General features: G+C 54.7%; 146 protein-coding genes, 1 tRNA gene and 4 pseudogenes (2 of these 151 cut by a window edge). 120 read left to right on the top strand and 31 right to left on the bottom strand.

Going from position 1 to position 230,686, the window contains the following annotated elements; translation table 11 throughout:
- Together SCARR_RS09100 and SCARR_RS09095 are read right to left on the bottom strand one after the other, a co-directional pair.
- Positions 1 to 45 carry the start of a hypothetical protein gene (locus SCARR_RS09100; protein WP_136061245.1) on the bottom strand. The gene continues 525 nt to the left of window position 1, outside the view, so 45 of the gene's 570 nt are visible here — the first part of the coding sequence; the start codon lies at positions 43 to 45; the stop codon falls past the left edge of the window.
- A gap of 301 nt (positions 46 to 346) precedes the next feature.
- Positions 347 to 4,465, bottom strand: coding sequence for a beta strand repeat-containing protein (locus tag SCARR_RS09095; RefSeq protein ID WP_136061244.1), 4,119 nt, complete (start codon positions 4,463 to 4,465; stop codon positions 347 to 349).
- A gap of 310 nt (positions 4,466 to 4,775) precedes the next feature.
- Between SCARR_RS09095 and SCARR_RS09090 the strand changes: the two genes are divergently transcribed.
- Both SCARR_RS09090 and SCARR_RS09085 read left to right on the top strand, forming a co-directional pair.
- The gene (locus tag SCARR_RS09090; RefSeq protein ID WP_136061242.1) at positions 4,776 to 5,003 is read left to right on the top strand and encodes a hypothetical protein; all 228 of its coding nucleotides are present in this window, start codon (positions 4,776 to 4,778) and stop codon (positions 5,001 to 5,003) included.
- Between the two features lie 212 nt (positions 5,004 to 5,215).
- Entirely contained in the window at positions 5,216 to 5,653 is a 438-nt protein-coding gene (locus SCARR_RS09085) for a helix-turn-helix domain-containing protein (protein ID WP_136061240.1), read from the top strand.
- A 111-nt stretch (positions 5,654 to 5,764) separates the two neighbouring features.
- Here SCARR_RS09085 and SCARR_RS09080 read toward each other — a convergent pair whose 3' ends face one another.
- Entirely contained in the window at positions 5,765 to 7,267 is a 1,503-nt protein-coding gene (locus SCARR_RS09080) for a sulfatase family protein (RefSeq protein ID WP_136061238.1), read from the bottom strand.
- Positions 7,268 to 7,497: 230 nt separating this feature from the next.
- On the opposite strand from SCARR_RS09080, the gene SCARR_RS09075 reads away from it, so the two are divergent.
- From SCARR_RS09075 to SCARR_RS09065, 3 genes are all read left to right on the top strand, one after another.
- A complete protein-coding gene (locus tag SCARR_RS09075) occupies positions 7,498 to 9,381 on the top strand; it encodes an SHD1 domain-containing protein (protein WP_168433161.1) in 1,884 nt (627 codons plus the stop codon).
- 40 nt (positions 9,382 to 9,421) lie between these two features.
- Positions 9,422 to 11,032 carry a sulfatase family protein gene (locus SCARR_RS09070; protein WP_136061235.1) on the top strand — a complete coding sequence of 537 codons (1,611 nt, stop codon included), beginning with the start codon at positions 9,422 to 9,424 and terminating at the stop codon, positions 11,030 to 11,032.
- Positions 11,033 to 11,109: 77 nt separating this feature from the next.
- Positions 11,110 to 11,496 carry a hypothetical protein gene (locus SCARR_RS09065; RefSeq protein ID WP_136061234.1) on the top strand — a complete coding sequence of 129 codons (387 nt, stop codon included), beginning with the start codon at positions 11,110 to 11,112 and terminating at the stop codon, positions 11,494 to 11,496.
- Positions 11,497 to 11,761: 265 nt separating this feature from the next.
- Here the strand turns inward: SCARR_RS09065 and SCARR_RS09060 are convergent.
- Positions 11,762 to 11,838 (bottom strand) — tRNA-Arg (locus SCARR_RS09060).
- Between the two features lie 621 nt (positions 11,839 to 12,459).
- On the opposite strand from SCARR_RS09060, the gene SCARR_RS09055 reads away from it, so the two are divergent.
- From SCARR_RS09055 to SCARR_RS09040, 4 genes are all read left to right on the top strand, one after another.
- Positions 12,460 to 13,050, top strand: coding sequence for a DUF2179 domain-containing protein (locus SCARR_RS09055; protein WP_222846238.1), 591 nt, complete (start codon positions 12,460 to 12,462; stop codon positions 13,048 to 13,050).
- Positions 13,051 to 13,262: 212 nt separating this feature from the next.
- Positions 13,263 to 13,553 (top strand): hypothetical protein, encoded by a 291-nt coding sequence (locus tag SCARR_RS09050; RefSeq protein WP_168433159.1) that lies wholly within the window; start codon positions 13,263 to 13,265, stop codon positions 13,551 to 13,553.
- 494 nt (positions 13,554 to 14,047) lie between these two features.
- On the top strand, positions 14,048 to 14,602 hold the full coding sequence (locus tag SCARR_RS09045) for a class I SAM-dependent methyltransferase (protein WP_136061230.1): 555 nt from the start codon (positions 14,048 to 14,050) through the stop codon (positions 14,600 to 14,602).
- Between the two features lie 565 nt (positions 14,603 to 15,167).
- Entirely contained in the window at positions 15,168 to 16,823 is a 1,656-nt protein-coding gene (locus SCARR_RS09040; protein ID WP_222846237.1) for an IS1634 family transposase, read from the top strand.
- Positions 16,824 to 17,026: 203 nt separating this feature from the next.
- Here SCARR_RS09040 and SCARR_RS09035 read toward each other — a convergent pair whose 3' ends face one another.
- Positions 17,027 to 20,380 carry a mechanosensitive ion channel domain-containing protein gene (locus SCARR_RS09035; protein WP_136061228.1) on the bottom strand — a complete coding sequence of 1,118 codons (3,354 nt, stop codon included), beginning with the start codon at positions 20,378 to 20,380 and terminating at the stop codon, positions 17,027 to 17,029.
- Between the two features lie 222 nt (positions 20,381 to 20,602).
- Between SCARR_RS09035 and clpB the strand changes: the two genes are divergently transcribed.
- From clpB to SCARR_RS28585, 7 genes are all read left to right on the top strand, one after another.
- Positions 20,603 to 23,182 carry an ATP-dependent chaperone ClpB gene (gene clpB / locus SCARR_RS09030; protein ID WP_136061226.1) on the top strand — a complete coding sequence of 860 codons (2,580 nt, stop codon included), beginning with the start codon at positions 20,603 to 20,605 and terminating at the stop codon, positions 23,180 to 23,182.
- A 406-nt stretch (positions 23,183 to 23,588) separates the two neighbouring features.
- On the top strand, positions 23,589 to 25,409 hold the full coding sequence (locus tag SCARR_RS09025; RefSeq protein WP_136061224.1) for a sodium:solute symporter family transporter: 1,821 nt from the start codon (positions 23,589 to 23,591) through the stop codon (positions 25,407 to 25,409).
- A gap of 148 nt (positions 25,410 to 25,557) precedes the next feature.
- Positions 25,558 to 26,841 carry a phosphoribosylamine--glycine ligase gene (purD, locus tag SCARR_RS09020; protein WP_136061222.1) on the top strand — a complete coding sequence of 428 codons (1,284 nt, stop codon included), beginning with the start codon at positions 25,558 to 25,560 and terminating at the stop codon, positions 26,839 to 26,841.
- Entirely contained in the window at positions 26,834 to 27,343 is a 510-nt protein-coding gene (gene purE, locus SCARR_RS09015; protein WP_136061220.1) for a 5-(carboxyamino)imidazole ribonucleotide mutase, read from the top strand. The genes purD and purE overlap by 8 nt, the downstream gene beginning before the upstream one ends.
- A gap of 180 nt (positions 27,344 to 27,523) precedes the next feature.
- A complete protein-coding gene (locus tag SCARR_RS09010; protein ID WP_136061218.1) occupies positions 27,524 to 28,489 on the top strand; it encodes a TAXI family TRAP transporter solute-binding subunit in 966 nt (321 codons plus the stop codon).
- Between the two features lie 53 nt (positions 28,490 to 28,542).
- Complete coding sequence (locus tag SCARR_RS09005; protein ID WP_136061216.1) at positions 28,543 to 29,841, top strand: alpha/beta hydrolase; 1,299 nt, start codon at positions 28,543 to 28,545, stop codon at positions 29,839 to 29,841.
- Positions 29,842 to 30,627: 786 nt separating this feature from the next.
- The gene (locus SCARR_RS28585) at positions 30,628 to 30,888 is read left to right on the top strand and encodes a group II intron maturase-specific domain-containing protein (protein WP_222846236.1); all 261 of its coding nucleotides are present in this window, start codon (positions 30,628 to 30,630) and stop codon (positions 30,886 to 30,888) included.
- Between the two features lie 333 nt (positions 30,889 to 31,221).
- Here the strand turns inward: SCARR_RS28585 and SCARR_RS08990 are convergent, their stop codons facing one another.
- Together SCARR_RS08990 and SCARR_RS08985 are read right to left on the bottom strand one after the other, a co-directional pair.
- Positions 31,222 to 32,154: a hypothetical protein gene (locus SCARR_RS08990; protein WP_136061213.1), complete on the bottom strand. Its 933-nt coding sequence runs from the start codon at positions 32,152 to 32,154 to the stop codon at positions 31,222 to 31,224.
- Positions 32,155 to 33,654, bottom strand: coding sequence for a CBS domain-containing protein (locus SCARR_RS08985; protein ID WP_136061212.1), 1,500 nt, complete (start codon positions 33,652 to 33,654; stop codon positions 32,155 to 32,157).
- Between the two features lie 378 nt (positions 33,655 to 34,032).
- Here SCARR_RS08985 and pyrF point away from each other — a divergent pair, with 378 nt between their 5' ends.
- From pyrF to SCARR_RS08970, 3 genes are all read left to right on the top strand, one after another.
- Positions 34,033 to 34,725 carry an orotidine-5'-phosphate decarboxylase gene (gene pyrF, locus SCARR_RS08980; RefSeq protein WP_136061210.1) on the top strand — a complete coding sequence of 231 codons (693 nt, stop codon included), beginning with the start codon at positions 34,033 to 34,035 and terminating at the stop codon, positions 34,723 to 34,725.
- A 114-nt stretch (positions 34,726 to 34,839) separates the two neighbouring features.
- On the top strand, positions 34,840 to 35,637 hold the full coding sequence (locus SCARR_RS08975) for a phosphoribosylformylglycinamidine synthase subunit PurQ (RefSeq protein ID WP_136061208.1): 798 nt from the start codon (positions 34,840 to 34,842) through the stop codon (positions 35,635 to 35,637).
- A 132-nt stretch (positions 35,638 to 35,769) separates the two neighbouring features.
- Complete coding sequence (locus tag SCARR_RS08970) at positions 35,770 to 36,369, top strand: ECF-type sigma factor (protein ID WP_136061207.1); 600 nt, start codon at positions 35,770 to 35,772, stop codon at positions 36,367 to 36,369.
- A gap of 86 nt (positions 36,370 to 36,455) precedes the next feature.
- On the opposite strand, the gene SCARR_RS08965 is transcribed toward SCARR_RS08970, so the two are convergent.
- Together SCARR_RS08965 and SCARR_RS08960 are read right to left on the bottom strand one after the other, a co-directional pair.
- Positions 36,456 to 37,778, bottom strand: coding sequence for a hypothetical protein (locus tag SCARR_RS08965; protein ID WP_136061206.1), 1,323 nt, complete (start codon positions 37,776 to 37,778; stop codon positions 36,456 to 36,458).
- A 162-nt stretch (positions 37,779 to 37,940) separates the two neighbouring features.
- Positions 37,941 to 38,123 carry a hypothetical protein gene (locus SCARR_RS08960; protein ID WP_136061205.1) on the bottom strand — a complete coding sequence of 61 codons (183 nt, stop codon included), beginning with the start codon at positions 38,121 to 38,123 and terminating at the stop codon, positions 37,941 to 37,943.
- A gap of 268 nt (positions 38,124 to 38,391) precedes the next feature.
- On the opposite strand from SCARR_RS08960, the gene SCARR_RS08955 reads away from it, so the two are divergent.
- From SCARR_RS08955 to SCARR_RS08840, 24 genes are all read left to right on the top strand, one after another.
- Positions 38,392 to 41,451, top strand: coding sequence for a serine/threonine-protein kinase (locus tag SCARR_RS08955; RefSeq protein WP_136061203.1), 3,060 nt, complete (start codon positions 38,392 to 38,394; stop codon positions 41,449 to 41,451).
- 226 nt (positions 41,452 to 41,677) lie between these two features.
- A complete protein-coding gene (locus tag SCARR_RS08950; RefSeq protein ID WP_136061202.1) occupies positions 41,678 to 43,078 on the top strand; it encodes a choice-of-anchor Q domain-containing protein in 1,401 nt (466 codons plus the stop codon).
- Positions 43,079 to 43,238: 160 nt separating this feature from the next.
- A complete protein-coding gene (locus SCARR_RS08945; RefSeq protein WP_136061200.1) occupies positions 43,239 to 44,639 on the top strand; it encodes a choice-of-anchor Q domain-containing protein in 1,401 nt (466 codons plus the stop codon).
- Positions 44,640 to 44,797: 158 nt separating this feature from the next.
- On the top strand, positions 44,798 to 45,604 hold the full coding sequence (locus SCARR_RS08940) for a hypothetical protein (protein WP_136061198.1): 807 nt from the start codon (positions 44,798 to 44,800) through the stop codon (positions 45,602 to 45,604).
- 194 nt (positions 45,605 to 45,798) lie between these two features.
- Positions 45,799 to 47,973, top strand: coding sequence for an FG-GAP repeat protein (locus tag SCARR_RS08935; RefSeq protein WP_168433158.1), 2,175 nt, complete (start codon positions 45,799 to 45,801; stop codon positions 47,971 to 47,973).
- 381 nt (positions 47,974 to 48,354) lie between these two features.
- A complete protein-coding gene (locus SCARR_RS08930; RefSeq protein ID WP_136061195.1) occupies positions 48,355 to 52,896 on the top strand; it encodes an RCC1 domain-containing protein in 4,542 nt (1,513 codons plus the stop codon).
- A 20-nt stretch (positions 52,897 to 52,916) separates the two neighbouring features.
- Positions 52,917 to 54,920, top strand: coding sequence for a hypothetical protein (locus SCARR_RS08925; RefSeq protein WP_136061193.1), 2,004 nt, complete (start codon positions 52,917 to 52,919; stop codon positions 54,918 to 54,920).
- A gap of 283 nt (positions 54,921 to 55,203) precedes the next feature.
- A complete protein-coding gene (ppdK, locus tag SCARR_RS08920; RefSeq protein WP_136061192.1) occupies positions 55,204 to 57,957 on the top strand; it encodes a pyruvate, phosphate dikinase in 2,754 nt (917 codons plus the stop codon).
- Positions 57,958 to 58,304: 347 nt separating this feature from the next.
- A complete protein-coding gene (locus SCARR_RS08915) occupies positions 58,305 to 58,772 on the top strand; it encodes a reverse transcriptase domain-containing protein (protein ID WP_222846235.1) in 468 nt (155 codons plus the stop codon).
- Between the two features lie 416 nt (positions 58,773 to 59,188).
- Positions 59,189 to 61,189 (top strand): beta-galactosidase, encoded by a 2,001-nt coding sequence (locus SCARR_RS08910; RefSeq protein WP_136061188.1) that lies wholly within the window; start codon positions 59,189 to 59,191, stop codon positions 61,187 to 61,189.
- Positions 61,190 to 61,193: 4 nt separating this feature from the next.
- Positions 61,194 to 64,409 (top strand): glycoside hydrolase family 2 TIM barrel-domain containing protein, encoded by a 3,216-nt coding sequence (locus SCARR_RS08905; protein ID WP_136061186.1) that lies wholly within the window; start codon positions 61,194 to 61,196, stop codon positions 64,407 to 64,409.
- Positions 64,409 to 65,953, top strand: a complete 1,545-nt coding sequence (locus tag SCARR_RS08900) for a sulfatase-like hydrolase/transferase (RefSeq protein WP_136061184.1) — start codon at positions 64,409 to 64,411, stop codon at positions 65,951 to 65,953. Before SCARR_RS08905 ends, SCARR_RS08900 begins: the two co-directional genes overlap by 1 nt.
- Positions 65,950 to 67,818 carry a LamG-like jellyroll fold domain-containing protein gene (locus SCARR_RS08895; protein ID WP_136061182.1) on the top strand — a complete coding sequence of 623 codons (1,869 nt, stop codon included), beginning with the start codon at positions 65,950 to 65,952 and terminating at the stop codon, positions 67,816 to 67,818. The genes SCARR_RS08900 and SCARR_RS08895 overlap by 4 nt, the downstream gene beginning before the upstream one ends.
- Before the next feature lie 10 nt (positions 67,819 to 67,828).
- Positions 67,829 to 69,697 (top strand): sulfatase family protein, encoded by a 1,869-nt coding sequence (locus SCARR_RS08890; RefSeq protein ID WP_168433157.1) that lies wholly within the window; start codon positions 67,829 to 67,831, stop codon positions 69,695 to 69,697.
- A gap of 8 nt (positions 69,698 to 69,705) precedes the next feature.
- Positions 69,706 to 71,331, top strand: a complete 1,626-nt coding sequence (locus SCARR_RS08885) for a sulfatase-like hydrolase/transferase (protein WP_136062143.1) — start codon at positions 69,706 to 69,708, stop codon at positions 71,329 to 71,331.
- A gap of 15 nt (positions 71,332 to 71,346) precedes the next feature.
- Positions 71,347 to 72,708 (top strand): alpha/beta hydrolase, encoded by a 1,362-nt coding sequence (locus SCARR_RS08880; protein ID WP_136061178.1) that lies wholly within the window; start codon positions 71,347 to 71,349, stop codon positions 72,706 to 72,708.
- A 13-nt stretch (positions 72,709 to 72,721) separates the two neighbouring features.
- Positions 72,722 to 74,173, top strand: a complete 1,452-nt coding sequence (locus SCARR_RS08875) for a sulfatase (RefSeq protein ID WP_136061176.1) — start codon at positions 72,722 to 72,724, stop codon at positions 74,171 to 74,173.
- Entirely contained in the window at positions 74,170 to 76,047 is a 1,878-nt protein-coding gene (locus SCARR_RS08870; protein ID WP_136061174.1) for a sulfatase-like hydrolase/transferase, read from the top strand. Before SCARR_RS08875 ends, SCARR_RS08870 begins: the two co-directional genes overlap by 4 nt.
- Before the next feature lie 36 nt (positions 76,048 to 76,083).
- Positions 76,084 to 79,251 (top strand): glycoside hydrolase family 2 TIM barrel-domain containing protein, encoded by a 3,168-nt coding sequence (locus SCARR_RS08865; protein ID WP_136061172.1) that lies wholly within the window; start codon positions 76,084 to 76,086, stop codon positions 79,249 to 79,251.
- Between the two features lie 6 nt (positions 79,252 to 79,257).
- Positions 79,258 to 81,081 (top strand): sulfatase-like hydrolase/transferase, encoded by a 1,824-nt coding sequence (locus tag SCARR_RS08860; RefSeq protein WP_136061170.1) that lies wholly within the window; start codon positions 79,258 to 79,260, stop codon positions 81,079 to 81,081.
- Positions 81,078 to 82,655, top strand: a complete 1,578-nt coding sequence (locus SCARR_RS08855) for a right-handed parallel beta-helix repeat-containing protein (RefSeq protein ID WP_136061168.1) — start codon at positions 81,078 to 81,080, stop codon at positions 82,653 to 82,655. Before SCARR_RS08860 ends, SCARR_RS08855 begins: the two co-directional genes overlap by 4 nt.
- Before the next feature lie 20 nt (positions 82,656 to 82,675).
- Complete coding sequence (locus tag SCARR_RS08850; protein ID WP_136061166.1) at positions 82,676 to 82,981, top strand: Dabb family protein; 306 nt, start codon at positions 82,676 to 82,678, stop codon at positions 82,979 to 82,981.
- The gene (locus SCARR_RS08845; RefSeq protein ID WP_136061164.1) at positions 82,978 to 84,726 is read left to right on the top strand and encodes a sulfatase; all 1,749 of its coding nucleotides are present in this window, start codon (positions 82,978 to 82,980) and stop codon (positions 84,724 to 84,726) included. The genes SCARR_RS08850 and SCARR_RS08845 overlap by 4 nt, the downstream gene beginning before the upstream one ends.
- Positions 84,723 to 87,626 (top strand): glycoside hydrolase family 2 protein, encoded by a 2,904-nt coding sequence (locus tag SCARR_RS08840; protein WP_136061162.1) that lies wholly within the window; start codon positions 84,723 to 84,725, stop codon positions 87,624 to 87,626. The genes SCARR_RS08845 and SCARR_RS08840 overlap by 4 nt, the downstream gene beginning before the upstream one ends.
- A 481-nt stretch (positions 87,627 to 88,107) precedes the next feature.
- On the opposite strand, the gene SCARR_RS08835 is transcribed toward SCARR_RS08840, so the two are convergent.
- On the bottom strand, positions 88,108 to 88,776 hold the full coding sequence (locus SCARR_RS08835; RefSeq protein WP_136061160.1) for a response regulator: 669 nt from the start codon (positions 88,774 to 88,776) through the stop codon (positions 88,108 to 88,110).
- Positions 88,773 to 90,749, bottom strand: coding sequence for a histidine kinase (locus SCARR_RS08830; RefSeq protein ID WP_168433155.1), 1,977 nt, complete (start codon positions 90,747 to 90,749; stop codon positions 88,773 to 88,775). The genes SCARR_RS08835 and SCARR_RS08830 overlap by 4 nt, the downstream gene beginning before the upstream one ends.
- A 296-nt stretch (positions 90,750 to 91,045) precedes the next feature.
- Between SCARR_RS08830 and SCARR_RS08825 the strand changes: the two genes are divergently transcribed.
- The 35 genes and pseudogenes from SCARR_RS08825 to SCARR_RS08665 all read left to right on the top strand — a co-directional run bounded on the left by SCARR_RS08825 (position 91,046) and on the right by SCARR_RS08665 (position 153,174).
- Positions 91,046 to 91,354 carry an EF-hand domain-containing protein gene (locus SCARR_RS08825; protein ID WP_168433153.1) on the top strand — a complete coding sequence of 103 codons (309 nt, stop codon included), beginning with the start codon at positions 91,046 to 91,048 and terminating at the stop codon, positions 91,352 to 91,354.
- Positions 91,355 to 91,677: 323 nt separating this feature from the next.
- Positions 91,678 to 92,637, top strand: coding sequence for an autotransporter-associated beta strand repeat-containing protein (locus tag SCARR_RS08820; protein WP_136062142.1), 960 nt, complete (start codon positions 91,678 to 91,680; stop codon positions 92,635 to 92,637).
- A 390-nt stretch (positions 92,638 to 93,027) separates the two neighbouring features.
- Entirely contained in the window at positions 93,028 to 96,189 is a 3,162-nt protein-coding gene (locus tag SCARR_RS08815) for a hypothetical protein (RefSeq protein WP_136061155.1), read from the top strand.
- Between the two features lie 12 nt (positions 96,190 to 96,201).
- Entirely contained in the window at positions 96,202 to 99,354 is a 3,153-nt protein-coding gene (locus SCARR_RS08810; RefSeq protein WP_136061153.1) for an acetylxylan esterase, read from the top strand.
- A 59-nt stretch (positions 99,355 to 99,413) separates the two neighbouring features.
- Positions 99,414 to 102,872, top strand: coding sequence for an Ig domain-containing protein (locus SCARR_RS08805; protein WP_168433152.1), 3,459 nt, complete (start codon positions 99,414 to 99,416; stop codon positions 102,870 to 102,872).
- Between the two features lie 440 nt (positions 102,873 to 103,312).
- Entirely contained in the window at positions 103,313 to 106,183 is a 2,871-nt protein-coding gene (locus SCARR_RS08800; RefSeq protein ID WP_136061149.1) for a beta strand repeat-containing protein, read from the top strand.
- 117 nt (positions 106,184 to 106,300) lie between these two features.
- On the top strand, positions 106,301 to 107,650 hold the full coding sequence (locus SCARR_RS08795; protein ID WP_222846234.1) for a sulfatase family protein: 1,350 nt from the start codon (positions 106,301 to 106,303) through the stop codon (positions 107,648 to 107,650).
- Positions 107,651 to 107,658: 8 nt separating this feature from the next.
- On the top strand, positions 107,659 to 109,419 hold the full coding sequence (locus tag SCARR_RS08790) for an alpha-L-fucosidase (RefSeq protein ID WP_222846233.1): 1,761 nt from the start codon (positions 107,659 to 107,661) through the stop codon (positions 109,417 to 109,419).
- Between the two features lie 24 nt (positions 109,420 to 109,443).
- A complete protein-coding gene (locus tag SCARR_RS08785) occupies positions 109,444 to 110,481 on the top strand; it encodes a glycoside hydrolase family protein (RefSeq protein ID WP_136061147.1) in 1,038 nt (345 codons plus the stop codon).
- Positions 110,482 to 110,605: 124 nt separating this feature from the next.
- Positions 110,606 to 112,831 carry a right-handed parallel beta-helix repeat-containing protein gene (locus SCARR_RS08780; protein WP_136061146.1) on the top strand — a complete coding sequence of 742 codons (2,226 nt, stop codon included), beginning with the start codon at positions 110,606 to 110,608 and terminating at the stop codon, positions 112,829 to 112,831.
- Positions 112,797 to 113,801 carry a putative glycoside hydrolase gene (locus SCARR_RS08775; protein WP_222846232.1) on the top strand — a complete coding sequence of 335 codons (1,005 nt, stop codon included), beginning with the start codon at positions 112,797 to 112,799 and terminating at the stop codon, positions 113,799 to 113,801. Before SCARR_RS08780 ends, SCARR_RS08775 begins: the two co-directional genes overlap by 35 nt.
- A gap of 40 nt (positions 113,802 to 113,841) precedes the next feature.
- Positions 113,842 to 115,194: pseudogene (locus tag SCARR_RS28580) on the top strand (transposase); the annotation flags it as partial.
- Complete coding sequence (locus tag SCARR_RS28825; RefSeq protein ID WP_342803690.1) at positions 115,195 to 115,629, top strand: putative glycoside hydrolase; 435 nt, start codon at positions 115,195 to 115,197, stop codon at positions 115,627 to 115,629.
- Positions 115,630 to 115,663: 34 nt separating this feature from the next.
- Complete coding sequence (locus SCARR_RS08765; RefSeq protein ID WP_136061144.1) at positions 115,664 to 117,190, top strand: alpha-L-fucosidase; 1,527 nt, start codon at positions 115,664 to 115,666, stop codon at positions 117,188 to 117,190.
- A gap of 178 nt (positions 117,191 to 117,368) precedes the next feature.
- Entirely contained in the window at positions 117,369 to 119,999 is a 2,631-nt protein-coding gene (locus tag SCARR_RS08760) for a glycoside hydrolase family 95 protein (RefSeq protein ID WP_136061142.1), read from the top strand.
- Positions 120,000 to 120,054: 55 nt separating this feature from the next.
- Positions 120,055 to 122,193, top strand: a pseudogene (locus SCARR_RS29255) (right-handed parallel beta-helix repeat-containing protein).
- Between the two features lie 338 nt (positions 122,194 to 122,531).
- Complete coding sequence (locus tag SCARR_RS28110; protein ID WP_168433150.1) at positions 122,532 to 122,678, top strand: hypothetical protein; 147 nt, start codon at positions 122,532 to 122,534, stop codon at positions 122,676 to 122,678.
- Between the two features lie 94 nt (positions 122,679 to 122,772).
- Positions 122,773 to 123,942: a putative glycoside hydrolase gene (locus SCARR_RS08750; RefSeq protein ID WP_168433148.1), complete on the top strand. Its 1,170-nt coding sequence runs from the start codon at positions 122,773 to 122,775 to the stop codon at positions 123,940 to 123,942.
- Positions 123,943 to 124,059: 117 nt separating this feature from the next.
- Positions 124,060 to 125,784 carry an alpha-L-fucosidase gene (locus SCARR_RS08745; protein WP_222846228.1) on the top strand — a complete coding sequence of 575 codons (1,725 nt, stop codon included), beginning with the start codon at positions 124,060 to 124,062 and terminating at the stop codon, positions 125,782 to 125,784.
- A gap of 408 nt (positions 125,785 to 126,192) precedes the next feature.
- Positions 126,193 to 126,936 (top strand): hypothetical protein, encoded by a 744-nt coding sequence (locus tag SCARR_RS08740; protein WP_136061139.1) that lies wholly within the window; start codon positions 126,193 to 126,195, stop codon positions 126,934 to 126,936.
- Positions 126,937 to 127,197: 261 nt separating this feature from the next.
- Positions 127,198 to 128,505, top strand: a complete 1,308-nt coding sequence (locus SCARR_RS08735) for a vWA domain-containing protein (RefSeq protein WP_136061137.1) — start codon at positions 127,198 to 127,200, stop codon at positions 128,503 to 128,505.
- A 397-nt stretch (positions 128,506 to 128,902) separates the two neighbouring features.
- Positions 128,903 to 130,372, top strand: coding sequence for a sulfatase family protein (locus tag SCARR_RS08730; protein WP_222846227.1), 1,470 nt, complete (start codon positions 128,903 to 128,905; stop codon positions 130,370 to 130,372).
- Positions 130,373 to 130,528: 156 nt separating this feature from the next.
- Entirely contained in the window at positions 130,529 to 133,027 is a 2,499-nt protein-coding gene (locus SCARR_RS08725; protein ID WP_136061135.1) for an HzsA-related protein, read from the top strand.
- A gap of 231 nt (positions 133,028 to 133,258) precedes the next feature.
- Entirely contained in the window at positions 133,259 to 134,728 is a 1,470-nt protein-coding gene (locus SCARR_RS08720; RefSeq protein ID WP_222846226.1) for a sulfatase family protein, read from the top strand.
- A 63-nt stretch (positions 134,729 to 134,791) separates the two neighbouring features.
- Positions 134,792 to 136,471 (top strand): arylsulfatase, encoded by a 1,680-nt coding sequence (locus SCARR_RS08715; protein WP_222846225.1) that lies wholly within the window; start codon positions 134,792 to 134,794, stop codon positions 136,469 to 136,471.
- Between the two features lie 245 nt (positions 136,472 to 136,716).
- Complete coding sequence (locus tag SCARR_RS08710; protein WP_136061129.1) at positions 136,717 to 138,195, top strand: arylsulfatase; 1,479 nt, start codon at positions 136,717 to 136,719, stop codon at positions 138,193 to 138,195.
- Positions 138,196 to 138,220: 25 nt separating this feature from the next.
- On the top strand, positions 138,221 to 140,368 hold the full coding sequence (locus SCARR_RS08705) for an alpha-L-fucosidase (RefSeq protein WP_136061127.1): 2,148 nt from the start codon (positions 138,221 to 138,223) through the stop codon (positions 140,366 to 140,368).
- A gap of 25 nt (positions 140,369 to 140,393) precedes the next feature.
- Complete coding sequence (locus tag SCARR_RS08700) at positions 140,394 to 142,238, top strand: arylsulfatase (protein WP_136061126.1); 1,845 nt, start codon at positions 140,394 to 140,396, stop codon at positions 142,236 to 142,238.
- A gap of 30 nt (positions 142,239 to 142,268) precedes the next feature.
- Positions 142,269 to 143,792 (top strand): sulfatase family protein, encoded by a 1,524-nt coding sequence (locus SCARR_RS08695; protein WP_136061124.1) that lies wholly within the window; start codon positions 142,269 to 142,271, stop codon positions 143,790 to 143,792.
- A gap of 855 nt (positions 143,793 to 144,647) precedes the next feature.
- A complete protein-coding gene (locus tag SCARR_RS08690) occupies positions 144,648 to 145,268 on the top strand; it encodes a type IV toxin-antitoxin system AbiEi family antitoxin domain-containing protein (protein ID WP_136061122.1) in 621 nt (206 codons plus the stop codon).
- The gene (locus SCARR_RS08685) at positions 145,265 to 146,155 is read left to right on the top strand and encodes a nucleotidyl transferase AbiEii/AbiGii toxin family protein (RefSeq protein ID WP_136061121.1); all 891 of its coding nucleotides are present in this window, start codon (positions 145,265 to 145,267) and stop codon (positions 146,153 to 146,155) included. The genes SCARR_RS08690 and SCARR_RS08685 overlap by 4 nt, the downstream gene beginning before the upstream one ends.
- 449 nt (positions 146,156 to 146,604) lie before the next feature.
- Complete coding sequence (locus SCARR_RS08680) at positions 146,605 to 147,528, top strand: alpha/beta hydrolase (protein ID WP_168433147.1); 924 nt, start codon at positions 146,605 to 146,607, stop codon at positions 147,526 to 147,528.
- Positions 147,529 to 147,613: 85 nt separating this feature from the next.
- The gene (locus tag SCARR_RS08675) at positions 147,614 to 150,001 is read left to right on the top strand and encodes a PDZ domain-containing protein (protein WP_136061117.1); all 2,388 of its coding nucleotides are present in this window, start codon (positions 147,614 to 147,616) and stop codon (positions 149,999 to 150,001) included.
- A 35-nt stretch (positions 150,002 to 150,036) separates the two neighbouring features.
- Entirely contained in the window at positions 150,037 to 150,957 is a 921-nt protein-coding gene (locus tag SCARR_RS08670) for a family 43 glycosylhydrolase (protein ID WP_136061115.1), read from the top strand.
- A gap of 63 nt (positions 150,958 to 151,020) precedes the next feature.
- A complete protein-coding gene (locus SCARR_RS08665) occupies positions 151,021 to 153,174 on the top strand; it encodes a right-handed parallel beta-helix repeat-containing protein (RefSeq protein WP_136061114.1) in 2,154 nt (717 codons plus the stop codon).
- A 573-nt stretch (positions 153,175 to 153,747) separates the two neighbouring features.
- On the opposite strand, the gene SCARR_RS08660 is transcribed toward SCARR_RS08665, so the two are convergent.
- The gene (locus SCARR_RS08660) at positions 153,748 to 155,067 is read right to left on the bottom strand and encodes an ATP-dependent 6-phosphofructokinase (RefSeq protein ID WP_136061112.1); all 1,320 of its coding nucleotides are present in this window, start codon (positions 155,065 to 155,067) and stop codon (positions 153,748 to 153,750) included.
- On the bottom strand, positions 155,060 to 155,431 hold the full coding sequence (locus SCARR_RS28820; protein ID WP_246044463.1) for a hypothetical protein: 372 nt from the start codon (positions 155,429 to 155,431) through the stop codon (positions 155,060 to 155,062). The genes SCARR_RS08660 and SCARR_RS28820 overlap by 8 nt, the downstream gene beginning before the upstream one ends.
- Positions 155,432 to 155,449: 18 nt before the next feature.
- On the opposite strand from SCARR_RS28820, the gene SCARR_RS29055 reads away from it, so the two are divergent.
- From SCARR_RS29055 to SCARR_RS08640, 4 genes are all read left to right on the top strand, one after another.
- A complete protein-coding gene (locus tag SCARR_RS29055) occupies positions 155,450 to 155,752 on the top strand; it encodes a S1C family serine protease (protein ID WP_407984807.1) in 303 nt (100 codons plus the stop codon).
- Positions 155,753 to 155,829: 77 nt separating this feature from the next.
- Positions 155,830 to 156,516 (top strand): PEP-CTERM sorting domain-containing protein, encoded by a 687-nt coding sequence (locus tag SCARR_RS08650; RefSeq protein ID WP_168433145.1) that lies wholly within the window; start codon positions 155,830 to 155,832, stop codon positions 156,514 to 156,516.
- A gap of 86 nt (positions 156,517 to 156,602) precedes the next feature.
- Complete coding sequence (locus SCARR_RS08645; RefSeq protein ID WP_136061108.1) at positions 156,603 to 157,106, top strand: Crp/Fnr family transcriptional regulator; 504 nt, start codon at positions 156,603 to 156,605, stop codon at positions 157,104 to 157,106.
- A 42-nt stretch (positions 157,107 to 157,148) separates the two neighbouring features.
- Positions 157,149 to 158,456 (top strand): ankyrin repeat domain-containing protein, encoded by a 1,308-nt coding sequence (locus SCARR_RS08640; RefSeq protein WP_136061107.1) that lies wholly within the window; start codon positions 157,149 to 157,151, stop codon positions 158,454 to 158,456.
- Here the strand turns inward: SCARR_RS08640 and SCARR_RS08635 are convergent.
- The 5 genes from SCARR_RS08635 to SCARR_RS08615 form a co-directional block, all read right to left on the bottom strand.
- Positions 158,448 to 159,131 (bottom strand): hypothetical protein, encoded by a 684-nt coding sequence (locus SCARR_RS08635; protein ID WP_136061106.1) that lies wholly within the window; start codon positions 159,129 to 159,131, stop codon positions 158,448 to 158,450. The genes SCARR_RS08640 and SCARR_RS08635 overlap by 9 nt on opposite strands.
- A 132-nt stretch (positions 159,132 to 159,263) precedes the next feature.
- Entirely contained in the window at positions 159,264 to 159,986 is a 723-nt protein-coding gene (locus SCARR_RS08630) for a phosphoadenylyl-sulfate reductase (protein ID WP_136061104.1), read from the bottom strand.
- A gap of 4 nt (positions 159,987 to 159,990) precedes the next feature.
- A complete protein-coding gene (locus tag SCARR_RS08625) occupies positions 159,991 to 162,147 on the bottom strand; it encodes an FAD-dependent oxidoreductase (protein ID WP_136061102.1) in 2,157 nt (718 codons plus the stop codon).
- Between the two features lie 48 nt (positions 162,148 to 162,195).
- The gene (locus SCARR_RS08620; protein WP_136061101.1) at positions 162,196 to 163,002 is read right to left on the bottom strand and encodes a GxxExxY protein; all 807 of its coding nucleotides are present in this window, start codon (positions 163,000 to 163,002) and stop codon (positions 162,196 to 162,198) included.
- Between the two features lie 26 nt (positions 163,003 to 163,028).
- Positions 163,029 to 164,618 (bottom strand): nitrite/sulfite reductase, encoded by a 1,590-nt coding sequence (locus SCARR_RS08615; RefSeq protein ID WP_136061099.1) that lies wholly within the window; start codon positions 164,616 to 164,618, stop codon positions 163,029 to 163,031.
- A 122-nt stretch (positions 164,619 to 164,740) separates the two neighbouring features.
- Here SCARR_RS08615 and SCARR_RS08610 point away from each other — a divergent pair, with 122 nt between their 5' ends.
- The 6 genes from SCARR_RS08610 to SCARR_RS08585 all read left to right on the top strand — a co-directional run bounded on the left by SCARR_RS08610 (position 164,741) and on the right by SCARR_RS08585 (position 170,981).
- A complete protein-coding gene (locus SCARR_RS08610) occupies positions 164,741 to 165,535 on the top strand; it encodes a 1,4-dihydroxy-6-naphthoate synthase (RefSeq protein WP_136061097.1) in 795 nt (264 codons plus the stop codon).
- 85 nt (positions 165,536 to 165,620) lie between these two features.
- Positions 165,621 to 167,024, top strand: coding sequence for a UbiA-like polyprenyltransferase (locus tag SCARR_RS08605; protein ID WP_168433144.1), 1,404 nt, complete (start codon positions 165,621 to 165,623; stop codon positions 167,022 to 167,024).
- 95 nt (positions 167,025 to 167,119) lie between these two features.
- Positions 167,120 to 167,680, top strand: a complete 561-nt coding sequence (locus tag SCARR_RS08600) for a UbiX family flavin prenyltransferase (RefSeq protein WP_168433142.1) — start codon at positions 167,120 to 167,122, stop codon at positions 167,678 to 167,680.
- The gene (gene ubiE / locus SCARR_RS08595) at positions 167,677 to 168,390 is read left to right on the top strand and encodes a bifunctional demethylmenaquinone methyltransferase/2-methoxy-6-polyprenyl-1,4-benzoquinol methylase UbiE (protein WP_136061091.1); all 714 of its coding nucleotides are present in this window, start codon (positions 167,677 to 167,679) and stop codon (positions 168,388 to 168,390) included. Before SCARR_RS08600 ends, ubiE begins: the two co-directional genes overlap by 4 nt.
- Before the next feature lie 6 nt (positions 168,391 to 168,396).
- Positions 168,397 to 169,146 carry a menaquinone biosynthetic enzyme MqnA/MqnD family protein gene (locus SCARR_RS08590; protein WP_136061090.1) on the top strand — a complete coding sequence of 250 codons (750 nt, stop codon included), beginning with the start codon at positions 168,397 to 168,399 and terminating at the stop codon, positions 169,144 to 169,146.
- Positions 169,147 to 169,808: 662 nt separating this feature from the next.
- Positions 169,809 to 170,981: a PEP-CTERM sorting domain-containing protein gene (locus SCARR_RS08585; protein ID WP_136061088.1), complete on the top strand. Its 1,173-nt coding sequence runs from the start codon at positions 169,809 to 169,811 to the stop codon at positions 170,979 to 170,981.
- Positions 170,982 to 171,062: 81 nt separating this feature from the next.
- On the opposite strand, the gene SCARR_RS08580 is transcribed toward SCARR_RS08585, so the two are convergent.
- Genes SCARR_RS08580 through SCARR_RS08570 form a run of 3 tightly spaced genes read right to left on the bottom strand, consistent with a single transcriptional unit; the run spans position 171,063 to position 174,083 of the window.
- Positions 171,063 to 172,241, bottom strand: a complete 1,179-nt coding sequence (locus SCARR_RS08580) for a S1 family peptidase (protein ID WP_136061086.1) — start codon at positions 172,239 to 172,241, stop codon at positions 171,063 to 171,065.
- A gap of 20 nt (positions 172,242 to 172,261) precedes the next feature.
- The gene (locus SCARR_RS08575; RefSeq protein WP_168433141.1) at positions 172,262 to 173,383 is read right to left on the bottom strand and encodes a S1 family peptidase; all 1,122 of its coding nucleotides are present in this window, start codon (positions 173,381 to 173,383) and stop codon (positions 172,262 to 172,264) included.
- Positions 173,343 to 174,083: a hypothetical protein gene (locus SCARR_RS08570; protein WP_136061082.1), complete on the bottom strand. Its 741-nt coding sequence runs from the start codon at positions 174,081 to 174,083 to the stop codon at positions 173,343 to 173,345. Before SCARR_RS08570 ends, SCARR_RS08575 begins: the two co-directional genes overlap by 41 nt.
- A gap of 140 nt (positions 174,084 to 174,223) precedes the next feature.
- On the opposite strand from SCARR_RS08570, the gene SCARR_RS08565 reads away from it, so the two are divergent.
- Complete coding sequence (locus SCARR_RS08565) at positions 174,224 to 175,036, top strand: hypothetical protein (RefSeq protein WP_136061080.1); 813 nt, start codon at positions 174,224 to 174,226, stop codon at positions 175,034 to 175,036.
- On the opposite strand, the gene SCARR_RS08560 is transcribed toward SCARR_RS08565, so the two are convergent.
- The 3 genes from SCARR_RS08560 to lgt all read right to left on the bottom strand — a co-directional run bounded on the left by SCARR_RS08560 (position 175,029) and on the right by lgt (position 178,123).
- Complete coding sequence (locus tag SCARR_RS08560; RefSeq protein WP_168433140.1) at positions 175,029 to 176,096, bottom strand: NF038122 family metalloprotease; 1,068 nt, start codon at positions 176,094 to 176,096, stop codon at positions 175,029 to 175,031. The genes SCARR_RS08565 and SCARR_RS08560 overlap by 8 nt on opposite strands.
- Positions 176,097 to 176,224: 128 nt before the next feature.
- A complete protein-coding gene (locus SCARR_RS08555) occupies positions 176,225 to 177,223 on the bottom strand; it encodes a DUF7411 family protein (protein WP_136061077.1) in 999 nt (332 codons plus the stop codon).
- A 36-nt stretch (positions 177,224 to 177,259) separates the two neighbouring features.
- Entirely contained in the window at positions 177,260 to 178,123 is an 864-nt protein-coding gene (gene lgt, locus SCARR_RS08550; RefSeq protein WP_168433139.1) for a prolipoprotein diacylglyceryl transferase, read from the bottom strand.
- Between the two features lie 226 nt (positions 178,124 to 178,349).
- On the opposite strand from lgt, the gene SCARR_RS08545 reads away from it, so the two are divergent.
- From SCARR_RS08545 to mraY, 8 genes are all read left to right on the top strand, one after another.
- The gene (locus tag SCARR_RS08545) at positions 178,350 to 178,805 is read left to right on the top strand and encodes a division/cell wall cluster transcriptional repressor MraZ (protein WP_136061073.1); all 456 of its coding nucleotides are present in this window, start codon (positions 178,350 to 178,352) and stop codon (positions 178,803 to 178,805) included.
- A gap of 22 nt (positions 178,806 to 178,827) precedes the next feature.
- Positions 178,828 to 179,010 (top strand): hypothetical protein, encoded by a 183-nt coding sequence (locus SCARR_RS08540; RefSeq protein ID WP_136061072.1) that lies wholly within the window; start codon positions 178,828 to 178,830, stop codon positions 179,008 to 179,010.
- Positions 179,010 to 179,957 carry a 16S rRNA (cytosine(1402)-N(4))-methyltransferase RsmH gene (gene rsmH / locus SCARR_RS08535; protein WP_281281148.1) on the top strand — a complete coding sequence of 316 codons (948 nt, stop codon included), beginning with the start codon at positions 179,010 to 179,012 and terminating at the stop codon, positions 179,955 to 179,957. Before SCARR_RS08540 ends, rsmH begins: the two co-directional genes overlap by 1 nt.
- Complete coding sequence (locus SCARR_RS08530) at positions 179,941 to 180,297, top strand: hypothetical protein (RefSeq protein WP_136061069.1); 357 nt, start codon at positions 179,941 to 179,943, stop codon at positions 180,295 to 180,297. The genes rsmH and SCARR_RS08530 overlap by 17 nt, the downstream gene beginning before the upstream one ends.
- Positions 180,298 to 180,386: 89 nt before the next feature.
- On the top strand, positions 180,387 to 182,183 hold the full coding sequence (locus SCARR_RS08525) for a peptidoglycan D,D-transpeptidase FtsI family protein (protein ID WP_136061067.1): 1,797 nt from the start codon (positions 180,387 to 180,389) through the stop codon (positions 182,181 to 182,183).
- The gene (locus SCARR_RS08520; protein ID WP_136061065.1) at positions 182,180 to 183,637 is read left to right on the top strand and encodes a UDP-N-acetylmuramoyl-L-alanyl-D-glutamate--2,6-diaminopimelate ligase; all 1,458 of its coding nucleotides are present in this window, start codon (positions 182,180 to 182,182) and stop codon (positions 183,635 to 183,637) included. The genes SCARR_RS08525 and SCARR_RS08520 overlap by 4 nt, the downstream gene beginning before the upstream one ends.
- The gene (locus tag SCARR_RS08515) at positions 183,637 to 184,965 is read left to right on the top strand and encodes a UDP-N-acetylmuramoyl-tripeptide--D-alanyl-D-alanine ligase (protein WP_136061063.1); all 1,329 of its coding nucleotides are present in this window, start codon (positions 183,637 to 183,639) and stop codon (positions 184,963 to 184,965) included. Before SCARR_RS08520 ends, SCARR_RS08515 begins: the two co-directional genes overlap by 1 nt.
- 3 nt (positions 184,966 to 184,968) lie before the next feature.
- A complete protein-coding gene (mraY, locus tag SCARR_RS08510) occupies positions 184,969 to 186,108 on the top strand; it encodes a phospho-N-acetylmuramoyl-pentapeptide-transferase (RefSeq protein ID WP_136061061.1) in 1,140 nt (379 codons plus the stop codon).
- 2 nt (positions 186,109 to 186,110) lie between these two features.
- Here mraY and SCARR_RS08505 read toward each other — a convergent pair whose 3' ends face one another.
- The 5 genes from SCARR_RS08505 to SCARR_RS08485 all read right to left on the bottom strand — a co-directional run bounded on the left by SCARR_RS08505 (position 186,111) and on the right by SCARR_RS08485 (position 196,568).
- Positions 186,111 to 189,521 (bottom strand): SUMF1/EgtB/PvdO family nonheme iron enzyme, encoded by a 3,411-nt coding sequence (locus SCARR_RS08505; protein ID WP_136061059.1) that lies wholly within the window; start codon positions 189,519 to 189,521, stop codon positions 186,111 to 186,113.
- Positions 189,522 to 189,543: 22 nt separating this feature from the next.
- Positions 189,544 to 190,686 carry an iron-containing alcohol dehydrogenase gene (locus SCARR_RS08500; RefSeq protein ID WP_136061057.1) on the bottom strand — a complete coding sequence of 381 codons (1,143 nt, stop codon included), beginning with the start codon at positions 190,684 to 190,686 and terminating at the stop codon, positions 189,544 to 189,546.
- A gap of 104 nt (positions 190,687 to 190,790) precedes the next feature.
- On the bottom strand, positions 190,791 to 191,636 hold the full coding sequence (locus SCARR_RS08495; protein WP_136061055.1) for a hypothetical protein: 846 nt from the start codon (positions 191,634 to 191,636) through the stop codon (positions 190,791 to 190,793).
- Position 191,637: 1 nt separating this feature from the next.
- The gene (locus SCARR_RS08490; RefSeq protein ID WP_136061054.1) at positions 191,638 to 194,064 is read right to left on the bottom strand and encodes an HzsA-related protein; all 2,427 of its coding nucleotides are present in this window, start codon (positions 194,062 to 194,064) and stop codon (positions 191,638 to 191,640) included.
- Positions 194,065 to 194,090: 26 nt separating this feature from the next.
- Positions 194,091 to 196,568, bottom strand: a complete 2,478-nt coding sequence (locus SCARR_RS08485; RefSeq protein ID WP_136061053.1) for an HzsA-related protein — start codon at positions 196,566 to 196,568, stop codon at positions 194,091 to 194,093.
- A 65-nt stretch (positions 196,569 to 196,633) separates the two neighbouring features.
- On the opposite strand from SCARR_RS08485, the gene SCARR_RS08480 reads away from it, so the two are divergent.
- From SCARR_RS08480 to SCARR_RS08385, 22 genes and pseudogenes are all read left to right on the top strand, one after another.
- Entirely contained in the window at positions 196,634 to 197,557 is a 924-nt protein-coding gene (locus tag SCARR_RS08480) for an IclR family transcriptional regulator domain-containing protein (RefSeq protein ID WP_136061052.1), read from the top strand.
- Positions 197,558 to 197,594: 37 nt separating this feature from the next.
- On the top strand, positions 197,595 to 198,521 hold the full coding sequence (locus tag SCARR_RS08475) for a thiamine-phosphate kinase (RefSeq protein WP_136061051.1): 927 nt from the start codon (positions 197,595 to 197,597) through the stop codon (positions 198,519 to 198,521).
- Positions 198,522 to 198,630: 109 nt separating this feature from the next.
- Positions 198,631 to 200,403 (top strand): ArnT family glycosyltransferase, encoded by a 1,773-nt coding sequence (locus SCARR_RS08470; RefSeq protein ID WP_136061050.1) that lies wholly within the window; start codon positions 198,631 to 198,633, stop codon positions 200,401 to 200,403.
- 13 nt (positions 200,404 to 200,416) lie between these two features.
- Positions 200,417 to 201,337 carry a methionyl-tRNA formyltransferase gene (gene fmt / locus SCARR_RS08465; RefSeq protein WP_136061049.1) on the top strand — a complete coding sequence of 307 codons (921 nt, stop codon included), beginning with the start codon at positions 200,417 to 200,419 and terminating at the stop codon, positions 201,335 to 201,337.
- A gap of 411 nt (positions 201,338 to 201,748) precedes the next feature.
- The gene (locus SCARR_RS08460) at positions 201,749 to 203,443 is read left to right on the top strand and encodes a glycoside hydrolase family protein (protein WP_136061048.1); all 1,695 of its coding nucleotides are present in this window, start codon (positions 201,749 to 201,751) and stop codon (positions 203,441 to 203,443) included.
- 17 nt (positions 203,444 to 203,460) lie between these two features.
- The gene (locus tag SCARR_RS08455) at positions 203,461 to 204,198 is read left to right on the top strand and encodes a 3-keto-disaccharide hydrolase (protein ID WP_136061047.1); all 738 of its coding nucleotides are present in this window, start codon (positions 203,461 to 203,463) and stop codon (positions 204,196 to 204,198) included.
- Between the two features lie 70 nt (positions 204,199 to 204,268).
- Positions 204,269 to 205,684, top strand: coding sequence for a sulfatase family protein (locus SCARR_RS08450; protein ID WP_222846223.1), 1,416 nt, complete (start codon positions 204,269 to 204,271; stop codon positions 205,682 to 205,684).
- A 251-nt stretch (positions 205,685 to 205,935) separates the two neighbouring features.
- Positions 205,936 to 207,519 (top strand): alkaline phosphatase D family protein, encoded by a 1,584-nt coding sequence (locus SCARR_RS08445; RefSeq protein ID WP_136061045.1) that lies wholly within the window; start codon positions 205,936 to 205,938, stop codon positions 207,517 to 207,519.
- Between the two features lie 148 nt (positions 207,520 to 207,667).
- Positions 207,668 to 209,206 (top strand): arylsulfatase, encoded by a 1,539-nt coding sequence (locus SCARR_RS08440; protein WP_136061044.1) that lies wholly within the window; start codon positions 207,668 to 207,670, stop codon positions 209,204 to 209,206.
- Positions 209,207 to 209,221: 15 nt separating this feature from the next.
- A complete protein-coding gene (locus SCARR_RS29670; protein WP_456238413.1) occupies positions 209,222 to 209,362 on the top strand; it encodes a hypothetical protein in 141 nt (46 codons plus the stop codon).
- Positions 209,363 to 209,569: 207 nt separating this feature from the next.
- Positions 209,570 to 210,868, top strand: coding sequence for a glycoside hydrolase family protein (locus SCARR_RS08435; protein ID WP_136061043.1), 1,299 nt, complete (start codon positions 209,570 to 209,572; stop codon positions 210,866 to 210,868).
- Positions 210,858 to 212,393: an arylsulfatase gene (locus SCARR_RS08430; RefSeq protein WP_136061042.1), complete on the top strand. Its 1,536-nt coding sequence runs from the start codon at positions 210,858 to 210,860 to the stop codon at positions 212,391 to 212,393. The genes SCARR_RS08435 and SCARR_RS08430 overlap by 11 nt, the downstream gene beginning before the upstream one ends.
- A gap of 3 nt (positions 212,394 to 212,396) precedes the next feature.
- Positions 212,397 to 213,878, top strand: a complete 1,482-nt coding sequence (locus SCARR_RS08425) for a sulfatase family protein (RefSeq protein WP_136061041.1) — start codon at positions 212,397 to 212,399, stop codon at positions 213,876 to 213,878.
- Between the two features lie 17 nt (positions 213,879 to 213,895).
- Complete coding sequence (locus SCARR_RS08420) at positions 213,896 to 215,710, top strand: arylsulfatase (RefSeq protein WP_136061040.1); 1,815 nt, start codon at positions 213,896 to 213,898, stop codon at positions 215,708 to 215,710.
- A gap of 12 nt (positions 215,711 to 215,722) precedes the next feature.
- Positions 215,723 to 217,288, top strand: coding sequence for a sulfatase family protein (locus SCARR_RS08415; RefSeq protein ID WP_136061039.1), 1,566 nt, complete (start codon positions 215,723 to 215,725; stop codon positions 217,286 to 217,288).
- 11 nt (positions 217,289 to 217,299) lie between these two features.
- The gene (locus SCARR_RS08410; RefSeq protein ID WP_136061038.1) at positions 217,300 to 218,847 is read left to right on the top strand and encodes a sulfatase family protein; all 1,548 of its coding nucleotides are present in this window, start codon (positions 217,300 to 217,302) and stop codon (positions 218,845 to 218,847) included.
- Positions 218,848 to 220,278 (top strand): sulfatase family protein, encoded by a 1,431-nt coding sequence (locus SCARR_RS08405; RefSeq protein WP_136061037.1) that lies wholly within the window; start codon positions 218,848 to 218,850, stop codon positions 220,276 to 220,278. It abuts the gene before it with no gap.
- Between the two features lie 29 nt (positions 220,279 to 220,307).
- Positions 220,308 to 222,113 carry a cell surface protein gene (locus SCARR_RS08400; protein ID WP_136061036.1) on the top strand — a complete coding sequence of 602 codons (1,806 nt, stop codon included), beginning with the start codon at positions 220,308 to 220,310 and terminating at the stop codon, positions 222,111 to 222,113.
- Between the two features lie 147 nt (positions 222,114 to 222,260).
- Positions 222,261 to 224,882, top strand: a complete 2,622-nt coding sequence (locus SCARR_RS08395; RefSeq protein WP_136061035.1) for an HzsA-related protein — start codon at positions 222,261 to 222,263, stop codon at positions 224,880 to 224,882.
- A gap of 116 nt (positions 224,883 to 224,998) precedes the next feature.
- Positions 224,999 to 225,625, top strand: a pseudogene (locus SCARR_RS29050) (sulfatase-like hydrolase/transferase); the annotation flags it as partial.
- A gap of 119 nt (positions 225,626 to 225,744) precedes the next feature.
- Positions 225,745 to 226,389 (top strand): sulfatase-like hydrolase/transferase, encoded by a 645-nt coding sequence (locus SCARR_RS29045; RefSeq protein WP_342803674.1) that lies wholly within the window; start codon positions 225,745 to 225,747, stop codon positions 226,387 to 226,389.
- A gap of 209 nt (positions 226,390 to 226,598) precedes the next feature.
- Positions 226,599 to 228,080, top strand: coding sequence for an alpha-L-fucosidase (locus tag SCARR_RS08385; RefSeq protein ID WP_136061034.1), 1,482 nt, complete (start codon positions 226,599 to 226,601; stop codon positions 228,078 to 228,080).
- A 647-nt stretch (positions 228,081 to 228,727) separates the two neighbouring features.
- On the opposite strand, the gene SCARR_RS08370 is transcribed toward SCARR_RS08385, so the two are convergent.
- Together SCARR_RS08370 and SCARR_RS29505 are read right to left on the bottom strand one after the other, a co-directional pair.
- Positions 228,728 to 229,912: an IS1634 family transposase gene (locus tag SCARR_RS08370; RefSeq protein WP_136061033.1), complete on the bottom strand. Its 1,185-nt coding sequence runs from the start codon at positions 229,910 to 229,912 to the stop codon at positions 228,728 to 228,730.
- Between the two features lie 67 nt (positions 229,913 to 229,979).
- Positions 229,980 to 230,210, bottom strand: a pseudogene (locus tag SCARR_RS29505) (sigma factor); the annotation flags it as partial.
- A gap of 307 nt (positions 230,211 to 230,517) precedes the next feature.
- Between SCARR_RS29505 and SCARR_RS08360 the strand changes: the two are divergent.
- A protein-coding gene (locus tag SCARR_RS08360) for a hypothetical protein (RefSeq protein WP_136061031.1) crosses the window boundary here: on the top strand, positions 230,518 to 230,686 show its start. It continues 3,002 nt past the right edge of the window; only the first 169 of its 3,171 coding nucleotides appear in the window; its start codon is at positions 230,518 to 230,520; its stop codon lies off the right edge, out of view.

Raw genomic sequence — 230,686 nt, 5'->3', positions numbered from 1 at the left:
GCCAACGTATTTGGCCTCGATGATCTGCGGGTTGCTTCCGGTCACGGAATGAAGTTGATGCTTCGCACCCTCCGGGCTGCGGCTTCGCGCAGTCTCCCTTCGCTCCGCTTCGGGTGAACCCCGGACCGATGCGTTCTCTCTTTCTTTCGGGCATGGCGATCTTCTTTGTTTATCCAACTGCTGTCATAGCAGTCAGGGGTCGAGCAAAGATCTGCGATCTTTGTCCCCGTCTTTGAGGGAGAGTCAAGCGCCCACCACACCCTCAACTGTTAAGTAAAGCAGGCATGAAACAAAAACGGCGCGAACCGAGGTTCGCGCCGTTGAAAAGTTTTCTGTGTTTGGCGTGTTACGATACCAGACGCTTAATAAAGATCATGGTGCCGCCCAATGCAACGATGAGCGTGATGACCGCCGGTTCCGGAATAACCGTTACCGATCCGTCGACAAGAAGGTCGGACGTGTCGAGCGAAAGCCCGCTACCGAGATCCTCCGTTCCGGTAATGGTCAGGTTGGCCAGCGTTCCTGCGATGTCATTCCAGTTGTCCAGCACCTGGAAGGTCTCGCCGTAGACAGCGGTATATCCGGTTGTATCGAAGACGATCGACGCGCCATCTTCGAAGGTGATGGTGTCCCCGCCGTCGTTGGCCAGAATGTCGAAGAGGGTGAGGCTATCGATTTCTAGGGTGGTTACGGACGTGCTCGTGAGCGTAAGATCCTCATTGAACGTCAATGTTCCAGGGCTGTTTCCGGGGTTGAGGGCGCCGGCCACGGTGGTCGCGCCACCAATGATACCCGAACCGCCCAATGCCGCGCCGCTGTTAACTGTGACGTCGCCGGTTGCAGCTGAGTTGTCTCCGTTAATGACCAGCAATCCATCCTGTACGGTGGTGGTTCCATTATAGGTGTTGCTGCCCGCGAGAATCTTTGTGCCGGCTCCTGTTGCAACCAGTCCTGTGGCATTCGTACCGCCGATCGTTCCTCCGAGTGTGATCGTGTCCGAGGCATCTGAAGCATTAACCCTGAAATCCCCTGCAGTTTTTTCGTCAACAAAAATATTTCCGTTGAAAGTTGCGGACTCGGCAACGCCGTTGTTCATGTCCACAATTTCAATCACTTTTTGGAGAGCCCCTCGGTTTTCGACAAAGACGGATGTTCCGTCCGCGATGGTTACCCCGTCGGTAAGCTGGATTGTGCTATGCTCCCTCATCTGGACGAGTGCTCCACCCAGGGCCGTATCGCTGCCGGCGCGAAGGGTGCTGCCCCAGTTGATCATTGAAATTCCATCGAGTGAGTTGTTGCCGGTGAGGTTCAGCACGCCGGTCGAGCCGAGTTTAATGTTCGTGCCGGTGATGTCGCCGGAAACCTTGAGCTCCTGCCCAACTCCTCCAGCGTTAAACTGGACCCAGCCATTGTCGGCGGGGCCGGCCGTTTCCAAGATGGAGATATCGCCAGACCATTCAGCTGTATTCGCTCCCCCGGAAGCCACTTGAATTTTTTTGGTCCAACCGTCATTGGCGACCGTCAATGCATTGGCGACATTGACTCCGTCGGTCAGCGTGATTACTGGAAGATTATTGTCACCATCAAGGTCTTCAAACCGTACATCTCCCGATCCAAAAGCTTGGCTGTTTCCAACAACCGTATATCCGGCAGAAAGCGTTGTTCCTCCAGTATAGGTGTTGGCTGCATTGAGCGTGAGGGTAGACCCATCGCTGTTGCCGGTCTTCGTCAGTCCGCCGTTGCCGGCGATCACGCTGCTGATGGTGACGTCGCCCGTGCCGTCGATGCTGATGCCATCGGTGGTAGCGAGTTGGTTGCCACTCAGGGCATAGCTGTTGCCCGAAGCGTTGTTAAAGGTTACGCCCGCAACATCGACATTCCCCTGCAGGGCGACTGTTCCCGCTCCGGTGTCGCCGAAGGTGACGGCGTCGCCATCAAAGAATTTTTGATCGTCTTCCGTCCAGTTGAGCGTGGTACCGTTATCCCAGAAGGTGGGGTTTGCGCCGCCGCCGGACCAGGTTCTGCTGGCAAATCCCATGTCCAGGGTGATGCCGGTGCCGCTGTCGGCGAAAGTTTCGCCGCGGCCGCTGGCCTGAACGCCGCCTGCGTTGATCGAGAAATCGTCGGTGCTGTCGTTCCATGTTCCATAGTCGATGACCTTAAAGGTGCCGATGCCCGCTTTTTCGACCAGCACGCTAACGCCGTTCTGAGTGTCCAGGTCGGCGGTGGTTGAAAAGGCACCGGCTGTGCTGCCGTCGATGGCCAGAATACCGGCACCGCTTCCGTTTCCGATCGTTACATTGGCCGAGCTGCTGCCTTCACCGCCGAGGGTGGCTCCGTTCTGAACCGTGATGGCGCTGGCCTCGCTACCGGTGACGTCGAGTCGACCGGCCTGAATATCCGTGGTGCCGGTACGGGTGCTGTTGCCGGAAAGAATCCATTTTCCGGCATCCTGTTTCACGATATTCAGTTTTCCGCCGCCAGTGGTAAAGTCGTTGAGATCATCCGTGAGTTCGTTGTCGGCTGTGCTTATACCTGCCAGAGTCAGGGTGCGGTCAACCGTGGGTTTATGAGTATCCATGTTCCCGCTGACAACCACCTTTGCGCCGTCGGTCAGGCTGGCCTTAAAAGTGCCTCCGGCCGTGTCGGTGGTCGCATTGGGATTGCCGATGGAATATTTGTTGTTATAGGCGATATCGTTGCCTCCCACAAATTCGAGGGTTCCGTCCGTGCTGTTTCCGCCGATCTGATCGGACCAGTTGTTATGCCCAAGGGCATCATCGGAATTGATCGCCACTGTACCACCCTGAATGGCCACATTGTTGAAGTTGTTGTCCCCGGTCAGCGTCAGCGTTCCGGTTCCTTTCTTGACCAGGCCAAGATATTTATTATTGCCCGGCTCGTTGTAATCAATTCTTCCAGAGAAGGTCGTGTCAATATCTTGATTAACCACCAGGTTCTTGCCGGCGGTTGTGTCGAGGGTGTTGGTTATCAACCCGGAGCCGGACAGTCCGCCGATGGTCTCGTTGAAGCTGTTCATGTCGAACGTGCCACCGCTTTCGACGACCAGCACACTACTGTCGTGGATGCGGTTGTCGGCACCAAGTTTCAGTGTGCCTTCTTCCACCGTGGTAGTGCCGGTGTAGCCGTTCGCACCGCCGAGTACCCATGTGCCGGAATCGGCCTTCGTCAGGCTGACTTCGGAGTCGCTATCCGTGTTGTAAATCGCCCCGCTAAACGTATTGTCGTCTGTATTGCTTCCGCCGAGCGTCAGGGTGCGTGCGCCGCTGGCATCGGCGTGCGTTGCGGTGTTTGCTGAGAAGGTGACCGCGCCGCTGCCGTTGGCCAGAATGGTTCCGCCGCCTGTGCCAGCGGTAGTCGAGCCGACCCGGATCGCGTTATCGATGGTGCCTGTGCCGCCTGTAAACTCAAGCGTTCCGGTCGTATCGGCATAGCCCATCTGAATAACACCACTATTTAAATTGGCGTCGCTGTCAACCTGGACGGTTCCCTCCCGCAGGTACATGGAGGCGATGCCGCTATTGTCTCCTGCGAGCCGCAAGGTGCCATCGCCGTGCTTGTTGACTCCAGAAGTAGTGATGTTGTTTGAAATCGTCAATTCCGCCCCGGAAATCAAGGTATTGTCCGCGACATCAATCTTTTTCCAGTTGGCCATTGTAATGTCGCCGCCGTGTATAAGAGCGGTGTTGGCGAAATCGGTATCGGCCGAGTAGATGATATCACCGTTCTGGGTATACCCACTGCTGGAAACGTCGAGAATGCTGTTCCTGTCTTCCGTATTCGCGTTGCCCATGCCCAGCAAAGAGAACGCCATGGCGTTGTTCAGTTTGAGGGTGCCGCCGGCGACATATACCGGCTTGCTGTTCATGCTGTTCAGCTCAACCGTTCCGCCAGTCTTTACCGAGACCCCTGAGGCCACGGAATTATTGTTGCCAAGCAGTTTTATTGTGGAGCCGTCCGCCCCGTTAATCGTAAACCATCCAGTGGACTGAGACACATCCCCGTTTACCGTGAGGGTCTGCGTTGAAAAGTTGTTCAGGTGCCCGCCACTCGTATAAGCAAGATTGGCATCAATGATCTGATCGGCGCCGGAAGTACCATTCATCTGGACGGCGGCCACACCAATCCCGGCGCTGTCCAGAGTCAGAGTCTGGCTGCCGGCACCGCCGGAGCCGATCGTGTAGGAATCCACGCTCGCGCCGTCGAAGTAGAGATACTTAATCGCACTGGAAATACCGGTCAGGTCGATCGTGTCGTCAGCACCGCCTGCATTATTAAACAGCGCCGTATCCCCCGCGACGGGCATGGTTCCTTCCGTCCAGTTGGCGGTGTTGGTCCAGAGTGCGCTGCTCGGTGCATTCGACCAGACAATATCCGCCGCGAAGGCGCCGGCTGCCACTGCCAGTAAGGCCGGGATTAAAGCTCTCTTTGTTAACATCATCATTATTTCCCCTCGAATCCATGAGTTATCATATTTCTAAATGAGAGGATAAGGTATCACTATAGGGGTTAAAACGAAAGGGGTATATTGGTAAAAAATATACGTTATTTCGCCAAAAATGGGAGGGGAGACAGCGGCTATCCTATTTGGCATGTGCATGTAATGACTATTGCTCTTTCAGCCGATCCGCCCTGCGCGGATAGAACATTTTCCCTCTAAAACAAGGGGCAGAAAAGGATTTCCTGAAAAGCGGTATTTTCTTTGTTTTCTGTCCCATTATCGGGGAATGTAGCACGGGGCGGAGTAGATATGCATGCGTTGCCCATTGCCGAACAAGGAGCGCTCTAAGGCATGGACCGATTGGCATCGACTTAAGGGTGATTCCGAACAGCCGGTCTCTGCGGTACGGCTGGCGGGGCACCCGTTTCCAGCCGGCTCCGAATCCTCCAAGATGGCGGCAATGCGAATTGTATCGCAGGCGGCTCGCCTGCTCCTCGAATGGGAGGCAGTTATGCATAAGGATGTGCTGAAAAAAAAGTGACCGCATCTGAAAAATTTAGTGGTGCGCTGGCAGATGTTCCGTCTTGTTTTTGTGAATAGTCCGAACGGGGATCCGTTAGAGCGCATTCAGCAAAACCATCAGCGTTTTGGCCGTGAGGGTGAATGCAGACCTCCTTAATTTTTAGCTTTTGGGGGATTGCGCCTCATAATTTAATTAAGTATTCTTCGCCTGTATTATAAAGGAGCTCAATTATGTCTGTAATGAAAGAACTGCAAACCGAAATCACTCGTCTGGCCCGTAAGGAAGTTAAAAAGGAGCTGGAGCCCATCAAGCGGGTCAATGCCGCTCAGCGTGGATATATTGCCGATCTCAGGCGTGAAGTCGCCGAGCTGCAGAAGGAGGTTGTGAGGCTGCGCAAGGCCACCGGTGCACCTGCTCCTGTCGAGGTGGATGATGACACGAAAGGATTCTGGATTTCCGGCAAGGGCGTCGCATCGCTGCGTAAGAAACTTGCTCTGACTCAGGCTCAATTGGCTGTGCTGGCTGACGTCAGCACCCAGAGCGTTGTGAAGTGGGAAAAGCACGAAGGCAAGATTCCGTTCCGCAAGCAGGAAACCTCGGTTCGCATGCAGCAAATCCGAGGCATGAGCAAGACCAAGGCCTGGGCGGCGTTGGAGCAAGCCGGTTAACCTCTCCATTATACTCGCTGATCAAGCAGCTTAAAACTCCCGGCATTCTTTCCGGGAGTTTTTATTTATTCAGTACATTCTCGGCCAGAACCGCGCAGCGCATGGTGCCCGTTAAGGGGCGGTGCGCTGGCCGGAGGTGCGGATTTCGAGGTATTCCTTTTTCATCTTCTCGACGAGCTGCTTGTATTCCGGATTCTTAACAAAGTTGAATTTGCGGTTTTCCGTCGGATTGTCCTTCAGGTTGTAGAGCGCCTTGGGTTCCCATTTAGAACACTGGTGATCGGACTGAATAATCAGCTTCCACGGCCACTTGCGGTACATCACTTCGTTTTGGCTGCCGGCCTGCATGACGATAAAGTTGCGCTGCTTGAAGCCGTTTTTCCCGAGCAGCAGGGGCAGGAGGTTGTTGGAGTCTTGCGCCTGGTCTTTGGGAACCTGGGTTCCGACGAGGGCGGCGAAGGTGGCGAGCATATCCTGGTTGATGGCGGGCTCGTCGGTGGTGCCAGGTTTGATGTGTCCGGGCCATACGGCGAAGAAGGGGACGCGGTGCCCGCCTTCGAGCGGCGAGTTTTTGGCGCCGGACCATTGGCCGCTCGATTTGTGGCCGGCTTTGGCGGTGTCTTTGTCGATCGAAAGGCCGCCGTTGTCGGAGGTGAAGACGATGAGCGTGTTGTCATAGACGCCTTTGGCCTTGAGCGCGGCGACGATGCGCCTTACCTGCTGGTCGAGATCGAGCACCATGTCGAGGTGGCGCGACGGGGTGGCGCCTTTGATTTTCTTGCCGTCGAATTCGTCGGGCGGACAGTGGGGGATATGAACCATCGGCGAACAGTAGTAGAGGAAAAAGGGCGCCTTCTTTTTCGCGTTCGTGTTGATGAACCCGACGGCTTTCGCGGAGATGATATCGCCAATCTTGCTCGTGTCCCAGTTGGAGTCGCCGAGACCGAAGCCCTTGTCGGAAACATCCTTGGGGTGGAGGGCGGTTGTGTCGTCGAGATAGATGATCTTCGAGTCTTTCTTGAGTGGATACCATTGCTCGTTTTCGAAGCAGGTGTAGATCGGGCCCTGGATTCCGCAGGGCAGGGTGAAGTCATAGTCGAAACCGCAAAATTTGGGGCCGTGGTCGACAAACTTGGAAAGGTCGACCGTGGAATCCGGATTGTCATGATCCCCGCCTCGGTAGAGCTTGCCCGTATTCTTGTCGAGGAAGTCGCCGCCAAGGTGCCACTTGCCGATGAATCCCGTATTGTATCCGCCGTCCTTCACAACCGAACCGAGGGTGACTTCACCATCCTTGAAGGCGGTTTCGCGGAAGGTGCCCCAAACGCCCCACGGTGCATAGGAGCGGTAGTTGTTGTTGCCGCTCATCACGCAGTAGCGGGTGGGCGAGCAGAGCGAGGTGGCCGAATGCCCGTCGGTGAACCAGAGGCCTTGCTGGGCGAGGTAGTCGATTGCGGGCGTCTCGTACAACGGCTCCTTGTCCATTTGGGTGCGCGTGTAGTGGCTAAGATCGCCGAGCCCGAGGTCGTCGGCCATGATGAGCACAATGTTGGGCTTCTGCGCCGCGGAGGCCCCTGAAGCAATCAACAGGAATGCAGTGAATAGTTTTTTCATGGATATGTTCCTTCCGTAGTACGAAATTAGAGTTATCGTTCTCATTTGCCATATGAGACTATTTTTTAGCCTCAATCAAGCTATTGTTTAAAGACAGGGTCGGCGGCAGCATAAAAGCAAAAAAAATCAAATAGGGCTGTAAAAAATGGATTTATATGAGACAGTTGCCAGTAGGTCGAAATAGTTGCGGGAAGTCCGCCCTCAATCGGTTTAGAAGGGATATCGGTTTTATGCGTAGGAAAAAAAAGCAAAGCATATCTAAAGGCGCGCCCAGCGGGTTTGTCGTCAGTTTGCTGGTTCACGCCGCGGCCTTTTTGCTGGCCGGCATGCTGGTGGTGTTCAACGTCGTGAAAAAGGAAGAGAAAAAATTTGTTCCGCCCAAGGCGGTAGAGCGCCCGAAAATGAACCTCAAAAAGCCGAAGGTGAAGGTCAAGAAAACCTCCAAGCCCAAGGCGACCACCCGTATTGTCACCAAGGTCAAGCGCGCCAGCATGCCGGATATTCAATTGCCCGAAATGTCGGGAATGTCGGATGGCCTGGCGGGCGGTATCGGCGGTTTTGAGATTATGCCGGATTTAACGGAAGTCACCATGTTTGGGGCAGGGCAGACCATTGGGAATGATTTTGTTGGAACCTTCTACGACATGAAGCGCGACCGGCGCGGGAGCGCCATTCCGCACTCCCAGGAGCAGTTTAAGGAGGATGTTAAGGACTTCATGCTTAAAGGGTGGAAACCCTCTGTATGGGCACGGTTCTACCGTTCTCCGCGCACCCTTTATGCAACGACGTTTGCGATTCCCCCTGTGCCGTCGTCGCTGGCGCCGGAGGCGTTCGGCGAACCGGACACGATCGGCTATGTGTGGATTACGCACTACAAGGGGCAGTTGGTCTATCCCGAGGATATCACTTTCCGTTTCTGGGGGCAGGGCGACGACCTCATTGCCGTTCGGGTTGATGGTGAAATCAAGCTGATCTCCGCATGGACAAGCTCCTCGGGGGGCGAGTCCCATGCCGACGTGTTCTATCCCGTGTGGCGATCCAAATTTCCGTCGATCTCGGAAAAGTATCCGATCGGCAACAATATGGCCGTGGTCGGAGACTGGATCACATTGAAGGCGGGCGAACCCATGGATATGGAGGTGCTCATTTCCGAAATCACCGGGGGGGTCTTTTGTTCCCTGTTGCTGGTTGAGGTCCAGGGAGAGGAATATCCGAAAAACTATTTCCGGGGCGGCCCCAAGCTGCCGATCTTTAAGACCGAAGAGCCCACGCTCGATCTGGCGGAAGCCATCTGGGCCAACCTGCACGCCGGCGATGCATCCGTAACCAACGGTCCTGTTTTCCGCGACTTTGTATCGAAGGGTTCGACCGGTTTAGGACCGGCTCCAGAGCCCGTGGTGGTTGAAGAGGTTGAAGAGGACCCTATGCGCGTCTGGACACTGACCTCTGGCAAGACGGTGGAGGCGGAATTCATTACCGTGATCGGAGGTCAGGTCGCGCTTAAGATGCCCAAAGGCAGGCAGCAGAAGATCCCGCTCGCCGCGCTTTCGGATGCGGATCTTGAATACATCGATTTTGCGACGCCTCCGGAATTCTCGATTGATTTTTCCAAGAAAAGCAGTCAGCTGCCCCGTCCAGAGGAAAGCCCCTACATTTGGGGCGACCTGCGGCCGTTGCAGATCTTCGGCTATACGTTTGGAGTGAAGCTCAAGCAGAAGAGCGCGGGCGCATACAACCACGAACTGACGGTCGAATATTTTGCGATCGGTGAAGAGGTTGATGGGGATAACTGGGTGTTGCTGGATCGCAGGTCCGACGTGTTTATGCCGACGAAGGAAAACAAGGGGCGCCATGAACTCTATGGCGATGAGGTTCGGCTGCAGGTTCAGGCGCTGCGCGCTTCCGCCCCCATGCGCGGAACCAAGTATGGCGGATTTGTGATTACGATTACCGACGAGCGCGGAAAAATTATTCAACACGCGGCCTCGCATGATTTTCTGTATGAGGGTTTCGAAAACCTGAAGAGACTGCCGGTTGGCAAGCATTTCGACAAGGACGGCCTGCGCGTTTGTCCGCCCCGTCCCACGGAAGGCGACCGGCAGGAATGGATGTAATAACCAGACTGCTTCTCATGACGAAGGGCTGGGATAATCCATGAAGCGTAGATTATTTGTTCAAGCATTGGCCGCCGGCGGCGCAATGAGCGGGAGAGTGCAGGCGGGCGGCGCAACAGGGCGGAGACGGCCCAACATTCTTTTTATTCTGTCGGACGACCACACGATGCAGGGTTTCGGCTGCTACGGCTCGCGCCTAGCCAAGCTGAACCCGACGCCGGTGCTCGATAAGTTCGCACGTGGCGGGGCGCGGTTCGACCAGGTGTTCTGCAACAACGCCATCTGCACGCCGAGCCGCGCATCGATCATCACGGGCCAGTATCCGCAGACCAACCGCGTGCTCGACTTGGAGCAGCATCTGCCTCCGGCGCGGCAGTATCTGCCGCAGGAAATGAAAAAGGCCGGCTACCAGACCGCGATGATCGGCAAGTGGCACCTCGGCGACGAACCGGCCGCGTTCGACTATTACAACGTGCTTGTCGCCCACGGCCAACAGGGCTCCTATTTTGATCCCGAATTCATCGAAACCGGCATGAAGTTCGGTAAGCATGAGGCGCTGGGCATCAAGACCAAGCAGTATAAGGGGCACAGCACCGACGTCATCACCGACCTCACGATCGACTGGCTTTCCACGGGCAGGAACAAGGAGCAGCCGTTCTTTCTGATGCACCACTACAAAGCGCCGCACGACATGTTTGAAAACGCGCCGCGCTACGACGACTATCTGGCTGATGCGGAAATCCCTGAACCGGAAAGCCTCTACGAAGCCGGCAACCACGGCTCCGTCGCGACGCGCGGCGAAAACGATGCGCTGATCCACGACGTCGGCTCGTCGGTCTCCAAGCGCAACCCGACGCGCAACATGGGTCAGCATATGGAGATCGATCCGGAGCTGGACAACAAGGAATATACGCACTTGGCCTATCAGGAATGCCTCAAGCGCTACCTGCGCTGCGTGAAGGGCATCGACGACAACCTCGCGCGTCTGTTCGACTATCTCAAGAAGGAGGGTCTGTGGGAAAACACGGTGATCTTCTACAGCGGCGACCAAGGCTTTTTCCTCGGCGAGCATGACTACATCGACAGGCGCTGGGCCTACGAAGAGGGGATGCGTATGCCGCTCATCATGCACTACCCAAAAACCATCAAGCCCGGCACGGTCTGCGACGCGCTGATCAACAATACCGACTTTGCGCCGACGATGCTCGCCTATGCCGGCATTGAAACGTCCGGCTACATGCAGGGGCATTCATTCAAAACAAACGTCGAGACCGGCGAGGAACCCGACGATTGGCGCGAGGCGACCTACTACCGCTATTGGATGCACATGGCCCACGCCCACGCCAATCCCGCCCTCTTCGGGCTGCGCACCAAGCGCTACAAGCTGATCTTCTACTATGGCTGCGACGTTGCACCCGAAGGCCGTCCGGGATGGGGCATGTGCTCCGAGTTTCAAACGCCGCCCGGTTGGGATCTCTACGACCTCAAGCAGGATCCCGAAGAAATGAACAATGTCTATGGCAATCCGGAATATGCGGAAATCGCCAAGAAGCTGAAGAAACTGCTCAAGCAGGAACGCGAAGCGCTGAACGAAACGGATAAGGATTATCCCCACATCCAAAACATCATCGCCGCCCATTGGGACGACTGAGCGCAAACCTCTTTTCAATAGGGGAATTGCCGCGAAGAGGAACAAAGACTCATTCCCCTGAAGAAGCCAATCCTCCTTTGAAGGTTGCCGACGCATGGGAAGAGTTCTGCAATGATACAACCTCAGGCATTACGGCAAAAGACGACACCATGCGTGCTTCTGCGGGCTACTGGAATGCGTTCACTACGTGGCTTGGAAAAAAGAGTCCCCGCATTGAGTTTATGCGCGCCATCACCCCCAAGGATGGAAAGGCATATAGCCGGAAGCTGAAGGGGGAGCTGGCGACCGGAACATATCAAAAGCATATCCGCTTGCTGCGCCTGCTGTTCGATGTAGTAGCTGCCGAGGCCAGGATAAATGAGAACCCCTTTGACGGGATCACAACGAAGGACGACGACTACACGTCGATCAAGGTCATGCTGCCAGATGGTGACCGGCTGGTGCCGTACCGGATCGAGCTTTAACAGCTCAGAGTCCCCATGATTCACAGGGAAAAGGCCAGAAGTGTCCTAACGAATTTTCAGGGGTTGGGTGCAACTTAGGGGATATATGTATCGTGAATCTGCGCCGGGGGGTGCCCTCTTCTCTGATCCGGTGGGGTTATGGTGGGGTTAACTTGGGGTAGCACAGTTGAATCAGGAGCAAACAGCAACAAACAATACGAAGCAGTGTCAGGCGGTTAAAACCCCCGTTAATGTTGGTTATATGTTGTTTTTATTGGGGGAAAGGTGGTGCCCCGGAGAGGGTTCGAACCTCCGACCTACAGATTAGGAATCTGTCGCTCTGTCCAGCTGAGCTACCGGGGCAGTAGATTTAACTTGCTTGTATTGATGGTGTTACGTTTGTCATATTTTAATCGAAAATTTGACCTGTAACCCGAACTTGCAACCCTGCTTTGTTTATCCATGAAGAAAACGAAACAGTCCGGTGCTCAAAACCAGCAAAATCTAAAGCGTGTGGCAGAGTGCCTATATCGGTCTTAAAATTCAAATATATATTATGCGATTCTAAAGTGTGGCGGGAAGCAGATCAAACGATCCCTGAAGATCACGGATGGAGCCTTGGCAATACGAAGCAGGAGAAGCGATGCTCATGCTGGTGCAGATCTATGCGAGCTATTGGCTTTTAGTGGTTGCCGGTTAAGGGAGGCAACGTCTATTTCCCAAGCGCGTCATGAGTAACGTTCGCTGCAACAAATAAACCTAAGAGACAAGGCAACGGATAAGCTTATGGAAAATTTTGTTTGTTCTGCATTTCTTGGGGAGCAGTTGGGGGCAAATCTAGTGGGATTAAGCCGAGCACCCACAATACGATTGATCCATACCCCGGATTATTTAGATTTAAACTGACAAAGGAAGAATAGAAGCAGAGCCTGTTGAACGACAGCTCACTCATAACATTTACAAAATTTATAATTGGATGTGACTATGCACGACCTCATGAATTATACGGTCTTTATTTGGGTGGTCATTCCACTACTCATCTGCCTTGCGAGAATTATCGATGTATCTTTAGGTACACTTCGCATCATTCTTGTTTCCAGAGGACAGAAAATAGTTGCTCCAATACTCGGCTTTTTCGAGATCCTGATTTGGTTGCTTGCACTGGGCCAGATAATGCAAAACCTAACGCATATCGCCAACTACATCGCCTATGCACTTGGGTTTGCATTCGGTAACTACATCGGCATCCTCTTGGAGGAGAAACTTGCTATAGGTAAGATTGTTGTCCAGGTGATTGCACGTCGTGACTCATCGGAGTTAGTCGCTTTCCTGAGGAACAATGGCTTTAGTGTTAACGTGGTCGATGCAGAAGGTTCTAACGGCCATGTACATTTGCTGTTTGCCGTAATCAAACGTTCCCAGTTACCTTTTATGGATTTTCATATAAAGCGTTTTAATCCCAAGGCATTCTACACCGTAGAGGATGTTCGTTTCGTTTCCGGTGGTGTATTCCCCGCTACCGAAAACCGATGGAGATCAAAACTTTCTGTACTGAGTGGAATTAAGAAAAAATGAGCAAACCAGACATGGACTTTACGGTGAAAACGCCAGTCGATTAAGTGAAGTTCATGTGCACCGAAAGTCACGTGTAGCGGAGAGGGAGAATAAATAATGAAAACAGTTGCTAAATCCATTTTAGGATGAGTGATAATTCTAATCCCAGCAAACAATACTTATGCAAAAAAACTAAAACAAATTGGATGCCTGTAGCCGAATTCCAGAAATTCATGACCGATCTAAAACATGAAGAAAATGGGGGGAAATTCTGGAAACACCGGTGGATTACAAAAGTAGATGGCAGATATAAGGATGGTAAAAAAGAATACAAGATAGAGTGCGAACCGGCTCCTAGTTGTGGCAAATACTTATTGCACTGGTGGAGGGGCATGAGTGAAGAAACATTCGAAATGCGAAAAAAAGAGTGCAAAAAGAAAGGTATGGATATGACTCATAAGCAATACTGTACCCTTCCATGTGGAGAGAAAAAATTTCAAGCCGTTTGGCTATATCAGGACTAGTTAAAATATCTCCAACCAGCATGGAACCTACCGTGAAAACGCCGGTCGAGTAGGTCGAGGTTTATGCGCACGGCGACTCACTTCTAACGTCTGAACATGGCGCTTCGCGCAACCTTTTCTGTGCCGTCTGGCATTTGATTTTCCCCCTGTTTGCGTTGTGCTTTTCGTTGCTTTTTGTGGATAAAATGACTTTGCGATTTCCGAAAATTCCCTGCCTTTCTCCCCATTAGTGCCAATTAGTGTTCATTAGTGGTTCTTCTTATTTGCACTCACCACCCGCATCCTGTAGACAGCACCAAAAGAGAACACAGCGAGTGCTGAATGTGATGAATCTGCCGGCAAAGGACATGTTCAACATGGATGCCAGCTTTGGCTTCTCTCGCTATAATCCTAAAGACGTTGGGCATTCAAAATGCGTGCTGCAATGAGAATTGAAGCGGCGACAAATACCTTCAAGCTACAGTATTAACCAGTGATAAATTAGGGGAACGCAAATGGAGATGTCAGAACATGAAAAGCAATGGGTCACAGATCAGGGCGCAGAGATGATCACTGCTCTTGGGGTAGAAGACGGCAGTTCCGTGATCGACTTTGGTTGTGGCAAGGGCAGGTATACGATACCGCTTTCTCAGGTTGTAGGGAAGAATGGCAATGTTTTGGCTGTAGAACGTAATTCAGATGAAGTAGCAGTGCTTCGCGAAAGGATTACAGAATTTGGCGGGCAAGGGTTCATTACGATATTGAGTTCTGAAGATGTTCGACTGGAATCAGTGGATGATGGGACAATTGATAGTGTATTTGTTTTTGATGTACTGCAGTACATCGATGATTGGGATCTCTTTTTCAAATCAGTACGTCGCGTATTGAAGCCAGGCGGTAGGATTCATGTTTATCCTGCGACTATTCCTCATCCTGGGTCTGTTGATGTTAAACGGGTTGCTTTTGCAATCAATAGAATCGGTCTGCAGGGCGACGGTAAAAGGCAATTTAGGATGATGCACAATAAGGACATGGTTGATGATGAGGTGTTTACGTTCAGATCTATCTGATTAGACGGGTAATCGGGAAGGCGTGAGAAGAAAGGATGCCTAACAAATTATTGCACCGGAACTGATTCCGCCGCGTTCCACTTGTCCGGTGAATTCAACATCTGGCATGGCTAAATAAAATGAAACCCAAAGCCTTACTTTATATCCCAATCTGGATTGTAAGTGTTTTTGCTTCATTTCTGATTTTGATGTTTACCTTCGATGTATTCGCCGGAACTGCAACAAACAAAGCTGATATCCAACTATTTTTAACGCATGTATTTCGGCGGATTAACCAAGCAATTGCCATTTTGTTTTTGGCCCCTTTTGAATGTTAATCCGAACTTCTGAGGAAATACGGCTCCTTCTGCGATGCAATCCTCTCGCACTCAATGAGTTAAACAAAAAGAATGTCCAAGTTTTTCAAAATCTGTACCCATGTAAACATAAACTTAGTGCTTGCATGTTTCGCTATGTCGCATATTGTGCGGCCATGTATATAGAACGAGTGCCCAATCGAAACTCTCCGCCCGCCGTCCTCTTGCGGGAGTCGTGGCGGGAAAATGGAAAAGTCCGAAAAAAAACAGTGGCTAATCTGAGCGGATTGCCCGATGAACTCGTCGAGGCGCTTCGGGCGGCCCTCAAGGGCGAATCGATCCCGGCATCGGAAGGGATTGCATCTCTTGAAAAAGCCATATCCATTCATGACGCCCGCCAGCACGGCCATGTTGCAGCCATCCATTCTGTGCTGAAAAAGTCGGGGCTGCTGGGCATGATCGACTCAAAACGTTCCCGTGAAAGGGATGTGGTTGCGGCGATGATTATTGATCGCATTATCAGCGGGGATTCCAAGCTCGCAACGGTTCGCCATTGCGACCCCCAGACCGCTTCAACCTCTCTGGGCGAGCTACTCTCCCTTGAGGATTTGCATGAAAACGAGTGCTATGCGGCAATGGATTGGCTGCTGGAACGACAGGATAAAATCCAAAAGAAACTTGCGAAAAAGCATCTTGCCGACGGCGCCCCCGTACTGTTCGATCTTTCATCCTCCTATTTCGAGGGGCAATGCTGCGAGCTGGCCCAATTCGGGTATTCCCGCGATCATCGGGGGGATCGCAAGCAAGTGAACTACGGAATCTACTGCAACACCGCTGGTACGCCCGTCGGCGTCGAAGTCCTGGCCGGGAACGAAAGCGACCGCATTGCCTTTCCCATAGCGGTGGAACGGGTGCGAAAGGATTTCAACCACAAGAATGTCATCTTCATTGGCGACCGCGGAATGATCAGCGGAAAAGCCATCGACGAATACCTTCGCGACGAAGAAGGCGCGGACTGGATCACGGCGCTCAATGCCGCCTCCATTGCAAAGCTTGAACGGTGCGGGAGCATCCAGCTCACGTTCTTCGACGAATGCGACCTCGCGAGCATAACCCACCCCGACTACCCGGACGAACGCCTCGTCGTCTGCCGCAACCCCGACCTCGCCAAACGCCGCTCAAAAAGGCGCGAAGCCCTTTTGCAAGCCACCGAAAAACTTCTCGCCGAAATCATCAAAAAGGTCGAACGCAAAAACAAACCCCTGCGCGGCAAGGATGCGATCGGGGTGGAGGTCGGCAAAATCATCAACAAGAAAAAGATGGCGAAACACTTCAACCTCACCATCGAGGACGACACCTTCGCCTTTGACCGCAACGAAGAAAAGATCCGTTCCGAATCCGCCACCGACGGCCTCTATGTCATCCGCAGCAGCGTCGACAAAACCCGTATGACCGACCAGGAACTCGTGGCCAACTATAAAAACCTCGAAATGGTCGAACGCGCCTTCCGCTCCCTCAAATCCATCGACCTAAACGTCCGCCCCATCTATCACCGCCTTGACAACCGAGTCCGCGCGCACATCTTCATCTGCATGCTCGCCTACCACATCGAGCACCAAATGCGCAGCCAGCTAGCGCCCCTGCTTTTCGCCGACGAACAAAAAGAAACCGCGGCCGAACGCGATAGCGTCGTCGACCCCGTCAAACGCTCCGACTCCGCCAAGAAAAAAGACCAAACCCGCCGCACCCCGGACGGGCAGCATCCCATATCGAGCTTTCGCGACATTCTCAACACCCTATCCGCCATCACCCGTTCGCGGGTCAAAGTGGAAGGCCATAAAAAAGGAGACTTCAAAACCACCTCAACCCCGACTCCCTACCAGCAAAAAATACTAGAATTGCTTGGAGCAACGCGAGGAATGTAGCCAGTAGCAAGAAAAGCGTATTTGTGCAACCGACTCACAGTCGGTTAGATACGCATATTCATGCCGAGAAGTTCGGGTTAATATTCAAGGACTGGCCCCTTTTTTGGCCCCTTTTTCTACTCAGAAGGTGCAGGAAGCGATGCAACAGTGCTCTCCGCAATCAATGTATTATCCTGCCTCTTATTGATGCACAGGTTTTTAGTTTAAACCTTCTCCGGCATGGCGGGAGCTTGCGGCTGCATGTGTACATCGAGCTGCGGGAAGGCGATAACAATACCGGCCTTGTGGAAGGCGGCGTCCACCGCCATGTTCAGCTCGTGCTTGGCAAGTCTGAAGTTTTCGGCATTGGCAATATAGACGCGCAGCTCAAAGTTGAGCGAGCTGTCGCCAAAGCCGGTGAAAAAGGCATTTGGCTCGGGGTCATGAACAGATAAACGGTAGGAACTGGCTACGCTGAGCAGGGTTGACTCCACTTTTTTGGTGTCGGAACCATAGGCGACGCCCACCGGAATCACGATGCGGAGAATGGAATTGGTCAGCGTCCAGTTGACCAGCTCGCCGGTAACAAACTGCTTGTTCGGAATCAGCAGTTCTTTGTTGTCCCAGTCCGTGATGGTGGTGGCGCGGATCTGGATGCGGGAAACCTGACCGCTGGTTCCGTTGACGGTGACATAGTCGCACACGCGGATGGGACGCTCGAACAACAGGATCAGGCCGGAAATAAAGTTGGCGAAGATTTCCTGCAGGCCGAAGCCGAGGCCGACCGAGAGGGCGGCGGCGAGCCACTTGAATTTGCTCCATCCAATGCCCAGCATGCTGAGCGCAATGCTCAGTCCAACGGCCACCGTGATGTAGCGGATGATGGTGGAAATGGCGTAGCGCGTGCCATAGTCGATGCGGAGCTGTCTCAGCACGGCGAGTTCGACCAGACTGGGCAGATGGCGCGCGCCGGCAACCGTGAGCATAATCACGATCACGGAGGCAGTCAGGTCGGCCAGCGAAATGGCGATGGTGGCGCCCGCTCCTGCGGCGGCGGTATCGTCGAAGACGTTCCAGAGCACGATGCGGTTGAACACGCCCAGTGCCGGGAAGGCATCCGACCAGATGAACCACAAGCCGAAAAGCAGGGCGAAAGCAAAGATAATGCTTATGAGTTTGCGGGTGCTTTCGTTCAGCGTGACGAAGTTCATTTCATCGTTTTCTGCCGGAACCGGCTCGGTGGGGAGCTCGGTCTCGCCGGCCTCGCGCTGCTGCTGGTGTTCCCGGCGCTCGCGAAGGCGACGCTCGAGTTCTGCTTTGCGGGCAACCACCTGTATCCAGCGAATCAGTAGTGCTTCGACCAAGGCAAGCGCAAACACTAGCCCTAGGGTTTGTACAAACCATTTGGACATGGCAAGAGCCGTGAAATAGTAGCCAATCAATGTTGCCGTGATAATGACAAGCGGAATCCCGACGGCGACATAAAACGCTAGAACCCTAAAGCGCACAAGCAGCAGCGCTTGTTCATTTTCGATGAGGTGCTCCATGATTTTCGAGCGTCGGCAAAAAATGGAATAGGCGAACCGGGCAATCACAAGCTGGAGAATGATGTAGCACAGCCGTGCAAGCGACCGGCCGAGTTCGGCGGTTTCGGTGGCGAAATGAAGTAAGGCTATCAGCCAGAATATCGGCAATAAAATAGCCATTAAGCGGACAAGTCGCCACCGGAACCGCTCGAGGACGGTTTTGTCGGCGCCAAAATGCGCTTCCACGAGCCCGTCGGGTAGGATGGCTTGGAGCAGCAGGGCGAAACAGTACATGAATAGACCGGTCAGGTAGCATGCATTGCCGACGGCGGATGAAAATGGCGGTGCTTCGACGGTTCCGATCCGCCAGGCCAGATAAAACAGAGGCAACGGCAGCGGCAGCGCGCGCAGCGCCGTGTAGAAGAGGGCTTCGATCGTGTAGAAAAAGCAGTCGGTGTGGATTTTGACCACTAGGTCGGCAATCTTTTTCAGCCGTCGCTTCGCGCCGATTGAGGCGACGATCAGTGCGAGTTCGCTGATCAACAAAAGAACTGGAGGGTATGGATTGCGTTGGAAGTTGGCCTGCAGCGTATGGGCGAGTTCCTGCCAAATTGAACGTTTTGCGATGGAAGCAACGCCTTGCGCAAAGAATCGCGGCGAGTCCAAGCCGATGGCCGAATCGCTGCGGATCCATAAAATGTGCTCGGAAATGTCGTCGGACAGCACATGCACGCTGTCAACCAGTTGGCGTTCCGCGGTGTCGAGATCGATCAACAGGTTGAAATAGGCATTGTATTCAGAAATCAAGGTGTCGAGTTGCTTGCGTTGAGCGGTCAGGTATTCGGTTAGAAGCGGGCGGATATGCTCTTGCGCCGGTGCCTCGCCAATGGCGTCCATGCGCCGCTTTACACTGCCGGCAATATCGCGAAGTTCTTCGCGTTGGTCGCTGAAGTCGAGCAAAGAAAGCTGTACCAGGGCAATCTCTCTTTTGCGGACGCGGGCGCGGGGTTTGTGGTGGCTCAGGTCCGGCAGGCTGCTGCGTTCGCGGCTGAGCAACTGCGCGACGGCATGCGTCAGGCCGGCCGCATCGATCCGTTCTTCAATTTCCTTTGAGCGCTCCTGGGTGGAAAGGGTGAGCTTCCTGGCCTGCTGCAGGTCGGCCGCTGCGATGCGCTGCCTGGCGGAGAGTCCGTCCTCGCCGGCGCGAAGGGCGGCCAGTTCGGCATTTCGTTCTGCAACGGCTTGGATTTCCGGATGGTGCAGCGAGGCTTCCAGTCGGGCTTGGTCTGCGCGGGTGGCTTCTTCCTCGCTTTCGATGCGGCGCTGCCGGTCGACCGCCTTGCTTAAGGCAGCGGTCTGGGTCTGGGCAATGCCGACATGCCGGGTGGCCTGATCGATGCGCGCGGTTTGCAGTGCCTTGAGGGTATCGTAGTTTGTCAGCTCTAATTGGTAGAAGCCGGCTTCCGCGCTTACCGCGCGCAGTTCCGTGGAGATGAGCCATTGATTCAACCGGGCTTCTTTCGGAAGCATACCTTCGGCTTCCGGCGGGATGGCCGGTGTTTGTTCCAGTTCGCTTTGTCTTGTGTTGGCACCCGCCAGTAATTCGGGGAGCTTGGTTCGCTGTGTGGAGAGCGCGTTGTTTTCGGCATCGAGTTTTTCCAGTCGTCGGCCGGCTTCATTTGCTTTGGCTTCGGACTGGAGCATCCGCTTTTCGAGTCCGGTCAGGTCTGCGGCTTCGACGGATGAAATAACCAACGGTTCTTCCGGAATCAGGAGCTCTTTTTGGATGGCCTCAATGACGGAGCTGGCTTGCTGGAGGTCGCGCGCCATTTTTGCGGTCTTTTCCTCCAGCTGCGTGGCGGAGGCCAGAAACGCGTCCACTTGCTCCAGTTGCTTAAGCAAGGCTTGCCGGCGTATGTCTTCGATGGTTCCGTCGTTCTGCACCGAAGCGGTAAGCTCTTTTACCTCTGCGGCTGAGGGCGTCGCGTTGGTTTGCGCTCCGGCAGTGATGCAGAGAAGTTGGAGAGCTAATAGAAACGTTAGAAATTTCATTTATTCCTCCTCATTGAATTATGCGAATTGTACGCACTTGCCGGCGGGCTGTCATTTATTCCGTGCCGAAAAATGAACCCGGTGCGCCAGCATGGCGCAACCGGTGCGCAAAATGGCGCGGTTTCCAGGGGTTGGAAGCTTCCAATGGTTGGAAAACAAGGGGTTTTTGCGTTGGCACGGTGGGTGCGTAAAGGACATCGACTTTAGTTGGAGGCGTTAATTATGGATATGAATAAAACCACACAGAAGGTTCAGGAAGCGATGCAGCAGGCGCAGGTGAAGGCGCTGCGTTTCGGGCATCAGGAAGTGGATGCGGAGCATTTGCTGTTTGCGTTGCTGGAGCAGGAGGGCGGGCTGGTCCCGCGATTGATCGAAACCATCGGCGCTTCGGTCCCGGTGATCACTGCGCAGTTGGAACAGGTGCTTGAAAAGCGCCTGCGCGTTTCCGGGGCGACCGAATCCGGCAAGGTGTTAATCACCCAGCGTCTTAACCAGATGCTGGTTAAGGCCGGCGACGAAGCCAAAAAATTGAAGGACGAGTTTATCTCGGTCGAACACCTGCTGCTGGTGCTGTCCGACGAGATTACATTGCTCAAAGAAAACGGCGTGGACCGCAATGCGGTGCTGCAGGCCTTGGAAAAGGTGCGTGGCAACCAGCGCGTTACTTCGGACAATCCGGAGGGGCAGTATGAAGCGTTGCAGAAATACGGCATGGATCTGGTTGAAGCCGCCCGCGCGGGCAAGCTTGATCCCGTGATTGGCCGCGACGCGGAAATCCGCTCGGTGGTCCGCATTCTTTCGCGCAAGACGAAGAACAACCCGGTGCTTATCGGCGAGGCGGGCGTGGGCAAGACCGCCATCGTGGAAGGGCTGGCGCAGCGCATTGTGCGCGGCGACGTGCCGGAGGGCTTGAAGGACCGGTCGATCTGGGCGCTGGATATGACGGCGCTGATGGCCGGCGCGAAATATCGCGGCGAGTTTGAAGAGCGGCTCAAGGCGGTGCTGCACGAAATCAAAGCGGCGGAAGGGCGCATCATTCTATTCATCGACGAGCTGCATACAATCGTGGGCGCGGGCAAGACGGAGGGCTCGTCCGATGCCGGCAATATGCTCAAGCCGATGCTGGCGCGCGGCGAACTCCACTGCATTGGCGCAACGACGCTCGATGAGCATCGCCTGCATATTGAAAAGGATGCCGCGCTGGAGCGCCGCTTCCAGCCGGTGCTGGTGGATGTGCCGAGCGTGGAGGACACGATTTCGATTCTGCGCGGCTTGAAGGAGCGCTTCGAGGTGCATCATGGCGTGCGTATTCAGGATGCGGCGCTGATTTCTTCGGCGGTGCTCTCGGACCGCTATATTTCCGACCGCTTTCTGCCGGATAAAGCGATTGATCTGATGGACGAGGCCTGCGCGACGATCCGTACGGAGATCGATTCGATGCCGGCGGAGCTCGACGAAATCACCCGCAAGGTGATGCGGCTGGAAATTGAGGAAACTGCGCTGAAGCAGGAAAAGGACAAGGCCAGCCAGGAACGGCGCGAAGCGCTCAAGCAGGAGCTGGCGGACTTGCGTGCCGACAGTGATGCCATGAAGGCGCAGTGGGAAAACGAGAAGAGCGCGATCGACAAGGTGCGCGGGTTGCGCGAAAGCCTCGAACTGGCGCGGCAGGAAGCGGAGAAGGCCGAGCGCGATTATGATTTGGAGCGGGTGGCCAAGCTGCGCCACGGCACGATTCCAGAGATTGGAAAGCAGTTGGCGGAAGCCGAGTCGCTGATGGAGCAACGCGGGGCGGGAACGCTGCTGCGCGAGGAGGTGACAGAGGAGGAAATTGCCGAGGTGATTTCGCGCTGGGTGGGTATTCCGCTGACCAAGCTGCTCGAAGGCGAGCGCGCAAAGCTGCTCAAGCTCGATTCGGTGCTGCATGAGCGCGTGATCGGCCAGGACGAAGCGGTTCAAGCCGTTGCCGACGCCGTGCTCCGCGCGCGCGCCGGCATCAAGAATCCGAGCCGGCCGATCGGCTCGTTCCTGTTCCTCGGCCCGACCGGGGTAGGGAAGACCGAGCTGGCGCGTACGCTGGCGTGGGAGCTGTTCGATTCGGAAGCCAACATGGTGCGGATCGACATGAGCGAATATATGGAAAAGCACACGGTGTCGCGTCTGGTCGGCGCACCTCCGGGCTATGTCGGCTTCGAAGAGGGCGGCCAGTTGACCGAGGCCGTGCGGCGCAAGCCGTATTGCGTGGTGCTGCTCGACGAAATCGAGAAGGCGCATCACGACGTGTTTAATGTGCTTCTTCAAATATTGGAAGACGGACGCCTGACGGATTCGCACGGGCGGACGGTGAGCTTTAAGAATACGATCGTGATTATGACCAGCAACATTGGTTCGACGCACCTGCTCGAAGGGATTGATGCAAGCGGGCATATCAGCCAAGGCGCACGCGACGATGTGATGGCGGCGTTGCGGGCGCATTTCCGTCCGGAATTTTTGAACCGGATTGACGAGACGGTGCTATTTACGCCGCTGACTCTGGAAGAAATTACGGGTGTGGTGAAGCTGTTGGCCAAAGAATTGCGCGAGCGCTTGGCACAGCAGGGCATTGCGCTGGAGATCGGCAAAGCAGCCGAGGAGTACATCGCGAAGGAGGGCTACGACCCCGTTTACGGCGCCCGCCCGCTGAAGCGCTTCATCCAACAGCATTTGGAGACGCCGCTCGCCCGCATGATTATTGCTGGGGAGCTGGCCGACGGCGCCGCGGTGAAGGCCGTTGTGGACCAAGAAGGCCTGCGCTTCGAAACATAGAGCAGCGGGCTCCCCGCCTGAATTAAATATAAATTGATATTCCGCTCCCCGGCGATCGCACGAGATCAAAGGGGGAGCGGTTTTTTTTTGCTTCGGGCCTGTGGCAGTGATATCGATGTATTGGATTAAAAGGGCATGGAATGCCTTAATTGTCCATCTGTTTGCTTTTTTTTACTATGGAGGCCATGGAGAGAATCCTTATTATATATTGGTTCAGTGGGTATGGTTTTGAAAGAGGAAGCATACATAGCTGGATATCTCTTTGAAGGTTAGCTACAGTCTGCCTTTCTGCTGGTTTCTGTGTAGTTGGGCGGTTGAGTTGTTGCGTGGTCCAACCGGGACGCTTGGAAATGCGGTTCGGTTGGTCGTGAATTAGAATAAGGAGAGCATCTCCTAGGAGGATGGAATGGGGTACTTAGTAGACATCATCGTATTTGTCGCTTTCGTGGCGGCTGTGCTGTTTGTTGGTATGTATAAGTCCAAGGGTGAAGACACCCACGGAGAAACTGGAGCGTCTGACTACTTTCTGGCGGGGCGTGGGCTGAGCTGGTGGCTGATCGGTTTCTCTCTGATTGCTGCAAATATTTCAGCCGAGCAGTTTGTGGGTATGTCGGGGCAGGGCGCCGGGTTTGAAGGGCTGTCTGTTTCCAGCTGGGAATGGATTGCCGCCATTACCTTGGTTGTGGTGGCTTTTGTGCTGCTTCCTTATTTCCTTAAGACCGGCATCACCACCATCCCTGAATTTTTGGAAGTTCGCTACAACCACTGGGCGCGTCTGGTCATGACGTTGTCGATGACCCTTATTCTGGTTGGTGTGAGTTTGATCGGTGTGATCTATGCCGGTGCCATTACGATGACGAAGCTCTTTCACGAGTTCGGCATGGAAGTATCCCTGCCGATGGCCTGCTGGATTCTCGGCGGACTGGCTGCAGGATATGTGGCCGTCGGCGGGTTGAAAGCCTGCGCCTGGGCCGACCTGCTGCAGGGATCTGCTTTGATTCTCGGTGGCGCCATCATCACCTACTTTGCGTTTCACAAGCTTGGAATCACCGATATCTCTTCGCTGGTCAGCGCAACGGGCGAGGCCGCAACGGTCGATGCCAGCGCCGGAGCAATGGAACGATTCAATGCCTTGAATGAATCCGCGATGCATATGGATACACCGGCCATGCCTTGGCATATTCTGCTGATTGGAATCTGGATTCCGAACTTTTACTACTGGGGCCTGAATCAGTATATCACACAGCGTATTCTGGGATCCGCATCTCTGGGTGACGGGCAGAAAGGTCTGGTACTGGCCGCCGGCATGAAATTGATTATCCCGTTTATCATTGTGATTCCGGGCATCATTGCCTTCAACCTGTTCACGAGTGAGATGGAGGAAAGCGCAAATATTGATGCAGGCGGAAGTGTTTTTTCGGTGTACGAAGCGGCGACTGCCGATCTCGCCAATAACAAGGTATTCACGCTGGATAAGAAATATGTAGCCTCTCATCCCGAAAAAGCCTTGGAAATTACCGCATTCAACAATGCCGTGGTGGCACGTGTTGGTGCCGATAAGGTCGTCACAGAGGCTATTAACCCCTATAAATATGATTCGGCCATGGGCCTGCTGATCACCAAGCTGATTCCGCGCAACAAGGGCGTGCTGGGATTTGTGATTGCGGCATTGCTGGGTGCAATTATCTCTTCGTTGGCTGCGGTACTGAATGCGGCTTCAACCCTGTTCACGATGGATGTGTATCAACGCTATATCCGGCCGAAAGCCTCGCAGTTTGAGTTTGTAACGTTCGGGCGTGTCTGTATCGGGGTTTTCGTGGTTATCGGTTGCGTGGTGGCTCCGAAGCTCGTTGAGTTCAAGAGTATTTTTGAATTCATCCAGTCATTTCAGGGCTATGTTTCCACGGGTATTCTGGCCGTCTTCATTTATGGACTGCTCAACCGTACTTCCGGCAAGTGGGCCGGTGTAATCGGCATTGTTGCAAATGCGGTGATCTATTTCTACATGCAGAGATACCATGCTGATGATTTTCATTTCCTGCACAGCATGTCGATCTGCCTGGGTGCGGTACTGATCATTCTGTTTGTGTATGGCCTGATCTTCAAGGCGCCGCGTGTCGAGTTTCATACGACCACCACTATGGATATGACTACCTCCAAGCCCGCACTCATGTGGGGTCTCGGGGTCTGCGCCCTGACGGTCGCGCTCTATGTGATCTTCTGGTAGACACCGTCGATTCACTGGAAAATGCAAAGGCGTCCCTTTTCGGGACGCCTTTTGTGCTTTTCAAGGGCTTTCGTCGCTGTGCGTCTTGCATGGGCCGTTTCCGTTGGGTATGTTGCGCGGAGGTTTTGAATTTTAGAAGGAGCTGAAGATGAAGATATTGGTGGTAGGCAACGGCGGGCGCGAGCACACGCTGGCCTGGAAACTGGCGAACGACAGCGCCAAACCGGAAATTTTTTGCACGCCCGGCAACGCCGGAACAGCCGCATTGGGAACGAATCTTGAGTTCGGGGCAACCGACCTCGCCGGCATCAAGGCCTGGTGCTTGGGAAACAAGCCCGACCTGATTGTGATCGGCCCCGAAGCGCCGCTGTGCATGGGCATGGCGGATGTGCTCGAAGCCGAAGGCTTCCGCGTGTTCGGCCCCGGCCAAGCGGCGGCCGAGCTGGAGGGCAGCAAGCAGTTTGCCAAGGAAATCATGAAGGCGGCCGGCGTGCCCACCTCCGCCTACGAAACCTTCACCGATCCTGATGCGGCCTGTGCCTATGTCCGCGGACGCGGCGCCCCGATCGTCATCAAGGCCGACGGCCTCGCTGCGGGCAAGGGCGTGACCGTGGCCGAAACCGTCGATCAGGCCGAAGCGGCCATCCGCGACGCGCTCGAAGGCAACGCCTTCGGCGATGCCGGAAGCCGGGTGGTGATTGAAGATTTCCTCGTCGGCGAAGAGGCTTCGATCCTCGCGCTGATCGACGGCGAAAACGTGGTGATGCTTGCTTCATCGCAGGACCACAAGCGTATTTTTGAAAAGGACGAAGGCCCGAACACCGGCGGGATGGGGGCTTATTCCCCGGCGTCGATTGTGACCGAATCGGTTTTGAAGAAGGTCAAGGAAGAGGTCTACGACCGTACGCTGACCGAGCTGAAAAAGCGGGGCATCACCTACAAGGGCGTGCTCTACGCCGGCCTGATGATCGACGACGGCCAGCCGAGCGTGGTCGAGTTTAACTGCCGCTTCGGCGATCCGGAAACGCAGGCCGTGCTCGCACGCTGGGACGGCGACATGCTTCCCGCCATCAACGGCGTGATCGACGGCAACCTGTCCGAAGACATGATCCAGTGGAAGGACGAGCACAGCGTTTGCGTCGTCATGGTGGCCGGCGGCTATCCGGGCGACTACGCCAAGGGCGACGAAATCCAGAACCTCGACAAGGCCAATGCGATCGACGACACCGTTGTGTTCCACGCCGGTACAGCACTTGATGGCGACAAGGTCGTTACGGCTGGCGGACGCGTTTTGGGCATTACTTCGCTCGGCAAGGATTTGCCCGACGCGCTTTCCAAGGCCTATATCGCCGTCGAAACCATCAGCTTTAAGGGCGCTTTTTATAGAAACGACATCGCACACCGAGAACTAAGGAGACTGGAAAATGGCTAAGAAAAAACCAACCGTCGCAATCGTTATGGGTAGCAAGACCGACTGGCCCATTCTAGAATACACCGTCAAAACGCTGAAAGAGTTCGGCGTGGAAAGCACCGTCAAGATTATGTCGGCGCACCGCACGCCGCACGAAGCCACCGACTTTGCGAGCAACGCCGCGAAGAACGGATACAAAGTGATCATCGGCGCCGCTGGCGGCGCAGCGCATCTGTGCGGCGTGCTGGCCGGGCACACCATCCTGCCCGTGGTTGGCATTCCCGTGAAAGGCTGGGCGCTTGACGGAATGGATTCGCTGCTCTCCACCGTACAAATGCCCAAGGGCGTTCCGGTGGCCACCGTGGCGATCGGCAAGGCCGGCGCCATCAACGCCGCCATTCTCGCTGTTCAGATTATGGCGCTCTCTGACGCCACGCTAAAGCGCAAGCTGACCGCCTACAAGAAAAGCATGGCGGCCGAAGTCCTGAAGGCCGACGCTGAATTGCAGGCTGAACTGGGGTGATCATACTGCATTGGCCTGATGCAATGATCCATAATCGGAATGAGTCCTGAAGAGGAGAGATTCGTGTTCGGGGCCATTTTTTTGTTTCAGAAATCATAAAATCTTCTATGGTCGTTGCTAATGAAGCGTAGTGCAGTTTGTGAACATCTGCCTGAATTTGCAGGTTTTTTTTGAGGGGATATGATGAAAAGAATCGGTTTAACCTTTATGATGCTCGCGATCTCGGCCGGAACGGTTTTGGCTGGCGATGAAATGATCACGGTTGGCTCCGGTAATACGGTCGGCATCTATTATGCCGCCAGCAGTGCCGTGGCCAAGCTCTTCAACCGCCAGCGGCCCGAGTACCACCAATGGGTGGTCACCGAGGCCTCGCACGGTTCCGTCGAAAACATCAACAACGTGCTGCAGGGGGATGTGGGTTTCGGGCTGTGTCAGGAAACCCTGCTGTGCCGGGCGATGGAGGGCGACGGTCCATGGGAAGGCAAACCCCATAAAAACCTTACGAAGGTGCTGAATCTTTATACGGAGGCCTTCACCATTGTATCGGCCGAAGACGCGGAGATTTTAACCACGTCGGATCTCAAGGGCAAGCGGATCAATGTCGGTGCTCCCGGTTCAAGCGATGAGTCATATGCCCGATCCTCTTTGATGCTGTTCGGCATTTCGACGAACGAGGTAACTATTCTGAGTGAACCTTCGAGCCGGTCGTCCGACTTGCTGGAAGCCGGGGAAGTCGATGTCTATTTCTTTTCTGTGGGCCATCCCGCCTTTTCCGTGCGGGAAGCTTCTTCCGGGAAGCGCAAGGTGCGTCTGGTGCCTATAGAGCAATCAGTCATTGACTCCTGCCTGGCCTCTAACCCTTTGCTTTCCGCTCAGACCATCCCTGTGGACTATTATCCAGAGCTGGTTAACACGGAGCCTGTGGACACCGTCGGCGTCCCGGCCATCCTGTTCACCCGTGACGATATGTCGGAGGAAACGGTCTACCGCATGGTCAAAGAAGTCATGACGAATCTAGATCTGTTCCAGCGCCAGCACCCTGCTTTTGTCCGGTTAACGGGGGAAGAGATGGCTGGTGGCGCTTCGATCATTCCGCTTCATCCGGGAGCCAAGCGCTACTTTAAGGAAGCGGGGCTTCTTCAATGAGCTTCAGCCCGCGCACGAATCGAAACCGAATTATTTGCAGAGAGGGTCGAGTAATGAAATATACACTGATCGCCGCATTGTTCCTGACGGGAACGTTGACCGCAAACTCCGGGACGGAAACCTCCAAACATCCTTATTTTTTTCCGTTTGTGAATCCCTTTGAGGCTACGGTTCTACCGCTTCCGGATGCCTATAAGGCCGATCTTGTCGAGAAAGTCCCTTCCCGCGATTTTAAGCTGAATGTTTTTCCTGACCGGGAGGTTCCCAGCGTCTTCTGGTATCAGAAAGGATTGAAGTGTTCCTTAACCCTGCAAAAGAAAGAGGCACCTTTGATTTTTGTGGTTGCCGGAACCGGAGCGCAGTACAAATCGCCCAAGATGCTCGTTATGAAGCGTCAGTTCTATGAGGCGGGGTTTCATGTTGTCTGCATCACCTCTCCCACACACATGAATTTTGTGGTTAATGCCTCCAGCGGCATGCCGGGCAACACGCCCGAAGACGCGAAGGACCTTTATCGCGTAATGGAGATGGCGGATGCCTACGCCAAAAAGAAGAAGGCTAAAATCTCTGGGTATGCACTGACGGGATACAGCCTGGGCGGCATTGAGTCTGCTTTTGTTGCGAAGCTCGACTCAGAACGCCGCGTGTTCAATTTTGACCGGGTGCTGCTGGTCAACCCGCCGGCCGATGTCTATGTTTCGATCAATAGATTGAATCAAATGCTGGTGGAAAACATTCCTGGCGGGGTGGAGAACTTCGGCCCGTGGATTGAGGACACCATTCAAATGCTGGCGAATGATGCGAAAGAGTCCGGGATTTCAGATTTTTCCGGTGATTCAATTTACAAGCTGTACCGCTATTATCCGCCTCGCGAAGATTTTCTGAAGGCGTTGATTGGGCTCTCGTTCCGGATGAGTTCCGCCGATATGGTTTTTGCCGTGGATGTGATGAACGGCGGCGGTTATGTCGTTCCGCAGCATGTGGAATTTAAGGCCTCGTCTTCACTTGGCGACTATCCCAAGGTTTGCTATCGAACCAGCTTTGTGGACTATTTTGACGAGTGGTTCTTCCCTTTCTATGCGCAACAAGAGCCTGGACTGACACAGGAAGCTCTGATTCATCGTGCCAGTTTGTACGAGTTGGAGCCCTTTTTGAAAGGGAATCCCAAAATCGGCCTCCTGCATAATGAAGACGATGTCATCATGGGGCCCGGCCAAGTTGAATACCTTAAAAGCATATTTGGCGACCGCTCCAAAATCTTCCCCATCGGCGGGCACTGCGGCAACATGAGCCATCCTGATGTCATGCAGTTTATGACCGATTTCCTTACCGGCAAGATTCAGGCAAAATAGTTGCGTCCATTTTGCAGCAACGACGGGTTCGCAGTGTTGCGAGCCCGTTTTTTTGTTTGCCCGGCAAAGCCGGCAAACCCAGTCGCCTGAAAGAAGGCGATAACACCCCGTCCGAGGGGAAGTGAATCCGAATCGCAAGGGCGTTGCTGGTAACGGCGGGGTCTGAAGGAAGCGATAGGAAGTGAACGGTACATAACGGTTGTAAACCTGATTCGGCAGGCGTGGTGGGTCAGCGTGCAAAATAGCGCGAAGCCCGATACTCGGACAGACTGCGCATGTGATTGAGGATGGGATCGTTCACGGGGAGCCGGAGTAATAACCGGGGAAGCCCTGTATGGCTTGCGCGTGAGCGCAATAGCCCGATGCCAAGAAGAGAAGTTCAAGGGATTGGGTGAAACGTGCAGGGGGGCAGATGAACCCGTAGTAGTGATGAAGATCCGGCCTGTGAAAGCCCGTGAGGGTGTGGAGGGCAAAACCGGATCGACCTGCGGCTTGTTCGCGGGGGCGGTCGATGGCCAAAAGCGTCGGCTGGATGCAAAGGGGTGAAGTTTACTTGAAAGTTTCGTCGGTTGACGGGACGCGGTTCTGGGGAGGTAAGCCGTCGAAAGACGGGCTTTTGGCGAACTCGGGAACGAGCGGGCTGGAGGCAAACTGTTCCTTCGGAGTAGGTGTTGCGGAAGAGGCATATTGCCGTTGAACCGGATAAAAGCCCTTGGAAGCCCGCTGAAGAATCGAACGAGATCGTGAAAACGGAAGATGGACGGAGTGAAGCATAACGAAGAGAGGATGAACGATAGGATGCGGGTTTGGTACAGTTTATATGATTGCTTACTCCACGCTCAGGTGTTGGAAACGGCATTCAAAAAGGTGAAGTCGAGCAATCCCGTCCTGCGCGGGTTCGTGAACTATTTTAAGGTTGCGAACTGCAAGACGGAGTTGAAGAAGCTGATGAGTTGGCTAAGACGGAGGTTGCGCGCCATACAAATGAAGCTGTGGAAGAAACCGCAAAAGCTCCATCGACGGCTCAGGCAACTGGGCTATAAGTGAGAGTTTAAGCGGATCAAAATGGCCTCCTGGCGCAACGCCTCCTGCCAGCTCGCCCATATGGCGATGCCCAACCGCTGGTTCAACGAGATCGGGCTATACCCAGCCGATCAAGTAGAGACCGGAACGCTTTCCCCGTTGAATCGGGGATAAAAGTAGACAGGAGCCGTGTACGAGGTCCGTACGCACGGTTCTGTGAGAGGAACAAGGCTGAGCTTAATCACTCAGCCTTGTCCTACTCGATTTTCGGGTTTTGATGTGGCGCCGGATTCCGATCCGGCGTCTTCCGCAAAAGGGAGCTGGATCGGAATCCGGCCCCGCTCAAGGCTGAGCGGCTTATTCTTCTTCTTCAGGTTCTTCGGGAATGGGATCCCACGAAACCTTGTCGGACAGGGTGGAGGGGTTTGTGGTTTCGCGCCAGACCATTTCGCCTTCAGGGCCTTTGATGCCGATGCGCACCCAAACTCCAGTGGTCCTCCCTTTGCGCCGCCGTCCGTGGTCGCTCCATTCGCCAAAGCCTTCTATTTCTGTAGTTGTTTCTTCTTCTTCGTCATCGCTTTCAGATTCCGATTCAGTCTCGGAGACGAGCGAAGTGCGGTCGATTTGGTGATCAACGATGGGGGCGCATTCTGAATAGAGCACCACCTCTTCGAGCGGGATGAGCACGGGGACGGTTTCGGAAAGAAAACGGACTTTGTTGGTGGTGACGGTGTCGGTGTACTCGTTGTTCTCGCTGTTGAAGAGGTTGTCGGGAATGACGTAGTATTCCTGCTCGTAGAAGAGTTTGCTTTCGACGACGATGTTTTCGATGGGAAACTGGTTTTGGTTCCGCAGGACAATTTCGAACCCCTCGCCTTCGAGATAGAGGGCGTTGTATTCCTCGTAGTCTTCGATCATTACCAGGTTGTGCGTGGGCGTTTGTTTGCCCGGCAGCTGAACCACATCCATGAAATAGGGCGTGATGTTCTGCTCGTGCTTCAGGCTCGCCCACCGGGACTTGTTGAGGGTGGTTTTAAAGCGCATGGTGGAGAGGAAGCCGTTGAGTTGGTTCCATAGCAGGATGTATTCCTGATCGGCTTCGGAGAAGGTATCGAGCGGCACCCTGCCTTTTTCCTCCAGCAGGACGATGTGCTCTTTGAAGTCATACTTTAAAATGCGGTCTTGGAGGGTTTTTCCTTCAGAATTGGAAAAGGTGTGCAGTTCATCCTCTGCGAGGGCCGAGCCGGCCATCAGGCCAATGGCGAAAGAAAGGAGCAAGAATTTGTTCATTTACAGTTCCTCCGTTTCTTCGCTTTCAATCAGCTGAAGGACGTCGTCCGCATCCTGCATGAGCAGGTTGTCGACCGCCGGCATGCCCTCGAGGTAGCGGAAGCGGCCTTTGACCATTTTGGTCAGGTTCTGAAACTTCGCATCGGAAGTCATCATCGATGCGGCCGCGGTGGAGTTGCGTGAAAACCCCTCGCCGGTGAGCATTACAAAGTTGAGTTGTGGGAATCCTTTTTGCCGGTAGTTGTCCATAACCATCACAAAGATGGTTTCGAGCACTTCGTCGATTGTGTAGCGCGTTTGCGCCGGGCTGGCGCCGACCTCTTCCTGATCGGCGACTAGCGGTAGTTCGGGCAGTTCGACCTCGTTGTTTAAGAGGATTTCGTCCCAGTCCCGCACGACCTTGGGCTGCATTTCGGCATCGATGCGCGCTTGGTTTTCGAGCTCCAGCATTTTAAGGGCGATCGCGCGCATTTGGTCGAATTCGGCCCTGTAGAGATCCATGTCTTCTTTGGCGTCTTCTTCTTCGAGGAAGTAGGCCGCGCGCTTTTGCTGGTATTCCTCAAAGACGCTGGTGTTGAGGAAGTAGGAGATGCCTTCCTCCATGGTGGTGACATTGCCCCAGTCGGAGGAGAGCAGGAAAATAATTTCGGGATTGAGCTCAACGGCCGCTTGGAGCCCCTTGAGCCAGCCGGTTACATCGCGCTGCTCCATGGGAACGTCATACGCTTTTTTCGGCGCATAGTTGGCCATGCCGTCCAGTAGGCCGACTTTCGCGAGATTGGTGTTGATGCCGCCAATCCACTCCAGCACGTTGGTTTTGGCCGCCGGGGTGGCGGGCACCATTCCTTGGTTGAAGAGGGCGACTTGGCTGCCGTCGTACAGCACCACGTTGAAGAGCGTGGCCGAGCGCATGTTGCCTATGACTTCGTGCAGATCCTCATGTACCATGCTGTACGATTCCGCGCCGCCACGCTCGTCGTAGAGCATGGCCTTGGAGGTGTCGACCACGATGGCGATCTTCTCGGCCTTGCCTTTGGTTCCGAAGAAATCGACGGCTGAGACGCCGAAGGAGACGTCGCGGTATTTTGCGCTGAATTCCAGCGAACGGTCCATTTGCACAAAGTTGGTGTAGCCGCCCTTGAAGGTGGGCATCGGCGCCATTTTCAGATATTCACCCTGTTCGGGAATATTGACCATTTGCGGGGCGTTGGCGGTGATCCGCGAGGTGGTCTGCATCTTGGGCTTGCTCATTTGTTCAATGAACGGCTGGGCCTTGACCGGCATTTGCAGCTTGCGGCGCTCCAGCTTGGGCTTTTGCTCCTCGATCTGAAAGCCGGCGCTTTTCTTCTTATAATACTTCAGCGCCACCATGCTTCCTGCCGCAAGAATCAGCACCACATGAATGGCGATGCTCATGAGCGCGGCGCTGGAGGCTACGATTCGTTTTTTCTTTTTCTGAACTTCCATATCGTCCCGGTCGCTTGTTTCATTTTTATGCATGCATTACGACTCAAGAAACAATAGTCGAAGCCTCTAGGGAAAGTCAAAGAAATCAATGCGCATAGCAACCTCCCCGTAATCTTACCACTTTCCCCGTCGCAGCGATTTAGCGCCCATCAAACACCTTTCGGCAACTGCGTTCCCTGGCTTTAGAATCTCTGCGCGCTCTCAGGGGGGGCTTTTATTTGCAAATCCCCGATCAATTCGAAACCTTTTTTTTTCGGGGTGCGGGGTTTCCAAACTGGGCATTTTAATTTACAGCCTGTTTCGCAAGAATCTATTCTTCCTGTGCGTGGAAAAATCCCGCCGTAAAAAGTTCCAGCCCATGGGCGTTTTCTGCTAGTTTTCCGAACTTTGGAACGCAGAAAGGATTTTCTTATGAATAAAGCTGAAATTATCGTGGCGCTCGATGTGCCGAATGCTGAGGCCATGGAGGCAAAACTCCAGGAAATGCCCGACTTTATTGAGTGGTACAAGGTTGGGCTGGAAATTTTCTGCGCGGAAGGCCCGGCTGTGCTGGAACCGCTGAAACGGCGCAATAAGAAGATCTTTCTGGATCTTAAGCTGCACGATATTCCGCGCACCGTCGGCAATGCGGTCAAAACCGCCGCCGCACACGGGGTAAATTTGATGACCGTCCACGCCATCGGCGGACGGGCCATGCTCGAAGAAGCGGCCAAAGCCGCTGCCAAGTGCGAAAATCCGCCCAAACTGGTGGCTGTAACGACGCTGACCAGCCTGAGTCAGGAAGATTTTGTCGATCTAGGAATCAGCCGCACCGTTTCTGAACAGGCCGTTGAACTGGGCCGGTTGTGCATGGCGTCGGGAATCGACGGCATGGTGACGAGCGCGCACGAAGCCAAGGCGCTGCGCGAGGCTTTCCCGGACGCCCTGCTGGTGGTTCCGGGCATCCGTATGCCGGAAGGCGACGTGGGCGATCAGAAGCGCGTGGCTTCTCCGTCGTTCGCTGTCGAGCAGGGTGCAACACATCTCGTGATCGGACGGCCGATCCTGCAGGCCGAAGATCCGTCCGCCGCTGCAACGGCAATGTTAAATGATATGAACAAATAGAATTTCGATTTTTAATTGCTGCTTTTTGATTTTCGGGTCTCCGACGGCCTTTTTTTAGAGCCCAACGGCAATTGAGTTCCATAAATCAAAATTTAAAAACAAGGAACATACACGATGAGTACGCCGAAGATTTTGATTATTACGGGATACGGGGTGAATTGCGAGGCAGAGTCCGAGCATGCGTGGAAGCTGGCCGGCGCGGAGCCGGAGCTGGTTCATCTAAACGATCTGCTGGACAACCCGGATCAGCTGGAAAACTTTCAGACCATGATGTTCATCGGCGGCTTTTCCTACGGCGACCATATGACCAGCGGCCACGTCTTCGCCATGCGCGTGAAGCACCACATGCAGACGCAGCTGCAGAAGTTTATCGACGACGGCAAACTGATCATGGGCATCTGCAACGGCTTCCAGGTGATGACCAAGATGGGGCTCCTGCCCGGCCTTGATGGCCGCTATTTTGAACCGACCGTTTCGCTGATGCAAAACGACTGCGGCACCTTCCAGAATTTCTGGTGCGACATCTGTTTTGAAGACAGCTCCCCGTGCGTCTTCACGAAAGGCCTCGGCACGCTGCCGCTGCCGATCCGCCACGGCGAAGGCAAAATCTTCACGCTCGACAACGCCTTGCTCGAAAAGATCGAAGCAACCGGCTGCGTTGCTGCGCGCTATGTTGATGCGGACAATAATCCGACGCTGGAATTTCCGGCCAACCCGAACGGCTCGCTCAACGCGATTGCCGGACTGACTGATCCGACCGGCCGCATCTTCGGCATGATGCCGCACCCGGAAGCCTACCTCTTCCCCGAAAACCACCCCAACTGGGACAAGCAAAAGCTCGACGGCAACCTGCCGGAGAAAGGCCTCGGCCTCAAGCTGTTCCAAAACGCCGTGAATTATATCGTCGGCTAGTAGCAAGACGGTGTTGAACCATTCGCATGTAAAGTGAATGGAATAGTGTTCTTTTTATATAAGATTTGCGGTTTTTCTTGTTGTCAGCCCGATCCCGAAGAGTACGTTAAAAGCTGCTTGGAGGGGCTGGAAATGGCCGTTGCTTCACAACAGAAAAAAGCTGATCCGAAAACCGTTTGTGAGATCACCCAAATTCTGGGGGCAGAGGGGCTCGATGGTTCGGAAGCGACTGCGGCGCTGATGCCCCTCATCTATGAAGAGTTGCGCCACTTGGCGGCCTACCGCCTGTCGCAGGAAAAGCCCGGACAAACCTTGCAGACTACCGCCTTGGTGAACGAGGTCTATCTCCGGCTGGTTCAAGATCCCGATGCGCACTGGGAAAACAAGCGCCACTTCTTTGTCGCCGCTGCCGAAGCCATGCGCCGCATCCTTATCGAGAATGCCCGCAAAAAGAATTGTCAGAAGCGGGGCGGCGGTTGGCGTCGCACCGAAATGGATGTCGCGAACGTAAGCGTCAACGATCCCTCGGACGAAGTGCTGCAGGTTCACGAGGTGCTCGACCAGTTTGCGGAGGTCGATCCCGAGGGCGCGGAACTGGTCAAGCTGCGCTTCTTTGCCGGGCTCACCCAGCAGCAGTGCGCCGACATCCTCGACATTTCCAAGCGCACCGCCGACAACCGCTGGGCCTTCGCCCGCGCCTGGCTCTTCCGCGCCATCAATGACGGTGAATAAGGTTGGGTTGATGTCGGCAGAGGCGGCGACCCCGTTCATTGCATGCGGAGTCACCGCCTCCGGCTACAGTTTTCACATTCCGGCAACTATTCCACGGGAACGTAGACATATCCCGCACTAAGAATCCAGCCATTGTCGTTTATGTCGTTTAGAGCATTCCCTGCTCCATGGTCAGGGACGAAATCTCTGAAATCATATATTACTCCTTCATCGAACAGAAAGGATCGCTGGAGAGCTATCTTCCACTTCCCATTACGGTAATAGTCGTTCTTAGCACCGAATAAGCCAACAATCTGGCCGACATTGTTGATGCTGGCTGCGCTGACATATTCCGTCTGATCCACAGGCTTTCCGAGATCAACAGGGGGAGCGGTAGCATTTGCCCATAGGACTGCACATCTATCATCCCAGTCAGTCCAGTCGCTTCCTGCAATCTCCCCGAAATCATTGATGTCCCCGGCTCTAGCTGTCCCGCCATCCTTAAGAGGCTTTAGGGCCTTGAGGAGATCATTGATGCCATCTCCGTTGCCATCGGCGAACCACGGATTCCCATCTCCGTCTGGATCATCATAGTCGGGGGTTAGAGCAACGCCTTCACTGAAGACGACAGTTCCATATTCATTGATGGCTCTGGGTTGATACCCCAAGGTATCAATCAAGTATGCGAGATCGTTGATCCCGTTCCCGTCGTCATCTGCATACCATGTGTCGGCGACACCATCCCCATTGCGGTCATCCGGAGCAACAACGTAACTGCTCAGGATGTTCCACCAGTTATCACCGGACCAATCCTCAATGTTGTCATAGTCCTCGCAGTCGGCAATCACAGCCAGTCCTGAATCGTTGATGGCACAGCTTTGGCTTAGATCGTTCGCATCGGGATTCCAGAGTTCTGACATCGCTCCATCACTGTTCCAGAATACAGCCCGGTGGCACCAATTCGTCCAAGGTTCCTCTGGGAACCAATCGTTTGTGAAGACGACATCACTCCATGTAATGTGCGCACCGGCAATCTGGTTGAGGTTGTTTATAAGGAGGCCTCCATATCCCGCGTACGCTTCGTTTGTTCCCACCACAACAACATCATCCGCCCGATAGCTCACGACTCCCTCCGCATTCACATACGGCGGCAGGAGAACGATATATTCACTGTTGTCCTCCGATATACTGGTTGCAAATGTTCCTGCAATAACCCCGAGGTCATTGATGGACGTTGTGGTGTAACCCAGTTGCTGGGGTTGCGGTTCAATATCAACCCGCTGGTAGCTGATCGGCTGCTCCGGGGGTGGTTCTGGCGGAGGCTTCGGTTTGCCCGGCTTTCCGCCTTTGGCAGCCAAGCTTTGCGAGACCGGCCAGAGCAGCGCGAGCGCCAGGCCGAGCCCCATCATGTTTAATGCTTTCGTTTTCATGGTTCTGCTCCTTTCCTGCTTCATAGCAGGTCTTGTGGGAAATCCCGGAATCCACCCGGCGGGGGCGCCCGCTCTCAAAATGAATTGCCTCGGGTTCCCTTCATTCCATAGATGCGCGGGTTGCGAAAAAAGTGCGCACCTCAGATCGGGGATATTCCGGCATCAATCCGGTGAGCGGTCATCTCGCTCGGGTACGGAGGAGGGGGGCTGCGGTTCGGCTGGTTTGGCAGCCCCTGTTTTATGCTCCTGCGAGTGGTAGTGCATTGAGGGGATGAACAAAGGCTGATCATCACGTTCCCAAGCCCCCGGCCCCAACCCCGACATAGCGGTCCATTTTATGTTCATTGTCCTGCTCCTTGCCTGCCTAGTTGCAGGCTTTTGGGAAAGCCGGAACCATTTGGTTGGTCGCCCTCTGGCCCTGCTTTCCCCTTCACTTAATAGATGCGAATTCGGGATGAAAAATGCGCAAAAAAGATGATGTTGCCGGATTGCGTGATGTCTTTCGCGGGTATAGCCTCCGTTTGTCAGCAGGGCGGGGAAAGTGCATTATATTTTTTTCATCGGCTGCGCAAAAACGGCGCGTTTGCCGCATGTACTGTTTAGGTGGAAGGATATGGATCCAAACAAACAGTCGATTGACCGGATGCGGGAAATCTTTACCGAGGCCCGATCGATTTCAACGGGCAATGCGCGGGAAGAGTTTCTCAATGAAGCGTGCGGGGAGGATGGCAGCCTGCGCGAGGAGGTTGAAAGCTTGCTCAAGGCCTACATCACCACCGAGGGATTCCTGAGCCGCGATGCCGTTGGCGAAACGTTGGTCGACTGCCCCGACCTGGTGGGCATCACCATCGGCCACTATCATCTCGAGGAGCTGCTGGGCGAAGGCGGCTTTGGCGAAGTCTACCGCGCCCAACAGACCGCACCGTTGCGGCGCGAGGTGGCGCTGAAGATCGTCAAGCTGGGGATGGACACCAAGGAGGTGCTTGGCCGGTTCGAGGTGGAGCGCCAGGCGCTTGCCCGCATGGATCATCCCAATATTGCCCAAGTCTACGATGCCGGCGTTGCCGAAACGGGCCGCCCCTATTTTGTGATGGAGCTAGTGCGCGGCGTTCCCTTTCTCGAATATTGCGACCGGCACCGGCTGCCGCTGTCCGAGCGGATCCAGCTGTTCCGGCAGGTGTGCGACGGCGTCCAGCATGCGCACCAGAAAGGAATCCTCCACCGCGACCTCAAACCCAGCAACATTCTCGTGTGCGAGGAAAACGGAAAGCCGCTGCCGAAGGTGATCGACTTTGGCGTCGCCAAGTCGCTGGAGGGGCGGTTGACCGACCAGACGCTGGTCACCATGAAGGAGCGGGTAATGGGCACGCCGATGTATATGAGCCCGGAGCAGCTCGGGCACGACATTGCCGATATCGACACGCGGACAGACATCTATTCTCTGGGCATCATCCTCTACGAGCTGGTGGCGGGAACCACCCCGTTGCAAAGCGAGCTGCCCAACGGCATTTCTGAAATACGGCGGCTGCTCGAAACGATCGATCTGCCCCGGCCGTCAAAGCTGTTTCATGCCATGGGGGCTCAAGCCTCCGCCATCGCCCACGGCCGGAAGCTACGACCGCAAACACTCTACAACCTGCTGCGAGGGGATCTTGACTGGGTTGTTATGAAGGCCATTGAAAAGGAGCGCGACCGGCGCTATGGCGATGTGGGTGCGCTGTCCCATGATCTGGAGCGCTATCTCAACCACGAACCGGTTTCGGCCGGTCCGCCGAGCATGGCCTACCGGACGAAAAAATTTATCAGGAGGCACCGCGTCGGGCTGGTTGCCTCCGCCTGTGTCAGCATAACGTTGATTGCCGGTGCGTGGATCTCCACCCTTGCTTTAATGCGCGCCGTCCGCGAAGCCGAGCGGGCCAGCCTGCAGGAATCGCGCGCGATGAGCGCCTCCGAGCGCGCCCAGCAGCAGGAGCTACTCGCCGGTCAGGCATCCGACCGGGCGCGGCGGCAGACGAGCCTCGCCGAGGCTTCGCAGCAAAACGCCACACTTCAAAGCGAACGAGCTATGCACGAAGAAGAACGGGCAACGCTGGAGGCTGACCGCGCCCAGCGGAAGCAGGCCCTGGCCGAAGCCGCATTCGGCTTCCTGACCGATGAACTGCTCCTTCGCGCCGATCCGGCCGAAGAACCGGACCGCGACATCAAGCTGCGCACCGTTGTCGATCAGGCGGCGGAACGACTGGAGCATCACTTGTCCGGCCAACCGTTGGAAAAGGCCCGTATCCACCAAATGCTGGGGAGCCTCTATTTGCGCTTGGCCGAATACGACAAAGCCCGCAAGCATGCCGACGAGTCGGTGCGGCTGATCCTCGATACGCTGGATCCGGACGATCCCAAAACGCTCGCCTGTCTGCACGACCAGGCCGAGGTGATGTTCCGTCAATCCGAGTATAAGGAGGCCGAAGCGCAATTCCGCCGTGTATTGGAGAATCGCCGTCGCGTGCTGGGTTCCGACCACCCCGACACCTTGCTGACGCTGCGCAGCCTGACGGTCAACCTCTACGCCCAGGGGCGGCATGAGGAGGCCGAAGAAAAGTTCCGCACCATACTGGAAATGCAGCGGCAAGTTCTTGGCCCCGAAGATCCCGAAACGCTGCAGACGCTGAACAACCTCGCCTTAGTACTCAGCGGGCGCGGCGTGTATGCAAAGGCCGAGGAAATCCATCGCACTGTGCTGGAATCCCAACAACGCATTCTGGGCGCCGAACACCCGGCCACCCTGAAAACGCAGCGCGGTCTGACCCAGGCCTTGCGCGGGCAGGGCAAGGATGCTGAGGCGGAAGCCGTTCAACGTACCATGCTGGAAGTCCAGCAGCGCGTGCTGGGCCCCGACCATCCCGACACCTTGGATTCCATGCACAACCTTGCCAGGGCACTATGCGCCCAGGGCAAGCGCAACGAGGCCGAACCGCTCTTCCGCAAGCTTGTCGAAATCCGGCAGCAGCAAACCGGCGCCGAACATCCACAGACGCTGGAGCATATGCGCGAGCTCGCCTGTGTGCTGGGCCGTCAGGGGCAATACGGGGAGACGGAAGAAATCAACCGCACAGTGCACTCGGCATGGAAAAAAATCCGGGGTACGGAGCACCCCGAAACGCTGGATGCACAACACGCGTTGGCCCATGTGCTTTTCGAGCAGGAAAAATATGAGGAAGCCGAAAAGCTGGCCCGCAGCGAACTCAATATCCGGAAGCAGATGCTGGAATTTGACCATCCCGATACGTTGGAAGCGATGGAGCTGCTGGCCAGCATCCTGCGCGACCGGGGACGTTATAAGCTGGGCGAGCAATACTACCGCCGGTTGATCTCGCTCCGAGCAAAGACGGCGGGAGCCGAGCATCCCAAGACGCTCGAAGCGCAGCATCAACTGGCGCTCACGCTGCACAATCAGACTGCGTATCCTCAAGCCGAGCAGCTGTTGCGCCAAATCTTGGAAACACAACGACGCGTGTTCGGCGAAAGCGATCCCCAAACGCTGAAAACCATGGGCGCCCTCGCCAGCGTGCTCCGCGCCCAGAACCGGTATGCGGAAGCCGAGCAGTTCGACCGCCAAATCCTCGAACTTCATGGGCAGAAAGTTGAACCACGGATGAACACGGATGAACACGAATAGATATAGGAACGGATATTCTGTTTCGCCGGGAAGCAGGCGGAACGCCTGCGACACAAGATTCGTCCCGCCGACATCTTGCCGGCTTGTTGTATCGCAGACGTCCCGCCTGCTCGGGGCAATGGCATGCCTGTTCCTCCTCTGCGCAACCAACTCCGTCACCGCCGGCACACACTATGTCACAGTCAACAGCACCAATCCGAGCGCCCCCTACACCTCATGGGAAACGGTGGCAACCGACATCCAGTCCGCCGTGGATGCTGCATCAGATGGCGACACCGTGCTGGTAGGCGATGGCAAGTATCATGTTTCCAAGCCTATACAGATTCAAAAAAGCCTGACGGTACGAAGCAGGAATGGACGAGATACTGCAATCATCGATGCAAATAGGAGTTGCCGGATTTTCCAAATTAACCTTGGACGCAATCCCTCATCCGGTTCAGTTGCTCTCGAGGGACTAACAATAACCCAGGGTTTTTCAAAAGGCCAGGGAGGGGCGATTATTGCAAGTGGTGAGTGGCCTCTGCGAATATCCAATTGCATTGTGGAAAATAGCGAGGCCGGTGACAATGGCGGGGGTATTTATGTGATCGTGCATAACAAAACAGCGAATTCGGTCATAATCGAAGACTGCTTTGTTCGGGAAAACCGGGCGTCCAACTGTGGAGGAGGCATCTATCTTGGAGCATGGGATGAAGCTAAAGGCGATATTGGTACGATTCTAATCCAAGGGTGTTTGATCGAGAAAAACGAAGCTAAAGGAGCAGGAGGCGGTGTGTGCTGTACGGGAGGAGTGATGGCTTCGATGGAGGTTTCCGATTGCCGTATATCCAAAAACTCTACTGTCTCAGGAGGTGGGGGTGGAATAGTGTTGGGGGTTCATTATCAAAGAGGAAGGCTTGCTGAAAACAACTCTGCCGACAACAGAATTGTGTCCTGTACAATCGCGGATAATAGTGGCGGGGGCGTGATATTAAACCCTCATGAATGGCAGAAAACAGTGGTGCTCAACTCCATCGTTTATCAAAATCGTATGGGATCGGATATTGATCCTCGGTGCATCGTCAGCAACAGTTGCGCCCGCAATGTTTCGAGCGGCAATGGTAATGTCAGCGACAATCCAAAATTTATGAATGCAAAGATAGGCGACTATCGGTTGCAACCTGACTCGCCATGTATCGACGCTGGTTCCAATTCCTACACCAACTCCATCACTGACCTCGACGGCAACTCCCGGATCATGGACGGCGACCGCGACGGCGAAGCTGTGGTGGACATGGGGGCATATGAATTCCAGGTCATTAACGTGGTGATCGATATTAAGCCTGGTTCCAAAAGCAACTCTATCAATCTCAAGTCCGGTGGCCTTTTGCCGGTGGCGATTCTGACGACTGGAACCTTCGACGCCTCCACCGTCGATCCCGCCAGCGTGTGCTTTGCCGAAGCCGTATCCACCCACCGTGAGTTGCAGGACGTTGATGCCGACGGCGATGTCGATCTGCTCCTCCAGTTTCAGCGAAGACGGCTGAAGCTGGGTAAAGACAGCACCAAGGTGTTGCTGACTGGGGAGACCAAAGATGGACAGTCGTTTATCGGCAACGGTGAAATTGCGATCACACACGGGAAGTAGCATGAGACCACGGAATACACAGAACACACGGAATGGAATGACGGGATACCCGGTTGGCGTTGGTGTAGGACGTGCCTCTTTTTCCAAAGGGGCGCGTTTCCGTCAACTGGGTTGCGCGCGCTCTGCGAGCAGAGAAGCACGCCCTACAGTATTAAATTCCTTGGCCATCATCATCGGAACGGCATGGCTGCTCGTCGCCACCACCACTTTCGCCGACACACATTATGTCGACATCAACAGCACCAACCCGATCGCCCCGTATACCTCGTGGGAGTCATCGACGACCAGCATTCAGGATGCGGTGGATATTGCCGAGAACGGCGATACGGTGCTGATTGGTGACGGAACATATAACGTCACCTCCCAGATCGAAATCCGTACAGGCTTGACCGTGCGTAGTGTTAATGGATGTGACAAAACGATTGTTGATGCCAACGGGAACTGCCGAGTGTTCAGAATTATCATTACCAAAACCGATAGAACCGGCCCTGTTGTGGTGGAGGGATTCACCATGACGGGCGGTGATGCCATCGTAAAAAGCAACGCTATCGGCGGAGGGATTACGGTGCGCGGCTCCGCGCCCATAAAAATTGCTGACTGCATTGTTGAGGCTAATGACGCCCGGTGGGGTGGCGGTATATATTTCGAGGTGGGCACGGGGGAACATGTTTCCGCTGTTGTTGAAAACTGTATCATCCGGAACAACAGGGCAAAGAACTCTGGTGGAGGTGTCAACGTGGCTTTAAGGGAAAAAGCCACCAGCGAGATCACCATACAGAATTGCAACATCTATAGTAATTCTGCCGAGGTAGACGGCGGTGGTGTATGCGTATTTGTTAACGATAAATATCCAGAAAATAAAGTAATCAACTGCACCATTGTATGGAATCGTGCCCTAAACTATGGCGGTGCAAAGAATATCGATATCTACAATTCAATTATTTACGGCAACAGCACTCCGGACATCGGTGGGGAACAAAAGAAGTTGCGAGTGTTCAACTCTTGCTCCCCCAGTATCGACCGAAGCCATACCGGCAATGTCGGGAAAAAGCCTCGGTTTGTGAATGCCAAGAGGGGCGACTATCGTCTGCAGCCGGACTCCCCCTGTATCGATGCCGGTTCCAATATCCACACCAACCAAGCCACCGATCTCGATGGCAACCCTCGGATCATGGACGGCGACCGCGATGGCGACGCGGTGGTGGATATGGGCGCGTATGAATTTCAGATCACCAACGTGGAGATCGACATCAAGCCCGGCTCCAAAAGCAAATCCATCAACCTCAAGGCCGGTGGCCTTTTGCCGGTGGCGATTCTGACGACTGGAACCTTCGACGCCTCCACCGTCGATCCCGCCAGCGTGCGCTTTGCCGAAGCGGCTCCCGAACGCCGCGTGCTGCAGGATGTGGATGCCGACGGTGATGTCGATCTGCTCCTCCAGTTTCAGCGAAGACGGCTGAAGCTGGGTAAAGGCAGCACCAAAGCGCTGCTGACCGGGGAGACCAAAGACGGACGGCCATTCATCGGTGGGGATGCTGTTACGGTTTTGCCGCCCCGCTGAACTTAATGGCATGGCCTTTGTTGTGGCGCCGGATTCCGATCCGGCGCCTGTAGCGTCAGGGGCGCCGGATCCGAATCCGGCCCCGCGCCTCGCCCTCCTTGCGCATTTTTCGTCTGGAATGCGCATGTATAAGTAGAGGGGAAAATAGGAGGTGCGCCATGAAAACATGCCAATACAGCAGTTCGCTGGTTCTGGGCGTCGGGCTCTTCGTTGCAGCTGGCCTGTCGTGGGCGGAAGAGCCCTGCCGCGTCTTTACCGACGTAAAAGGCCGCAGCGTTGAGGGGCGCTTACTGGAGTTCAATGCCAAGCAGCAAACCGTAACCATTCAGCGGGAAGACAACCAAACATTCGAAGCCTCGCTGGCTGTTTTTTCCGATGCCGATCAGCAGTATGTTCGGAAGCAGTGGTTTCAGGATGCCATTAAAGTCAGCGCTGAGTTGAAGGATTTCGGCCGCGCCAAGACGTTCAACGACCTGCTCTACAAACCCGAGAACATCACACGTTCAGGATATGTCATCTTGCTGGAAAATGGATCGGATGTCGGACTCGTCGATATCGGCATCGAATATTGCATATACTATCGGCAGTACAGCGGCTCCCCAGGGCATTGGATGGTTACGGAGGGCATACAGTGCGGACGTCTAAACGCGCCTTTTGTGCCGGCCGGAGCCCATCATGACCTGATGACCGTTCCGGTTATGCTCTACATGGATCCCAGTGGCGGAAATGGCGAGATTCAGGGCATTTGGGGCCGCGCGGCCGCAACCCTGCCGTCGGGAGAACAAATAAAGCGGGAATTCCGCAATCCCGCCCATATCGGAAAAGGCAAAGGGTGGCCGAAGACCACCGTGCTGGCGGGGCTGAACGCGGAGCTGGTGAAGCAGAGAGAAGCTCTCCTGCCTCCACATAAAAGGACGCGCCGTCCTGTTGTTTATAAATGGGGCTCGAAGAGCGCTTCTCGATGACCCTGTGCGCGGGTGTTCTCTCAGAATTCCTCACATCCAACATCTTTTTGCGCATTCTGCGCTCCAATCGCGCATGTACTAAATGAAGGCGAATAGATCTCTTTAAACCCGTACGGAGGTGTGAGATGAAAACGAGGATTAGCATATTCTTGATGGCAGTCTGCTGTGCCACATGTACAGCTTTGGCGGGAGGGATGCAACAAGTCGGACCCGGTGAGGTACCACAAGAATTGAGCGCCGAAGACTGGACGGCAATCCAAGAAGCTTACCTCAAGGCTTCCAATACCGACGCAGGCGACCATTTTGGCTGCTCGGTGGACTTTTCGGGTGACACGGCGGTAGTTGGCGCGCGGCGGGAAAGTAGCAGTGCCACAGCAGTGAACGGCAACCAGGCCGACAACGGTGCAGAATGGGCCGGCGCTGCCTATGTGTTTGTGCGCAGCGGAACCAACTGGCAGCAGCAGGCCTACCTCAAGCCCTCCAATACTGATGCTTACGATTGGTTTGGTAACAAAGTGGCGATTAGCGGCAACACCATCGTGATAGGCGGTGCTAACGAAGACAGCATTGCTAAAGGTGTCAACGGCAACCAAACCGACAACAGCGCCTCTGGTTCAGGAGCCGCCTACGTGTTCGTGCGCTCTGGCACAAACTGGAGTCAACAGGCCTACCTCAAGGCTTCCAACACTCAGGCAAATGACCGGTTTAGCTATTCGGTTGCAATTTCGGGCGACACCATCGTGGTCGGTGCCGACTCGGAAGACAGCAATGCCTCCGGCGTAAACGGCGTCGAGTCCGACAACAGTGCCATTAGCTCCGGCGCCACCTATGTATTCGGACGCAACGGTTCAAACTGGTGCCAACAAGCCTATCTCAAGGCTTCCAATACTGAGGCATATGATCGGTTTGGCTATTCGGTTGCAATTTCGGGCGATACCATCGTGGTCGGCGCCTATGCAGAAGACAGCAATGCCTCCGGTGTAAACGGCAACCAGAACGACAACAATGCCAGTGGTTCAGGTGCGGCCTATGTGTTTGTGCGCAACGGCACGAACTGGCTCCAGCAGGCTTATCTAAAAGCCTCCAACACAGAAGAGGGTGATTCATTCGGTTGCAGTGCGGCCATTTTGGGCGATACGATTTTGGTGGGTGCAGAGAACGAAGACAGCGCAACCAGCGGAATGGGTGGCAATCCATCTGACAACAGTGCCACTAGCGCCGGAGCAGCCTATGTGTATGTGCGCACGGGTACGAACTGGAACCTGCAGGCCTACATCAAGGCTTCTGATACTCAAGCAGGAGATGTGTTTGGCCGGTCGGTGGCAATGTCGGGAAACAATATGGTCATTGGCGCTCCCGGAGAAGATAGCGGTGGTACATCCGCCGGGGCGGCCTACGTGTATGAGCGAACCGCCACAACCTGGATCCACCAAGCCCGTCTCAAGGCATCCTATCCTGCGAACTACCATGGTTTTGGCAACCAAGTGGCACTTTCGGGCAATTGCCTTGTGATCGGTGCATATGGGGAAAATAGCTCGGCCACTGGAGTGAATGGAAACCAGAACGACAACAGTGCAATCCATTCCGGCGCGGCCTATGTTTTTTCGGGGGGATATCTGGATACCGACGACGACAGGATTCCCGATGCATGGGAACTCTTGTATTTCAGCAGTGCGACCGGATGTATTGCATCCGGCAACGCAGACCTTGATCCGCAGAGCAACTACGAGGAATACATTGCCGGAACCGATCCCACCAATGCGGCGACTTTCTTTGCCGTCGCGGTTTCGAATCAAGTCGATGGTTTCGTGATCCGGTGGACTGCCGTCGAGGGTCGAGTCTACCACATCCTGCGGGGTTCCGACCTGATGCGTTGCCTCCAGCCCTTGGTGTACGGGCTGGCCTATCCGCAAAACAGCTACACCGACAGCGTCCACAACGCCGCTTCGTGCGGATATTATCGCGTCATGGTGACTCTGCCCGATGCCGACGATGCGGACGGCGATTGCCTGCCACACATCTGGGAGGATCTCTATTTCGGGGATGAAGCATTGAGCAATCCCCATGACGACCCCGACGGGGACGGCCACGACAATATCCGCGAATACATTTCCGGAACCGATCCAATCAGCAAGGCATCCTGCTTCACCATAACCCATGTCGATCACAACCCGGGCGCAGGTGGCTACGTGGTGCAGTGGGAATCCGTCTCAAACCGGCAATACAGCATTCTTTGGACGGATACCCTGTCCGGTCGTTTCCAAACCTTGGAAGCAGACATCGAGTTCCCGCAAAACAGCTACACCGACACCTTGCACGGGGCAAGAGACAACGGCTTCTACCAACTGGAGGTGGAACTGAAGGAATAAATCCAGAATGGGTTGCGCATTCTGAGCACCAACTGCGCATGTACTAAATGAAGGGCGAAATATGTAGTTTTTTTGGAAAACCCGAATTGTGGAGGAAAGAGCCATGAAATCGTCAGAAAAAACCATTATTGCCGGAGCCGTGTGCTTAGCCTGTTTCATCAGTCAGGTTTGGGCGAACACGCACTATGTGGATGTCAATAATGCGACCCCATCTGCTCCTTACACTTCTTGGGAGACGGCGGCGACAACAATACAGGATGCGATTCACTCCCATATAACCTGTATGCGGGATCAAATATCAATGGAGATACCATGATATTTATGAACGGGAGACACGCCATAACTAAGTAAGTAGTAAAGGCCACACATAAGGAGAGAAAAATGAAAAACCTCATTAGCTTCGCTTTGGTTTTGCTGCTGGCAGGATCGAACGCCCGGGGCATCGTCTTTTTCGAGGCGGACTTTGAGTCGGGCACCTCTGCAAATACCGGCACAATTACCTACAATGCCGGATACAAAGTTCAGGTGGCTGTGGCCAGTGGTCCAGATGCGACTTTGGGAAGCCAGGTGCTGCTCACCGATCCGTCCACCGACGGAAGCGCGGCCACGGACATTACTCTGACGCCCACAAGTGCGGCACCGTTGTCCGGCGGCCAGTCGGCGGTGGTGTCACTGGATATGGCATCGCGGCGCACCTACGGTGATACAAAAAGTTTCTATCTGACGGGTTACGATTCCGACGACAACATCATCTTCAATTTTGTCATGGCGGAGCTTGACGAATTTGGAAATGACAGCGGCGATCGCCAGCGCCCCGGATATGCCGACGGGAACGGGGCCTATGCGTTTACCTCCAACCTGGTTTCTGCGGGTGAGAGTCCCGGACCCTATTGGTGGGGCTATGACGGCTCTCCCGCGAGCTTTGATTTCTCAAAAGACGCACATGTTGAAATTTCGGTCAATTTCGGCGGATGGTCTGTTTATACGATAAAACAGGACGGAACCACTGCGGCGCGGACCACCACGTTGGATACCTACGACGGCGGCACCTATTCGGAACTTGCCTATGTTAAATTAACCGGCGAGAGCACCGAGGCCGGGGCATATTTCGACAACATCATTCTTCGTGCCGGCAACGACAGCGACGACGACGGGCTGTCGGATTACACCGAAATCAACACCTACGGCACCGATCCGCTTGATCCAGACAGCGACGATGATGGTCTTTCAGACTATGATGAGATTTATACGCATGGAACCGATCCACTGGCACGCGACAGCGATGGCGATACGCTTTCGGATGGATATGAAGTAAATGTGCATGGAACCGATCCACTGGATGCCGATACCGATGATGACGGTCTCCCGGATCTGGAATGTCCTCACATCATCGCATGGGGAAATAATACCTCAGGCCAATGCGACATCCCGGCTGTGTTGACCAATACGCTGGAAATTGCAGCAGGGTATTATCACAATCTGGCTGTGCAATCCGATGGCCGTGTGGTTTCCTGGGGAAATAACAGTTACGGTGAAACGAACATTCCACCAGCGGTAAGCGATGCCATGACTGTCGCTGGAGGGAATAGCTATAGTGTGGTGGCCCTGGCCGATGGCAGCATCGTGGCATGGGGTAGAAATGCCTTTGGGACCACCAATGTCCCGGCATCGGCATCCAATACCGTAATGGTATCGTCAGACGAGTTTCACAGCCTGGCCCTGCGGTCGGATGGTCATGTTGAGGCGTGGGGATTTCCAACTTATATCAATGTCCCGGCGTCGGTCACCAATGCCGTGGCTGTTTCAGCAGGCTATCGGCAAAGCCTGGCCCTGCGGTCGGATGGTCATGTTGAGGCATGGGGCAAAAATGATTATGGCCAATGCGACGTTCCGACATCGGTCACCAATGCCATCGCTGTGGAGGCAGCCGGACTGCACTGCTATGCGTTGCTCGACGACGGCACCATTGCGGCATGGGGAACCAATTTTTACGGGGTGCTCGATATCCCTGAAACCGCCACAAATGTAGTCTCCATGTCCGCAAGTTCATCGCACACGCTCGCCATACTGTCGGACGGTAGCGTCATTGCATGGGGTACGAACAATTACGGTAAATGCGACGTACCCGACTCTGTTCATCATGCCGTGGCCGTGGGGGCAGGCGCGTGGCACAGCTTAGCGCTGTGCATGGGTGATCCGCTCAATCCTGACACCGACGGTGACGGCCTGCTTGATGGAGGTGAGGTGAACATTTATGGAACGGATCCGTTAAATGCGGACACCGATGGTGACGGCATGCCGGATCTGTGGGAAGTCAATAATGGATTGGATCCGTTGTCGGATAATGCTGCCTTGGATCCCGATGGAGATGGCTTGGGCAATGCGCAGGAATATTCCCATGGAACCGACCCCCTAAGTTCCGATACTGACGGTGACGGCATGGATGATGGCTGGGAAGTCGATAACGGACTAGATCCGTTGGCAAATGATTCCGGTCTAGATAGCGATGGGGATGGTTTGAAAAATGGACAGGAATATACCCGTGGAACTGATCCGTGCGATTCCGACAGCGATAGCGACGGACTTTCGGATGGGGTCGAGGTCAATATTTGCGGAACCGATCCGCTGGATGAGGATACCGATGATGACGGGCTTGGTGATCTGGAACTAGCGGAAGTTGTTGCGTGGGGGAATAATAGCTATAGCCAGTGTAATGTCCCCTCCTACAAGACGAATGCAGTAGCAATGGCAGGTGGCGGGAGCCACAGTCTGGTGCTACTGTCTGATGGCTCGGTGGTGGCGTGGGGAAGGAATGATTATGGCCAAACCGATGTTCCCTCCCATGTAACCAATGTTGCGGCGGTGGCTACCGGATCTCAGTACAGCCTAGGGTTGTTATCCAACGGTACGGTGGCGGCGTGGGGAAGGAATGATTATGGCCAAGCTGTCATACCTCCCAGCGTGACAAACGCGATATCAGTAGCTACTGGAGGTTACCATAGTTTGGCATTGCTAACGAATGGAACAGTGGCGGCGTGGGGAAGGAATGACGATGGCCAAACCGATGTTCCCTCCCATGTAACCAATGCGGTGGCGGTGTCTGCCGGAGGTGCCCACAGCCTAGCGTTGCTCTCTGACGGTACAGTAGCGGCATGGGGAAACAATTATGCTTTTCAGACCACTATCCCCTCCTATGTAACCAGCGCGGCGGCAGTGTCTGCCGGGGGTAACCACAGCCTAGCGTTGCTCTCCGACGGTACAGTGGCGGCGTGGGGATCGAATCTTTATGGTCAAACCGATGTGCCCGTTCACGTAACCAATGTGGTGGCTGTGGCCTCCGGGTATTTCCATAGCCTGGCGCTTTTAGCGGACGGTTCGGTGGCAGCATGGGGATGGAATGACGATGGCCAAACCGATGTTCCTTCTCACATAACCAATGCCGTGGCAGTAGCATGTGGCGGGGAGCACAGTTTTGCGTTGCTCTCCGACGGCACAGTAGTGGCATGGGGGAACGATGCCAGTGGTCAAGCCAATGTGCCAGGCTCCGTAACCAGTGCGATAGCGGTGGGGGGCGGATCGATGCACAGCCTGGCGTTGCTCTCCGATGGTGTGGTGGAAGCATGGGGTCATAATGGTTCTGGCCAAACCGATGTCCCCTTCCTTGCAACCAATGCGTTGTCGGTGGCGGGCGGGTCGTCCCACAGCCTGGCGCTGTTGGCAGATGGGACAGTAGTCGCGTGGGGGCAAAAAGATTCAGACCAAATTGATGTACCCTCCCTCGTAACCAACGCGGTAGCGGTGGCGGGCGGATCGTCCCACAGCCTAGCGCTGTTGGCAGACGGGACAGTAGCTGCGTGGGGCAACAATTGGTATAGCCAAACCAATGTCCCCTCCCGCGTAACCAATGCAGTGGCGGTGGCGGGTGGTGAAGTCCACAGCTTGGCGTTGTTGTCCGATAGCACGGTGGTTGCGTGGGGGAGTAATAGTTATGGACAAACCAATGTCCCTGCCCACGTAACCAATGCGGTCGCTGTGGCGGCAGGTGGGAGCCACAGCCTGGCGCTGTTGGCGGACGGCACAGTAGCCGCGTGGGGAAACAATGACGACGGCCAAACCGATGTTCCTGTCCACGTAACCAATGCGGTGGCGGTGGCTACCGGAAGTAGCCACAGCCTGGCGCTGTTGGCGGACGGCACAGTAGCCGCGTGGGGTTTGAATGATGACGGCCAAATCGTTGTACCCTTCAGTCTGACAAAAGCGATAGCAGTAGCTTCCAAAGGTAGCCACAGCTTAGCGTTATGTTTGCTTGGTGACCCAACCGATCCGGATAGCGATGATGATGGATTACTCGATGGTGAAGAGGTCAATATCCATGGAACTGACCCAAACGATTCAGACAGTGATAATGATGGATTGCTCGATGGCGATGAAGTCAACATCTACGGAACCAATCCCATGCATTCTGACAGCGACGCCGATGGTATGCCGGATGGCTGGGAAGTCGATAATGGGCTGAATCCTGTGGCAAATGACCGGGATCTGGATGCAGATGGTGACGGGTTGAATAATTTTGAGGAATACTCATTGGGCACTGACCCACAGGATGTGGATACCGACGGTGATGGCTTCGACGACTTTTTTGAAGCCAACGATCCTGCTTTGTCACCCACCGTAGGCAACACGTCTATCGTAAACTACATCCATGACAATGGCTCTGCCTTCGACCTCTACTCCTCAAATGCCGTGCTGGACGTTGCCATCGGGCAACTGCTGATCGAAACCGACGGCGGAACGGTGTGGCTCGATCTTCAGCTGGAGCAATCCGAAGACCTGATTATCTGGACCAATGCCGGAGATGCCATCTTCTGGAGCATTTCCGCCGATCCGGACAAGCAGTTCTTCCGGGTGCGCGCCGGGCAGTAGAAAAACAAAGGAGGTGCGGAGTGAAAGTGAGGATTATTTGTTTGTTGATGATTGCTGTTTCTTCCTTTGGTGAACCGCGGGTGGTTCCGGTCCCTTGGGATTGGACTGATCCCTCCATTCCGCATCCCGTTTATCCAGGCCGTAAGGCGCGAATCAAGGCTATTGCCCGTGACTGCGCATCAACGGTCTATTACCGGGTCGATGTTGATGGGGATTATGTTTGGGACACGGATTGGCTAACCGGCAACCGCTACAATATCGAACACCTCCACTTCTATCCCAGTTCGCCGGGCCAAACGGGCTATACTCGTTACACGGCAATCATCGAATGCAAGGAAACGCCGACGTCGGAATCATTCTACGGCTCCTACCCGGTCATGATGTGCCACGATGTGTCGACCGTGGAGAATACGCATGAGGCCACCTTGCATCAGCTGGCGGTTATGCGGGCGTTGGCGGTTGATGAAGCGCTATGGTATCTCCACAAGAATCTGGTTCGAACAGATGAGGGTGTCGCCACGATTAGCGGCTATATAAACGCACCGGCTCCATTGGTACGATTGGCATGCAGCGCACTGTGCACTATGGCTATGCAATCGAATCACCACATGGCTGCATTTCCTCCCGGCACCTACAACGATTTCAGCCAAAGCGTGCCGGAGGGCTTTCTTTCCCTCAACGATTGGCGCTACGAGAATGATCCCTATGCCGAGGATCTCCTACGGCTGCACAACTATCTGCTTTCGAACATCAAGCACATCGACATCCCTGTTGACGACGAAGCGAACGACGGAACCCTGCCGATATCCGGAACGGATGACGGGAAAGGATTCTACACGGAAAGCTATGACACAGAATATAACCGACGTAGTCTGGTTGTGCATGCCTTGGCTGGGAGCGGATTGACTGGTGTACGGTGCCAGGTGGCGAACACCAACGTCAACGGGCGGCTCATGGAATTTGTCGTCCAGCAAATGGTCGATTTCGGGATCGCAGCTCAGATAGACGGAAACAGTCCAACCAATGCCATTGGCGGGTGGGGCGCTTCCCCCTACATGGGAACCGGGACTTCCGCTGCGCAAGCCAATGCCTACATATCCGGTGGGTGGTATGTGGCTCTACTTGCCGCCGAGCGCCAGATGGGATCTGCGGGAGTATATGTCAACCAGAGGCTCAAGGAGCGCATTCCCAACATGCTGTGGCACAATCAGCATTCCAACGGTGGATCACGTTACAACAATGCCGGTACCACTTATCCGGATGCCATGTTTGAGCCCGTTGGCTACGCACTTCTTGCTTGCCGTTGGCTGGGTTGGGATCAATGGAGCACGAATGACACAGCAGTTGCGGAGTATCCCTATCTCGTGATCACACGTGGCGAATCGCGCCAATGCTATGACCGCTACCTGCAATACGCACAATCCAACTGGACGAACAGCTCGGCAGGAACCGCCATGCTTGATCCAGGCAAAGCTCTCTGGAAAAGCGGTGACTTTGACCAGTCGATCTCCAGCGGAGCAAACCTATGGAGCATGAGCCTATATGGCATGTCGCTGGCGCTGGCCTACGCCGATGGCTCAAGTTCAATCAGGTTTCCGGGAACGCACGACTGGTTTCGTGAATTTCTTGTCGGCCTCGCCAAGCAACAAGCCGGTACGGCTATAGACCCTCTCGGCTATTACGATGAAGCCGGAACGTCATTCATCAGTAACGGACCCGGCCGGTTCGGAGCAACCGCCTTGGCGGTGTTGGCCATGACCTGCCCAGACTATGAAGCGCATCTTGAATCCCTCATCCCCACGAATCTCAACATCGTTGCAAGCAACCACAGCATTCAGGTTTTTTGGGACATGCTCGATGGGGTTGAAACCTACCAAGTGGAATCAACCACCAACTTACTGGTCGCATTTCAGTCTGAACCATCCGGCCAATCCATAGAAACAGGTCGTTGGGAGGGAACTTCAACGAACAAGCAGCAGTTTTATCAGATCAATGTGCAACCCTTTCCTTGGGGGTCGGAATAACAGTGCCGTTTTCAGCCATTACGTAGTGTCGTGGCGTTGCCTGCCAAGATGCAGGCAGGAATGAGGATTGGGTTTCCCCGAAGTCAGGCTTTCTTCTGTCCAACTGATTGCGACTTCGCCATCGGGGGCGGTGAGAACTGGCGAGAATTCGCCTAATACCAAGCGCCGACTCCCCTCTAACTGAGATTAAGCGTGAGGCGGCCTTGACTCTATTTTCGGGCGTGCTAAGAATAGACCGTTTTTTGTTCTGTATGGTTTTTTGTAAACAAAGGAGATAGGAAAGATGGCTCAGAAAAAATATGTCTACTTCTACGGGGTTTCGAAAGAGCTCACGGAAGGCGATAGCAGCATGAAGGCAATTCTCGGAGGCAAGGGCGCCAACCTTGCTGAAATGGCGAATGCGAACCTGCCGGTGCCTCCTGGCATTACCATTTCTACCGAAGCGTGCGCATACTATTCCAAGACCGGCGGCAAATATGCCCCCGAAATGGAAAAGCAACTTAAAGTCCAGCTCAAGAAGCTGGAAGTCAACATGGGTAAAAAACTGGGCGATCCCAAGAATCCGCTGCTTGTTTCTGTCCGCTCCGGCGCCGCGGTTTCCATGCCCGGCATGATGGATACCGTCCTCAACCTTGGTCTGACCGACAAGTCCGTTCTCGGCTTCGTCGAACAGTGCGGCAACGAGCGCACCGGCTGGGATTGCTACCGCCGCTTCATCGATATGTTCGGCGACGTGGTGATGGGGCCCTACACCGGCCTGACCCATCACGACTTCGAAGTCGAACTTGAAGCCATCAAGAAAAAGTACAGGGCGAAGGAAGATACCGACCTGACCGCCGAGCAGCTCAAAGAGCTGGTAGGCATCTATAAGAAGGTATACCAAAACAAGGTTAAGAAGCCGTTTCCGCAAGACCCGATCGAGCAGCTCGATCTTTCGATCCGCGCCGTATTTGGTTCGTGGGGCTCCGAACGCGCCGAAAAATACCGCCAGATCAACAAGATCAATGGCCTGCTCGGCACCGCCGTAAACATCTGTACGATGGTCTTCGGCAACATGGGTGCAAAATCCGGCACCGGCGTGGCCTTCACCCGCGACGGAGGCACCGGCCACAGCAAGCCGATGGGCGAATATCTCATTGATGCGCAGGGCGAAGACGTGGTGGCGGGCATCCGCACTCCAAGGCACCTCGACGACATGCCGGACGAGGAATCCAAGGTTTGGAAAAAAGTCCATACCGATCTTTTGAAAATCATGGCGCGCCTTGAAAAGCACTACAAATATCCCCAAGACGTCGAGTTCACCGTGCAGGAAGGCAAGCTCTTCATGCTGCAGACCCGCAACGCGAAGCGCACCGGCCTCGCCGGCGTTCGCTGGGCGGTTGAAATGGCCACTGGCAAGGACTTCTACACCGGCGAAAGCCAGCCCAAGATCCTGACGCAGAAGGAAGCGCTGATGTCGCTCTCCGGCGAAGACCTCGAACAGTTGCTTTTCCCGATCTTTGATATCATCGCAGAGAAGAAAGGCAAAGTCATCACCGCCGGGCTGCCGGCCGGTCCCGGCGCTGCTGTTGGTAAAATCGTATTCGAAGCTGCAGATGCTGAAGCGGCTGTTGCTAAGAACGCTGACGAAAAGGTTGTGCTGGTTCGCCACGAAACCAGCCCCGAGGACGTCGGCGGCATGTGGGCGGCGCAGGGCGTGCTGACTTCCACCGGAGGCATGACCTCCCACGCGGCCGTTGTGGCCCGCGGGTGGGGCAAGTGCTGCATTTGCGGCGCGGGTTCCTTGAAGATCGACTATAAGGAAAAGACGGTCACCATCGCCGGCAAGGTCTACAAACAGGGCGACTGGATCAGTCTGAACGGCTCAACCGGAAACGTCTACGCCGGCCAGATCCCAACGCAGGTCAGTCCGGTTGTTTCCGCTGTGGTCGACGGCAAAGCTTCGGCCAAGAAGGATCCAATCTACAAAATGTATGAACAGGTCTCCAAGTGGTCCGATGCTAACCGCACCATCAACGTGCGCACCAACGCCGATACGCCGAAGGATTCCAAGGCCGCCCGGTCGTTCGGCGCCGAAGGCATCGGCCTCTGCCGCACCGAGCACATGTTCTTCGAAGGCGACCGCATCTGGGCGATTCGCGAATTCATTTTGGCCGAGGACCAAAAGGCCCGCAAGGCTGCGCTGGCCAAGTTGCTCAAGCACCAGCAGAAGGACTTCGAAGGCATCTTCAAGGCGATGGACGGCCTGCCGGTAACGGTTCGTCTGCTCGATCCGCCACTGCACGAGTTTGTGCCGAACTCCAAGAAGGACCAGCAGGAAATGGCCAAACGCCTCGGCGTTCCGTTGAAGAAGGTTACTGAGCGCGTGCAGGAGCTGCACGAGTTCAACCCGATGCTCGGACACCGCGGCTGCCGCCTGTCGATCACCTTCCCGGAGCTCTGCGTTATGCAGACCCAGGCGATCATCGGCGCCGCCTGCAAAGTGGCCAAGGCGAAGAAGCCCGTCAAGGTGCTGCCGGAAATCATGATTCCGCTCATTGGCACCAAGGCCGAGCTCGACTTCCTCGAAAAGATTGTCCGGACCCAGGCCGAAGCCGTTATCGCCAAAACCGGCGTGAAGGTGAACTATCTCGTGGGCACCATGATCGAGATTCCGCGCGCGGCGCTGACCGCTGACGAAATCGCCGAAACGGCCGAGTTCTTCAGCTTCGGAACCAACGACCTGACGCAGATGACCTTCGGCTACAGCCGCGACGACATCGGCACGTTCCTGCCGGATTATCTCAACGAGAAAATCCTGCCTTCGGATCCGTTCCAGCACCTCGATCAGACCGGCGTTGGCCAGCTGGTGAAAATGGGGGTCAAGCTCGGGCGCGAAACGCGTCCGGATCTGAAGTGCGGCATCTGCGGCGAACACGGCGGAGATCCGGAAAGCGTGAAGTTCTGCGTGAAGGCCGGCCTCAACTATGTGAGCTGCTCGCCGTACCGCGTGCCGATTGCCCGCTTGGCGGCGGCGCAGGCGGCCATTAAAGGCTAGAGCGTTTAACGGTTGAGATGCTCATGGAGGGACACCGCGTCCTCGCTGTCCGCGGACGCCGAGGACGGCATCCCTCCACGAATAGGCAATACGGCATCGTATTTATGAAATGCTCTAAAGTTTCTTTTGGGAGCGAAAAAAATCCCGTCCTCGTGACGGACTCAGGTCATTGATTAACTTCGCCCAAAGCAACGGTGTTTAAGGTAAAGTGCCAAATTCCGCGGGTTTAATTGCTGAGTTAGTCGCGATGATCAATTTCCGCATCACTGCAGTTAATGCGTAAGCGAGCGAAATCAGTCCTTTGGACGCGCACCGCGCAACCGACAAGGCAGCCCCGGGGAGAAACCTTGCGCAAACGGTGCGCCGGGTCTGGATCGACACGGAGGCGAAGCCGGAGAGCCAACCCGGATGGCGGTCGCCGTCCGCTGGGCTTCCCGAGCGTGCTGGATCGCGTGACCCAGCACGCCGTCGCGCAGGTTTTATCCCCGTTGTTCGATCCGCACTTTTCGGAGTCGGGTTTCGGCTTCCGACCCGGGTGCTCTGCACATGATGCGGCACGCCAGATGAAGAAGCTGTTCCGCTCGTACTATCCGATTGCGGTCGATGCCGACCTTTCGAAGTTTTTCGATGCCGTCAACCACAACCTGCTCATGCGGTGCGTGGCATTGCGGAAGAGATTGATGAGGGATCGATGCTGCCGGGTGAATATGCTCTTGTCCTTCATGGTTTTGAGACCTCCGTATGTATACGGCGGACGCTTCATGCAGGTCGCCATATTCAACATTGATAAGGGGCAGGGGGCAGCGCTGACTTGAAAGTTTCCGGCCCTGACGTTGTTCCCTCCGCGCAGGAGGCCTTCCTTCGGTGGGTTCGACAAGCTCATCACAGGTAAACTTAGGACGGGCAGGGAAGGCGTCCGCCTTTTTGATTTCTGACTCTATGTTTTATTGCGTCTGTTCGCGTCCATTAGCGGTTAAAGACGCACCCGCACCGCAATGTTCCAGACATTGGAAAATTCGAGTTCATTTTTTCCAAGGTTTGGAAGCTCTCTGTGTCCTTGTGGTAAAAATTATTTCAATGTTCGGAATTCGATTCCTACATCTGTTTTACTACCTAGAGATTCCTCCAGTAGCCAGATCGATATGATATAGGCTAACTTCAAGGTTTGTTCGTGTGGAAGAGTGAACAAATATAACGATCGGGGCTGGGTGACATAAGGATGCGTTTATAGATGTTTAAGCGATGCAACTTGTTTTTAATGGCAGGACACATGTTCGTTGCCCTGCTGGCGGCGAACGCGGATCAGGCTCTGCATCCACTGAAGGATACCCATCCGCTGAAGATGGCTATGGCAGAGTCGCGGATCATGGTCTCCGAAGAGGTTGCTGATCCGAGACGTCCCGTTTCTACGATTCTTCGTCCAAAGGAGGGGCTCTGGGACTGTTCTTCAAAACTCTGGCTGCTGGTCGATGTGGAAAACAACGGCGCAACATCCGTTTTGGTGCGGGCGGAACTGACGTCTGATAAGAAGACGGGATGGGGCGAAAACCGGGGGGCGGTTGTGGTGCCCGCAGGTGAAAAATGTTCGTTGCCGATTTTGATCCTGCGCGGAATGATCGAAGGACGGGATAGCGATGGCCTGAAAGCGGTCTTTGGCGAAATGCGCGGTTTTCCCGGCGGGTACCACAATGCGGGCTGGCGACGGATCGATGCGTCGAAACTTAAACGCGTCAAACTTGATTTTTTCACGGATGCTCCCCGGGTGGAGTGTGAGGTTTCAAATTTGCGGGCGGCAACGGATTTTAAACTTCCGTCGAATGAGGTATTGAAAACTAAATATCGGCCGGCCTCGGATGAATTCGGTCAGGAACGCCACTCCGATTGGAAATTTAAAATTAAAACTAGCGCCGATTTTCCCAGGAGACTGGAATCGGAAAAGGTCTGGCTGGACCAGTTCCAGACCTTGGAAAACCGAAGTCGCTATGGCGGTTGGACGGGGGGCGAGCGCTTCCCGGCCACCGGACATTTCCAAGCCTTGGAAAAAGAGGGTATCTGGTGGCTGGCTGATCCGGAGGGGTATCCGTTTTGGTCGATCGGCGCAACCGGCTTCAATCTCGGACTGGGCAAAACCACGACGCCGGGCATTGGTCCATGGAATCCCCGCCAGGCAAACCTGAAGGAAAAGTACGGAGCAGACTGGCAGGCTGCAAGTATGGAGTTCACGCATCGACGCCTGCGCGCGTGGGGAATGAATACGCTGGGTAACTGGAGCTCGCCCGAGTTTTATTTCATGGGCAAAACGCCCTATACCGTGGCCTGCCATTTCAGCCGGCCGTCCATTCACGAAGCCAACCCCAAGGCGCACAGTTCGCTGCCGGATGTCTTTCATCCCGACTATCGGAAAAACACCTTTGACGCCGTTGCGCGCTTTACGCGGGAAGCGCAGGATCCGTGGTGCATCGGCTATTTTATCGATAATGAATTGCCCTTTCCGCAGCCCACTTCACCGGCCCAGAAGGCCTTGCTTTCACCAAAGTCGTGTTTTAGCCGTCAGGAATTGATCCGCCGTCTCAAAGATAAATACAGCACGATGGAAAAACTCAACACAGCCTGGAATACGAAGTATACGAATTGGGATGCCATGTCGCCGCCCGAGGGCAACTATACCCAAGCCCGTGGTGCCGATATGCTCGAATTCAGCGAAGCGTGGTACCATCTCTATTTCAATGCCTGCCGGGATGCGATGCGCGAGCACGCACCTAACAAGCTCTATCTCGGCAGCCGCATCAACCACACCAAAAATAAGACCGCGTTGTCCATCTGTGCCGAATATGCCGATGTAGTCAGTATTAATTTTTACGACTATACGCCACAGGTCTTTCAGGCACCCGAGGGCTTTAACGCCCCGATCATGATTGGTGAGTTCCATTTTGGCACCATCACCGAACGCGGGGTTTGGGGCGGTGGGCTGTGCACCGGAATGGACATCGGACACGCGGCGTCGTTGTTTGAAAACTATTTCGAGCAAGCGGTGAAAAATCCGCTGATCGTCGGAGCGCATTGGTTTAAATTTTCGGACCAGCCTCTGACCGGCCGAAAAGATGGCGAGAATTACCGCATCGGTTTTGTGGATGTTGCGGATACACCGTATCCCGAGATGGTCAATGCCTGTCGGTCTGTTGCCGAAAAGATGTATGAATTACGTATAACCACCGTTTTAGAGAAGGAGTAAAGATATGAAAACACTGATGACTTTAGCGATCCTGGCCGCCTTGTCGCCGGTTTCACGCGCAACGGAGTGGAACGACCTGAGTATACTTCAGGTCAACCGGGAAGCCCCGCGTGCTTCGATGATGGTATTTCCCGATGCCAAAGCGGCCATGGAATATGACCGAACCAGCTCCCCTTGGTTCCAATCGTTGAACGGCGAGTGGAAATTCAATTGGGTGCGTTCGCCGAAGGATCGTCCGGTTGATTTTTACAAATCGGATTATGATGTGAAGAACTGGGGCACGATTCCGGTTCCATCGAACTGGGAGATGAAAGGGCACGGACTCCGGATTTACACCAACATTAAGTATCCTTTCAAAATGGATCCGCCGCATGCGCCGACCGACTGGAACCCCGTTGGCTCCTACCGTCGCGAATTCACGGTTTCCAAGGGTTGGAAGGATCGCGAAACCTACATGGTGTTCGACGGCGTCCAGTCAGCGTTCTACCTTTGGATAAACGGTGAGAAGGTTGGCTATTCACAAGGCAGCCGTACGCCGGCCGAATTCAACATCTCCAAATATCTGAAAGAGGGAGCAAACACATTGGCGGTGGAAGTCTATCGCTGGAGCGATGGTTCCTACCTCGAAGACCAGGATTTCTGGCGGCTCTCCGGCATCTACCGTGATGTCTATCTTTGGAGCACCGCCAAAACCCATGTGCGCGATTTCACCGTCGTCACCGATCTCGACGAGCAATACAAAGATGCGACCCTTAAAGTGGCTGTCGAAATCCTCAATCCGAAGGGTTCGGTCGAGATTGCGTTGCTGGATGCTGACGGGAAGAAAATGGGTAGGGCGGGCTCGCCGAGCGCGCCGTCGGTCGCGCTGGAAATCCCCGTCGCCGCTCCCGCCAAGTGGTCTGCCGAAACACCAAAGCTTTATACGGCGCTGATCACCCTCAAGGACGCCTCCGGAAAAACCATTGAAGTCATCCCGCAACGGGTCGGCTTCCGGACTGCGGAGATCAAAAACAACCGCTTCTGCATCAACGGCGTGCCGCTGCTGATCAAGGGTGTAAACCGTCACGAACACCACGCCGACACGGGCCACACCATCGACCGCGCCTCGATGCTCCGCGATATCCAGCTGCTTAAGGAAAACAATTTTAATGCGGTTCGCACCTGTCACTATCCCAACGTGCCGATGTGGTATGACCTGTGTGATGAGTATGGCATTCTGCTTTGGGACGAAGCCAACATCGAGAGCCACGGCGTGGGCTACAAGGAGGCTTGTCTGGCCAAGCAACCGGAATGGAAGGCTGCCCACCTTGACCGCGTGCAGCGAATGCTTGAACGCGACAAGAACCATCCTTCTGTCATTACGTGGTCGATGGGCAACGAAGCCGGCGATGGGCAAAACTATGCCGCTTGCTACAAATGGCTCAAAGAAAACGATCCGACCCGCCCAGTGCATTATGAGCGCACCGAAACAAAGACGGGCCGGCCCAATACCGACATCTGCAATTCCATGTATGCTTCGTCCGACAAGATTCGCACCTATACCAACGGCAACGACAAGCGACCCTATATTATTTGTGAATACATGCATGCCATGGGCAACTCCAACGGCGGCGCAAAGGAATATTGGGATTTGTTTTATGAAGACAATACGGCCCAGGGCGGTTTTGTTTGGGATTGGATGGATCAAGGCATCCGCACACCTGTTCCGCCGGAATTCAAAAAGAATATTGGCAAGGGCCCCGTGAAGGAAACCTTTCAGGCCTATGGTGGATATTGCGAGGATCCGCACGGGGTCGCCAACGACGGTAACTTCTGCATGAACGGCTTGATCGATTCAGATCAAAATCCGCATCCAGCAATCTTTGCCATGAAATATCTGCAGCGAAATGTGCATGTGTCTGCCGTTGATCTGGAATCAGGGCAGCTGATGATCAAAAACTGGTTCGACCATTCAACCTTGGGCGACCGCGTTTTCGGCCGTTGGAAAATCGAGGCCAACGGCAAGAAGGTCAAGGACGGGAAAATCAAAGGCTTGGATATTGCACCGCATATGGAAAGAACGGTTGTACTCAAGCTGCCGTCCATCGATCCGAAGCCCGGCATTGAATATTTCCTGACCGTAGAGTTCCGAGCAAAGAAGAATTATCATCCATTGGTGAAAAAAGGGCACCTGCTGGCGTGGGATCAGTTCAAGCTGTCTGGGGGGAAAGCCACGGAATTTGCCGCTGTGGAGGGAACGGTTTCAATCAACGAATCGGCCGGCTCGATTGTTGTCAAAGGCAAGGCGTTCGAAGTGGTGTTTGATAAGGCGAGCGGAACGCTGGCCTCCTACAACTCCAACGGCAGGGAACTCATTGCTGCGGGTGGCCGCCCGGAATTGTCGCGGGCGCAAAACGACAACGAACGCCGGCAAAAGGTGAAGCCGGTTCCGGCGCTGGATATCGCCGGGGTCAGAGCAAAAGTTGAAAGCATTACCGTTGAGCAAGTCAACGGCACGGCCAAAATCGTAGTACGCAAAACCCTGCCGGATGTGCGGGGAGGATTTGCGTCGGTCTATACTGTGCTGCCCAGTGGCGAGGTCGTTGTTGAAGCGGCCTTCGACTTCACGCATGCCCCAAAGTCTCAACTCCCGCCTTTACGTATTGGAATGGAGTGGAAGCTGGATGGTTCACTTGAAAACATGGACTGGTACGGCCGTGGTGGAGAAACTTATGCCGGTCGCGATTTCGAACCGGTTGGTTTGTTCGAAGGCACGGTGGACGGAGAATGGACGGACTATTCCCGCCCGCAGGAAAATGGAAACAAAACCGGCGTACGCTGGTTTTCCCTTGCAAACAAAAAAGGCAAAGGCCTGCTGGTGGTGGCCGAGGGGAACCCTCTTGGAATTGGTGTCCGCCACTACAGTCAAAAGACCATGCGCGAGTCGGATTACAGTTTTCAGATGGAGCGTACGGAAGATATCTATCTCAATATCGACGCCGGGCAGAGCGGCGTTGGCGGCATCAATTCGTGGGGCGCTTCTCCGCTCGAAAAGCATCGGTTGAACAAAGCCTCCTATGTCTATAGCTACCGCCTTCTTCCGTTCGAAGGAAATGTTGAAAAAACGCTCGCGAAGCGTTCCGTCTTCCAGCCTGCTGATGTTGGGGCGTTGGCAAAGCCGGATGTCTCCAAGCTGCCGAAGATCAAGTCGGCATGGAAAAAAAAGGGAAACAATAAATAATGAAAAGACGTAACTTTATGCAGCTGTGCGCTGCGGCAACGGGCTCCGCATTTGCCGGGGCATCAAAAAGGCCTTCCCAGCCCAATGTGGTGTTTATCTATGGCGACGACGTCGGCTTTGGCGATGTTGGCGCTTACGGCTCTAAAATGATTCCGACCCCGAACATTGACCGGTTGGCAAAAGGCGGCCTGCTCTTTACCGATGGTCATTGTGCGGCCGCTACGTGTACGCCATCGCGCTTTTCGCTGCTGACCGGGATCCACGGCTTCCGGCACAATGCCCGCGTACTGCCGCCCAATGCGCCGCTGATTATTCCGACCGACAAGCTGACCCTGCCGAAGTTGTTCAATCAAGCGGGCTACCACACCGGCGTTGTCGGCAAGTGGCACCTCGGCATAGGCGACGGCGAAACACCCGTCGATTGGAACGCCGATGTTAAGCCCGGGCCTCTGGAAGTCGGTTTTAAATATTCGTTCCTGCTGCCTTCCACCAACGACCGCGTTCCGTGCGTCTATGTGGAAAACCATCGAGTGGTCAACCTCGATCCCGCAGACCCCCTTTATGTCGGCAACAAACTGAAGGAGGTGCAGAAGCCGGACAGTACGCAGTATCCCAGCGGCAAGACGAACCGGGAGGCCATGACGTTCTACCAAAGCACGCATGACCACGACAACAGCATCATCAACGGCATCGGACGCATCGGCTACATGTCCGGAGGCAAGGCCGCCCTTTGGAAAGAGGAGACCATTGCCGACGAGTTTGTCATGCAGGCGAAAAAATATATCGCCATGCACAAAGACGAGCCGTTCATGCTCTACTTCGCTTCGCAGGACATCCACGTTCCGCGCGCGCCTCATCCGCGTTTCAAGGGAAAAACCGAGCTCGGCTATCGTGGCGATGCCATGGTTGCCTTTGATTGGGCGACCGGCGAAATTATGAACGCACTTGAAGAACATGGCCTTGCGGAAAACACCATCGTTATCTTTTCCTCCGACAACGGCCCTGTCTATGACGACGGTTATGACGACGGCACCACTGTGTTTTGCTCTTCCGAAGAATCCGACCGGGGCCACGATGCCTCCGGCCAATGGCGCGGCGGTAAATACCAGATTTTCGAAGGCGGCACCCGCGTGCCGTTTATTGTGCGCTGGCCGGCGCGCATTAAACCCGGCACGTCCGATGCCATGGTCAACCAGATTGATCTGCTCAGTTCGTTCGCCGAGCTGCTCAATATTGAACTTCCGGAAGGCGAAGCAGGCGACAGCCGCAGCACATTGGCCACCTTCCTCGGCAAGGATCAAAAGGGGCAGGAATTCATGATCGAGGAATCGTTCGGCCTGGCTCTTCGCTTCAACGAGTGGAAATACACGCAGCCGGTTCAACCCAAATGGCCGAATGGCCGCCCGCCTATTGAGCGTGCGCTCTACAATCTCGACAACGATCCCGGTGAAACCAAAAACATTATTGCCGAGCATCCCGAAATCGCCGCTCAAATGGAAATGAAGCTCGCCGAAATGAAAGCATCCGGTGGAGTCCGCAAATGATGAAAAGAGTGGTCTTGCTGCTGGCGCTGGCAATCTCGGTGGTGCATGCCGAAAAACCGTGGCGCTTTCTGTTGCTGTCCGACTGGCATTCGGCGGAAAAGTATACGCAGAGCGAAAAGAATCCGTCGTGGCTGGCCGATGCGGTGGCCGAAGATGTGGCGACCGTTAAAATGTTCAAGGAAAACTATGGCGGCGAGTTGATCCTGATGCCGGGCGACAGCAACGGCGGGCATTGGGATACGCCGAAATTCATTAAACAAAACTTTCCGGGCGCCTCGCCGGAAGAGTCGGTGAAGAAAGCGGGTCATCTCTGCTACTCGGGCATGATCGACGCGTTTCGCGATGGGGGCTACTCAAAGCTGATTATGGCGGTGGGCGATCATGAAATGGGTGATAATCCTTGGCCGGCGGGTTCGGACGTATCGCGCTGTCAGCCGCAGTTTCGCGAGGCTTTCGCGAAGGAATTCAATATGAATCCCGTTGGCGGCCGCTTTCTATACGAAAAGCCGATCGGCAAGACGGCTTCCCGTCCGTTAGGTACGCCCTATGAAAATACATCCTATGCCTATCGGCATAAAAACGTGCTGTTCATCACGGTCGATGCATTCCATCAGGAGGATCCGGACAAGAAGATTGGCGATGAAGGTTCGGTAACCGGCACCGTGGTGGGCGAACATCTCCAATGGTTGGAACGCGTGCTGTCTGAAGCGCGGAAGGACAAGTCGATCAAGCATATCTTTGTGCAGTCGCATTTGCCGGTGATCTATCCGGTGCGCAAGGTGAACAGCAGCGGCATGATGATGGACGATGGAATGGAGAGCCCATTTTGGAAACTATTGCGGAAATACAAGGTCGATATGTATTTCGCGGGGGAAGTGCACGCGAATACAGCAACGAAGGATCCGAAATCGGATCTGGTGCAATTGGTGAGCCGGGGCAACTTTTTCAACAACTTCCAGACCTTGGATATCTCGGACGATCGCATCGATATCGTTTGCTACGACCAGAAACTGGGTACCAAAACCTCCGAGGGGAAATACGCTGTTTCCGGTAATCTGGTGATTGATAAATCGGGGCCGGAAACCCGAATCTCCGGGGATGGGGAATTTGAGCCGCTGGATGTGAACGGTCGTCATTTCCTTTTTACCTTCGAGGAAGAGGCGTCCCTGTTTGAAAATCCGATCATGGGTTTGTCCGGCAGGGAGAAAAAGGAAAATGCCAAGGAGTTGCGCGGTGTAAAATGCTCCCGCATTTTTCCAAACCTTGGAACGTTCGGACGTCATTACAGTGCGCTGACGGCCAATGTGAAATTGGCTGATGGCCCGCATGGAAAAGCCGGGCAGTTTGATTCAGAGAGTCGGATGGGTGTTTTTGCGATGGGGCCGCATCATAGCGGTCATGCGGTTTCCTATGCGCTTTGGGTGAAAACGGCATCTGCCGATCATCAACTGCTGATCAATTCCTGCACCATCTGGGGGCAGAAACTGGAACAATTTTTCAACTTAAATCTGAATGACGGTATGCCGGAAGTCATGATCTCAGCCAAGCAGAGCTTGATTGCTGAAGGTGTAAAAATGAATGACGGTAAATGGCACCATATTGCCGCGGTGATGCCGAAGGATAATTGCCTGCTTTCCGAGGTCCAGCTGTTTGTTGACGGAAACCAGGTTAAAGCGAAGCTGGTCGGTGCAGACCGGAACATTCATATTAATCAGGCCGTGCGACTGGGATTCGGCGGATTGAATTACAGTACTAAATCGTTTGATCAATTGGCGGTTAAACCATTTGTCGGGGAGCTGGATGAGATTTCCATTTGGACCCGCCCGTTGCCTGATACGGAAGTTGCCGCCTTATTTCGAAATTGAAGGAAACACAATGAATCGAAGAAATTTCAGCCAACTGGCCTGCGCTGCAGGCATCGTATCGATAGGGTCGTCCTCGCTGGCCGGCAAGGGGAAACAACCCAACCTGCTGATCATTCATACCGACGAGCATAACTTCCGTACGTTGGGGTGTTACCGAGACCTAATGACGCCCGACCAGGCGTTTGTCTGGGGAAAGGGCGTCAAGGTGGATACGCCGCATATCGACTCGATTGCCCACGATGGCGCGCTCTGCACCAGCTACTACGCCTCCTCGCCCGTCTGCACCCCTTCGCGCGCTTCGCTGGTTTCCGGGATGTATCCGGTTCATACCGGATCCCCCGTCAACGACATGCCGCTCAACGATGGGCTCGTCACCTTCGCCGAAGTACTCAAGGGTCAGGGCTATGCCACCTCGTATGTCGGCAAGTGGCATCTCGATGGCGACGCCAAGCCCGGCTTCGCGCCGAAACGCCAATTTGGATTTTCTGACAACCGCTACATGTTCAACCGCGGCCATTGGAAACTGCTCAAGAAGAGTGGGAATACCGCCGCGCTGATCGGTAACTACAATCCCAAGACGGAGAGCATCAAGGTCGATATTGAGGCCGCGGATGAGACCTCGTTCACTACCGACTTTCTGACCGACCGCGCGCTGGAAATCCTTGCGCGCGATAAATCGAAGCCGTTCTGCCTGATGCTCGCCATCCCCGATCCGCATGGCCCCAACACGGTTCGCAAGCCGTACGACACGATGTTTGAGCCGCTGCATTTCGAGAATCCGCGCACCATGGATGTCGATGAGGGAACGATGCCCAAGTGGGTCAACCTGACGGGGAAAAACGCCGTTGAAAAACTCAATCAGGCGCAGATGGCGCGCTATTTCGGCATGGTCAAATGCATTGATGATAATGTCGGAAAAATCTTGAACTATCTCAAATCGCAGGGGCTGGAAAAAAACACAATCGTCGTCTTTACTTCCGACCATGGCGACCTGATGGGCGAGCACAGGAAGAACAATAAGGGATTGCCCTATGAAACCTCGGCCTGCATTCCCTTTGTCATTCGCTATCCCGGAAAGATTCCTCCGGGCAAGGTGATTCACACCGCACAGTGCAATGTCGATTTTGCGCCGATGGCGCTCTCCATGATGGGCGTCACCAACGGATGGCCGGAGTTTCACGGAAAGGACACCTCGCCCGACTTCCTGAGTCCAGACAAGGAGGTAGATGGCGACCGCATTGTCTACTTCACCAACGCCAACAGCCGCTGGGTCGCCGCCGCAAGTGATCGCTATAAGTTGGTGCTCTCGCCCACCGACGATCCATGGCTGTTCGATCTGCAGAAGGATCCGGACGAGATGGTTAATTTTTACAACAATCCGGAGTACAAGCCGGTTGTCGACCGGATGCAGGCGGAGCTGGTTACGCAGATGAAACGCTATGGAGAGCCGGCCTTAGAAAAGGTGAACCTGATTTATGAAACCGGTGGTTTCGTCGGCGAAAAGCCGGAAGTCGCGCTGGCGACGAGCGAGGGCTATCTGGTCGATAGCGGCAACCATTCCGCAAAGGGCCGAGCTGGCCAATGGAGTCGTGCCGTCACCGTGCCCGCTGGCAGTTTTGAACCCAACAGCACCTATGACCTAGAAATTGAGTGGGAATCGAAGGGCCTCGCTGAGGGTGCAGAATTTTTCGCCAACTTTGTTGCGGGTAAAAAAGACAAGCAAAACCGGCAGATCGAGACCTGGTCGGGAGCGGTTGGCGAAAGCGGGGTGGTCAGAAAACAGTTTAAGACCACAAGTTCTACTGATTGGACGTTGCATGTGGGCGTGAAGGATGGCGGCGAACTGCTCGTTAAACGAATTAAAATTAAGAAGAAGTGAGGAGACTAATGAAGAAAATTATATTTGGAATTCTGTTTGTGGCGGCGGTTGTGACCTTCGCTGATAAACCTAACCTGATTGTGATCCTGTGCGACGATATGGGTTATGCGGATGTTGGGTTCAATGGGTGCAAGGACATTCCGACGCCGAACATTGACCGCATCGCTAAGAACGGCGTGCAATGCACCAGCGGCTATGTGGCGTATTCGGTCTGCGGGCCGAGCCGCGCCGGCCTGATGACCGGACGCTACGAGCAGCGTTTCGGCTTCGAGCGCAATCCACAATACCAGCCCAACGATCCCAACATGGGGGTGCCGCTCTCCGAACACACGCTGGCCGATGTCCTCAAAAAGGCAGGCTATACTTCGGGCGCCATCGGCAAGTGGCATCTCGGTGCCTACCCGACCCTGCACCCGCTTAACCGCGGCTTCGACTTTTTCTACGGCCACCTGGGTGGCGGACACCGTTACTTCCCCGAAGAGCTGACCATCAAGCGCAGCGAAGATGCCACGGGTGAAACCGAAAGCTATCAGACCTGGATCCTGCGCAACCACGAACCGGATCCGCCGACCCAATACCTGACCGATGCTTTTTCAGACGAGGCGGTCGGATTCGTCGAGCGCAGCAAGGACCAGCCCTTCTTTCTCTATCTCGCCTATAACGCGCCGCACAATCCACTGCAGGCCACGGAAAAATACCTATCTCGCTTTAAAAATATCAAGAACGAGAAGCGCCGCACCTACGCCGCCATGGTCAGCGCGATTGACGATGGCGTGGGGCTGTTGCTCAACAAACTCGACGAACTCAACCTCACCGACAATACCCTTATCTTTTTTCTGTCCGACAACGGTGGACCCGAAACGAAGAACGCTTCCGACAATGGGCCGCTACGGGGCCAGAAGTCGGATGTCTGGGAAGGCGGGTTCCGCGTCCCCTACGCCGTGCAATGGAAAGGAACCCTGCCGGCTGGCGCGAAGTACGATGAACCGGTCAGTTCGCTGGATATTTTTGCTACCATCGCCGATCTGGCCCAGGCGCCGCTCGACCCACAGCGTCCGCTCGACGGCGTCAACCTGATTCCGTATCTGACCGGCAAGGAGCCCGGCGTGCCGCACGAGGCGATCTATCTGCGTAAGTTCGACCAAGGCCGCTATGCGGTGCGCCATGGCGACTACAAGCTGGTCATCCCTTTCAGCGGCGGAACCGCACAGCTCTATAATTTGGAAGAGGATATCGGCGAAGAGCAGGATATCGCCTCCGCGCACCCGGAAAAGATGAAGGAGCTCGATCAGCTCCGCCTGAAGTGGGACTCGCAATTGATCGAGCCACGCTTCCTCGGCCTGACCCAGTCGGCCGACTGGATCAAGCACCACCCGCCGAAGAAGAGCGACAAGCCGAACGCTAAATCGGCAAAGAAGGCGTCGGTGGCAAAGTGGGATTGGTTTGCTGCGCTCGACAAAAACAAGGATCGCGGGGTGACGGAAGATGAGTGGCTTGAATGGTCGATGAAGGAGTCGAAGAAAAAGAATCGCAACACATCCGAGGGGCAGCAAAAGCAATACTTCGCTTCACGCGATGCCAATGGCGATGGAATGATTACGCGTGAAGAACTGGAAGCGAGCAAAAGGAAATAGGAAAGGCTGGACCGCATGATGAATAAACAAGTTTTAGTGATAACGTTGCTCATTCTTGCGGCGGCATCCGCCCTGACTGAAGCGAAGAGGAAGCCGACGTTTGACGGCCCGGTTTTCGATGCCATTCAGAATGGTGGTTTTGAAAACGGGTTGAATAGTTGGAGGGTGGACGGGGAAAGCTATTTCTCTGTATCAGATGCGGTTCCGGGGGGCGTGGCGGGGAAATGCATCCGGTACGAAAAGACGGATGGTCTGAAAGGCAAGGTTCCTGCTTTTTCCCAGGTTATTAATTTCAAGGGCAATGCCTATTATCGATTGAACTTTTCATATAAAGGCGATGGTGTTCGAAAGCCGGTGCTGCTGATCGAGGAGCATTTTAACGATGGTGTGTCGCGCCGATTTATTCGGTTGGAATCTTCCAGGGATTGGGAGGAGTACAAGGTGGAATTGAAGATGGGGAAAAAAGATGCCGCGTACCGGTTGAACTTTTTCCCGGCAGGTTACCCAAAGCGCCCGGGCGTGAAGGGGCCCGCTCTGACTCCCGCCCAGTTGAACGACACGGGCGATGGAACGGTTTGTTTCGCCGGATTCAAGCTGGAAAAAACCAGCCGGAAGGATCCAAAACTGATTCCCGGGCCGTATGCATTCAAAACCAAAACAGTTACCTATAAAAAAACAGATGCCACGGATTTGGTGCTGTACGTCGATATTCCGCAGGGGGTGGAGGGGCCGTTCCCTGTTTTCGTAATTATACATGGCGGGGGATGGGTGACCGGACATCCGAAGGATATGCTTTGGAAAGCCAAGCCGTTGGCCGAGCGCGGCGTGGCATGCGTGCGTGTTCAATACCGGCTGGTCAAGGATGGCGGTACGTTTGAAAAATCCATCGGCGACATTATGGATGCGGTAGAGTGGGTGAGGCAAAACGCGAAACAATATGGTTTTGACCTGTCGCGGTTCGGCTTTTCCGGAGGATCGGCTGGCGGGCATCTTTCATCGATAGCGGCCCAGCGTACGCCGGAATGTAATGTGTATGCCGGTTTTTGCGGGCTCTACGATGCCGTTGACCGGGGACTGAGCCGTTTTGGAAAAGCCGACAATTATATCGGCACGGAGATGGCAGACAGGAAGAATGCATCCGCGATCTACCAGATTAAAATTCCGCCGCCCGCAACGATTCTATTTCATGGCGATGCCGATCCGACCATCGACTATACTGTTGCGCTTCGGTTTGCCGACGCTCTTCGGGAAAAGGGCGGTCGCGCGGAAACAATTATCAATAATGGGTTCGGCCACGGTGTCGGCACGACGGATTCGATCAACAAGCAGCTTATTCCATTTCTAAACCGGGAATGGGGTATGGACATGAAATATTAGGAGGAACATATTTGTGAAAAAAATATCAGGTTGGATGGTTTTGACTGGTCTATTGGTTGGCGTTCTATGTGTGGATGCAAATCCGCAGCCAAATATCTTGTTCATCGCCATCGACGACATGAACGACTGGACGGGTTTTCTGGGCGGTCATCCGCAGGCGCAGACGCCAAACATGGACAAGCTGGCGAAAAAGGGCGTCAACTTTTCCAACGCCCATTGTTCCGCGCCGGGCTGTTCGCCAAGCCGCAATTCGTTGCTCTATGGCGTGGAGCCATTCAAGTCGGGGCTATATGTCTTTTACGATCAGGCCGGTTTTTCGGACAAGATCCTTGAGGGCTACACCTCGTTGCCTGAGTTTTTCAAGGCGAACGGCTATGGCACCTACGGCTCCGGCAAGATCCATCACCGCCGTGAACCAACGGGCGTCGAGTGGACGGAGTTTTATGAGAAGGAAAAAACCAATCCACTAAAATTTGATGATGTCGAAGGATATCGTCAGGGCAAATCGGGGAAGATGCGTTTTTCCCCGACGTTGAGTCCGCTGGAAGATCACACCGACTATAAGAACGCTTCGTTCGGGGTGGATGTGCTCGGGCGTAAGCACGACAAGCCGTTTTTCCTGGCGGTCGGCATCATTCGCCCGCACTTGCCGTTTACCTGCCCGAAGCAATTCTTCGATCTCTACCCTGCAACAGTTGAACCGCCACGTATCAATCCAACCGACCATTCCGATATTCCGGCGGTCGGAAAAGCAATGGCGAAGATGAATGATGATCGGCGTTTTAAACAGGACGAAGCATGGAACAAGGTTCGTCGTGCCTATCTCGCCTGCATTTCGTGGGCGGATTACAATATTGGCCGTCTGCTCGATGCGTTGGAAGAGAGTTCCTATGCCGACAATACGGTGGTGGTGCTTTGGTCGGACCATGGTTATGCCCTGGGCGAAAAAAAGCATTTCCGTAAATTCGCTCTCTGGGAAGAGACCACCCGGGTGCCCTTCATTATTTGGGACGCCCGAGAGAAAAAAGCGATCGCGGGCCGTGAGGTGAAGGACGGCGTTTCGCTGATCAATATTTATCGCACGCTGTCAGAAATGTCCGGCCTTGAAGCCCCGGACTATGTGGACGGCTTCAGCTTGGTTCCGCAGTTGAATAAGCCGGACACTCCGGTCGAAGGACAGGCCATCTGCACTTGGGGGCGGGGGAACTACACGGTTCGTACGCGCGACTGGCGCTACACCCGCTACTATGACGGGGGCGAGGAGCTCTATGACCATACCAAGGATCCTGACGAGTGGAGCAACCTCGCCAAGAATCCTGAATATGCCGATATGAAGAAGCGCCTTTCCGCCAAGCTGCCGCAACAGGAGGTTCCGATTGTGATGGATGGGCTGGAGGAGTGGAGCGTTCCCTATAGCGCTGACAAACCATTGGACAAGAAGAAGGACAAGAAGGGGAAAAAATGAAAATCAGAATGATTTCCATGGTGGTGATGTTGGCGTCTGCGGTTTTTGCCGTGCCAGACCGGCCGAACATTGTGTGGCTGACGACGGAGGACAATTCCGCCAATTGGTACAAGCTCTACAACCCGGAACACGGCGTGCGGATGCCCAATGTCGAACGCTTGGCAAAGGATGGGCTTGTCTTTAACCACGCCTATTCGTGCGGGCCGGTTTGTTCGGTTGCGCGCAGTACGATCATTTCCGGCTGCTATGGCCCCCGTACGGGGGCGCAATACCACCGCAGGCAGGTGCCGGTGGCCATGCCGGAAGGTGTGCGAATGTTCCCGTACTACCTCCGTCAGGCAGGCTACTACACCACGAATAACAGCAAGGAAGACTACAACTATCTTCCGTCGGACAAAGAGGGCGTCTGGGACGAATCTTCCGGCAAGGCTAGCTTCCGTAGGCGCACGCCCGGCCAGCCGTTCTTCCATGTGCAGAACTTTGGGGTCACCCACGAAAGCCAGCTGTTTGGTGATCTGCCCAAGGGAAAGGAATATGTGGTTGATCCCGCGAACGTGGCGCTGTTTCCGTATCACCCGGACACCCAGGTTTTCCGCGAAAAATATGCCCAATACCTGACGCTCAATTCCATGGCGGATGCAGAGATGGGCCGCATCATCAAGCAGCTGGAAGAAGACGGGCTTCTCGACGACACCTTCATCTTCCACTATGGCGACCACGGCGGCGTCCTGCCCGGAGGGAAGGGCTATGCCCATAATGATGGGCTGCAGGTTGCCATGGTGGTTTATGTGCCAAAAAACTGGCAGCACCTTGTTCCGGCCCCGCGCGGTTCGCGTATCGATGGAACGGTTGAATTTGTGGATCTTTCCGCAACCGTGCTGAATCTGGCCGGGGCCGAGATTCCCGAAGGGATCGACGGCACGCCGTTTCTAGGCAAGGGCATCACGCTTGATGAATTGAATTCGCGCGACACCGCCTTTGGCTATGCCGAACGGTTTGATGAAAAGTACGACATGGTTCGCTTTTTCCGAAAAGGGAAATACAGCTATTGGCGCAGCTACCAGCCGTTCAATTTTGATGGCTTGCACAACTTCTACCGCTACAAGCAACCCGCGTTTTGTGAATGGCGCGATCTCGCGAAGGCCGGGAAACTCAATCCGGTACAATCCGCGTTTTATGAAGCGCGTCCGCCGGAGCAGCTCTTTGACCTCGAAAAAGATCCGCATGAAATCACCAACCTTGCTGATGATCCGGCCTACGCCGATATCCTGTTCGACATGCGCCGTGCACTGCAGAAAAAGGTGAAGTCGCTTCCCGATCTTGGATTCTATCCGGAGCCTGTGATGCTTTCCGAGAGCGGAGGAGATGGAGCGGCGTTTGGGAAAATGCATAAGCAGCAGATAGCGAAACTCGTCGATATCGCCGACCTTCAGTTGGCGCCCTTTCCCGAGGCCCGGGCGCGCGTTGCGAAAGCGCTGCGTTCACCGGAAGCAACGGAACGCTATTGGGCCGCGATCACCTGCTCCGCATTCGGCGATCAGGCGATGGAGTTTGAGGCGGATTTGAAACGGATCGCTTCAGAGGATTCCAATCGGTTGGTACGAACACGCGCCGCAGAATTTCTGGGGCTGACAGGCGCAGCCGATCCCGCACCGTATATTTTCGCTGCGCTCGCGAATTGCGATGATCCGATTGAGGTAAACCTTATTTTGAATAGTGCTGTGCTGCTGAAAGACGCGGCGGGCGTAAAATTCGACATGTCTCTGGTTGAAGGAGCGGACTGGACTCAACTCGGTGGACTCGTGCCTCATCGTATTTCCTATCTCAGTGGCGGAACCGGCGAAGTGCCGAAAAAAGCAAAGGGAAAGAAATAGCCTGCGCTGAAATAACAAGTGGTATTTGGGGACAAGATGAAAATTAGAAGCATCATTTTTTCAGGTTTGCTGGCGATCTCTTCTTTGGGCGCCGCGCCGGTGACCGACTGGGAAAACCCGGCGGTCACTGCGATCAATAAGGAGCCGAGGCACGCCACGCTGATGCCGTTCGCTTCGATGGAGACGGCGTCGCTCGATAAAAGCGATTCGCCATATTTCCAAAGCCTGAATGGGACGTGGAAGTTTCAGTGGGTTAAAACGCCCGAAGCGCGGTCGCGGGATTTTCAGCATCCGGATTTCGATGTCTCTTCCTGGGATGATATTGCGGTGCCATCCTGTTGGCAGATGAAGGGCTATGGCATTCCGATCTACACCAACATCGAATATCCGTTCGATAAGAATCCGCCTTTCATTGGGGGCGATAACGGCAATCCGGTCGGTTCTTATCGCAGGAGCTTTTTGGTTTCCAACGATTGGAGAGGCCGCGAGGTGTTCATTCATTTCGACGGCGTGGATTCGGCATTCTACATTTGGGTGAATGGAAAGAAAGTGGGCTACAGCCAGGGAAGCCGGACGCCTGCCGAGTTTAACCTGACACCGTATTTGAAAGCCGGTGAAAACCAGCTGGCCGTTCAGGTGTTCCGCTGGTGCGACGGCTCCTATCTCGAAGACCAGGATGGCTGGCGCATGGCCGGCATCTTCCGCGATGTCTACCTCTTTTCCACTCCGACAACTCATATCCGCGATTTCTTTGTGACCACCGAACTGGACGCGAGCTTCAACAATGCGGTGTTGAAGGTTGACGTGTCGTTGAAGAATTATGGAAAACGCGCCTCGGAGAGCACCGAGATTGAAGTCGTTCTCCAAGACCAAAAGGAAAGTAAAATAGGCTCCGTCTCCACGACCATCCAATCATTGGAAGCGGGCGCGGAAAAAACGATCGCGCTCGAAATCCCTGTCAAGAATCCCGCGAAGTGGACGCATGAAACGCCAAACCTCTACTCCGTGTTCATTGTTCAACAACGCGGCGGTGAAACGATCGAGGCGGTTGCATGCCGAACCGGATTCCGGAAAGTTGAAATCAAGGATAGCCAGGTGTTGCTGAACGGACAGCCGGTGCTGTTCAAAGGCGTCAATCGCGTCGAACATGATCCCATTCACGGGAAAACCGTGCCCCGCGAAAATCTTGAGTTGGATCTCAAACTGATGAAACAGCACAATATTAATTGTGTGCGTACCGCCCACTATCCCCACGACCCGGCTCTATATGATCTGTGCGACGAATGGGGGCTGCTGGTGATCGACGAAGCCAATGTGGAATCGCACGGCATGCGCTATGGCGACGAGTCGCTTGCGAAGCAACCCGAATGGGAAACCCAGCATGTCGAACGCTCCATGAACATGGTCGAGCGCGACAAAAACCACCCATGCGTCGTCATGTGGTCGCACGGCAACGAGGCCGGCAATGGGCAGAATATCGTGGCCATGAATGAGTTTTGCCATCAGCGCGATTCATCGCGGCCAACGCACTACCACTTCCAGGAAGGCCCGCGTACGTGCGACGTGATGGGCGGCGGTGCCATTGGCAAAAAGCAAAACCGCTACCTCACGATTAACTTGCTTGAGAAGCAGGCGGTCTACGAAAAAGACCTCCGGCCCTACCTTCTCAATGAATACGCCCACGCCATGGGAAACTCCGTTGGCAACCTGCCGGAATATGTCGCGGTTTTTGAGAAACATCAGAAACTGATCGGCGGATGTATTTGGGATTGGATCGATCAGGGACTGCTGAAGGAAGGGCCCGACGGGAAGCCGTTCTGGGCGTATGGCGGCGACTTTGGCGATCTTCCAAACGATGGAAACTTTTGCCTGAATGGGCTCATCTTTCCCGATCGAAGCGTGAACGCGAAAACGCTCGAGACGAAGAAGGCCTATCAGAATTACAGCTTCGCTCTTTCAGGCAGCACGGTTGAGGTTTTCAACAAGTTCTATTTCATTGATTCGGGAGGCCACGGCTTTTTCTGGTCGTTGCTGGAAAATGGCAGGGAGATCGGTTCCGGCAAGCTGGACGTTGCTCCGGTGCCACCTAGAGGCCGTGCGAAGGCCACGCTTCCAATCGATATCGCGGAATTTGATCCAGCAAAGGAATACATCGTCGTGGTTGAGGCCCGGCTTGCGGGCGAGCAACCTTGGGCAAAGACCGGCTATTCCGTTGCGGCGGAACAATTGATGCTGCAGCCCTGGACGTTCGCCGGCAAGGTTCCAATCCTCGGAAAAAGAATTCCGGTGGTATCGGAGTCTGGCGACGCGGTGGAGGTGAAGGGCGTCGATTTCGCGGTTCGCTTTAATCGGCGAAGCGGCGAGATGGAGAGCTATTCCATCCGCGGTGAAGCGCTGCTGACTCAGGGGCCGCGGTTCAGCGCCGCGCGCGCCACGATTGATAACGAGCGCAACACCCGATCGCTTTTGGAATTCTTCACCGATCTGACGGAAACCGTGAGTCGTTTCGAGGTGGGAAATATTCGCGACGCGGTCACCGTCTCCGTCGAGAAGAAGCTCGAAGGCATATCCCGTCCGCCCGTCGTTTCGGCGTGGAAAAAACAGAAAGCCCCGCCGAAGAAAGGCGGCCCCGCGGGATTCAATCTCGTTGAACTTTACACCATTCATGGCGACGGAACGATTGAGCTGACTTCCCGCGTCGCGCCGTTCGGCCAAGTGCCCGAGCTGCATCGCGTGGGCTACGAACTGAGAACACCCGCGGGATTTGAACAATTCGTTTGGTATGGCCGCGGTCCGCATGAGTCCTATATCGACCGAAACGCGAGCGCGTTTCTGGGCGAATACCGCGGCACGGTCGATGAACAGTTCGTCAATTATCCGGTGCCTCAGGAAAACGGGAATAAAACCGATGTCCGCTGGATGAGCCTGCGAAACAACGCGGGCGCGGGCGTACAGATCCGTGGCCGGCAACCGCTTTCCGTTTCGGTTCGCCACTATTCCACCGAAAACCTGAAGGCGGCCAAGCATCCATTCGATCTTGTTAAGCTGGATGAGACCGTGCTGAATATCGACTACCGTCAGGGCCCGTTAGGAAACGCCAGTTGCGGCGCGGGCCCTTTGGATCAATACAAAATTACACGCGATCCCGTCTCCTTCGGTTTTTTCATTGAGCCGTTGGCCGAGACGTGCGCCAAACCTGAATAGGAAAAAATGATGCGTCGAATACTACAACTGATTTTCATGGGCGCGCTGGTCTGTGCGGCCGTTGCGAAGCAGCAACCCAACGTGGTGCTGATCGTTTGCGACGATTTGAACGATTACATTACTGGAATTCCCGGTGGCTCGGGGCATCCGCAAGCCATTGCCCCGAACATGGAAAAGCTGGCGAAGTCGGGCGTCGCCTTCCGCCGCGCCTACAGCAATGAACCGGTGTGTGCGCCGTCGCGCTCGAGCTTCCTGACCGGGATCTATCCGCATACCTCCGGAAACCTTTTCTGGAGCAAGTGGTTCCAGAATCCGGTGCTGAAGAACTCGCGCAGTCTGATGGATCACTTTAAACAGAATGGCTACCACGTGGCGGGATCGGGCAAGCTAATGCACCACGGCAAGCCGGACGAATGGAGCGAGTTTAAATACAAAGCCGACTATGGGCCGATGGTCTATGACGGGGAAAAGCGTGTGGCTCATCCATCGGTGCCGAAACCGTTTTGGGATATCGGTGCTGTGGATGGTTCCTGGGGCGCTTTGGAAGATGTTCCGTATGCGGATGACGGTAATCCTGAGTCGGGCTGGATCTACGGCGACTGGAGCAAATTAACCCCGATGGGGTCTGGCGATCCGACTCCCGACGAGCGTAACGCGGCCTGGGCAGCCGGAAAGATCAACCAGTTTGCAAAGCAGAAGAACGATAAGCCGTTTTTCCTTGGAGTCGGCTTTATCCGTCCCCATACGCCGTTGCATGTTTCGCAGAAATATTATGACATGTATCCCCTCGATGAGCTGGAACTGCCACCCATTAAGCCTCACGATGCCGATGATACGCACTACCGCGAAATCTTCAATCCGAACCAAAAGGGACTGCGTTACTACCGTATGCTGGTGGAATCATTCAATGGTGATGAAGAAAAGGCCATCAAGGTTTTTACCCAGGCCTATCTTGCCTGTGTTACGGCGGTGGACGAGTGCATCGGGCAGGTGGTGGATGCCATCGACAACAGCCCGCTCAAGGACAACACCATCATTGTGGTGACCTCCGACCATGGCTGGCAGATGGGACAGAAGGAATACCTGTTCAAGAATTCCCCTTGGGAGGAAAGCTGCCGGATTCCATTTGTGGTACGCGCTCCCGGCGTGGCGAAGGCCGGTGCGATTGCGGAGCACCCGGTGTCGCTGATCGATCTCTATCCCACGCTCGTCGATCTGTGCGGCTTGGAAAAGGAAACCCGCAAAAACAATGACGGCGCGAAGCTGGATGGGCATAGCGTCCGTCCGTTTTTGGAAAATCCAACGTCTGGAACATGGGATGGGCCCGAGGGCGCGCTTTCGATGATCTATATCGGCGACCTGAACAAGGGCTATTCCGCCGAGGAAAAGAACGAAGTGAAGAATCAGCACTGGAGCTATCGCACCGAGCGCTGGCGCTACATCCGCTACAATGACGGGGTGGAGGAACTCTACGACCATGAAAGCGATCCCCGCGAATGGACCAATCTAGCCAATTCGCCTGAGCATGCCGCCATCAAGAAGCAGTTGAACAAGCAAATGTCTGGTATGATCGGACCCATGAAGAAGACAAGCACCACCGCGAAGGCGCCGCCGGTTTCGAGTAAAAAGAAATGGGATTGGTTCGGTACGTTGGATACGAACAAAGATGGTGTGGTGGCTGAAGGCGAGTGGTTGACCTGGAGCAAAAAGTCGGCGGTGAAGAAGGGGCAAACGTTCAATGAAGAACAGTCGAAAAAGCAATTCGCCAGGCGCGACGCAAACGACGATGGCTCCATGTCGCGCGAAGAGCTGGAGGCGAGCCAGAAATGAAGCATATCGGCGTATTGATTATATTGGCTTCACTGGTGCTGCAGTCCTCGGCGCGCGACTTCCATTTGGATAGTCGGCAGGGGAATGACTCCAACGACGGCAATACGGCGCGCACGGCGTGGCGCTCGCTGGAAAAGGCCAATGCGTTTTCATTCAACCCCGGTGATCGGCTATTGCTCAAGCGCGGTTCCCGCTTCCAAGGCGGTTTGAAGCTCAAACTCAAGGGGACTGCGGAGGAGCCCATCGAAATCGCCGCCTATGGAGAAGGAAGCGCGCCGTTCATTGATGCCAAGGGGCATATGGCCGGGGTGCATCTGCTCGGTTCGCACCATGTGGTGGTGCGCGATCTGGAAATCACGGCCGATGGCGGCAAGACCAAGGACGGGAAAAAGGACCGGCGATACGGCGTTTATGTGCAGGGCACGTATGGCTCGATTTCGAACGTGACGCTGGACAACCTGACCATCTACAAGATCTACCCGGAGGTCGGTAGCACGCACGAAGGGCACAATGAGAGCACCTTCATGGGAACCGCCATCTCGATCGAGGGGCGCAAGGAGGAACCCAGTTCGGGTTTCATGGTGCGGAACTGCCGCATTGCCCAAACGGGGTTCAAGGCCATCAATCTCAAGCACATCAAGAATGTGCAGGTGCTCGACAACACCATGAAAGATATTGGCGGTCCCGCGATTCAGCCGGGCAACGTGGAGGATCTAGTGGTGCGCGGCAATACGGTTGATGGTTCCGGCTCCAGTATGGACAAACGGATGCATATGCGCGGTAGCGGCATTTGGCCGTGGAGCTGCAACCGCGTGCTGATCGAAAGAAACAAGTTCATGCACGCGCGGGGGAAGGGCGACTCCTGCGGAGTGCATATCGACTTCAATTGCCGCGACGTGGTGGTGCAGTACAACCTGAGCATGGATAACGAAGGTGGCTTTGTTGAAATCCTCGGCAACAACCACAACTGCGCCTACCGCTACAACATCAGCGTGAACGATGGCTCGCGCGTGAAGGGCAGGAACAAGGCGTTCCAGGAAGGCAAGATCCTGTGGACAAGTGGCTATGTCGGCAGTAAGCGCCCGAAACACGGCCCCTATAATTCCTATATCTACAACAACACGATTTATGTAAAACCCGGATCGCGTTCCTGCTTCTCGATTGCTTCCAGTACAGAAGGGCTGCTGGTGGCGAACAATATTTTTCATGTCCTCGGTAAAACCGAAGATGTGCTGGGCGACCAGGATTCCAAGCTCATCAGGCAGGGGGCGAACGCCTCGCGACTGGTTGTGCAGAACAATCTCTATTTCAATGATTCCATTCTTCCCGAAACACTGCCCTTCAAGGATCAAAATATGATTATCGGCGATCCAAGGTTTCGGCGAGCGGGCGGCGATGACGCGGAAGACTACATTCCGCGCAACACGGCGTTGGTAAAGGACAAGGGCATAGATATTCAAAAGCTTGAAGGCGACGAAGCCGGCCTGCGTGTCGGCCTTGAAGTAACGGAGGACTTTTTCGGAAACCCGATCGTTGGAAAACCCGACCTCGGTGCGGTTGAGCTGTCTTTCTAGGGATAAGGAAGGAGCATATAATGTATAGGCATGTGGTAATGTGGAAATTGAAGGAAGAGACCAGTGAGCTGCAGAGGGTAGAGCTGGCCAAGCAGGTAAAAGCGCGTCTGGAGGCTTTGCCGGGAATTATTTCAGAAATCAGCGATTATGAGGTCGCAATTAACATTGGCGACTACGGCGCCTCGTTTTTTGATATCAGCCTGATAGCCAGCTATCCCAACGAAGCGGCGTTCAAGCGCTACTGCGCCTATCCTGAACACGATGCCGTCGTGGCCTATATTCAGTCGGTGACCGTTGCCGAAGAAATTGTGGACTACATCGTATGAAAAAGCTGAACCCTCTAACTGTTGCGGCTTTGACCTTCTTGTCACTTTCGGTAATTGCCGCGCCCAAACCGAATGTAATTTTAATCGTCTGTGACGATCTCAACGACTATGTCGAACCGTTCGGCGGACATCCGCAGGTGAAAACCCCAAACATGAAGCGGCTTGCGGAAAGCGGCGTTTCGTTCAAGCAGGCGCACTGCACCGTGCCCATCTGCAATCCCTCCCGAGCCAGCTTTCTGACCGGCCTCTATCCGCATACGTCGCAGTGTTATGGGTTCGATAATTGGGATGGATACGAAGTGCTGAAGAATTCGCGTACGATAATGGATCACTTCCGCCAGAACGGCTACTACGCCCTGGGTACCGGTAAGCTGATGCATAGCCGCGGTGAAAAAGAATGGAATGAATTCGGGTATGCCGCCGATTATGGGCCTTTCGCGTATAACGGGGAAAAGACTGCCGCACACCCTTGGATTAGGTCTCCATTCCGCGATGATTTCGGAGCCGTCGATGGTTCCTTTGGCCCGCTGTTTAAACTGACGGATGAAAAATCTCCCGTAACCGGCAAGCCGTTTACCTGGCGAACCGGGAACTGGAAAAAGCAGCGGGAACTGCGATATGAATCAGACCAGGACCGGGATCCGACGGGTGATGAATTAAGCGGTGCTTGGGCGGTAGAGCACCTGAAGGAATTTGCGCAGAAGCCGGGCGGGAAACCGTTCTTTATGGGAGTCGGTTTCCTGCGTCCGCACACCCCGCTCATCGTTCCGCAGGAATATTTCGACCGGTTTCCGTTGGAATCGATCGAGTTGCCGCTGATCAAGGAAAACGATGCAGATGATACCTTCAAGAAAACCATCACCTCCGATAAAGATGATCGCAGCGGCGACCGCGGCACCAAAATCTATGACAGTCTGATTGCATCCTACGGCGGCGATCGTGAACTGGCGCTGAAAAAATTCATTCAGGCCTATCTGGCCTGTGTGGCCTCGGTGGATGATCAGATTGGAATGATCCTTGATGCCGTAGACAATTCGGTGTTGAAAAAGAACACGATGATTATCCTGACCAGTGATCACGGCTGGGGCATGGGGGAGAAGGATTATCTCTACAAAAACTCCCTGTGGCAGGAAAGCACCCGCGTGCCCTTGGTCATTCGTGCACCCGGCGTCTCCAAAACAGGGGAGGCCACCGATGTTCCGGTGTCGCTGGTCGATCTCTATCCCACGTTGATCGATCTCTGCGGGCTGCCGTCAAACACGGTGAAGAACGACAAGGGCCGCCCGTTGGATGGTCACAGTCTGAAGCCGCTGTTGGAAAATCCAATGTCTGGAAAATGGGATGGCCCCGACGCGGCGCTGACCGCTTTGTATAAATGGGCCGACTACTATGATCCCGCCGAACAAAGCTATTCCCTGCGTTTCAAGGATTGGCGCTATATCCGCTACTCGAACGGGAAAGAGGAACTCTACCATACCGCGCAGGATCCTAAGGAGTGGACCAATCTCGCCCTCAGTCCGGAATATGCATCTCAGCTCGCGACTTTCCGTGAAAAGCTCATGATCCGCATCCCAAAGTCCAAGCCCCGCCCAGCACCCGCAAAGAATTCCGGGGAGGCGTGGAAAGATGCCTACTTCAAAAAGAATCCCGCAGCGGATGCCAACAAGGACGGGACACTAACCTGGCCGGAATACCAGATCCACAAGAAGGCGCTCGACGCCAAACAGAAGGACAATAAAAAATGACATTCTCTAAAACCCTGTCTGTTTTCGTAATCACATCACTGCTTCTCGGAAATGTTTCAGCGCGCGAGACGCAGTCGCTGGATGGAGCATGGAACATTGCCTTCGATGCCGGAAACATTGGACGCGAAGCGGGGTGGCATAAAGGAAAGGTCTTTCGAGAACTGGATAACCGGCGCGAAATCGCCGTGCCGAGCTGCTGGGAATTGACCGAGAAGGATTACGAAGGCGTTGCGTTCTACCGTCGCTCGTTCACCGTCAAGCCCGAGTGGAAGGGCAAGGTGGTTCGCCTCCAGTTCGATGCGGTCAACTTTCTGGCCGAGGTTTGGGTGAACGGGGTTGCCGTTGGAATCCACGAGGGCGGCTTTACACCGTTTGAGTTCCGGATCGATGACCTGTTGAAGTTTGACGCGTCAAACACAGTAGCGCTCCGTGTTGTGGGGCCGATCCTCATGCAGGACAAGCAGATCGACGGCATGGGGCCGATGGAAACCGTGCAATGGCGCGGCGGAATTACGGGTGGCATCTGGCAACCGGTGCGTCTGGTGGCCACCGACGAGGTTTTCGTCGATGATGTTTTTATTGAACCGAAGATTGCCAACAACACCGCAACCTTCCACCTCAATCTGGAACATACCGGTGCAAAGACCCTCCCCGCAAAGGTGGATGTCCGGATTTTTTCGGACGGAGTAGTCGCTGAAATCAGTCAGACTCTGGAGCTGGTTCCCGGAGAAAACCATCAATCCTTCACGATGGAGATTCCAAATGCGGTCTATTGGTCTCCAGACAATCCCCATCTGTACCGGGTGGAAGTGGACGTTTTGTTCGATGGCCAATCTTCGGATCAGTGGAGCACCCGCTTTGGCATGCGCGAGTTCACTATTCGCGACAAGCAGTTTGTTTTGAACGGCGAGCCGATGTTTTTGAAAGCCACCTTTTTTGAGGGACTATATCCTCGGGGCATTGCCTATCCCGACAGCCGCGAAATGGCGATCCACGAAATCCAACTCGCCCTCGATGCCGGGTTCAACATGATCCGCCCATGGCGCAAGCCCCCGCCTCCGATGTGGCTCGACCTATGCGATGAAATGGGCGTGTTGACCGTCGGCAGTCTTGCCGTCGAGTGCATGGATTTTCCATTCGAATCTGCCAACCTTCCTCGCTGGGTGGAAAACGAAGTGCGAGAAAGCATCCTGCGCGATCGTAACCGTACCTGCGTGGTCCAATGGGAACTCTTCAACGAACTCAAGCGCCCCGTGTTGATGCGCCTGCTGCACCCGATGGCAATGCTGTCGCGCAAGCTGGATCCGACGCGCCTGATTCTCGACGAGTCGGGCGGCTGGGCGCAGGGCGCCAACATGTTCCTGCCCTATGAATCGGAGCCGATGAAGTTTAACGACATCCACGACTATCCAGGGCCGCAGGTCAGCGAAGAGGTTTATAGGAAGCTGATCCTGACCGGACTCAAGACCCACAAGGAAATGCAGGCCATGGGGCTGAAAGGGCGAATGCCTGGGAAGAATGTAATCCCAGGGCTAATGTCGTTCTTTTCCGAGCTGGGCTATGGCAGCCTGCCCGATCTGGTGGACAACAACCGTCGCTTTGCCGAAGAGGGCAACCCGCTCGCACCGGCCACGGTCTACCACCTGCGCATGGAGGACAACTATCGGCAGGCACTCAAGCAGAGCGGCCTCGATGCGATCTATCCCGACCTCCGGCAGTTCTGTCTTGATGAGCAGGTCGTTCACGGCCGGGCGAACAAGCTGATGATCGAGGCGGTGCGCTGCAATCCGCGGGTGAAGGGTTATTGCGTACATGCCCTGACCGGCGGCGACTGGATCATGGGAGCTGGGCTGCTCGACCTGTGGCGCAACCCGAAAACCTATGTCTACGAAGGAACCAAGGCCGCCAACCAACCCCGGATCGCATCGGTGCGTGTTTGGCCGCGCAACGTCTACGCCGAAAAGGGCGCGAAGATCGAGGTCGCCGGCGTAAACGAACTGGACGTGGTTCGTGGAAGGCTGAAGGTTGAAATTGTTGCCGAGGACGGATCGGTTGTCTTTTCAAAAAAGGCAAAGTCGGAAATGACAAAAGGCATTGCGCCGCTTTTCGAAGAGCAGCTTGATACGGGAAATCTGAAGGGAACCTACACCGTCAAGGTGCAGCTAACCGCGAAAGGCGGTGCTGTGGTCGCCGCCAACGAGTACGCCTTCGACGTCTTTGCCACCGACCAACTGGTTGTGCCCGGCCAGCGTATTGCGATCCATGATCCGTGGAACGATCTCAAGCCATTTCTCAAAAAGGCGGGCATCGGATTCGAAGTATTCAACATGACAACCGATCCTTCGCTACCCGTCTTTGTTTCGCGCACGGAGGCGAAAACAAAGGAAGAGAGAATGGTGTTTTCCGAACTAGCGGCGTTTGCGAAGTGCGGAGGAACCGTGGTCTACCTCGGCGGGGGCGGCGAACGCTATGGATGGGGCAAGCCTGTCCCGGTTCCGGCCTATCTGCCCGTGAAATGCGGCACCAAACTCGCGCGCGGAACCTGGGCGCCCATTACACACCTCGTCCACGACCACCCGATCTTCGCGGGGTTGCCCACCCACTGCATGATGGGCTCGATCTATGAAAACATTTGGGCGGAACGCACGCTCGTTGGAGCAGGTGGAGAGATGGTTGCCGGAGCGATCGGCTTCGACTGGTTCCCCGAACTCGACAAGCGCCGCCGTCATTACTACGGCCCCGGCGACACTTGGTATGGCAGCGACGTTGCTGTAGTGCCGGTTGGCGAAGGCCGCTGCATTCTTTCCCAACTAAGGCTGATCGACTTCCTCGGTAAGGATCCCGTTGCTGAAATTATTTTCTGTAACATGATCGAATTTGCTTCAGCACCTGTGAAATGAATAAGACCCATAAAAAAGGGCCTAACCTGATGGTTAGGCCCCTAGAAGTTGGTAGCAGGGCTCGGATTCGCTTGCCCAGATTATAGCTTTATTTTGATCGTGGTTGTAAGTATCACTTCATCAGTGTGTTACGGGTTGGTATTTCGCTTGTTTCTCTATATCCAGTCCGATGGTTTTTGCGCCGAATTTGTACCAAACCTCAACCCGACTCACTAGCTGTGTTCAGATATAGTCCGATCGATCCTCCACGTTAAATCCAGAAGCCCCATTGATGATCTAGCTGTCGTAGGGTGCTTGTAAGTTGTCAGCCACCGGTGGTTATGTCGTCTAGAAGGTGCCTCTCCCCATGATCCCGCCGAAAGGGTGGTGAATATGGTCTTGTTTTTGAACTATCTCTAATGGAGATTCGAGCCTGCGAGAAAGGCTTTTGGAATCAAAGGCAACGCAGAGGCAATCGGTTTGATTTAGCATCCGGTCAGCTCTAATTGTTTTTGGATAGAAAGAGGCCGAGGCGGTGGGCTTTGTCGATGGCCGAAGGGGCGTTGGGGACGTTTAGCTTTTCATAGATGTGCTTGAGGTGGTCGGTTACGGTGTAAGTGCTTATTTTGAGCTGGCTGCTGATCTCCTTTTGGGAGAGGCCTTTTGCAATGAGTGAGAGCACTTCCAGTTCCCGGTGTGAAATCCCTTCCTCGGTTGCCGTCTTCGGCAGACGGGGCTGCAGTGTTTTCAGGATAAAGCGGGCCAAGCTGGGTTCCAGAGTGGCGCCGCCGTCCATGACGGTGCGGATGCCGTGTGTGATTTCATCCATAGTGGTGGATTTAAGGAGATATCCTGCGGCTCCTTGTTGAATGGCGCGCAGTACGTCGGCTTCGTGGTCAGACTGGCTGAGAATGATGATTTTGGCGTCCGGCGTATATTTCGCGAACCATGGCATTGCATCCAGCCCGGACATGCCCGGCAGATTCAGATCCAGCAGGATGATATCCGGTTCTGTGCCTTGCCCTCCATCCTGCAAGTTGCGAAGCGCCAGTTCGGCGTTCCCAAACTGGCTGATCAGTTTCAAACCCTTTTCTTTGCCGAATACAAATTCGAGGATTTCGCGGTATTCGGGGTGGTCTTCCACCAGCATGATCTTTATTTGTTTTTTCATGACGATTTCAAGTTTCGAGTCTCAGGTTTCAGGTTTCGAGTTAGTCTGCGGCGGAGCCGCAATGTGATGCAGGTTCCGCCGTCGGGGATTTCTTTGATGGTGAGCTTGGCTTTGAGCAGGCGGGCGCGGCGTTTTAGCGAGGAGGGGATGTTTGCGCCGGATAGGCCTTTTCCGTTGTCGCTGACCGTGAGGACGATCTCCCCCCGGGGCGTGGCGGCCAGCGTTGTATTGAAGTAGGTGGCATTGGAGTGGCGGCAAATGTTGATGAGGCTCTCTTTATAGAAGAGGAACAGGTCGATGCGGGTACGGGCCTTGAGCTGCTCGATGTATTGTTCGCCTTCGATCGAAATGGTGTGTTCAAGATTTGCGGTGATGCGCTGGGCGGCCCGCTGCATATCTTCGACGAGGCCTTGATAAAGCCCGTCGGCATTTATGATGTTGGAGAAGTGCCGAATGGCGGTTCCGGTTCGTTCGGTCAATTGGCGGATGCGCTGATGAAGCATGTTCCATTCGTCCGAGGAGTCGTGGGCTTTTTTGGCGGCATCGCTCAGCAACCCGATGGTATGGATATTGGCGCCGAGTTCGTCGTGCAGGTCGGCGGCAAAGCGTTCCCTGAGCTTGGCTACCTGCCTCATGCGGAGGTTCCAGTCGATCAACATGGTAAACCCGATGGCGCCGACGAGCAGGACGGCCAGCCAGCCCATGAGTTGAAGTTTGGTCTGTTGGTACGCGTAGCGGCGGTTCAGCTCCGCTGCAACAAGCGGGCGTTCCGTTTCAAGATCATGGCGGCGGACCAGCTGGTTCATCCAGTCCCGCACAGACAGGATGGTTCCATACATATTGCGTCCATCCGTGAGGAGCGATAAGGGCCGGTGCGGATTTTCAACGATTTTCATGGCCGATGTCGGTTTGCCGAGTGCGATGTTTCTTCCATTGGAAAACAGTTCGATTTCCGCGAAGCCAAACCGTGGCGAGAGGGGGCCGTAGCGTGGATCCGCGGCGGGGGCGGTAATGTTCAGCCGGAGATAGCGGTTGGTGGTTTCGGGGAAGGCCCACATCATGACGGGAGCCATGTCGTAGATGGTTTCGAAGTGCAGGTTGAGCAAGGTTTCAGCATCTGAAAAATCAGGCTGGCTCGCGCCTTCGAGGCGCATTTCATGCGGGATGCCAAAGTCACTGGAAAAAGCCTGAGGCAGGACATCGCTCGGGTCGACCGCATGGAGATGCAGGCGGGAGACCGGGTGATTCTCTCCCAGATCGATGGTCAGTGCGGGGAGGGCGTTGGAGGTCATTTGGCTGATGAAAGCGACACTTTTTTCGCCTGTGGCTGCATTCATGAGATAAGGGACAAAGCCGTTCACAACAAACTGGGTGTTCCACGCAAGGCCGTCGCGCCGGTTCGACTTCGCTTGGACCTCGCGGTGCATCGCCACGTTTTCCTGCCCGCTGAAAGCCAAGATTTCGGAGAGCTGGAAAACATATTTTTCATCAAAGGCCCTAGGCGTGAGGTGTTCGGCTTCAATCCGTATCCATGAAGCGGTTATGCCGTTGCAGGGAATCGAAAGAGGAGCGATCCGCGGCAGAAAATTCTGCTCGTTGGCATATTCGGCAATGACCTGGCCTTTCCGGTCATCGGCGGTTCCGGCGATCAGGCGGAACTGTTTGGGAAAACCGTCGGCCTGAAATCCGGTTTTGGAATCGCGCCGGATAACCGGTACCAGTATGACTTCATCCAGCGGATAAGCGGCTCCAAAGTCGATTTCCACCCATTCCGAATTAAATTCGTCTATATGCGCTGCTGAGCGATATCCTATGGGGCCCACGCCGCTGCGCAGGCTGTAGCTGGCGAGGTCCCCCAGCTCGGCTTCAATGGCTCCTCGACGTTGTTCGAGTGCCGGCAGGGAGAGAGCATTCAACGTTTCACCGACAGGGGCGGCCGTGGCCGGAAGCAGTCCGGCCAGTAGAAGCAGCATCAGTATGGATCGATTGCAACGCATACTGGTTTATATCACGCTCTGGCCGAGAGTCAGAATCAAAAATTTGAACGATGAACGTCAGCCCCCACGAACATGACTCCCTGCGCACCAGCCTAGTCCTTAGTGTTACAGGGCAACCCGACATTCAAATCGCATGAATTTTATGAAATAGGACTATCCCAGAAAAGTGGGATACACAGATTTTGCGGGTATTGTACAGTGAGGTTTCAGTTAGGGGAAGGCAGGCGGCTTTCCTCGGAGCGCAAAAGCAGATGAAAATAAGGAACACAGTTATGAAACGTTTATTGTTAACGATGTTGGTGCTGGTTGGTTTTGTTGCGATGGATGCATCGGCAAAGGAGAAGCCGGCGGAGAAGACGCGTACCGCGGATACAGACAAAGACGGAAAGGTCAGCAAAGAGGAGTTCTTGGCTCTTGCAAAAAAGAACGCTGAAAAAAAGGGAATCGAATACAACCAGAAGAGAGCCGAGAATATCTTCGCGAAGAAGGATACAAATAAAGACGGCTTCCTGACGGCGGATGACGTGGTCAAAAAGACCGCCCCGAAAAAAGAAAAGGGTGCGGGCACCGCAGAACAATAACGGCCTTTGCTCCAAAGCTGTAGGATTTTGATATTAATCCAAGGCTGAATCGAGCTGAAAATCCGGCAGGCCGAGCACCGCTCGTGCGGGTTTTTACCTCAAAATGCACATAACCCACGAAATCGAGACGATCCGATCTTTTTGAGAGTTATGTGCATTTTGTGGTTAAGAGAGCACCGGTAGAACTCGTTCAGGAGAATCGGGGCGCTATCCCAATATATTGGGATAGACGGATTTTATGGATCGCGTACGATAATGCTTCCAATTAGAAAAAGTCCAGAGCCTGCCCATATAGGGTTAGCGATGTAGAAAAGGAGAAAAATATGAATAAACTAGTATGTATATTAGGAATTTCGTTGCTGGCGGCGGGTGTCGCGCAGGCGGCTACCTACACATGGACGGGACTGGATGCCAAAACACGTATGACAAACGTTGGAAACTGGGACGCACCTCCTGTTTGGAACAACACTGCTGACTTGATCTTGACAAGTGCAGGGAAGGCGCCTGGGAGTACGTACAATAATATAACTGCTCGCAGCATTACATTTAGTAATAATATTACTGTTGCCTATGGTTTCGGTATCAATAGGGCTACTACTTTACCTCGCTCCCTCACAATGAGTGCCGATTCGGGGAATGCAACCATGACAGTTCAGTCCGGTATATCTGCTGATATTACAATAACAGCAACATACGCTACACCCGACGGGGTGGTGACTAATCAGAACCCGCTCGTTCTCGCTAGTAATTTGGATATTGTCCATAATGGTACCGGTCTTCTTAATTTGTCGGCGCGTATCACTGGTGCCAATGACATTATTAAGACCGGTTCAGGCACACTGCGATTCAGCAGTGCGAACAACGACTATACAGGCAGCACGGTGATCAATGACGGCAAGTTGACTCTGCTTAGTGGTGGTCAGCTGCTTTTCGATATCGATGATGATGATGTGAATAACAGTCTCTCCGGCAGTGGGCAGGCGACTCTCCTCGGCCGCTTCCGTTTTGACCTGACCGGTGCCAGCACCACGGATGGTGATTCATGGCAGATCGTCGATGTGGCGAACCTCAACGAATCTTTTGAAGATTCGTTCACCGCACTCAGTACGGTGGGTAGTTTTGCCGAATCCGACGGTGTGTGGAGCATCTCTGAGAATGGTGCTGATTATGAGTTTTCCGAAAGTACCGGTTTTCTGACCGTTATTCCGGAACCGGCCACGCTGGGGATGGTCATGGCTACCGCCGGCGGTATCCTGTTCATCCGTCGCCGTTTTATGATGTGATCGCAAACGGGTAAAAGAATAACGCCGTTTCTGACCGAAGCGGCGTTTTTTTTTCTAAAAAGGTAAACGTTCAGATGATGATCAAAAACGTTTAGCTATCGATGCTTGCGAGCCGGCCGCCAACCGCTGCAAGGCCGATGATTTCGCAATACCGTTCATTCTATCCCAGATAATTGGGATTGGCAGATGGTCAGGATCGCGCAGAATGCTTTCGTAATCGGGAACCCGTAATTGTCGATAAAATAGATCATTGCGCTGAAACCGCTTTCCGCCTGTCGGCGGTGAAGCGGTGCTGCACCTGGCGCATTATTGGTGTAGTAACGCTTCCCCTGAGCGTAGCGATGGAAAGCGTTCCCCGGAAATGGGTCATGAACCAAATAAGAGGGCCAAGTGAAGAGAGTACAATGTGCATTAAGTATTTATTTGCTGGCGGCGTTCGCCACGCAGGCTGAGGTTTTTTATCAGGACCACTTTGACAACGACTCGCTGGCGGTGAATACCAACGGCATTGGCGGAGGTGCGGTCAATAAAACCATTGAGGCGCATTCCTGGACCGATGACGGGAATGCGACCTTTGTTTCGAGCGGTACGGTCGATGCGAGCCGGGCATTGCTGTATTCGGAAAACGTTTTTCAGTCGGACGAGGGGTTTAAACTGACGGTTTATTACACGACGGACAGTGTTGGTAATCTGGAATCCCATAACTTTTCTTTCGGGTTGATCAGCTCCGATACCGATCTTTCCTCCTATACCAACTACAATCCTTTTACAGTTACGACGGATGTGTACAGTCTGGGCGTCAATCTGACGACCGATAATGGTGTCGGGGCGCGAGGGCTGAACTTTACCGACGGTTCGTTGCGCACGACGCTGGATCCGTCGGGCGACAACGTCCAATTCGTTCCCGATTCGTCATCCTGGGTGGTGCTGGATATCGGGCCGGATGGAGCGTGGCAATATTCGATTAATGGTGTCACCGAGGCATCCGGAGTGATTGCGGGGGGATTTGATCTATCGAAGAGCTATCATGTGGTCGTCTATGGACAGGATGACACGAGCAAATCGATTCAATCCCTGAAGCTGGAAACATATAATCCTCTCCCTGGATTGGGTGGGCGCGCGGACTGGTTGCGTGGCGCCTGGGGTGCGTTGTGGCTGCCGGAGAGAACGTACAACGGTAATATTGAAGGGGTGACGATTGATGAATTCGTGACGCAAATCGAAGACCTGAAAACGATTGATTACGTCCAACTCGGCCTGGCCAGCCCCAATATCTATTCTCCGGTGCACATGGCTCCCCATGATTTGATTGAAAGTTTTTGGCAGGGCGATATGGATGACAACAACGACCCGATTAATCTGGTGGTTCCGCGTGCATCAGCACCGGATCCGTTTTTAAGCTATCTTAACGCGCTCAACGACGCAGGATTGAAAGTGGAAGTGTATGTGAATTCCTACAATCTGCTGGCCCGTATCCCGGATAGCATTCCAGATGATTATCCCGACGTATCAGCCCGTTGGACGGCCTGGTGTGATACAAATACAACGGCTCAGGCCTTCATTAACAGTCAGCCGTATCACACGGACGAGGTGCATTCGAACCGTCCTTATATGTTCTGCTACGCGGAGTTTGTTCTCAAAGAGTATGCCGTTCGATATGGCGATCTGATTGATGCCTGGTGTTTTGATTCAGCGGACAATATTATGGAAGCCTGCGGGGATGATCCGGAAAGCGGCGCTTTGGATGATCAGCGGATTTACGAAGCTTTTGCGAATGCTTGTCATGCGGGGAATCCGAAGGCGGCGATTGCATTTAACAACAGTGTTGGTGACCGGGTAGATAATCCTTTTTCTACAGCAACTCTTTTTGATGATTATACGTTCGGACACCCCTTTGGCGGTGCAGGTGATATGGTTGAAAATGAGACTCTATATACATACAATTATCATGTAGTTGAATGGATGCGAGATTATGCTGGATATGCTTTTAGAGATGATGGCAGGACCTGGAACGACAAGGTGGTTGGCCATTTCTTCCCGAAACAAAGCACCACGTCGTGGAATGCGGGGAAAACGGGTTGCCTGACCGATGAGGAATTTGTTGAGTGGAACAGCGTAGGGCTGATTGATGGAGGGGCCATCACCTGGGGGACGCCTCTCATTATTGTGAATCTGGAGAATCCGGGTTACAATCTTACGTTGCAACCGTATGCACTTGCGCAGCTGGAACTGACGGATGCGCATTTAAGTACAAATCAATTTCCGTTAGCACCGAACTGGCGGAGGGCGGATACCCCCTTGCCGGACGCAACCAGCGGGCAGTCCTATACTCATGAATTAACCGACGGCTTTGATTTTTGGGATCCCGCGGGAGGGAGCATTACGGATCTCCTGCTCACCAATCATCCTTCATGGTTAACAGCAGAGGAGTCCAGCCCGGGATCTGGAGTGTGGGTTTTGAGCGGTGTCCCAACGGAGCCGGACTCCATCGGTTATTCCTTTGAACTGCAAGCGATGAACGGATCGAAGGGCGCCTCCAGAACGGTTGAGCTGGTCGTGAATGAGATTCAACCCGTTCAGATTCCGGCCGCCGCAACGACCAATTATGGAACGGACGCGGTCGCGCCCATGGTGTCGGCGGTGCAGTCGTATGGAGCGGCAACCTTCCAGATTGCGTTCGACGTTGTTCCAATGTCTGGAACAAGCATCCGGAGCGGGGATGGCGGCGGCAGCACGACGGGCAACAGCTGGGGAGTTTATTCGCCGGGCGAGCTCGGTAATCACATGATGATTTTTAAAGGCGATGCAGATGAGTCTGTGGAGGGCATCGCCAACCTGCGGGTGACCAATTTCAACGCCAGTGGAAGCAGTCTGACCTTGGAAAACATTACGGATCTTTCCTTCAAGTCCGTTACGATCGCCGACAGTCAATCCCCCAATGACCGTGTTGTGGTTGTGGCCAATGGCGTGACCAATAATCCCGGCGGAACGAAACAAGCCACCAACCCCTTTGTTTTCGATCTTGAAACGCTTGCGGGATCGGCTTCGGTATCCAATTTTTCTCTCGCAGTCGGCAACGCTTCGACCACTGACAAATGGTCGGTCAACAGCATTGAGGTGAGCTATATCGTGGTTCCGGCATCTAGTTATTCAACCTGGGCATCCGATTACGGTCTGACAGGCGACAACGCGCTGTCCACTGCCGATACAGAGAATGGCGGCATTGGCGACGGTTACGATAACCTAGCGGAATATGCGCTGGGCATGAATCCGACGAACTCGGATGCAGGTTCCAATGAATTCGTAGGTACTGCGGTCGATGGCGGGACAAACTATTTTGAGTATGTCCACAGCCGCCGAACGGATTATGGAGCGCAGGGCTTGTCCTATCTGCTGATCGATTCAACGAACTTAGTCAATTCAAGTTCCAGCACAAATGCGCAGGATCAGGTTTTGGTCGGACCTGCCGTTGATGGCTATGAGCCGGTCACCAACCGGTATTTAACCGATGATCCCGTAAAGTATATCAAGCTCGAGATTCAGAAGGACTGATAGGTTGGAAAAATGAATAGTGTATTAAGTAAAATGGTAGCCATTGTGTTGATGTCCGGAACCACGCAGGCCGCAACGATTGAATGGGGTGGGGCGGCGATTATTGCTGGTGCCACTGATGTGAACACTTCCGGAAGGTTGGAATATGCCTATCATGCAGGCGGGACATCGGCGGTTACGCTGAATGGAGTCGTGTTTGTCGCAGGAGGCACTGACTTCGGAGGGGATGTTACGCTGGGAGGAACTCCTGTTGCTTTTTCAAACTTTGGGCAGAATGCAGCACCCTTCAACACCCTTTCCTCCGATTATCAGTCCCTTTTGGATGCGGGGGTTTATAATAACGCGACCGTTAAAACGGATCCGGTCACCGTTACGCTCACCAACCTGACCGCCGGGCAGGAGTATGAGGTTCAGTTCTGGGCAAATGACTCCCGGAATTCCGCCGGACGCTATTTAACGCTTGCCAGCGGAGCCAACACCGTTGATCTGGATTATAACAGCACCGATGTTCTGGGGGGAGTTGGACAACATGTCATCGGAATGTTCACGGCGGATGGCACGTCGCAGAGCTTTACCGTCACGCCGAATGTGGCCTTGGCTTTTAACGCCATTCAGGTGCGTAACCTCACGCCGGTGTCCGACTATCAGGCGGAGTTGGACACGGTTCTGGCGCTGGGAAACCTGACCAACGCGCCGACGCTTTATACCACCAATTATGTGGCGACCACCTGGGCGGCCGTGAGTGCCGAAATCGTCTCGTCCGGCGAGGCCCAGCCGGTTTTATACGAGGGGCTTGATTATAATGGCCATCCGACGCGCATCTTTGCCTGGGTGGGCCTTCCTGCGGATCTGTCTGAACCTGTTCCGGCCGTAGTGCTGGCGCACGGGGCCGGTTCCGGTACGGCGTACAAGGAATGGGTTGATTTGTGGAATGCCCGGGGCTATGCCGCCATTGCGATGGATTTCAATGGAAAAATGTCGGATACGAATGCAGTTGCGACGGCGTTGCCGAGCTACCGGGGCCCGGTGCAGGATGGTCGATATGACAACTCCGTGACCTACCCCGCCGTAGCCTTGACGAATCACTGGATGTATCATTGCGTGGCCGATGTCGTTTTGGCTAATTCGTTGCTGCGCTCCATGCCGGAAGTCAACGAGGACCATGTCGGCCTCATGGGTGTTTCGTGGGGCGGAACGATCACCAGCACAACGATCGGGATCGACACGCGGTTGCGCTTTGCCGTCCCGACCTATGGGTGCGGGCACCTCTATGATTCGTACAGCCTCTATTCGCATCTGGCAGACTGTGAGTTGTACAAGCAGGTGTGGGACCCCATGGTTCGTATTCACCGGGCGACCATGCCGGTGTTGTGGTATTCCTGGCCGACAGACCCTCATTTCCCCGTGGATTGTCAGGCCGAAACCTATTTGGCTATGTCCGGGGAGCATATGGTTACGTTGATTCCCGGCATGACGCATAATCATCCGGCAGCCTGGAACCGGGAAGACAGCTACACTTTCGCCAACAGCATTGTCAGCAACGGGACTCCATGGTGCAAGCAGCAGAGCCTCGAACTCAGCAACAATGTGGCGACTGTTACATTTACATCGACGAAAACGCTGGATGGGGCTGAGCTGGTTTCAACCAAGGGGACGGGCTATGCCGGCGATCTGACGTGGACGCAAACATCGGCAACGCTGAGCAGCAACGGGGGCGGAAGCTGGACGGTGACAGCGACGCTGCCGGACGATACGACCGGCTGGTTTGTGAATGTTTTGAGCGACACGTTGGTCGTGAGTTCGGACTATCAGGAGATCATTAATCTGATTCCGGACCAGTTGGAGCTGAATCATTCGATTTATGCCAATCAATCCACCGGCCGCGTTGATGTGGCCTTTACGGCTCCCACCAATGTGGAAATTGTGGAGATCCGCATTGGGAATCAATCCCATCCGGGCGCCATCACGAATGTGACGGTTGCACCATTTGTTGAGACGAACGCCTATCCGGCGACGTTCCCGGTATGGATCGGATTCGATAACACGGTGGCAGGTCTCGCCGACGGAGAGACGGCTTCCGCCACGCTGATCCTGGTCTGGCACGAGCTCGATGGATCCACCGATCAGGTTGAACTGCCGATTCAGGTAGCGGCCTACACAACTCTTCACGCGGATGTCGATATTTTCGCGACTGCAACTGCCAACTATGGAAGCAATACGGTCGCGACCATGGTGTCGGAGGTTCTGACCGCCCCCGACGGATTGGCCACTTTCCAGATTGCGTTCGACGTGACGCCCATGACCGCCGGCAGCAGCGTTTCTTCAGGAAACGTTACCGATCAGACCACGGCGCAAAGTTGGGGGATTTTCGCGGCGGGTGAGACGGACGGTGCCCTATACACATTCGATGGAGATACGGCGGAAGTCGCAGAACCGATCGATAACCTGCAGGTGACCAATTTCAATGCCCATGGAGGAAGTCAAACCATCAACGATATAACCGGTCTTTCCTTTAAATCCATCGAGATCGCCAACGGTAATCACGCGAGGGATAATGTCGGGGTTTTGGTGAACAGCGGGGTGTACGAAAATTTAGGTCAGTTGAGCCGCGAAATCTACACGATTGATCTTGAGGGGCTCTCCGGGGTTACTCCGCCCGTGACCAATCTAGCCATTAAGCCCATGAGCACGAGCGGCAGCAACCGGTTCACTGTGAATAGCATTAAAGTAAAATATACGGTGGCATTTTCAGGTAGTGCCTATTCAACATGGGCATCCGGCTATGGTCTGGTTGATGATGACGCGCTGCCCGGTGCCGATGTGGAGAACGGCGGGTTGGGTGACGGCTACGACAATCTGGCGGAATTTGCATTGGGCATGAATCCAACCAATTCTGATGCTGGGGCCAGAGAGTCCGTGGGTATTGCGGTCGAGGGCGGGACAAACTACTTTGAGTATGTCCATAACCGCCGATCAGATTACGCCGCACAGGATTTGTCCTACCTGCTGATCGATTCAACGAATCTAGTCAATTCAAGTTCCAGCACCAATGCACAGGACCAGATCATGGTCGGCTCTGCGGTCGAGGGCTATGAGCCGGTGACCAACCGTTATATAACCGACGAATCGTCGAAGTTCATCGAATTAAAGATTGAGCAGAACTAACGATGTTGTGTCTCAGTTCTGAGAAGAGGCGCTTTATTCTAAAAGAGGGACGACTACAGATGAATATCAAAAACAGTTGGGTCATTATAGTGCTTGCAGTTGCCTCCACCATAAGCGCAGTGGCGGATTTTACAAATGTTCAAATTCTGGCCACCGCCAACATGGACTATGGAAGCAATACCGTTGCAACGTTGGTTTCGGATGTGTTGACGGCACCGGACGGGCTGGCGACCTACCAAATTGCCTTCGATGTGGATCCCATGGAGGGAGGAAGCATTCGGAGTGGATCAGGCACCGGTGATACGACACCGCAAAGCTGGGGAATTGATTCGGGTGAGTCTAGCGGAGCAAGATTTACTTTCGATGGCGGTATTGGTGCTAGCGGTCAATACGTGGACAGCATCGCTAACTTGCGGGTCACCAACTTCAGTGCTAATGGAAGCAGTCTGACCGTCGCCGAGATTACGAATCTATCCTTCAAATCCATCGTGATTGCTGATGGGCAACACTCCAGTGACAGAGTCAAGATTGCAGCAGGCGGCGTGACCAATGCCGCGAACGGGCTCAAAATGAGTGCCAGCCCCGCAACAAACGATCTTCAAACGCTTGCGGGATCGACTTCGGTAACCGGTTTCACCGTCGCGAATGGTACAACTAATAGTGGAAATAGATGGGCGGTCAACAGCATCGAGGTAGAGGTAGACATAGGCGAATCCGTAGCCACGCGCGCTGACTGGATGCGTGGGGCGTGGGGACTCAGCTGGGCACCGGAAGACATGTATAACGGCCGCAGTGAAACGCTGGTCGATGACTATGAAGCTTTTCTGGCTCAGATCAGCGGTCTGAAAACACTCGACTATATTCAGCTGAATCTGGGCATGTCCTACATCTATTCCCCCGTGCATATGGGGCCACATGAGCTGCTGGAAAGTTTTTGGCAGGGCGACACCGACGCCGGTGGGATTCCCATCAATCTGATTGTTCCCCGCGTCTCGTCCGGAGTCGATCCGCTCGGGGAGTGGATTTCGGCCACGAAGGCGGCCGGACTGAAGGTGCAGGTCTATGTGAACAGTTCACAGATGCTGGAGCGGGTTGGCCTCTCCAATCCGGCCGTCATTCCGGATATCACGACACGTTGGAAAGTCTGGTGCGACACCAATACGGCCGCGCAGGCGTTTATTGCCAGTCAGAGCTATCATACGAACGGAGTAGATACGAACCGTCCCTATATGTTCTGCTATGCGGAATTCGTGCTGAAGGAATATTCCTTGCGCTACGGGGATCTGATCGATTCATACATTTTTGATTCGGGCAATTATATGGCGAACAATGGCGACAATGCGACCAATGGCATGGCGGCGGATCAGCGTATTTATCAGGCCTTCGCGGATGCGGCGCGCTTCGGAAACACCAATGCAACGGTTGCGTTCAACAATGGTCCCGAGCGGGATACGGAGGAGCTGAATCCCTTTTCGGAGGCGGTAGTATGTGAAGATTTTATGTTTGGCCATCCCTATAATGGCGGGGACGATCTCGGAAGCCATACCATCGGGGATCCGCCGCTCTACGACCGAAACTATGCTCACATTCAAAAGATGACCGAGACCGGCGGCAATGTGCATAAGGGCGAACTGACGCATGATTGGACGTGGGACGACCGGGTGGTGGGCCATTTTTACCCGCCTATGAGTACCACCGCCTGGAATGCCGGCAGCACGCCGGCCCTGACCGATGCCGAATTCCTGCTCTGGAATCTGGAGGCGATGCAGGCCGGCGGCGCCATCTCGTGGGGCGCCCCGTTGATCTATCCAAATGGGAGCGGGGCAAACCTGCTCATTCGGGACTGGGGCATGGACCAACTCACCCTGATGGATGCTCATTTAAGCACCAACGAAGTCCCCGGTGCACCGCAATGGGCGCGGGCCGAGCTTCCGCTGCCGGATGCGACGATCGGACAGGCTTATTATCATACGCTCGTTGAAGGAGTTCATTTCTGGGATCCCGAAGGCGATGCAGTAACCAATGTGACCTTTACCTTAGCAAGTGATGGGTTGCCTTCCTGGTTGACCCTGGAGGAAGAGCCTGGAAATCCGGGAACCTGGCGTCTAATCGGTATACCGACCGAGGCCTCCGCAACGAATTATAATTTCAGGCTGCGGGTTGAAGACGCATCCGGCGGAACCGATCGCTGGGTTGAGTTGACCGTGAATGCCGCACTCCCATTCCTGGAGGGACCTCCGGGGTATCCCGTGTGGGCCGCTAATCCGCTGGAGATTTCGGAAGCAACAGTCTATGAGGCCTATACGAATGTGTTGATTCAGGGACGGGAATTTCAGGATGTTGGAGAGACCAACTTGGTCGTTTCTAAAGTCGGTGGAGCCGACTGGATTTCCCTTAGTCCAACGGTTCCGGGTTGGTGGCAGTTGACGGGGGTTCCATCTCCTGCGGAAGTCGGCATAGAGACGCTGGAGCTCAGCGTTAGCGATGGAACCCATGCAACAGCATGCACCCTCGTATTAACCGTTGAACCGGCTGTGACGAACGTGTCGATCCTGGCCACAGCAACTCATAACTATGGAACAGACGCAACTGCGACCCTGCTTTCGGATATTCAAACCGCACACGATGGACTGGCCACCTTTCAGTTTTCCGTCGATGTGGTTCCCGGGGCTGGAACCGCCGTCTGGAGCGGCGATGGTGGCGGTGCGACCACCATCAGGAGCTGGGGAATTTATACTCCCGGAGAAGCCAGCAAAGCCCAAGATATTTTCAATGGTGATAAAGGGGAATTCGTGGAGAGCATCGGAAATATTCAGGTTGTTAATTTTGATGACGGCGGTGGCCGCCTGACGCTCGATGATATCAGGGATATTTCCTTCCAATCCGTTACGATTGCCGATGCTCAAACTGGCGGCAATGATTCGGTTTATGTTGCCGTGGGGTCGATCAGCAACGATCTGAGCGATTTGAGTAGCAATATCCAGACAATTAATCTTGAGGCACTTCGCGAGGTCGTTTCTCCCGTAACGAACTTTTCACTCGGAACGAGCACAACCAATGATGTGAATAAATGGTCGGTGAACAGCATCGAGGTGAAGTATTCGATTCTGGGGCCCGAAACCTATTCAACCTGGGCCTATGACCATGGACTGTTTGGCCCTGATGGTGCACCCGGTTCCGATACGAGCGATCTCGATGGCTATGCCAGTCTTGCGGAATTTGCGCTGGGCATGGATCCAAGCGTGGCGGATGGCGGTTCCAGGGACTCCGCCGGCATGGTGGACGATGGAGGAACTAACTATTTAGAGTGGGTTTATAGCCGTCGTTCGGATTACGTTGCGCAAGGCTTATCCTATCTGCTGATCGATACAACGAATTTAGTCAATTCAAGTTCCAGCACAAATGCCGCGGATCAAATTTTGGTCGGCCCCTTGGTCGATGGCTACGAGCCGGTGACCAACCGATATGTTACCGATGAACTGGCCAAGTTCATCCAGTTCAAGATCTGGCAGGACTAAAGCTGCTTTGCAGCTGATTTCCGAATTTAGAATTTTGATTGGCGATTTACGGATCTACGGCGTTTTTGAGGTTTTGCGGGAAGCACCAGTTGAGTTTGATAAATCAAAAATCGGCAATCGTCATTCAAGAGCACGTTCGGTTTAATTTATCGGATATTGATTCAGCTATCTGGATGAAAAGAGGCAGGGACGCACCGCCGGGGCGTCCGCACGCACGAGTAGCCATGCGACGGGACGGCGCGCCCGGTGGCCACGCCCTACCAACGCAATGCGACAAACTAATCGGAAAATGCGCTAAAATAGTATTTGGGCGCTATCCCAGAAAAGTGGGATAGACAGGTTTTCGGGATGGGGTAATCTGGTTACTCAATCGGGGTAAGGCGAGGGCTTTGCTGGTAGGTATGTTCAAACGTATGGAGGAATGAAAGATGAGAATAGGAATGAAACAACTAACAACCATCATACTGGGCGCATGGTGTGCCTGCATGATGACGGCTAATGCCGTGACCGAAGAGTTTACTGAACGATTCGGTGTCCCGAAACCGGGGGCCCCGGAATACCTTGGTTCCACTTTAACAGTGACCAATGATACCGTTACAACCGCTGCGGATGGTCTGGCGACTTTTCGGGTGACGTATGATATTACCGCGAATGCGGGCGGCTCGTTGATCGGAACGCTTGGCGATTCTTCTCAGTGGGGGGTCAGTACCGGTGCGGTTGATGATGTGATGAATCCCGGCGATTCGGCGACCATCGATAACATACAGATCATCGACTTCAACGCCAACGGCGGTCTTACGACGGCCGGCGATATTACAGGTTTGTCCTTTGAGCTGGTTCAAATTACCGGGGGATTCGAAGCGACTGACAGCGGAAGGATTATCGCCAACGGCATCACCAATGTCTGGGTTGATGTGAATGCCGAGCCGGCGGATTTTGTCGGCCATCTTCCAGGAACCAGCCGAATCAACCTGCCAATCATGACCTCCAGCGACATCGTGTCGAGTTTTACGGTTGAAGGGGTGGCCGAGGAGCATCGGATATTCGATGTTTGGGTGAGCGGCGATACAGAGCTTGCGAACTCAAAACTTAAACTGGACAAATCCTCGCTGACCATGACTCTGCAAGAACCAGCCACAACCGTAGAGAAAACCATCGATGCCTCCATTGTGCTGGGTACGGCGTCGAATGATGTAGAAGTGATTTCACTGGTCGCGGATTCCGGGTTCAGCGCCGTGATTTCCGATAGTACGATAACGTCGAATGAAACCATTACGGTGACTTACACCAATTCCGGTGATTTGGCAGTAGACGGCGATGTTGCGAATTCCACGCTGGTGGTAACCTGGACGGCAGACGGCTACGGTGTGACCAATACAACCGATGTAGCGCTGGATGTGACGTTCGTGCCTGAATTCGTGCTGGCTCAGACGGTCGTGGATATTTTTGCCCTTGCGACAAATGACTACGGCGTCGACGCCGTAGCAACCCTGCTTTCGGAAGTCCAGACGGCCTCCGACGGGCTGGCCACCTACCAAATCTCAATCGATGTGGATCCTCAATCCGGGGGCAGCATCGTAAGCGGAAACGAAGGCGGATCGACTACGCTTCAAAGCTGGGGCATCGACGATGCGCAGTTTAGAGGAAACCTTACGAACTATGTAGACTCGGTCGATAATATCCAGATCGTTAATTTTAGTGCCAACGGCGGCAGTCTGACCCTCGGCGATTTCCAGGATCTTTCTTTCGCCTCAGTTACGATTGCGGATGGTCAATCCACGGGTGACCGTGTACGGGCCGTCGCAAATGGAATTACGAATAATGTGGGCGGTGTCAGTCTGAGCACCAATCCCGACGTTCTGGTGTTTAATGAGTTTGCCGGCAATGATTTGGTATCGGAATTCTCGCTGGCCAACGGCTCGACGAACACGACTGATAAATGGTCGGTCAACAGTGTCCAGGTGCAGTTCATTGCGCCCAATTCGAAGCTTACGCTTGAGTCGGATGCATTGTCTCTCGTGCTGACTGATCCGGCGACGAGTGTCGACGATACTCTTCTTGCAACAATCGGGTTGGGCTTTGAGACCAACGATGTTGAGGTGACTTCGCTGACCGCGGATGCCGGGTTCAGTGCCGTGATTTCCGGCAGCACCCTGAGTGTGGGAAATGAAGAGGAAACCATTACGGTTACCTATACCAATGCCGGAGCCTTGCTTTATAACGGCGATACGGCGGATTCCACGCTGGTAGTCACCTGGACGGCAGTCGGCACCGGCGTGACCAACACCACCGATGTGGCCCTGGATGTGACCTTCAGTGCGGTTGAGCCGGACCAGACCATCGTGGATGTTTTCGCAGTTGCAAACACCAATTATGGAACCGATGCCATTGCAACCATGTACTCGGCGACCCAGACGGTTGGGCTGGCCACCTTCCAGATCGCGATCGATGTGGATCCGAAGGCAGGAACGGCAATCGATAGCGGAACATCCGGTGGCGTTTCGTCAAATAACAGCTGGGGAGTGGGTGCCGATAACCTGTTCAAGGGCAGTGACGACGAATACGTGGACCTCATCGATAATGTGAGGGTTGTGAACTTCAATGCCAATGGCGGGGCTGTGACCATAAATGATATTGGATATCTATCCTTTACGTCCGTCACGATCGTTAACGGCCAGACCGGTAATAAGGACGCGGTGCAGGTTGTTGTAAACGGCTCGGTGACCAATGACCTGGGAGATTTATCCGTCACTCCTGAAGCTGTTGATCTCAAAGTGGCCGGCGGTGTCGGCTTTGTGACCGATTTTGCAGTCGGAGTGGGCGTCAGTCCGAACCCGACTCTAAATAAATGGTCGGTGTACAGCATCCAGGTGGGTTATGCGCAGCCGGATCAGGACGCCTTTGGCACATGGGTAGCGGGCTATGGATTGGCCGGCGCCGATGCTCTGCCGAGTGCCGATACGATTGACATGGATGGCTACGACAATCTGGCGGAATTTGCGCTGGGCATGAATCCGACCAACTCGGATGCCGGTTCCAAGGAATCCGTTGGCACAGCGGTCGATGGAGGCACGAACTACTTCGTGTATGTCTATGATCGCCGTTCGGATTACGTGTTAGATGGGTTGACCTACAGGCTGATCGATACTGCTGACCTGGTGTTAGGCACAAGCGCCGCCACGAATGCACAGGATGACGTTTTCGTTGGTGCTGCGGTCAGTACTGCTGCAGGTGACTATGAGCCGGTGACCAACCGCTACTTGACCGATGATCCGGTGAAGTTTGTTGAGCTGGAAATCAAGCAAAACTAACGCGAGGAATTGATCTCGTCCCAGCCTGCCCGGATGTTCATCTTCGGGCAGGCTTTTACATAAAAAAGCCAATCAACAGGATTAAGCAAAATGATTATGAGCAAAATGGAGAGACGTATGAAAAAAACACTATTGTTTTGCGCTTTGACGCTTATTGCCGGAGCGACTGCGTTTGGGGCGGAGAAACCGAACATTATTTTCATCTTCGCGGATGACTGGGGCTACGGCGATATGGGGAAGCACGGCAGCACGTTCTGCCAAACCCCGAACCTCGACCGCATGGCGGAAGAGGGGATCGACTTCGCGAACTTTACCGTAAACAGTCCGGTCTGCTCCCCCAGCCGGGTGGCGGTTATGACGGGTCAGTTTCCGGCGAGACACTCAATCCACCAGCACTTTCAGAGCATCAAGGCTCATATCAAAAGAGGTATGGCGGACTGGCTCGACCCGCAGGCACCGCAGCTTCCGCGTATGCTGAAGGAGGCAGGGTATACCACCGGTCATTTTGGAAAGTGGCATCTTGGCAGTGTCGGCGACTCTCCGACGGAAGATGCATACGGCTATGACCACTTTGCCACGTTTAATGGTTCGGGGCAACATGAAATAGCAAAAGGCGGTTCTGAGTCAGTTGATTATGCGGAGAAGTTTATCCGTGAATTCAAGGACAAGCCCTTCTTCATTAATCTATGGTTGCATGAAGCGCATACGCCGCACTTGCCGCAGGAACGGTTTATGAAGCAGTTTAAAGGCCTCGGCGAAGCCGAACAGGTCTATGCCTCTATCATCGCTGAAGGGGATGACGCCATTGGGCGCATCATGACCTTGTTGAAGGAGTTGGATCTCGACCGCAGCACCCTGGTTGTCTTTTCCACCGACAACGGACCGGAGCACTCGACGGAAGATAAAGATCATAAAGGGCAGGGACTGGGCAAATTTTATTCCGTCGGAGAAACCGGTGGGCTGAAGGGGGAGAAACGCTCTCTCTTTGCCGGAGGAATCCGCGTGCCTTTTGTCGTACGTTGGCCGGGAGTGGTGCCGGCGGGAAAAACGGACACAACATCGGTTGTCACTGCGGTTGATCTGCTGCCCACTTTTTTAGAGGCTGCCGGTGTAGAGCTTCCGGAGGGATATATACCGGACGGACAAAGCGCCTTGGCCGCCTTCAAGGGCGAGAAGTTCGAAAGAACCAAACCCATTTTCTGGGAATGGCGGGGCGGAGACAGTCAGGAATATACATGGCCCTCGCTCGGGGTCCATGACGGCAAGTGGAAGCTGCTGGTCAATAAAGCGACACAGAAGATGGAGCTGTACGATTTGGAGAGCGACTGGGCGGAAACGAAAGATGTGTCGGCTGACTTTCCTGAGGTCGTTAAAAAAATGTCTATCCAGCTCGATGTCTGGAAAAAATCACTGCCGACTACACCAAGTGCAAACGCGTTGTCGAAGGCCCGTGCGAAAAAGAAATGAGAGTTAAGATGAAAATATTATTGGCAGGTCTGGTTGCCGGGATGTTGGTCGGCGGTGTTCAGGCTGAACAGATGGATGAAATGTGGGGCGAAAGCACGGTCAAGCTGCGTGCGGAAAACGCCGAACGTGGAGAGCTGTTCGACGAGGGCAACTACGCCATGTTCATCCATTGGGGACTCTATTCCTTGCTGGCCAACAACGTGGATGGTCAAACCTACTATGGAATCGGCGAGTGGATCATGGATCCGAAGATGGCCGGTATTCCTGCGGAGGAATACAAGCGGCTGGCCGGCGCCTTCGATCCTACGCAGTTTGATGCCAAGGCCATCGTACAATTGGCGAAGGATGCCGGAATGAAATACATCGTCATTACCGCCAAGCACCACGATGGGTTCGCGATGTACCACTCCAAAGCCTGCGATTTCAATATTGTTGATTCCACCCCTTGGAAAATCGATCCGATGAAGGAGCTGTCGACCGCCTGTCGCAAAGCCGGTTTAGGTTTCGGATTTTACTATTCCCATAGCCAGGACTGGACCTTTCCCGGCGGGCGAAAAGGTCCGGAGGTGGATGAAAACGGCAAACCCGCCACGTTCGACGACTACTTTACAAAGAAATGCCTGCCACAGGTCGAAGAGCTCACGACGCAGTACGGCCCCATAGAGCTGATCTGGTTTGACACACCGGGAGGCATGGAAAAAAAATATGTCCAGCAATTGGTGGATGTCGTGCGTAAGAACCAACCCAAAGCCCTCGTTTCCGGTCGTGCCGGACACAATCTGGGCGACTATCAAACCCTGGGCGATATGGAAGTGCCGCATCATAACGTCAAAGGAATGTGGGAAAGTGTCGATACCACCAACGATTCATGGGCCTATGCCTGGTACGACCAAAACTGGAAATCGCCGAAGAAAATCCTGCGCCGCCTGATTGCTTGCGTCGGCCGCGGCGGTACATACATGCTTAATGTCGGTCCATGCGGCAAAGGTGCTGTTCCTGACCGCGCGGCCCGTTCACTGCGCGAGGCTGGAGAGTGGATTCATACCTATCCCCAGGTGGTCTATGGCACCGACGCTTCCCCCTGGGAGCATGCCCTGCCTTGGGGCGATGTCACCGTAAAGGGCAACCGGCTTTTCCTGTCCGTCTTCGATTGGCCGGAGTCCGGCAAGCTGTTCCTGCCCGGCTTGAAAACCAGCATCAAATCTGCGCAATTGCTTAGCGGCGGCGAATCAGAACCGGTCGCGCACCGGATTGCCAATGGTTGGAACATTTTTGAGCTCCCGCCCCGCGCGCCGGAAAAACTCGTTTCCGTCATTGAGGTGGAATTGGCCGGCGCACCGGAGGTGGATTCCACCTTTGGCCTCGATCCCAACCACGGGATAGAAATCTTCGCCGAGTTCGCCGTGGTTGATGGCGCAGAGATCTTCCGGGACCGTTGGATGGAAAAGTTCGGGGAGTGGGTGCTGGTGAATCCCGTAGGCAAGTGGACGACTGGGGGAAAAGCGGTTTGGGAAATCGATGTGACGGTGTCGGGCGACTACTGCGCCAGCCTTACCTACGCCGGCGAAGGCCGTTTGGTCTGGGGGGTCGACGTCGTTGGCGGAGAGCATATCCAGAACCAACAGAACGCCTCGCACAACTATCAGGAATTCCCCATCGGCTGGCTTAACTTTCCAACGCGGGGAAAATACAAGATCGCGGTCTCCTGCCTCGAAGGAAATATTGAAACCGCCAAGCTCAAGGCTATTCGCTTAACACCCCTGAATTAGGAGGTACAACCCATGGAATCTGTAATGAAAACTTTGTCCTGTATTTTTTTGTTGAGCCTGTTTTGCGGGCAAGCCCACTCCCTTGAAGAGTCATCCTTTTGCAAGGCCCTGGTTCCCGGGGAGTATATTCTTCCTGCAGAAGACGGGACTTGGACCTGGTGCATGGCGCCGATCTACGATGAAAAGGGGAAGTTGCACATTTTCAACTCTGTCATTCCCAAAAAAGGCAGCTGGATAAAGCATAGCAAGATTGTGCATTGGGTGGCGGATCAACCGGAAGGGCCTTACACGTTTGTTGAGGATCTCTTTTCCAGTGATGACGCCTCGTACCATAATCCGCAGGTCTCCATGGCGGGCGATACCTATGTGCTCGTCTTTTTGCTGAACAGGTATCGTGATGCAAACGGTTCTAAACAGGAGGTGGGTATGGCCACGGCCAAATCGCTGGATGGACCCTGGACAGAAAGTCCGCTCAACCCGGTGATTCCTGCCTCCGGAGAGATGAATGGTTGTCAGATCGTCCACGCCTCGAATCCGACCTTTGTGGTGACTCCAGAAGGGAAGTATAGAATCTATTACAAATCGATGACGGATAAACTTCCTTTGAAGAAAGGCTTTCGCGAAATCTCTTTTGCAGAAAGTGACCAGATCGAAGGGCCGTATGTGAATTATGAGGCCAACCCCGTTATCAGTTATGCGGATCAGCAGGTGGACATCGAAGATCCCTATGCCTTCTTCTACGAGGGCATGTACTACATGATTGTTGAAGATCGGAGAGGGGTGCAGAACCTGTTAGAAGGAAACCCGATTCCGGCAGATCAAATAAGAAACGGGGGATATCGGCCCGGCCTGATTTATAAATCAAAGGATGGAATAAATTGGGGCGTTCCGGAAATTGGTTATCAGACTAACGAGATCTATTTCGGAGATAAGCTGGCTCGCAGCGAACGCCCCAATATTCTTTGGAAGGACGGGAAGCCCGAGTGTCTTTTTCTGGCCTGTCATGATGAAGATCCAACCGCCGGGTATTTTTTGAAAATCAAAAACTGGAACGTTGAATAGATGAAGGCATTTCTGCTGTTGGCCATCTCATCCGGGAAGGGGCATTCCGGTTTGCGGCCGTCTTCTCGGATAGAAAAAAGCAGGGGATTGGGTGAGACAACTATTATTTGTGATATGGGCTGTGATGGCAGGAACTATATTCCATGCTGAAGCGGTGGATGCTGAGGTAACGGCTGATTATTATATCTCTACTGAAGGTTCTGACGATTGGTCCGGCACGTTGGCCGACCCTGATGCTCAGGGAGCTGATGGACCCTTCGCAACGCTGATGCGCGCACGTGATGCGGTTCGCATTTTAAAAAAGAAAAAATCTACGGACATTGTCGTTCAGGTTCGGGGGGGAATATACCCGTTGGAAAAGACGGTTGTTCTCGGCCTGGAGGATTCCGGGGCAGGCGAATCAACCGTGACCTATGCTGCGTTTCCCGGCGAAACCCCTGTGTTCAGTTCAGGGCGGGCGATCAAGGGGTGGAAAGTTTTAGAATCACCACCTGCCGAGTTGCCTGCTGAATCTTTTGGCAAAGTGTGGGTGGCTGACCTGCCTGAGGGCATGGATCGGTTCTATACGCTCTATGACGGTCAGCGCCGTTTGAATCGCGCACGGAATTCTGGTTTCGCCTATGCGAAGCAGGGGGATAGGCGAACGCTGCATTTTCCGGAAGGCGCCCTGAAGAATTGGGATAATTTGGGCGACGTGGAAGTTCAAGTAAGGCCAGGCCGAGCCTGGGCGATCAATATGCTTCCTCTCGCATCGGTTGATGAAGCCACGGGTGTTGCGACAACCGGCGCGTCTGCGACCTATGGGATGGGGCCGTTGCCGGGTTATCTTCACGATCCTGAAGCTTCCGTTGTATGGGTTGAAAATATTCTTGAGGCTTTGGACGAACCCGGAGAATGGGTGGTGAATACCCAAACCCGTAAGATCTATTTGTGGCCTTCTGATCCGGCTCCGGATGGATCGCCCCGCAATATCCTGGCGCCAACGTTAACGGAGTTGATCCGTGTCGAAGGAGCCATCGATTATGATGGCCCCACGGATATACCCGTCCGGGGCATTGTCTTTTCCGGACTGACGTTTTCCCATGGGGACCGCTGGGCGTGGGAGAGCGATGAAGGACGTGTCGGCTGGGGATTGCAGCACGATTGGGATATGTTCGACCGTCCCACCGCTTTGCTTCGATTCCGCGGAGTCGAAGCATGTGCGGTCACAGACTGCCGCTTTGTGAATTCCGGTGGATCGGGTTTGCGGATGGACCTGCATGCACAGCGCAATCGGGTTGAGGGTTGTGAATTCGCTTATCTAGGTGAAGCGGGGATTCTGCTTGCAGGGTATGGCCCCGGTACGAAGGACGTTAATCATCACAATGACATCGTGAATAATTATATTCATCATTTCAGTGAAATCACTTGGCATTCTCCGGGGCTTTGGGCCTGGCAAAGCGGTCATAACCGGATGCTCCACAATGAGCTGCATCATAGTGGCTATGCGGCTGTGCTCATCACGACGCGCGTGGAGCCGGGGCGGAGCTTAAACGGAGAGGGTGGCAGAACGATTCGCCAGCATGAGATCGTTGCCGAAGATAGAGAACTTCCGCGAGCGGGATTCGAGAGCTGGAAAGCGCGCGAAAAGTACAATCATGCGCGGCATAATCTGTTGGAATATAATGAAATCTCCCACGCCGTTCAGCTGCTGTCAGATGGCAACGGCATCTATGTCTCCGGTACTGGGACGGGGAATATTATCCGCTACAACTATCTGCACGACAATCTGGCGCACTCCCTGCCGGCCTCTATCCGTTGCGACGACGACCAGCACGATACGCTGATCTATGGAAATGTTCTTTATAACAATGGCGGCTTTTCGGCAGGAATCGCTTCGAAGGGGATAAACGACATCGTCAATAATTTCATCGTCGCTCCGGCTGTCGTCCCCGAAAGTGGATACATCAGCTATGAATGGGTGCCGGTTGATGGTTCAAAAGTATATCGCAATATTATCGTTTCCCATCCGGACGGGGGCAAGGCGCATAACGAAAGACCCAGAGGCAAAGATAATGGAGGGAATCCTCCGCCCAAATTCGTGGACACGGATATGGATTCGAACCTCTACTACCATCCGACAGACTCGCACTGGATGGATGAGCATCTGCAGATGATGCAGGCGATAGGCAAAGAGAAGCACAGCCTTTTTGGAAATCCTCTGTTTACGGACCCTGCCACCGGCGATTTCACTTTTCGACCGGGCAGTCCTGCCTTGACCTTGGGGATCGAGGAACTGGATGTGTCGAAAATGGGACGGCTGGATAAGAATAAGCATGTTGGTTACAAGGGAAAACCCAATGACAAGTAGAACAGCATTCCGTGCATTCCAACTCATCATATTGTCTGCCGTGGCAACCTCATCGCTTGCGACGGCACGCTCCTTGGATCAGCGTCCGTTGCGCATCAGCGACGGAACTCAGTTTAAGCCTAAGGGATTTTATCCCAAGTTCAGTTGGGACACCACACCGCTCTATTTCATGTTTGGAGACAAGAATAGGTTGCTGACTCAGGAGCAGGTTGAATTTATTGCCGAACGAACTGATTTTCTCTGCATTGAAAAGTCACATGGAATGAAGCCGCTTGGCTTCGCTGAATTAGGGGCGAAGCACGAGGCCAAGGCTTTTAAAAAGGTGAAGCCCGACATGACGGTGCTGTTTTATTTCAACGCCGCTTATGCCTGGCCCTACACCTCATACAATGAGGGTTTTACCAAGGAGCGTGTCAGGAAAAACCCGAAGCTGAAGAAAGCGCTGGTCACCAACCCTAAAACAGGGGAGTTGGCCGATCGCTATGGCGCGCTTTGTTACGATGTGTTGAATCCTGATTTCCGAAGGTGGTGGGTCAATACCGTTGCGAAGGGCGTTAAAGAATCCGGCTGTGACGGGGCCTTTATTGATCAGATGCACGGCAACGTTGATCTGCGTAAAGACAAGAAGGCGAAGATTGAAAAGGCCATGGGGGAGATGATGGGGGCGCTCAAGAAGAAACTGGGCCCTGATAAAATTCTATTGGCAAACAATGCGTATGGAGATAATGCCAAAACTGTTTTTCCCGTGAGTGACGCGATCATGTTTGAAAACTATGCGCGCACAAAATCCAGTAAGGAAAGTTTGCTGGCCGAGTGGGGCGATATGCTGACCAATGCCAAGGCCGGAAAAATTTCTGTATTTCGTTTAGGGGTTGAAGGGACATGGCGGGGGCATATGCAACCGAGTATGCCTGAACTCTCCCAGCAGTCTGTCGGACTTAGCTTGCGAATAATATTTCAATATTCATGAGACTGTGCCAGTCTATGCCTGTCTTAACCAAAAGGAAGTGATGGCCACACGACTCAAGAACCTCGACCGCGACACCCCGATGCTGCTTCCGCCAGACCTGCGCGACTGGATTCCTCAGAAGCACATTGTGCATTTCCTGATCGATGCGGTGGACCGGCTTCCCGCTGGAGACTTCCGCTTCAACCTTCGGGGAACCGGCGACGAGCAGTATCCGCCGCGCATGATGCTGACTCTGCTGATCTATTGCTACGCCACGGGCCGCTTCTCCTCGCGCGGGATCGAGGATGCGACCTGGTCGGACGTCATCGTTCGCTACATCTGCGGCGGCAGCCTGCATCCCGATCATGACACGATCTGTGCCTTTCGCCGCACGAACCGCGAGCTGTTCGAAAAGGCTTTTGTACGGGTGCTGCTCATGGCGCAGGAAACCGCCGGTCTCAAAAAGGTCGGCACCGTGAGCGTCGATGGCACCAAGATCAAAGCCAGTGCCAGCAAGCATTCCGCTGTCAGCTAAAAGCATGCCGGCGAGCAGGTCGAACTGCTGCGCAAGGAAGTCGAACAACTCGCCGCCAAAGCCGAGCAGGTCGATAACGTCCCGCTTGATGACGGGCTGAGCATCCCGGACGAAATCGTCCGGCGCGAAGACCGCATCAAGAGCCTGGAGCACGCCCGGGCAGTGATCAAGGCGCGCTACGAAGAGGAGCGCAAGCAAAAGCAGGCCGAGTACGAAGAGAAGAAAACGGCCTTCGAGGAAAAGCGTAAAAACAAGAAACCGCGGGGAAAAGAACCTAAACCTCCATCCGCAGAGCCGCCGGATAAGAAGCAATACAATTTTACCGACCCCGAAAGCCGCATCATGAAGGCCGGCAACGGCAGCCACTTCGAACAGGCCTACAACGCGCAGGCCGCCGTAGACACCGAAACCTATCTCATCGTTGGTCAGCTCGTCACCGATGCGCCCAATGACAAAGAGCAGCTCAATCCTGTTCTCGCAAGCATTCCTGAGGAAGCGGCCACCCCGGAAAGCGTATTGACCGATACCGGCTACTACAGTGAGAAGGCCGTCAAAGACGCCGAAACCGGTGGCGGGCCGACGGTGTACAGCGCCATGGCCAAAGGCTCGCACCACGTCAGCGTTGCCGACCTCGAGAAGCAACCGCTGCCGACCCCTCCGCCACCTGGCGCACCCATCAAGGAACAGATGGCCTACCGTCTCAAGAGCCCCGAAGGGAAGGCGCTCTACAAGCAGCGCAAGCAAACCGTCGAACCCGTTTTCGGGGTTATCAAGGAAGTGCTCGGCTTCCGCCGCTTCTCGATGAGGGGGAAGGAGAAAGCCGAAACCGAATGGAGCCTCGTCTGCCTCAGCTACAATCTAAAGAAAATATTCAAGCTCATGGCGGCGCGTGCCCCGAAACACCCGGCGGCAACCGCAAAACAGCACGCCAATGCACTGTCGGCACATTTTCGGGCGTATTTTCAGACATTTTCTTGCTTCGCCCGGCCTTTGCCTCTTTTACTTGATAAGTTCATGCCGGGATGTCGCCAGTGCGGGGTTCTAACTCCGACAGACTGCCAGGAAAAGGCGGAGTTCGCGCTGGCCTGCTATCTGATCGGCGCGCAGCCCTATTCCTATTTTCTCTACAATTGGGGGTGGAAGTTGGCAACCGGCCCGTTGGTGGACTATCCAGAGTTTAAAAAACCACTCGGTCCCCCCAAGGGGGCATATAAGCGAACAACTCCCAATGGCTGGGAGTTTACCCGTGAATTTGAGCACGCCAGTGTTTGGGTGAATACCGAAAGCCGAGAGGCCAAAATCACTTGGCGATAACGACAGGCTGGAGTTAAGATTTAGGAGTAAAAAAATGCTGAATAGAAATACACGGATGACCTTATGCCTGTGCTTGTCGATCATTTCTGCTCAGGCACAGACAGAGTCCCGGCCGAAATTAGAGATCCCCCAACTGCGTGCCGATGACGTGACCGCAATTATTGCGTCCAGTGGAGAGCTGTCCGGAAATGCGAAACGGCATTTCAGGAGTGCCAATGTGGTGAACGGTTTTAAGTCACCGCAGGATACGGTTACCTGGACGGTCAGCGTCCCTAAGGAAGATGATTATGTGGTGAGCGTTCTCTTTAGCAAGAAAGAGCAGACAATCTTGGAAGTGAGTTCGGGGGATTCTGTTCTGAAGGCTCCGTCCTTCGTCAGAACCTGGAAGCATCGTCCCTATTTCTGGCGTCAGGAAATGCCCGGCACCCTGCATCTGAAAGCCGGCGAGAATAAAATCACTTTTCGACTGCCTGATCCCGCAACGTCAGAAGGAAAAGGGGATGACAACGCCCCGCGCTTTGGTCAAGGGGTGACTGAGAATTTTCACCTGTTTTCCATCGAACTTGGAACCGCTGCTGCGCGCAAGGCACAAGTGGAACGGGCGCAGGCGATTCGGGGCGATGCTTCGTGGATGATAGATGGAAAATACGGACTCTTTGTTCATTGGTCGGCGCTGAGTCATGCTTTGCAGGGGGATGAGCCACGGGTCAAATGGTTTCAAAAATCCGTGGAGATGTTCGATGTTCAGGTTTTTGCCGATGCGATTGAACGTACCGGAGCTGCATGGATCACATTTACGGCAACGCATCAGGGATTCTATTGGCCCGGCCCCAATGCGGCCATAGACAAGATTGCGCCGGGGCGTACCGCCAAGCGGGATCTGCTGGGCGAAATTATCAACGAACTGGACAAGCGGGGCATCCGCACCATGTTTTATCTGCATACCGGGTATAACGGCTACGACCCAAAGGTATGGCGCGAAGCGGTCGGCGCCACTGGTTCGGACCCCCAAAAGTACAGCGATAACATCGAGGCGATCCTTCGCGAATGCAGCCTGCGCTATGGCGAGAAGCTGAAAGGATTCGGCTATACGGACGGCGCACTGGCGTGGGACTATCCACTCAATCCATCCTGGGAAGGCTGGGCGCGCGCAATCAAAGCCGGCAACCCCAAGGCCGTCGTAGGGTTCAGCTCAAATCGGGGGACAGGCGTGTCGCCGTTTAGCGACTTAGCGGTAACCGATAGTGCGAGCGAGATCGGAACAATCGATCGGCAACTCATTGGGCCGGGGCGGCAGTTGGGCGATGTCACCCCCGCATGGTGGTGTCTGATGGACAAGGGTGGCTGGCTTGCTAATAAACCGATGAACGGCACGATCAGCGGAGGCCCCGTCCATTCGACAGAGGAGTATGTGGACTTTTTTAAGCGCATGGCGGAGGAAAAGGTCCCGGTAACCATTAATTTGATCATGACCGCCGATGTCACCGCCGAACATCCGATCTTCAATCCCGAATGCATGGCGGTGATGGAAGAGATTCGGAAAACCATTCGAGGGAAATAGGCTGTTGCTGTCATGCTATACCTGAATCATTGGGGCTCCTTATGATCAGGAGACGATGTATTATTGCATGGGTAACTGCTGGTAGAAATTTTGGTCAGAGGCATAACTTAGTGTAGCGATCCGGACTGTCCCTGCAACCTTTGGGACATCGGGTCTAAGAGAGTTTTATGGAGGAATTATGTTTATACGCAATTTAATGACAACTGTTTTAACCGTGTCCTTACTGACGGGTATGCATCTCACTCCGGAGGCTACGGCGGTGGAGCAAAGCGCAATGCGGCTCTGGTACAACAAGCCTGCTCCGGACAGCGATGCCGGTTGGGTCAACGATTCGATCCCTATGGGGAATGGCTACATGGGGGTCAACGTGTTCGGTCGAACGGATTCGGACAGAATCCAGATCACCGAGAACAGCCTGTACGACTGGGGATCCGATAAAGGACTTAAACGCAGGGGGCTGAACAACTTTGCCGAGGTTTACATTGATTTTGATCATACCAAAACCAGCAGCTACACCCGGGAGCTCGACCTCAATAAAGGCATCTCGACCGTGAATTATGAGCAGGGCGGTGTGAAGTATTCGAGGGAGTATTTCACCAGCTACCCTGACAAGGTGATGGCGATCCGTCTGAGCGCGTCGAAGGCGGGAACATTGTCGTTCACCTTGCGCCCGACCATCCCCTTTTTGGGCACTGGCAAATCAGGCTCTGTCTCGGCGAAGGGCGACACGATCACACTCTCCGGTGTCATGAGTTATTTCAACATAAAGTTTGAGGGCCAGTTCAAGGTCATCCCTAAGGGTGGCAAGATGAAAGCATCCTCCGGCAATGACACCATCACCGTTTCCAATGCCGACAGTGCAGTGATTCTGATCGCGGTCGGAACCAACTACAAGTTCGACCCACAGGTGTTCCTGACGACTGCAGCCGCCGACAAGCTCAAGGGTTTTCCCGATCCCCACGCCAAGGTGACCGGCTACCTGGCTGATGCGGCGGCGAAGTCCTATGAGGAGTTGCTGGCAAACCATCAGGCTGACTACACCGAACTTTACGACCGGGTAAGCCTCGACCTCGGCGCCGCTGAACCGGCGATTCCCACCGACGAGCTGGTCGATGCCTATCCCGCCGGTGCCTCCAGCCGATACCTAGAAGAACTCGCGTTCCAGTTCGGGCGCTACATGCTGATCTGCTCCTCCAGAGCAGGCACGCTCCCGCCCCACCTTCAGGGGATCTGGAACGTCTATGCAAGGCCGCCGTGGTCGTCCCAGTACCTGCACGACACGAACGTCCAGATGGCCTACGCGCCCGCCTTCTGCGCCAACCTGCCCGAACTGTTCGAGTCCTATGTAGGCTTCTTTAACGTCTTCGTCCATCGGCAGCGACAGTACGCCACTCAGTACATCAAGCAGTACAACCCCGCGCAGCTCGACAAGAGTAGAGACAACGGCTGGTCCGGACCGTTCTGGACCAATCCGTACAATGTTACCGGAAAATCACCCGTTGCCGGCTTTGGTACGGGGTCTTGGATCGCCCAGATGTTCTGGGACTACTACGACTACACGCGGGATGAGTCCCTGCTGGCGGACACCGTGTATCCCGTAATGTACGAACAGGCCAACTTTGTGTCCCGGTTCGTGAAGGACGTTGATGGCTTCCTGTTGGCCGATCCCTCCTCATCCCCGGAACAAAAACTCCGAAATACCGTCGGGACCACGTTCGATCAGCAGATGTTCTATGAAAACCATCACAACACCTTGACGGCAGCCAAGATTCTGGGCCGGTCTGATAAGCGACTGGACATCTATGAAACGCAGCTCCCGCTTCTCGACCCGATCCAGATCGGCAAGTCGGGACAAATTAAGGAATTCCGTCAGGAAGAATACTACTGCGACGCCAACAAGGCCCTCGATCCCCACCACCGGCACGCCTCCATGATGCTCGGGTTGTATCCGGGCCAATTGATCAACGACTCGACGCCAGCCTGGCTCGATGCCGCCAAGACAACCCTGACCCTGCGTACCCGCAGCTCCAATATCGGCTGGGCGCGCGCGGAGAGAATCGCCATGTTGGCCCGGGTTCACGACGGCGAAGAGGCCTACGCTTACTACAAAGATTTGTTAGAAGGCAACTACATGCACAACCTGTTCAACGACCATCGTGGCGACCCGCTTTTCCAGGCAGACGCGAACTACGGCGCCACAGCCGGGGTTGCTGAAATGCTCCTGCAGAGCCAGGACCACGTAGTGGCCCCGTTGCCCGCGTTGCCCGCGGCATGGTCGGAGGGCAGCTACTCCGGCATCCTGGCGCGAGGTAACTTCGAGGTCTCCGTGCAGTGGTCCGACGGTCACGCCAGCCGACTGGAAGTGTTGTCCAAAGCGGGAGGTACCTTGAAGTTGAGATACCCCAACGTTGCCAAGGCTGTGATTATGACCCCAGAGGGGAAGTCGGTAGACTTCGCTGCCAAGGGCAGCGACCTAATCGGTATCAAAACCACCAAAGGCCAGATCGTTGTGGTCACCGATATCCCGGTCTGTATTCCAGTCATCGCGCCTTCAAACCTGAAGGTCGACAAGGATGTGAAGAGTCAGATCGAGCTATCCTGGACCGGCAGCGCGGATGCCGCGTCGTACAACCTGTACCGCGCGGTGGGCAATGCGCCGGACTATGAGCTGATCGCCTCAAATATCAAAGGCACCGATTTTGTTTACAAAGCCTCCGACCTGAAACAGATCGATCAGATGACGCTCAAGGTCGCCGCGGTACGGGCTGATGGGCGCGCGAGCGACGCGGGGGCCACGGTGATCCGGTAGGTGCCCTGGAGTATGGTGGTTGAGCGTTTGGTTTCAAAAATATAGAAAGTTTTAAATGAAGATGTTTTTGATTTTAATGTTGGTCATGATAGCGGGCGGTGTATGCCGAGCTGCTGAGATGGACGCGGATTTCTATGTGTCGCCGAAGGGTTCTGATCAATGGTCTGGCACATTGGCCGCCCCTGATGCTCAGGGGACGGATGGTCCCTTTGCGACGTTGGAACGGGTGCGTGACGCGGTTCGGGTATTGAAGAAACAGAAGATGGAGGACATCGTTGTTCTGGTTCGTGAGGGCATGTATCGGTTGGAAAAAACGGTAATGTTTGGATTGGAGGATTCCGGGGTCGGCGAATCAACCGTAACGTATGCGGCGTATCCAGGTGAAAACCCGGTGTTCAGTTCCGGTAAGGAAATCAAGGGTTGGAAAAGGGTGTCCGGCAAGCTGCCCGGGTTGCCACAGGAGGCACAGGGAAAAATCTGGGAGGCGAAGGTTTCGGATCGATTCCTGACCCTCTATGACAACGACGGGATGCTGCCACGGGCACAGTCGGAACGTTTTGCTGCGTTGAAGGGCAGTAAAAGCAATCTGCTTCGTTTTCCAGAGGGTAAGTTGAAAGATTGGCCGAATGTTGCCGATGTAGAAATAATGGTTCGTCCCACTCGTGATTGGACGATGAATGTATTGCCGCTGGCGTCGGTGGATGAAAAGAAAGGGATTGCACGTACGTCTATCAACGCAACGTATGCGATCAGCAAACTCGGAGTTTGGCTTGAGAATGTGTTGGAGGAACTCGATGAGCCGGGGGAATGGGTCCTCAATACGAAGGAGCAGATGGTTTATCTCTGGCCCCGGGGCAAAACGCCGGTGGTGGCACCGACCCTTTTCGAGCTGATTCGTGTGGAAGGCTCGATTGATAAAGAAGGGCCGAAGGACATACCCGTACGTAACCTGTGATTCCGCGGTCTCACGTTTAAGCACGGTGAACGTTATACATTAAATAAAGACGATGCAGGGACGCAGCACGACTGGGATATGTTCGATAAGGATAATGCCATGGTTCGCTTGCGCGGGGCCGAACATTGCGTGATTGAACAGTGCCATTTTCAACACAGTGGCAGCAGTGCGATTCGGGTGGATCTGCATGGAATGAATAACGAGATTTCCGGCAACCATATTGAATATATGGGCGGAGCCGGCATCTTTCTTTGCGGATATGGTCCCGGCACAAAGGACGTAAATAAAAAGAATCTCGTCTACAACAACCATATTCATCATGTCGGAGAAATCTATTGGCAGTCCCCAGGAATTTTCCTGTGCCAGAGCGGGGAGAATCGGGTGGCTAATAATCTGATTCATCATACCAATTATTCGGGTATGATTGTTTCCGGTATCGTTACCCGCTTTTTTGTGAAACAGAATAAGCGCGAATCAAGCAGTTCTATCCGATGGCATGAAGTTGAAAACGTGCCGCAAAATCCGGAGTTGGATGATATCCGTCCCTATCTGCATACCCGTAATAACCTTATCGAATACAATGAGATCCATAACGCGATACAAATATTGGGAGATGGCAATGGCATCTACATTCGCGGTACTGGTCCGGGCAATGTGATTCGCCGTAACTATGTCCACCATTTGGTCGCCAAAACGGGGAAGCAAGGTGGGATGCGGACGGACGGCGGACAAATGGATGCCCTCATTGCTGAAAATCTAATCTATAAATGCAAATCGCAGGGGATGACGCTGAAACTGAATAATCGCTTTGAAAACAATATCATCGCCGATGTTATCGTACCGCGGGGTACGTATCTGAAAATCGTCGAAGGGCCCTCCTCGGGCGCGAGCAATTTGTGAAATATATTCTATTCAACTGAGGTAGGATGCACCTTTATCTCTGAACCGGGAGATGGAAAAGGAAACGTCGGCGAGGACAGCCGAGGTCGGGAAACGGCACGGATGAAAGACATCGACTCCGATTATAATATCTATTACTGCAGAGAGGATCGGGACATCGGTGAAGATGTTTTAGAGAAACTGCAGGATGATGGCATAGACGCCAACAGCCGGGCGGTAGACCCGTTGTTCGTTGACCCGAAAAATGGTGACTTTAGGTTTAAGCCGGGATCTCCCGCACTGAAAATGGGGATTATCCCGATCAATCTTTCTCTGATCGGTTTGCGTACGAAAAAGTAGTAGCGGAAGATGCCGTGCGGTTTAGATGTTCCTGAAACCATGGCTCAGTCGGAAGCATTTGCCAAAAAATACCATTCCGTCTCCATTATCCCCGAAATACGAGTGACGGGGCTGCCGGGCGGGCTTCTAAGCCTGAGTTCATATAAGGCTCCTTTGGACACAAAAACCGAGGCTTCTAAGGGTAAAAGAAGGCGCAAGAAGAATAAGTGATGGATTGCTTTTTTTGAACATAATCAGGGGTTGTTCTGTCCTCTACATCCCAAATAAGTGGGATAGGCAGGTTTTATGGAGCGCGTATATTGATCGAGCAACTGGAGTAGGGCAAAGCCTTTCTGTTTGTGTGTTTAAAGAAGAGGGTCGACCTCTCCACCGGCATAGCCGGCCAGGCCGGTTCAACCACCAATCTGATCAGTGATCCCGCACTCGCAACCGAAGAGAAACGGTTCTACCGTGCCATCCTGACCGGCGGTGCATCGTCACTGTAACCTGAGATAACCGGAGGCGGCGTGCGCGGGAAATGAATCAAAATTAAGTGAGACGACCATCATGATGAAAAAGTTTGTGACAATAGTATTGGGAATGAGCACATTTTGTCTGGCTAGCGTTCGGGATAATCAAGCCGACTCGTTGGTTACAACGAGTGGAGTGCCTTTTGAAGCGCCGAAGCATTATCCGGCATTCTCCTGGGACAAGGTTCCTGTTTACATGATGTTCGCGCATGATGACCGGCTGCTGCAGGATTCCGAGACCAGGAAAATCGCTGCTGAATCGGATTTTATCTGTATTGAAAAGAATCATGGACTTAAGCCGTTCGGGGATGCCGTGCTGGGCTTGGAGCATGAAGCCAGAGCTTTTAAAAAGTTAAAGCCGGAGATTGTTGTGTTGGGTTACCTCAATGCGGCGTTGGCTTATCCGTTTACCCGCTATACGCAAATGCTGACGGCTGATCAGATCAGTCAGTATCCGGAAATGAAAGCCTATCTGGTCTCCGATCCGAAAACCGGCAAGCCGGCGCAGAAGCGTGGTCTTTACGGCTACAACGTTCTTAATCCCGAGATGCGCAGCTGGTGGTCCGATTCAGCGGCAGAGATGGTTCTTCAGACCGGTGCTGATGGTATTTTTATCGACCAGATGCACGGATGGGCATGGTTGCATGGATCGACCAACTCTCAGGCTGTTGTGGACGGCGTAGCGGATATGATGGCGCAGTTGAAGGCTAAAATCGGGTCGGATAAGATTCTGTTGGCCAACAACGGAGCGCACATTGATCAAGTTTTTGACGTCTCGGATGCCTTCATGTTCGAGCATTACAATCGCACGGTCACCCACACGAAGGAAAAGCTGCTGGAGGATTGGCAGTTGATGGAAAAAATCGCCGATGCGGGCAAGATTTGTATTTATCGGTTCGGCGCGGAACCGGAGTCCGGCTCGTTGTTGCTGGAAGCCGGACGGACGGGCAAGTTGAACCACAAGAAGAAGTGGGCCGAGCTGTCGAAGGAGCAGCTGGAATTCTATTTGTCGCTCTATCTGATCGGCGCGCAGCCTTATTCCTACTTTCAGTGGAGCTGGGGTTGGGGGCTGACGACCGGGCCGCTGGAACACTATCCCGAATTCCACAAGCCGCTGGGCAAACCGCTGGGTAAATATACGCGCACCCATCCTGACCTCTGGGAATTTACACGGGAATTTGAGCATGCCAGCGTTTGGGTGGATACAGACAAATGGGAAGCTGAGATCAAGTGGAAATGAGTCGCTTTATTTTGAATACATTAGAAATGAGATGAGTCTTGTGTGCCTGCAATACAGGCACAGGACGGAGATGTTATGAAAAAGATACTGATTACTTGATTGTTGGGGATTTTTGTCATGCAGGGTGTGATTGCCGAGCAGGGTATGAACGAAATGTGGGGTGAAAGCACCGTTAAACTTCGGGCTGAAAATGCCGAACGCGGCCAGCTGTTCAATGACGGAAACTATGCCATGTTTATTCACTGGGGACTTTATTCCCAGTTGGGTAACAAGGTGGATGGTAAAACCTACTATGGTATCGGGGAATGGATTATGAATCCGCGCATGGCCGGCATTCCGATCCCTGAATATAAGAAGCTCGCCGGAACCTTTAATCCGCAAAAGTTTGATGCCAAGGCGATCGCCAAACTGGCCAAGAATGCTGGCATGAAATACATCGTCATTACCGCCAAGCACCATGACGGCTTTGCGATGTATGATTCCAATGCCTGCGATTTTAACATCACCAAAACTACCCCTTGGGCGAAAGACCCCATGCATGAATTGGCTGATGCATGCCGAGCCGAGGGACTTGGGTTTGGCTTCTACTATTCTCACAACCAGGACTGGACCTTCCCTGGCGGTGGCAAAGGACCGCAGGTCGATGAAAACGGGAAGGCCGCGACGTTCGATGACTACTTTGTGAAGAAATGCCTGCCGCAGGTGGAGGAAATTACCACACAGTATGGTCCGATTGAGTTGGTTTGGTTCGACACCCCCGGCAATATGCCGAAGAAATATGTGCAGCAGCTTGTTGATGTCGTCCGCAAGAATCAGCCCAATGCGCTCGTCTCCGGCCGCGCTGGCCATGATCTGGGCGACTACGAAACACTCGGCGACATGGAAGTGCCGCACAAAAACGTGAAGGGCATGTGGGAGAGCGTCGATACCACCAACGATTCGTGGGCCTATGCTTGGTATGACGAATACTGGAAAACCCCGAAAGAAATCCTGCGGCGTCTGATTGCCTGCGTCGGCCGAGGCGGAACCTACATGCTCAACATCGGCCCGCGCGGTGACGGCTCCGTGCCGGAACGCGCCGCCCGCTCCCTGCGCGAATCCGGCGAATGGATCCGCCGTTATCCGCAAGTGGTCTACTGCACCGATGCCTCGCCATGGGAACATGCATTGCCGTGGGGCGATGTCACCGTCAAGGGAACAAAACTCTATCTGTCGGTTTTTGAGTGGCCTACATCCGGAAAACTTTACCTGCCCGGACTTAAAACAAAAATCACTTCAGCCAAGTTGCTGAAGGGCGGTATGGGGGAATCGATCAAGTTCTCCTCTTCCAATGGCTGGACCATATTTAATCTTCCGACGGTTACTCCGGAAAAACTGGTGTCGGTCATTGAAGTCGATCTGGCCGGTGCACCGGATGTGGATCCGGTTTTCGGCCTTGATCCCGAAATAGAAACCGAAATTCTGGCTGAGTTTGCGAAGGTCGAGAATGCGGAGCTTTCCCATAAACGCTGGATGGAAAAATTCGGCGAATGGAAATCCGTACATCATGTCCACAACTGGACGCCCGAAGGCAAAGCCACTTTTGAAGTCGATGTCATCAAATCGGGCGACTACAACGTCAGCCTAACCTATGCAGGCGAAGGCCGCCTGGTTTGGGGCGTGAACGTCGAAGGCGGCGAGCATATCCAGAACGAACAGAACTCCTCGCACAACTACCAGAAATTCCCCATCGGTTGGGTCAACTTTCCAACGCCCGGGAAGTACAAGATCGCCGTCACCTGCCTTGAAGGCAACAGTAAGACCTCCAGCCTCAAGGCCATCCGCTTCAGTCCGGTTCAATAAGGCATTGTCGCTAAACTCTGCGGCCCGATGCTGGTGGGAGCAAACTTCGAACCACAACCTTTGAAACACTATTACTATGAAAAGGAAAGAGCAGCAATGGCAGAGGGAGTTTAGTGATAGTTTAGGAGCACCCTCTCAGTAACCGCTTGCTGTCCAATCAAGAGACTTTATTTTCTAGTGGCTAACTCAGTTTCGATAATCAACCGACGGTTCTGAAATCTGCTAAATCCGAGCCTTCAGGATGCGCCCCTGAAGGTCATTATGTGATGCTGCGCATTCCCATTGCGAAAATTTTATAAAGTGCGACTACTTTTGAGTAGTCATGAAAGCAGATCAGCAGAGTGTTGATGCACTCGAAGCAAAGCTTGCGGATAGTGGAACACATTTGATGGAAGCTTAACGCAATCTGTGGATTCGGTTTCGAATATCCAGATTGTCGATTTTGAGGCCAATGGGGGGACGCTGACCCTTGATGATTTTACGGCTCTTTCTTTCCAGTCGGTCACGGTTTATAACGCCAATAACGTTGCCGACAGGGTCAAAGTGGTCGCGGGCGGCGTGGCCAATGCCGCGAACGGGCTTAAGCAGTCATCCTCTCCTGCAGTCATCGACCTTCAAGCGCTTGCGGGATTTGCTGCTGTATCCAGCTTTACTCTGGCGAACGGGAATCTGGGTAATGCCAAGGATCGCTGGAACATTGGTGGCATTCAGGTGGGATATACGATCCAAATGCCATCCGGTGACAACTATGCCGCCTGGGCATCCGGCTACGGTTTGGTGGGTGATGACGCGCTGCCCGGTGCCGACGTGGAGAACGGCGGGTTGGGTGACGGCTACGACAACCTGGCGGAATTTGCATTGGGCATGAATCCAGCCAATTCTGATGCTGGGGCCAGAGAGTCTGTGGGTATTGCGGTCGAGGGGGGGACGAATTACTTTGAATACGTCCATTACCGCCGTTCGGATTATGTCGCGGATGGATTGACCTATTTGCTGATAGATTCAACGAATTTGGTGGATTCTTCCTCCACCACAAATGCGCAGGATCAGGTTTTGGTTGGACTTGCCGTTGATGGTTATGAGCTGGTCACCAACCGGTATTTGACCGATAGTCCTGATAAGTTCATCCGACTCAAGATCCGGCAGGACTGATTTATCAATTGATTACTGAAGGCAATAAAAGGCGGGCTGGGAATGCATAAAAAATGGGGCTTGGCAGTCGTTGGTTTTATGAAGCAGGAGACGTGCAGGCTTCGGCGATGAGGTCTCCATGACGAATCCCGTTTCTTCGGACACGTTATTTTCTGCAGCGGCTATCTCGAAGAATAGGTCTTGTTGATCATAAAGAGGCTTTGAGAAACATTTGATTATGTGTTTTTGTTGAAGCAGAAATTGAAAAAGTGGAATTGATCGATGAAAAAAAAGTTTTTTGCGAAGCATGCCAAATCAAGTGCCGCACTGGTGAGTCTGGGCATTCATGCGGTATTGATCGTGCTGGCCCTTTCGTTCGTGGCCGTCACGGTTATCACGAAAGAAGACCAGGTTTTTAAGGCGAAACCAGTGAAACGCCCGAAGATGCAGCTCAAAAAGCTGCAGGTTCCGGTCAATTTCAAGAAAAAGAAGACTCAAAAGCCCAAGTTGCGCAAACGTATTTTGGTGCAGCCCAAAATAAACCAAACCATGCCCGATCTACGGTTGCCGGAAATTACCGGGATCAAAGGCGGCATGGGATCGGCTGCAGATGGTTTGGGCGGAGGGGGCGGCGTGGGCTTCGCGATGCCGGAAATGTCGTTGTTCGGCATCAAAAGCCGAGGTGAGAAGGTCTTCATTATTCTGGATGCATCCGCGTTTATGATGGTCGACAGCATGGGAGGGATTCCGGCCTATACCATCATTAAATCCGAGCTCGTTCGGATTCTGGAAGGATTGAATTCAACGGTGCTCTTTAATATTGCCGTATATGGTGGCGGTGAAGTTACCTTGTTTCCGAATATGGTGGTGGCAACACCAGCCAATGTGGCCAAGGTGGATGATTGGCTGAAGCCGCTTAATGCCGTTAAAAAAGGCATGGGTGATAAGGATTACGGACCGAAGACGCTGGGGCCGGGCGGCGTTAAAATCAGCGGAGACTTCAAGGTCGAGCCGCTTAAGAGCACACCGGGCGGGTGGGCCAAGCCGACGCTTCTAGCCATGAAGCAGCAGGCGGATGTAGTATTTCTGCTTACTTGTCGTTGGGGTTCGGAGCTACGCTACAAAACAGGAACCCGGGATCGGGATTGGGATGAATCCGATCAACAGAAATACAAAGAAAACGTGGAGAAGGCTCGAGCGCTCTTCAAGAAGGAGAATGACCGTCGCCGCGCAAAGGGGCAGGCGCCCCGGGTGATTGCGAGAGGAAACAACGGGCTTGTCCGGGCCTACATTCCCGGAGCGCGAATTCCTCCTTCCGGCACCACCTTTGCCAACTACTCTCCGGAAATGATGGTTGAGGCCTTTGATAACACGCAGACCAAATCAAAGGCCGCAACGCCCTCGCACAGTGGAATCAGCAAGAAAAAAGATAAATTCTCCATCAATGTGATCCATTTTGTGCCGGCAGGAAGTGGCTCCGCCGAGGATCCTAAACTCAGCAAACTCGCCAAGGAAACCCGCGGTGAATATCAGAAAATCAAAGGAATGGACGCCATCCAAAGTTATGTTTCCGCTGGCAGTGCTGATTAGCTTGTTTTAAATCCCAAGACGCAAACCTGTTAAGAGCTAGAAAATGAAGCAGTGAAGTTCTTTTTCAAAAAGTTCACGGGTAACCCAATGGATGAAGACGCTGGTTCTTATAATCTCTTGTCAATTAGCGGTTAACTGCTTTTTATGGGATTATAAAGGAAATGAGTTGGAAGCCGTTCGGTCCGGAAAATGGAAGCTCCGTGTTGCAGGAAAATCCTGACCCACATTGTACAATTTAGAGGCGGATGGCAAACTAGGCCGCCAACCTTTAAAATCAGTGCCCGGAAGTGGTGCAGGAGATGAAGGCGCTGCTGGCAACCTATAAGCCCTCGGCTCCGGCTATTCCGAACAAAAAGAAAAAGAAGCGGAAGAAACAAGGACTCACCCAATGACAACGATGAGTAGAATTTTATGGTGTGTGTGTCTGCTGGCTGCAATGAGCGCGGCTCGGGCGGAGCTGGCCGCCAACAGCCGGAGCAAAGCGGAGACCGCCGAAGGCCACCCGAACTTTATTATTATCTTCGCCGACGACCAAGGCTATCAGGATTTGGGCTGTTATGGGTCGCCGGACATTAAAACGCCGCGTATCGACCGGATGGCGAAGGAGGGTATGCGCTTCACCAGCTTCTATGCCCAGACCGTCTGCGGCCCTTCGCGCGGCGCATTGATGACGGGGTGCTACCCGTTGCGGTTCGCCCGGCAGGGCGATCCCGATTCGATCCATCCCGAGTTGCATTTCGCCGAAATCACCATCGCTGAAGTGCTGAAGGAGCAGGGCTATGCAACGGCCGCGTTCGGCAAGTGGGATCTGGCGGGGCATAACCCGTCCAGATACAAACCGGAGCTGCTGCCACCGCATCAAGGCTTTGACACGTATTTCGGCACGCCCGGCAGTAACGACAGTTATGTCAAACTGATCCGCGGCACGAAGGTGATCGAGCAAAAGACTGATATGTCTACCTTGACGAAACGTTACACGGACGAGGCCATCAACTTCATTGAAGAAAAGAAAGATGCGCCGTTTTTCGTCTATCTCGCGCACACCATGCCACACACCAAACTGGCTGCATCCGAAGAATTCAAGGGGAAGTCGGCGGGCGGCTTGTATGGTGATGTGATTGAAGAGCTGGATTTCAACGTCGGGCGTGTGCTCGACAAGGTCAGAGAGCTGGGGCTGGACGAAAATACCTATATCATTTTCACCAGCGATAACGGCCCCTGGCTTATTAAGAAGCAGCACAGCGGACACGCCGAGCCGCTACGCAGCGGGAAGACCAGCTGTTGGGAGGGTGGCCTGCGCGTTCCCTGCATTATGCGCGCGCCGGGAAAGATTCCTGCCGGCTCGGAGTGCGATGCGGTGGCGGCAACAATCGACATGATGCCGACCCTCGCCGAGCTGGCAGGCGGCGTGGCTCCGTCGGATCGTACGATTGACGGCGTGGATATTTCGGAGTTGATGCACGGCAAGAAGGCTGCGCTGGATCGAAATTATTTCTATTACCAGCACGACTGCCTCCGTGCGGTGCGCTCCGGCAAGTGGAAGCTGATGCTGCCACACACGGAACCGGTGCAGGGCAGTATCGCGACCAAATGGAAAAACCATATTGCAAAGGCCGATGCCATCCGTATTGAGAAGGCAGAGCTTTACGATCTGGATGCCGATATCGGCGAAACCACCGATATTTCGGGCAGTCATCCGGAAACGGTGGCCGAGTTGATGAAGCTGGCGGAGTGGGCGCAGCATGATTTGGGCGATCACGACCATTTCGGTGCAAATGCCCGCAGCTTCGGTGCGCAGCGCCGCACCCTGTCGAGCGAAGCGAAGGCCGCTCCGGCAAAAAACAGAAAAAGCGGTAAGAGAAAGTAAAGGTTTGCGGTCCCGGCTGTCCTGTTCGCCGTCGTGTCCGTCGTCGATTTAAGTTGTAGGAATCCGTCCTTCCATTGATTGGAACTTTTCTAGCGGGAAACGGATATTCCCAGCAAATTATGCCACGGGAACAATTTTGAACTAATGGAGAAAACAGTGAAGAAGTTGATCATTCTGTTGTGGGTGTCGGGCATTGCGCTGGGTGCAGGTGCCGCGAAGAAAAACGCCGTTCCGATGCCGGTGATGAAGGCCGACAGGATGGCGGTGCGTGCGGCCATAGAGGATTTGATGGCCACGTATGGTGATGATTATCCGAACGGCCGGAACTATCTTAAAAAGCTGGAAGGCGCCGATGATGCGCAACTGGAAAAGGTCCAGCGCGAGGCTCTGGCGGCGAACCCGCTGATCAGCGGCCAACCGATCCTTTTCGTGGTACGAAGACAGTACAAGTCGGATCACCACAACACAGCGACCCTTTTTCAGGCGGGAGAGATCAATGCGCACAAGTACGATCCGCCCGGCGTGCTGAAGATGCTCGATATTTCCAATGATTGGAACGTCTCCACCGTTTTTGATCCCGGCCCGACTGGGATTGCACGCGATCCGGAGTTGAGTTTCGACGGTGGGAAAATCATCTTTTCGATGCGTAAAAGCATCGACGACGATTATCACATTTATGAAATCAATATCGATGGAACCGGACTTCGACAACTCACGTTCGCCACTGGAATCTCGGACATCGATCCGTTTTATCTGGTGGATGGATCTATCGCCTTCAGCGCGACACGCGAACCGAAGTTCTGCATGTGCAACCGCCATATCATGGCCAATCTTTTTCGGATGGATGCCGACGGTGCAAACATCCACCAGATCGGCAAAAGCACGCTTTTTGAAGGACACGGCTCCCTGATGCCGGACGGCCGCATTCTTTACGACCGCTGGGAATACGTTGACCGCAACTACGGTGATGCGCAGGGGCTTTGGACGGTTAATCCCGACGGTTCCAATCATGCTGTTTTCTGGGGCAACAACACGGCCTCTCCGGGCGGTGTAATCGATGCACGCATTATTCCCGGAACGCAGCTTTGCCTGGCCATCTTCGGTTCCTGTCACGATCGGCCTTGGGGCGCGTTGGCGATTATCGACCGAAGTAAGGGCGTTGATGGCCGCGAGCCGGTGGTTCGCACGTGGCCCGCTTCTGCCGTGGAACTTGTGAAGGAACGGATCGACAAGGGCTATGGGTTCGACCATTTCAAACAGGTCAGACCGCGCTATGAAGATCCGTATCCGCTCAGCGAAAAGTATTTTCTGGTTTCGTGTATGGTCGGAGCAGGGGAGCAGATGGGCATCTATCTGGTCGATACTTTTGGCAACGAGGTGCTGCTGCATACCGAGGCACCTGGGTGCTACGATCCCATGCCGATCGCGCCGCGCACCCGCCCGAACATGAAGCCTTCTCTATTGGATTTCTCCAAGGATACCGGCCATTTCTATGTGCAGAATGTCTACATCGGCACCCATATGGAAGGCGTCGAGCGCGGCTCCATTAAATACCTGCGCATCGTCGAGTCGCCCGAAAAACGGAATTGGACCCATGGAAAATGGGGAGGCCAGGGCACGCAGGCACCCGGCATGAACTGGACTAATTTCGAGAGCAAGCGCATCCTCGGCACGGTGCCGGTGGAAGCCGATGGTTCGGCCTATTTTGAGGTGCCGTCCGATCGTTTCGTCTTTTTCCAGGCCTTGGATAAAGATGGTATGATGGTGCAGTCGATGCGCAGCGGAACCATCATTATGCCCGGCGAAGTGCAGGGATGTATCGGCTGTCACGAAAATCGTGTGGAGGACGCTCCGCCCGTTTCAGGCCACAATGTCTTGGCGCTGAAGCGACCGCCTTCCAAACTCAACGGCTGGTTTGGCGAGCAACGCATGTTCAGTTATATGAGTGAGGTTCAGCCGATTTTCGACAAGCATTGCCTCAAGTGCCACGATTTCGGAAAGAAAGGAGCGCAAAAACTGGTGCTTGCTGGCGATCGAGCGGTTTCCTTTAATGCATCCTACATCGACCTGTGGGCAAAGGGAGCCATCACTTGTGTGGGCGCGGGCCCGGCGGATACGCAGCCGGCCTATTCCTGGGGGTCGCATCCCAGCAAGCTCATTAAAGTTTTGCGCGAAGGCCATCACAAGGTGACACTTTCCCTGGAGGAGATGCTTCGGATCGTAACCTGGCTCGATATTAATGCGCCGTACTATCCCGTCTACGAATGTGCCTATCCTGACAATCCGTGCGGACGTTCACCGATTACGGCAGCGCAGGTAAAGCGGGTTGAGGAATTGACCGGCACCAAAATAGTGCTTAATCACCGCACGGCTGGGGGCGCGCAGATTAGTTTCGACCGCCCGGTAAAGAGCCCTTGCCTGACCAATCTCGAAAAGGGCAGTCCGGAATACAACGAAGCGCTTGCCATCATCGAGGCCGGGCAGGCGCAGCTCCAAAAACTTCCGAGGGCCGATATGGATGGATTTATGCCGAACCCGACCGACCTGAAACGCATCGAAAAATATCAGCAGCGGCAGAAGGCCGAAGCGAAAAACCGTGCAGTCATCCGGGACGGGAAAAAAGTCTACGACCAGGGGTTCAGTGCCTCCCAATAGCAGGATGTTTTTTTTTCGGTGCCGATTATGAGGCTATCACTCAAAATAGGGATACACAGGTTTTGTGGATCGTGTACACTGGTTCCAAATGCGGGGAAAAACAAGGGACACGAGATGAGACTGTTTTCTACAAAACATTTGATAGGGCTGTTGCTTCTGCTGGCCGGTTTCTCTGCACATGCAAAACCGGAACAACCACTTCGACAGGCTCAGGACAGGCCAAACGTTATTGTGATCTATACTGACGATCAGGGCTATGGCGATGTCAGCGCGCTGAATCCGGAGGCAAAATTCAAGACGCCGAATATGGATCGTCTGGCAAACGAGGGCGTTGCTTTCACGTGTGGCCACAGCCCGGATTCGGTCTGCACGCCCTCGCGCTATGGCCTGTTGACCGGGCGCTATCCGTGGCGCACCATCCGGAAAACCGGTGTGATGGGTGCGGAAGATACATGCCTGATTGTCGACGGGCGAATGACGCTGGCAAATCTGTTCAAGAAAAATGGCTACCACACCGCGATGGTGGGCAAGTGGCACCTCGGCATGGATTTCCCGGGAACGCCGAAAGACCGCGACTGGTCGCAACCGGTTCAGGATATGCCATTGGACAAGGGATTTGACTATTTCTACGGCATTCCTGCTTCGTTGAACTATGGCATTCTGGCGTGGTTTGAGGGACGGTATGCCAAGGTGCCTCCGACGGTTTATACGAACAAAAAGAAAAACCCACGGCATATGGATTACCGCATCATGCCGCCCTTTGAAACAAAGCCCGGCAAGTCCAAGGATCCAACACGAACCGTTAAAACGAATTTCGAGATTGCTCCGGACTTTATCGATAACCAGTGCCTGACGCGCTTTACCGATAAGGCCATCGAGTGGGTGGGCGGAAAAGTTGCCGATGCAAAGAGCGGCAAGCCGTTCTTCCTCTATCTACCCTACACTTCGCCGCACTATCCGGTCTGCCCGCTGCCCGAATTCCACGGCCAAGGCGAGGCGGGGGCGTACGGCGAATTCGTGATCGAAACGGATTATCATATCGGCCGAATCCTCGACTTCCTTAAAACGTCAGGGATCGATGAAAACACGCTGATTGTTTTCACAAGCGATAACGGCCCGGAAAAATCATGGATGGGCCGCCTCGAGGAGTTTGGACACGACAGCCGTGGCGCGTTGAAGGAAGGCAAGCGATCGGTCTATGAAGGCGGTCACCGCGTGCCGTTCCTTGTGCGCTGGCCCGCCGGGATTGCAACTCCGGGACGGCAGTGGAATAAGACCGTGGGTCAGGTTGACCTGCTGGCGACGTTTGCCGAACTGATCGGTGCAGAACTGCCTGAAACGGCAGGGGAAGACAGCCAGAGCTTCGCTTCGGTCCTGCTGGATCCAGCCACGGATTATGAGCGGTTGCCGCTGATTGCACATGGCAACGATGGGCGCTATGCCATTGTCGAGGGCGACTGGAAGCTGGTTCTGCCCTTCAGGAAGAAGGGCCTGGAACTCTATAATCTTTCGGCAGACCGTGCGGAGACAAAAAACATCGCTGCCGCACATCCTGAAACCGTTCAGCATTTGACGACACGAATCGATGAAATCATTGCTCAAGGCCGCACCACTCCCGGTGTTGCTCAGCCGAACGACACGGAATACTGGGATGACCTGCATTGGATGACGCAATCGCAATATAATGACTTTGCGCGCTAAAGGATGAACATGGGAAAGAAAACCCAGATGTTGCTTTTCGGCTTTTGTTTGTCGGGAGTTGCCATGATACAGGCAGCATCAAAACCCAACGTTGTTTTTGTGCTGACGGACGATCAGGGCTATGGGGATCTGGGTTGCCACGGCAACCCGGTGCTCAAGACGCCTAATCTGGATAGGCTGCATGAGCAGTCAATTCGCTTTACCGACTTTCATGTCAGTTCGTTTTGCACGCCGACGCGCGGCGCGCTGATGACGGGGCGTGATCCGGGGCATAACGGCGCCTATCGCACGAGCAGCGGGCGGACGATGCTGCATACGGACGAGAAGACGATCGCCGACTTTTTTGCGGATAGCGGCTACGTCACGGGCATGGTCGGAAAATGGCACTTGGGCGATAACGCGCCGCATCGTCCGCAGGACCGCGGCTTTCAGGATGTGCTCTGGCATCGCTGCGGCGGCATCGGGCAGGCGTCGGATTATTGGGGCAACGACTATTTTGACGACACGTTCGAGCGTAATGGAACGTTTGAAAAATTCACGGGCTATTGCACCGATGTGTTTTTCAGCGAGGGGCTGCGTTTCATTGAAGAGAACCAAGAAGCGCCCTTCTTTCTGTATCTGGCGCTCAACGCGCCGCACGGTCCTTATCGGGTAGGGAAGGAGTGGTCGGCGCCCTATCAGCAAGATCCGGAGTGGAAGCCATTCGCAAACTTTTTTGGCATGATCGCCAATTTTGATTACAACCTCGGGATGCTGCGCGAACGGCTGGATGCGTTAAACCTTTCCGACAATACCATCCTGATTTTCATGACCGACAACGGAACCGCCACTGGGGGCAAGTTCAAAGGACAGACTTCCGAGGCCTTGTCGGGCTACAACGCTGGGATGCGCGGCAAAAAATCTTCGATTTATGAAGGCGGGCACCGGGTTCCGTTTTTTATCTACTGGCCGAACGGCGGGCTCGAGGGCGGGCGCGATATTCCGACGCTGGCCGCACATGTTGATGTGCTTCCAACCCTCGCGGACCTGTGCGGGGTTGCTCTCCCTTCGTCGTATCATTCGGACGGGGTGTCGCTGCGCCCTCTGCTGAAGGATCGCAACGCCCCTTGGGCGCGCGACCACCTCGTGTCGCAGTATCACGGGGGGGCGGGCTTCACCCATGGCCCCGAAGCCGTGACGGGTTCGTATGTCATGACCGAGCGCTGGCGCCTGCTCGACGGTCGCGAACTCTACGACATCGAGGCGGATCCGGCACAACGCAAGGATGTTGCTTCCGAACACCCGGAAGTGGTGGTCCAGTTGCAGGAGCTGTATAAACCGTATTGGAAATCCGTTGAGCCTAGGCTGACGCCGGTTTGCATCGACATCGGAAACCCTGCCGAGAATCCTGCGGTGCTCTGTTCGCAGGACTGGTACATGCCCAAGGGGAATCCGCCCTGGAATTTCTCGAGCATCAAAAAACTCCCGCGCGTGACGGGGCCTTGGCATCTCGATGTGAAAAAGGCCGGGCGATACCGCCTGACGCTGCGCCAGCTTCCCAAAGAGGCGGATGTCGTGGTGAAGGCCGTGCGCGCCAAAATTCAGATTGCCGGGCAGGAAAAGGAATGTCCGGTTGAACCGGGCAGCAAAGGCGTCGTTTTTGAGATCGACCTCCCCGCCGGGCCTACCGAGTTGATCACGTACCTCTACGGCGCGAAGGGCAAACCCGGCGGAGCCTACTTCACTGAAGTTGAATCACTGTAAGTAGGATGAAATAGAGATGATTGAATGAAAAAAGTCGTTTAGGCCATAGTTATGACCGGGTTGATGGCTTCGGTTCTACCGATTTCGGCGAGGCCGTTTTGGATGGGCAATCCCAAATAATGGGGATACACAAGGTTTCTGGATCATGTATATTTACTCTTTATGCGGGAAAGGAGCTTCCGGGGTCTTGGCTGCGAGAGTCAAGGGCGGTAGGTTGAATGATTAAGGACGCTAAGGGGAAAATAATGAAAACATCTGTTGTATTTAATGCCGGAATGTTCGCGGTGTTAGTCTTCGTTGGCCTTGCCGAGGCAAAATCCTTGGAGGGCAGTCGCCCCAACATCATCCTGGTGATGACCGATGACCAGGGAATGGGGGACCTTTCCTGTATGGGCAATCAGGTCGTCAAGACCCCGCACATCGATCGGTTCCATGACCAAGCGGTCCGCTTCAACGATTTTCAGGTGAGCCCGACCTGCGCGCCAACGCGTTCCGCGATTATGAGTGGACGCGCGCCGTTTAAAAACGGGGTGACGCATACCATCTATCAGCGCGAACGAATGGCACTGGATACCTTCACTTTGCCGCAGGCACTGCAGCGTGCCGGCTACGCAACTGGTATTTTTGGCAAATGGCATCTGGGAGACGAGGATGCCTATTTGCCCGGAAGCCGGGGTTTTGATGAAGTATTGATTCATGGAGCGGGCGGGATTGGGCAGACGCGGTATGGTGATTTTCCGCTGAATGAGGAAAATCTCTATTTCGACAATGTCCTGCTGCATAACGACACCATTGTGCAGACGAAAGGCTTTTGCACGGATCTGTTTTTTCAATCCGGTCTAGCCTGGATCAAGCAACAGCACGAGGCGAAGAAACCTTACTTTGCCTATATTTCACTTAATGCGCCGCATGCCCCGCTGGTCGCTCCTCCCTCGTATAAGAAGCGTTTTTTGGAACTCGGCTACGATGACGGCACGGCCGGCCGTTACGGCATGATTGAAAACATTGACGATAATTTCGGCCGGTTGTTGGTAAAGCTGGGTGAATGGAAGGCGCTGGACAATACGCTGGTGATCTTCATGACGGATAACGGCGCCACCCACCTCAGCGGCAAGCTGAACGGCAAGAAGATCAAGCACTTCAACGCCAATCTCAGGGGTGGCAAAAATTCGCCCACCGAAGGCGGAACCCATGTCCCGGCCTTTTGGCAGTGGAAGGGCATGCTGAAAGAAGGCGTTGATGTGGATGCGCTGACGGCGCATATCGACCTATACAAAACCTTCTGCGAACTGGCGGATGCAAAACTTCCAGCCAAGATGCAGGAGCTGGATGGCCGCTCGTTGCTGCCCTTGCTTAAAGATCCCAAGGCCAGCTGGCCGGATCGCGAGTTGTTTATTCATTGCGGCCGCTGGAACCCCGGAAAGCGCGATGAGTTTAAGTTCAAGAAGTGCGCCGTGCGAACCGAACGGTGGCGCTTTGTGAATAACCAGAATCTCTATGATATCTCTAAAGATCCCAGTGAGACAACCGATGTCGTGGATGCTCATCCGGAAGTGGTTGAGAAACTACGTAAATCCTATGACCAATGGTGGGCCTTGGTACAACCGCTGATGGTTAATGAAGACCTGCCGAAGGTTGCGCCGGAAGATCAGCCGCTGGCCATCCGCTACGACAAGCAATTGAAGGGAAAGGGCATTCCCGAGTGGGCTCCCGAAGAAATTTAACCCGGTAGAAAAAACGGAGATAAAAATGAAAACTATTATATTACCCCTGATCGTTCTTGCTGCGGCCATATTGCCGTCGAAAGCAAATGAACCTGCCAAGAAAGCCCCGAATCAACCGAAGGGAAATGTCACCTTTGAATATCGCTTTGACGATGACCTGCAACAGACGGCGGACTCGATCGCGCGACAGGAACTGTGGTTCCGCGATGCCAAGTTCGGCGCGTTCATACACTTTGGTGCCTATTCGACGCTGGAAGGCGAATACGAAGGCCGCGGCAATGGCTTTCGCTATTCCGAGTGGATCCAGATTTCCGCCCAGATGTCATCCGATGAATATCATAAGGTGGCCGCAAAGTTTAACCCGGTGGAGTTCGATGCCGACGAATGGGCGAAGACCTTCAAGGATTGCGGTATTCGTTATGTGGTTATCACCTCGAAACACCACGACGGCTTTGCGCTATTCGATTCGATGGTCAGCGACTATAACATCGTTGACTACACCCCCTTCAAACGGGACATCATCAAAGAACTGAGCGAAGCGTGTCACAAGCAGGGGATGAAGTTCGGCGTCTACTATTCCCATGCTCAGGATTGGGACGAGCCCGATGCACCCTATCTGAACAAGCGTTGCAAGCTGAGCATTCTCCATCCGGAGATGCCTGATGATTTCGAGCCCGACATGGATCGCTACATCATGAAGAAGAGCCTGCCGCAAGTGGAAGAGCTGATGAAAAACTATGAAATCGATTTGATTTGGTTCGATACCCCGGTCGGAATGAATATGGAGCGGGCCACGCTCTTCAGCGACATGGTGCGGAAATATCGTCCGGACTGCCTGATTAATTCGCGTCTGATCCATCGCGGAAAAGGAAAGATCGAGAAGCAATACCTGCCACTCTACGACTATGTTTCGATTGGCGACAAGGAAGTGCCGACGAAGAAGCTTCCTCTCTATGTTGAATCGCCCGACAGCGTCAGTTCTTCCTTCGGCTACAAGACCAAAGGGAACTGCTACTACCATACGGAAAAAGAGATGATCCACCGTTTTGTGAATACGGTTTGCGCGGGCGGCAATGCGCTGATCAACAACGGCCCGATGGGCAATGGGCGGCTTGATCCCGAGGCGGTCCGCATCTATAGCGCCATGGGCGAATGGCTCAAAGTCAACGGCGAATCCATCTACGGCACCGTCCGCAATCCGCTCGACGAACGGCCGGAGTGGGGCGATATCTCCGCCCGCAAGGATGGCAAGACGGTCTACCTGCATATTTTCGAATGGCCCGAGTCTGGCTCGATCTCTGTGAACGGCCTGCCCGCCGAAGTAGCCTCCGCTGTTTATCTGGCCACCGGTGAGAAAGCGGGCTTTTCTCAAGAGGGAAGCTTTCTGAAGATCATCCTTCCGGCCCAGCCCCTGAATGAATATGACACGGTCATTAAAGTTTCGTTGGCTGGTTCAGAAGTCAGCACAGAATTGGCTGAGAAAGCTTGGGCCAAGCTGGCAGGTAAATCCGTGGCCCGTCCCGAGTTTAAGTTTGTGGAAAACAAGCCGGCGCTGCCCAACGTCCTGATTTATGGCGATTCGATCTCTATCCACTACACGCAGCGCGTTCGGGAAAAATTGAACGGCCATGCAGATGTGTACCGCCTCTATTGCAACGGGGGGGATTCGAGCTCGCTCATTCCGAAGATGACCAAAATGCACGATGCCATGCGCGATGAGAACCTCGATGCCCCGTGGACCTTTCAGTGGGAGGTCATCCAGTTTAATGTCGGCCTGCACGATCTGAAATACCTGTCCGGCAAAAAGCTCGATAAGGAAAACGGAAAGCAGGTCTCCTCGCTGGAGGTCTATCAAACAAACCTCCGCGATATTGTGGCTTACCTGAAGAAGCTGGCGCCCGACGCAAAACTGATCTTTGCCACCACCACACCGGTGCCCGAAGGGGCCGATGGACGGTTTGCCGGGGATTCAGTTAAATACAATAAGGCTGCGCTTGAAGTGCTGCGCGATTATCCCGAAATCCGGATTAACGATCTGTATGGAATGACGAAACCGCACCAGCCCGAATGGTGGGTTCAGCCAGGCAATGTTCACTATAATGAAACCGGCAGTAATGCGCAGGGCGATGAGGTGGTGCGTGTTATACGCACCGTGCTTTTGGAAAAAAAATAAAGTTACAATACACAAGGGAAACTCAATGCATATTAAACATGTCATACTGATAGCTGTTGTTGCTGGCTCCGTTATGCGGCCGGCCTATTCTAAGGAAACGAAAAAACCGAATGTCGTCATCGTCATCACCGACGACCAGGGCTACGGCGATTTGGGCTTTACCGGCAACCCCGCCATCAAAACCCCGACCATCGATAAACTGCGTGATCAGTCGACCTTGCTGAATAATTTCCACGTAGATCCGACTTGTGCACCAACCCGCTCCGCGCTGATGACCGGACGCTATTCGGATCGCGTCGGTGTTTGGCACACGGTGCAGGGCCGCAGCATGCTGCGTCGCCGCGAAGTCACCATGGCGGATATTTTCGGCAACAACGGGTATGCCACGGGCATGTTCGGCAAGTGGCATCTTGGCGACTGCTATCCGTATCGCCCGGAAGACCGGGGCTTTCAGCAGTGCGTCTACCATAAGGCAGGCGGTGTGGGGCAGGCGCCCGACTATTGGGGCAACGACTATTTCGACGACACCTATGTCGTCAACGGCAAACTCCAGCGCTTTGAAGGCTTCTGCACCGATATCTGGTTCGACGAAGGCATGAAATTTATCAAGGCCAACAAGGACAAACCGTTCTTCGCCTACATTGCGCTCAACGCGCCGCACAAGCCGCTCTATTGTCCGGAGGAATACAGCAAACCCTACGAAAACAATCCGCAGGTTTCTTATCCCGAGTTCTACGGCATGATTTCCAATATCGACGACAATCTCGCCAAACTGATGGCCATGCTCGATGCCGAGGGGCTGGCCGACAACACCATCCTCGTTTTCATGACAGACAACGGCACGGCGGCCGGACTGGCGGACGGGAGGGGCTACGATGGCAACATGCGCGGCATGAAAAACTCGGAGTACGACGGCGGCCACCGCGTTCCCTTTATGCTCCGCTGGCCGAATGGAAAAATCGAAGCCGGAAAATCCATCGAACGCATCACCGCGCATATTGATATCCTGCCGACCTTCATTGACCTCTGCGGTCTGACCGCGCCAAAGACCGAGTACGACGGCAGCAGCCTGCGCGAGTTGCTTTATGCCGACGGGAAAACCTGGCCGGACCGTGCGCTTGTTGTTGAAACGCAGCGCGTGGTTGATCCCATCAAATGGCGCAGGTGCGCTGTGATGACCGACAAGTGGCGCCTGGTTAACGACGATAACGGCCAGGGACTTTTCGATATCAAATCGGATCCAAAGCAGACGACAGACGTTTCCGATCAACATCCGGAAGTGGTCGAACGCCTGCGCGGGCAATACAATAATTTCTGGAACGATGTTTCGAAGGAGCATGACCTGACCAGCTATATGGTCATCGGATCCGACAAGTCGCCCATCGTGAAACTCTCTTCGCACGACTGGCTGATCGACAAGCTCCCCCCGTGGAATCAGGGTCATATCAAAAACGGCGATGTTGCAGAAGAATCGTTCTGGGCCATTGAGGTCGAACGCGACGGTGATTACGAAATCTCGCTGCGTCGCTGGCCGGCCGAGGCCGATAAAGGCATTAACGACGGAACCTACGGCAAAGCCTATAACTATAAACAGGCGCGTATGCAGATCGGTGATGTCGACGAAACCAAAGAGATCCCTGAGGGGGCCAAAGAGGTCACGTTTAAAGTGACGTTGAAAAAGGGGATCACCCATCTTGCTCCGACGTTCATCAGTCCGGAACTCACCGCCACGCCGTATTATGCCTATGTGACGCACAAGCCGAAAGCCGGCTGGCAGACCCCGCAAGGCATGGGCATCCCAGTGTACGACCCTTCCTATGGCCGCGTCCCGCCGCAGATCAATAAAAAGAAGGTCAAACCCATCGAATAATTTTGTACTGAAGACAGAGGGAAGAAAAAAATGAAACAACGAATCATAACAACTCTGGCGGTATGTACTGCCTTGGCAAGCTTCGCAGAGAAAAAACCGAATATCATTTACCTGATGTCCGACGACCAGAGCAGCTACACGATGGGTTGCTATGGCAATCACGATGTGCAGACGCCCAATCTGGACCGTCTCGCGGCTGATGGCATGGCGTTCGATAATCACTACGACACTACGGCCATCTGTATGGCTTCGCGCGCCACGGTGATGACCGGCATGTATGAATATAAAACCGGCTGCAATTTTAAGCATGGCGAGATGCTTTCCAATACCTGGAAGAAATCCTATCCCATGCTGCTGCGCGAGGCGGGCTACATGACCGCCTTCGCCGGCAAGTTTGGCTTTGAGCTGCGGGATACGCCCGATGGCAAAAAACTCGAGCTTCCTGCTGACGATTTTGACCGATGGGGCGGTGGACCGGGCCAGACGTTGTATGAAACAAAGAAGAACAAGTCGATGGCCGCCTATGCAGAGGAATATCCGCATTCAACGCTCTCGTACGGCGCGTTCGGGCGCGACTTTATTCGTGATGCCGCCAAAGCCGAAAAGCCGTTCTGCCTGTCGATCAGTTTCAAGGCAGCGCATCGGCCGACGACTCCCGATCCGAAGTTTGACGACGTCTATGCCGGAAAGACCTTTAAGAAGCCCGATAATTACGGGCGTGAAAGTGGCGAACATTTCTCAAAACAGAGTAAGCAGGGGCGCCAGTATGTCCGGTTTGAAGAGTGGGGCTATAACGACAACTATGACAAGGTTATGGCCACCTACCATCAGCAGGTTTATGGAATCGATGTGGCTGTCGGCATGATTCGTGATGCGTTGAAAGAGCAGGGGGTCGCGGATAATACGGTGATCATCTACACCTCCGACAACGGGTTTTTCTGCGGATCGCACGGCTTAGGATCTAAGGTGCTGCCCTATGAAGAGGCTACGCGCGTCCCAATGATCATCTACGATCCACGCCTTCCAAACTCCGGGGAAAAACTGCGGTCCGATGCGCTTACCGGCAACATTGATTTTGCCCCGACCATTCTCAAGCTTGCCGGACTTCCTGTTCCTGGAAACATGGATGGTGCCGACCTGATGAAACTCTACGGCAACCCGCAGGAGTCGATTCATGATTCGCTCACGCTGATCAATGTGTACAACCAATCCGGTCCTCCCGTTACACATTCAATGGCTGTGGTGACAAAGGATATGAAATATATTTACTGGGGCTATGCGGCCGATGGCTTTGAGGTTAGCGAAGAACTCTACCACCTTGGCAAGGATCCGCATGAACTGACCAATCAGGCCGGTAATCCAGAATATAGTGTAGCGATGCAACAGATGCGTAAATCGTACGACAAACATCTCAACCATTGGAAAGCGGAGGCGGTGCCATACAACAACTATCAGCCATACGGCACCATCTTTGATCGGAATGTTGATTGGTCTGAAAAAGAGCCCCTGTTGGCCAAGCCCCAAAAAGCAGGGTCGAAGAAAAAAGGGAAATGATCCGCGGAGTCCTAACCACATAATTGGAAGTATATAGCGACCAATTTTTCACGGACGACACGGAATTGATTCTCGGCATTTTTCTTCCGTGTATTCCGTGTATTCAGTGGTTCATACAATACAATCAAGGGCACTTTCCGCTTAGGTGGCATGGGCATCCTGCCCATGATTCACGCACAGTGTATCCGCCAGCGGGGGGGACTATGGGATGGGGGCGGGGGGAAGGGATCGGCCGGATTATTTGACAGGACCATTAACTGGCAGGACGATTTCCCCCTGTTCTCGATCCGTAGAACGGTGCTCTGCGCCGTTTTAACACCGTGGAAAAGGAAACGGCCCAGAGGACCGTTCTACCCCCGATTCCATTTGTGGCAGTGGGGGCAATAGCCGCTGGCTAGCGTTCCAACCATTGGAAAAAGGCAGAGATGGCCGTTTAACGTAGCACTGCCAACTCGGCAGGTTGGTGCTACGAACTGGATACATATATAATTCTGTCAAATACGAGCCCGCCCTGAAGTGATATCAATCTTCTATTGCTCCGGCACATAAATACTGAGAACCTCAGTGATCCGAAAGAATGGCCGCGAAGAGGCGCATGGTTGCGTGCAGGCAAAGCAATCTGCACGAAAACTTACTGCTTTGGTCTTTGCGCTTCTTCGGTGCGCAATTGCTCTCAATTGTGTGGCTAAACTCTCAACATATATATTTCTGTCATCCATTTTTCTGTCAAATGTTCGGATCGGTCAGGCGGGAGGGGCATCCCAATAAATTGGGATGGGTAGGTATTTACCTTGATTTCTCGCTTTGATGGATAATAACTTCCCTACTTATAAATATCTAGGGAGAATACTATCCATGCCTAATGAAATAAATCAGATGGGAGCACGGGAAAAAGCGAAACAGATTATTCGCCAAGGTGGTGGAATAATTAAAACGTCTGCCGCACTACAGGCCGGAATACATCCCCGAACACTTTATCAACTTCGTGATGCCGGAGACCTTGAGTTGATCTCCAGAGGTATTTATCGTCTAACCGAGATAGAACCGATTTCAAATCCGGATCTGGTTGCCGTTGCCACGAGAGTTCCTAATTCTGTTGTCTGCCTCATTTCGGCACTGTCTTTTCATGAAATAACAACGCAAATTCCGCACGAAGTTTCTGTCTCAATCCCCAAAGATAGCAAACCCTCTCTTATCGACTATCCCCCGGTGCAGTTTCATAAATTTTCACTGGAATCATTTCAAGCGGGAATTGAGAAACATCAAATGGATGGGGTCACAGTTAAGGTATACAGCCCGGAAAAAACATTGGCCGACTGTTTCAAGTTCCGAAACAAAGTCGGCATGGATATCGTGCTGGAGGCGCTCAAACTCTACAAATCCAGAATGAGATTCAATCACCGGAAAATTCTCGAATACGCCCGAATCTGTCGGGTAGATAAAGTTATTTCCCCCTACCTTGAAGCCAATCTATGAAAACGCCTAAAAATATCACAGAGGCTGTTAGACAACGCATTCTCAACCAATCCCGAGCAGATAAAAGACCCTTTATGGAGCTTCTTCAATACTATGCTATGGAGCGGTTTCTTTATCGGCTGACTCAGTCCTCACACGCTCATTCCTATGTTTTAAAAGGAGCACTTATGCTTCGGGCGTGGAAGTCGCCGGCATTCAGGCCGACTATGGATATTGATATGCTGGGAATAACAGGAAACGATGAGGCGAACATTGTTGCACAAATCCGGGACATTCTTGCGATTGACACCATTCCGGATGGACTAACATTTGATGCAGAGCGTATTCATACCGAACGAATCACTGAAGATGCTGAATATGAAGGAATCAATGTGAGGTTTCTTGGGTTTTTGGGAACAGCCAGAATCAGCATGCAAATTGACATTGGTTTTGGAGATGTTGTTTACCCTGAACCACAGAAGGAAGAGCTACCTTGCGTACTGGATTTTCCCGCGACCTCTCTTCTTTGCTACAGCCGCGAAAGTGCTGTCGCCGAAAAATTTGATGCCATGATAAAGCATGGTTCATTGAACAGTCGCATGAAGGATTTTTATGATATCTGGCTTCTGTCTCGTCAGTTTCGCTTTGATCTGTCAGCTCTATCAGAAGCCATACGGCTCACGTTCAAGCAGCGCGGGACGGAACTGGAACAACCCCTCATAGCTTTTTCAGCTGAATTTATATCTTCCCGTCAAACCATCTGGGCTTCCTTCCATAAACGGTTAAGGCAGGATCATGTTCCTGCATCCTTTGCTGATATTGTAAGTGAGGTTGAAATGTTCTTAGCGCCAGTTATCAATGACTATTCTGATGAGATGATTTGGCTTCCGGCGGGACCATGGTCTTAATTCTTTGGCTCAAACCTGAGAACATTAGTCCCCATCCCTAAAACTCTCCGGGCTAAACTGCAGAATGATTCCTCGCAAAGGTGCAGAGGTCGCGGAGCGGTCAGGGTTGAATTTCTCTGCGTCCTCTGCGGCTCTGCGAGGGGAACATATATATTTCTGAGGAACTTGCAAAATCTCTGATTTTACCGTTCCCGTTAATGGGCCTCGGTTATTTGTTGTCAGGCTTAGAATCTTCATCTATTTGGGGTTGGGGTCGTTGTCCCAATAACCAATAACTATTAACGAATAACCGCCTCGCAAACCCGAAAGGTTTTGCAAGCGACTCTGCTGTCATCCATTTACTGTCAAATGTTCGGATCGGTCAGGCGGGAGGGGCATCCCAATAAATTGGGATAGGTAGTTTTTCCCAAGGCTGTTAGAATGCGTTTTTTATGGTCGGGAGAAAATGGATGAAGAGTTTGGTTTTAGCACTTTTTTGTGCGGTGGTGGCATCTGATGCAAAAGTTGCCTGGACAGGGGAGACCTTTTTGGGAGTCACCTATAAGCAGGTCGGCAAACGACAGGTCAAAATGGACATCTATATGCCTCCGGTTGGTAAACCGGAAAAGGCGCCCGTGCTGTACTATGTGCACGGCGGGGGCTGGGCGGCAGGCAGCAAAGACAAGGGCGGACTTCCGCTGATGCAGCCGGTGTTCGAGCAGGTTGCTGAAAAAGGATTTATTTGCGTATCTATCGACTATCGGCTTTATAAGAAAACCAACGGAGTTTTGATGCGTGACTGCGTTACGGATGCCATGGACGGTTTGCGCTTCCTTAAAAAAAATGCGAGGCAGTACGGGATTGATCCGGAGCGCATTGTGGTCTGGGGTGATTCTGCCGGGGGGCAGCTCGCGCAGATGCTCACCGTCGCTGATCCGAAAACCTTCACGGGAGATGAATCCCTTGCCGGCTTCGACGTTCAGCCGATTGCAGGCATTTCCTGGTACGGTCCGACGGACTTTACCGACGTCGAGCTCTTCAAGACCGATCTTTCTGATAAGGATCCGGATCGTTTTGGTTTCAGGATCACGGGAAAGGAAGGCGGTTTTGCTAAATTCCCCGAGGCATACAAAGCAATGAGCTCGGTTTTCTGGATCAAGAAGGACAGCCCACCGCTGCTTCTGATGCAGGGTGATACAGATGCAACGATTCCCTCTGCGCATGCTCCGCACTTGAAGGATAAGGCCGACCGCATCGGGGCCGATGTTGAAATGGTAATCGTTAAGAAGGCCGGGCACAACTGGCGTAAAGCCGGCGGAGATCCGGAACCCGGTCTGGAAGAGATCCAGAGAATCACTGCAGCGTTTGCGGTGAGACAAATCGAAGCACAGTAATGGAAAGCCGGCCTGATCTTCGATGATGAGGTTTCGGAACACGGCGACTCATTAACCGGAGCTGAAACAAATCAGGAACAGCTATATGAAAAAATACGCTTCACAAATTGCTTTTTTACTAACCGGCACCATTCTATCGCCGGCGCATGCGCTGGACGTCTATGTAAGCCCGAACGGTTCTGATGCCGGGAATGGCACGTTGGAACAGCCCTTGGCATCGCTGGCCGCTGCGCAGAAAAAAGTGCGCACGGTGGCGGGAAAAGAAACCGTCACGGTTCATGTTGCGGATGGCATCTACTATCTTCCGGAAACCCTCGTGTTTACGCCGAAGGATTCCGGCTCGAAAAAGCACCCGGTGATTTATCTGTCTGAGAACGAGGGCGGAGCGGTGCTGAGCGGCGGTTCGAAACTGAAGCTCCAATGGAAGCCGTACAAGGCTGGAATTTTCCAGGCGAAGACTCCGGCAGGACTGAAAATCGACCAGCTGTTTATTAACGGCAAAAACCAGCGCATGGCCCGTTATCCTAATTACGATGCCAACAAGAAAACTGAGGCCTATCAGGGCTATGCCGCGGATGCGTTTTCAAAAGAACGTGCGGAGAAGTGGGCTGATCCAACAGGCAGCTACATCCATGCAATGCATGTAAAGGAGTGGGGCGGCTATCATTATCAGATCACCGGCAAGGATGCCAAAGGCGAGGTGACCTATGAGGGCGGTTGGCAGAACAATCGTAAGATGGGGATGCATAAGGACTACCGGATGGTGGAAAACATTTTTGAGGAACTCGATGCGCCCGGAGAATGGTTCCATAACGCAAAAACATCCACCCTGTATTACATGCCCGAATCGGGCACCGACCTTAAAATGGCGACGGTCGAAGTGGTTCGTCTCCGTCATCTGGTGGAATTCCAGGGTTCGGAAAAAACGCCCGTTAAGTTTATTGCCCTGAAGGGTTTTGTGGTTCGACATGCCGCGCGCACGTTCATGGACTGTAAGGAGCCGATGCTGCGTTCCGACTGGGCCATCTATCGCGGCGGCGCGTTCATGCTGACGGGAACCGAAGACGTTCGCATCCTCGATTGTGAATTCGATCAGGTGGGCGGCAACGGGATCTTCGTCAATAATTACAACCGGCGCACCCTGGTGAAGGGATGCCATATTCATGATGCCGGTGCGAGCGGTGTCTGTTTTGTCGGCGATCCCGATGCGGTGCGCGATCCTTTGTTTGAATACCGGGAGAAAAACGATCTGACGAAAATCGACCGCACGCCGGGCCCGAAGACGCAGAATTTTCCAAGCCTTGGAATTGTGGAAGATTGCCTGATTCACGGCATCGGCCGCGTGGAGCGTCAGCCTGCCGGGGTGATGATGGATATGGCCTCTGAAATCACCGTGCGCGACTGTTCGGTTTATGACTGCGCCCGCTCCGGAATCAATATCGGCGACGGCGCATGGGGCGGTCACTTGATCGAGCGGTGCGATGTCTTCGATACGGTACTCGAAACACACGACCATGGTTCGTTCAACTCCTGGGGGCGGGATCGTTTCTGGCATTCGGATCGGAAAGCTTCGCAGGCGGTGATTGATAAGGAACCCGATCTGCCCTTCCTGGATGCGGTTAAAACCACGACGATCCGCGACAGTCGCTGGCGATGTGATCACGGCTGGGATATTGATCTGGACGACGGTTCGAGCAACTATGATATCTACAACAACCTCATGCTCAGTGGCGGACTGAAGCTGCGCGAAGGTTTCCGTCGCCACGCGTGGAACAATATTACAGTCAACAACTCGTTCCATCCGCACGTCTGGTACAACAACAGCGGGGACGAAGTGTATGCCAATATTTTTATGGGCACGTATCGCGGAGTCCGAGTACCGGTTGCGAAGGCCCGGGGTAAACGGGTGGACGGCAACCTGATTTTTGGCGGTGCGCTGACTCAGAAGTTCGGCTGGGATGAAAACTCCATCGTGGGTGATCCGCTTTTTGTCGATCCGGCCAGCGGCGACTTTCGCGTCAAGGACGGCTCGCCTGCGCTGAAGCTGGGATTCTGCAACTTTCCGATGGATCAGTTTGGCGTGAAGAAGCCTTCCCTGAAAGCGATTGCCCGGACTCCGGTAATTCCCCCTTTGCAAGTCACTCAGAGCGAGGTGAGGGGTAAGCGCAAGAAAGGAGGGGCCGCTCCCAAAAGCATGACTTGGTTAGGGGTAACCTTAACGGAACTTTCCGGCGAGGCGTTCTCCGCATACGGTGTGAGCAAGATTGATGGGGGCGTTGCTCTTTCGGGAGTTACAAAGGGTTCTCCTGCTGCGAAAGCAGGCTTGCTCGACGGTGACCTGATTCAAGCGGTGAATGGTCGGAATACACCCAATGCGACGCAATTCAACAAAGTGATCCGTAGAGTAAAAGGAACGGTTACGTTGAAGGTGGTACGCAATCAGCAAGAGATCGATCTGAAGGTTTCTCTGTAGGAACCGGACTGTTTGGATAAAACCAAAGGACATCTATGAAATTCACAAAACAGCTGTTAATCGCATTGCTCATTTCGGCCGGCGCATCGTTGCACGCGGCGGAGCGGGCTTCCAACCCGTTCGTTAAGCACATGTTTACCGCCGACCCTTCGGCCCATGTTTGGGAGGACGGTCGCCTGTATGTCTATCCATCAACAGACATCAAAGGGAAAGGATATAGAGCCATGGATGGGTATCATGTCTTTTCCACCGATGATATGGTCACTTGGACGGACCACGGAGAGATTCTTCATTCACGGGATGTGGAATGGAGCGGGGGACCTGGTGTGATGTGGGCCCCGGACTGTGTCTATAAGGACGGCACCTACTATTTCTATTTTCCGCATAAGAATGCTGAAAAAGTCTGGGAGATCGGCGTTGCCACCAGTACGAAACCGGCTTCTGATTTTAAAGTGCAGGGCTATGTGAAGGGCGGCAATACGTTCTGCGATCCTTGTGTGTTCATCGATGATGACGGGCAGGCGTATCTTTATGCGGTGGTGAAAGTGAAAACGTACGCCGCCAGGCTCAAAGACAACATGATGGAGATTGACGGGGAAATGGTTCTGCAGACCGAGCTCTTCGACCATCGTGAAGGGCCTTTCGTGTTTAAACGGAACGGGATTTATTACCTGATCTATCCGGATAATACAAAGGGCGGCCATCAGATGCGTTATGCCATGAGCAACAATCCGTTGGGCCCTTGGGAGAGCAAAGGCGTCTTTCTGGAGAAAACGAGTGCCTTAACCACGCATGGCTCTATCGTTGAATATAAAGGACAGTGGTATCTGTTCTATCACAACGGCGCGCTCTCCGGTGGTAAAAACACAAACCGCTCCATTTGCTTCGACAAGGTTACGTTTAATGCAGACGGCACCATCAATATGGTTGAGCAGACCCCCATTGTTGTTCCGTGATATCCTCAATAGCATGTTCAATCGGGACCGGTTTCGGCATAAAAAAAAGTAGAAGAGGGAACAATGGTTAAGTTATCGATCCACCTGTTGGTCTTGTTGACGGCGGGCATTTGCAATGTAGTGGCGATGCCGGCTGATTTCTATTTGTCGCCGAACGGCTCCGACCGATGGTCCGGTACGCTGGCTGAACCCAATGCAGACGGAACCGATGGGCCGTTCGCCACGTTGGAACGGGCGCGTGATGCTGTACGGACGTTGAAGAAAAGCAAGTCGACGGATATTGAAGTGTTGCTTCGTGGGGGACCCTATCCACTGGCTAAGACCGTGGTCTTTGGTCTCGAAGATTCCGGGCAGGGCGATTCAGTCATTACTTATGCCGCCTATCCCGGCGAGACGCCTGTCTTCAGTTCGGGGCGGGAAATCAAAGGGTGGAAGAAAGTATCGGGCAAACTGCCGGGATTGCCGAAGGCCGCACAGGGAAAGATATGGGAGGCGAAGGTCTCGGAGCGGTTTTTCACGCTCTATGATGCGGAGGGCATGCTGCCGCGCGCAAAGTCAGCCGGTTTTATTACGCTGAAGGGCGGGGGCCGGGACCGGCTTCATTTTCCAGAAGGTACGTTGAAGGATTGGTCGAATGTGGAAGATGTGGAGATTGTCGTTCGTCCACATCATGCTTGGATTGTGAATATTCTGCCGTTGGTGTCGGTGGATGAAAAAGAACAGATGGCGCAGACATCAATTGACTCCACCTATGCGATGAATCCGCTTCATTTTCTGAAAGAAACAGAAAATTGCTGGGTGGAAAATATTATCGACGAACTCGATGAGCCGGGTGAGTGGGCGCTGAATACAAAGGAAGGCAAGGTGTACCTTTGGCCGCGCGGCAAGACGCCGATTCTATATCCTCGGTTGATCGAATATATCCGTGTTGAAGGCAAAATCGATGTCGCCGGGCCGAAAGATATTCCGGTGCGGAACCTCTGCTTCCGGGGCCTGACTTTCACGCAGGGTGACCGCTACACGGTTGAAGAAGACGACGCGGGAATACAACACGATTGGGATTTTATGGATAAAGCCAATGCGCTGGTGCGCCTGCGCGGAACGGAAAACTGTACGATTGAAGAATGTCATTTCACTCAAAGCGGCAGCGGAGCAATCCGTGTCGATCTGCACGGGCAGAATACCACCATATCCGGGAACCATATTGAGTATATGGGCGGAGCCGGCATCGTGCTCGCCGGTTATGGGCCGGGAACGAAAGACGTAAACAAAAACAATCTGGTTTACAACAACCACGTTCATCATACCGGACGGATCTATTCACACTCGGCTGGTGTTTTGGTTTGGCAGAGCGGAGAAAACCGCGTGGCGAATAATCTGGTTCACCACACGCCCTATACCGGAATTATTCTTTCCGGCTGCATGACCGAATTTTTTAAGAAGAGAGGCCGGGAGCTGGGGCGGACGCTCCGGCTCGATGAAATAGGGGAACTACCGAAAGAACTGAATATCGAAGATGTACGTCCATTCCTTCACTCTCACGACAACCTCATCGAATACAATGAAATCCATCATGCCATGGAAATGCTGGGCGACGGAAACGCCTTCTACATTCGCGGTGCAGGTGCCGGAAATATTTTCCGACGCAACTATGTTCATCATTTGGTCGCGCCGATGATCATGCAGTGTGCGATCCGTACGGATGGCGGACAAATGGATACGCTCTTTGCTGAAAACCTGATCTACAAGTGTACGTCGCAAGGGATCATGGCCAAGTTGAATACGCGCGTTGAAAACAACATTGTCGCGGACGTGATTGCCCCTCCTCGTGGATACTACCTGTGCGTCCGCGAAGGCCCTCTGACAGGCGCTAGCATTAAACGGAATATCTTTTATTCTTCCGGTAAGGAATGTGTATTTATCGATGAGTTGCCACCCGGTAACGGAAGAACATCCGAGGATCGCAGGGGAAGACAACTGGCGCGTTCAAAGGATGCTGATGCCGACTTCAACATTTACTACTGCGCTGCGGATGAGCAGTTGGGCAAAGAGATGCTGAAAAAGCAACAAAGCGATGGTGTGGATAAGAACAGCCAAGCGGTCGATCCGCTCTTTGTCGATCCAGTCAATGGCGACTTCCGATTCAAGCCAAACTCACCCGCACTGAAAATGGGCATTGTCCCGATCGATCTCTCCAAGATCGGCTTGCAAGATTAAGCCGGACATACAAGATTCACCGTGTAGAAAACTAAGAGAGATGCAACCCAGCTTGTTCAGCCTCGAGCAACGATAATGGTGGTGGAAGCAAACTTCGAACCACCATTTTTTGGAGCACCGTTCCGAGCAAGATGCTTACACAATGTTGGGGGACGGGAGTTACGTGGTCTCATGGGAGATATGTATCGGGAAAGTGCGTGGGGTGGGGCCTAATGGGTAAGAGATCAAGCTTTTTTCGCCTCCGTTTGGCCGTACTGTTTTGCGAGTATTTCATACTCAGCACTCAAAATTCCGCCCGTTGTTTCTCCGTTATTATTTCCGCCCCTTTTTGAACGGAGAACTTGGACGGAAGCATATGGCAAATTCTTGGTTCCGCTCGCCATGGTTTATAAACAAACCTGCAACCCTTGATTGCTCGCAGGCACAGAGCCTTTTCATTACTAATTCCATGACAGTGGCGTAATGTGGCCTGAACAAATACGTGGACCAACTCGATGCATAACGTGAAACAGTGCAGTTTGGCACATGCTTCATCATACGACTTCCGTCTAGGAAGTTTGCCATTGACCGCTTTTACTTCGGTTTTCCATTGGACAGGCAAGGCTGTCCGGTCGATTCCAAAACGGTGCGCCAGAGGCTGCCTGTCGGATCGATTTTACGGCGCCCCTGGGTAACCATGCCCAAAGGCACGTGCACATAGTGGCCTGTCCAGCGGCTCACCATCATGCCGGTCTTGCCGGCCATGGCGGCGTGAACGGCCGAATGAGCCAGCCGGGTGCAGTAGATCCGGTCGGTGCTGCAGGCCGGAGCCGACCGGACCGAGTAGCTCGGATCCAGATATTTAAGATTCACCGGCAGTTGTTTCGCGTTAAAATATTGCCGGATCTTGTCGCAGAGCAAGTCTCCGATATCCCGATGCAGCCGGTTGCCGCTGGCGTCGCGCTTTTGAGCTTCGGCGTTTTCAAAATGCTCCTGCCCGGCACCCTCCGCCACCACGATGACCGCATGGTCTTTTTCTTGAATGCGCTCCTCCAGGAAATCCAACAGCCCTCCTTTGTCATCCAATGAAAACGGGACCTCGGGAACCAGCACCAAATTCGCCTCGAGCGAGGCCAGCGCCGCGTACGCTGCAATGTATCCGCTGTCGCGGCCCATCACTTTCACCACGCCGACGCAGCGTTCCGCCGACCGGGCTTCCACATGGGCATCGTTCACAACCCGCGAGGCAATTTCCATGGCGGTATCGAAACCAAAGGATTGATCGACCCAGAGAATATCGTTGTCGATTGTTTTAGGGATTCCGATCACTGCAATCGGTGCGCCGAGGCGTTCAAATTCTTCGCTCAGCTCCAATGCCCCGCGCTGGGTGCCGTCGCCGCCAATCACAAAAAGCTGGTCGACGCCCCAGTCCAGCAACGTTCGGGCCATGGCGGGAACATCCTGCTTGCCGCGGCTGACGCCGAGAATGGTGCCTCCGTCGCGATGGATGTCGTCGACGGTTTCAGGAGTGAGCTCGACGGGAGGATGCCCGCCGGTGGCCAATCCCGCATAGCCATAGCGTATGCCGAGAATTTTGCGCACGCCATAATGGTGGCTCAGGCTCATAACCAGTCCGCGAATGACATCGTTCAACCCGGGGCACAGCCCGCCGCAGGTCAGGATCGCCGCTGTCATTTGGGAAGGGTCGCCCGTGATGAATTCGCGCGGCCCGGCCCGCTCGAACGTTGCATCTTGGCCATCGTCTTCCCCCAGTCTTAGGCATGGAAAGACGCGCACCCGGTCGGCATCCTGCCGATACCGGATCGCAGCGGAGGGATCTCTTCCTGCAAACTTCAACGGAGTCGGGAACGTGCATTCCGAAATCTGCGTTATGGATACATCGTAATCATTCATGGTTTGGCCTTTCAATTTTCAGGTTTTCAATCCCCTTGTAGTATCGGGTGTTGTTGTAGGCCAGATCAATGTGCGGTTCTTTCGCGAAGGCGTCGAGGATGTCTTTCCACATTTTCTGTTCGGTGCCGCAGCGCTGGCGCGGATCGACGAGGTAGCGGATGGACAGCATCTCGCCGCTGTTTTTCACCGTGGTATAGACTGTGGGCGTAAGCTTGCCGGCCACGATGAGGTATTTTTTTGCCGCCTTCCGGATTTGCGCCTGTGCGCATACCGTCGGAATCCGTTCGACGAGTTTTTTGGCGGCGGGCGCTATCGCAGCTACGGTGTTCCGGAAGAGGCCGAGCCCCGAAAATACAGCCAGCAAGGCCAAGGCTCGGGATTCATTATTCCCAAGGACGGCTATATCTTGACCAATAACCATGTGGTGAAGGAGGCCGACCGAATTACTGTAACACTCGGCGATGGTCGCAAGTTCGACGCCAAGATGATTGGCACAGACCCGAAGTCGGAGGTTGCTCTGCTCAAAGCTGAACGAGGGCTCCGGCGAATCAACCTCTGCAAGGACATGAAAAAGCTTGCGGAAAATGTGAAAAGTTTTTCTCCCCCTCCTCTGGAGGAGGGGGAGAAGGCTTTGCCTTTCTGTTCAACCCTTGACCAAGAACCAGCAACCGAGTACAAACCTTAACCGGTCAACCGGAGGTCGCACCTCCAGTTTTAACAACGAAACACACCCCCCTCATAATGAGAGAAAGGAATAAACGCATGAAAACGCTTCAAATCAAAAAAACAAACCTTTTGGCAGTACTGGCAATGGGAATGGCCATTGGAGCCTCTGTGGTCTCTGCCGATGTGTTTTATAATGATTTCAACGGAACGCCGCTGACATACACCTTTGGCACAACGGCTCTTTCTGCTGTCGCTGAGTTATCCGACCTGGATCTCCCCGGAACCGCAGCTGTGACACTGGCACAGATTAATTCTTACAATCCTTCAAATGAGAATCTTTTTCAGATTTATGGGAAAGGAAGTACATCCGTGGTTTTTAAGCAAAATTTAGAGGGCCGCCTCTATTATGCCGTTGCATCTGAGGAAGGCCAGTCGTGGAGCGACATGAGCAGCGACTCCTCTGACGGATGGGGAAACATTAGCGCATTGGCTACAGGCAGTAGTGGTGCCGCGTCATTGCTTCGTGTGGACCCAACCTACATCCCTTTCCGATTCGCGGATACAACCGACAGTAACATTCAGAAATATGGCTATATAAAAATGTCGACCGAGTTGTCCGGTTCTGGTGCCAGTTCTGTGATGATCTGGACAGTTGACGGATATGGCTACCAAACAGACGGTACTGAGATCGCAATGGGTGCGATTCCTGAGCCAGCTACTATGGGCCTGTTTGGGTTGTTTGGTGGCGGCATGCTTTTCATCCATCGTCGTTTCAATAACTAGAACAGGAAACAAGGTAAAGCCTATGGAATTCCCCGGCTCAATATTCAGCATTGGAATTTCCTGCGGGGGTTTACTATACTCCGCGCATGGCTATTGAAAAATACAGGTTGCCGCTGCTGGATGTGGAGAACGTGCTTCCGATCCTTAACCAGATTTCCATTCTCGGCGGATTGGACGATGCGCAGCTCTATACCGTTTTCCGGTTGCTCGAAACCGAACATTACCATAAGGGCGAATTCATTTTCAGGCAGGGCGACAGTCCCAGCCATATCCGGATCATCCGCACCGGGCGCGTACGGATGGTTGAAAACGTGGATGGAACGCCGATGGAGCTGTGCGAATTCAAGACCGGCGAATGCTTTGGAGAGACCTCCGTGATGGCGATTCACCAGCATACCGCCAGCGCGTTGGCGCTGGAAGACACCGAGCTGCTGGTCATTCCGCGCGAAAAACTGTTTGCGCTCTACAACTCAGACCCCAAACTGTTTGGAATGCTCATGATGAATATTGCCCGCGAGGCGTGCCGTCGCTTGAACAAGACCGAGGACGTTATGTTGCATTATGCGTTGGAGGCAAAGCCGGGGCGCTAGCTGTTTCTGCATAATCATTTTGCATTAGTGAAAGGACTGAACATGAAGATTCGTTTGTTGGTTGCATTGTTGGTTTGTGTGAGTTGCGCCTTTGGGGACGCTCCCAAGTCCATCCTGCTGGTTGCGGGCAAGCCGAGCCATGGGGCGGGGGAGCACGAGTTTCCTTCCGGATGCCAGATATTGGCGAAGGCGCTGGATGATTCCGGGCTGAACCTGAAAACCAAGATCCAGTACGACACGTGGCCGGAGAACGGCGCGCTGGACGGAATCGATGTTCTGGTGGTTTATTGCGACGGCGATCAAAAGCATGTTGCGCTGGGCCATGAAGCGGATCTGCTCCGCCTCTCGAACCGCGGGGCGGGAATTGTGTTTTTGCACTATGCTGTCGATGGCGAACCGGGCCTGCTCAATGAAACCTTGATGAAGGTGATTGGCGGCTATTACAACGAAGGCCAATCGCAGAATCCTGAATGGACCATGAAGAATCCTGTGTTCACCGAACATGCCGTCACGCGCGGCGTGCAGCCGTTCGAACTCAAGGACGAGTGGTACTACAATCTCAAGTTCAGTGATGTGGTTCCCTTGATGTCCGCCGTCCCGCCGGAAGAAAGCCAAGCCTACACGCTGGCGTGGACCTACGGCTCCAATGCATTCGGCTTCACGGGCGGGCATTTCCTCAGCTGTTGGGCGCAGCCCGATTTCCGCAAGCTGGTGCTCAACGCCATTGTTTGGTCGGCCGGGCTGGAGGTGCCGTCCGGCGGGATCGAGTCGGCCGATCCCATTGTGGTGAAAAATAAAACCATCCTGCACGCCATCGCCAAGGGCGATCCGGACGACGTGTTCAACCACCTGCTGCTGGGTGCGGACGTGAACGAACCCAACAAACAGGGTTGGACGCCGCTTCACTTTGCCACGGTTCGCGGAAAGACCGCCTGCGCCGAGGTGCTGATTGCCAAAGGGGCGACGCTGGATCCGCGCACTGGGACGAAAAAAACACCATTGCATTTTGCGGGGGAACGCGGCTTTTTTGAAATCACCGAACTGCTGGTGGAGAGCGGGGCGGATCTTACCGCCCAGGACGACGAAGGCTGGAGTCCGCTGCACTATGCCGCCGAAAAAGACAAAGTGGATGTGGCGGCCTATCTGATTGAACAGGGCGCAGAGGTGGATATGCCCAGCACGCGCGGCGGTACGCCCCTGCACGAAGCCTCGGCTTCCGCCAGTCCGGAAATGATCAAGCTGCTGCTCAAAAACGGCGCCGACAAAAACATTAAGGCCGCCAACGGAAAAACCCCGCTCGACTATGCCATCGAACTCGGAAACGAACCGGCGGAAGCATTGCTAAGGTAAAGATGGAGGGGCGGGGGCCTCCCCGCCCGGTCGCAGAGGCCTGCGACCCTCCATCAGCCCTTGTTTGAATTCATCCTTTGCGCACAACCCGAGACCAATCTGGCGCGCGACGTAGGAGATGAGTTTCATCTTTTTCTTAAAGTAGCGTTTGGTTATTCCGATTTTTCGGGCAGAGAAGCGGGTGGCCCAGTTGTGTGGGTAGGCGTGGGTGCTGACCGAATAAATGATGCCGGCTTCGTTGGCGTCGACGACCCGCAGGTGGATGATCACGTCGTAGCCGCCGAAGAACCGCTTGCCCGAAGCCCATACGATGTAGTCGAACGAATGAGCGTTGGTCTGCTTGCGGTAGAGCTCGGTAATGTCGGTCCGCTTTCCCTTCTCGTTGACATAGTGGTATTGTTTCGGGCCGGTTCCAATGATTGGGAATTCGACTTCGCCGTTGTTGGAGACGGAGCGTGCGAATTCTTTCTGCACGGCATTGATCAATTCATTTTGTTTCAAAACCCGGCAGGCGGTTTCGAATTTGATCGGCAGCACTTCAATGGTTCCCAGCCGGATGCATTTTTTGTCGAAAACCTTTTTTGCGTCGGCATTGCCCAGCAAATCCGCTGTTCCGAGTCCGAAGGAACTCAGAGCAATTAGGATCACTATCATCTGGAGCGTAAACCGTTTCATGAGAATGCGCATTAGAGGGCATTCGGCGCCCGGAGTTCAATGAAGTATTCGAGGTTTGTGCGCGGGGGAGTGATTCGTGAAACGTGAGCCGTGATTCAGCTGGGTCACGTTTCTCGCCTCAATCGTCACGCTCTAAATCCCGCCGCCGTTCTTAAAGTTGAGGTGCAGGCCGCATTCCTTGTGCTCGGTGCTTTCCCACCACCAGCGTCCGGCGCGTTCGTCTTCGCCCTCTTTGCAGGGGCGGGTGCAGCAGGCGCAGCCAATGGAAAGGTAGCCCTCGTCGTAAAGGCGGTTGTGGGGGACGCCGTGCTCCTCGACATAGTACCAAAGCTCGGCCTTGCTCCAGTTGAGCAGGGGGTTGACCTTCACCATGCCCGGATGGACCGGGTCGGCTTCAACAAAGCTGAGATCCTGACGTCCCTCGCTTTGGTCAACGCGCCGGCCCGTGATCCAGGCGCTGTAGCCTTCGAGTGCGCGGCCCAGCGGCTCCACCTTGCGGATGCCGCAGCATTCCTTGCGGTTGTCCGTGCTTTCCTTGAAGGAAAACAGGCCCTTTTCGGTTTCCAAGGTTTGGACGGTCTCGTGCTGCGGGAACACCCATTCAACGTTGATGCCGTACTTCCGGCGGATTGACTCGGAGCATTCGTAGGTCTCTTCCGGCAGGCGTCCGGTATCAATCGAAAAGACGCGCACCGGCTTGCCGACCTGATGCAGCATGTCGAGCAGCACCAGGCCGCCCAGCTGGAAGCTGGTGGCCATGCAGATGTCGTCGCCAAAATGGTCGATCGCCCGCGAGAGCACCTCCAGCGAATCCATCCGCTCCACTCCGTCGAATAAATGTTTTAAGTCAGTCATGCAGTTAGGCGCTCACAGGTTCAGTGACCAGCGAGACCTTCTGGATACTGATGGCGTCGACGGGGCAGGCGGCTACGCAGGCGCCGCAGCGGATGCAGTCGTCCTGGTTGATCCAGATCATGTTGACGTCGTCGGCCTTTTCGGCAATCTCCCAGCCGACGATGCGGCCTTCGTCATCGTGCTTGAGTTCCTTGACCTTCAGAATGCAGTCGGGGCGCGGTTTGGCCTTCACGCACCAGTCGCAGAAGATGCACTTGTCGGCATCGATCTCATATTTGTAGTGGCACTGGTAGCAGCGCTGCGTTTCCTCGACCGACGTATCTTTGTCGTAGCCCAGTTCCACTTCGGTCGGCAGGTCGCGTTTTTCCAGATCGATGGTCGGCATCTTCTGCAGTGGCACGGCGTCCATTTCGCGGATGCGGCCGGAGTCGGTCACGTCTTCGATCTTGGCAAAGTCCTTGAGGCGCACTTTGCCCATCAGGAATTGATCGACGGCGCGGGCGGCATCCTTGGCGTGGCCGATGGCCTGGATCAGCGAGCTCGCGCCGGTGGCAAAGTCGCCGGCGGCGAAAATCTTGTCGCGGGCGGTGGAAAAGGCGGTGCCGCTTTTGAGCCAGCCGTCTTCTTCGACCAGTTCAGCTTTGAGGGCTTCGTCGATCCAGCTGGTGTCGGGAAACTGTCCGGTGGCCAGCAGCACGGTGTCGACCGGCAACTCAAACTCGCTGCCTTTAATTTCTACCGGGCGGCGGCGACCGCTGGCATCGGGTTCGCCCAGCTCGGTGCGGACAAACTGCATGGCGGCAACCTTGCCGTTTTCGCCAACGTAGGCCTTCGGGCTCACCATCGTTTCGAGCGGAATGTGTTCGTGTTCGAGTTCTTCGATCTCACCGGGGGTGACGAGCATTTCGTCGACGGAGCGGCGGTACCAAACCCCGACGTTGCCTTTCGGGATGCGCAGGATGGATCCGGTTGCAACCTGGTCGGCCTTTTCCTCTTCGATCTGCACGGTGGTTGCGCCAAGGCGGCGGGCGGTGCGCGCGCAGTCCATGGCGGTAAAGCCGCCGCCAATGACTACAACCTTGTCGCCGATTGCGGTGGTGCCGTTGTCGTTGACGTCCAGCAGAAATTCAAGGCCGTGGCGGATGCCTTCGAGCTCTTTGCCCGGCAGGTCGAGCAGGTTCGGGCGCAACGTGCCGGCCGCCATGACGACGGCGTCGTTCTGTTCCGTAAGTTCGGAAAGGGTAATGCTTTTTCCAATCTCGGTGTTGCAGATGATTTCAACGCCTAGCGCGGCAATCTGTTCAATTTCCTTGGCAATGAGGTCGCGGGGCAGGCGGAAGACCGGGATGCCCTGGTTCATCATGCCGCCGGGGGTGCTGTGCTTTTCGTAGACGGTCACTTTATGGCCGAGCAACGCCAACTGGCGCGCGGCGGCGAGGCCGGCCACGCCGGAGCCGATTACGGCGACGCTCTTGCCGGAATCCTCGAACCATTTATCCATGACCACGAGATCCTGACCTTTAAAGTCGGCGGCGGAGCGTTTAGAGAAGCAGATGGCCACGGGGTCGCCGAGGTCTTCCCAGCCATGGCGGCATTCCGATTCGCATGGGCGGGCGCAGACGCGGCCGAGTACGGCGGGGAATACGTTGTCGCGCAGATTAATGTTGTAGGCGTCTTCGTGGCGGCCTTCATAGATGGCCTGCAGATAGCCGGGAATATCGGTGGAAGCCGGGCAGGCCTTTTGGCAGGGAATGTTTTTCCCGAGCCAGTCAAAGTCCTTCGGGGCGTCGGCTTTGCCGTTCAACTTGGAAAGCGCGTTGGAGGAGAGGGGTGCGTCGATCACTGGGCGCGTATCCTGCCATCCGCCAAGGATGTAGTCCTGCGGGGCAAGCGAATGATCGAGGTCCTTGTCCTGCCGCTTCGAGGCATCGATGATCTGCTGCATCAGCGGATTGGTGCTGCCGCTGGAAATGGCGCGACCGGCAAAGATGACGGCGGAATAAACATCGCCGCGCGCCTGATCTTTTTTGTGGTGGGCGAGGGCGATCAGCTCAAAAACGCGCGTTTCCTGCGGGACGCCCTGACGGCAGAGCAGCTCCACCGCCTCGTTGCATTGTCCGGCGTTGATCAGTTCTTCAGCTTGGTTGAGTAGTTGTTCCATGGTAGTTCCTTTTTACCAACGAATGAATAAAATCTACGAATAAGGGAATTAGAGCTTCACGCCCCGCAGCGTTAGGTGCGATTTCCCGAAGTTCATTAATACTCCAAAGGGGATGCAGAGCTGCTTCATGCCGCTTCGCAACCGGGCCATGTCTGTTGCCGTGGTGTCGGCGAATGCGGTGGCAGAGACAAGAACCTTTTCATCCAGCAGAATGGAATCCATTGGACGGCGCTCAAAAGACCGCTCATTGAATCTTGGAACGACTTCTGGGATACGGGGATTCAGTTCCTGATAAGCAAATTCCTTCAGAAGAATCTTTTTCGATGTCTCTGCTCCGTAGCCGAGGCCGTGCAGTTCCAGAATGTTCTTGGCGGATAAATGAATGTGCTCAGCGAGTTCCGGGAGCTGGAGTTTAAAATCGTTCCAGCAACCTTCAAGAGCGGTTTCTCCTTTAACCGGCGAATAAGGCACCCTCTTGCAACAGACCCGCTCCAGTCCGTAATTAATCAGCATGCCCAGTTCCTTTTTCCAACGCTTCAAATAATTGATGATTTGGGTGTAGTGCTGGGCAGAAAAGGGGGTTCGGATGTGCTTGAGCTCAAGAATGATTTGGTCGTTTACCAAAATATCCAACTCAAATTCATCCACCGGGTCGCCCCGGTGCAGCACGTGTTCCCTCAGGTGGCTTTCGGCCGATACGTTTTTGTTATGCAGGGCGTCCAGTATTGCCCTGTGGTAGTCCCACTCATTCCATCCCGGGCCGAGTCCGTTGTGAACGTCGAAAGAGGCTCCGACTATCAAATGGGATAGTTCGGGATATAGCAAATTCGGGCTGTATGTTCCGGCATGCGTCATCACAAATCCTCATTCGTAGATTTTATTCATTCGCTGGCAACCAATTCCTGGAAGTTGGAGATGCCGATGCGTGCGCAGAAGTCGACGAACAGCTCGCCGTCGCTTTGGCGGTTGGCGAGGTAGGCGTCGAGAATCTTCTTCACGGCGGGCACGATCTCTTCGGTGGCGGCGTCGCAGAGGTATTCGGCAATCTTGCCATCCTCGCTGAGCTTGCCGCCCACAAAGACGCTGTAGCCTTCAACGCTGCCGCCTTCCGGGTTGCGGGTGCGGGTGCCGCGCAGGCCAATGTCCGCAACCCATGCATGGGCGCAGTTGTTTGGACAACCGGTAATGTTGATCCGCAGCGTGCCGATGGCTTTCCAATAGGTTTCGTCGGTGGCCAGCGCGTTGTAGAGGCGGTGGTAGGCGTCCGGCGAATCGGAGACCGCCATTTTGCACATGGTGGTGCCGACGCAGGCGACGATGTCCGGCAGGTGTTCGTGTCCCTCGGTTTTAAAGCCGGCTTCGTGCAGCGCCGCAACCAGTTTATCTGCATTTTCGTTCGGCACATCGTGCAGTTCAATGTTCTGGCGGTTGGTGAACATGATGATGCCGCCGCCGAGCTCGTCGGCCAGTTTGGAAATGATGCGCGACTCGGGCGTTTTGATTTCCGAGCGGGGAATCAGGATGCGGACGATGCTCTTGCCTTCTGTTTTCTGCGGAATGACCGCCTCGCCGTTGATCGACATTCTTCCAATGTTTGGAACCGCGCTTGCAGCAAACTCGATGGAGTCCAATCCCTGAACGTTCTTTTCCTTCATGATGTCGATCAGCACGTCGCCGAATTTTTTGGCACCCATCTGGTCGACAACAACCTTCAGGCGGGAATGCGCACGGTGCCGGCGGTCGCCATGGCGGCGGAACGCTTCGATGGCGGCGCGCGTTACTGCCATTACAAGGTCTTCCGGCACCCAGTCGAAGATGGCTTTGGCGAGGTAGGGGCGGGCGCCGAGGCCGCCACCAGCATGGTATTTCCAGCCGACCACGCCGTCGCGTTCGACCGGCACCCAGCCTTGGCAGTTCATTAGGGTTTGCGCCAGCGCGTCGTTGCTCGAGGCCACGCTGATCTTATGCTTGCGGGGCAGGTTGCGCTGGTTCTGGATTTCATCATCGTCGGCCATCCAGCGGATCAGCTTGAGCGAATCGCCAATTTGGTTGGGTCCGGCGCCGGCGAGGGAGTCGCCGATAATGTTGCGCGGCACGTCGCCGCAGCCGTTTTTGCTGGTGATGCCCACTTCGGCCATGCCTTCGATAATCTTGTAGATGTCTTCTTTGCGAATCCAGTGATACTGAAGCGTCTGGCGGGTGGTGATGCACATTTCGTCCTGTGCATATTTTTCGCCGAGGTCGACCGCGCGGTTAAACTGCTTGGTGGTCATGCGCCCGCCGGGGGTCACGACGCGGATCATGAAAAAGCTGGGCTGCAGCTGGTGGTAGACGCCGCTCCATTTAAACATCGCCAATTCGTTGGGGGAGATGTCCTCAAAGGGGCGCTTGGCAATCTCGCGGAAGTCGAAATCCGGATTGATCTCCAGCTTGTCCTTTTCCACTTGCGTTAAGTCGGGTTGTGCTTTCATTATTTAGACCTCGTTTTAAATTGATGGGGCGGATAATAGCTGGAATGATGATCGTTTCAATCATTAATTTAGAAAACTGTACATGATATACATGTATTAAACCCATACAAAGGCGTGCATGAATGCAAGATAGCCCTGTAACCGTTGCCTATTCTCCCTGTCCGAACGATACATTCATCTTCTGTCAGCTGGCTCAGCAGCCTGATGTTGAAACCCATTTGCACGATGTTGAGACCCTGAACCGATCGGCATTCGACGGGGAATACGACGTCACAAAGCTATCATTTCATGCGTGGCTGCTCGTGCAGGACGAGTATGAATTGCTCAATGTCGGTGCGGCCCTCGGCCGTGGATGCGGGCCGCTTGTCATCACCAAAGGCGGCGAGCTGAATGCAGATTCAGTGGTGGCTGTGCCCGGCGAATATACCACCGCCCATCTGCTGCTCCGCCTTTGGAATCCGGAATTCAGGAACCGCATCTTCATGCCGTTCGACCAAATTATGGACGCTGTCGAGTCGGGGCAGGCCGACGCCGGAGTGATCATTCACGAAGGGCGCTTTACCTATAAAGATCGCGGATTCGAGTGTTTGGCCGATTTGGGCGAATGGTGGGAGTCCACTACCGGCCAGCCGATCCCGCTCGGGTGCATTGCCGTCCGGAAAAGCTTAGGATCGGCATTCATCGCCCGGTTCGAACAACGGCTGAAAGAATCCATTCAAGCCGCCTTCGATGATTCGGCATCCACCACCGACTATGTAAAAGAACATGCGCAAGAGCTGGCCGACGAGGTCACCAGCGAGCACATTAAAACCTACGTCAACGATTTTACCCTCAACCTCGGCGAAGAAGGACGCGCGGCGATTGCCAAGTTGCAGCAGATGGCTAAAACGGCAGGGATATTTTGTCGCAACGAATGAATGTAAAGCAACGAATCCAATGGGAGCAGGAGATTCGTTGCTTTACATTCATTCGTTGCAATTAAAGAAAGTATTTAGGTTACCTATGATTGGAATTTTATTTGCCACGCAGATGGAAGCGCAGCCGTTCCTTGACCGGGGCGCGCCGGAGGGGACGGTGGTCGCGATTTCCGGCATGGGGCTTGAAGCCGCGCGCATTGCCACCGAAAAGCTGGTGAAGGAAGACGGATGCACAACGATCATCAATGCAGGGGTCTGCGGCGCGCTCAACAACCGCTTGGAGCGCGGCGCGGTTTACCGCGTGTCGATGGTCAGCATCGAAGAACTCAAGGCCGCGGTCAACGTGGGCATTGGGATTGGACTGAAGCGACTAGTCAGCGTCGAAGAGCCGGTCTTCGAGCCGGAGCGGAAAAAAGAACTCTCCAAATATGGCGAGCTGGTCGATATGGAAGGCTATGCCGTCGCCCGTGTCTGCGAGGAGCACAGCGTGCCCTGCATCATGATCAAGGGCGTAACCGACTTTGGCGACGGCAACGGCAAGGAAGATATCCAAACACATATCGCGCCCGTCTCCGAAACCGTGGCCGAGGCGGTGTTCCAAGTCGTAGACGGAGCTTCCAGCTCCGTTCCGTGTGCAACGGAGCAGGAAGCTCCGTCTACGTTGATGAAAAAACTCCACTCCTTCACTAAGGTGGAGCATACAATCTTTAGCCTGCCGCTGCTGTTTGCCGGCGCGTGGATCGGGGCAGAAGGAAAATGCCCGCCGCTTGCGACCTTGTTGCTGATCGTGCTCGTCGGGGTTGGCGCCCGCACTTTCGGGATGGCCATCAACCGCATTCTCGACAAAAACATCGATGCCAAAAATCCGCGCACCCAAAACCGCGAACTGGCGGCGGGAACGCTTTCCATGGCGCAGGGCTATGGCGTGGCGCTGGTGGGCATCGTTCTTTACTTCCTCGGCTGTGCGCTGCTTGGTCCAGCGGTCTTGAAGTTTTCGCTGGTGCCTCTCATTCCATTGTCGCTCTATTCTCTGCTCAAGCGCTTTACGACGTTGTGCCACTACGGTATCGGAGTTTGTATGGCCACTGCGCCGATCGGAGCATTCGTGGCCGTGACGAACAGTCTGGCATTTCCGCCGGTGCTTCTGTTGCTGGCGCTCTTCACCTTCTGCTGGATCAGCGGCTTCGACATTATCTATGCGCTATTGGACATTGATTTTGACCGCGCCAACAAGGTTCGCAGCATTCCCGCGGCGCTTGGGGCGTCCAAGGCGCAGCTGGTTGCCGCCCTGACGCATCTTATTTCGTTTGCGGCGCTGGTGTTGCTGTGGATGTCGGTAGGCGGAATGCTCTCATTCGTTGCATTGCTCGTTTCTGCCGGCGCCTTTGGCGCGGCCTACTTGCAAAGCATCCCGGTTGGCGTTAGGTTTTTCCCGATCTCCGCCATCGCCGGCATCGCCGGTGCACTGGTGGTGCTGCTAGGAGGATAGGCAGAATAATTTTGTGGCAGAATAATTTCCGGCAGGACGGTGTTTTTAATCATTCTGCCACTAAATCATTCTGCCTAATGAATCAGAGGTTAAGCATGAATTTGGTTGTGGCAATGACGGGTGCTTCGGGTGCGCTGGCGACGAAGCTGCTGATGGAAAAGTCGCAGTGGCCGGTGACGCTGGTGGCGAGCAAAATGGGCCGCGTGGTCTATGAGCAGGAGGTCGGCCCGTTTGCCGAGCTTGAAGCGCTGGCGGCTGAAATATGGAAAGACGGCGACCTGACGGCAACGATTGCTTCGGGGTCGGTTCCAACGGCTGGAATGGTGGTTATGCCGTGCTCGGCGAATACACTGGGCAAGATTGCCTGCGGTCTGGCCGACTCGCTGGTGTCGCGCGCTGCGCATTGCCAGCTGAAGGAAGGGCGCAAGCTGGTGCTTTGCATCCGCGAGGCGCCGTGGACGCTGCTAAACGCCCAGAACGCGGTGAACATTGCCACGGCGGGCGGAACCATTATGCCGATGTCGCCGCCGTACTACATGATGAAGGGGCGCAACCCCGACGAGGTCTCCGTAACGGAAATGCTCGGCTACTATGCCGATCATGTGCTTTCTTTGTTTGGACAGGAATCGCCGAAAACCTGGGAGGATATCCGGTGAGTGCTGAGGGACGCGACACACTGATTTCCGCGGAGGAAAACCGCGATATGTTCGACCGCATTGCGAAAAACTACGATGCGGCGAACCGGGCCATTTCCATGGGCATGGACAAGGGCTGGCGACGTAAGACGGTCGAACTGCTTAAGCCTTTTCGAGGCGGGCGCTATCTGGACATCGGCACCGGGACGGGCGATCTGGTTTTTGAAATTTTGGATCAGTCGGCCAACGTGCTGATCGATGGCATTGATCCGGCAGAGCAAATGCTTGAAATTGCCAAAGACAAAGCGGCGCAGCGTAATGTGGGTGATGCTGTTTCCTTTTTTTCGGCCGATGCACTGGATCTGCCGATGGAGGGCGATACCTACGACGGCATTGTTTCCGGGTTCTGCTTCCGCAACATTGAGCGCCGGCAAAAGGCGCTGGAGGAGATGTTGCGGGTTTTGAAACCGGGCGGAGTGCTGGTGATTCTTGAGGCCACCTATCCGGAAAATGCGCTGGTGCGCCTCGGCTATAAACTCTATACGCCTCTCGTTCCCATCATTGGAAAAATGCTCGGGGGCGGCGCGGCCTATAAATATTTGATGGACTCCATCGAGGATTTCCCCCGTCCGGCCACGGTGACGGACATGTTCAGTGCGGCGGGCTTTTCCAATGTGCGGTTCAAGGCGATGACCTGCGGAACCGTTTGCATTTTTTCAGGCAAGAAGTAGGCGACGATGAAAAACGAATTTATTTTTGCAGGGGCGCCGTACAGCAACTCGGCGCCGCTGGTGGATAAACTGACGGAGGTCGATCCGCGCGTGCGGGTGTTCAACGACCATCCCGCCAGCTTGGTTCGCGACCTAAAGGCAGGGCGGGCGGATGTTGCGCTGATCCCCGTGGCCCACCTGTTCGCCCATCCGGAACTGACCATGCTGAAAGGGCTGGGCGTGGCGGCCGACGGCCCCGTGCGGAGCGTGTTGCTGAAATGCAACAAACGCATGGGGCACATTAAAACGGTCGGGCGCGATCCAGCGTCGGCCACATCGAATGCTCTCGCCGAGCTGCTGCTGAAAAAGCACTTCAAGCAAAAGATTGAAATGCACGACTTCCAATCCTTGGAAAACCCCGACGCGGCTGTGGTGATCGGCGACCGCGCGCTCTGCGCCGACCCAGGGCCGGCTGGCGACATCGATCTGGCCGAGGCCTGGAAAAAAATGACCGGTCTCCCGTTTGTCTTTGCCGTATGGGCGGTCCGCTCGGATTTTCCGGATATAGAAGCAGTCACCGACATCGTGCACCAAGCCTACGCCGCCGGCTTCCAGGCCATGGAAGAAATCGCCGAGCGTTTTGCAGGCAAGCTTGGAGGAACAACGATATTTTGGCTCGACTACCTCGACCACTCGATCCACTACAAGCTCGATAAGCAGGATCTAGAGGGGCTCAACCTGTTCAAGAAAGAGCTGTCTACTAGTATTAAATACTAAAATATTCTGGTTCTTCGTAGGTTTTAGTGGCAACGAATGTAGGAAAAGCAACGAATGTTCCGGCATGTTGGGCTCGTTGCGATGAGGTGCGCCGGCCAGTGCTCTTCCCGTCATTAATCCCCGTTTTCAGAGATGTGGCAACGTTTTCAGCCCATTTGATTCGTTGCTTTTCCTACATTCGTTGCAAACACTCGTTGTAGACCCCTAATCTGCGAAAAGTCCTTATCCTCCATAAAAATATACGAGGAGCCAATATTCTTAATCTAATTAAGTGTATTTGCTTGGCAGTCCGATTCTTCCAAATATAATGACGGAACTCTTACGATATTACATGAAACTGGGGATTTTATGAGATTGGTATTGGTTAGTTTATTTGTCGGGAGTGCGCTCTGCATGGCACAGGTTCCAACTTGGCCTGACTACCATTTAACCAATGGAATGCATCCTCGCTCCCCGATCCAGTTTAATGTTTTAGAGTATGGCCTGTTGGATGCGTCTTTTTTGATAGCGCGTCTCTGCGGGTCGGATGACTGGGCTAGTAAAGCCTGATAGTAAAAATAACAAAGAATACTTGCTTGTGGTAGGTGGTAGGATTGCTAGCTCGTTTTTTCGAAAGAACCGCAAATTGAGTGCTGAAACAGAACGCATACTGGGAGGTTGCTATGAAAAGTCTAATATATTGTTTTTTTATCGCAGGACTCGTCGGCGGCGGAACTGTGTCTGCTCAAGAATGGGTGTATCTATCTGAAGGGGAGGATTTGACGATAACGGGGCCCGAACCGATGCTTGAGGTTTCTGGCATTGTGGTATGTTCTGGCATGGCTTTCGATTATGGCAATCGCTTGTATATTAGCAATGGTGGTTCTGTGCGGTGTCTAGGGTCTATGGATGTTAATGGAACGGTGAGTACAGGAGTGGATTATGATTGGCTTTACAGCTATGCGTCAGTCTCTGGTGCTGAGTCCTCGCTGGAGGTTGGAGGCGACTTGAAACTTTGGTCATATGATTTGCCAGGGCGGACTCTCGGGACATGGGAGCCCTGGGGAGTACCGTGTCATATGGAAATATCAGGAGGCGCGGAAGTCTCTGTAGTTGGCGATATTTCGATTGTGAACAGCACATTGGAGTTAGGTTCAGAGGGGACGCTTACGGTCGGGGCAGACTTAGACGCATCGATGAACGGCACTCTTAAGATGGCGCTGGGAGGAATCGATCGTGGAACTGAGTCTCATCGGTTGACTGTGACAGGACTTGCTACCTTAGGTGGCACATTGGATCTTGTTTTTCTCGATGGCTTCACTGCTGCATATGGGGATACTTTTGATTTGTTCAACTGGGATGGTGGGGTCAGTGATAAATTTGCAAACATCAGTGCCATCGGATTAGCCGAAGGACTGAGCTGGGATAAGTCGAACTTATATACGACCGGCCAACTTAGTGTGATTCCAGAGCCTGCCACGCTCAGCCTGATGGGGCTGGCTTCATCGGGCATGTATTGCTTCCGTCGCATGCGCCGCCGGAAGCTTGCCGGGCAATCGTTGCTTCCCGTCCGTCAGTTTTCGATGGATCTGTTTTTTGAAGAGCAGGCTTACGTCGCAGAAGCTTCTCTTGGAAAGCGGGCGTGGTTGTTCGCGGTTGAGCGTTCAGTGGTTTTTACAAACCGTTTTTTTTATTGGAAAAAGCAGCAAAGCATCCGTTTTTTTGATGCGCTGATTGCTTGGGACGAATGGGTGGATTTATCTGGCAGGAAGGTGGCGTGGAAAGCGAAAAAGCGTACATGCAAGGCGAAGGTGTTGAACCATCTCGATGCGTTGCTCGACCGCATAATGAAATAAGGCGTTTCTTCCCCAGAGCTCGAAATTGGCTATCCGAGCAGGAAAAGGCATGCGGCATGGCTGAAAGGCTTGCCCATGGTTTTATTCGGCGAAATGGAAGAACTTGAATTTGGCAAGCTTTTCGCCGTAGGCGTCGAGGTTCCGGGCCGCGGATTCGAGCCGCCCTGAAAGCCTGTTGAATTCGTCGCGCAGGAAGCCGGTCAGCCCCCGCTGCTTGGCGAGCATGCGCAACCGTTTCGACCGGTCTCGGCAGACCTTGGCCAGATCCTCGGAGCTGTCGACGAGGTCTTTGCTAATCTGCTTGTTGACGTTTTCGAGTTCGTGGGGCGTGGCGGTGCCTTGCTCGCGCATGCGCATGATGCGGTTGACCATGTGGTTGTGGCTGGTCGACCATTTTCGCAGCTCGGAGTCGGGATGGTTGTCGGCCGAAACCCGGTTGAACGGGTCTTGGTACCATTGGTTGGCCACCTCGAAGGTGGCTTCGACGAGCGCTTCGTTGTCGCGGTAGAGCTTGCCGAACTTGTCGTTGTATTTCTTCCAGTCGACGGACGTCCATTGGTTGCCGGTCAGCCGGTAGCAGAAGCGGCGGGTGTCGCTTCCGTCTTCGTCGTCGCTGGAAGAGCTGACATAGCTGGCGATGCCGATGACTTCCTTGTCGAGGTTGAGCACGGGGCTGCCGCTGTTGCCCGAAACAAAGTCGGCGGAGACTTCGACCAACTCTGCGCTAACGCTGGTGACTTTGCCGTAGAGCTCGGTAGCAACGCCTCCGCCTTCGCTGTTTCCGAAAACGGCGATGGGCGCGCCGATGGCCATGTTCTTGGAGATTGCGAGCCCTTCGGCTTCGGATAGCGGAAGCCGGGCGATGTCGCGGGTGGTCGAAAGTTCGACGCCGCGGGGCTTGAGGGCGCCGCCCGCCGTCGCTTTGAAGCTGATCGTGTCGGCGCCAAGGATGACGTGCTGGTTGGTGAAGAGGTAGGGCTTGCCGTCGAGCAATGCAACGAAGCCGCTGCCCGAGCTCCGGCCTTGGGCGCCGCTGCATGAAACGATGACGAGATGGGCCGTGATATCGTTGACGGAATAGCCGAACCGGGCCTTGATTTCCTGTTCTTCGGCGAGCCGTTTTTCCAAGGCTTCCTTTTTTTCGCGCTCTTCCTTGGCCGCTTTCTTTTTGTCGTAGTTTTCTTTTTCAGCGGCCAGCATGCAGGGAAGCGCGAGCATGAGCATGAGGCTCAGGAGCAGTCGGTTGGGCATCTTGTTCATTTCGGTCTTTCCGTGGATGGTTAGTAGACGGTCGTGCTGTAGCGGTCGATGATCTTTGCGACGTACTCGAACGTTCCGGCCTGCATGTCGAATTCATAGAGCAGGAAGGCCGTCGGATCGCGTTGTTTGGAAAGCATGCGGATCTTGCGCGCCTGGCTGCGGCAAACCTCGGCCAGCTTTTGGGTGCTTTCGGAATATTCCGCATAGAACTTGCGCTCAAAGCCATCGTTGGATTTGCTGACGACCTGGTTGTGGCTGCGAACCCAGTTCGTCAAGGCGGGGTAGGGTTGGTCTTCGAAGCGCACTTGTTCGAGGGGGCCATCCGCCCAGCTGTTGAGGATTTCGATGACGCTGTCGAGAAGCTCCCGGCTTTCGTGGTAGGCAACGCCGTATTTTTGGTTGTAGCTTTTCCAGCTTACGGGGATCCAGCCAACGCCGTCGAGCCGATAGCAGAAGCGTCTTGTTTTGTTTTCGAACTTGGTGCCCTTCTTCATGGCATGGTTGCTGGACTCCCGGACGTGGCTGGCAATGGCAACCACTTCCTGGTTGAGGTTGAGCACGGGGCTGCCGCTGTTGTCTTCAGCAAAGTTGGCTGAGACTTCGATCCGGTCGGCACCGATGCCGCTAATCTCTCCGTAGAGCTCGGATGTTTTCTTTTTGTCCTTGCCTCCGCCGAACACGCCGATCGGCGCTCCAATCGGCCAGTCGCTGGATAGGGCGAATCCGTCGCCTTCGGCCAGAGCCATTCGGGCAATGTCGCGCGAGGCCGAAAGCTCCACGCTGCGCGGCTTGATCACGCGGCCGCTGGGCGAAACGAAGCCGATTTTGTCCGCCCCGAGAATGATGTGCTGGTTCGTGACCAGATAGGGTTTGCCCTCCATGAGGGCAACAAATCCACAACCGGTGCTTTTCTTGCTCTTGCTTTCGCATTCGATAACCACCAGATTGCTTGCAACGTCGTCGGCGGCATAGGTGAATTGCGCTCGGGCGCCTTCGTCTGCACGAGCCTGGGCGAGGGAGGCCCCCACGAGCGCGAGCGCAAGGCCATGCCTCCATTCCGGTTTTTTGAACTCACTCCGTTGCATGGCCATCCTTCGTGGTTCAATCGAAATATTCGATTGTGCGAATCGTGGTTCTTTCATACACCTTTTCTTTTTCTTTGCCCCCGATGTCGTAGCGAACCATGAGCCGCTGCGTCCAGTTTCCGCAGTCGTCGACCACTAGGTATTCGTAGTCGTGCAGGCGCTCCTTCTCGATGAGGCCGTCTTCTCTCCACTTGAACCAGTAGGTGTAGAGCGGGCGGTTCTTTTCGTCGTATTTGATGTATTCCGTCCGCTGGTTGTTTTCGTTCCACGTGTTGCGCGAAGCCGACTTCTGCTTCTTTTCCTTGTCCATGAAGCGGTAGTGAACCAACTGTTTTTCGGGGGAGTAGGTGCGAATGGCGATGGACCCGGTGCGGTCGTTCTTCATGGCGATCTGGCGCGTTTCCGGATTGAGGACCACCTTCCAGTCGTTCGTGACGCCTTTTTTTCCGAAGCTCATGTATTGCTGAAGATAAAAACATCCGTTCTCGTCGTAGAAGTTGGTGGTGGTGTTTGCGAGCTCGCCGTCGTTGCCCCAGTTAAGCGTGGCAACCCGGTTTCCAATCGGGTCGTATTCCTCGCGAACTTTCTTATGTTCGGCGGATACGTTCACGCAGAGGTCGGTTTCCACGCTCTTGACCGCGCCTTTCAACCTTTCGCTGGCTACGTCCGAAACTTTGATGTCGAGGTGGGTTTGCTGTGCGAGCGAGGGGAGGACCCAGGCGGCCGAAATTAAGATGTAGGCTACTGTTCTTTTCATCGTTTGAGCTCAATACACATATTGTTTGTACTCGGTTGGAGCGTGCTCGAAAAGAAAAAACGTTTCTTGGAACTTTATCGTCCAGGGTTTTGTCTCGATTCATGAGCGACCATTCGATATCAATGGTTTTGAGTGCATGCATGATTAAAGACCTGTCCATCCTGGTGTTGAGCGCGGCGGCGATTGTTGGATCGGTGCGCTTCCTGCTCATTCCGGGCATTGGGAAAATCGGCGCGGCGCTGAAGTTTTCGGCAAAGGTGCGCGGGCAAATGATTGGCTATGCAACCAGCGTGCCGGAACTCACCGTGCTGGTGGCCGGCGCGTTGGCCGGTGTGTTTAAGGCTGGGCTCTGGAATATTGCCTCGTCGAACATCATTAACCTCGTTCTGTTTCTCATTACCGTTTTTGCCTTTCGCCAGCAGCTTGATTTGAAAAACAAGGGGTTTGCCGACGAGATTTTTTTCGGAATCCTTTCGATCATCATTCCGTTGCTCATGTTTGCGCTGCACATTGGAACGGGGTATGCGACCGCCCTCGGATTGGTGGCCTTTTTCGTGGTCTACAAAGTGTTGGACAAGCGACTGAACAAGCTTGGGAAGCCCGCGCCGTTGCCAAAGGGGGCGGAGAACGGAACCGTTGGGGGCGGGGGGTTGCTGCTCGCCATCGGGCTGGTGGTTGTGCTGGTGGCGGGGCGTTTTCTCGGAACGAGCGCCGGTGCATTGATCAAGCAATTGAGTGTGCCGGCCTGGGCGGTCGGCTGGATTCTCGGCCTCGTAACGTCGGTGTGCGAGCTGGCCTCGTTCATTGAGATCTACCGCATTCACAAGCCGAAAGACAGTCCCGAGCATATCAAGGACACGCAGGAAGCGCTCGACGCACTGGTGGCCTCGAATGTGGCGAACCTCGGCCTCATTCTTCCGATTGGAATGCTGGTCTATCTCTTGGTTAAATAAGGAAGCTTCGGCGAATCCAAAGGCCTAGCCCACCGCATAGCGCAATGAGCGCAAGGGAAGACGGCTCGGGGATAATGTTGTAGCCGATTACATCGAAACCGAGCAGGTCGAGGTCGGAAATCTGTAGCAACTCGCCGTTCGAGGCGGTTGGATCCATGATTCCGAGCCCTTGGTTGTCCTTCCAATGGCTCGCTTGGCTGCCGTCCCCCCAGGTGGCTCCGGTGGAGAGCAGGACCGCGAGCGAATTGGTGCCTCCGTCGATTGAAAAGTATTTATCCGCCGTGCCGGCGGTCCAGTCGATGGCTCCATTGGCGAAGCTTTCGTCCGAATAGCGATAGAGGTCGAGCGGGGCAACATACGAAAAGGCATCGTCCGAAAAGAACGTCTCCGTACTGTTCCCATCGAGAATGTCGACGCCGCTGATGAAACCGAGCGCATGGCCGATTTCGTGCGTGGCGACCCCAACGAAATCAATAGCAGACGATAAGATTCCGTCGGAACGGTCGAAGTCCCATGTGAAGTCGGAGTTGAACGAGATGGATGCATCCGAAGCGGTGTTGTCGGGGGTGAGCAGTCCAAGCGCTTTGGCATTTGCGGTGGTCAAGCGTATGGTTGAGTTGTTGGCATCGCCGTCGTTGTCGAGATACGGAGTTGCGCTGCCCTCACCGTTGGGGCTGTTGGCCGTGCGGTTGATGAGCGCCGCAAAGCTGCTGCCCGGCTGCAGGTTGGCCACGGCGGAGTCGTCGTAGGTGGATGAACGGTCGGAGTCCAACGAGGTTTTGTAGCTGGAATAGTCGATGGTTCCTCTACTGGACGAGGTCGAGCCAAGAACGCCGGCGTCTAGCTGCGTGAAATCAATATTGATATTTACGGTCATGGTGTCGCCCAGATAGTACGACCACATGCTGCCGGCTTCATTGAAGCCGTCAATAGCTTGTTGATCCATCCCGGATGACGTTGAAAAGTTGAAGAAAACCGAAGCCGGAGCGGTACCCGGGCAACAGTAAATCGCTGCAATGATGCCGCTGAACAGCTGTGTGCGGCGTAAACGATTCGTCATGCTTTCTCCCTGTTTCATCTTGAATGGCAAAACACAATAAACAAGCAATCCACGTGCCAGAATGGATTTTGAAGCGGTTTATTTTTTATTGCTCCCTTAGGAGAGCGGGGTGGTTTGCTTTAGGCAGGCTAACGTGTGGCTACCATCATTTTTTCGATTTCTTCCGCTGGCAGCGGGATTGCGCTGATGATGCGCGTTTTTCCGTCTTGGGTAATCCCAACGTTGACCGGCTCGCCGGCGGGCGTTTTTGCATAGCGCGCACAGATGGCTGCGGCAGTCTGCAGCAACTCTTCGCTAATGGATCCCGGCGCAATGCAGGTTGGACCCGAAACGTCGGGGCAGCTGATGAGCAGCTCGCCGGACTGGACTTTTTCCTCGAGCAGTTCGTTGTCGGCCTGATCAGTGCCGACGATGATCTTGATGTTGTCGCTCAGCCTTAAATGACGGCCTGTTGGCAACCGCCATACATTGGCGCGGTCTGCGTCGAGACCTTCATGGTCGAGAAGGTCTTTAAGTTTGTTGCCGAAGCGTTTTTCGGTCAGCAGGCATCCGCCGGCGGGTGCGGGATAGTCTTTTAGGCCAAACTTTTCGGCCAGTTCTATTTGCGGGGAGCGGTTGCGTCCGGAAAAAGCGGGCAGTTTATCGACATCGACCCAGCCTTCGCGGACGGGTTTGGTGGGCGGGATCAGCGCGGCGCAGAGGGGGCGCAGCAATAGGTCTTCATATTTTGAGCAGCGCGCCACCACATCGAGGCTCCGCTTGTTTTGCGACATCGGCCGTTGCGCAAGCACTTCGCCGGTGGCGATAAAGTCGAATCCCCATTTTTCGAGCAGCTCGCCTGCGCGCATGATCATGTGGGTGTGGCAGTCGATGCATGGGTTCATCGCTTTGCCGAGGCCGTGGGCGGGGTTTTGCACCTGCTCGAGGATGTCTTCGGTAAAGTCGATGATGTGGTGCTTTACGCCGAGCGCCTTGGCGGCGGCTTCGGCCTTGGCGGTTCCGAAGAACGGGCTCCGGTAGGTGATGGCCTCGACGCGGATGCCTTGTTCAAGCAGTACGCAAACCGCCAGCTGGCTGTCGAGCCCGCCGGAGAAAAGTGAAAGCGCTTTGTATTGTTTCTTTTTCATGATTTGATTCCTTGGTGGGCGACATTCATGCCGCCCTTACGATGCAGCTGGGTTTTTCAGCAGGCCCTTCTTCCAAGCTATAGCCACCGCGCCGAGGATCATGAGGGCGGAGTAAAACTGCCCTTTAGTGATCCAACCGATGAAGAAGGCGCCGTTGTCGGGCTCGCGGAAAAACTCCATGCTGATGCGGGCAAGGGCGTAAAGCGCGAGGTAGGCGGCGCTCAGGGCACCGGGGCGTTTCCCCCAGGGCGTGTGGCGCAGCAGGAGCATGAGCCCGAACACGAGGAAGCCTTCGCCGAAAGCTTGATAGAGCTGTGAAGGGTGGCGCACGGTGAGTTCGCCGGCTTCGACCAGCTTTTGAATGAACGCAGGATCGTATTGACCGTAGTGGAGGCCGGCCTCCTGCGGAAAGACGACGCCCCACTTGACGTTGGTGGCGCGCCCCCACAGCTCGCCGTTCACGAAGTTGGCCAGCCGGCCGAACGCGAGGCCGAGCGAAGTGGCGCAGGCCATGTTGTCGGTCAGGTTCCAAAAGGAATGGTGGTGCTTCTTGGCGTACCACAGGATAACCAGGATAACGCCGATGAAGCCGCCGTGGCTGGCCATGCCGCCTTCCCACACTTGGTAGATGTAGCGCGGATCCTCTAAAAAAGAATCAAGGCCATAAAGCAACACGTAGCCGAGTCGTCCACCGAGGAATACGCCAAAAAGAGCCAGCATCACAACAAAGTTGCTGACTTCGGCCTCCGGCACTTCGAACTCGCCCTTTTTCGACCAGTTTCGCATCAGCAGGATGCAGGCAAGAAAGCCGAGCAGATAGGAGATGCCGTACCAGCGAATGGCCAGCTTATCGCTGAACTGAAGGATGATCGGGTTAATGTTGTGGATATAGTGCGTCATGCAGAACGAATATAGGCCCTCCGTCTTTGAAATCAATTTCCAAGGGCCGAAACTTTTCGGTGGAGGTGGGTGGAGCGGCTCCCCATGGCCCTTCCTGTTCAGAGAAAGGCGTCGCCCCGGTTCCAATGCATGAAAAAACATAGAAATAAGGTGGAATACCATTTGACGCACGGTGGGTTAAAGTGGCATAAAATCCCATCAATGGGAGCATAGTGGAGAGAAGGGGATGACTACAGACTTGCAAATGCCAGCTTTATTCGTCGGGTCGTTCACGCATTCCCTTGATGCTAAGCGCCGTATGATTTTTCCCTCGAGCTGGCGCAGCCTCGCCGGCGGATCGAACCAGCTGTTCGCTTTTCCCCATCCGGAAGAGAAGTGCCTATACCTTTATACCGCGGCGGAAATGATGCGCCGTCTGGATGAGCTTCGAACGGGCGGCGCCATCGACCGGAACGCCCAGCAGGCGATCCGCTCGATCACGGCCGGTGCGGACATGCTGGTGTGGGATGCGCAGGGGCGGATACGTATTGGCGAAAACCTGCTTCGCCATATTGAAGTAAAGGAACAGGTGGTTTTGGTTGGCGCGCTCACGCGCATTGAGCTGTGGAGCTCGGAGAATTTTGATTTAGCCCTGCCGCAGGATTCGTCCACGGCGGAGAATGTATTTTTTGGCGGATATTAGAGAAGGAGTGCAAGGGGAACGTATGAGCATGTTGGATGTAGCGAAATTTTTGAGTTATTCGAAATCAGTTGATCATGTGTCCGATAAGGATCGCTACTTCAACCTCTCTGCGGCCAATTCGGGCCGTTTGCGCTCCTGCCTGTATTCGGATCACAAGCGCACAATGGGGGCGGAACAGCCTCCAGTGGCTGAAGGCAAAGAGTAGTGCATATACCTGTCATGCTTAATGAGTGCCTGAAGGCGCTGGCCATTGATCCGGCCGGAGTCTACGTAGACGGCACGCTCGGCAATGGCGGACATGCCGGTGCAATTTTGGAGCGGCTGGGCGAAGGCGGCACGCTGGTGGGGTTCGACCGCGACGTGGACGCCATTGAGCGGGTGAGCGAAAAGCTAAAGTCCGCAGAAGGCAGGCGCGTGGAGCTGGTGCACGACAACTATGCCAATATGGCGGAGCGGCTCGACGGTCTCGGCATCGGCAAGGTCAACGGGCTGCTGCTGGATCTGGGCGTCAGTTCGTTCCAGCTCGATCTCGCCGGGCGCGGCTTCAGCTTTATGAGGGACGGTCCGGTTGATATGCGGATGGATCAGACACAGGGCCAAACCGCCGGGGAGCTGGTGAACGCGGCCAGTGAGCAGGAGCTCGCAGATATTATTTACCGCTACGGCGAAGAGCGTGCATCGCGTCGCATTGCGCGGGCCATCGTGGAAGCGCGCGCAAAAATGGAAATAGGAACCACTGCGCAGCTTGCCGGCATTGTTGAACGCGCCAAGGGCGGCCGGAGGGGGAAGAAGACCCATCCCGCCACGAAAACCTTTCAGGCGCTGCGCATGGCAGTGAACGACGAGCTGGCCGGGATCGAGCAGGTGCTCGAAACCATGGTGGGCCGGATGGCGGAAGGCGGCCGCATCGTGGTGCTGACTTTCCACAGTTTGGAAGACCGGATGGTGAAACAGTTTTTTAGCCGCCATGTGCCGCGCGAGGAATCGCTGCAGCAGGGCGGGGTGCGGCGGATCTATGAAGAACCGCCAGTAAAATGGATTTGGAAACGGCCCTTAACGGCCGGCAACGAAGAGCAGGCAATGAATCCGCGCTCGCGCTCAGCAAAGCTGCGCGCCGTGGAAACGGGAGAGTACGATGGCGACAAAGCGTAAAAAGAAAAAGACCAAGAAGAACCAGGCCCGTGTTCCGTTTCCCGCCTTGCTGGCGAACGTGCTGGTGCTGGTTGCTGTGCTGGGTCTGAGCTACATGTGGCTGTGCTCGCGTTGCGACGCTCTCGGAAAAGAAATCAAAGCCAGGGAAGGCGAACTGGCCACCGCCCAAAAGCGGTTGGTCAACGAGCAGGACCACTGGTCGAGCATCACCTCGCCCGGCAACCTGAGCCGGGCCATCAATCGGCACGGCCTGCAGATGGGCATGCCGCCCGACCGCCAGATTGTGCGGGTCGGCGCGTGGGATTCTTCGGGCCGGACGGCGATGCTTGGGCGCCAGTAGGTGAAAGTGCTATAGAGTGAATTGTCGCCCGTAACGCTGCCTAGGCAGGTTGCGGGCGTTGGCATAATACGGGGCTTGGAACAACGGAAATGGCAGAGGTAAGGCACAAAGGCAGGATTGCGTTGCTTGCGGTAATCGTGCTGCTGGTCTTCGGAGGCATTGCCGTCCGTCTGTCCTTTCTGCATCTGCGCCCGGCCGAGTGGGTGCTGGAGCCGATCGAAGAAGGCCGCATGTATGAGCGCAAGCCCATGGGCAGCCGCGGGCGGATCGTCGACCGCAACGGCGAAATCCTGGCGATGGACCGGCCGGCCTACCACGTTTATGCCGACCCCAAATACATCGCCGCGCACGGCGACGCCGATGCCGTATGCAAATATTTGGCTATGGAGTTTCAGATTCCGGAAAGCGAAATCCGCGAAAAACTGTCCGATACCTCGCGCCAATACAAGGTCATCAAAAAATATGTTCCAAACCACCGCCTCAAGCGCTTTACGCGCCGGACGATGGGCGTCTCCTATACGCCCCCGGGCGCGGAGGACGGCATTTATCTGCGAGGCGTTAAATTTGCCGAAGTGCCGATCCGCAGCTATCCCAAGGGTCCGCTTATGGCGCATGTGGTTGGGTTCGCCAACCGCGAGGGCGTCGGCGGCGCGGGGATTGAGCTGCGCTTCAACGAATACCTGCAGGGCAAGGAGGGCCGCCGGGTCACGAAAGTGGATGGCCGGCGCAAGGAAATCTATGGCGAGCGGACCATCGACATTCTCCCCGAAGACGGCGCGACCGTTACGCTGACGCTCGACCAGCAACTGCAGTATGTGGTTGAAAAAACCATCGAGAAAACCTGCGTCGACTTTAATGCCAAAGGCGTGTGGGCCATTGTGCAGCATGTGCGCACCGGCGAAATTCTGGCTATGGCTTCGTATCCAACCTACGACCTCAACCGCTACGGAGACGCGCCTCCCGAATGGCGTCGCAACAACGCCATCGGCTTCAACTATGAACCCGGTTCCACCATGAAGGCCGCTGTCGTCGGTGCGGCAATCAACCAAGGCGTTGTGAAGGAAACCGATCTGATCGACTGCGAAAACGGCTATTGGGTCTACGGGCGCCGGGCGCTGCGCGACAGCCATGGCGAGGGCACCATCTCCGTGGCCGAGATCATCAAGGTTTCGAGTAATATCGGCACGGCGAAGATTGCATTGATGATGGGCGATCAAATGGTGTATGAGTGCCTTAAATCGTTTGGTTTCGGGGACAGGCTGGGGCTGCCTGTTCCCGGCGAGGAGCGCGGCATACTCTATCCACCCAAGACGTGGTCGAAAATCAAGGTCACGCGCGTCGCCATCGGCCAAGGCGTGGCCACCACAGCCCTTCAGGTGCTTTCCATGATGAATGCGATTGCCTACAGCGGAGTGCAGATGAAGCCGTTGCTCGTGAAGAGAGTGAGCGCCGCCGACGGCAGCGTGCTGCGGGAATACCATCCCGAAGAGCTCGGGCGGCCGCTCAGCCCCGACGCCGCCCGGCGCATGCGCACGATGCTCGCCCGCGTGACCGAAGAGGGGGGCACCGGAACGAAGGCGCGGGTGGAGGGTTATTCCGTCGGGGGCAAAACCGGTACGGCGCAGAAGATCAATCCGGCCGGCGGCTATTTTGAGAAAAACTTCACCTCTTCGTTTGTCGGCTTTCTGCCCGTGGAAAATCCGGAGATTGGAATTATTGTTGTGGCGGACGATCCCGGCGTATATTCCGATACGGGGCGGAAAACGAAATACTACGGAGGGACGGTCTGCGGGCCGGCCTTTAAAGAGATTGCCGAGTTTGCCGTGCGCTATCTGCGGATATCGCCCGATGGAACCCGGGTGTACGTTGCGAGGCCGGACGAATGAAACTGACCCAACTGCTGGAAAACGTCACCACGCTCGATGTCAAGGGCTCGACAGAGGTCGAAGTCGGTGGTCTGGCCTACGATTCGCGCGAGGTCAAGCTCGGTTGGCTGTTTGTGGCCGTTGCCGGGCATCAGGTGGACGGCACGGAGTTCATCACCCAAGCGCTGTCGAACGGGGCCGCGGTGGTCGTTTCGGAAAACGATCTGGACTTGGGGGCCGGGGCCGTGCATGTGCAGGTGCCTCGGGCACGACGCGCGCTGGCCGAAATCGCCAACGCCTATTATGGCGACCTCTCGCGCCGGATGACCGTCGTGGGCGTTACGGGAACCAATGGGAAAACCACGACCACATACATGATTCGCGACCTGCTGCGCGACGGCGGCTTTTTGCCCGGATTGATCGGCACTGTGGCCTATGAAATCGGCGAGCGTTCCATTCCGGCTTCGCGCACCACGCCCGAAGCGCCCGATCTCCACGCCATGTTCCGGCAGATGAAGGAGGCCGGGTGCGACGCCGCCGTGATGGAAGTTTCGTCCCACGCCATTGCTCAGCAACGCGTTCACGGCATCGATTTCAACATCAGCGTTTTCACCAATCTCACCCATGACCATTTGGATTACCATAAGGATATGGACTCCTATTTCAATGTGAAGGCCGAACTGTTCCAAATGATGGAGCGGCGGCACGACCGTTCCGCTGTAATCAACATTGACGATCCGTGGGGGCGCAAAATGTTGGAGGACCGCAAGTTCGATGCCGAAGTGGTGACGTACGGCTTCAGTCAGGAGGCCATGGTTTCCGCCTCGAACGCCAAGGTGAACGTAAAGGGGACCAACTTCAACGTTTCAACCCCATGGGGCAAGGCCCGCATCCATATGCAGCTGCTGGGCCGGTTCAACATCCACAATACGCTCGCGGCGCTCGCCGTCGGAGGATTGTGCGGCATTGATCTGCAGCGCATGATCCGCACCCTAGAAGCTGTGGCGTCCATACCTGGCCGGCTCGAGCTCGTGGCCAACCGGAAGCACAAGCGGGTGTTCGTCGATTACGCCCACACCGACGACGCGCTCAAAAACGTCCTCAGTACGTTGCGTGAGATTTGCAAAGGCAAGCTGTACGTCGTCTTCGGCTGTGGTGGAAACCGCGATCGCGGCAAACGCAGCAAGATGGGCCGGATGGCCTCGGAGCTGGCCGATTACAGCATCATCACCTCCGACAATCCGCGTAATGAAGAGCCCGGTGCGATCGTTTCGGAAATCATTGAAGGCTTCGCCGGCCAAGACCGGTTCGAGGTGGTGCTCGACCGGCGCGAAGCCATTGAAAAAGGACTGCAAAAAACCGGCCGGAAGGACATTCTGCTGATTGCAGGAAAAGGCCACGAAACCTATCAGGAAGCGAACGGTACGATTGTCCCATTTGATGATCGCGAAACTGTTCGGGAGATTATTGGATAATGTTGAATTTTCGTTCAGGAGAGTTGTCGCAGTGGGTCTCGAGGCTGTGGAAGAACGGCATGCCGGAGGGGGTTGTAACGGGGGTCTCGCACGATACCCGCACGATTAAGCCCGGCAATTTATACATCGCCATTAAAGGCGAAAACTTTGACGGCCATGATTTTGTGGCCGATGCCTTTGCCAAGGGCGCCGCCGGTGCGCTGGTGCACGAAAGCTTCGAGTGGTTCGCCAATCCCGTGCTCAAGGTGCACGATACCGTCAAGGGGCTGCAAAATCTGGCGCGCGGCTACCGCAAGAAATGGATCGGAACGCCGGTCGGCATCACCGGAAGCGTCGGCAAGACCACGGTTAAGGAAATGTGCGCCGACGTCCTTTCCGTGAAGGGCGAAACCCACCGCACCGCCGGCAACTACAACAACCACATCGGCCTTCCGCTCACCATGATGGCGATGCCCCAGACCGCGCGCTACGGCGTGATGGAGATCGGCATGAACCGTCCCGGCGAGATCGGTCCGCTCTCCTATCTGCTCCAGCCCAAGATCGGCATCATCACCGACATTTGCAATGCGCATCGCGAAAGCTTCCGTTCGTTGGAGGAGATTGCCCGCGAAAAAGCCAAGCTGGCCGAACGTGTGCCTAGCACAGGAACCGTAATCCTCGATCGCGACAGCGAATGGTATTCCCTCATTCGACGGCACACTTGCGCAAGTGTGGTTACTGTTTCGCTGGAAGGGGTTGCGGACTATGTGGGCCGAAATATCGGCCCCCAGGTGCTGGAGGTGAACGGCTCCAACTATCTTATGCCGATGCCCGGCGAGCATATTATGCGCAACGCTTTGCGCGCTGTTGCGCTGGGGTTGGAGCTGCGGATGGATCCGGCGGAAATCGCCGCCGGACTGGCCCTGTTCAAGGCGCCGGCGATGCGCTGGCAGAAATCGGAAGTCCGCGGCGTTAAATTCATCAATGACGCCTACAATGCCAACCCGCTTTCGATGCGCGCCAATCTCCGTACGTTTTCCAACGCTCCGGCAACGGGGAAGAAATGGGTGGTTCTTGGCGGGATGCGCGAACTTGGGGAGATCGAAGAGGACGAGCATGTCGCGCTCGGACGCTTTATTGATGAACTGGCGGTTGACGGTGTGATCGTGGTCGGCGAGCTTGGACGGCTCATTGTCTGCAAAAAGACCGAACGTTATTTTCAATGCCCGGGCACTGCCGAGGCCGCCCAGCGCTTGCAGGAGAATGTGGCGCCGGGCGACTGCGTGCTGCTCAAGGCCTCGCGCGGAGAACAACTCGAGCAAGTGCTCAACCAATTTAAGGAGAATTAGAGGATGCTGTATTACCTAAGCGCGTTGGAGGGGCTGTATTCGCCTTTGCGTCTGTTTCAATATATTTCGTTTCGCACGCTCGGCGCCGCGGCGACTGCATTCATCATTTCGCTGGTGTTCGCGCCCGCCCTGATCCGCAAGCTGCGCGTCGTCAATTTTGGCGAGCTGACCGAAGACAAGCGCGTCGATGGGCTGGACAAGAAGCAGAAAGTGGGTACGCCGACCATGGGCGGGCTGTTGATCATTATTGCCGGCACGAGTGCAACCCTGTTGTGGGCCATCCCCGTCAATGTGTATATTTTGCTGACGCTCGGCACCTTCTGCCTGATGGGTGGAATCGGCTTTGCCGATGACTTCCTCAAGATAAAGCGACGCAATGGACTGAGCGTGAAAGCCAAGTTCACCGCGCAGCTGGCTTGGGCGGTCATCGCCTTCGCGGTGATCTGGTCGATTCCAGAAATGCAGGGCCGTGTGCGCGATTTAATGGTTCCGTTCTGTAAACATCCGCTGCTCGACCTCGGGCTGATTGGCGGATTCGTCTTCCTTATGCTGGTGTTGGTCGGCGCCTCCAATGCGGTCAACCTAACCGATGGCCTCGATGGGCTGGCTATCGGTTGTTCGAATTCGGTTGCTGTTGCCTACTTGCTGCTGACTTATGTGGCCGGCCACTATAATTTTTCCGAATATCTTCAGGTGCCGTTCGTGCGCGGCAGTGGCGAGCTGACCGTGTTTTGCGGCGCCCTTCTGGGGGCGGGCCTGGGCTTTTTGTGGTACAACTGCCACCCGGCCAAGATTTTCATGGGCGACACCGGCAGCCTTGCGCTCGGCGGCGCCATTGCCATGCTGGCCATTCTCATTAAGCAGGAGCTGCTGCTGGTGATTGTCGGTGGCGTGTTTGTCATGGAGGCGGCCAGCGTGGTGATTCAAAGCGGCTGGTTCAAATATACGCGAAAGCGCTATGGCGAAGGGCGCCGCGTCTTCAAGTGCGCCCCGCTGCACCACCACTTCGAGTTTGTTGAGAAGGAGCGCGCCATGGATCAAAACCGTCCGCCTGAACTGGTTGAAACGGTCATTGTGACGCGCTTTTGGATTCTATCCATCATTTTTGCGCTGCTCGGAATCGCCTCGCTGAAGATCCGCTAGCTCTATTTTTCAGGTTTCTCAATGATGACGCGGAAGCCGACGTTGAATACCTTTTGATAAGGGGCGTAGCCGATGCGGAAAGTGGCGGTTGCCCGTTCCGGGCGGTCGCGCCACGAGCCGCCGCGGACGGCTTTGCGTCCGCCTTCGTAGTCCGAGCGGGTCCATTCCGCCACGTTGCCGTGCATGTCGTAGAGGCCCCACGCATTCGGTTCGTAGAGCTTGGTGCCTATGGGCGTGAGCTGGCCATCGTTAAACGAGGCATCGCGCGGCACAAAGTCGTTCAGCGGGCTACGCTTTTTTTCTGAAACGGGTTTGGGATCAATGCCGCGGACGGCGAGGTCACCGATGGAGGCGTCGGCCAGGTTGGCAAAGGTTTCATGTCCGGTGGTACCGTAGAAAAACGGCTCGGCGCTGCCGGCGCGGCACGCCCATTCCCATTGTTTTTCCGTGGGCAGCGTCACTTTTTGTCCGGTCTTTTCTGACAGCCATTCGCAGAAGGCCATGGCCTCGTTCCAGCTGACGCGAATAGCGGGCATCTGCGGTTCGTCGGCATGGTATCCGGCAAAGACGTGGTCTTTCCATTGCTGGTCGATGGAACGGCTGTTGTGGCCGGCATTGAACTGGCGGAACTGCTCGTTGGTGATTTCGGCTTCGGCCATCCAGAAGGACTCGTTTTCTACGGTTGGAATGCGGCGCAGGTTGATGCCGCAATTTTCGCTGAGCTTCAATGTATGGCTGGTTTTCTTTCCCTGCATTTTTCGGGCTTTGGCTTCGTTGAAGGGCAGCCCTTTCATCAATGCCGGTTTGGGGCGCCGGACTTTCTTTTTGGATTTTACGAAGGCGGGTCGGTCTTGGGGGGCGGGCATCCATTCGGGGTCGTCGACGAGTCCGGTGTATAGCTTCCGCAGCTCGCGGGCGCGGGCGGCGATCGGATCGACCTTGCTGTCGCCTTTGAGCGAGGCCCAGGTGGCGTGGTAGGGCACGTTGAGGTCGATCCACGTGAGCAGTGTTTTCCAGTCGTCTTCAGAAAGCTCGACGCCGTGGTGGCCTCGTTCCAGCAACTGGACGAGCTCGCTGGTGGAGGCGTGGTAGTCCATCGGGGTGAGCAGCGCGAAGTCGCTCTCGCTTCCGGGGCGGCGGACGAAGGGATGGAGCGCGTGGTAGGAGCCGGCAAATTCGCGGCCGCCGCGGATGGGCTCGAGCGACTGAAAGTTGGGGCGGTCTTCCTTTTCGCCATCGTGGCAGCCGACGCAGCTGCGGTCGAGAATGGGCTGGATTTCGCGCAGGAAGCTGAAGCCGTGCGGCTTTTCGTTGCGCCACGGCGTTAGGTTTTGCGGTCCTTGACGCATCGCGAGGGAGGCGCGCTGCAACGGCGACGTGCGCGCGGATTCGTGGCAGCCGACACACGAGAGCGATTCGCCGGGCATGGCGACGAGCCAGCTGCGCATCAACTGCAGGGCGGCGCCGTTTTCGTCGAGCGGCTGGATGGAAATCGGGGTGCTGTGCGGCACGTGCACCATGACGGAGCCGTCGTCGGCAACGGGTACCGTGCCGAGGATGCGCTTGGTGTCCCAGCCGCCTTCGATGGTGAGGGCGTTGTGGCCGCCCATGCTGCGGTAGGCATATGAATAGGTGAGCAGGCGCAGCTGTTTGACGCTGCCGCGCGGGAGGCCGGCGAGACCGGGGCCTTCGTAGATGTCCTGGATGTAGAGCACGGCGTCGTCGGCTTCGGGGCGGATGCGTGAGGCCATTACGGGCGGGGGCGTGCGGGGTTTGAGCGGGACGGGCTCGAACAGGCTGAGTTTGGGTTCTTCCTTGAGCAACACGATATTGTCGAAGCGGTCGAGCAGGTAGATGCCCCATCGGCCCGCTGGCGAAAGCCGGCCGGCGGCCAAAAAGTAGGTGTCGGACAGGGGATAGGGGTGGAGGAAGCGCGGCCAGTTGCCGACGGCATATTTGTCGCGGACGATGCCTTCGACTTTTTTGCCGTATCCGGGGATGCGCTGCACGACGCCGGCGGTATCGGTTTCGCCGTTGCGGACATCGAACAGCACCAGCTCGCCTTCGCGGTCGATGCCGTGGTGGCCGGAAACGATGGCGGTGAACTGGCTGCTGCTGCCGGGAATGTTCTTGGCATAGAAGAGCGTGCTGGGCCAATAGGAGTTGGAGCCGTAGATTGAGCGCTGCTGCGAGCCGTCGGGATTCATGGTCATCAAGATGCGGGTGAAATAATGCGAGTTGTCGGTGTACTCCCAACGCAGATACATCACCTTGCCGTCGTCCATCACCCACGGATACCAGTCGGCGTCCTGCTCGAAGGTGAGCTGGCGGATGTTTTTCCCCTCTTGGTCGCATGTGTAGAGCGTGCCGACGTTGTCGCTGCCACCGATGCAGGGAATGCCGGTCATGTTGGCGGTGGAGCAAAAGATGAGGTTGCCGTCGGGGAGATAGATGCCGTTGTAGTTGTCGACGTCGGGTCCGACGCTCTGGGTGACTTGGCGGAGGCCGGTGCCGTCGGTTTCGAGCTCGAATACCTGCCAAGTATGGTCTTCGGGGCAGATCGAGGAAAGGAGCATTTTTTGCGCATCGAAGCGGAGGTTGAGGTCACCGGTAAAAAAGCTGCCGTCCTTGGGGCGGTAGACCGTTTGCAGCGAGAGGTCGTCGAGCGAAAGCCGGGCGATTTCGTTGCCGTATCCGTCTTTGCGGATACCGGTGTTGCCTTTCCAGTTGGGCGGGTGGTCGGTGCGCTTGGTGCGGCGCAGCAGAATGTTGTTGAAGTCGATTACGGGGTTGTTTTTCACCAACGCGTCAAGCTGCAGTGCGCGGACCTTTTCCATGATGTCCGGCGCTTCCACTTGTTTCGAAAGCTTCTTGATGGCTTTGCGGATCCGTTGAGCAGGATAGGACGGATGCTCGGACGCTAAATGATCGACGGAGCGCCAAAGCGCCTGAAGCTGTCCCTTTGCGGAGGGCAGAACATAGTCGAGCTCAACGGGTGAGAGGTGAATTTGCGCGTGGCCGGACTGCGGTTGCTGGAACCGGATACTGAGCGTGTTTTTCCCTTTGACAAGGGGCAGGGCGTAGAGCGGCTCTCTTGTATCTGCGCGGATCGGTTCCAGTGGTTTCCCGTTGCAGGCGAGTTCGGCTTGATTGCCGCCCACGAGCACCAGCCCCTGCGACGCGGTCTGGGGATGCTCAAAGCGCGTCGAGAGTACAACGGGCTCGCCTTCGCGCAGAGACACCGTGCGGGCGGTCCGCACCGGCAGGTCGAAGGGCTTCCAGTCGGGCCGCCCTTCCTCGACGGCGCACGGCCAGCTTTGGGGCTTGCGGTTTTCGAACCAGACGGCGTCTTCAAGAGGAATGGCCGTTGCGCAGGCGCAGGTTGCTAAGAGTAATAGTTCGATAAACCGCATTTAATTATTCCTTTGAGAGCCCTTAGCTGTACGCCGCGCGTAATATAGAAACGGTTTGTTCGGGGATAATCTGGACAGGGTCGAAGTCGAAAAGAAAACCCATCGTGTCATACGCGTTTTGCGCAATGGCTTCCAGTTCGTCTTCTGTGATGCCGTAATCCGACATTTTCAGCCCGCGCACGCCGCACTTTTCCTGCAGGGCCACCAGCTCGTCGATAAACGAAGCGCCGCCCATCGCCTGCGCCATCTTGGCGTAGCGTTCCGGCAAATGTTCAGCAAAGTGCGAGAGATAGGCCTCGGACAGAAGGATCAGTCCGGCCCCATGCGGCAGTTCGGGATGGAGGGCGCTCATGGCGTGTTCGAGCGAGTGTTCCGAAATGCAGCAGGAGGTCGATTCCACCATGCCCGAAAGCGTATTGGCCAGCGCCACCTTTTCGCGCGCCTCCAGATCGGAGCCGTCGGCGACGGCGCGCGGCAGGTATTCGGCCACCAGGCGGATGCTTTCGAGCGCATAGAGGTCGCTCATCGGCGTGGCAACGTTGGCAATGTAGCCTTCGACCGCATGGAAAAAGGCATCGAAGCCTTGGAAGGCAGTGAGGTGCGGCGGAATGGAAAACATCATTTCCGGATCGACCACCGAGATGACCGGGAACGTATGCGGCGGGCAGCCAAAGCCGATTTTTTCTTCGCCGTTGGTGATGACCAGCCACGGGTCGGCCTCGGTGCCGGTGCCCGCGGTGGTGGTGATCGCCACGATCGGAAGCGCGCCGTTTTCAACGGGCAGCCCTTTGCCGGAACCGCTGCCGATATAGTCCCAGTAGTCGCCGGGGTTGACGGCCATAATGGCGATGCCCTTGGCGGCGTCGATGGGCGAGCCTCCGCCGAGGCCGATGATAAAGTCGCAGCCGTTCTCTTTCGCGACCGCCGCGCCTTCCATCACGTGTTCCTTGATGGGGTTGGGCTGGATCTTGTCGTAGACGACCGATTCAATGTTTTGCTGCTTCAGCAAATCTTCCAAGCGCTGGAGATAGCCGTGCTTGCGCATTGAGGTGCCGTTCGACATAACGATCAGCGCTTTCTTGCCGGGCAAGGGCTCTTCGGCCAGCTGGTTCAATTTGCCTGCGCCGAATAGAATCTTGGTGGGGATGTGGTAGTCAAAGCTCATTTCTATTTCCTTCAGTTAGTTGTTTTGACCGCGAAGACGCAAAGACACGAAGTTTAGAAACCTGTTTTCTTTGCGCCTTAGCGGCTTGTTTGCTGTCATTCATATCAGTCCAGAATAATGACGCCGTGGATGGTGCCGGCGCGTTTGGGATCGTGCCATTTCCAGACCACGTTGCCTTGCGGGTCGAACTCCACCAGCTGCGGCGCCTTTTCACTGTCGTTCGGTTTGTGGCCCGTCCAGTTGCAACAGACTGTATGGCTGTTTTTCAATTCGAAGGGCCGCGAAAAGAAAAAGTATTCATCCGTTCCGCCGAGGGTGCGCAGGATCTTGCCTCCGGGTGTGACATCGACGATCGATTTCCCGTAGCCGGTCGAGACTCGGTAGAATGCGCCTCCGTCCATCTTTTTGATCCAATAGATATGTTTGGCGCCGGGCACTGTGAAGTCGGCATGCACCTTTCCGCTCCAGTCGGCCTCGACGACGTGGTCGGTGTTGGCCCCAAACAGAAAGCGGCCTTCCGGCGAGAGCCGCATTAGCCGCATGGTCTTGAACTGGGGAAAGTTGATCTGTCGCACAATCTCTCTCTCGGCCGTGACTTCGAAGCAGGTCACACCGTTTTTGTTCGCCCCCAAAATTGTGTTGCCGTTGGGCAGGCGGGTGGCTGTTTCGGTCTTCTTGAACTGCGGGTCGTGCACTTCATGAACCTTCTTCTGAGTGGCGAGGTCGAATTCCGCATAGCCGTCGGGGAAGGAGACCAGCACGCGGTTGTTTTCCAGCAACCGGATGTCGCGGCAACCTTTCTCCAGCTTGATCGTCCAATCGTTGGAAGCATCAAGTTGATCGACATAGTGCAGCTGCGCACGCGACTCGTCCTTGGCTAAAAACCGGTGCTTGATGGATTCGGCCTGAGCGCCGCCGCAAATCAGTAGAGCGAGGATTAGTTGTTTCATGTTATTCCAATGTGGGTTGAACGATTTCGCCTCGGAGCTGGGCGATGCCGCCTTCTTTTTCGTAGACGCCGTAAAAGTTGGACATGGAGTCGAGCCAGACGGTGATGCGGTGCATTTCCTCGGGCGACAGCTTAATATTGTGGTGCCCGTTTTTGAGCATGGGGTAGAGTTTGGAGGCACGCGCCCCGAACTCGCCGGGAATGGTGCGATAGTGGTCGCCGTAGCTCCAGAAGGCATGGTCGTGGATGAGGCTGTCGTAGGAACGGAAAACATCGGTGGTTCCTTTTCCGAGCTTGGATTGAACGATTTGGCGGTCGAGCGGCGGGGCGCCTTCGCCGGCTTTTTCTGCGTGGCACGCAACGCAATGCTGGTCGAGCACAGGCTGGACGAGCCGAGGATAGCTGAACGGTTTGGTTCCATCCACATCCGGCACGGGAACGGACGGTGCGCGTTGGAGCGCCAGCGCGGTTTTCTTCGATTGGAGCGGCGCGCGGTTCTTGGGCTCGTGGCAGCCCATGCAGACGAGCAGTTCGCCGGGCTGCACCCAGGTGGAAGAACGCATTGACTGCACGGCCAGACCGTTTTCATCCAACGCCTGGAAATAGACTTCCTTCAAGGCGGGGAGTTTAAAGTAGGCGCTGCCGTCCTCTTCCACCGGCACCGTGCCGATGATGCCGCGAGTCAGGTTGACCGAGTCGCTGGCTTCGGCAATGCGTCGGCCGGTCTCGTGGGGGCGCGGGCCGGAGGGCACCGAGCTGGGATAGATTTGGTAGATGCGCAGCGCCTTGATGCCGGTCGCCTCCGGCCAGGGAAGGAGGCTGTCGTAGACGTTCATCACAGCCATGGTGCCCTCCATTTTGGGGTTGTCTTCAAGGCGGTCGCTCTTCTCCGGAAGGACGGGGGGCTTGGGGCGCGCCCGCAACGGCATAGGGCTAAGGCAGGCGATTTCGTGATCGCGGTAGATCAGAACCTTGTTGCCAAAAGCATCGAGGAGATAGATGCCGTATTCACCGCGCGGGTTCGACTTGTCGCCTTGCCGGCCATTCTTTTTTTGCATTTTGGCGTCGTAGGCCACGAGGTGGTATTTATTGCTTAAGGGCCACGGGGTTCCGTAGACCTGTTTGCCCTTTTGGCTTTCGGGGAAAGCCACTTCCGGTGTCACGCGCTTGACCGGCGCCATCGCATCGTCGTCCGGCGTACGGGGATCGATCATCACGATGGAACCGTACGCCTGCCCGTGGTGGGGCGCGGCGGTGCCGACAATCTTGTGCGAACCGGGGACGGCGCGCAGGTCCATCTCCATGTCGGCGCGTTCGGCTTTGACGGAAAAGTTGCCGTGCACGGCGCGGGAGTCGCGCCCGTCGGGCGTCATAATCCACGGATGATGGGCCACGCAGCCATGGCGGTCGACATAGTCCCAGCGCGTGTAGGCGAGCATGCCGTCGTGCAGGACGCTGGGCTGCCATTCGTTGTTTTCGTGCGGGCTGAGGATGCGGATGTCGGAGCCGTCGGGCTTCATGTCGTGGACGGTGTACGACGGGCAGTCGCGCCCGCAGCGCAGGTAGCCGCCGCGCCGTTCGGAAATGAAGGCAACGCGGCCGTTGGGCAAATAGCACGGATCGAAGTCGTTGAAGGTTCCGTCGGTCAGCTGCTTGAGATTGGAACCGTTTCCTTTTGAATCGAGGGTGGCGGAAAAGAGATGGTAGCAACAGCCTTCGTCCCAATGTCCACGTTCGTGTTCAAGATGGACGATGTGTTTGGGGTCGCCGGTTCCATCGACGTAGGCGAACATGACCTGCTTGCCGTCAAACGAGAGTTCCGGCGAAAGGAAGCTGCCGCCTTTCAGTGCGCCCTCCGGAAGAATGTTCTTTGCTTGCGGATTATCGCCGAAGGGATTCGACAGCACAAAAACGCCTCCGCCTGGCCGGGCGTGCGCACCGTAGTATTGGTCGCACATGTGGCTGAAGTTGGAGCGGTGCCGTTTGATGAAGAGAATTTTCTCGAAATTGAGCAGGGGGTTGGCAAAGGCGATGTCGCGGCGCAGAGCGTGAACCTCGGCGAACAGCGCTTTCCGGTCATTGGAAGTTTTGGCCTGCTTGTTCAACGATTGGAGCTTATTCGCGCAGCCAATCATATCGGGCGCGTCCGGCATTTTGGAAATATCATCCAGCAGCGATTTGGTGCGGCGCAGGATGATATCGAGCGGATCGCCGTCAGCTTTCGTGACCAGCGCCGCCGGATGGAAGGTCTCATCCGCGACCTTTTCAAAGTGCGCCGTTCTCGTTAGGTCGAACTCCAAAGCCTTGAACTGCGCATCCACTTCGTTGGCGTACGACTGCACGGACAACAGAGAGAATAGGCAAAATAATTTGAAGGCAGAATGATTTCTTTTCTGCTGCGTTCGGTGGGTTGGAATTATTCTGCCCATAATCATTCTGCCTGTTTTCCATTGCATCAGTTGATGAATTGTTTTGGATCCGACCATTCGGGCAGGCCTTCTTCGGGGAGGATGATTCCGGCTTGCGCCTGTTCTTCGATCTGCTTGTAGGCGCCGTAAAAGTTGCTGTTGCAGTCGAGCCATAGCGTGATGCGGCGCAGGTCTTCGGGGGGGAGCATTTGCCGGGCGCCGGCGGCTTCGAGTTTTTTCCAAAGCTTGGAAACCCGCGCGCCTTCCTGCATGGGCAATGAGTAGGAGCGCTTGTTTTTCTTCCTAAGCGCGCCGTTGCCGCCATGCTTTCCCCAGGCGTCTTTCGAGAGGGTGTGCATGGCTTCGGACCAACCCCATTTGCCGAACTCGGTTCCGCTCAGGCTTTGGTCTGGGTAGAGCGCTTCGAAGAATTCGGGATGCTTGTCCAGAACAGGTTGGACGAGGCGCGGGAAGGAGAGGGGGTAGGTGCCGGGGGCTTCGGGCTTGATCTTCGAGGGGGGGTGTTTGAGCGCCATCGGAATCCGGTTGATCTTTGGTGCGGTCAGTTTGTTTTCGTGGCAGCCGATGCAGTTCATCTTTTCGCCGGGATGCAGGTAGGTGTCGGTGCGCATGTTCTGCACCATCATGCCGTTTCCATCCAACAGCTGGAAATAGATGCCGGTTCCGGTCGGGCATTCGAAAAAGACGCTGCCGTCCTCTTCCACCGGTACGGTTCCCAGCACGCCGCGTGCGATCGACTGGTCGGCATAACCGATGCGCGGATTGTTTATGGAGTGCGTCGATTTCGGGAAGATGTTGACGATGCGCATCTCTTTGATCTTTACGCCTTCGGGAATTGGAAACTCGCTTTCGTAGACATTCATCACTGAAATCGTGGCCGTGGCGGGATCGAGGCTGGACTCGCGGTCGGCGGCCATCTGCTGCGTTTGAACCGGAAACTGCGGCGGGCGCGGGCGGGCACGGAGCGGTATGGGGTCGAGGCAGGAGATGGATGGATCGCGGTAGACCAGTTCACGGTTCCCAAAGCTGTCGATGAGATAGATGCCGTAGTTGCCGCGCTTTTTATCGGAGTAGACGCAGAGATAGAAATCCTCATCGAGTGGCCAGGGGGTGCCGTAGTTCCAGTCCCGTTGTTTGTCGCCCTTGCCCTTGCGGAAGGAGAGGCCGGGGGAAACTTCGGACTCGGGAAAGGCAGAGAGCGGCGTGATCCGCTTGATCTGCGACATGGCGCGGTCGTCGGGAATCGATTGGTCGATCAGCGCCAGCGAACCATAGGCTTCGCCGTGGTGCGGCGCGGCGACCGCGATGTATTTTTGCGAGCCGGGCACGGCGCGGATACTCATTTCCATCCAGGGGCGGCTGGAGCGGTCGTCGGGATAGTTGCCGTGCATCGAGCGCGGATCGCGTCCGTCCGGATAGCAGAACCAGAGGTGGTGGGCAATGTCGGAGTCGCGGTCAACATAGTCCCATCGCGTGTATACGAGCATGCCGTCGTGGTTGACGCTGGGGTGCCATTCGTTCGTGTCGTGCCAGCTGAACTGCTGGATGTCGGAGCCGTCTGGCATCATGCCGAAGAGGGTGTAGGTGGGAATGAAGCGCCAGCCGCAGCGCTGGTTGCCTCCGGCACGCGCGGAAATGAATACGATTCGTCCGCTCGGCAGAAACACCGGATCAAAATCGTCCCACTGCCCGTCGGTGAGCTGCTGCAGGTTTTTCCCGTTGGCATTGGCCTTGAAGATGTGGAAGGAGGATTCCTTTTGGAAGCAATAGTGGCTGTTGCGTCCTTTCTGCCCGGCGGCTTCCTCCTGCGTCCAGGGCTGGCCTTTCCATTTTTCCGAACCTTGGAAGTTTTTCCAGTCGAGGCCGGTGTAGGCAAAGAGGATTTCCTGCGCGTCATAGTCGAGTTCCAGCGAAATGAAGGATCCGTTTCCAAGATCAAGTTTTCCGCCTTCCAGCAGGCTGGTGGTTTTGGGGGCTGAGGTGAAGGGCTTGTCCAGCCGGAAGACCCCGCCTCCCGCAGTCTGGTTGACGCCCAGATACTGGTCGACCATGTGGGCGTCGCCCCGGGCCATGGGGTCGTGCTTGAGGAAGATGAGCGAATCGAAGTCGAGCAGCGGATTGGAAAAGGCGACCTTCCGGCGCAGCTGCGCAACCGCGACAAACAGCTTGCGCTGCTCCTCTTCGGCGAGGCCGGTTTTGTTCCGCTTTTTTAAAGCGTCCAGCGCCCGTTGGTGGCGCTCGGCGCCCAAATGATTGATCAGCGCCTGCGTTCGGCGCAGGATGACGTCGACCGGCGTGCGGTCCGTTTCCAGAATCAGGGCTTCCTGCCGCCACGCCTGCGACGATACCTTTGCATATTCCGCCCAATGCGACGGATGGTATTTCTCGATGTTGTGGCTGATCACATCGAAATCCTGCAACTGGGCGGTGCGCACCGGATCGGCAATCGTTTGGCCGAGCGCTAGCGCCAGCACTGCTGCTGTGATGAGTCGAATGCATTTCATGCTGAAAATTCCCTGTTTAACGAATGCCATAGTCTCAGGATGAAAGAGGATAGTATATATTTGTAATGGCATTTTTTTATGTACATATTGATTCCATGTCATTGTCAGAACTAACCGCGAAGGCCAAGGATGTCATGCGCCGGATTGAACAGAGCTTGGGCTATACGATTGGACTGGGCGCGCTCCAGTCTGGTAAAGGGGACGGAATCGTACTGGCGGCAGTGGACGGCACCTCCGGGTTTTCTTTTCACCTCGAAGTTGATTTTGAGTTCCCTCTGCATACCGGCGCACCGGGCAAGGCGATGCTCGCCTACCTTCCAGAGGATGAGCAGCGCCTGTATTTCGAGCAGATGGATTTCCGTAAGTTTACGTCCAGCACCATTACGGATCGAAAGGACTTTGAGGCGGAGCTGGAGAGTGTCCGCGAAAAGGGCTACGGCATCGACGTATCCGAGCAGATCGAAGGATGCCACTGCGTCGGCGTGCCCGTATTCGACGATCAGCATCGAGTTGTTGCCGGCCTCTGGACGACCAGCCCTTCGGTGCAGTTTCCGGTGAGGAACTTTGACCATGCTGCGAAAATTCTCAGGAAAGGGGCCCAGGAGATCAGCTCGCGCATCTCGTCGTCGAGCCGCTCCACGAACCGGGACTATATCCACAGCGTCGTGGGGCAGGCGCGGGAAATGATGGGAAACAACCTGCATCGTCCGCTCGACATGGCAGAGTTAGCCGAAAACCTGTATGTCGGCTATTCTTGGTTCCGCAAGGTTTTCAAGGAGCAGACCGGTATGTCGCCCTCGGCCTACCACCAGCACCTGCGGGTTGAAGAGGCGAAGGCGTTGCTCGCTAAATCCGACCGCTCCGTCCGGCAGATTGCCGAGACCCTCGGCTTCAAAAACCAAAACCATTTTTCTGCGCTCTTCAAGCGCAAGACTGGACTGTCGCCCACCGCCTTCCGCAGTGCGCAGGCGGGCCGTGCCAGCGAATAGGATTGCCTGCCGGTGCGATTCGGCTAGTCTTTTACGCATGAACACACTTGGGCAGATAGGCGAGCACGAGGCTATTAAACGGCTGACGGCGATGCTGGGGAACCACTCCGATCTATTGGTTGGAGCGGGCGACGATTGCGCCGTGGCCACACTTCCGCACACGGGAAGCGACCAGGTTTTCACCACCGATCCGGTGATCGAGGGCGTACATTTCAATCCCGGCGAAATCCCGGAGCGGATCGGCAACAAGGCGGCGGGCCGCGTGTTGAGCGATATTGCCGCCATGGGCGCCCAGCCGCAGTGGATGCTGGTGAATGTGGCCGCGCCGCCGGAGATGGACTTTCAACGGCTCGAAAAAATCTATGCAGGCATGGGCGCGCTTTGCGCCCGCTTCGGCGCAACCATTATTGGCGGCGACCTTGCACAGGGCGCTTGCTTGGAGCTGCATTTGTTCGGCACGGGACTCGTGCCGGAGGGGAGCGCGTTGCTGCGTTCCGGGGCCAAGCCCGGCGATGCCGTTTTTGTGAGCGGTCCGCTGGGCTGCAGCATCACGGGCAAGCATCTTGATTTTGTTCCCCGCGTTGAGGAGGGCGTTTTCCTGCGCGAGACCGGCCTGGTGAATGCCATGATGGATGTCAGCGACGGACTGGCGACGGATCTGCGGCACATGCTCAAACAGAGCGGCGTCGGGGCGGTGCTGGCGGCCGAAAGCATCCCTAAAACGGGAACTCTGGAGCAGGCACTCTACGACGGCGAGGATTTTGAACTGCTGTTTACGGCGTCTGCGGAAAATGCAGAAACGCTTCAGCGGCAGTGGGAAAGGCGCTTTGGCCGAGCGCTTCCTATGATCGGCAAGGCCACTGCCGAGGCTGAGCGGTTGGAACTGAAGCACGGGGATGGCGCGTCTGTTATCTTGGAATCCAAGGCGTTCGAACATTTTTCCCGTGTAGATGCCCGGAATTGAGTCGGTTCAGTGCGTCGCTTTTTCCGCGGGGTGCGCACTTGTATTCCATCGGTTTTCATGGATACTAATCGGTTCATTTTGCAAAGCATAATCAACTTTTGGAGCGGCAATGGCGCAAGACAACAGGTCTTTTGAATCAACACTTCACGATATTGTATACAGCATCGATACGGGCACCGGCCTCAAGATTATCCGGGTTACGCTCTATTTTCTGTTCCTGTTGGTTATTGTGATGCTTTACTCCGCTACGCAGTTCCGCGGGCTAAAGACCGAGGAAGCCATGGATCTGGCCCAGCTGGGCCGGAACATGACGCCGAGCGGCGGGATGGTCACCAAATGCGTGCGACCCGTAACCATGTGGAAGGTGAGTGAGCGGACCCCCGGCGAAAATCCCCGGATTGACGACCATCCAGATCTGCTGCACCCGCCGGCCTATCCGGCCGTGCTGGCGGCGGGATTCAAGTTTTTTGAATTCGTTGGTGCGGATCCGTTTTCTATCCCTATCGGGAGCCGTTCCGCCACCATGCCCGCCGAACAGTGGGTGGTGCTTCCCATCAACCATATCTTCACCATTTTGACGGGCGGGTTGCTCTTTTTAATGGGGAAACGGCTGTTTTCGCGCGAAATAGGCTTTTTGGGAATGACCATCTACTACCTCAGCAACGTGGCGTGGCAGGACAGTATTTCAGGGCTTAACATTTCCATGGCGACGTTTTTTGTGATGGCTGCGTTCTATGCCATGGTGGTGTCCATGCTCAACCGGCGCGACGGCAGTACGACGGCCGGGTGGGCCGTTCCGTTTGTTTTGTCGGTTCTGTTCGCGGCGATCGCCTTTCTGACGCGCTACATTGCGGCGGCGGCGGTGCCCGGCATTGCCTTGTTTGCCTGGCTGATGAGCGGGCGCTTCCGCGGTGGAACGCGTTTTGCCCTGGTTTTTATCGTTTTGTTCATGGTTCTGATTTCACCGTGGCTCTACCGCAACTTTAAGATCAGCGGCAATCCGGTTGGAATGGCGGCGCACACCTCGCTGGCCGATACGACGAAATACCCTGACACCCAGTTTTCGCGCCAGTTGCATCCGAATTTTTCGTTCGGCCAGTTTAGCTCCGAGCTGAAGAAGAAATGGGTGACCAACTATTCTGAAAACCATCAATCCGTGCTGCCCGGGCTCGGCGGCGGCGTGTTGATGTCCCTGTTCCTGGTCACCTTCTTCTACCACTTCGTGCGGCCTCAAGTGAACTACCTGCGCTGGGGGATCGGGCTCTCGCTGCTGCTCACCACCTTTATTGCCGGCTTCTTTTCGGAGTCGTCGATTCGGATGATTCACGTCTTTTGGCCCTTCGTCATTTTATACGGCATGGCGTTTTTCTACATTCTCATCGACCGGCTTGACCTTGGCGTGCGCCTGTACAACGTTGGTCTGAAGTGCCTGTTGGTGGCGCTGGCCGTTATTCCGCTGGGTCTGACGCTGATGCCCCCGCACGCGAACCATCCCTATCCGCCATACTACGCGCCGTTCATTTCCACCGTCTCGGGCTGGCTGACGCCGCGCGAAGTCATGGTGACGGATATGCCGTGGGCCACGGCCTGGTACGGCGACCGCATCTCGATCCAGCTGCCGAAAGACCTCGATGATTTCTATGAAATCAACGACTACAAGCAATACATCAGCGGCATGTACATCACCACGATCACGAAGGACAAGCCCTTCGTCAAGCAGCTGCTCGACGGCCCGGAACAAAGCTGGCTGCCCGTCATGAGCGGGCGCACGCCGCCCGACTTTCCGCTCAAGCAGATCACCGCGCTCAACCGCCAGGACCAGATTTTCCTTTCCGACCGCGACCGCTGGTCGGCTGGGGGGCCGGTTGCGCCGGCGCAATAGTTGGAGGAAATCCATGCGCATCGTTTTCATGGGATCGGCGGAACTCTCCGTTCCGTCATTGGAAGCCATTCTACAGGCCGGCCTCGATGAGGTCGTCGGCGTGGTATCGCAGCCCGACCGTCCTGCCGGGCGTAAGCGCGTTCTGACGCCGTGCCCGCTGAAAGCCTTTGCTGAGCAGCGCGGCTTAAACATTATAACGCCGGGAAAAATCGGCGATCCAGCGGCAGTCGAAGCCTTGGCGGCGTGGAAGCCCGATTTGTTCGTGGTGGTGGCATACGGCCAATACATTCCTTCGCGCGTCATCGACCTCGCCCCGCGCGAGGCGATCAACGTCCATCCGTCGCTCCTGCCGAAATACCGGGGTTCGGCGCCGATCCAGTGGGCCATTGCCAACGGCGACGAAACCACCGGCGTCAGCATCATCTATCTCGCGCCGAAAATGGACGCCGGCGACATTTTGCGACAGGAAACCTATCCCGTTGGGGATGCTGAAACCTCCAAAACGCTGCATGACAAGCTGGCGGTTTTCGGGGCGTCGCTGCTGCTGAAGGCGATTGCCGACATCCGCAACGAAACCGTTTCCCGCACCGTGCAGGACGAATCCCAAGTGGTTGAAGTGCGCAAGCTGGCCAAGGAGGATGCAGCCATCGACTGGGCGCTTCCTGCCGTGGCCATCCGCAACCGCATCCGCGCCTTCGATCCGTGGCCCGGCAGTACGTGCGTCCTGCCCGGCGGTGAAGTGTTGAAGGTCTGGAAGGCAGAACTCGACGAAACCTCGGGCAAGCCCGGCGAAGTGCTCGACGACCGTTTGCTCGTGGCGGCGGGCGAGGGGGCTTTGCGTTTGGTGGAGATTCAGCCCGCCGGCAAGAAGCGCATGCCTGCCGATGCGTTCCTTAACGGCAGACCCGTTGCCCCCGGCGAAATGTTGGGATAACCTTCTCGGAAGCATGGCCGCATGAAAATGGTTAAAACAACTTCGGCCATGATTCTGCGCCTTTGCAGCGGCTCGGGCGCTGAATATCTCTCGAACTTCTGCCGCCTGAGGGCGGTTGGCTAAATAGCGCATATCATTTACGCAACTGCGGATATCGTCGTTTAGACCCGTGTAGTATCTTAAACCATTCGCGAAATGGATTTATGGGTGGTATGCGTCTGTGTTGAACCGATTCACTGGCGAAGAATGAGCCGCGGGCGGACGGACAGGTTATAAAGGAACAGCATGTCCAAAAGTCTGGTTCCGCCTGCGTCGTAGACGTAATGCCGGTTCGTTTGAACCTGCATCTTGAGTGCATAGCCGGCGAGAGCTCAGCTTTGAAAAGAACGAACGAATGGGGAGTCCCAATTGATGAAGCAGATAATGATTCCAACCGCGGTTTTGCTGGTGGCATTTTCCACAATGAACGGAGAGGCCAAAATTCCGAAAAAAGCCGCCGTGGAAGCTCGCGAACGCCCGGCGGAGTGGAAAAACCTTGTGCCCGGCGGACAATTCATTGATCTGTTTGAACCGATGCCGATCATGGCGCCGCTGACTAGCGACACGTGGGGCGGCGACAACGTTAAGCCGCGCGATCTCAGCAACGGCATCGAAGATCCGGCATGGTCGTATTGGTGCGCGGATGTGCTCAAAGCCGACGACGGAACATATCATATGTTCACTGCGCGTTGGCCGGAGAATGAGCCACGCGGCCATTTCGGCTATTTTGATTCGGAAATTGTTCATGCAACAGCCGACCACCCAATGGGTCCGTATACGTATCGCGACTGGATTGGGCCGGGCCACAACCCGGAGCTGTATCAGAATGCCAAGGGCGAATATATGGTCTATTCAACCCATGGCCGCTTCTATTATTCCAAGAGTTTGGACGGTCCGTGGAAAGCCGGCACCTATAACTTTGATAAGCGCGAGCGGTATGCCTTCAAGAACTACGTCAACTTTTCGTTCACTCCGCGGTCGGATGGTTCGGTGATTGCTGTTTCGCGCCGGGGCTATATGTGGGCCAGCAAAGACGGTAGAGATGATTGGTCGGAGGTCAGCGCGGAGTCGGTCTATCCCAAGGTGCCCGGCGTATTTGAAGATCCGGTCATGTGGAAAGACGATGTGCAGTATCATATCATCGTCAACGATTGGAAGGGGCGGATTGCCTATTACCTGCGCTCGCTGGACGGCTTTCATTGGAAGACCGAGCCGGGGGAAGCCTATGCGCCCGGCATTGCCCGCTATGAAGACGGCACCAAGCTCGATTGGTATAAATATGAACGCATCCGCTTTTTGCAGGACAAGCATGGCCGGCCGGTTCAGGCGCATTTTGCCGTGATCGACAGCGATAAATATTCCGATCTGCCCAATGATATTCATAACTCGAAAAACATTATTATTCCGGTGGTCGTGCCACGGCTGATCTCGCTGCTGAACGCCGAGCCGATCACGGCGGATACCCGTGAAATTCGGATGAAGGTGATGGCGGAAGAGGGCTTTAATCCGCATATGGACATTGATCTTGGTGCGCTGCGTTTTGGCGCGTCGGAAGAGGTTAACTATGGCCGGGGAAGCAAGGTGCTCAGAACCGAAAAGGACGGCGCGGATCTGATTGTGACGTTCGACGGCAAAGGCAACGGCTTTACGGCCGATAACTTTGCCGGGAAGCTGCTCGGAAAAACCGCGGCGGGCAAGATTCTGTTCGGCTGGGTGCGCCTGCCGGGAATGGAGTCAGCGGTACCGATGCTTTCCGCTCTTTCACCGAAGTTTGAATTCACCGATGCCGGCCTCGAAGCGTATGTTGAAGTGCAGAACTTTGGCGAGAAGACCTCTGAAAAATCGACCGTCAAGGTGCTGGTCGGCAAGGAAGGCAAGGAAAAGCAGATTGCCTCCGGAACCGTGCGCGCCCTGAAGCCGTTTGAGAAGGCGATGGTGAGGCTGGTTTGCGATTCATCCCTCCCCAAAGGAAGCAAGCAGACCGCCACGGTGCTGCTGGAAAGCGCCGGTCGTCCGGTTGAGACCTTCAGCAAAACAACTGCATTGCCCGGAGAACAAATCCGTTAGGGAAAGAGGAAATTATTATGACTGTGCTTAAAGTTGGATATGGTGTTGTGACGGCCCTGCTTCTGGGGAGTGGTGCTGTTCGTGCTGGAGACGAACTTATTGCCGGGGACGTACTCTCGAACTTTAGAAAGGCCAGCGGTTGGTCGCTCGTTACGAAGGCATCGGCCGTGCCGGAAAAACCGATGCTCGAAACAATACCGCATGCGGGGAAATCGGGCGGGATATTGAGTAACGGATCCAAAAAAAACAAAGCAGACTATCTCTTCACCAAAAAGGAGTACGGCGACGTTTCCGTTCATCTCGAATTCATGGTGCCGAAAAAATCCAATGTAGGGATCTATCTGATGGGCCGCTATGAAATCCAGATTCTCGATAGCTTTGGTGTAAAGAAACCTAAGTTCAGTGATCTTGGAGGAGTGTACCAGCGTTGGGGAAAAGGACGGCCTGCAGATGCAACGGGAAAGGGGCAGGGATTTGAAGGCACTGCTCCGATGGTGAATGCGGCGAAAGCTCCGGGCGAATGGCAGGAAATGGATATTGTGTTCCGTGCGCCCCGCTTTGACGTGCAGGGCAATAAGACGGGAAATGCACGGTTCATTTCTGTCCATGTGAATGGGCAGCTCGTTCAGCAGAATGCTGAAGTGACCGGTCCGACCCGTTCCAGCCCATTGAGCGGGGAGGCCGCAACGGGGGCTATTGTCATTCAGGGCGACCATGGGCCGGTGGTAATCCGAAGTCTGACCGTGAGTCCTTGATGATCGCTTGCAAGCATTTGATGCCCATGCTGGGCGAACACACGGCAGTTTAAACCGAGGAATGAAAATCATGTTAAAAAAAACCGTACTGGCTCTTCTTTTTTTTGCAGGCGGCATGCTGAATGCTGCAGCGGCGCCAAAACCGAATGTTATCATTATCCTGAATGACGACCAGGGCTATCAGGATCTGGGGTGCTACGGCTCGCCGGACATTAAAACGCCGCATGTGGATCAGCTGGCCAGAGAGGGCATGCGCTTTACCGACTTTTACGTGGCGTCGCCGGTCTGCTCAGCCTCGCGGGCAGCCTTTCTTACCGGCTGCTATCCGTACCGGGTCGGCGTGACCGGTGTGTTTTTTCCGAACCGTGGCCATAAGGGCCTACCACCGGAACACACGACGATGGCTGAAATGCTTAAGAGTGCGGGTTATGCCACGGCCGCCGTCGGCAAATGGCATCTGGGCGATGAATTAGAATTCCTTCCGACCAACCAGGGATTCGATTCCTACTACGGAATTCCCTACTCGAACGACATGTATCCAGCGAAGAACATGAAATATTCGAAGGACTGCCTTTTTCGAGACGAGCAAAGTTTCCAAACCTTGGACGACGCTTTCACTGGCAAGCTCAACAATGGTAATCCGCGATCTTTAAAAGACAAGGTTCCGCTGATGCGCAACGAGGAGTGCATCGAGTTTCCCGCCGACCAGTCCACCATTACCCGGCGCTATGCGGATGAAGGCATCAAGTTTATCAGCGAGAGCGTGAAGGCGGAAAAGCCGTTCTTCCTTTATCTGGCCAACTCCATGCCGCACACCCCGCTGTTTGCTTCCTCCGACTTTAAAGGGAAGAGCGCTCGCGGGCTCTATGGAGATGTGATTGAGGAGATTGATCACAACGCTGGGCGCATTATGAAGCATCTTAGCGAGTTGGGGATCGATGGAAACACCATCGTAATTTTCACCTCAGACAACGGCCCGTGGCTGATCAAAGGTGATCACGGCGGATGTGCGCTGCCGCTCTTTGAAGGCAAGATGACCAGCTTTGAAGGCGGTCAGCGGGTGCCGGCCATCATCAAGTGGCCGGGACATATTCCAGCGGGAAGCACCTGCTCCGAAATGGCGCTCTCCATGGATCTGCTGCCGACCCTCGCGCATATCACCGGAGCCCAACTTCCGGAGGCGGAGCTGGACGGCATGAACATCACCGATATGCTCACGGCCAAAGACGGCGCTAAAACGCCGCATGAATATTATTTCTTCGTGCACAACGCGGTTCGTTCCGGAGATTGGAAATACCACAAAAAAGAGCTCTTCAAAGTCAAGGCCACCAAGCGCGACACCAAAGGACCGACGCTTTACAACCTGAAAGACGATATCGGCGAAAGCAATAACGTGATCAAGGATCATCCGGAAATTGCGGAGCGTCTCGCAAAGGCGCTGGACGCTCATATTCAAAGAACCCCCAAACCCGGGACAAAAAAATAGGATGACTAAATCAACCTTTATTCTCATGGGATTACTGGGGGTGTGAAGGAGACGGAACTGAAATCATCAGTTTCCCCAGCACTGGGAAGAGGATCCTCTGCGGCCTATGGGAAAATTGCGATAAGTTCCGGTTGTCCTCATACAGATGTGTCGAGCGTCAGGTTAGATGATGCGGATGAACAAAGTGATTGTGCCGCTGATGACAGTACGAGCGGGTAATTGCGGTTTGGAACTGATTCCGGGAGAACGTTATGAAGACTAGGTGTTTGTTGTTAATGGTGGTGTTGATCTGCTCAACCTTGGTGCGTGCGCAGCACGATCCGGGGCGTGGTGCGGTTCGTTTATTGGCAAAGGGGCAGGTTGACGATGCGATCAAGATGGCGGCAACGACCCCAAAGAAAAAGAACAGCCCCATCAGTGAGGCTGAACACGAATATGTATTGGCCATGGCATATTGTCAAAAGGGGGATGCTGAAGCGGCGTTCCTCCATGCCCAGACGGCCGTTCAACTCGGTTTGCCTATTGAGCGTTTTTCCGCTGGGCCGCGCGGCGCATTTCAGCCGCTGTATGATCAGCCGGCCGTCGGGGACTGGATTAAGGAGAACGGTTCAATGTTGCTGCATGGTCCGATGCTGGGGAGCATGACCTCAGATTCCGTACGCATCTGGGTTCGAACATTGGAAGAGACCGATGTGTCGATAGAGGTGGAGTCTTCTGAAGGCAAGGTGGTCCGCGTAAAGGGGCGTTCGAACGCCGCTCAGGACTATACGGCGGTCATTCAGGTTAGAGATCTTAAGCCGAACACGGAATACCGCTATCGATTGTTGATCAAGGGGGAGCCGGTGGGTCAGGACGCTTCGTTCAAGACGTTTCCGTCGGCTGGAAATGCTGCTGTGTTCCGGGTGGCCTTTGGCGGCGGTGCGGGCTTTACCCCGCAGTATGAACGGATGTGGAAAACGATTGGGTCGCACGATTTGAATGCGTTGCTTCTATTGGGCGACAATGTCTATATCGATGATCCGGAACATACGTTGACCCAACGCTATTGCTACTACCGCCGGCAGAGTCAGCCGGATTGGCGTGCGCTGGTTGCAAGGGTGCCGGTTTATACGATTTATGATGACCATGACTTTGGCCTGAACGATTGCAATCCGGGCCCGCAAATAGAAACTCCTCCATGGAAACGCACGGTTTGGGAAGTCTATAAGCAGAACTGGAATAATCCTTCCTATGGCGGCGAATCCGCGAATCCGGGATGCTGGTATGACTTTTATATCGGTGATGTGCACTTCATTATGCTCGATTGTCGCTACTACCGTGATTTAGAGGGGGGCTCGATGCTAGGGCCGGTTCAGAAAAAATGGCTTTTCCAAACCCTGGAAAAATCAAGAGGATCATTCAAGGTATTGGTCTCTTCCGTCCCGTATGCACCGGGCGTTAAGCCGAAAAGCAAAGATACATGGGACGGCTTTGCGGATGAGCGGGAAGAAATTTTCTCCTTCATTGAAGAACAGAAAGTCGCTGGCGTTGTATTGATGTCGGCAGATCGCCACCGCACAGATATGCGGAAGATTCCCCGTTCGAGCGGCTGCGATCTGTACGAAGTCATGAGTTCGCGCCTAACGAATGTACATACGCATTCGCTGATGGAAAAGGCCCAGGGGTCGGAGTTCATTATGGGCTATAACGAAAAATGTTCCTTTGGCCTGATGGAATTCGACACAAAGGCCGCAGACCCACAGGTCAAGTTCAGTATGGTGAGTATTGATGACGAGGTGATCGACTCACGAACTCTTAAATTAAGCGAACTTACCTCTTCTGGTGCTACGCGCTGAGCCCAATCAGGAATTACGAATTATTCAGTGTGATGATTTGCATGGGGGCATTTGACCGTTTTGCGGTGTCCGGAGAATGAAGAGAAGCTGTCGAAGGATTTTTTGAAAGAACACTGGATGCCAAGCATCCCTGAAGAGTGAGGCTATTATGAAACGATTGAACACCTTGATTGTAATATGTGCCGCCGCATTTGCCGGTGTGGCGCAGCCCGCCAATCAAAACCCGAACATCATCTTGATTTTCGCCGATGATATGGGCCCCGGCATGCTGGGGTGCTACGGGCAGCAGATGGTGAAAACGCCGCACATTGATGCGCTGGCTGCAGAGGGCATGAAATTCAACAACTATTATGGCGCGGTCTTTTGCGCGCCGTCACGCTGGACGCTGGCGACGGGTATGCACGATGGCCGCATGGGCGGCTGGAAGCACAACAAGGCCGGGGTTCCGATCAAACGGGATGCCGGCGAAATCACCGAAGAGGAATACCAAAAGCAGATGGCCGAGGTGAAAGCCAAGGCGAACCCCATTCCGGACCATGAAGTGTTTATGGGGCAGATCGGCCAGCAGGCCGGTTACAAGACGGCTCAGTTCGGCAAGCTCGACCGCGGATTTCTGACATGGCACGAGCGCGTTAAGCGTTTCGGTTGGGATTTCTATGAGGGCATGTATGACCATGCGCGATGCCACGGATTTTACCCTCCCTACATGTGGCGCAACGGCGAACGGTTCGAGCTGGAGGGCAACACGCTTCCAGACTGCGGGAAAACGAGTGAGAAGGGGGATGAACCGGTGGGCTACGGAGGCCAAACCTATTCGCAGAATGTGTTTATCGAAGGCATTCTCAAATATATTCGCGAACATAAGGACGAGCCGTTCTTCCTGTACCACCCGACGCAGCTGCCGCACGGCCCTGTGGCTATTCCTGAGCTGCATCCGGATTTTGCCGATGATCCCGGGCTCTCGCTGGCCGAGAAAAAATATGCATCCATGATCAAGATGCTCGACGACCACGTGGGGCTGATCATGGCGGAGCTGAAGAAACAGGGGCTAGACGAAAAGACAATTGTGTTTTTCAGTTCCGATAACGGCCATGAAATGTATTACGGCTCCAAGGCGACGTTTAAGAAACAGGTGCTTCCGAATGGTGAAAAGGCCAACCTGACCGACAAAAAATGGCGCACCTCCGAATGCGGCGATGTCTTTGACGGTGCCGGCGGCCGCGCCGGTCTAAAGCGCAGCGGCTACCAGGGCGGCATGCAGTGCCCGATGATTGTCCGTTGGCCGGGGCATATTGCGCCCGGAACCGAGACCGATCTGCTGAGTGCTCATTATGATTTTTTGGCGACGCTGGCCGATATCGGCGGCGTTGCTGTTCCGAAGGGTAAGGACAGCATTTCATATCTGCCGACTTTGCTGGCCAAGCCTCAGGCCAAGACGCATGACTATGTGATTGTCAATAATCACAACAAGACGATGGGAAGCAGCGCGCTGATTTCCCGCGATGGCTGGAAGCTGGTTGAAATCAAAAGCAAACAGGGCCGGAGCTTCCAACTGTACAACATCAGGGAAGACAACGAGGAACGGCATAATCTGGAAATGAAGCATCCCGAAAAAACCGCGCAACTAGCGGCCGTTTTAGAGCGTGAGATCGATTCGGAACGCCCAGATCTGAAAACGAAGGAATGAGAAGCCCATGGGAAAGTGCAGGAAGGCTGGATCGAGGGACGCTGGGGCATCCGTTGTTCGCGTGACAATCCGTGCTTCGACCGTTCGCGCCACCTTGCTTCTCAGCAGTTGCCGAACCTCTCTTTCGGGGCGGGGGACATTGTGAATTCCCACTGATGGGAGTCGGCACATACGAATCCGGCTTATAATGAAGTGGAGCGCAGCCTGAACCCCTTTACAATTTAGGTTGAATGTGACTCTGTCATAAGGCGCTTCGTTTGTCCGTCATTTGAAATAAAGGAAAGAGATGTTTCACATCCAGTGTTTCGGACGGGCGCCCTCATGTTGTATGTAGGGATATAAGGTTAAATATTAGGAGATGGGATGAAAGGTTTTAGGGTTTATTTGTTAATTGCTGTGCTTGCGGCACTCAACGTGTCGGTTAAGGCAAAGTACACCGAAACCATGGATCCGAACGGACTCACCAAAAACGCTAAAACCGATTACGGGCTGGTGGACGACCGTGCAAAGAAGAACCAGAGCGAGGTTTTCCAAAAGGCGATCGACGATTTAGCGGAAAAAGGAGGCGGGCGGCTGATTGTCCCGAAGGGCACATACCGGTTGGCGGGCGTTAAGCTGAAATCCAATATTCATCTGCTGATCGAAGCAGGCACAATACTCAAGCCCTATTGGCCGGAGGGAACCAAAACGGTGGTTTTTTCGATGGATGCGGAGCGCCCGGCCAATAAGAAAAAGTGGACGGAAAAGGACGAAATGGCCTACATCGAAAACGTCAGCATTCGCGGGGTTGGCGGACCGTTCATTATCGACTATTCCGATCGCGTACGCGTCAAGGGCGGCGGTGTTCGCGGCATCCTGACCAAAATGGTTAAAAATTTCCTGATCGAAAACATGGACGTGCGCGATAACTATTCCGTCTATTGCGGCATTACACTGACTCCGCAGCAGACGAAGCACGACAGCAGCAAATGGCCGGTTTCGCGGTCGACCGATGGCAAGGTGCGCAACTGCCGTATCTTTAATGCCAGTCCCGGTTACGGCCTGACTCAGCTGCATGGTGCGCAGTCGGTTCATTTTGAAGATATCTATGCTGACGGCGGCGTAACTCTTCGCATGGAAACCGGTGCAGTGGGCGATAAAACGGCCATCTATGACATTACGGCGAAAAACGTGACGAACGAAAACGGCCGTTGCGCCGTCATGTTCGGCCCGCACAGCGCGATGAACGGCGTGGTGAAGGTGGACGGGGTTGTTTCAAAGAGCAGTGCCTATGCCGTGACCATGGGCAAGGGCGGCGTGAAGGCGGCTGAACTAAAACATAATCCCGATGCGACGGACGGCATCTTTGCGGAAGGCAGCTATGTGAAAAACATCCGCGTAATCTTCGGCAAAACCGCGCAGATCAAAACCCACGCGATGATGAGTATTCCAGAGGAATACTACGACGATCTGGACTTGGTCTGGGAAAACAAGTTTTTCCGAGGGCCATCGATCGGCGGGGTGAAGGATACCGTCGAAGGCCACTATAAAATTGATATCGAGAACGTGACGCTCGAAGGCTTTAAGTACAATGCCAAGAAGCCGGTCCTGACGGCCGAAGACGCCCGCCCCGGCAAGTGGGCCGCCGAAGTGAAGAAGTGGAAAGAAGACCATGGCAAATAGAAATTGGGTAGGCACTGCGGCGCTGGCCTTAAGCCTGTTGGGATTCGTGCATGCGGCGGAAAAACCCAACGTGATCCTGATCTTTGCCGATGACCTCGGCCCCGGCATGCTGGGCTGCTACGGGCAGAAGATCATTAAAACGCCGCACATCGACCGCCTAGCGGCCGAGGGGATGAAGTTTAATAACTATTATGGCGCGACGTTCTGTGCGCCGTCGCGCTGGGCGCTGGCAACCGGTATGCACGATGGCCGGGTTGGGGGCTGGGATTATAACAAAGCCGGCCTCCCAATCGAACGCGATGCCGGGCGGATTACAGAAGAAGAGTATCAAAAGAAATTTGCGCAACTGAAGAAGGATACGCATCCCGTTGCGCCGAATGAGGTGTTTCTGGGCCAGATTGGCCAGCAGGGGGGATACAAGACCGCACAGTTCGGCAAACTTGATGTCGGCTTTTTGACGTGGCATGAAAAGGTAAAGCGCTATGGCTGGGATTATTATGACGGCTTTTACGACCACCGCCGCTGCCATGGCTACTATCCGCCGTATCTTTGGCGCAACGGCGAACGGTACGATCTCCCCGGCAACAACGATCCGGACTGCGGAAAGTTTCTGGAGCAGGGCGATCTGCCGGCGGGCAGTGGAGGGGAGACTCATTCACAGATCGTCATGATTGAAGCAGTGCTGAAATATATCCGTGAAAACAGGGATGAACCGTTCTTTTTATATCACCCGACGCAGCTTCCGCATGGCGAGCTGGGAATTCCAGCCATCCATCCGGACTTTGTGAACGACGACCGCCTGACCTATGAAGAAAAGAAATATGCTTCGATGATCAAGATGCTCGATGATCACGTGGGGCTGATTCTGGCCGAATTAAAAAAGCAGGGAATCGATGGCAGTACCATCGTGCTGTTCTCTTCCGATAACGGACATTGCCCCTACTACAGCAAAGTGTATGACGGGTTTAAGAACCAGACTTTCCCTGATGGGAGCAAGGCTGATTGGACGGGTAATAAATGGCGTACATCCAATGGCGGCGATGTCTTTGACGGCAACGGCGGATTGGCCGGAGCAAAGCGCAGCGGATTCCAGGGAGGAATCATTTGTCCGATGCTGGTGCGATGGCCCGGAAAAATCAATCCGGGCACGGAAACGGATCTGTTGAGTACGCATTATGATTTTCTGGCCACACTGGCCGATATCGGCGGCGTTGAGGTTCCAAAAGGCAAGGATTCCATTTCCTATCTGCCTACGTTGCTGAGTCAGCCGCAGAAAAAGACGCACGATTTCATCACCGTACAGAACAAGCGGTTCTATATGGGCAGCAGCACCGTTATTGCGCGGGATGGCTTCAAATTAGTCGAGATCGGGAAGAAGCGTGACCAGTATCAACTCTATAATATCCTAAAGGATAGTATGGAAACGACCGAGCTTTCGGCAAAGTATCCCGAAAAGGTTGAACAGCTGAAACAGATCCTGAAGCGCGAGGTTGTTTCGAAACGGCCGGATTTGAGAGGTGAATAATTCATGATGAAACAAGGTGTATTGACTGGTTTGCTGGCCTTAAGCGCGGCGGTGGCGGATCAGCGCCCGAATCTGGTGTTTCTAATGACGGACGACCAGGCTTCCTGGACGCTGGGGTGCTATGGCAATCCGGATGTACAGACGCCGAACATCGACCAGCTGTCACGTGATGGAATGCGCTTTGATCATCACTACGATACGACCGCCATCTGTATGGCGAGCCGTGCCACGGTGATGACCGGCCTGTATGAATACAAGACTGGATGCAATTTCAAACACGGCAATCTCGTTTCCGGTTCCTGGAAGAAATCCTATCCGGTGCTGCTTCGCGACGCGGGCTTTCGGACGGCTTTCGCCGGCAAGTTCGGCTTTCATGTTAATGAAGCGCCGGAGGCGAAAAAAGGGGCGATGCCGGAAGAGGATTTTGATGTGTGGGCCGGAGGCCCCGGTCAGACCTCGTATGCAACCGAAAAAAATCCCGCGTTGAAAAAATATGTCGAAGAGTATCCGCATTCCACATTGGCCTATGGCGCGTTCGGCAGTGACTTCATCAAGGAGTCGGCGGCGGCCGGAACGCCGTTCTGCCTTTCGATCAGCTTCAAGGCTTCGCACCGGCCGGTCAAGCCGGATCCGCGGTTCGACGATGTATATAAAGGGAAGTGCTTTTCCAAGCCGGCCAATTTTGGCCGTGGACATGGCGAACACTTTTCAAAGCAAAGCCGCCAAGGCCGTCAGTATCCCCGCTTCGAGGAGTGGCACTACCACGACAACTATGACGAAGTGATGGCCAAATACAACCAGCAGGTGTACGGTGTTGATGTTGCGGTCGGCATGATCCGCGCGGCGCTGAAAGAGTGCGGTGCGGACAAGAACACCGTCATCATCTACACCTCCGACAACGGCTTTTTGTGCGGTTCACACGGCTATGGATCCAAAGTGCTGCCGTACGAAGAATCCTCCCGCGTTCCAATGATTGTTTACGATCCGCGACACCCGAACAGCGGCAAAGGGCTGTGCTCGTTCGCGCTGACCGGCAATGTTGACTTTGCCCCGACCATGCTGAACCTCGCCGGCGTGCCTGTGCCTGCCTCCATGGATGGAAGCAATCTGATGAAGCTGTACGACAACCCCGAGGCGGAGATCCACAACGCGCTGCCGTTAATTAATGTGTGGGGCCCCAAGGAAGCGCAGTCGCTGGCGGTCGTAACGAAAACGCATAAGTATATCTATTGGTATTACGGCGGTGAAGGTTTCGAACCGGCCGAAGAGCTTTACCGGATCGACAAGGACCGGCTCGAGCTGACTAATCTTGCGCAACAACCGGAGCAAAAGGCCGTACTCGAAAAAATGCGCAAACAATACGACGGGCAGCTTGGGCGCTGGCAGGATCAGGCCGTTGAGTACAATCGCTATGATCCGTTCGGTGTACTGTTTGACCGCGCCCAGCCGTGGAGCAAAAAAGCGCCGCTGGTTAAGGATTTTTAGGAAAGGGATCGTGAATAATGATTAAACTGATTTCGGTCGCCTTGGTTGTTTTTGCAGGGCTGTTTTCCTGTTTGGCCGAGGAACGCAAACCCAACGTAATTGTGATTATCACAGACGACCAAGGCTACGGCGACATGTCGTGCCACGGGAACCCCTATCTGAAAACGCCGGAGATGGACCGCCTGCACGACGAAAGCGTTCGGCTGACCGACTTTCACGTGGATCCCACCTGCGCACCGACACGCGCCGCGCTGATGACGGGGCGCTATTCCGCGCGGACGGGCGTGTGGCTGACCTACGGAAGCCGCCATCACCTGCGGCGCGACGAGGTGACCATGGCGGATGTCTTCCAGCGGAACGGATACCGGACCGCGATATTCGGCAAGTGGCATTTGGGCGACAATTATCCGTTCCGCCCTACGGACCGCGGGTTCGACGAGTCGCTCATTCACGGCGGAGGGGTGATTGCGGAGAGCCCGGACTATTGGGACAACAATTATTACGACGACACCTACTTCCGCAACAACAAGCCGGAAAAGGTAAAGGGCTACTGCACCGACGTTTGGTGCAATGAAACGATAAAGTTTGTCGAACGGAACACCGAACGTCCGTTTTTTGCCTATCTGTCGTTCAATGCGCCGCACGGCCCGCTGCATGTTCCGGAGAGCTACCGGAAGCCTTACGCAGACCAGTCACCGAGTCGCGCCGCGTTTTATGGCATGATTGCCTGCATCGACGAAAATATCGGGAAGCTCATGAAAAAGTTGAACGAGCTTTCGCTCGACCGCGATACGATCGTTGTATTTCTCAACGACAATGGGACCAACGGTGGGGCGGGAATCGACGGCGACGGACGCAACGGCTGGGTCAAGGATGGCTTTAATGCCGGCATGCGCGGCCGTAAAACCTCCCGCTACGAAGGCGGCCATCGCGCGGCCTGTTTTATTCGCTGGCCCAAGGGTGGCCTGAACGGCGGACGGGATGTGAATGGCGTTACGGCGCAGATTGACCTGCTGCCGACGTTCATCGACCTGTGCGGCCTGCAGTTTGACAACCGGGATCGTTTCGACGGCATTTCGCTGGCGGAAGCGTTGAGGACAGGCAAAGCGCCGGAGCGGACCGTGGTGGTGCACGATCAGGGTCGTTTCGGGAACCCGGTTGGCGACGGACTCCTGATCAAGGAGAAGGATTATTCGGTTATGCACGGTTCATGGCGCCTCGTTGGAAAAGAACTCTTCAACCTTGAAGAAGATCTTGGACAGCGCAACGACGTCGCAGCGCAGCATCCCGAAATGGCTGAACGTCTCCGGGGCGAATACGAGGCGTGGTGGAAACACATTGCCGAAAAATCGGATGAATACAACCCGTTTGTCATCAATCCCTCCAAGCAGCAGACGGTGCTGATTTCATCACAGAATCTATTGGGCGGAAACGTCGCCTACAGCCAGCGGAGCGTCCGCAAGGGGCAGGGCGGAGAATTTGGGTGGACATTCATTGATGCCGAGGTGCCGGGCACCTACCTGATTTCGCTGCGCCGCTGGCCGCGCGAATCCAATCTTTCCATTTGCGCGGAAGCGCCTCCGTATCCGATGGACCCTTCGACGCACAAAATGATGAAGATACCCTGCAAGGCGTTCGATGTGGTCTCCGCGCGTTTGCAGGTCGGCGCGTTCGACCAGTCCAAGCCGGTTGAGGCCTCGGATCAGGAAATCGTGTTTGAAGTGAACCTGCCGAAAGAGGCGCAACGCATTCAGACCTGGTTCACCATGAAAGATGGCGGGGAGATCGCTGCCTATTACACCTATATTGAAAATGCAGTCTTCAACAATTAAAGGAATGCAACCATGACAACGAAACAAATCACGACCATGCTATTGGCCCTGTGCGCCTCGCTTGTGACGGCGGATGCCGCCAAACCAAACATTATCTATATCCTCGCCGACGACATGGGGCAGGGCGATGTGACGGCCTATAACAAGGACTCAAAAATTCCAACGCCGAGCATTGACCGCATGGCACGTGAAGGATTGAAGTTTATGGACACCCACACCAGTTCCGGCGTCTGTACACCGACGCGGTACGGCATTCTGACCGGACGCTATTCCTGGAGAACATCAACGCTTAAACAAGGGGTGCTGGGAGGACACAGTTCTCATCTCATTGAACCGACCCGTGAAACCGTGGCTTCGTTGTTGAAGAAGCAGGGGTATAAAACGGCCTGCGTTGGGAAGTGGCATTTGGGCATGGACTGGAAGTTGACCGATGAAAGTAAAACGGGTAATCGCACATCCTATAAAAATATTGATCCGAAGGCCCCGATCACCAATGGACCGAACGCCGTCGGATTCGATTATTATTTCGGTATTGCGGCCTCGCTGAATATGGATCCGCATGCCTATATCGAAAACGACCGCCTTCAGGGTACGCTGGAAATTCTGGATACGTTGGATGCCGTGAATGCCCGTGGCTTCACCCAACCCTCTAAACCCGGCTATGCGGCAAAAGAATACATCCAGCAGGAAGTGCTCAGCACCTTTGCGGAAAAAACATGCAGCTGGATTCGAGAAAACAAAGACGGTCCGTTCTTTGTTTATTTCCCGCTGCCTTCACCCCATTCGCCGATTGTGCCCAGCGATCGGTTTAACAATAAAAGCGGCCTGAACGACCATGGCGACTTTTGCATGGAAACCGACTGGGTGGTGGGGGAAGTGCTCAAAACGCTCGATGAGCTGGGCATCGCAGACAACACCCTTGTGGTCTTTGCTGCCGACAATGGCACCTCGCCCAAGGCCGGCTTTCCGGCGATGGCCAAACAAGGCCATCATTCAAGTTGGATTTACCGGGGAATGAAAGGCACGAACTGGGAAGGCGGGCACCGGGTGCCGTTTATTGCTCGTTGGCCGAAGGTCATTAAGGCCGGCGGCGTTTCGGAGGCCCTGTCCTGCACAACGGACCTCATGGCGACCTGTGCCGAAATGGTCGGGCAAAAACTGGATGACACGGCCGGTGAAGACAGCGTCAGTTTTTTGCCGGCGCTTAAGGGAGAGGAAATTCCGGGCGGAAAAAACCGCCTTGTAATCCATCATTCCGACAAAGGCGTCTTTTCGATTCGCAGCGGCAAGTGGAAGGTCATGTTCGATGATTTCGGCGGATCAAACCGTGGCGACCCGAGGAAGGATGACCCGATCATTAATGCGGCGCAGCTGCAGCTGTTTGATATGTCGACCGACGCGATTGAGAAAATCAACGTTGCCGCCGAGCACCCCGAGGTAATTGACGGCATGAAAAAACAGCTGGCCGGCATCATCAAAAACGGACGCAGCACGCCGGGGCCGAACCTTCCTTCGGATTATAATGATCCGGCAGTGAAGTGGGAACAGCTTAGTGTGGTCAGCGAATATCTGAAATAAGGAAAGTGAACATGAAATCTTTACGCATTCTATTGGCTACCGTGCTTTGTTGCACTTCGTGGGTTCTGGCCGGAGGGAAAACGCCGGTTCGTCCGAATATTCTGTGGATCTGCATCGAGGACTGGTCGCCCGATCTTTCCTGCTACGGCACGAAAGGCATCCAGACGCCGAACGTAGACCAGCTGGCAACGGAAGGGATCCGCTACGAAAGGGCGTTTACCACGTCGCCGGTCTGCTCAACGTCGCGCTCGGCGATGATGACCGGGTTCTATCAAAACTACATCGGCGCGAACCAGCACCGGGAGCATGACAAGCAGCCGTTGCCGTATGGCATCAAGCCCATCCCTCACCTGTTTCAAGAAGCGGGATATTTTACGGCGTTGATGAGTTGGAAGACCGACTGCAACTTTACGCCGAACACGCGGGCTGAGCTTTTCATGGGCGAGGACTGGGCCGAACGCGAGCCGGGTCAGCCGTTCTTTGCCCGCATCACCTTCGGCGGTACCCACCGCTCCTGGAAGCGCGATCCGCAACGCCCCATTGACGGCAAGGATGTCGTGCTGCCTCCGTACTATCCAGACACGTCCTTTGTGCGGCGCGACTGGGCCAACGGCTTGGAGCAGATGCAGCTGGTCGACCGCGAGATCGGAGCGCTGTTGAAGCGCTTGGATGACGAAGGCTTGGCCGACAATACGCTGGTGTTTTTCATCGGTGATCACGGGCGCTGCCATATCCGCGGGAAACAATTCCTCTACGACGGAGGCATCCACATTCCGATGGTCATGCGCTGGCCGGGCAAGGTTAAGCCGGGGCAGGTGAGCGATGCCATGGTGATGTCGATCGATATCTGCGCCACGATCCTCGAAGCCGCGGGCATTGAGCCTCCGGTGCCGCTGCACGGAAAAAGCCTCTTCAGCAAGGCCGTCAAAAAACGGAAACTGGTCTTCGCCGCGCGCGACAAGATGGACGAAACCCACGACTCTATGCGGGCGGTCCGCTCCAAGGATTATAAGTTGATTCTCAATTTGATGCCGGAACGTCCGTGGTGCCAATACAACAACTATAAAGAGGGTGCCTATCCGGTGCTGGCGGAAATGAACATTATGAATTTGAAGGGCCAGCTCACACCGGAGCAGGCGGCCTTTTTCGCGCCCACCAAGCCGGAGATCGAATTGTTCGACCTGCGCAATGATCCGCATGAAATTCACAACGTGGCGGACCACCCCGATTATGCAAAGGTTAAAGCCGAGCTGCTGGCCGAGCTGGATGCGTGGCGCAAAAATGTGATTCTGGACCAAGGGGTGTCGGCGGAGTTCCGGGCGCTGGACGTGTTCCCTGCAGCGTGTCCCTCGGCCACCGTGGACGAGTGGGTGGCGGCCAACGGAACGAAGTTTGATTTTAATGTGTCCGGCTGGCCGGCATGGTATCCGACCCGGAGCTTGGAAGAATGGGAAAAGGCCCGCGCTCTGTGGGAACCCTATGTTATGCGGGGGCCATCCGATACGGTGGCCAGGCCGGCTATCAGTCACTCAAAAAAGAAAGCGAAGAAGAAAAAATAGATGAAGCCTTTTATATTTGCACTTGCTGCTGCCGGTTTGGTTTCACTGCTTCATGCAGCGGAACGCCCCAACTTTGTGTTCTTTCTTGCGGACGATGTTTCGCAGGAGGACATCGGTTGCTATGGGCATCCGACGATGCAGACGCCGCATATTGATCAGCTGGCGGCGGACGGGTTGCGCTTCGACAACGTGTATCTGACGATCAGCAGCTGCAGTCCCAGCCGGTGCAGTATGATTTCCGGGCGCTATCCGCACAACACCGGCGCACCGGAGCTGCATCTTGATTTGCCGGAAGGGACCGTGCTCTTCCCGAAGCTGCTGAAGGAGACCGGCTACTATACCGTGCTTTCCGGCAAGAACCACATGGGCAACTGGGCGAGTACAGCCTTTGATAAGGTCTCCAAGGGCAAGGGGCCGGGCAAAGAGGAGGACTGGGTGCAAATCCTCAAGGATCGCCCGAAGGACAAGCCTTTCTTCTGTTGGTTTGCCTCGACGGATGCGCACCGGGGCTGGACGGTCAATGATGACGCTCCGAAGTACACTCCCGACCAGGTGGTGGTGCCTCCCTACATGGTGGACGGTCCGAAAACCCGAGAGGATTTGACGGGCTATTACCATGAAGTGAGCCGCTTCGACCACTTCATCGGCCTCGTAACAGCGGAGCTGGCGGCGCAGGGCGTTCTCGACAACACGGTGATCATTGTGACGGCCGATAACGGCCGACCGTTCCCGCGCAGTAAAACCCGACTGTATGACAATGGAATCAAGCCGCCGTTTGTTGTGCATTATCCCAACGGCGCGGCGTCCGGCGCGACGGACAGCTTCATCAGCTCCATCGATGTGGCCGCCACGGCGCTCGACCTCGCTGGAGTTGCAAAAGACGAGCGCATCCAAGGCGTCAGCTTTGCGTCGGTGCTGACCGACCACAAGGCCGTGGTCCGGGATGTTGTTTTTGCCGAGCACAACTGGCACGTCTTCCGCAGCCACGAACGGATGGTTCGTTTCGGCGATTGGCTCTATATCCGCAACCAACTGCCGGATCAGCAGAATCTCTGCGCCGAAGCCTATGCGGGCGGGGCCGGTGCGGAATTGTGGGAAGGCCATGCTGCCGGCACCTTGACGGATGCGCAGAAAAATGTTTTTTGGAACCCCTGCCCGGAAGAAGAGCTGTATCATGTGGGCAAGGATCCGCATCAGCTGGTCAACGTGGCCGGCAATCCTGAAAACAAGCAGGTGCTGGAGCGGATGCGCGGGCTGCTGGGGCAATGGACGGATCAGACGGGCGACACCCTGCCGGAGAATCTTTCTCCCAGTCGTGATGCAGTGCCCGGACAGCCGAAGAAAGACCGGAAGGCTTTTAAGCGCGGAGAGCTTCCGGGAGCGGCGGCCGGCGCGGATAAGATCAATCACTCCGGGCCGGTGCGGTTTTAATGAAGATTGAAGGATAGGAACAACTGTTGATGAACTTGACTAAATGCATTTTTTTTCTACTGTGCGCCGTCTGCGGCGCCGGGGCGTCGCCATATCTCTCTCCGGTTGATTTGGATTGGGAGGGGGACGGCCGTCACCTTTTGGTTACGGCGGCATCGGGGCGCAAGGTTTTGGTGTTGGATGCCGAGGCCCTGAAGGTGGTCCGTTCCATTGAGTTTCCGGTCGAGCTGGCTGGATCGGCCGTTTCGCCGGATGGCCGGACGCTGTATGCGGTGGGCGGCGTCGCCGAGGGGCGGGTTTTTGCGGTCGATCTGGCTTCTGGAAAAATTCTTACTACTATGGCGGTCGGGCATACGCCGATGGCGCCGGTGCTTTCGCCGGACGGCGGCACGCTCTATGTTTGCAACCGCTTTGACAACGACATCTCGGTTCTTGATTTAAAAACGGGCGCTGAAATGGCGCGCATTCCGGTTACGCGCGAGCCGGTGGCTGCGGATATTTCGCACGACGGCCTTCATTTGTTTGTGGCCAACCATATTCCGAGCGGCCGGGCGGATGTGGACTATGTGGCATCCGAGATTTCAGTGATCGATACGCAAACCCGCACGGTGGCGATCATCCCATTGGTAAACGGGGCTGAAGGTGTACGTGGGCTGCGAGTGTCGCCGGATGGAAAGTATGCATTTGCGACCCATTTCATGGCGCGTTTCCAAGTGCCGACGACGCAGCTGGAGCGTGGCTGGGTGTCTACGGATGCGTTGAGCGTCATTCGGGTTTCGGACCAGGCGTTGATGTATACCGTGTTGTTGGATGACTTGAGCCGGGGCTTTCCCAATCCTTGGGCGATCGGGTTTTCCGACGATGGCACGACGCTGGTGGTCAGCGCGGCGTCTAGCCATGAGATCAGCTTGATTGATTTGCCTAAGCTGATGCAGAAGGTGGAAAGCGAAGCGGTCGTCCATGCCGGGGCGGTGCATTTGGACGCCCACAACAACCTCTCTTTTCTTTCGGGCATCCGCAAGCGGATCGAGCTCAACGGCAACGGCCCGCGGGCGCTGGCGGTGAAAGGGACGACCGCCTATGTGGCCCACTATTTTTCCGACTCCATCGATATTGTTGATTTCACGGACCAGAATTCCACCTCCATTGAAACGCTGGAGCTTAACCCCGGCATGAAAATTACGCAGCGGCGGCAGGGGGAAATCTTTTTTCACGATGCGAACCTTTGTTTTCAAAAGTGGCTGAGCTGTTCCACCTGCCATCCGGATGCGCGGACCGATGCGATGAACTGGGATCTGCTGAACGACGGAATGGGCAACCCGAAGAATGTAAAATCCATGCTGCTTGCCCACGAAACGCCGCGGGCGATGTGGCTGGGTGTTCGGGACGGGGCCGAGGCCGGGGTGCGTGCCGGAATCCGGCATATTCAGTTTGCCGTCCGGCCCGAAGAGGATGCGGAAGCGATCGATGCCTATCTCAAATCGCTTCAGCCGGTGCCCAGCCCGTATCTGGTCGATGGCCGGCTCAGTCCGTCCGCGTCCAACGGAAAGGAACTGTTCGAGGAGCAGGGATGCGCCTCGTGCCATCCCGCCCCGCTGTTTACAAGTCTGGAAATGCATGACGTTGGAACCATGTTGGGGCAGGACGCCGGGAAACCGGTTGATGTGCCGTCGCTGGTGGAGCTTTGGCGGACGGCGCCGTATCTGCACGATGGCCGCGCCGCCACCGTTGGGGACCTGCTGCACGGCGAGGATCATGCCGGCATTATCAAACGAACCGCCGATTTGACTGAACAGCAATTGCTGGATCTGGAAGCCTATTTGCTGTCGCTCTAAGACCTGCTTCGCCGGAGCAGGTGGCAACGGTGCCATTGCCTCGTTTGGACGGTCCAGTTCGAGCGGTCAGATCAGTTTTTTTATAAAGATTCCGCCATGCGGGGTCGGGGATGAGTTGACGTTGCGCCTATTCAGAAGGGGAATGGAATGAAGAGTGTTTTGGTTGGTTTATTGCTGTTGGCGGTTTCTGGACAGGCGCAGCCCAACTCGCTGGAGTCGCTGCGCGAAGCAGTTGAGTTTCTTTCGGCGACCTATGGCGACCAGTATCCAAATGGGGAGGCTTATCTAAACCGGCTCAACGGCATCACGAATGCGGCGTCGGCTGAATATGTGCAGCTGCAGCGCGAGGCTTTGCTGAACCATCCGCATGTGAAGGGATATGATTGGCTGGTTGAAGTGCGCAGCCAATATTGGGGCAACCACGGCCCGATCAATACCATGTTCCAGAATGGAGACATGCACGGGAGCGGGTATAAAAACTTCTGGGGCCAAAGTGCGCGGCTGGAGGTTATTTCCTTTAAAGACGGAAAATCGGTGCGCAAATCGGTCTTGGCGGAAGAGCCGGAGGGCATCCTGCGCGATGCAGATGTCCGTTTTGACGGGAAAAAGATTCTATATTCCGGGAGACGGAACACGGATGACGATTACCATCTTTATGAAATGGATATCGATGGCGGCAACCAGACGCAGCTGACGTTCGGTTCCATGATTGCCGATGTGGATCCGCTCTATGTGCCCGGTGACCGGATTGTGTTCAGTTCAACCCGCGACCCTAAGTTCTGCCAATGCAACAAGCATATTTCCAACAACATGTTTGCGATGGATTCCGACGGCGCGAACATTGAGCAGATCAGCTTTAACGATCTTGCCGATTTCCATTCGAGCCTGATGCAGAACGGAAGCCTCCTGTACAGCCGCTGGGAATATGTGGATCGTCATTTTGGCCCTTCGCTCGGTTTGTGGACGACCAACCCCGATGGAACCCGTCATGCGCTGTATATGGGCAACAATGCGTGGAGTCCGGGGTTTATCGGAGATGCCAGAGAAATTCCCGGCACGGGAAAAGTGATCTGCATTTACGGCGCAACGCATGATTTGCCGTGGGGGGCTATGGCGGTGGTTGACCGCTCCAGAGGCTTGGAGGGCAACGCGCCGATTTTACATATGTGGCCGGAAGAAGCCCGAGAACTGGTTTCGCCGGATGACGACGTCTATAACCGCGATCTGCAGTACCGTAAAGAGGTCGATAAAATGCGGCCGTTGAAGGTTCGTTATGAAGATCCCTATCCGGTTCATGATTTAATGCGCGGGGACGGGGGCGGCCATTTTTTCTTTGTTTCAAAGACGAAAGGGAAGGCCACGCATTCCTATGCAAACAAGAAGCGAAAACCCATGCCGATGGCGTTGATGCTTTGCGATGTTTTCGGGAATGAATTGGTGGCCTATGAGCTCGAAGACGGACCTCTGAGTCCATATGGAGCTGTTCCCGTCGCACCAAGAAAAACACCGCCGGCCATTCCCAGCCCGGTGGACCATGCGAAGAACAGCGGGTTCCTATACGTTAACGACTGTTATCTCGGAAACCGGGCTGAAATGGAACATGTGGAGAAGGGGGCAATCAAATACCTCCGCATTGTCGAGGCTCCTCCTCGCCGGGTCTATGATGAGGTGGGCAACTGGAATGTTGATGCACAGCAGGTTGGGGCCATGAACTGGAACCTGACGAATAATAAGCGAATTCTCGGCGACGTGCCGGTAGAGAAAGATGGATCAGTATACTTTGAAATTCCGGCCGACACGTTCATCCAGTTTTTTGCCATGGATGAAGACCGGCAGATGATCCAGGCCATGCGTTCCGGCACGGTGGTTCGTCCGGGGGAAACACAGGGATGCATCGGCTGTCATGAAAACCGGCTTTCCGCGCCATCGGCCACGAATCCGCAGCCGCTGGCCATGCGGCGTGCGCCCAGCCAGCTGGAGCCCTGGCTCGATACGCCGAGCGTGGAAAAGGCCACGCCGTTTAACTATCTCACCGACGTCCAGCCCGTTTTTGATAAGCACTGCGTGAGCTGCCACGACTACGGCAAAGAAGCCGGAGAGGTATTGAATCTGTGCGGCGACCTGAGCCTGCCGTTTAATGTTTCCTACACCGAACTGATGGCCAAATCGGGGCATCGCTATACGGGTTCCGAGGAAAAAATGGTGAACTTTGTGGGCGACGGACCTCCCGGAGTTTTGCCGGCCTATGCCTGGGGATCGCACCGCAGCAAGCTGGTCCGTGTTCTGAAAGAAGGGCACCACGATATGAAGCTCTCTAAAGAAGAGATGCAGCGCATCACGGGTTGGATCGACGTCAACGCGGTTTATTACGGCCGCTATGAATCCTTCTATCCCGGACGCAATCCTCTGCTGGCGCTCCCTGATGGAAAGGCTAAAAGTAAGTTGGTGTTCAACGGTCGAGAAGCGTTGAATGATATGAAAAACTGGGTGCTGGATCATGGCCACTTGGTGAATTTCACCCGGCCGGAAAAGAGCCCGTGCCTGACGCAAATTGAAGACGCAGCGCAACGCGGTCAGGCGCTGTCCTATCTCAAGGAAGCCAATGAATTGCTGGCACAACAGCCGCGTATTGACCAGATTAATGCGGTGGTCGAACTTTCCCCGATGGATAAACATTACTCCGACCGTTATGCCGCAACGGAGTCCGAGCACGAGGAGTCGGTGAAGGCGATTCTCAAGGGTAAAAAGCACTATCAGTTTAAGGATTAGCGCCGCAGTAAACATCAGTCGGGGGAGCCCGACAGTCTGCTTATGGCCTGCCTTGCAGGCCCGGCGCCTATATCCTGAAGCCGAAGAGAAATGAAACGTGACGAGTGAGTCGTGACATGGCATTTTTCACGTTTCACGTCTCTCTCACCACGAAAAGGATAAGCATGAAAAAACGGATAGGATTATTTTGTTTGTTGGCATGGTCGGTGGGCGCTTTGGCTGCTCCCAACATCGTGCTGATCATGGTGGACGACGTGAGCTGGGAGGCCTTTGGCTGCTATGGCGCGGAGGAGTATGAAACGCCGCACATTGACGCGATGGCCCAAAACGGGGTGCGGTTTAAACATTGCTACTCGACGCCGCTCTGCACGCCGTCGCGCGTGATGATTATGACGGGCAAATATAACTTCCGGAACTACACCCACTTCGGCTATCTAAATCCGGCAGAGAAAACCTTCGGCCATTTGATGCAGTCAGCAGGCTACAAAACCGCGATTGCCGGCAAGTGGCAGCTCAACGGACTCTATAACAGTCTGCCCGGCCACGACGACAACGCCCGCCCGTACAAAGCGGGGTTCGATGAATACTGCCTATGGCAGTTAACGAAGGTCAAGCAGGCCGGCGAACGGTTCTGGAACCCGTCGCTTGAGCACAACGGCACGTTTGTTTCGGCAGAGGAAAACAAGGGTAAATACGGCCCAGACCTTTTTTGCGACTTTATCTGCGGTTTCATGGAGCGCAGCAAGGAGCAGCCGTTCTTCGCCTACTATCCGATGGTGCTCGTTCATAATCCGTTTGTTCCGACGCCCGATTCCGAAGGAGGAATGCATGCAAAGGGCGGTAAGAAGGAAACTTTCAGGCGATGGTCAACTACATGGACAAGATCGTTGGGCGCATTGTGGCCAAAACCGAAGAGCTCGGCATTGCCGAAAACACCATCATTATCTTCACCGCCGACAACGGAACCAATGTGGGCATTACCTCCCTGTGGAACGGGCAGGTGGTCAAAGGAGGAAAGGGCGGCATGACGGATATGGGCACGCATGTGCCGCTCGTGGCCTATTGGAAAGGTCATGCGCTGCGGGGTGCGGAGCTTGATGATTTGGTCGATTTTACTGATCTCTATCCAACGCTCGCCGACGCAGTCGGCATTAAGCTGGGCGAAGGCGATCCCATTGACGGCCGCAGCTTTCTCCCTCAGCTTCTTGGCGAATCGGGAAGTCCGCGCGACTGGGCGCTGTGCCACTATCAGCCCTACTGGAACAAGCAACCCGGCCAGTTTGCCCGCACGGCAGAATACAAGCTCTACCGCGACGGCCGCTTCTATGAGCCGGCCAAGGATTTGAAGGAGCAAAAGGATCTGTCGATGGCATTGGAGGGCGAGTGGCAAATCGATGCCCATCGCAAGCTTCAGGCGCTGCTCGAAACGGCCCCGCCGGCCCCAACCGAAAAAGCAGGGAAGAATGCTAAAGACCGGCCGGTTTATCCCGGCTGGAAAAAGCTATAAACTAACGCGGCTGCGCAGCAGATTAATAAACCACGTAATACACGAACCACACGAAACAGATTCTCAGGACAGGTTTCGTGTGTTAGGTGTATTTCGTGGTTAAACACCTTATCCCAGAGTGGTTTGAGAGTGATCTGTTTAGGAACGCATAATGGTAAGAAATTAGAGCGGAAGTAACTAAGACGCCTTGTAAAAATTGGGAGATAAGAATGAAAGCAATGTGGTCAGCAGTTGTGGCGGGAATCGCCGCTTTAGGTCTTCAATCACAGGCAGAGGAATTCCGCTACCAACCGGATTGGGATTCGATTCGCAGCCACTATCAATGTCCCGAATGGTTCCGCGACGCCAAGTTCGGCATCTTCCTGCATTGGGGCCCTTATGCTGTTCCGGCCTACAGCAGCGAAAAATATCCCAAGGGCATCTACAGTGAAAGATGGCAGAAGGGCGGCATGGTGCCCTACACCTATCATCGCGAGCACTACGGCGATCCGTCGGAGTTTGGCTACAAGGATTTGATTCCCCAGTTTAAGGCCGAAAAATTTGACGCCGTCGAATGGGCCGCGCTTTTCAAGCAGGCCGGCGCTCGCTATGTGGTTTCGGTGGCCGAACACCACGATGGCTATGCCATGTATGCCTCGAAGCACACTCGCTGGAACGTGGTCGATACCGGCCCCAAGAAGGACACCATGCGCATGCTGGTCGATGCCTGCCGTGCGGAAGGCATGAAGTTCGGGGTTTCCTCTCACTTTGCGCTTCACCGGGTCTATTACGGAAAGCAAGATCCGAAGTGGGATACCAATGATCCAGAGTTTTATGACCTGTACGGCAAGCCGGTTGAAAAGGATGCGCTCCCCTCAAAGGAATTCCTTGAGCTGTGGTGGAACCGCACCACCGATATTATCGACCAGTATGAGCCCGACCTGCTCTGGTTTGACTTTGGCCTGGATAAGCCCGGCTTTGAGTCAGTCCACCAGCCGATTCTGGCGTACTACTACAACAAGGGGATCGACTGGGGCAAGGAGGTTGTCTTTCAGGATAAGAATATGAAATACGACCGCTTTCCGGAAGACCTCATCGTGCTCGATATTGAGCGCGGGCGCATGAGCGATATCCATCCGCGCCCTTGGCAGACCGATACCTCCATCGGGAAAATTTCTTGGGGCTACATCGATCAGGAAGAATACAAAACCTCCGACTACCTGCTTGATGAGCTGATCGACATCGTCAGCAAAAACGGCTGCCTGCTGCTCAACATTGGCCCCAAGGCCGACGGCACCATTCCGGACGAAGCGAAAGGCATACTGGCAGACATGGGCGTCTGGATGAAGCTTAACGGCGAAGCCCTGTTCGATACCCGCCCGTGGAAAATCTTTGGCGAAGGCCCAACCAAGGTCAGCGCCGGACACCATTCCGAAAAAGAGAATCAGGACAACGTGGCGGCGGATATCCGCTTCACCACAAAAGGCGACACTCTTTACGCCATCTCCCTCGGGTGGTCGGAAAATGGAACCTTCCTCATCCAGTCGCTTGCAAAGGGCAATGAATATGAATCCCGCAAGATTAAATCCGTCGAGTTCATCAGCGGCGCGAATGCGGTTAAGTGGAAGCAGACCATGAAAGGCCTCGCCATCCGGGTTCAGGGCGGGAAGCCCTGCGAAGCCGCCTATGCCTTCCGCATTCGTTTCAAATAACTGCACCCGTAGTCCTGCGTCGGAGGACTTCTAGAGCCAGCTCCGCACCACACCGTACCGACAGGTGATTGTGTGATGAGCAATCTCCGCCTGCTCCGCGCGCGTCCAATTACCAAGAAATCCTTAAGTCAGCGCCATTAGCGAGGAACGCCAAGCATTAGGCACTAAAAAAAACCTACAGCAAATCTAGCGGGCTTTTTACTGCATCGAAATCCTTTTCCATCACATGCGGGTAGATTTCCGTCGTCTTCACATCCTTGTGGCCCATCAGCTCCTGGACGAAAAATTTGGAGTGCGGCGGGTTGACGCCGCTTTAGAAGAGCAATTGCCCTGTTGGTTGCTGTTCGCGCGCATATGAAAGCGCAGTCCAGCCTGCGCACTCCAAAAGGTTCTTCGCCGGGTGCCGTTTCATTTCGTAAAACTAGAAATACCGTTTTTTTATCCACGCGTAGCGAGGCTTTCGACACGAAAGCAACGACCGCTAGGGAGAGGCAATCCAGTAGGTCTGCTCCGTGCGGTAGGCATAGTGGTAGTAGCGCAAAACCTCGCGAACCTGATCCATGAGCTTAAGCCGAACTTCTCGGCATGAATATGCGTATCTATCCGACTGTGAGTCGGTTGCACAAATACGCTTTTCTTGCTACTGGCTACATTCCTCGCGTTGCTCCAAGCCATTCTAGTATTTTTTGCTGGTAGGGAGTCGGGGTTGAGGTGGTTTTGAAGTCTCCTTTTTTATGGCCTTCCACTTTGACCCGCGAGCGGGTGATGGCGGATAGGGTGTTGAGAATGTCGCGAAAGCTCGATATGGGATGCTGCCCGTCCGGGGTGCGGCGGGTTTGGTCTTTTTTCTTGGCGGAGTCGGAGCGTTTGACGGGGTCGACGACGCTATCGCGTTCGGCCGCGGTTTCTTTTTGTTCGTCGGCGAAAAGCAGGGGCGCTAGCTGGCTGCGCATTTGGTGCTCGATGTGGTAGGCGAGCATGCAGATGAAGATGTGCGCGCGGACTCGGTTGTCAAGGCGGTGATAGATGGGGCGGACGTTTAGGTCGATGGATTTGAGGGAGCGGAAGGCGCGTTCGACCATTTCGAGGTTTTTATAGTTGGCCACGAGTTCCTGGTCGGTCATACGGGTTTTGTCGACGCTGCTGCGGATGACATAGAGGCCGTCGGTGGCGGATTCGGAACGGATCTTTTCTTCGTTGCGGTCAAAGGCGAAGGTGTCGTCCTCGATGGTGAGGTTGAAGTGTTTCGCCATCTTTTTCTTGTTGATGATTTTGCCGACCTCCACCCCGATCGCATCCTTGCCGCGCAGGGGTTTGTTTTTGCGTTCGACCTTTTTGATGATTTCGGCGAGAAGTTTTTCGGTGGCTTGCAAAAGGGCTTCGCGCCTTTTTGAGCGGCGTTTGGCGAGGTCGGGGTTGCGGCAGACGACGAGGCGTTCGTCCGGGTAGTCGGGGTGGGTTATGCTCGCGAGGTCGCATTCGTCGAAGAACGTGAGCTGGATGCTCCCGCACCGTTCAAGCTTTGCAATGGAGGCGGCATTGAGCGCCGTGATCCAGTCCGCGCCTTCTTCGTCGCGAAGGTATTCGTCGATGGCTTTTCCGCTGATCATTCCGCGGTCGCCAATGAAGATGACATTCTTGTGGTTGAAATCCTTTCGCACCCGTTCCACCGCTATGGGAAAGGCAATGCGGTCGCTTTCGTTCCCGGCCAGGACTTCGACGCCGACGGGCGTACCAGCGGTGTTGCAGTAGATTCCGTAGTTCACTTGCTTGCGATCCCCCCGATGATCGCGGGAATACCCGGATCGCGTTGTCGGAAAAGAGCGATTCAATGTTTTTCAGCGCCAGGTTGGTCAGGTGGATCCGCCACTCTTTTTCTTCAATTTTATCGATGTCCGGCAGGCGGATATTGTCCAGATAACTCAGGGTGGCGTCGTTGGCCGCCTTTTCTTCGCGGGCAACCCTCCGCTTGCTCGAGCGAATAAACTGGAGCACCTCATTCTTGGTGATGGTGCTCAGATAGCTGCGGAAGCTGGTGATCTTGTTGATGTCGAGCTGTGGCAGGTGCTTCCAGAGCTTGATCATGATTTTCTGGTGGATATCGGCCGCATCGGCCTCGGATATATTCATGTTGCGGATCACGGCATAGATGTACCGCTTGTAGATCTCAATAAACTCTTCCCACGCCCGTTCGTTCTGCTGATCCTGCACGCGGGCAATCAGCGTCTTGCGGGTGGCATATTGGTCGTTCGAGCCTTTTATCATGTCATCGATCATATCAATGAAACGCCACATTGCAGGTTTTTTATACGAAAAGACATTTTTTTCGTAAAAACGTCAAAACCAAGGTAGATGACGGCATTACCAACTATGTGGGCGGGATGCATGCGTTCCGCAGGTGTATCTGAGGTTCAGAAAAGCAAGTAGGAGGAAAATCATGAGAATTAAGCATTATCTGGCACTAGCGGCTGTTTTGGCCATTGCGGGATCGGCCGAGGCCGTTCTGTTGGCTTACGAAGGATTCGAGTATCCGACGACTTCGACAGGATTGTGGTCGGGAACCGGCAATACGGGCTTGAATGGCGGTTCGGGCTTTGCCAGTGAGT

The organism is Pontiella sulfatireligans, from assembly GCF_900890705.1.
GTDB classification, from domain to species: Bacteria; Verrucomicrobiota; Kiritimatiellia; order Kiritimatiellales; family Pontiellaceae; genus Pontiella; species Pontiella sulfatireligans.
The sequence above is the reverse complement of the archived record's forward strand: the minus strand, read 5'-3'. Positions and strand labels throughout refer to the sequence as shown.

Bases quoted from the DNA above. Each gene is read 5' to 3' on its own strand.
- SCARR_RS09095 (WP_136061244.1), bottom strand. From the start codon at position 4,465: ATGATGATGTTAACAAAGAGAGCTTTAATCCCGGCCTTACTGGCAGTG.
- SCARR_RS09090 (WP_136061242.1), top strand. From the start codon at position 4,776: ATGCGTTGCCCATTGCCGAACAAGGAGCGCTCTAAGGCATGGACCGAT.
- SCARR_RS09085 (WP_136061240.1), top strand. From the start codon at position 5,216: ATGTCTGTAATGAAAGAACTGCAAACCGAAATCACTCGTCTGGCCCGT.
- SCARR_RS09080 (WP_136061238.1), bottom strand. From the start codon at position 7,267: ATGAAAAAACTATTCACTGCATTCCTGTTGATTGCTTCAGGGGCCTCC.
- SCARR_RS09075 (WP_168433161.1), top strand. From the start codon at position 7,498: ATGCGTAGGAAAAAAAAGCAAAGCATATCTAAAGGCGCGCCCAGCGGG.
- SCARR_RS09070 (WP_136061235.1), top strand. From the start codon at position 9,422: ATGAAGCGTAGATTATTTGTTCAAGCATTGGCCGCCGGCGGCGCAATG.
- SCARR_RS09055 (WP_222846238.1), top strand. From the start codon at position 12,460: ATGCACGACCTCATGAATTATACGGTCTTTATTTGGGTGGTCATTCCA.
- SCARR_RS09050 (WP_168433159.1), top strand. From the start codon at position 13,263: ATGACCGATCTAAAACATGAAGAAAATGGGGGGAAATTCTGGAAACAC.
- SCARR_RS09045 (WP_136061230.1), top strand. From the start codon at position 14,048: ATGGAGATGTCAGAACATGAAAAGCAATGGGTCACAGATCAGGGCGCA.
- SCARR_RS09035 (WP_136061228.1), bottom strand. From the start codon at position 20,380: ATGAAATTTCTAACGTTTCTATTAGCTCTCCAACTTCTCTGCATCACT.
- clpB (WP_136061226.1), top strand. From the start codon at position 20,603: ATGGATATGAATAAAACCACACAGAAGGTTCAGGAAGCGATGCAGCAG.
- SCARR_RS09025 (WP_136061224.1), top strand. From the start codon at position 23,589: ATGGGGTACTTAGTAGACATCATCGTATTTGTCGCTTTCGTGGCGGCT.
- purD (WP_136061222.1), top strand. From the start codon at position 25,558: ATGAAGATATTGGTGGTAGGCAACGGCGGGCGCGAGCACACGCTGGCC.
- purE (WP_136061220.1), top strand. From the start codon at position 26,834: ATGGCTAAGAAAAAACCAACCGTCGCAATCGTTATGGGTAGCAAGACC.
- SCARR_RS09010 (WP_136061218.1), top strand. From the start codon at position 27,524: ATGATGAAAAGAATCGGTTTAACCTTTATGATGCTCGCGATCTCGGCC.
- SCARR_RS09005 (WP_136061216.1), top strand. From the start codon at position 28,543: ATGAAATATACACTGATCGCCGCATTGTTCCTGACGGGAACGTTGACC.
- SCARR_RS28585 (WP_222846236.1), top strand. From the start codon at position 30,628: ATGAACGATAGGATGCGGGTTTGGTACAGTTTATATGATTGCTTACTC.
- SCARR_RS08990 (WP_136061213.1), bottom strand. From the start codon at position 32,154: ATGAACAAATTCTTGCTCCTTTCTTTCGCCATTGGCCTGATGGCCGGC.
- SCARR_RS08985 (WP_136061212.1), bottom strand. From the start codon at position 33,654: ATGCATAAAAATGAAACAAGCGACCGGGACGATATGGAAGTTCAGAAA.
- pyrF (WP_136061210.1), top strand. From the start codon at position 34,033: ATGAATAAAGCTGAAATTATCGTGGCGCTCGATGTGCCGAATGCTGAG.
- SCARR_RS08975 (WP_136061208.1), top strand. From the start codon at position 34,840: ATGAGTACGCCGAAGATTTTGATTATTACGGGATACGGGGTGAATTGC.
- SCARR_RS08970 (WP_136061207.1), top strand. From the start codon at position 35,770: ATGGCCGTTGCTTCACAACAGAAAAAAGCTGATCCGAAAACCGTTTGT.
- SCARR_RS08965 (WP_136061206.1), bottom strand. From the start codon at position 37,778: ATGAAAACGAAAGCATTAAACATGATGGGGCTCGGCCTGGCGCTCGCG.
- SCARR_RS08960 (WP_136061205.1), bottom strand. From the start codon at position 38,123: ATGAACATAAAATGGACCGCTATGTCGGGGTTGGGGCCGGGGGCTTGG.
- SCARR_RS08955 (WP_136061203.1), top strand. From the start codon at position 38,392: ATGGATCCAAACAAACAGTCGATTGACCGGATGCGGGAAATCTTTACC.
- SCARR_RS08940 (WP_136061198.1), top strand. From the start codon at position 44,798: ATGAAAACATGCCAATACAGCAGTTCGCTGGTTCTGGGCGTCGGGCTC.
- SCARR_RS08935 (WP_168433158.1), top strand. From the start codon at position 45,799: ATGCAACAAGTCGGACCCGGTGAGGTACCACAAGAATTGAGCGCCGAA.
- SCARR_RS08930 (WP_136061195.1), top strand. From the start codon at position 48,355: ATGAAAAACCTCATTAGCTTCGCTTTGGTTTTGCTGCTGGCAGGATCG.
- ppdK (WP_136061192.1), top strand. From the start codon at position 55,204: ATGGCTCAGAAAAAATATGTCTACTTCTACGGGGTTTCGAAAGAGCTC.
- SCARR_RS08910 (WP_136061188.1), top strand. From the start codon at position 59,189: ATGTTTAAGCGATGCAACTTGTTTTTAATGGCAGGACACATGTTCGTT.
- SCARR_RS08905 (WP_136061186.1), top strand. From the start codon at position 61,194: ATGAAAACACTGATGACTTTAGCGATCCTGGCCGCCTTGTCGCCGGTT.
- SCARR_RS08900 (WP_136061184.1), top strand. From the start codon at position 64,409: ATGAAAAGACGTAACTTTATGCAGCTGTGCGCTGCGGCAACGGGCTCC.
- SCARR_RS08895 (WP_136061182.1), top strand. From the start codon at position 65,950: ATGATGAAAAGAGTGGTCTTGCTGCTGGCGCTGGCAATCTCGGTGGTG.
- SCARR_RS08890 (WP_168433157.1), top strand. From the start codon at position 67,829: ATGAATCGAAGAAATTTCAGCCAACTGGCCTGCGCTGCAGGCATCGTA.
- SCARR_RS08885 (WP_136062143.1), top strand. From the start codon at position 69,706: ATGAAGAAAATTATATTTGGAATTCTGTTTGTGGCGGCGGTTGTGACC.
- SCARR_RS08880 (WP_136061178.1), top strand. From the start codon at position 71,347: ATGATGAATAAACAAGTTTTAGTGATAACGTTGCTCATTCTTGCGGCG.
- SCARR_RS08870 (WP_136061174.1), top strand. From the start codon at position 74,170: ATGAAAATCAGAATGATTTCCATGGTGGTGATGTTGGCGTCTGCGGTT.
- SCARR_RS08865 (WP_136061172.1), top strand. From the start codon at position 76,084: ATGAAAATTAGAAGCATCATTTTTTCAGGTTTGCTGGCGATCTCTTCT.
- SCARR_RS08860 (WP_136061170.1), top strand. From the start codon at position 79,258: ATGATGCGTCGAATACTACAACTGATTTTCATGGGCGCGCTGGTCTGT.
- SCARR_RS08855 (WP_136061168.1), top strand. From the start codon at position 81,078: ATGAAGCATATCGGCGTATTGATTATATTGGCTTCACTGGTGCTGCAG.
- SCARR_RS08850 (WP_136061166.1), top strand. From the start codon at position 82,676: ATGTATAGGCATGTGGTAATGTGGAAATTGAAGGAAGAGACCAGTGAG.
- SCARR_RS08845 (WP_136061164.1), top strand. From the start codon at position 82,978: ATGAAAAAGCTGAACCCTCTAACTGTTGCGGCTTTGACCTTCTTGTCA.
- SCARR_RS08840 (WP_136061162.1), top strand. From the start codon at position 84,723: ATGACATTCTCTAAAACCCTGTCTGTTTTCGTAATCACATCACTGCTT.
- SCARR_RS08835 (WP_136061160.1), bottom strand. From the start codon at position 88,776: ATGAAAAAACAAATAAAGATCATGCTGGTGGAAGACCACCCCGAATAC.
- SCARR_RS08830 (WP_168433155.1), bottom strand. From the start codon at position 90,749: ATGCTGCTTCTACTGGCCGGACTGCTTCCGGCCACGGCCGCCCCTGTC.
- SCARR_RS08825 (WP_168433153.1), top strand. From the start codon at position 91,046: ATGAAACGTTTATTGTTAACGATGTTGGTGCTGGTTGGTTTTGTTGCG.
- SCARR_RS08820 (WP_136062142.1), top strand. From the start codon at position 91,678: ATGAATAAACTAGTATGTATATTAGGAATTTCGTTGCTGGCGGCGGGT.
- SCARR_RS08810 (WP_136061153.1), top strand. From the start codon at position 96,202: ATGAATAGTGTATTAAGTAAAATGGTAGCCATTGTGTTGATGTCCGGA.
- SCARR_RS08805 (WP_168433152.1), top strand. From the start codon at position 99,414: ATGAATATCAAAAACAGTTGGGTCATTATAGTGCTTGCAGTTGCCTCC.
- SCARR_RS08800 (WP_136061149.1), top strand. From the start codon at position 103,313: ATGAAACAACTAACAACCATCATACTGGGCGCATGGTGTGCCTGCATG.
- SCARR_RS08795 (WP_222846234.1), top strand. From the start codon at position 106,301: ATGAAAAAAACACTATTGTTTTGCGCTTTGACGCTTATTGCCGGAGCG.
- SCARR_RS08790 (WP_222846233.1), top strand. From the start codon at position 107,659: ATGAAAATATTATTGGCAGGTCTGGTTGCCGGGATGTTGGTCGGCGGT.
- SCARR_RS08785 (WP_136061147.1), top strand. From the start codon at position 109,444: ATGAAAACTTTGTCCTGTATTTTTTTGTTGAGCCTGTTTTGCGGGCAA.
- SCARR_RS08780 (WP_136061146.1), top strand. From the start codon at position 110,606: ATGGCAGGAACTATATTCCATGCTGAAGCGGTGGATGCTGAGGTAACG.
- SCARR_RS08775 (WP_222846232.1), top strand. From the start codon at position 112,797: ATGTTGGTTACAAGGGAAAACCCAATGACAAGTAGAACAGCATTCCGT.
- SCARR_RS28825 (WP_342803690.1), top strand. From the start codon at position 115,195: ATGGCGGCGCGTGCCCCGAAACACCCGGCGGCAACCGCAAAACAGCAC.
- SCARR_RS08765 (WP_136061144.1), top strand. From the start codon at position 115,664: ATGCTGAATAGAAATACACGGATGACCTTATGCCTGTGCTTGTCGATC.
- SCARR_RS08760 (WP_136061142.1), top strand. From the start codon at position 117,369: ATGTTTATACGCAATTTAATGACAACTGTTTTAACCGTGTCCTTACTG.
- SCARR_RS08750 (WP_168433148.1), top strand. From the start codon at position 122,773: ATGAGCACATTTTGTCTGGCTAGCGTTCGGGATAATCAAGCCGACTCG.
- SCARR_RS08745 (WP_222846228.1), top strand. From the start codon at position 124,060: ATGCAGGGTGTGATTGCCGAGCAGGGTATGAACGAAATGTGGGGTGAA.
- SCARR_RS08735 (WP_136061137.1), top strand. From the start codon at position 127,198: ATGAAAAAAAAGTTTTTTGCGAAGCATGCCAAATCAAGTGCCGCACTG.
- SCARR_RS08730 (WP_222846227.1), top strand. From the start codon at position 128,903: ATGAGTAGAATTTTATGGTGTGTGTGTCTGCTGGCTGCAATGAGCGCG.
- SCARR_RS08715 (WP_222846225.1), top strand. From the start codon at position 134,792: ATGATACAGGCAGCATCAAAACCCAACGTTGTTTTTGTGCTGACGGAC.
- SCARR_RS08710 (WP_136061129.1), top strand. From the start codon at position 136,717: ATGAAAACATCTGTTGTATTTAATGCCGGAATGTTCGCGGTGTTAGTC.
- SCARR_RS08705 (WP_136061127.1), top strand. From the start codon at position 138,221: ATGAAAACTATTATATTACCCCTGATCGTTCTTGCTGCGGCCATATTG.
- SCARR_RS08700 (WP_136061126.1), top strand. From the start codon at position 140,394: ATGCATATTAAACATGTCATACTGATAGCTGTTGTTGCTGGCTCCGTT.
- SCARR_RS08695 (WP_136061124.1), top strand. From the start codon at position 142,269: ATGAAACAACGAATCATAACAACTCTGGCGGTATGTACTGCCTTGGCA.
- SCARR_RS08690 (WP_136061122.1), top strand. From the start codon at position 144,648: ATGCCTAATGAAATAAATCAGATGGGAGCACGGGAAAAAGCGAAACAG.
- SCARR_RS08685 (WP_136061121.1), top strand. From the start codon at position 145,265: ATGAAAACGCCTAAAAATATCACAGAGGCTGTTAGACAACGCATTCTC.
- SCARR_RS08680 (WP_168433147.1), top strand. From the start codon at position 146,605: ATGAAGAGTTTGGTTTTAGCACTTTTTTGTGCGGTGGTGGCATCTGAT.
- SCARR_RS08675 (WP_136061117.1), top strand. From the start codon at position 147,614: ATGAAAAAATACGCTTCACAAATTGCTTTTTTACTAACCGGCACCATT.
- SCARR_RS08670 (WP_136061115.1), top strand. From the start codon at position 150,037: ATGAAATTCACAAAACAGCTGTTAATCGCATTGCTCATTTCGGCCGGC.
- SCARR_RS08665 (WP_136061114.1), top strand. From the start codon at position 151,021: ATGGTTAAGTTATCGATCCACCTGTTGGTCTTGTTGACGGCGGGCATT.
- SCARR_RS08660 (WP_136061112.1), bottom strand. From the start codon at position 155,067: ATGAATGATTACGATGTATCCATAACGCAGATTTCGGAATGCACGTTC.
- SCARR_RS08650 (WP_168433145.1), top strand. From the start codon at position 155,830: ATGAAAACGCTTCAAATCAAAAAAACAAACCTTTTGGCAGTACTGGCA.
- SCARR_RS08645 (WP_136061108.1), top strand. From the start codon at position 156,603: ATGGCTATTGAAAAATACAGGTTGCCGCTGCTGGATGTGGAGAACGTG.
- SCARR_RS08640 (WP_136061107.1), top strand. From the start codon at position 157,149: ATGAAGATTCGTTTGTTGGTTGCATTGTTGGTTTGTGTGAGTTGCGCC.
- SCARR_RS08635 (WP_136061106.1), bottom strand. From the start codon at position 159,131: ATGAAACGGTTTACGCTCCAGATGATAGTGATCCTAATTGCTCTGAGT.
- SCARR_RS08630 (WP_136061104.1), bottom strand. From the start codon at position 159,986: ATGACTGACTTAAAACATTTATTCGACGGAGTGGAGCGGATGGATTCG.
- SCARR_RS08625 (WP_136061102.1), bottom strand. From the start codon at position 162,147: ATGGAACAACTACTCAACCAAGCTGAAGAACTGATCAACGCCGGACAA.
- SCARR_RS08620 (WP_136061101.1), bottom strand. From the start codon at position 163,002: ATGACGCATGCCGGAACATACAGCCCGAATTTGCTATATCCCGAACTA.
- SCARR_RS08615 (WP_136061099.1), bottom strand. From the start codon at position 164,618: ATGAAAGCACAACCCGACTTAACGCAAGTGGAAAAGGACAAGCTGGAG.
- SCARR_RS08610 (WP_136061097.1), top strand. From the start codon at position 164,741: ATGCAAGATAGCCCTGTAACCGTTGCCTATTCTCCCTGTCCGAACGAT.
- SCARR_RS08605 (WP_168433144.1), top strand. From the start codon at position 165,621: ATGATTGGAATTTTATTTGCCACGCAGATGGAAGCGCAGCCGTTCCTT.
- SCARR_RS08600 (WP_168433142.1), top strand. From the start codon at position 167,120: ATGAATTTGGTTGTGGCAATGACGGGTGCTTCGGGTGCGCTGGCGACG.
- SCARR_RS08590 (WP_136061090.1), top strand. From the start codon at position 168,397: ATGAAAAACGAATTTATTTTTGCAGGGGCGCCGTACAGCAACTCGGCG.
- SCARR_RS08585 (WP_136061088.1), top strand. From the start codon at position 169,809: ATGAAAAGTCTAATATATTGTTTTTTTATCGCAGGACTCGTCGGCGGC.
- SCARR_RS08580 (WP_136061086.1), bottom strand. From the start codon at position 172,241: ATGAACAAGATGCCCAACCGACTGCTCCTGAGCCTCATGCTCATGCTC.
- SCARR_RS08575 (WP_168433141.1), bottom strand. From the start codon at position 173,383: ATGAAAGAACCACGATTCGCACAATCGAATATTTCGATTGAACCACGA.
- SCARR_RS08570 (WP_136061082.1), bottom strand. From the start codon at position 174,083: ATGAAAAGAACAGTAGCCTACATCTTAATTTCGGCCGCCTGGGTCCTC.
- SCARR_RS08565 (WP_136061080.1), top strand. From the start codon at position 174,224: ATGATTAAAGACCTGTCCATCCTGGTGTTGAGCGCGGCGGCGATTGTT.
- SCARR_RS08560 (WP_168433140.1), bottom strand. From the start codon at position 176,096: ATGACGAATCGTTTACGCCGCACACAGCTGTTCAGCGGCATCATTGCA.
- SCARR_RS08555 (WP_136061077.1), bottom strand. From the start codon at position 177,223: ATGAAAAAGAAACAATACAAAGCGCTTTCACTTTTCTCCGGCGGGCTC.
- lgt (WP_168433139.1), bottom strand. From the start codon at position 178,123: ATGACGCACTATATCCACAACATTAACCCGATCATCCTTCAGTTCAGC.
- SCARR_RS08545 (WP_136061073.1), top strand. From the start codon at position 178,350: ATGACTACAGACTTGCAAATGCCAGCTTTATTCGTCGGGTCGTTCACG.
- SCARR_RS08540 (WP_136061072.1), top strand. From the start codon at position 178,828: ATGAGCATGTTGGATGTAGCGAAATTTTTGAGTTATTCGAAATCAGTT.
- SCARR_RS08530 (WP_136061069.1), top strand. From the start codon at position 179,941: ATGGCGACAAAGCGTAAAAAGAAAAAGACCAAGAAGAACCAGGCCCGT.
- SCARR_RS08525 (WP_136061067.1), top strand. From the start codon at position 180,387: ATGGCAGAGGTAAGGCACAAAGGCAGGATTGCGTTGCTTGCGGTAATC.
- SCARR_RS08520 (WP_136061065.1), top strand. From the start codon at position 182,180: ATGAAACTGACCCAACTGCTGGAAAACGTCACCACGCTCGATGTCAAG.
- SCARR_RS08515 (WP_136061063.1), top strand. From the start codon at position 183,637: ATGTTGAATTTTCGTTCAGGAGAGTTGTCGCAGTGGGTCTCGAGGCTG.
- mraY (WP_136061061.1), top strand. From the start codon at position 184,969: ATGCTGTATTACCTAAGCGCGTTGGAGGGGCTGTATTCGCCTTTGCGT.
- SCARR_RS08505 (WP_136061059.1), bottom strand. From the start codon at position 189,521: ATGCGGTTTATCGAACTATTACTCTTAGCAACCTGCGCCTGCGCAACG.
- SCARR_RS08500 (WP_136061057.1), bottom strand. From the start codon at position 190,686: ATGAGCTTTGACTACCACATCCCCACCAAGATTCTATTCGGCGCAGGC.
- SCARR_RS08495 (WP_136061055.1), bottom strand. From the start codon at position 191,636: ATGAAACAACTAATCCTCGCTCTACTGATTTGCGGCGGCGCTCAGGCC.
- SCARR_RS08490 (WP_136061054.1), bottom strand. From the start codon at position 194,064: ATGGGCAGAATAATTCCAACCCACCGAACGCAGCAGAAAAGAAATCAT.
- SCARR_RS08485 (WP_136061053.1), bottom strand. From the start codon at position 196,568: ATGAAATGCATTCGACTCATCACAGCAGCAGTGCTGGCGCTAGCGCTC.
- SCARR_RS08480 (WP_136061052.1), top strand. From the start codon at position 196,634: ATGGCATTTTTTTATGTACATATTGATTCCATGTCATTGTCAGAACTA.
- SCARR_RS08475 (WP_136061051.1), top strand. From the start codon at position 197,595: ATGAACACACTTGGGCAGATAGGCGAGCACGAGGCTATTAAACGGCTG.
- SCARR_RS08470 (WP_136061050.1), top strand. From the start codon at position 198,631: ATGGCGCAAGACAACAGGTCTTTTGAATCAACACTTCACGATATTGTA.
- fmt (WP_136061049.1), top strand. From the start codon at position 200,417: ATGCGCATCGTTTTCATGGGATCGGCGGAACTCTCCGTTCCGTCATTG.
- SCARR_RS08460 (WP_136061048.1), top strand. From the start codon at position 201,749: ATGAAGCAGATAATGATTCCAACCGCGGTTTTGCTGGTGGCATTTTCC.
- SCARR_RS08455 (WP_136061047.1), top strand. From the start codon at position 203,461: ATGACTGTGCTTAAAGTTGGATATGGTGTTGTGACGGCCCTGCTTCTG.
- SCARR_RS08450 (WP_222846223.1), top strand. From the start codon at position 204,269: ATGTTAAAAAAAACCGTACTGGCTCTTCTTTTTTTTGCAGGCGGCATG.
- SCARR_RS08445 (WP_136061045.1), top strand. From the start codon at position 205,936: ATGAAGACTAGGTGTTTGTTGTTAATGGTGGTGTTGATCTGCTCAACC.
- SCARR_RS08440 (WP_136061044.1), top strand. From the start codon at position 207,668: ATGAAACGATTGAACACCTTGATTGTAATATGTGCCGCCGCATTTGCC.
- SCARR_RS08435 (WP_136061043.1), top strand. From the start codon at position 209,570: ATGAAAGGTTTTAGGGTTTATTTGTTAATTGCTGTGCTTGCGGCACTC.
- SCARR_RS08430 (WP_136061042.1), top strand. From the start codon at position 210,858: ATGGCAAATAGAAATTGGGTAGGCACTGCGGCGCTGGCCTTAAGCCTG.
- SCARR_RS08425 (WP_136061041.1), top strand. From the start codon at position 212,397: ATGATGAAACAAGGTGTATTGACTGGTTTGCTGGCCTTAAGCGCGGCG.
- SCARR_RS08420 (WP_136061040.1), top strand. From the start codon at position 213,896: ATGATTAAACTGATTTCGGTCGCCTTGGTTGTTTTTGCAGGGCTGTTT.
- SCARR_RS08415 (WP_136061039.1), top strand. From the start codon at position 215,723: ATGACAACGAAACAAATCACGACCATGCTATTGGCCCTGTGCGCCTCG.
- SCARR_RS08410 (WP_136061038.1), top strand. From the start codon at position 217,300: ATGAAATCTTTACGCATTCTATTGGCTACCGTGCTTTGTTGCACTTCG.
- SCARR_RS08405 (WP_136061037.1), top strand. From the start codon at position 218,848: ATGAAGCCTTTTATATTTGCACTTGCTGCTGCCGGTTTGGTTTCACTG.
- SCARR_RS08400 (WP_136061036.1), top strand. From the start codon at position 220,308: ATGAACTTGACTAAATGCATTTTTTTTCTACTGTGCGCCGTCTGCGGC.
- SCARR_RS08395 (WP_136061035.1), top strand. From the start codon at position 222,261: ATGAAGAGTGTTTTGGTTGGTTTATTGCTGTTGGCGGTTTCTGGACAG.
- SCARR_RS29045 (WP_342803674.1), top strand. From the start codon at position 225,745: ATGGTCAACTACATGGACAAGATCGTTGGGCGCATTGTGGCCAAAACC.
- SCARR_RS08385 (WP_136061034.1), top strand. From the start codon at position 226,599: ATGAAAGCAATGTGGTCAGCAGTTGTGGCGGGAATCGCCGCTTTAGGT.